Annotated in this window: 199 protein-coding genes and 1 pseudogene (2 of these 200 cut by a window edge); 109 read left to right on the top strand and 91 right to left on the bottom strand. The window is 70.8% G+C overall.

The annotated features are described in order from the left end of the window. Together OG729_RS35130 and OG729_RS35125 are read right to left on the bottom strand one after the other, a co-directional pair. Positions 1-700, bottom strand: the 5' portion of a protein-coding gene (locus OG729_RS35130; RefSeq protein WP_405809988.1) for a response regulator. It extends 23 nt beyond the left edge of the window; the window shows 700 of its 723 coding nt (coding positions 1-700); it begins with the start codon at positions 698-700; its stop codon lies off the left edge, out of view. Between the two features lie 96 nt (positions 701-796). After that, a complete protein-coding gene (locus OG729_RS35125) occupies positions 797-1,264 on the bottom strand; it encodes a cyclic nucleotide-binding domain-containing protein (protein WP_405809987.1) in 468 nt (155 codons plus the stop codon). A 243-nt stretch (positions 1,265-1,507) separates the two neighbouring features. Here OG729_RS35125 and OG729_RS35120 point away from each other — a divergent pair, with 243 nt between their 5' ends. Beyond that, positions 1,508-2,173, top strand: coding sequence for a DUF4389 domain-containing protein (locus tag OG729_RS35120; RefSeq protein WP_405809985.1), 666 nt, complete (start codon positions 1,508-1,510; stop codon positions 2,171-2,173). Between the two features lie 61 nt (positions 2,174-2,234). Here OG729_RS35120 and OG729_RS35115 read toward each other — a convergent pair whose 3' ends face one another. From OG729_RS35115 to OG729_RS35105, 3 genes are read right to left on the bottom strand one after another with little or no spacing between them, the layout of a single operon-like run. After that, complete coding sequence (locus tag OG729_RS35115) at positions 2,235-4,628, bottom strand: glycoside hydrolase family 65 protein (RefSeq protein ID WP_405809983.1); 2,394 nt, start codon at positions 4,626-4,628, stop codon at positions 2,235-2,237. Between the two features lie 2 nt (positions 4,629-4,630). Then, the gene (locus OG729_RS35110; RefSeq protein WP_405809982.1) at positions 4,631-5,374 is read right to left on the bottom strand and encodes an HAD family hydrolase; all 744 of its coding nucleotides are present in this window, start codon (positions 5,372-5,374) and stop codon (positions 4,631-4,633) included. 4 nt (positions 5,375-5,378) lie between these two features. Next, a complete protein-coding gene (locus OG729_RS35105) occupies positions 5,379-6,254 on the bottom strand; it encodes a universal stress protein (protein ID WP_405809980.1) in 876 nt (291 codons plus the stop codon). A gap of 432 nt (positions 6,255-6,686) precedes the next feature. Here OG729_RS35105 and OG729_RS35100 point away from each other — a divergent pair, with 432 nt between their 5' ends. The 3 genes from OG729_RS35100 (at position 6,687) to OG729_RS35090 (ending at position 8,708) form a co-directional block, all read left to right on the top strand. Continuing rightward, a complete protein-coding gene (locus OG729_RS35100) occupies positions 6,687-7,409 on the top strand; it encodes a helix-turn-helix domain-containing protein (RefSeq protein ID WP_405809978.1) in 723 nt (240 codons plus the stop codon). Further along, entirely contained in the window at positions 7,406-7,915 is a 510-nt protein-coding gene (locus OG729_RS35095; protein WP_405809977.1) for a flavodoxin domain-containing protein, read from the top strand. The genes OG729_RS35100 and OG729_RS35095 overlap by 4 nt, the downstream gene beginning before the upstream one ends. A 121-nt stretch (positions 7,916-8,036) precedes the next feature. Beyond that, a complete protein-coding gene (locus OG729_RS35090; protein ID WP_360875523.1) occupies positions 8,037-8,708 on the top strand; it encodes a hypothetical protein in 672 nt (223 codons plus the stop codon). A gap of 41 nt (positions 8,709-8,749) precedes the next feature. Here OG729_RS35090 and OG729_RS35085 read toward each other — a convergent pair whose 3' ends face one another. The 3 genes from OG729_RS35085 to OG729_RS35075 form a co-directional block, all read right to left on the bottom strand. Beyond that, positions 8,750-10,159: a hypothetical protein gene (locus OG729_RS35085; protein ID WP_405809975.1), complete on the bottom strand. Its 1,410-nt coding sequence runs from the start codon at positions 10,157-10,159 to the stop codon at positions 8,750-8,752. A 270-nt stretch (positions 10,160-10,429) separates the two neighbouring features. Next, positions 10,430-10,597 (bottom strand): hypothetical protein, encoded by a 168-nt coding sequence (locus OG729_RS35080; protein WP_405809973.1) that lies wholly within the window; start codon positions 10,595-10,597, stop codon positions 10,430-10,432. 143 nt (positions 10,598-10,740) lie between these two features. Further along, positions 10,741-12,342: a sigma-70 family RNA polymerase sigma factor gene (locus OG729_RS35075; RefSeq protein WP_405809972.1), complete on the bottom strand. Its 1,602-nt coding sequence runs from the start codon at positions 12,340-12,342 to the stop codon at positions 10,741-10,743. Between the two features lie 556 nt (positions 12,343-12,898). Between OG729_RS35075 and OG729_RS35070 the strand changes: the two genes are divergently transcribed. From OG729_RS35070 to OG729_RS35045, 6 genes are all read left to right on the top strand, one after another. Next, the gene (locus OG729_RS35070; protein WP_405809970.1) at positions 12,899-13,273 is read left to right on the top strand and encodes an ArsR/SmtB family transcription factor; all 375 of its coding nucleotides are present in this window, start codon (positions 12,899-12,901) and stop codon (positions 13,271-13,273) included. 245 nt (positions 13,274-13,518) lie between these two features. Then, a complete protein-coding gene (locus OG729_RS35065; protein ID WP_360875533.1) occupies positions 13,519-14,496 on the top strand; it encodes a PstS family phosphate ABC transporter substrate-binding protein in 978 nt (325 codons plus the stop codon). After that, on the top strand, positions 14,493-15,434 hold the full coding sequence (pstC, locus tag OG729_RS35060) for a phosphate ABC transporter permease subunit PstC (protein ID WP_360875535.1): 942 nt from the start codon (positions 14,493-14,495) through the stop codon (positions 15,432-15,434). The genes OG729_RS35065 and pstC overlap by 4 nt, the downstream gene beginning before the upstream one ends. Continuing rightward, positions 15,431-16,339 (top strand): phosphate ABC transporter permease PstA, encoded by a 909-nt coding sequence (gene pstA, locus OG729_RS35055; RefSeq protein ID WP_360875537.1) that lies wholly within the window; start codon positions 15,431-15,433, stop codon positions 16,337-16,339. The genes pstC and pstA overlap by 4 nt, the downstream gene beginning before the upstream one ends. 5 nt (positions 16,340-16,344) lie before the next feature. Further along, positions 16,345-17,205 carry a phosphate ABC transporter ATP-binding protein PstB gene (gene pstB / locus OG729_RS35050; protein ID WP_405811387.1) on the top strand — a complete coding sequence of 287 codons (861 nt, stop codon included), beginning with the start codon at positions 16,345-16,347 and terminating at the stop codon, positions 17,203-17,205. Positions 17,206-17,262: 57 nt separating this feature from the next. After that, positions 17,263-19,482 (top strand): FAD-dependent monooxygenase, encoded by a 2,220-nt coding sequence (locus OG729_RS35045; RefSeq protein WP_405809967.1) that lies wholly within the window; start codon positions 17,263-17,265, stop codon positions 19,480-19,482. A 62-nt stretch (positions 19,483-19,544) separates the two neighbouring features. On the opposite strand, the gene OG729_RS35040 is transcribed toward OG729_RS35045, so the two are convergent. Further along, positions 19,545-19,910 carry a metalloregulator ArsR/SmtB family transcription factor gene (locus OG729_RS35040; RefSeq protein ID WP_360875545.1) on the bottom strand — a complete coding sequence of 122 codons (366 nt, stop codon included), beginning with the start codon at positions 19,908-19,910 and terminating at the stop codon, positions 19,545-19,547. Positions 19,911-20,076: 166 nt separating this feature from the next. On the opposite strand from OG729_RS35040, the gene OG729_RS35035 reads away from it, so the two are divergent. Together OG729_RS35035 and OG729_RS35030 are read left to right on the top strand one after the other, a co-directional pair. Continuing rightward, positions 20,077-21,453, top strand: a complete 1,377-nt coding sequence (locus OG729_RS35035) for an NAD(P)-binding domain-containing protein (protein WP_405809965.1) — start codon at positions 20,077-20,079, stop codon at positions 21,451-21,453. Positions 21,454-21,483: 30 nt separating this feature from the next. Then, positions 21,484-21,948 (top strand): ArsI/CadI family heavy metal resistance metalloenzyme, encoded by a 465-nt coding sequence (locus tag OG729_RS35030; protein WP_405809963.1) that lies wholly within the window; start codon positions 21,484-21,486, stop codon positions 21,946-21,948. Positions 21,949-22,085: 137 nt separating this feature from the next. On the opposite strand, the gene OG729_RS35025 is transcribed toward OG729_RS35030, so the two are convergent. The 4 genes from OG729_RS35025 to OG729_RS35010 all read right to left on the bottom strand — a co-directional run bounded on the left by OG729_RS35025 (position 22,086) and on the right by OG729_RS35010 (position 26,664). Continuing rightward, positions 22,086-22,748, bottom strand: coding sequence for an HdeD family acid-resistance protein (locus OG729_RS35025; RefSeq protein ID WP_405809961.1), 663 nt, complete (start codon positions 22,746-22,748; stop codon positions 22,086-22,088). A gap of 164 nt (positions 22,749-22,912) precedes the next feature. Next, positions 22,913-23,110 (bottom strand): hypothetical protein, encoded by a 198-nt coding sequence (locus OG729_RS35020; RefSeq protein WP_405809959.1) that lies wholly within the window; start codon positions 23,108-23,110, stop codon positions 22,913-22,915. Between the two features lie 151 nt (positions 23,111-23,261). Further along, positions 23,262-23,765 (bottom strand): hypothetical protein, encoded by a 504-nt coding sequence (locus OG729_RS35015; protein WP_360875555.1) that lies wholly within the window; start codon positions 23,763-23,765, stop codon positions 23,262-23,264. Positions 23,766-23,973: 208 nt separating this feature from the next. After that, positions 23,974-26,664: a LuxR C-terminal-related transcriptional regulator gene (locus OG729_RS35010; RefSeq protein ID WP_405809958.1), complete on the bottom strand. Its 2,691-nt coding sequence runs from the start codon at positions 26,662-26,664 to the stop codon at positions 23,974-23,976. A gap of 376 nt (positions 26,665-27,040) precedes the next feature. Here OG729_RS35010 and OG729_RS35005 point away from each other — a divergent pair, with 376 nt between their 5' ends. The 22 genes from OG729_RS35005 (at position 27,041) to OG729_RS34900 (ending at position 56,343) form a co-directional block, all read left to right on the top strand. Continuing rightward, positions 27,041-29,143, top strand: coding sequence for a SpoIIE family protein phosphatase (locus OG729_RS35005; RefSeq protein ID WP_405809956.1), 2,103 nt, complete (start codon positions 27,041-27,043; stop codon positions 29,141-29,143). 228 nt (positions 29,144-29,371) lie between these two features. Continuing rightward, the gene (locus tag OG729_RS35000) at positions 29,372-29,995 is read left to right on the top strand and encodes a DUF4255 domain-containing protein (protein ID WP_360875562.1); all 624 of its coding nucleotides are present in this window, start codon (positions 29,372-29,374) and stop codon (positions 29,993-29,995) included. Further along, on the top strand, positions 29,992-30,723 hold the full coding sequence (locus tag OG729_RS34995; RefSeq protein ID WP_405809955.1) for a hypothetical protein: 732 nt from the start codon (positions 29,992-29,994) through the stop codon (positions 30,721-30,723). The genes OG729_RS35000 and OG729_RS34995 overlap by 4 nt, the downstream gene beginning before the upstream one ends. Before the next feature lie 14 nt (positions 30,724-30,737). Continuing rightward, positions 30,738-32,561, top strand: coding sequence for a phage tail sheath C-terminal domain-containing protein (locus OG729_RS34990; RefSeq protein WP_405809953.1), 1,824 nt, complete (start codon positions 30,738-30,740; stop codon positions 32,559-32,561). Between the two features lie 61 nt (positions 32,562-32,622). Further along, positions 32,623-33,078, top strand: coding sequence for a phage tail protein (locus tag OG729_RS34985; protein WP_266484108.1), 456 nt, complete (start codon positions 32,623-32,625; stop codon positions 33,076-33,078). A gap of 13 nt (positions 33,079-33,091) precedes the next feature. Further along, complete coding sequence (locus OG729_RS34980; RefSeq protein WP_405809952.1) at positions 33,092-34,699, top strand: phage tail sheath subtilisin-like domain-containing protein; 1,608 nt, start codon at positions 33,092-33,094, stop codon at positions 34,697-34,699. Beyond that, positions 34,696-35,211, top strand: coding sequence for a phage tail protein (locus tag OG729_RS34975; RefSeq protein WP_360875571.1), 516 nt, complete (start codon positions 34,696-34,698; stop codon positions 35,209-35,211). Before OG729_RS34980 ends, OG729_RS34975 begins: the two co-directional genes overlap by 4 nt. 64 nt (positions 35,212-35,275) lie before the next feature. Further along, positions 35,276-35,497 (top strand): putative phage tail protein, encoded by a 222-nt coding sequence (locus tag OG729_RS34970; RefSeq protein WP_360875573.1) that lies wholly within the window; start codon positions 35,276-35,278, stop codon positions 35,495-35,497. Between the two features lie 41 nt (positions 35,498-35,538). Further along, positions 35,539-36,198 (top strand): LysM peptidoglycan-binding domain-containing protein, encoded by a 660-nt coding sequence (locus OG729_RS34965; RefSeq protein ID WP_360875575.1) that lies wholly within the window; start codon positions 35,539-35,541, stop codon positions 36,196-36,198. Between the two features lie 5 nt (positions 36,199-36,203). Then, a complete protein-coding gene (locus OG729_RS34960; protein WP_360875577.1) occupies positions 36,204-37,421 on the top strand; it encodes a type IV secretion protein Rhs in 1,218 nt (405 codons plus the stop codon). A gap of 7 nt (positions 37,422-37,428) precedes the next feature. Beyond that, on the top strand, positions 37,429-38,160 hold the full coding sequence (locus OG729_RS34955; protein WP_405809949.1) for a phage baseplate assembly protein V: 732 nt from the start codon (positions 37,429-37,431) through the stop codon (positions 38,158-38,160). Next, on the top strand, positions 38,157-38,636 hold the full coding sequence (locus OG729_RS34950; RefSeq protein WP_405809947.1) for a GPW/gp25 family protein: 480 nt from the start codon (positions 38,157-38,159) through the stop codon (positions 38,634-38,636). Before OG729_RS34955 ends, OG729_RS34950 begins: the two co-directional genes overlap by 4 nt. Beyond that, complete coding sequence (locus OG729_RS34945; protein ID WP_405809945.1) at positions 38,633-40,795, top strand: hypothetical protein; 2,163 nt, start codon at positions 38,633-38,635, stop codon at positions 40,793-40,795. Before OG729_RS34950 ends, OG729_RS34945 begins: the two co-directional genes overlap by 4 nt. Then, complete coding sequence (locus tag OG729_RS34940) at positions 40,792-42,963, top strand: putative baseplate assembly protein (protein WP_405809944.1); 2,172 nt, start codon at positions 40,792-40,794, stop codon at positions 42,961-42,963. The genes OG729_RS34945 and OG729_RS34940 overlap by 4 nt, the downstream gene beginning before the upstream one ends. A gap of 3 nt (positions 42,964-42,966) precedes the next feature. Next, on the top strand, positions 42,967-44,406 hold the full coding sequence (locus OG729_RS34935; RefSeq protein ID WP_405809943.1) for a hypothetical protein: 1,440 nt from the start codon (positions 42,967-42,969) through the stop codon (positions 44,404-44,406). Continuing rightward, complete coding sequence (locus OG729_RS34930) at positions 44,403-45,791, top strand: hypothetical protein (RefSeq protein WP_405809941.1); 1,389 nt, start codon at positions 44,403-44,405, stop codon at positions 45,789-45,791. Before OG729_RS34935 ends, OG729_RS34930 begins: the two co-directional genes overlap by 4 nt. Then, positions 45,788-46,915: a hypothetical protein gene (locus OG729_RS34925; RefSeq protein WP_405809940.1), complete on the top strand. Its 1,128-nt coding sequence runs from the start codon at positions 45,788-45,790 to the stop codon at positions 46,913-46,915. Before OG729_RS34930 ends, OG729_RS34925 begins: the two co-directional genes overlap by 4 nt. 169 nt (positions 46,916-47,084) lie before the next feature. Continuing rightward, positions 47,085-48,293, top strand: coding sequence for a hypothetical protein (locus OG729_RS34920; RefSeq protein ID WP_405809938.1), 1,209 nt, complete (start codon positions 47,085-47,087; stop codon positions 48,291-48,293). 34 nt (positions 48,294-48,327) lie between these two features. Continuing rightward, positions 48,328-48,918 carry a hypothetical protein gene (locus OG729_RS34915; protein WP_405809937.1) on the top strand — a complete coding sequence of 197 codons (591 nt, stop codon included), beginning with the start codon at positions 48,328-48,330 and terminating at the stop codon, positions 48,916-48,918. A 45-nt stretch (positions 48,919-48,963) separates the two neighbouring features. Next, positions 48,964-50,958, top strand: a complete 1,995-nt coding sequence (locus OG729_RS34910; RefSeq protein ID WP_405809935.1) for a hypothetical protein — start codon at positions 48,964-48,966, stop codon at positions 50,956-50,958. Between the two features lies 1 nt (position 50,959). Next, positions 50,960-53,137, top strand: coding sequence for an ATP-binding protein (locus OG729_RS34905; RefSeq protein ID WP_405809934.1), 2,178 nt, complete (start codon positions 50,960-50,962; stop codon positions 53,135-53,137). Beyond that, positions 53,134-56,343, top strand: a complete 3,210-nt coding sequence (locus tag OG729_RS34900; RefSeq protein WP_405809932.1) for a hypothetical protein — start codon at positions 53,134-53,136, stop codon at positions 56,341-56,343. Before OG729_RS34905 ends, OG729_RS34900 begins: the two co-directional genes overlap by 4 nt. A 24-nt stretch (positions 56,344-56,367) precedes the next feature. Here OG729_RS34900 and OG729_RS34895 read toward each other — a convergent pair whose 3' ends face one another. Beyond that, complete coding sequence (locus tag OG729_RS34895; protein WP_405809930.1) at positions 56,368-59,097, bottom strand: LuxR C-terminal-related transcriptional regulator; 2,730 nt, start codon at positions 59,095-59,097, stop codon at positions 56,368-56,370. A gap of 441 nt (positions 59,098-59,538) precedes the next feature. Between OG729_RS34895 and OG729_RS34890 the strand changes: the two genes are divergently transcribed. Further along, positions 59,539-60,924, top strand: coding sequence for an MFS transporter (locus OG729_RS34890; protein WP_405809928.1), 1,386 nt, complete (start codon positions 59,539-59,541; stop codon positions 60,922-60,924). Positions 60,925-61,007: 83 nt separating this feature from the next. Here the strand turns inward: OG729_RS34890 and OG729_RS34885 are convergent, their stop codons facing one another. From OG729_RS34885 to lnt, 4 genes are all read right to left on the bottom strand, one after another. Then, positions 61,008-62,927, bottom strand: coding sequence for a helix-turn-helix domain-containing protein (locus OG729_RS34885; protein WP_405809927.1), 1,920 nt, complete (start codon positions 62,925-62,927; stop codon positions 61,008-61,010). 109 nt (positions 62,928-63,036) lie between these two features. After that, a complete protein-coding gene (locus tag OG729_RS34880) occupies positions 63,037-63,852 on the bottom strand; it encodes a 3-hydroxybutyrate dehydrogenase (protein ID WP_360875611.1) in 816 nt (271 codons plus the stop codon). A gap of 55 nt (positions 63,853-63,907) precedes the next feature. Beyond that, positions 63,908-64,390: an NUDIX hydrolase gene (locus OG729_RS34875; RefSeq protein WP_405809925.1), complete on the bottom strand. Its 483-nt coding sequence runs from the start codon at positions 64,388-64,390 to the stop codon at positions 63,908-63,910. A 10-nt stretch (positions 64,391-64,400) separates the two neighbouring features. Further along, positions 64,401-66,020, bottom strand: a complete 1,620-nt coding sequence (gene lnt / locus OG729_RS34870; protein WP_405809924.1) for an apolipoprotein N-acyltransferase — start codon at positions 66,018-66,020, stop codon at positions 64,401-64,403. A 195-nt stretch (positions 66,021-66,215) separates the two neighbouring features. On the opposite strand from lnt, the gene OG729_RS34865 reads away from it, so the two are divergent. Then, entirely contained in the window at positions 66,216-67,289 is a 1,074-nt protein-coding gene (locus OG729_RS34865; protein WP_360875615.1) for an O-antigen ligase family protein, read from the top strand. A 133-nt stretch (positions 67,290-67,422) separates the two neighbouring features. Here OG729_RS34865 and OG729_RS34860 read toward each other — a convergent pair whose 3' ends face one another. Then, entirely contained in the window at positions 67,423-67,983 is a 561-nt protein-coding gene (locus OG729_RS34860) for a hypothetical protein (RefSeq protein WP_360875617.1), read from the bottom strand. A 40-nt stretch (positions 67,984-68,023) separates the two neighbouring features. Further along, positions 68,024-68,797: an aspartate/glutamate racemase family protein gene (locus OG729_RS34855; RefSeq protein WP_360875619.1), complete on the bottom strand. Its 774-nt coding sequence runs from the start codon at positions 68,795-68,797 to the stop codon at positions 68,024-68,026. A 58-nt stretch (positions 68,798-68,855) separates the two neighbouring features. Between OG729_RS34855 and OG729_RS34850 the strand changes: the two genes are divergently transcribed. Next, on the top strand, positions 68,856-70,028 hold the full coding sequence (locus OG729_RS34850) for a glycosyltransferase (RefSeq protein WP_405809922.1): 1,173 nt from the start codon (positions 68,856-68,858) through the stop codon (positions 70,026-70,028). A gap of 15 nt (positions 70,029-70,043) precedes the next feature. Here OG729_RS34850 and OG729_RS34845 read toward each other — a convergent pair whose 3' ends face one another. Next, entirely contained in the window at positions 70,044-71,351 is a 1,308-nt protein-coding gene (locus OG729_RS34845; protein ID WP_405811385.1) for a TerD family protein, read from the bottom strand. A 240-nt stretch (positions 71,352-71,591) separates the two neighbouring features. Between OG729_RS34845 and OG729_RS34840 the strand changes: the two genes are divergently transcribed. The 3 genes from OG729_RS34840 to OG729_RS34830 all read left to right on the top strand — a co-directional run bounded on the left by OG729_RS34840 (position 71,592) and on the right by OG729_RS34830 (position 75,436). Next, positions 71,592-72,062 (top strand): DUF6643 family protein, encoded by a 471-nt coding sequence (locus OG729_RS34840; RefSeq protein WP_360875625.1) that lies wholly within the window; start codon positions 71,592-71,594, stop codon positions 72,060-72,062. Between the two features lie 218 nt (positions 72,063-72,280). Further along, positions 72,281-72,889: a hypothetical protein gene (locus tag OG729_RS34835; RefSeq protein ID WP_405809921.1), complete on the top strand. Its 609-nt coding sequence runs from the start codon at positions 72,281-72,283 to the stop codon at positions 72,887-72,889. A gap of 153 nt (positions 72,890-73,042) precedes the next feature. Further along, positions 73,043-75,436 (top strand): right-handed parallel beta-helix repeat-containing protein, encoded by a 2,394-nt coding sequence (locus OG729_RS34830; RefSeq protein ID WP_405809919.1) that lies wholly within the window; start codon positions 73,043-73,045, stop codon positions 75,434-75,436. Here OG729_RS34830 and OG729_RS34825 read toward each other — a convergent pair. Beyond that, positions 75,406-77,778, bottom strand: coding sequence for a hypothetical protein (locus tag OG729_RS34825; RefSeq protein WP_405809918.1), 2,373 nt, complete (start codon positions 77,776-77,778; stop codon positions 75,406-75,408). The two genes, OG729_RS34830 and OG729_RS34825, sit on opposite strands and share 31 nt — an antisense overlap. 202 nt (positions 77,779-77,980) lie before the next feature. Here OG729_RS34825 and OG729_RS34820 point away from each other — a divergent pair, with 202 nt between their 5' ends. The 3 genes from OG729_RS34820 to OG729_RS34810 all read left to right on the top strand — a co-directional run bounded on the left by OG729_RS34820 (position 77,981) and on the right by OG729_RS34810 (position 79,818). After that, positions 77,981-78,826 carry a DeoR/GlpR family DNA-binding transcription regulator gene (locus OG729_RS34820; RefSeq protein ID WP_360875681.1) on the top strand — a complete coding sequence of 282 codons (846 nt, stop codon included), beginning with the start codon at positions 77,981-77,983 and terminating at the stop codon, positions 78,824-78,826. A 4-nt stretch (positions 78,827-78,830) separates the two neighbouring features. Then, the gene (locus OG729_RS34815) at positions 78,831-79,268 is read left to right on the top strand and encodes an SRPBCC family protein (RefSeq protein WP_405809916.1); all 438 of its coding nucleotides are present in this window, start codon (positions 78,831-78,833) and stop codon (positions 79,266-79,268) included. Positions 79,269-79,347: 79 nt separating this feature from the next. After that, complete coding sequence (locus OG729_RS34810) at positions 79,348-79,818, top strand: SRPBCC family protein (protein WP_360875635.1); 471 nt, start codon at positions 79,348-79,350, stop codon at positions 79,816-79,818. Here the strand turns inward: OG729_RS34810 and OG729_RS34805 are convergent. Then, positions 79,815-80,948: a PLP-dependent cysteine synthase family protein gene (locus OG729_RS34805; RefSeq protein WP_360875637.1), complete on the bottom strand. Its 1,134-nt coding sequence runs from the start codon at positions 80,946-80,948 to the stop codon at positions 79,815-79,817. The two genes, OG729_RS34810 and OG729_RS34805, sit on opposite strands and share 4 nt — an antisense overlap. A 198-nt stretch (positions 80,949-81,146) precedes the next feature. Between OG729_RS34805 and OG729_RS34800 the strand changes: the two genes are divergently transcribed. Further along, positions 81,147-81,470, top strand: a complete 324-nt coding sequence (locus tag OG729_RS34800; RefSeq protein WP_360875640.1) for a hypothetical protein — start codon at positions 81,147-81,149, stop codon at positions 81,468-81,470. Between the two features lie 181 nt (positions 81,471-81,651). Beyond that, positions 81,652-82,188, top strand: coding sequence for an ATP-binding protein (locus OG729_RS34795; protein ID WP_360875642.1), 537 nt, complete (start codon positions 81,652-81,654; stop codon positions 82,186-82,188). Between the two features lie 118 nt (positions 82,189-82,306). Here OG729_RS34795 and OG729_RS34790 read toward each other — a convergent pair whose 3' ends face one another. Genes OG729_RS34790 through OG729_RS34780 form a run of 3 tightly spaced genes read right to left on the bottom strand, consistent with a single transcriptional unit; the run spans position 82,307 to position 85,955 of the window. Further along, entirely contained in the window at positions 82,307-84,904 is a 2,598-nt protein-coding gene (locus OG729_RS34790) for an ABC transporter permease (protein WP_405809913.1), read from the bottom strand. Continuing rightward, positions 84,901-85,671 carry an ABC transporter ATP-binding protein gene (locus OG729_RS34785; protein ID WP_405809911.1) on the bottom strand — a complete coding sequence of 257 codons (771 nt, stop codon included), beginning with the start codon at positions 85,669-85,671 and terminating at the stop codon, positions 84,901-84,903. Before OG729_RS34785 ends, OG729_RS34790 begins: the two co-directional genes overlap by 4 nt. Next, positions 85,668-85,955, bottom strand: a complete 288-nt coding sequence (locus OG729_RS34780; RefSeq protein ID WP_405809909.1) for an SHOCT domain-containing protein — start codon at positions 85,953-85,955, stop codon at positions 85,668-85,670. Before OG729_RS34780 ends, OG729_RS34785 begins: the two co-directional genes overlap by 4 nt. Positions 85,956-86,164: 209 nt before the next feature. Here OG729_RS34780 and OG729_RS34775 point away from each other — a divergent pair, with 209 nt between their 5' ends. Together OG729_RS34775 and OG729_RS34770 are read left to right on the top strand one after the other, a co-directional pair. After that, complete coding sequence (locus tag OG729_RS34775; protein WP_405809907.1) at positions 86,165-86,734, top strand: TetR/AcrR family transcriptional regulator; 570 nt, start codon at positions 86,165-86,167, stop codon at positions 86,732-86,734. 16 nt (positions 86,735-86,750) lie between these two features. Then, the gene (locus OG729_RS34770) at positions 86,751-87,332 is read left to right on the top strand and encodes a DUF4865 family protein (protein WP_360875652.1); all 582 of its coding nucleotides are present in this window, start codon (positions 86,751-86,753) and stop codon (positions 87,330-87,332) included. A gap of 63 nt (positions 87,333-87,395) precedes the next feature. On the opposite strand, the gene OG729_RS34765 is transcribed toward OG729_RS34770, so the two are convergent. After that, positions 87,396-88,247: a YhjD/YihY/BrkB family envelope integrity protein gene (locus OG729_RS34765; RefSeq protein WP_360875654.1), complete on the bottom strand. Its 852-nt coding sequence runs from the start codon at positions 88,245-88,247 to the stop codon at positions 87,396-87,398. Between the two features lie 231 nt (positions 88,248-88,478). Next, entirely contained in the window at positions 88,479-89,693 is a 1,215-nt protein-coding gene (locus OG729_RS34760; RefSeq protein WP_360875656.1) for an ROK family protein, read from the bottom strand. Positions 89,694-89,769: 76 nt separating this feature from the next. Here OG729_RS34760 and OG729_RS34755 point away from each other — a divergent pair, with 76 nt between their 5' ends. Genes OG729_RS34755 through OG729_RS34745 form a run of 3 tightly spaced genes read left to right on the top strand, consistent with a single transcriptional unit; the run spans position 89,770 to position 92,175 of the window. Continuing rightward, a complete protein-coding gene (locus OG729_RS34755; RefSeq protein WP_405809905.1) occupies positions 89,770-91,065 on the top strand; it encodes an MFS transporter in 1,296 nt (431 codons plus the stop codon). Further along, on the top strand, positions 91,062-91,409 hold the full coding sequence (locus OG729_RS34750; protein ID WP_405809903.1) for an SCO4225 family membrane protein: 348 nt from the start codon (positions 91,062-91,064) through the stop codon (positions 91,407-91,409). The genes OG729_RS34755 and OG729_RS34750 overlap by 4 nt, the downstream gene beginning before the upstream one ends. 22 nt (positions 91,410-91,431) lie before the next feature. Then, on the top strand, positions 91,432-92,175 hold the full coding sequence (locus OG729_RS34745) for a maleylpyruvate isomerase family mycothiol-dependent enzyme (protein ID WP_405809902.1): 744 nt from the start codon (positions 91,432-91,434) through the stop codon (positions 92,173-92,175). A gap of 14 nt (positions 92,176-92,189) precedes the next feature. Here the strand turns inward: OG729_RS34745 and OG729_RS34740 are convergent, their stop codons facing one another. After that, positions 92,190-92,591, bottom strand: coding sequence for a MarR family winged helix-turn-helix transcriptional regulator (locus tag OG729_RS34740; RefSeq protein ID WP_405809900.1), 402 nt, complete (start codon positions 92,589-92,591; stop codon positions 92,190-92,192). A gap of 86 nt (positions 92,592-92,677) precedes the next feature. Between OG729_RS34740 and OG729_RS34735 the strand changes: the two genes are divergently transcribed. Both OG729_RS34735 and OG729_RS34730 read left to right on the top strand, forming a co-directional pair. Beyond that, positions 92,678-94,156: an MFS transporter gene (locus OG729_RS34735; protein WP_360875666.1), complete on the top strand. Its 1,479-nt coding sequence runs from the start codon at positions 92,678-92,680 to the stop codon at positions 94,154-94,156. Between the two features lie 75 nt (positions 94,157-94,231). Continuing rightward, positions 94,232-94,522 carry a DUF6332 family protein gene (locus OG729_RS34730; RefSeq protein ID WP_405809899.1) on the top strand — a complete coding sequence of 97 codons (291 nt, stop codon included), beginning with the start codon at positions 94,232-94,234 and terminating at the stop codon, positions 94,520-94,522. Here OG729_RS34730 and OG729_RS34725 read toward each other — a convergent pair. From OG729_RS34725 to OG729_RS34715, 3 genes are all read right to left on the bottom strand, one after another. Further along, positions 94,483-95,148, bottom strand: a complete 666-nt coding sequence (locus tag OG729_RS34725; protein ID WP_405809897.1) for a response regulator — start codon at positions 95,146-95,148, stop codon at positions 94,483-94,485. The genes OG729_RS34730 and OG729_RS34725 overlap by 40 nt on opposite strands. Beyond that, the gene (locus tag OG729_RS34720; RefSeq protein ID WP_405809896.1) at positions 95,145-96,374 is read right to left on the bottom strand and encodes a sensor histidine kinase; all 1,230 of its coding nucleotides are present in this window, start codon (positions 96,372-96,374) and stop codon (positions 95,145-95,147) included. Before OG729_RS34720 ends, OG729_RS34725 begins: the two co-directional genes overlap by 4 nt. 95 nt (positions 96,375-96,469) lie before the next feature. Continuing rightward, the gene (locus OG729_RS34715; protein ID WP_405809895.1) at positions 96,470-97,204 is read right to left on the bottom strand and encodes a TetR/AcrR family transcriptional regulator; all 735 of its coding nucleotides are present in this window, start codon (positions 97,202-97,204) and stop codon (positions 96,470-96,472) included. A 146-nt stretch (positions 97,205-97,350) separates the two neighbouring features. Here OG729_RS34715 and OG729_RS34710 point away from each other — a divergent pair, with 146 nt between their 5' ends. Continuing rightward, on the top strand, positions 97,351-97,800 hold the full coding sequence (locus tag OG729_RS34710) for a nitroreductase family deazaflavin-dependent oxidoreductase (protein ID WP_360883700.1): 450 nt from the start codon (positions 97,351-97,353) through the stop codon (positions 97,798-97,800). A 213-nt stretch (positions 97,801-98,013) separates the two neighbouring features. Here the strand turns inward: OG729_RS34710 and OG729_RS34705 are convergent, their stop codons facing one another. Next, positions 98,014-99,231: a geranylgeranyl reductase family protein gene (locus OG729_RS34705; protein WP_360883703.1), complete on the bottom strand. Its 1,218-nt coding sequence runs from the start codon at positions 99,229-99,231 to the stop codon at positions 98,014-98,016. A gap of 142 nt (positions 99,232-99,373) precedes the next feature. On the opposite strand from OG729_RS34705, the gene OG729_RS34700 reads away from it, so the two are divergent. Further along, a complete protein-coding gene (locus OG729_RS34700; protein WP_405809892.1) occupies positions 99,374-100,738 on the top strand; it encodes a dipeptidase in 1,365 nt (454 codons plus the stop codon). A gap of 33 nt (positions 100,739-100,771) precedes the next feature. Further along, the gene (locus tag OG729_RS34695) at positions 100,772-101,017 is read left to right on the top strand and encodes a hypothetical protein (RefSeq protein ID WP_405809891.1); all 246 of its coding nucleotides are present in this window, start codon (positions 100,772-100,774) and stop codon (positions 101,015-101,017) included. A gap of 134 nt (positions 101,018-101,151) precedes the next feature. Here the strand turns inward: OG729_RS34695 and OG729_RS34690 are convergent, their stop codons facing one another. Then, positions 101,152-102,186: an NUDIX domain-containing protein gene (locus OG729_RS34690; RefSeq protein WP_405809889.1), complete on the bottom strand. Its 1,035-nt coding sequence runs from the start codon at positions 102,184-102,186 to the stop codon at positions 101,152-101,154. Positions 102,187-102,439: 253 nt separating this feature from the next. Here OG729_RS34690 and OG729_RS34685 point away from each other — a divergent pair, with 253 nt between their 5' ends. Continuing rightward, entirely contained in the window at positions 102,440-102,610 is a 171-nt protein-coding gene (locus OG729_RS34685) for a hypothetical protein (RefSeq protein WP_360883713.1), read from the top strand. Between the two features lie 100 nt (positions 102,611-102,710). On the opposite strand, the gene OG729_RS34680 is transcribed toward OG729_RS34685, so the two are convergent. The 4 genes from OG729_RS34680 to OG729_RS34665 form a co-directional block, all read right to left on the bottom strand. Continuing rightward, positions 102,711-103,631 (bottom strand): carbohydrate ABC transporter permease, encoded by a 921-nt coding sequence (locus tag OG729_RS34680; RefSeq protein ID WP_360883716.1) that lies wholly within the window; start codon positions 103,629-103,631, stop codon positions 102,711-102,713. Continuing rightward, positions 103,628-104,536, bottom strand: a complete 909-nt coding sequence (locus OG729_RS34675; protein WP_360883718.1) for a sugar ABC transporter permease — start codon at positions 104,534-104,536, stop codon at positions 103,628-103,630. Before OG729_RS34675 ends, OG729_RS34680 begins: the two co-directional genes overlap by 4 nt. Before the next feature lie 169 nt (positions 104,537-104,705). After that, positions 104,706-106,001 carry an ABC transporter substrate-binding protein gene (locus OG729_RS34670; protein ID WP_405811383.1) on the bottom strand — a complete coding sequence of 432 codons (1,296 nt, stop codon included), beginning with the start codon at positions 105,999-106,001 and terminating at the stop codon, positions 104,706-104,708. A 455-nt stretch (positions 106,002-106,456) separates the two neighbouring features. Then, complete coding sequence (locus OG729_RS34665) at positions 106,457-107,422, bottom strand: ROK family protein (protein ID WP_405809887.1); 966 nt, start codon at positions 107,420-107,422, stop codon at positions 106,457-106,459. Positions 107,423-107,634: 212 nt separating this feature from the next. Between OG729_RS34665 and OG729_RS34660 the strand changes: the two genes are divergently transcribed. Beyond that, positions 107,635-108,621 (top strand): LacI family DNA-binding transcriptional regulator, encoded by a 987-nt coding sequence (locus OG729_RS34660; protein WP_360883724.1) that lies wholly within the window; start codon positions 107,635-107,637, stop codon positions 108,619-108,621. A gap of 50 nt (positions 108,622-108,671) precedes the next feature. Here OG729_RS34660 and OG729_RS34655 read toward each other — a convergent pair whose 3' ends face one another. The 6 genes from OG729_RS34655 to OG729_RS34630 form a co-directional block, all read right to left on the bottom strand. Further along, positions 108,672-110,447: a serine/threonine-protein kinase gene (locus OG729_RS34655; RefSeq protein ID WP_405809886.1), complete on the bottom strand. Its 1,776-nt coding sequence runs from the start codon at positions 110,445-110,447 to the stop codon at positions 108,672-108,674. Between the two features lie 87 nt (positions 110,448-110,534). Beyond that, positions 110,535-111,833 (bottom strand): DUF6986 family protein, encoded by a 1,299-nt coding sequence (locus OG729_RS34650; RefSeq protein ID WP_405809884.1) that lies wholly within the window; start codon positions 111,831-111,833, stop codon positions 110,535-110,537. Positions 111,834-112,199: 366 nt separating this feature from the next. Beyond that, positions 112,200-113,162 (bottom strand): electron transfer flavoprotein subunit alpha/FixB family protein, encoded by a 963-nt coding sequence (locus OG729_RS34645; RefSeq protein WP_360883738.1) that lies wholly within the window; start codon positions 113,160-113,162, stop codon positions 112,200-112,202. Between the two features lie 58 nt (positions 113,163-113,220). Next, a complete protein-coding gene (locus tag OG729_RS34640) occupies positions 113,221-114,006 on the bottom strand; it encodes an electron transfer flavoprotein subunit beta/FixA family protein (RefSeq protein WP_360883741.1) in 786 nt (261 codons plus the stop codon). Positions 114,007-114,214: 208 nt separating this feature from the next. Beyond that, positions 114,215-114,721: a flavin reductase family protein gene (locus tag OG729_RS34635; RefSeq protein ID WP_405809881.1), complete on the bottom strand. Its 507-nt coding sequence runs from the start codon at positions 114,719-114,721 to the stop codon at positions 114,215-114,217. Between the two features lie 198 nt (positions 114,722-114,919). Then, positions 114,920-115,333, bottom strand: coding sequence for a thioredoxin family protein (locus tag OG729_RS34630; protein ID WP_360883747.1), 414 nt, complete (start codon positions 115,331-115,333; stop codon positions 114,920-114,922). Between the two features lie 76 nt (positions 115,334-115,409). Here OG729_RS34630 and OG729_RS34625 point away from each other — a divergent pair, with 76 nt between their 5' ends. Both OG729_RS34625 and OG729_RS34620 read left to right on the top strand, forming a co-directional pair. Beyond that, a complete protein-coding gene (locus tag OG729_RS34625) occupies positions 115,410-115,826 on the top strand; it encodes a DUF4395 domain-containing protein (RefSeq protein WP_360883750.1) in 417 nt (138 codons plus the stop codon). 201 nt (positions 115,827-116,027) lie between these two features. Continuing rightward, positions 116,028-116,750, top strand: coding sequence for a lysophospholipid acyltransferase family protein (locus tag OG729_RS34620; protein ID WP_360883753.1), 723 nt, complete (start codon positions 116,028-116,030; stop codon positions 116,748-116,750). A gap of 27 nt (positions 116,751-116,777) precedes the next feature. Here OG729_RS34620 and OG729_RS34615 read toward each other — a convergent pair whose 3' ends face one another. The 5 genes from OG729_RS34615 to OG729_RS34595 all read right to left on the bottom strand — a co-directional run bounded on the left by OG729_RS34615 (position 116,778) and on the right by OG729_RS34595 (position 121,384). Further along, positions 116,778-117,470, bottom strand: a complete 693-nt coding sequence (locus OG729_RS34615) for a B3/4 domain-containing protein (RefSeq protein WP_405809879.1) — start codon at positions 117,468-117,470, stop codon at positions 116,778-116,780. Between the two features lie 13 nt (positions 117,471-117,483). Continuing rightward, positions 117,484-118,065 carry a transglutaminase family protein gene (locus OG729_RS34610; protein WP_405809878.1) on the bottom strand — a complete coding sequence of 194 codons (582 nt, stop codon included), beginning with the start codon at positions 118,063-118,065 and terminating at the stop codon, positions 117,484-117,486. 81 nt (positions 118,066-118,146) lie between these two features. Continuing rightward, entirely contained in the window at positions 118,147-119,226 is a 1,080-nt protein-coding gene (locus OG729_RS34605) for a low specificity L-threonine aldolase (RefSeq protein ID WP_360883761.1), read from the bottom strand. After that, positions 119,205-119,960 carry an SDR family NAD(P)-dependent oxidoreductase gene (locus OG729_RS34600; protein ID WP_405809877.1) on the bottom strand — a complete coding sequence of 252 codons (756 nt, stop codon included), beginning with the start codon at positions 119,958-119,960 and terminating at the stop codon, positions 119,205-119,207. Before OG729_RS34600 ends, OG729_RS34605 begins: the two co-directional genes overlap by 22 nt. 26 nt (positions 119,961-119,986) lie before the next feature. Continuing rightward, complete coding sequence (locus OG729_RS34595) at positions 119,987-121,384, bottom strand: DUF6421 family protein (protein WP_360883767.1); 1,398 nt, start codon at positions 121,382-121,384, stop codon at positions 119,987-119,989. 300 nt (positions 121,385-121,684) lie between these two features. Between OG729_RS34595 and OG729_RS34590 the strand changes: the two genes are divergently transcribed. Together OG729_RS34590 and OG729_RS34585 are read left to right on the top strand one after the other, a co-directional pair. Beyond that, positions 121,685-121,810: a hypothetical protein gene (locus tag OG729_RS34590; RefSeq protein ID WP_360883770.1), complete on the top strand. Its 126-nt coding sequence runs from the start codon at positions 121,685-121,687 to the stop codon at positions 121,808-121,810. 103 nt (positions 121,811-121,913) lie between these two features. After that, positions 121,914-122,564 (top strand): glycerophosphodiester phosphodiesterase family protein, encoded by a 651-nt coding sequence (locus OG729_RS34585; RefSeq protein ID WP_360883803.1) that lies wholly within the window; start codon positions 121,914-121,916, stop codon positions 122,562-122,564. A gap of 41 nt (positions 122,565-122,605) precedes the next feature. On the opposite strand, the gene OG729_RS34580 is transcribed toward OG729_RS34585, so the two are convergent. Further along, on the bottom strand, positions 122,606-123,154 hold the full coding sequence (locus OG729_RS34580; protein ID WP_405809875.1) for a GNAT family N-acetyltransferase: 549 nt from the start codon (positions 123,152-123,154) through the stop codon (positions 122,606-122,608). Positions 123,155-123,228: 74 nt separating this feature from the next. Between OG729_RS34580 and OG729_RS34575 the strand changes: the two genes are divergently transcribed. The 6 genes from OG729_RS34575 to OG729_RS34550 all read left to right on the top strand — a co-directional run bounded on the left by OG729_RS34575 (position 123,229) and on the right by OG729_RS34550 (position 127,616). Continuing rightward, complete coding sequence (locus tag OG729_RS34575) at positions 123,229-123,615, top strand: VOC family protein (RefSeq protein WP_360883776.1); 387 nt, start codon at positions 123,229-123,231, stop codon at positions 123,613-123,615. A 118-nt stretch (positions 123,616-123,733) separates the two neighbouring features. Beyond that, complete coding sequence (locus OG729_RS34570) at positions 123,734-124,282, top strand: DUF5134 domain-containing protein (RefSeq protein ID WP_360883779.1); 549 nt, start codon at positions 123,734-123,736, stop codon at positions 124,280-124,282. A 93-nt stretch (positions 124,283-124,375) separates the two neighbouring features. Beyond that, positions 124,376-125,311, top strand: coding sequence for a M56 family metallopeptidase (locus OG729_RS34565; protein ID WP_405809873.1), 936 nt, complete (start codon positions 124,376-124,378; stop codon positions 125,309-125,311). Positions 125,312-125,420: 109 nt separating this feature from the next. Continuing rightward, a complete protein-coding gene (locus OG729_RS34560; protein WP_405809872.1) occupies positions 125,421-126,032 on the top strand; it encodes a phosphatase PAP2 family protein in 612 nt (203 codons plus the stop codon). Between the two features lie 19 nt (positions 126,033-126,051). Beyond that, positions 126,052-126,747 (top strand): HAD-IA family hydrolase, encoded by a 696-nt coding sequence (locus OG729_RS34555; RefSeq protein ID WP_360883787.1) that lies wholly within the window; start codon positions 126,052-126,054, stop codon positions 126,745-126,747. 203 nt (positions 126,748-126,950) lie between these two features. After that, positions 126,951-127,616: a TetR/AcrR family transcriptional regulator gene (locus OG729_RS34550; protein WP_405809870.1), complete on the top strand. Its 666-nt coding sequence runs from the start codon at positions 126,951-126,953 to the stop codon at positions 127,614-127,616. On the opposite strand, the gene OG729_RS34545 is transcribed toward OG729_RS34550, so the two are convergent. After that, positions 127,598-129,103, bottom strand: coding sequence for a hypothetical protein (locus OG729_RS34545; protein ID WP_360883793.1), 1,506 nt, complete (start codon positions 129,101-129,103; stop codon positions 127,598-127,600). The genes OG729_RS34550 and OG729_RS34545 overlap by 19 nt on opposite strands. A 176-nt stretch (positions 129,104-129,279) precedes the next feature. Here OG729_RS34545 and OG729_RS34540 point away from each other — a divergent pair, with 176 nt between their 5' ends. Then, complete coding sequence (locus OG729_RS34540) at positions 129,280-129,945, top strand: DUF305 domain-containing protein (RefSeq protein WP_360883795.1); 666 nt, start codon at positions 129,280-129,282, stop codon at positions 129,943-129,945. On the opposite strand, the gene OG729_RS34535 is transcribed toward OG729_RS34540, so the two are convergent. Beyond that, on the bottom strand, positions 129,923-130,735 hold the full coding sequence (locus tag OG729_RS34535; protein ID WP_405809869.1) for a DUF6214 family protein: 813 nt from the start codon (positions 130,733-130,735) through the stop codon (positions 129,923-129,925). The genes OG729_RS34540 and OG729_RS34535 overlap by 23 nt on opposite strands. 234 nt (positions 130,736-130,969) lie before the next feature. On the opposite strand from OG729_RS34535, the gene OG729_RS34530 reads away from it, so the two are divergent. Next, complete coding sequence (locus OG729_RS34530) at positions 130,970-132,331, top strand: FAD-dependent oxidoreductase (RefSeq protein ID WP_405809868.1); 1,362 nt, start codon at positions 130,970-130,972, stop codon at positions 132,329-132,331. 67 nt (positions 132,332-132,398) lie between these two features. Here OG729_RS34530 and OG729_RS34525 read toward each other — a convergent pair. After that, positions 132,399-132,491: pseudogene (locus OG729_RS34525) on the bottom strand (transcriptional regulator); the annotation flags it as partial. An 81-nt stretch (positions 132,492-132,572) separates the two neighbouring features. On the opposite strand from OG729_RS34525, the gene OG729_RS34520 reads away from it, so the two are divergent. Both OG729_RS34520 and ddaH read left to right on the top strand, forming a co-directional pair. Continuing rightward, positions 132,573-133,064, top strand: a complete 492-nt coding sequence (locus tag OG729_RS34520; protein WP_360870993.1) for an Lrp/AsnC family transcriptional regulator — start codon at positions 132,573-132,575, stop codon at positions 133,062-133,064. Between the two features lie 129 nt (positions 133,065-133,193). After that, positions 133,194-134,006 (top strand): dimethylargininase, encoded by an 813-nt coding sequence (gene ddaH, locus OG729_RS34515; protein WP_360870990.1) that lies wholly within the window; start codon positions 133,194-133,196, stop codon positions 134,004-134,006. A gap of 76 nt (positions 134,007-134,082) precedes the next feature. Here the strand turns inward: ddaH and OG729_RS34510 are convergent, their stop codons facing one another. Then, positions 134,083-135,012 (bottom strand): LysR family transcriptional regulator, encoded by a 930-nt coding sequence (locus tag OG729_RS34510; RefSeq protein ID WP_405809867.1) that lies wholly within the window; start codon positions 135,010-135,012, stop codon positions 134,083-134,085. Between the two features lie 88 nt (positions 135,013-135,100). On the opposite strand from OG729_RS34510, the gene OG729_RS34505 reads away from it, so the two are divergent. From OG729_RS34505 to OG729_RS34480, 6 genes are all read left to right on the top strand, one after another. Further along, positions 135,101-136,609, top strand: a complete 1,509-nt coding sequence (locus OG729_RS34505) for an aminotransferase class I/II-fold pyridoxal phosphate-dependent enzyme (protein ID WP_405809865.1) — start codon at positions 135,101-135,103, stop codon at positions 136,607-136,609. A gap of 120 nt (positions 136,610-136,729) precedes the next feature. Continuing rightward, complete coding sequence (locus OG729_RS34500; protein WP_405809863.1) at positions 136,730-137,485, top strand: SDR family NAD(P)-dependent oxidoreductase; 756 nt, start codon at positions 136,730-136,732, stop codon at positions 137,483-137,485. Positions 137,486-137,561: 76 nt separating this feature from the next. Continuing rightward, positions 137,562-138,647 (top strand): exo-alpha-sialidase, encoded by a 1,086-nt coding sequence (locus OG729_RS34495; RefSeq protein WP_360870978.1) that lies wholly within the window; start codon positions 137,562-137,564, stop codon positions 138,645-138,647. 35 nt (positions 138,648-138,682) lie between these two features. Then, complete coding sequence (locus OG729_RS34490) at positions 138,683-139,360, top strand: uracil-DNA glycosylase (RefSeq protein WP_405809862.1); 678 nt, start codon at positions 138,683-138,685, stop codon at positions 139,358-139,360. Beyond that, the gene (locus tag OG729_RS34485; protein WP_405811381.1) at positions 139,345-140,382 is read left to right on the top strand and encodes an N-acetylglucosamine kinase; all 1,038 of its coding nucleotides are present in this window, start codon (positions 139,345-139,347) and stop codon (positions 140,380-140,382) included. The genes OG729_RS34490 and OG729_RS34485 overlap by 16 nt, the downstream gene beginning before the upstream one ends. Before the next feature lie 151 nt (positions 140,383-140,533). Continuing rightward, positions 140,534-141,454 carry a sirohydrochlorin chelatase gene (locus OG729_RS34480; RefSeq protein ID WP_405809861.1) on the top strand — a complete coding sequence of 307 codons (921 nt, stop codon included), beginning with the start codon at positions 140,534-140,536 and terminating at the stop codon, positions 141,452-141,454. Positions 141,455-141,586: 132 nt separating this feature from the next. Here the strand turns inward: OG729_RS34480 and OG729_RS34475 are convergent, their stop codons facing one another. The 3 genes from OG729_RS34475 to OG729_RS34465 form a co-directional block, all read right to left on the bottom strand. Continuing rightward, entirely contained in the window at positions 141,587-142,636 is a 1,050-nt protein-coding gene (locus tag OG729_RS34475; protein ID WP_405809860.1) for a lactonase family protein, read from the bottom strand. 70 nt (positions 142,637-142,706) lie between these two features. Beyond that, on the bottom strand, positions 142,707-143,846 hold the full coding sequence (locus tag OG729_RS34470; protein ID WP_405809858.1) for a nitric oxide synthase oxygenase: 1,140 nt from the start codon (positions 143,844-143,846) through the stop codon (positions 142,707-142,709). Positions 143,847-143,976: 130 nt separating this feature from the next. After that, positions 143,977-145,479, bottom strand: a complete 1,503-nt coding sequence (locus OG729_RS34465) for an FUSC family protein (protein WP_405809856.1) — start codon at positions 145,477-145,479, stop codon at positions 143,977-143,979. A 324-nt stretch (positions 145,480-145,803) separates the two neighbouring features. Here OG729_RS34465 and OG729_RS34460 point away from each other — a divergent pair, with 324 nt between their 5' ends. Both OG729_RS34460 and OG729_RS34455 read left to right on the top strand, forming a co-directional pair. Next, positions 145,804-146,643 carry a VWA domain-containing protein gene (locus OG729_RS34460; RefSeq protein WP_405809854.1) on the top strand — a complete coding sequence of 280 codons (840 nt, stop codon included), beginning with the start codon at positions 145,804-145,806 and terminating at the stop codon, positions 146,641-146,643. Then, a complete protein-coding gene (locus OG729_RS34455) occupies positions 146,640-147,437 on the top strand; it encodes a hypothetical protein (RefSeq protein ID WP_405809853.1) in 798 nt (265 codons plus the stop codon). The genes OG729_RS34460 and OG729_RS34455 overlap by 4 nt, the downstream gene beginning before the upstream one ends. Before the next feature lie 4 nt (positions 147,438-147,441). Here OG729_RS34455 and OG729_RS34450 read toward each other — a convergent pair whose 3' ends face one another. The 4 genes from OG729_RS34450 to OG729_RS34435 are packed head-to-tail and all read right to left on the bottom strand — an operon-like array spanning position 147,442 to position 155,550. Then, complete coding sequence (locus tag OG729_RS34450) at positions 147,442-148,380, bottom strand: hypothetical protein (protein ID WP_405809852.1); 939 nt, start codon at positions 148,378-148,380, stop codon at positions 147,442-147,444. After that, on the bottom strand, positions 148,377-149,510 hold the full coding sequence (locus OG729_RS34445; protein WP_405809850.1) for a hypothetical protein: 1,134 nt from the start codon (positions 149,508-149,510) through the stop codon (positions 148,377-148,379). The genes OG729_RS34450 and OG729_RS34445 overlap by 4 nt, the downstream gene beginning before the upstream one ends. After that, on the bottom strand, positions 149,507-152,950 hold the full coding sequence (locus tag OG729_RS34440) for a hypothetical protein (protein ID WP_405809848.1): 3,444 nt from the start codon (positions 152,948-152,950) through the stop codon (positions 149,507-149,509). The genes OG729_RS34445 and OG729_RS34440 overlap by 4 nt, the downstream gene beginning before the upstream one ends. Then, positions 152,947-155,550 carry a hypothetical protein gene (locus OG729_RS34435; RefSeq protein WP_405809846.1) on the bottom strand — a complete coding sequence of 868 codons (2,604 nt, stop codon included), beginning with the start codon at positions 155,548-155,550 and terminating at the stop codon, positions 152,947-152,949. The genes OG729_RS34440 and OG729_RS34435 overlap by 4 nt, the downstream gene beginning before the upstream one ends. 206 nt (positions 155,551-155,756) lie before the next feature. Between OG729_RS34435 and OG729_RS34430 the strand changes: the two genes are divergently transcribed. Further along, positions 155,757-156,551, top strand: a complete 795-nt coding sequence (locus OG729_RS34430) for a septum formation family protein (RefSeq protein WP_405809844.1) — start codon at positions 155,757-155,759, stop codon at positions 156,549-156,551. Here OG729_RS34430 and OG729_RS34425 read toward each other — a convergent pair. Next, positions 156,496-157,344 carry a trypsin-like peptidase domain-containing protein gene (locus OG729_RS34425; protein ID WP_405809842.1) on the bottom strand — a complete coding sequence of 283 codons (849 nt, stop codon included), beginning with the start codon at positions 157,342-157,344 and terminating at the stop codon, positions 156,496-156,498. The two genes, OG729_RS34430 and OG729_RS34425, sit on opposite strands and share 56 nt — an antisense overlap. A gap of 131 nt (positions 157,345-157,475) precedes the next feature. On the opposite strand from OG729_RS34425, the gene OG729_RS34420 reads away from it, so the two are divergent. The 3 genes from OG729_RS34420 (at position 157,476) to OG729_RS34410 (ending at position 161,949) form a co-directional block, all read left to right on the top strand. After that, positions 157,476-157,958 (top strand): Lrp/AsnC family transcriptional regulator, encoded by a 483-nt coding sequence (locus OG729_RS34420; protein WP_405809841.1) that lies wholly within the window; start codon positions 157,476-157,478, stop codon positions 157,956-157,958. Positions 157,959-158,020: 62 nt separating this feature from the next. Continuing rightward, positions 158,021-158,716 carry an HAD family hydrolase gene (locus OG729_RS34415; protein ID WP_405809839.1) on the top strand — a complete coding sequence of 232 codons (696 nt, stop codon included), beginning with the start codon at positions 158,021-158,023 and terminating at the stop codon, positions 158,714-158,716. A gap of 50 nt (positions 158,717-158,766) precedes the next feature. Further along, positions 158,767-161,949 (top strand): carboxyl transferase domain-containing protein, encoded by a 3,183-nt coding sequence (locus tag OG729_RS34410; RefSeq protein WP_405809837.1) that lies wholly within the window; start codon positions 158,767-158,769, stop codon positions 161,947-161,949. A gap of 44 nt (positions 161,950-161,993) precedes the next feature. On the opposite strand, the gene OG729_RS34405 is transcribed toward OG729_RS34410, so the two are convergent. Then, a complete protein-coding gene (locus OG729_RS34405) occupies positions 161,994-162,833 on the bottom strand; it encodes an SDR family NAD(P)-dependent oxidoreductase (RefSeq protein ID WP_405809835.1) in 840 nt (279 codons plus the stop codon). Between the two features lie 95 nt (positions 162,834-162,928). Between OG729_RS34405 and OG729_RS34400 the strand changes: the two genes are divergently transcribed. After that, on the top strand, positions 162,929-163,408 hold the full coding sequence (locus tag OG729_RS34400; protein WP_360870924.1) for a MarR family transcriptional regulator: 480 nt from the start codon (positions 162,929-162,931) through the stop codon (positions 163,406-163,408). Positions 163,409-163,417: 9 nt separating this feature from the next. On the opposite strand, the gene OG729_RS34395 is transcribed toward OG729_RS34400, so the two are convergent. Next, on the bottom strand, positions 163,418-163,939 hold the full coding sequence (locus tag OG729_RS34395) for a hypothetical protein (RefSeq protein ID WP_405809833.1): 522 nt from the start codon (positions 163,937-163,939) through the stop codon (positions 163,418-163,420). 114 nt (positions 163,940-164,053) lie between these two features. Between OG729_RS34395 and OG729_RS34390 the strand changes: the two genes are divergently transcribed. Beyond that, on the top strand, positions 164,054-164,368 hold the full coding sequence (locus OG729_RS34390; protein WP_405809831.1) for a hypothetical protein: 315 nt from the start codon (positions 164,054-164,056) through the stop codon (positions 164,366-164,368). Here OG729_RS34390 and OG729_RS34385 read toward each other — a convergent pair. Next, a complete protein-coding gene (locus OG729_RS34385) occupies positions 164,349-168,719 on the bottom strand; it encodes a tetratricopeptide repeat protein (RefSeq protein WP_405809830.1) in 4,371 nt (1,456 codons plus the stop codon). The two genes, OG729_RS34390 and OG729_RS34385, sit on opposite strands and share 20 nt — an antisense overlap. A gap of 4 nt (positions 168,720-168,723) precedes the next feature. After that, positions 168,724-169,053: a CU044_2847 family protein gene (locus OG729_RS34380; RefSeq protein WP_360870918.1), complete on the bottom strand. Its 330-nt coding sequence runs from the start codon at positions 169,051-169,053 to the stop codon at positions 168,724-168,726. Between the two features lie 157 nt (positions 169,054-169,210). On the opposite strand from OG729_RS34380, the gene OG729_RS34375 reads away from it, so the two are divergent. Then, positions 169,211-170,191: a hypothetical protein gene (locus OG729_RS34375; protein WP_405809828.1), complete on the top strand. Its 981-nt coding sequence runs from the start codon at positions 169,211-169,213 to the stop codon at positions 170,189-170,191. Positions 170,192-170,200: 9 nt separating this feature from the next. Here OG729_RS34375 and OG729_RS34370 read toward each other — a convergent pair whose 3' ends face one another. Genes OG729_RS34370 through OG729_RS34335 form a run of 8 tightly spaced genes read right to left on the bottom strand, consistent with a single transcriptional unit; the run spans position 170,201 to position 183,755 of the window. Next, entirely contained in the window at positions 170,201-172,819 is a 2,619-nt protein-coding gene (locus OG729_RS34370) for an AAA family ATPase (RefSeq protein ID WP_405809827.1), read from the bottom strand. After that, positions 172,816-174,195, bottom strand: coding sequence for a hypothetical protein (locus tag OG729_RS34365; RefSeq protein ID WP_405809825.1), 1,380 nt, complete (start codon positions 174,193-174,195; stop codon positions 172,816-172,818). The genes OG729_RS34370 and OG729_RS34365 overlap by 4 nt, the downstream gene beginning before the upstream one ends. Further along, a complete protein-coding gene (locus OG729_RS34360) occupies positions 174,185-174,838 on the bottom strand; it encodes a 4Fe-4S single cluster domain-containing protein (protein ID WP_405809823.1) in 654 nt (217 codons plus the stop codon). The genes OG729_RS34365 and OG729_RS34360 overlap by 11 nt, the downstream gene beginning before the upstream one ends. After that, the gene (locus tag OG729_RS34355; protein WP_405809822.1) at positions 174,835-176,412 is read right to left on the bottom strand and encodes a vWA domain-containing protein; all 1,578 of its coding nucleotides are present in this window, start codon (positions 176,410-176,412) and stop codon (positions 174,835-174,837) included. The genes OG729_RS34360 and OG729_RS34355 overlap by 4 nt, the downstream gene beginning before the upstream one ends. Further along, positions 176,409-177,719 carry a hypothetical protein gene (locus tag OG729_RS34350; RefSeq protein ID WP_405809821.1) on the bottom strand — a complete coding sequence of 437 codons (1,311 nt, stop codon included), beginning with the start codon at positions 177,717-177,719 and terminating at the stop codon, positions 176,409-176,411. Before OG729_RS34350 ends, OG729_RS34355 begins: the two co-directional genes overlap by 4 nt. Continuing rightward, on the bottom strand, positions 177,719-180,688 hold the full coding sequence (locus OG729_RS34345) for a hypothetical protein (RefSeq protein WP_405809819.1): 2,970 nt from the start codon (positions 180,686-180,688) through the stop codon (positions 177,719-177,721). The genes OG729_RS34350 and OG729_RS34345 overlap by 1 nt, the downstream gene beginning before the upstream one ends. Beyond that, positions 180,685-181,920: a hypothetical protein gene (locus OG729_RS34340; protein WP_360870894.1), complete on the bottom strand. Its 1,236-nt coding sequence runs from the start codon at positions 181,918-181,920 to the stop codon at positions 180,685-180,687. Before OG729_RS34340 ends, OG729_RS34345 begins: the two co-directional genes overlap by 4 nt. Positions 181,921-181,949: 29 nt before the next feature. Next, positions 181,950-183,755: a hypothetical protein gene (locus OG729_RS34335; protein WP_405809818.1), complete on the bottom strand. Its 1,806-nt coding sequence runs from the start codon at positions 183,753-183,755 to the stop codon at positions 181,950-181,952. A gap of 569 nt (positions 183,756-184,324) precedes the next feature. On the opposite strand from OG729_RS34335, the gene pknB reads away from it, so the two are divergent. Then, positions 184,325-186,220, top strand: coding sequence for a Stk1 family PASTA domain-containing Ser/Thr kinase (pknB, locus tag OG729_RS34330; protein ID WP_405809816.1), 1,896 nt, complete (start codon positions 184,325-184,327; stop codon positions 186,218-186,220). Between the two features lie 92 nt (positions 186,221-186,312). Here the strand turns inward: pknB and OG729_RS34325 are convergent, their stop codons facing one another. The 7 genes from OG729_RS34325 to OG729_RS34295 form a co-directional block, all read right to left on the bottom strand. Further along, positions 186,313-187,101, bottom strand: a complete 789-nt coding sequence (locus OG729_RS34325) for a DUF429 domain-containing protein (protein ID WP_405809814.1) — start codon at positions 187,099-187,101, stop codon at positions 186,313-186,315. A 174-nt stretch (positions 187,102-187,275) separates the two neighbouring features. After that, positions 187,276-187,551, bottom strand: coding sequence for a phosphotransferase family protein (locus tag OG729_RS34320; protein ID WP_405809813.1), 276 nt, complete (start codon positions 187,549-187,551; stop codon positions 187,276-187,278). Position 187,552: 1 nt separating this feature from the next. Continuing rightward, entirely contained in the window at positions 187,553-188,782 is a 1,230-nt protein-coding gene (locus OG729_RS34315) for an acyl-CoA dehydrogenase family protein (RefSeq protein ID WP_360870877.1), read from the bottom strand. Between the two features lie 117 nt (positions 188,783-188,899). After that, the gene (locus OG729_RS34310; RefSeq protein ID WP_405809811.1) at positions 188,900-189,346 is read right to left on the bottom strand and encodes an SDR family NAD(P)-dependent oxidoreductase; all 447 of its coding nucleotides are present in this window, start codon (positions 189,344-189,346) and stop codon (positions 188,900-188,902) included. Positions 189,347-189,789: 443 nt separating this feature from the next. Next, positions 189,790-190,482, bottom strand: coding sequence for a TetR/AcrR family transcriptional regulator (locus OG729_RS34305; RefSeq protein ID WP_405809810.1), 693 nt, complete (start codon positions 190,480-190,482; stop codon positions 189,790-189,792). 269 nt (positions 190,483-190,751) lie between these two features. Then, positions 190,752-191,381 carry an HAD family hydrolase gene (locus OG729_RS34300; RefSeq protein WP_405809809.1) on the bottom strand — a complete coding sequence of 210 codons (630 nt, stop codon included), beginning with the start codon at positions 191,379-191,381 and terminating at the stop codon, positions 190,752-190,754. Between the two features lie 118 nt (positions 191,382-191,499). Beyond that, positions 191,500-192,699, bottom strand: a complete 1,200-nt coding sequence (locus OG729_RS34295; protein WP_405809808.1) for an acetyl-CoA C-acyltransferase — start codon at positions 192,697-192,699, stop codon at positions 191,500-191,502. Between the two features lie 231 nt (positions 192,700-192,930). Between OG729_RS34295 and OG729_RS34290 the strand changes: the two genes are divergently transcribed. Together OG729_RS34290 and OG729_RS34285 are read left to right on the top strand one after the other, a co-directional pair. Next, complete coding sequence (locus tag OG729_RS34290; RefSeq protein ID WP_405809806.1) at positions 192,931-193,812, top strand: alpha/beta fold hydrolase; 882 nt, start codon at positions 192,931-192,933, stop codon at positions 193,810-193,812. A gap of 4 nt (positions 193,813-193,816) precedes the next feature. Continuing rightward, complete coding sequence (locus tag OG729_RS34285; RefSeq protein WP_405809804.1) at positions 193,817-194,638, top strand: SCO6745 family protein; 822 nt, start codon at positions 193,817-193,819, stop codon at positions 194,636-194,638. 82 nt (positions 194,639-194,720) lie between these two features. Here the strand turns inward: OG729_RS34285 and OG729_RS34280 are convergent, their stop codons facing one another. Together OG729_RS34280 and OG729_RS34275 are read right to left on the bottom strand one after the other, a co-directional pair. Further along, positions 194,721-195,143 carry a secondary thiamine-phosphate synthase enzyme YjbQ gene (locus tag OG729_RS34280; protein WP_405809803.1) on the bottom strand — a complete coding sequence of 141 codons (423 nt, stop codon included), beginning with the start codon at positions 195,141-195,143 and terminating at the stop codon, positions 194,721-194,723. A 72-nt stretch (positions 195,144-195,215) separates the two neighbouring features. Further along, complete coding sequence (locus OG729_RS34275) at positions 195,216-196,121, bottom strand: LysR family transcriptional regulator (protein ID WP_405809801.1); 906 nt, start codon at positions 196,119-196,121, stop codon at positions 195,216-195,218. Between the two features lie 73 nt (positions 196,122-196,194). On the opposite strand from OG729_RS34275, the gene OG729_RS34270 reads away from it, so the two are divergent. The 4 genes from OG729_RS34270 (at position 196,195) to OG729_RS34255 (ending at position 201,497) form a co-directional block, all read left to right on the top strand. Beyond that, the gene (locus OG729_RS34270; RefSeq protein ID WP_405809799.1) at positions 196,195-197,358 is read left to right on the top strand and encodes an NAD(P)/FAD-dependent oxidoreductase; all 1,164 of its coding nucleotides are present in this window, start codon (positions 196,195-196,197) and stop codon (positions 197,356-197,358) included. A gap of 33 nt (positions 197,359-197,391) precedes the next feature. Then, positions 197,392-198,732 carry a 2-oxoadipate dioxygenase/decarboxylase family protein gene (locus tag OG729_RS34265; protein WP_405809798.1) on the top strand — a complete coding sequence of 447 codons (1,341 nt, stop codon included), beginning with the start codon at positions 197,392-197,394 and terminating at the stop codon, positions 198,730-198,732. Further along, a complete protein-coding gene (locus tag OG729_RS34260) occupies positions 198,729-200,267 on the top strand; it encodes an aldehyde dehydrogenase family protein (protein WP_405809797.1) in 1,539 nt (512 codons plus the stop codon). The genes OG729_RS34265 and OG729_RS34260 overlap by 4 nt, the downstream gene beginning before the upstream one ends. A gap of 66 nt (positions 200,268-200,333) precedes the next feature. Beyond that, positions 200,334-201,497, top strand: a complete 1,164-nt coding sequence (locus OG729_RS34255) for an NAD(P)-binding domain-containing protein (protein WP_405809795.1) — start codon at positions 200,334-200,336, stop codon at positions 201,495-201,497. 6 nt (positions 201,498-201,503) lie between these two features. Here OG729_RS34255 and mltG read toward each other — a convergent pair whose 3' ends face one another. The 3 genes from mltG to OG729_RS34240 all read right to left on the bottom strand — a co-directional run bounded on the left by mltG (position 201,504) and on the right by OG729_RS34240 (position 204,873). Beyond that, on the bottom strand, positions 201,504-202,340 hold the full coding sequence (gene mltG / locus OG729_RS34250) for an endolytic transglycosylase MltG (protein WP_405809793.1): 837 nt from the start codon (positions 202,338-202,340) through the stop codon (positions 201,504-201,506). An 88-nt stretch (positions 202,341-202,428) separates the two neighbouring features. Further along, positions 202,429-203,022, bottom strand: a complete 594-nt coding sequence (locus OG729_RS34245) for a hypothetical protein (RefSeq protein WP_405809791.1) — start codon at positions 203,020-203,022, stop codon at positions 202,429-202,431. Between the two features lie 39 nt (positions 203,023-203,061). Then, positions 203,062-204,873 carry an ABC transporter ATP-binding protein gene (locus OG729_RS34240; protein WP_405809790.1) on the bottom strand — a complete coding sequence of 604 codons (1,812 nt, stop codon included), beginning with the start codon at positions 204,871-204,873 and terminating at the stop codon, positions 203,062-203,064. A gap of 111 nt (positions 204,874-204,984) precedes the next feature. On the opposite strand from OG729_RS34240, the gene OG729_RS34235 reads away from it, so the two are divergent. From OG729_RS34235 to OG729_RS34225, 3 genes are all read left to right on the top strand, one after another. After that, a complete protein-coding gene (locus OG729_RS34235) occupies positions 204,985-205,446 on the top strand; it encodes a MarR family transcriptional regulator (RefSeq protein ID WP_360870827.1) in 462 nt (153 codons plus the stop codon). A gap of 22 nt (positions 205,447-205,468) precedes the next feature. After that, positions 205,469-208,405, top strand: a complete 2,937-nt coding sequence (locus tag OG729_RS34230; RefSeq protein WP_405809788.1) for an FAD-binding and (Fe-S)-binding domain-containing protein — start codon at positions 205,469-205,471, stop codon at positions 208,403-208,405. Between the two features lie 226 nt (positions 208,406-208,631). Further along, positions 208,632-210,083 (top strand): Gfo/Idh/MocA family protein, encoded by a 1,452-nt coding sequence (locus OG729_RS34225; protein WP_405809786.1) that lies wholly within the window; start codon positions 208,632-208,634, stop codon positions 210,081-210,083. A 95-nt stretch (positions 210,084-210,178) separates the two neighbouring features. Here the strand turns inward: OG729_RS34225 and OG729_RS34220 are convergent, their stop codons facing one another. Beyond that, a complete protein-coding gene (locus OG729_RS34220; RefSeq protein WP_405809785.1) occupies positions 210,179-211,771 on the bottom strand; it encodes a peptide-N4-asparagine amidase in 1,593 nt (530 codons plus the stop codon). Between the two features lie 158 nt (positions 211,772-211,929). Between OG729_RS34220 and OG729_RS34215 the strand changes: the two genes are divergently transcribed. Then, complete coding sequence (locus tag OG729_RS34215) at positions 211,930-213,738, top strand: ABC transporter transmembrane domain-containing protein (RefSeq protein WP_405809784.1); 1,809 nt, start codon at positions 211,930-211,932, stop codon at positions 213,736-213,738. After that, positions 213,735-215,516, top strand: a complete 1,782-nt coding sequence (locus OG729_RS34210; RefSeq protein WP_405809782.1) for an ABC transporter ATP-binding protein — start codon at positions 213,735-213,737, stop codon at positions 215,514-215,516. The genes OG729_RS34215 and OG729_RS34210 overlap by 4 nt, the downstream gene beginning before the upstream one ends. Before the next feature lie 87 nt (positions 215,517-215,603). Here the strand turns inward: OG729_RS34210 and OG729_RS34205 are convergent, their stop codons facing one another. Then, entirely contained in the window at positions 215,604-216,095 is a 492-nt protein-coding gene (locus OG729_RS34205; RefSeq protein WP_405809781.1) for a hypothetical protein, read from the bottom strand. 80 nt (positions 216,096-216,175) lie between these two features. Here OG729_RS34205 and OG729_RS34200 point away from each other — a divergent pair, with 80 nt between their 5' ends. Together OG729_RS34200 and OG729_RS34195 are read left to right on the top strand one after the other, a co-directional pair. Further along, positions 216,176-216,778, top strand: a complete 603-nt coding sequence (locus OG729_RS34200) for an RNA polymerase sigma factor (protein ID WP_405809779.1) — start codon at positions 216,176-216,178, stop codon at positions 216,776-216,778. Beyond that, entirely contained in the window at positions 216,768-217,415 is a 648-nt protein-coding gene (locus OG729_RS34195) for an anti-sigma factor family protein (protein WP_405809778.1), read from the top strand. Before OG729_RS34200 ends, OG729_RS34195 begins: the two co-directional genes overlap by 11 nt. A gap of 57 nt (positions 217,416-217,472) precedes the next feature. On the opposite strand, the gene OG729_RS34190 is transcribed toward OG729_RS34195, so the two are convergent. After that, positions 217,473-218,264 carry a metal-dependent hydrolase gene (locus OG729_RS34190; protein WP_360870800.1) on the bottom strand — a complete coding sequence of 264 codons (792 nt, stop codon included), beginning with the start codon at positions 218,262-218,264 and terminating at the stop codon, positions 217,473-217,475. A 120-nt stretch (positions 218,265-218,384) separates the two neighbouring features. Here OG729_RS34190 and OG729_RS34185 point away from each other — a divergent pair, with 120 nt between their 5' ends. The 4 genes from OG729_RS34185 to OG729_RS34170 all read left to right on the top strand — a co-directional run bounded on the left by OG729_RS34185 (position 218,385) and on the right by OG729_RS34170 (position 224,023). Beyond that, entirely contained in the window at positions 218,385-220,898 is a 2,514-nt protein-coding gene (locus OG729_RS34185; protein WP_360870797.1) for a DUF3516 domain-containing protein, read from the top strand. Between the two features lie 25 nt (positions 220,899-220,923). Further along, complete coding sequence (locus tag OG729_RS34180) at positions 220,924-221,796, top strand: acyl-CoA thioesterase II (protein WP_360870794.1); 873 nt, start codon at positions 220,924-220,926, stop codon at positions 221,794-221,796. A gap of 141 nt (positions 221,797-221,937) precedes the next feature. Further along, the gene (locus tag OG729_RS34175) at positions 221,938-223,458 is read left to right on the top strand and encodes a glycosyltransferase family 39 protein (RefSeq protein ID WP_405809776.1); all 1,521 of its coding nucleotides are present in this window, start codon (positions 221,938-221,940) and stop codon (positions 223,456-223,458) included. Between the two features lie 76 nt (positions 223,459-223,534). Then, on the top strand, positions 223,535-224,023 hold the full coding sequence (locus OG729_RS34170) for a glutathione peroxidase (RefSeq protein ID WP_360870788.1): 489 nt from the start codon (positions 223,535-223,537) through the stop codon (positions 224,021-224,023). A 69-nt stretch (positions 224,024-224,092) separates the two neighbouring features. Here the strand turns inward: OG729_RS34170 and OG729_RS34165 are convergent, their stop codons facing one another. Next, positions 224,093-225,319 carry an acyl-CoA dehydrogenase family protein gene (locus OG729_RS34165; protein WP_360871022.1) on the bottom strand — a complete coding sequence of 409 codons (1,227 nt, stop codon included), beginning with the start codon at positions 225,317-225,319 and terminating at the stop codon, positions 224,093-224,095. Between the two features lie 168 nt (positions 225,320-225,487). On the opposite strand from OG729_RS34165, the gene OG729_RS34160 reads away from it, so the two are divergent. Beyond that, entirely contained in the window at positions 225,488-226,135 is a 648-nt protein-coding gene (locus OG729_RS34160) for a TetR family transcriptional regulator (RefSeq protein WP_405809774.1), read from the top strand. Between the two features lie 106 nt (positions 226,136-226,241). Here the strand turns inward: OG729_RS34160 and def are convergent, their stop codons facing one another. Further along, positions 226,242-226,781, bottom strand: coding sequence for a peptide deformylase (gene def / locus OG729_RS34155; protein ID WP_360870782.1), 540 nt, complete (start codon positions 226,779-226,781; stop codon positions 226,242-226,244). 115 nt (positions 226,782-226,896) lie between these two features. Between def and OG729_RS34150 the strand changes: the two genes are divergently transcribed. From OG729_RS34150 to OG729_RS34135, 4 genes are all read left to right on the top strand, one after another. Then, a complete protein-coding gene (locus OG729_RS34150; protein ID WP_360870779.1) occupies positions 226,897-228,135 on the top strand; it encodes a MurT ligase domain-containing protein in 1,239 nt (412 codons plus the stop codon). A 22-nt stretch (positions 228,136-228,157) separates the two neighbouring features. Continuing rightward, entirely contained in the window at positions 228,158-228,886 is a 729-nt protein-coding gene (locus OG729_RS34145) for a glutamine amidotransferase (protein WP_360870776.1), read from the top strand. A gap of 184 nt (positions 228,887-229,070) precedes the next feature. Further along, on the top strand, positions 229,071-230,096 hold the full coding sequence (locus tag OG729_RS34140; protein ID WP_360870773.1) for a 6-phosphofructokinase: 1,026 nt from the start codon (positions 229,071-229,073) through the stop codon (positions 230,094-230,096). A gap of 149 nt (positions 230,097-230,245) precedes the next feature. Continuing rightward, positions 230,246-230,686 carry the start of a cytochrome c oxidase assembly protein gene (locus tag OG729_RS34135; RefSeq protein WP_405809772.1) on the top strand. Its footprint extends 510 nt past the window's final position, so 441 of the gene's 951 nt are visible here — the first part of the coding sequence; its start codon is at positions 230,246-230,248; its stop codon lies beyond the right edge, outside the window.

Below are 230,686 nucleotides of genomic sequence, written 5' to 3'. Positions count from 1 at the left end.
GGCCGTGGTTTGTCTCCGGTTCCGGGGGCCCCTGCACCCGAGTGGCCATGACAGCCGCCTGAATCCGCCGCTCGACGCCGAGCTTGGACAGCAGCCGCGAGATGTGGTTCTTCACCGTCTTCTCGGAGAGGAAGAGTTGCGCGCCGATCTGGCGGTTGGTCATTCCTTCGCCGATGAGCTGCAGAATCTGGTGTTCGCGCGGGGAGAGCCCGGACAGCGCCGTATCTTCGGGCTCCTGAGCGGTCTCGTCGTGGCGCAGGGACTGCATCAGCCTCGTGGTGGTGGCCGGATCCAGCATGGACTGCCCGGATGCGACGGTGCGGACAGCCGCGACGAGGTCCGAGCCCTGGATCTGTTTCAGGACGTACCCGGCTGCGCCCGCCATGATCGCGTCCAGCAGTGCGTCGTCGTCGTCGAACGACGTCAGCATGAGACAGGCCAGCTCGGGCATGCGTGAGCGCAGTTCCCTGCACACCGTGATGCCGTCGCCGTCCGGCAGACGTACGTCGAGGATGGCCACATCGGGCCGCAGCGCCGGACCTCGGGCGAGCGCGTGGTCGACCGTGCCGGCTTCGCCGACCACGTTGATGTCGGGCTCGGTATCGAGGAGATCGTGCAGGCCACGCCGGACGACTTCATGGTCGTCCAGCAGGAACACTTTGATCGGCGTCTCGTTCGAGAACGTTCGTGACTCGGCCATTGTCTGAATCCTTGCCGCGTTGTCCCCCCATGATCCTGACTCACCACCGGCCACCCGCGCCAGAGCCGAACGGGTCGGCCGGGCTGCGTGAGGCCCTCAGTCGGCCAGGCGCAGGGTTTCGCTGCCGGAGGGTCCGTACAGGTCGAGCAGGCGGCCGCGCGCGGAGTGCAGTCTGTGGGCGATCACCTCGGCGATGCGGAGCGTGAGCGCCTTGCCGAGTTCCCGGTCCTCGTCGCACAGGGCACGCACCTTTACAGCGTCGAATTCCAGTGCTCGGACGGGGCCGGCCGCCTCGGCACCGAGATGCCAGCTGCGTGGGGGAAAGAGCCAGGACCAGCCCAGCAGATCTCCGGATCCCAGCCGCTCCACCACGGCGGCACGCCGACCCGGAACGTGCAGATCGAGTTCGACAGCTCCGTTGAGGATGATCCAGAAGCGGTCCGCGCGGGCGCCCTCCTCGAAGATGCGTGCGCCGGCCGGGAAGGCTGTCTCCTGGGCGAGCTCCATCAGCCTGTCGCGGGCTTCGGGCGGCAGGACGTTCAGCAGCGGGGGCGCCTTGGTCATTGCTGTCTCCGTCCCTCAAGGCCGTGTCCACGGCCCGGAGTGGTGACTTCCTTGTGCACAGCCTGGCGGGCCGCGGAAAGGAGAGGCAGGGGCCTGGCGGCCCTGCCGCTGGGCCGGACGGCCCCTGTGCGTCCGCTCTCCGGAAAGCACTGCGCCGTCGGGAAGTCGCGCCGAGGCCTGCTTGCCGCCAACCTGAAATCAGGCACCATCTGCGCGGCCCTGTGTACGAAGGAGCTGACAGTCATGACTACGACTCCTGCGACGTACGACCCGGTAAGAGTGGAAGCAGCGCTGGACTCACCGCTGTCGCGCTGGCTGTGGCTGGTCAAGTGGCTGCTCCTGATCCCCCACTACATTGTGCTGTTCTTCCTGTGGATCGCCTTCCTGCTGGTCAGCGTGGTCGCTTTCTTCGCCATTCTGATCACCGAGCGTTACCCTCGGCCGCTGTTCGATTTCAACGTCGGGGTGCTGCGCTGGACCTGGCGGGTCTCTTACTACGGGTACAGCGCACTCGCCACCGACCGCTACCCGCCGTTCAGTCTCGGGGCGGAGCCCGGCTATCCGGCACGGCTGGACATCGCCTACCCGGAGCGGCTGTCCCGTGGCCTTGTCCTGGTGAAGTGGTGGCTGCTCGCCATCCCGCACTACATCGTGATCGGCTTCTTCGTCGGCGGATACCGGGCCGGCTGGTGGGACGGTGGGCTGGTCACCCTGCTGGCCATCATCGCCGCCGTCATCCTCGCCTTCACAGAGAAGTATCCGAAGGACCTGTTCGACCTCGTCATCGGGCTCAACCGCTGGGTTCTGCGGGTTGCCGCCTACGCGAGCCTGATGACCGACGCCTATCCGCCCTTCCGGCTGGACATGGGCGGTTCCGAGCCGGCTGCCCGGCCAGGGCCGCAGTATTGACGCCGCGCCGTTCCAGGCGCGAGCAACAGCGCGGCATCCGGCATCCGGGCCGGCCAGTGGGTCAGCGATCGGGCAGTGTCAGCCGACAGGACTCGCCTGGTTCGACGGAGACCGCGCGGTCCGGGAGCTCGATGGCGATCGGCAACCGGCCGGACGCGGGCACACCGACTTCGAGCTCTCCGGGCCGCATGCGGAGCCGGATGCCCCAGTGGCCGCGATAGCGCAGGGCGAAGCCGTATTCGCCGAGTTCGGGCAGGGGTACGGGGTCCAGCCACAGCGCACCGGCCCGGGTCTCGAGACCGGTCAGTCCGCGTTGCACCAGATCGAGGGTGCCGCCCATCGCTCCCAGGTGAACACCTTCTCCCGTGGTCCCGCCCTGCAGGTCGGCGATGTCTCCTTCAAGGGCTTCCCGGCAGAACTTCCAGGCCTCGGCGCGCCGCACGCGTGCCAGCACCCAGCCGTGGACCAGTCCACTGAGCGTGGACCCGTGGCTGGTGCGCTGCAGGTAGTAGTCGACGGTGCGGCGCCAGATCTCCTCGTCCACATCGTGTCCGAGCCGACGGAACAGCTCATGGAGCTCGGTGGGTGAAAAGAGATAGCCCAGCATCAGCACGTCGGCCTGCTTCGACGCCTGATAGCGGTTGACCGTGTCGCCTTCCGCTTCCAGGATCCGGTCGAGTCGGCGGATATCGGAGTAGCGCGACCTGTAGGCATCCCAATCCAGCTCCTCGAGGTCGCCGTATCCGTCGAACTGGCTGATGACGCCGGCATGGAAGGGGACTCGCAACCTGCGTGAGACGTCCTCCCACTGAGCGAGTTCATCCGTGTCCAGCGCGGTGCGTTCGAAGAGCTCGTGCCGGCGCGGTTCCGGGAGCGCCTGAAGGACGTCGAGGGTGCGGGTGAGGACCCAGGCCGCGGTGACATTGGTGTACGCGTTGTCGTCGAGCCCCGGTTCCTCGGTGTCGGGATAGGAGTCGTGGTACTCGTCCGGGCCGACGACTCCGCGGATCCGGTAGCGGGCCAGATCTTCGTCGTAGACGGCGGACGATGCCCAGAACCGAGCGATCTGGAGCAGCATCTCCGCGCCTTTGGTGTGCAGGAACTCCGTGTCACCGCTGGCTTCGCAGTACTGCCACACGTTGTATGCGACGGCGGAGCCGACGTGGTGCTGGAGGCGGGAGTGGTCGGGCAGCCAGCGTCCGGACCGTGGATTGAGGTGCAGCTGCTGGGTTTCCTCCCGGCCGTCGCTGCCGCTCTGCCAGGGATAGAGCGCCCCGGTCCGCCCGATGTCACGGGCGGCGATACAGGCCTGTTCCAGCCGGCGGTGGCGATAGCGCAGAAGCGCTCGGGAGACCTCGGGAAAGTGAAGGTTGAGGTAGGGCAGGACGAACAGCTCGTCCCAAAAGATGTGCCCCCGGTAGGCCTCGCCGTGCAGCCCGCGGGCCGGGACGCCGACGTCAAGATCCGCGGTGTGCGGGGACAGGGTCTGCAGCACATGGAAGAGGTGGAGCCGCAGGATACGGCCGGCGTCTCCCGGTACGTCCAGTGCCGCTCGGCGCCACAGTTGTCGCCAGGCCGTGCGATGGGAGGACAGCAGCGCGTCGAAGCCGGGGGCGCGGCCCACCCTGTCGACCGCAGCACCCAGCGGGGCGCTGATCGCCGGGTCCCGGGAGGTGTGCAGGGCCACCGTCTTGTCGACGGTGGTGGTGCGGCCCGGCTCGAGAGGAAGGCGCAGAAGCTGCGCGGCCCGCAGCCGGCCGTGGCGGTCGGAGGTCTGGGTGAGGGGCCCTTGGACTGTGGTGCGGGCCGCCATGCCGATACGGATGTCCGAGGTGCTGGTGCGGCAGCACAGCCACACGGTGTCCGCGGCAGCGGTGCCGGTGTGGAAACGGGTCAGGTGGTCGCCGTTCAGCTGCCGATAGCGGTGCACCCCGGCGTTGGTCACCGCACCGTCGAGTGCGGCTTCGACCTCGATGTCGCCGGAGAAGTTCTCCGCGGTGAACTCGGTGCGCAGGGCCGCCAGATGAGGGTGTGCCATGTGTACGAGGCGCAGCTGCCGCACGAGCGTCCTGCGCCCCTCGGCGTCCTCGTACCGCACCGTCCGCTCCAGGGTGCCGGAGCGCAGGTCCAGGGAGAGGCGGTGGTCGAGGGGCGTCGCGGTGTCCGGGGTGAGCCACGGTTCGAGTTCGTCGCCCGTCCTTGGCCGGAAGCGCAGCGGCAGCCAGTTGGGCAGGTTGACCATGTCCTCGTTCTCGACCAGGCGCCCCGCCACTTCGGAGGTGAGGCGGTTGTAGCAGCCCGCCACGTAGGTGCCGGGGTAGTGCACCGAGTCCGCGGCGCACTCGGGTGCGGCCCCGCGGGTGGCGAAATAGCCGTTGCCGAGGGTGCACAAGGACTCCCTGAGCCGCTCGGCGTCGGGGTCGTAGCCCTCGTAGTCCCAGGTCCAGTCCGGCATCGTCAGTCCTTCTCGTCGTCTGCGCCGTCGTCGAGCAGGTCGGCCGGATCCCGCACGACCAGGTCAGCGCCGTGCCGGAGCAGTGCGGCCCCGCTGTCCGGCCCCCCGGTGCGGTCCACGCCGATCACCAGCCCGAATCCCCCGCGCCGGCCCGCCTCCACTCCGGCGAGCGCATCCTCGACGACCGCGGTGCGGGTGGCGGGCCTACCGAGCCGACGGGCGGCTTCCAGGAAGAGCGCCGGGTCGGGCTTGCCGGGCAGGCCGAGGCGGGCGGATTCGGCGCCGTCGACGAGGGTGTCGAAGATGTCCAGCACCCCGGCGCCCGCCAGGAGTTCACCGGCGTGCCGGGACGCGGAGGCGGCAGCGAGGGGAATCCCCTCGCGGCGCAGCGCGTGGAGCAGCCGCACGGTCCCCGGGTAGGCATCGACGCCGCCCTCGCGCAGCCGCTCGGTGAAGAGCCGCTCCTTGGACTCGGCGACCGCCTGCACGGTGGCGGCCGGCAGCCGTAGCCCGCGTGCGGTGAGAAACGCGGCGGCGCCGTCCATCCGCAACTTGCCGTCCACGTACCGCAGATAGTCGTCACGTGCGTCGAACGGGCGCCTCAGCTGCGGGTCCTCGGGCGGGTGGTCTCGTAGAAGGGCGTCGAAGGCCCTCTTCCAGGCCGCGGCGTGCAGCCTCGCTGAGTCGGTGATCACTCCGTCGGTGTCGAAAACCACCGCCTCCACCGACCGCAGCGCGGCAATCACGCGCTCACACCCGCTGCGGAACGACGGCAACGGGGCAGGCGGCGTGGTGGAGTGCGGCGTGCGCCAGTCGGCCGAGCTGGAGGCCGAGGTGTCCTTGACGACGCTGGGCGCCGACGACCAGCAGGTCGGCGGCGGCCGAACGTTCGAGCAGCACCTTGCGGGCCGGGCCCTCCAGCGTGGTACGGCGCACCCGGACGGCCGGATGATCGCCCACCACCTTGCCCAGCGCCTCGTCGAGCAGGGTGGCGGCCCGCATCTCGGGGTCCTTCGCGGCGTCGCCGGTGAGCAGGGAATGGTCGGTCGTCTCGTGTGCGGGCCTGCGCCATGCACGTACGGCGTCGAGGGTGCAGTCACGTGCCTCGGCCTCGCGGAAGGCGAAGCCCACGGCGCCGGCGCCGGCAGCCAGGTCACCGACGCCCAGGAGGATCCGCTCGTGGCTGCCCGACAGGGCGGTCCGGTCGCCGCGTACGACGATCACCGGGCAATGGGCACGTGCCGCCACCGCCAGACTCACCGAGCCGAGCAACAGACCGGCGAGGCCCCCGCGGCCATGTGATCCGGCGACGATCGCGAAGGCGTTGTGCCCCTCCCGCAGGAGCGCGGTCACCGCCTCATCGGGCACCACCTCGGTGGACACCTTCACATTCGGGTTGCGCTGATGGGCACGCTCCGCGGCGGTGCCGACGATGTTGTCCGCGAGTACCTGGTCGGCGGGGCGGTCAAGGCTGTACGACGGCGCCTCCCCTTCGTAACGCTCCCAGAGGGACGCGTACACCAGCCGCAGGGGAATTCCATGGCGTGCTGCCTCGTCCACCGCCCAGCCCACGGCCCCGAGGCTTGGCTCCGAACCGTCCACACCCACGACAAGGGGCAGCTCCATCGTCCCCACCACCTTTCAGCCGGCCGATCGGAGGCGTTGCTGTCCTCACAGTCCCAGTGTGGGCGCAGCGGTGGGGAGGGGCGCTTCGGCCCTCGTCCGGGACGTTCGGCCCCACGCCCTTCACGCGTCCCGCGTTCGCCCGACCGGCCGATGACGACCGGACATTCCGCATGATCCACGGCAGCCGGCGCCGCCTCCCCGGCCAGGAAGCCACTGACCCCGCCGAATCCCTGGCTGCCCAACGCCGAAGGCTGCACCCCCGCCCCTCGCCGACGGCAGTGCGGCGACGGCGCGCTGCGCGACAGGGCCGATGAACCCCACCACGGGAGCCAACCGGCCCATGCGGCGCGCCTGCTTCCTGGCAGAGGCTGGACCTGGAAGAGACGCCGCTGCGCGACGGAGCGTCGTGGATCACCGAGGGATGTGTTGCGCATGTCGGAGAATGAGCCGGGTGGCTCGCCCAACCAGCAGTCCAGGACGGCAGGGGGCGACATCGGCCGTCGGGTGGCACGGCGGCGTGAGGAGCTGGGGCTGACCCGTGAGGACGTCGCACAGCGTGCAGGATCGGCACCCAGCTACCTCCAGTACGTGGAGGAACGGGCCGTCGCGCCGGGCATCGGCTTCCTGCTGCGCCTGGCCGACGCGCTGGAAACCACGGTGGGCGACCTGACCGGGGGTGGCATGGATCTGCCGCCGGGAATCGGCAAGGCGGGTTACCACTCGGAGCTGGTGGAATTGACCGCCGAAGAGTGCCGTGAGCGGCTGTCGACGCATGGCGTGGGCAGGGTGGCGGTATCCACTTCTCACGGACCCGCCATTGTTCCCGTCAATTACCTCGTCATGGACGACATCGTGGCGTACAGAACGGCCGCGGATGCCGTTCCGGCTGCGGCGGCAGGCACAGAAGTCGCTTTCGAGGTGGATCACATCGACGATGCGCTGAGTCAGGGCTGGAGCGTTCTCGTGGTCGGCCCCGCACGTGCCGTCACCGACGCCGAAGCCTCGCGCCACCTGGAGGAACACGCGGCCACCACCCCCTGGGCGGGAGGCAACCGCGGACTGTGGGTGACCATCACACCCACCCGCCTGACGGGCCGCCGGATCCACGTCAGACAGACCCATGTGCCGCCCTCCGGCTCCGGCCCCAGGACATGAACCTTCTGGTGGGATACGCCACCGCACACGGCTCCACGCGCGAGATCGCGGAGCGCCTGGGCACGCGGCTGGGCGAGAGGGGGCTGAAGGCCGATGTCAGGTCCCTGGCCGACGTCGAGGACGCGGACGCGTACGAGGCGTTCGTGCTCGGCAGCGCGGTCCACGGTCAGGCCTGGCTCGACCCGGCGAAGGACTTTCTGCGCCGCAACGGCGAACTGCTCCGCGTGCGTCCTGTGTGGATCTTCAGTGTGGGGATGCCGAGCGCGCTGCGCGGGCCGTGGAAAGGCATGGCGGACAAGGCAGAGTCCGTCATCACCGCGGATCTGCCGGGAGACATCCCCTACCAGGGGCACCGGCTCCTGTCGGGCGTCATCGCACGCGAGCACCTGCCTTTCACCGGGCGTGTGGCATTCCGGTTGATGGGCTGCCGGTACGGCGACTTCCGTGAGTGGCCGGCCATCGACGCCTGGGCGGCGGAGATCGTCCGGGAGCTGACCTACGGATGACAGGCGCCGGCTCTGTTTGGTCCCGGTTTCCGGCTGAGACCGGGACCGTCCGGGCCCTGCGCGCCGCCTGGCGGCGCCTCACACTGAGGTATCGGCCCGGTATCGGACCTGGAGGTTCTTGATGAGCGCCGACCCGACCACGGACACAGCTGCCGTACCCCTGCTGCTCGACAGCGCACTGCAGGACTTCCGGTTCAGCCGCCTGGAGTGCGTGATGATCGACGCCGCACCTCCTGCGGTGTACGAAGCGACGCGCCGGCTGGACCTGCTCACCATTCACTCGCCACTTTTCGACCTGGTCATGTGGGCGCGTGGGGTGCCGGACAGGCTTCGCCGGCGCCCCCTGCCGGCGCCGCCGACGATGCGGGTGGCCGATCTGTTCGACGTCGACACGCACGCCCAGGACCAGCCCTGGGTTGCCCTGGGCGAGACCCCGGGGCGCGAACTCGTCTTCGGAGCCGTCGGCAAGGTATGGAAGCCCGCCATCGAGTGGCGCCGGATCGAACCGGAGGCGTTCACCGGCTTCGAGGAGCCCGGCTGGGCCAAGATGGCGGCCGCATTCACCGTCCATCCCTACGGCACGCGGCGATCCCTTCTGGCCTACGAGGCGCGCACCGTGTGCACCGACGCGGAGTCCACGGCCCGCTTCGGCCGCTACTGGACACTCGTCTCACCGGGCGTCGGCATCGTCCTGCGGGCCGCGCTGCAGTCGGTGAAGAGGGCCGCGGAGCACCCGGACCGGCCGGGGCCCGTCCGGGTGGAAGGCACGGAAGCGGAAAGGGATGAGACGTGACGCGGGTCGTCCGTGATGCGTGTCGTCCGTGATGCGTGTCGTCATTGTGTACGAGGTGTACGAGGTGTACGAGAGCCTCTCGACGCGGTACCGAAGGCATGGAGTTCGACGCACGGCTCGGCGGTCGCCGGGCAATGCGCGGTGATGTAGACACGGTGCACGCCTTCGACGGGGATGACCGGCACCGAGATGTCTTGCACAGAGCCGTCGGCGGTTGGGGTTATCCGCGCCAGCGGTAACAGGTCAGGGGAATCAAGCACGAGCTCTATCCAGGCACCGCCGCCCGGCGGCCCCGCGAGCCTGGCGTGGGCGAGCGTGTCCGCGCTGGAGAAGACGACACGGTCGTAGCGCAGCAAGGAGGAGCCTCCCAGGGCACGGATACCCGGGCCGGAGCCGGCAGTTGTCCCGCCCTGGGTCGTGTACGCATCAGCAGGGACGCGGTCTCCGGCCCGGAAGGCAGGGGGAACCGGCGCCTCGGGCGGCGGAGATCCGTCCGGCGCCGGCGAGGGCCGGGACGTAGACGGCGGTTGTCCCTGTGCCCCGCGCTGCTGATCGCAAGCGGCCAGCGCGACCATCCCCACGCCAATGCCGGCCAGGAAGCCGACGACCGCGACAGCGGCCCGGGAGCGACGAAGGACTCGCGGGGACGCCGCTCCGGTTCGGACTCGCGGGGACGCCGCCGTCCTTCCTCGGTGACGGGGACCAGCGGCCGCAGGGGCGGCGGCCCGGCGCACGCGCGACTGCTGTGTCTGGGTTTGGACCTCGGCTCGCTCCAACAGCCTCGTCAGGAACGGCGGATCGTCCAGTGGCGCGGGGATGGACTCCTTCGCACGCAGGTAATCCTGACCGGTCCACCACCCCAACAGCCGTACCGGCAGCTGCGCTTCCAGCTGTCCGTCGAGCCGGGACACATCTTTGTAGACACCCATGCATGCCGGGCAGATGCGGAGATGGTCCGCGACCTCCCCGGTCGACAACGCCTCGGGCCCCTGGGGCAGCTGCTTGATCACCTCCCTGCAGTCCTGACGCTCCAGCCGCTCGAGATACAGGTCGGTACGGGCCTGGCGCAGCGCACTTCTGGCCTCGTCGCAGCGGTCCTTGACCACATGGAGGGCCAGCCCCGTGATGCGGGCCGTCGACGCGGGATCGTCCCGGTCCACCACCGAGTGCCACAGCAGACACTGCGTGGTGGACGGGAGGCGCTGGAACGCGAGAGCCAGCTGGCCGTCCTCTCCCCAGGGCCACCGCCCTCCCGCGGCCACCCAGGCCCGGAAGTCCGGCGACAGCACTTCGCGCTCCCGATGCCACCTCGTGATCGCCGTGGTGCGAACGTTGCCCAGCAACTGTGGTCGCAGGCAGTCCGGATGACGTTGTCCTACGAAGCCCACCCCGGAGACGATCCGTTGCAGCAGTTGCGCGAAGACCTGTGATGTCACCTCGTGCGCATGCATAGGACCCGGCATGCATTGGGAGGCGTACGCCTGCACGGCGGCGTAGTGGCGACGATAGACATGCCGAAAGAGTTCGACTCGACCTTTGCGCACCCCATGAATCAGAGCCGCATCGGAAAGAGGCTGCCGCGACGGCCGCGAACCCAGGACCAAATGCATCGAGAAACCTTCCACTCAAGTCCGGCGGCAGCCATGGGTGATGTCCCGCATGGCGTCACCGGCCTGCCGGCCGACGTCCTGCTCGGGGGCCGGCAAGGAATTCCGGGAGACTCAGCCGAAGTTGAATTCGGTGATGCTGACGCTGGAATTGCCCGCGGCGCAGCACGCCGTGAGATACACCGAGTGGACACCGGCGGTTTGTCGCATGGGCGCGCAGAAGCGCCGCATGGGGGCGCTGAAGCGCCGGTGGAGGTGGTGCGCGAGGACACTTCGGACCATGGGGGTCCCCCGAGATGTGTGTCGTTTGTACAGACGGTCACAAGGAGGACTGCGCCCGGCGGAGGCCATCCCGCCACTTTGCCAACGCTTTGCTCAACGGGCCCATGCGGCCGGGTGGCGTCGCATGGGCCCTGGCCAGTCAGTCACTTGACGTCGATGCGGTAACGGAGCCGTGGAGCGTTGTAGTAGTTGTACGTGAGCACAACGGGGGCGTCCTTCTCAGGCGGCGGGTCGTTCCCTTCCCACCAGTCCAGCATGCCGAGTTGCATCTCGTCCCAGGGCTTGCCGTCTTCGAGTTCGGCGCGCACCAGGTAGCTGCCGTCGCTCTCGCCCCACCACGGGTCGAAGCGGAACAGCTGTCCGTCGGCGGCCGCGCGGCAGGGTCCCATCCTGATCCGCACGTTGGCAGCGTTGTCAGATACCTCCTGGGTGCCCCCGCGGTAGTCGATGCACTCGCCGGTGGCGGCGTTGCGCAGCCAGGTGTAGTCCTTGTTCTCCTTGACCGAGAAGGTCTGCCAGACCTGGTCCTTGCCGTCGTCGCACGCGTTCTGCACGACACTCGCGCCGGCCGGCTCGATGCACATGCCGGTGACTCCCGCGTTGCGCAGGCTGCCCGACCATTTGACGGGCCCGAGGTCGGCCGTAGTGGGCGATGGCGGCGCCGACTCTTCGGACGCGGGAGCTGACGCTGCGGCGGAGTGTCCGGCCTGGCCCACCGTCCGGGAGGGCGTCGCTGTGAGCGTGACGGGCGGCGGATGCCCGGAAGTCGAAACAGGCGGCTGCGCCACCGGCGCGTGCGGCGCGCTCTGAGACCCCTTCCCGTCGTCGCCGAAAGGCATCGGCACAACGAGGACTGCGATTCCTATGGCGGCGACGACGGAACCGGCGACCGCGCCCGAGGACAGCGAGGCGACCTTGGCCTTGGCCCACCACCCCGAACCGCCGTCCAGAGGGACGGATCCGTGCGGTGCGGCGGGGGCGACGGCCATGGCACCGGCACTCGCGCCTGCTTCCGCCAGCCGCGCCGCCGTATACGCCGAGCCTCCCCACAGCAGCACGGCGGCCGGCAGCAGCGAGCCCAACCGCTCGTTGAGTTCGGTGAGTTCGATGAGCGCGCTGCGACAGCGCTCACACTCCGCAAGGTGCCGCTCGAGATCCCTGTTCGTACGGCGGCCGGTGCGTCGCACGGCGGCGCCGAGCAGGGAGCTGTAGCGGCGGCACTCGTCGGTGGCGGAGGCGTCCTCTCCGTGCACCGCCAGGTAGGCCTCGCGCAGACCTTCCCGGGCGCGGGACGCCAGCGAGCTGACACCGCTCGCACCCAGGCCGAGCAGGGGACCGACCTTCGTGGCCGGTTCCTCCTCGACGGCGGTGTGCCACAGGACGGTCTGCCAGCGCTCGGGCAAGGAGCGGAACGCCCGTAGGACAAGGCTGTTCTCCTCCAGACGGAGCATCCGCTCCTCGCCGCTCTCCGCCTCGGGGTTGTCGGACCCGTTGGCGAGCCACTGCTCGAAGTCGGCTGACAGCTCGGTGCGGCGAGCCGTGCCCGCCCAGTCGGCGGCGGTGCGGCGGACGACGGTGAGGAGGTACGGTCGCCAGGCCGCCTCCGGACCACTGCCGGACCGGATGGCTTGGAGGGTGCGGGCGAAGGCTTCCGAGGTGAGGTCTTCGGCGGTGTGCCGATCGCGGCAGCAGGCAAGTGCGTAGCAGAAAACGGCGGACCGGTGCCGTCGGTATAGCTCGTCCACTGGGGCGTCGGACTCCAACTCTCTGACTGCCGCCGTGAGTTCGGCGTCAGATAGGGGTATTTCCTGCTCATTGGGCATGAGTTACCCATGCCTTCCGTGCGTTACATGAGGCGATGGCATTCTGGTCGATGTTCGAATACCGACGGAAGCGTCCGGGAAGATCTGGTCCGAGGAAGGCAACACCGAAGACGTGTGACACATCAGGGCGTGCGGGAAGTGTGAAATGCGGACGCTACATGGCGGCCCCGGGATCGGTTGCCCGAGTCCGCGAACGCGGGTTCGCGGAGTCCACCCCCGTGCCCCGTCACCACCTGTCCATCATGGTGGTCGCGTGCGCAGGGCTTGGGGAACTCTCGCTCCAGCGAGAGCCCGGCCTCGCCCACCAGAGCTTCCTTGCGGCGGGCTCCTGCGCCGCCCACACCAACGAGAATCGATTCTCGCCCACGTTCTGGACAGAACGGCGGCGGGGCACAGCAAAGGTGAACGCGAAGTGAACAGGTAGCACGCGAGGCCTCCGCTCACCCATTCGGGCTAAGCCGCTTCGTATGCTGCATAGGTGACCGTCTCTGCATCGGGCCCGGTATCGGGCGAGGAGCCCACCGGAGGATGCGCTCCCTCCCTGACCACCCCCCTGATGGAGCGGGACCAGGTCGAGCGCACCGCCCGCGTGCTCAAGGCGATCGCCGACCCCACCCGGCTGCAGCTGCTGCATCTGATCCAGACCGCGCCCGGCGGTGAGGCCTGCGTCGGCAATCTGACCGAGAGGCTCGGCCTGCGGCAGCCGACCATAAGTCACCATCTCAAGACCATGGCCACCGCAGGACTGCTCAGACGCGAGAAGCGCGGCACCTGGGTCTGGTATTCGGTCGACCGCGATGGCATGGAAGCGGTGCAGGACATATTGCAGTCGCCAGCCGGCGCTCCGGCCTGACGGCTTTACCCACGACACCCAGGCGGGGGCGGAGGCAACGAGTCTCCGCCCCCTCTTGCATGCACCCAACACGTAAAAGAGGTGACCGTCTATATAGATTCATGGCTATAGTTCCCGGCCGTGTCATGATCTGTACACCGTGAGTTCATATAGTAAAAGTTCGATTCAAGAGTGGGAGGGGGCCGCCACAGAGGTCCCTCGGACGCCGGCCTTCGACACCGGCCCAACCGCAAGGATCGAGAAAAGTGAACGCAGCCAGTGGTTCCAGAAGGTTCGCCGGGCCGGCAGCGCTGGCCTTCGCCGCAGCCCTCACACTGAGCGCTTGCGGGGGTGGGGACGCGAGCACCAGCTCGGGCTCCGGCGGGAAAAAAGAGCTGTCGGGCAAGGTCACGGTGGACGGCTCGAGCACGGTCGCGCCGCTGAGCACTGCCGCCGCCGAGTTCTTCGCCGAGGAGCAGCCCAAGGTCCAGGTAACCGTCGGCACTTCAGGCACCGGCGGCGGCTTCGAGAAGTTCTGCAACGGCGAGACCGACATCTCCGACGCCTCCCGCCCCATCAAGGACGAGGAGAAAGCAGCCTGCGACAAGAAAGGCATCAAGTACGAAGAGTTCAGCGTTGCCAATGACGCGCTGACCGTCGTGGTGAACAAGGATGCCGATTGGGTCGACTGCCTGACGGTCGCCCAGCTGAAGAAGATCTGGGAGCCCAAGTCCAAGGTCAACAACTGGAACCAGGTGGACCCCACGTTCCCGAACGAGCCGCTGAAGCTGTTCGGCGCGGGCACCGACTCGGGCACCTTCGACTACTTCACCAAGGAGATCAACGGTGAGGAAGGCGCGTCCCGCACCGACTACAGCCCGACCGAGGACGACAACGTCACCGTCCAGGGCGTCGCCGGCTCCGAGGGCGGCCTGGGCTACTTCGGCTACTCCTACTACGAGGAGAACCAGGACAAGCTCAAGGCTCTGAAGATCGACGGCGGAGACGGCTGCGTCGCCCCGGGTGTGGAGACCGCGCAGAACGGCACGTACAAGCCACTGTCGCGCCCGCTGTTCATCTACCCCAACGCCAACGCGCTGGAGCGCCCCGAGGTCGAGGGGTACGTTGAGTACTACGTCGAGAACAACGAGAAGATCGCCAAGGATGCCAAGTTCATCCCGCTCAATGCCGAGCAGGAGAAGGAGCTCCAGGCCGACCTCGAGAAGCTGAAGTCAGGCAAGTGACCGCGCCCGCCCCACCGGCCCCCGCAGGGACACGCCCCCTGCGGCGGGCCCGCCCGCGCTACGGCGAAGGGGCCATCAAGGCGCTATTGCTGATGGCGGCGCTCGTCTCAGTCGGCACCACGGTCGGGATCGTCGCGGCGCTCATCCCGCCGACCGTCGACTTCTTCAAGAAGGTCGGGGTGTGGGAGTTCCTCTCCGGCACCAAGTGGACCGCGCTGTTCGCCAGCCCCGAGTACGGGGTCCTGCCGCTGCTGACGGCGACGGTACTGATCACCGGCATCGCGCTGCTCGTGGCGATCCCGATCGGGCTGGGTGCGGCCGTCTATCTCAGCGAGTACGCGAACCGCCGTACCCGGGGCATCTTCAAGCCGATGCTGGAGATCCTGGCCGGCATCCCCACCGTGGTCTACGGCTTCTTCGCGTTCGCCTTCATCACCCCACTGCTGCAGGACCACTGGCCGTTCGGCGATCCACCGGAGGTCAAGAACGCCCTGTCCGCCGGACTGGTGATGGGCGTGATGATCGTGCCGACCATTGCTTCGCTCGCCGAGGACGCGATGTCGGCCGTCCCGCACTCGCTGCGCGACGGCGCCTACGCCCTGGGCTCCGGCAAGCGCACCGTGTCCCTGCGGGTCGTCATGCCCGCCGCGCTGTCCGGCATCGTCGCCGCGTTCGTCCTCGGCATCTCACGTGCTCTCGGCGAGACCATGATCGTGCTGATCGCCGCAGGCGCAAAGCCCGATCTGACCCTCAACCCGCTGCACGAGATGCAGACGATGACCGCCTTCATCGCCGGCGCGGCGTCCGGCGACGTGTCGACGGCGTCCTTCGAGTACAAGACCATCTTCGCAGTCGGTGCGCTGCTGTTCCTGCTGACCTTCGTGATGAACCTGATCAGCATCCGCCTGGTGCGCAAGTACCGCGAGGTGTACGAATGAGCGTCGCGGGCGACCCGGTCGCACCCCCTGCCGCTACGCCGGGCCGCCGACTGGCCGGTCCGCGCTTCCGCCCCGGCGAGGCCGCCTTCCGCTGGCTGCTGTTCTGCTGCCTGGCCATTGGCATCGTGTTCCTCGCGGTGCTGATGATCTACATCCTGGTCGAAGCCTGGCCGCGCCTGGACTCCCGGCTGTGGACCAACTTCCCCTCCATCCGGCACCCCGAGGAGGCGGGCGCCCGGTCGGCGATCTTCGGCACGATCTGGGTGATCGCCTTCACCGCGCTGTTCTGCCTGCCCACCGGGATCATGGCGGCGATCTATCTGGAGGAGTACGCCGATCCGAACCGCTGGTACAACCGGCTGATCGAGCTGAACATCCAGAACCTCGCCGCGGTCCCCTCGATCATCTACGGCATCCTGGGACTGGGCCTGCTCGCCCGCCAACTAGCTCTCGGAACAACAGTGTTGACGGCATCGCTCACCCTGTCGCTCCTTGTGCTGCCGGTGGTGATCATCTCGTCGCGGGAGGCCATCAGAGCCGTACCGCAGTCCATCCGGCAGGCATCGCTCGCGCTGGGGGCGACGCGGTGGCAGACCGTGCGCCGACAGGTTCTGCCCGCTGCCGTCCCCGGCATCGCGACCGGCTCGATCCTCGCCCTCTCCCGGGCGATCGGCGAGGCCGCCCCCCTGATCATGCTCGGCGCGGTCACGTACGTGGCCTTCAATCCCGAGGGGCTGCAGAGCGCGTACACCGTGCTGCCCGTGCAGATCTACGGTTGGATCAGCCAGTCCCGCGAGGAGTTCCACCACCTGGCGGCTGCGGCCATCGTGATCCTGCTGGTCCTTCTGCTCGCGATGAACGCCACCGCCATCTGGCTTCGCAACCACTACACCAAGCGCTGGTGACCGCCATGACAAAGGACAGCTCCCCTCAGGGCCACGGCTTCTCCATCGCGCTCGGCGGCGGGCGCAACGGCCGACCCGATCCCTCGCTGGACGACCCGGTCTTCCACATCTCCGACCTGGACGTCTGGTACGGCGACCACCAGGCTGTACGTGATGTCACGCTGACCATCGGCCGCCGCCAGATCACCGCGATGATCGGCCCGTCCGGCTGCGGCAAGTCGACCGTGATCCGCTGCCTGAACCGGATGAACGACCTGATCCCCGGGGCCAGGGTGGTGGGCAAGGTCGCGTACCACGGCGAGGATCTGTACGACGCCGAGGTCGACCCGATCGAGGTCCGGCGCCGGATCGGCATGGTCTTCCAGAAGCCGAATCCCTTCCCGAAGTCGGTCTACGACAACGTCGCGTACGGGCCGCGGGTGAACGGGATGAAGGGGAACCTCGACGAGCTCGTCGAGGAGGCGCTGACCGGGGCGGCGTTGTGGGACGAGGTCAAGGACAAGCTGAAGGCGAACGCGCTGGCGCTGTCCGGCGGTCAGCAGCAGCGGCTGTGCATCGCCCGTGCCATCGCGGTGAAGCCGGAGGTGATCTTGATGGACGAGCCGTGCTCCGCGCTCGACCCGATCGCCACCGCCAAGATCGAGGACCTGATGGCGGGACTGGCTTCGGAGTTCACGATCGTCATCGTCACGCACAACATGCAGCAGGCCGCCCGTATCTCCGACTACACCGCCTTCTTCACGTCGGACGTCGACGAGGAGGGGGTTCGGCACGGCCGACTCGTCGAGTACGAGACGACGGAGAAGATTTTCGAGAACCCGGCCGACAAGCGGACCGAGGACTACATCACAGGCCGCTTCGGCTGAGGAGGTCTGAGCGCCAACAGCACGGCGCTCGCACTTCCCGGAGCCCCGACCGTTCTGATGGCCGAGGCCGACGACACAGTGGCGGATCAGGCGACCGACGGCGCGCGTCCGCAGATCCTGCGCGAGCTGTGGGGCCCCGCCTCCGCAACCCTCATCGGCGTCGGCCGTCCCGCCCTGGACGCGGCCCGTGACGGAAGTCCGCGCTATCGCTGGGACGGCCCGGCCGGCCCGAGCCTGCTGGCCGGCGCCGACTCTCCGCTCGCAGCACTCCGTCAGTGGGTCGACCTCTTCGTTGATTTCCTGGTCACCAAGCACGGACTCGCCAACGCACTGCAATGGGACAGCAGTGGCTTCGACGCGCTGCACGCCTACTTCCTCGACCGCTTGGTGCCCGTCTGCGCACAGTTGCTCGACGCCGCAGTCGACGCCGGCGAAATCAGGCCCGGTACGCACGCCTACGAACTGATGCGCGGCATCGGCAACCTCTGCATCGGACGTGACAGCGACCCGCGCTACGACCCCCGCCGATTGGTCGAACGCTCCTCCAGGGACTACAGCGACCGCAGTCATCCTGATGTCGACGACAGGCGTATTCGGATCGTTTTCGCCCTCCGGTGGGACGGCTGCCGTGGGCCCCGCGAGCGTCAGCACCCTGCCCGGGGCATGCGTCAGGTATTTCACTGTTGGCGGGCACGGCGCACAGTTCGGCTGCACACTGCTGCCATGGCTGCGAGCGAGTCGCTTGATGTCCTGGTCGTGGGGGCCGGTCCGACCGGGCTGGCTCTCGCGGCGCAGTTGCGTGCGTACGGCGCGCGGTTCCGGATCATCGACCGGCACCTCGACAGGGCCCGGGAATCACGCGCGCTGGCCATCCAGCCCCGGACCCTGGAAGCCCTGGCCCCGTACGGCGTGACGGACGAACTGGTCGCGCGCGGGAACCCGGCCGTACAGCTGCGGATGCACTTTCCAGGTCGTACCGTGCGGCTGCCGCTGTTCGACATCGGCGTCGCCGACACCCCGTATCCCTTCCTGCTGTTCCTGTCCCAGGCCGAGACGGAGAGCGTGCTCGGCAGTCATCTCGCCGAGGCGGGTACGACGGTCGAGCGAGGAACCGAGCTGGCGGAGCTCACGGCAGAAGACGCCTTGGTGGCCTGCCGGTTGAGACATCGCGACGGCACGGAGGAGAGCGTGAGCGCCCGCTATGTCGTCGGCTGCGACGGGGCGCACAGCACGGTGCGGGACCAGGCCGAAATCGGCTTCGAAGGCTACGCCTACCCGCAGACGTTCCTGCTCGCGGACCTGGAGGTCGACGGACTGGAGAAGGGAGCCGCGCACGCGTACATGACCGAAGCCGGAATGCTGTTCTTCTTCCCGCTCGGCTCACCGGCGAGCTGGCGGATGCTCGCCATGCGACCGCCAGGAACCCCGGACACCGAGAGCCCGCTGGACGTAAGGCAGTTGCAGGCGATCGTCGACCGCTACGTCGGCGACCGGCTGCATCTGCAGAACCCCGTGTGGATGACCGACTTCCGGCTCCACAACCGCGGCGCGAAGAACTACCGGGCCGGCCGGATCTTCCTGGCCGGCGACGCCGCCCACATCCACAGTCCAGCAGGGGCCCAGGGCATGAACACCGGCATCCAGGACGCGCTCAATCTCGGCTGGAAACTCGCCCTTGTCTGCCAGGACGCCGCACCTGGCGCCCTGTTGGACACGTACGAGAGCGAGCGCGCCCCGGTCGGCCGCAACGTGCTGCGCTTCACCGACCGCGCGTTCACCATCGCCACCAGCCGCAACCCACTGCTCCGGCTGGCTCGTACTCGAGGCGCGCCCCGCCTCGCACCACTGGTTCTGCGTCTTCCCGCCCTGCGTGCCGCCGCCTTCCGTACGCTCTCCCAACTGGCCATCCACTACGAGCGCAGCCCCGCCACGGCCGAGGGCCCGCATGCGCCCCGGCGTGGCCCGCGGGCGGGTGACCGGCTCCCCGACACCCCTGGCAACCTGCATGCGATGACTGCCGCACCCGGATACCACCTGCTCCTCGCCGGCCCCCGCGAGGTCTGGGACACCGGCCGGGTCGCGGCCGCGACCCACGGCCGCAATCACCTGATCCACGTCCACCGACTGGGTACGAGCGGGCCCTGGCGGGGGATCGCGCACTGCCTGGTCCGGCCCGATTGCTACATCGCCTACCGAGCCGGAGGCACGGACCTGACCGGTCTTCTCAGGTACCTCGACCGGTGGCTGCCGCTTTCCCAGGCCGAGGAGCCGGACTGATTGGGCTCGTCATGCCCCGATGACTTCGGTCCCCGGGGTGAAGCACACGGCGGCGGCGGGCGTCAGGCGGCGTACCGGCCGAGGATGTGGCCCATCGCGGCCAGTACGGACGGCTCGACGCGGTAGTACACCCAGGTGCCGCGCCGCTCGGAGGTGAGCAGGCCCGCCTCCTTGAGCTTCTTCAGGTGATGGGAGACGGTCGGCTGCGAGACGCCGACGTCGGAGATGTCGCAGACGCATGCCTCGCCGCCCTCGTGCGAGGCGACCGACGAGAACAACCGCAGCCGGACCGGGTCGCCGAGGGCCTTGAACATGGCGGCGGTCCGGACCGCTTCTTCGGCCGTGAGCGGGCGCTCGGTCAGCGGCGGGCAGCAGGGCTCGACGACCGGCTCCGGCTCCAGCAGCGGCAAGGCCTTCACATTCGACATACGTCTATGTTGACACACATCGAACCAAGCGCCCAGGTGCTGCCCCTGACCATGACCGGTCACCCCCCCCCGATTTGATGAATGTCTATGTTGACGCTCATCGAAACAGGTGCCATCCTGACAGCGCAAGCCATCGACAGATGTCGAAACAGAATGGGGAGTCATCATGACTGCGCCGAGTACCGAGGTGCCCACCGCCGCCCTGCCCACCGTGGTGATCGGAGCCGGTCCGATCGGCCTGGCCGCTGCCGCCCACCTCGTCGAGCGTGGCCTTGAGCCCCTGGTCCTGGAGGCGGGAGACAGGGCGGGCAGTGCCGTTCGCGAATGGAGCCACGTACGCCTCTTCTCCACCTGGGCCGAGCTCGTGGACCCCGCCGCCGAGAAGCTCCTGGCCCCGACCGGCTGGACCGCGCCCGACGGCGCGACCTACCCCACCGGGGGTGACTGGGCGGAGAAGTACCTGCAGCCGCTGGCCGAGGTTCTCGACGACAAGGTGCGCTTCGGCTCCCGTGTCACCGGCGTCTCGCGCCTGGGCCGTGACCGCGTTGTCGACGCCGACCGCGAGCAGCAGCCGTTCACGATCCACGTGCTGAACGCCGATGGCAGCGAGGAGCGGATCACCGCCCGCGCCGTGATCGATGCTTCCGGCACCTGGTCAGCCCCGAGCCCGATCGGTGGTGACGGTCTCCCTGCTCTCGGCGAGCGGGCAGCCGCCGACCGCATCTCCTACCGTGTGCCCGACCTCAAGGACTCGGCCGTACGCGCCCGTTATGCGGGCAGGCGCACCGCTGTCATCGGCTCCGGCGCCTCCGCCTTCACCGCCCTTGCCTACCTCGCCGAACTGGCCAAGGAAGCCCCCGGCACGCACGCGGTCTGGATCCTGCGACGCGGTATCGGCGGCTCCACCTTCGGCGGCGGCGAGGCCGACCAGCTGCCTGCCCGCGGCGCGCTCGGCCTCGCCGCCAAGGCCGCCGTGGACGAGGGCTACGCCGACGCCGTCACCGGTTTCCGCACCAGCGTCGTCGAGAAGGCCGGCGAGCAGGTGGTCCTCGCCGCCGAGGACGGCCGACGCCTGGACCCGGTCGACGAGGTCATCGTCCTGACCGGCTTGCGCCCGGACCTGTCGTTCGTGGCCGAGCTGCGCCTGAGCCTCGACGAGCGCCTCCAGGCCCCTGCCGAGCTCTCTCCGCTGATCGACCCCAACGTCCACTCCTGCGGCACCGTCTACCCGCACGGCGCGGGCGAGCTCTCCCACCCGGAGAAGGACGTCTACCTGGTCGGCATGAAGAGCTACGGCCGCGCCCCGACCTTCCTCGCCATGACCGGATACGAGCAGGTCCGTTCCGTCGCCGCCGCCCTTGCCGGAGACCAGGAAGCCGCCGAACGCGTCGAGTTGACCCTGCCCGAGACCGGAGTCTGCGGCGGCGCGGGCCTCTTCGACGAGCCCGACGCCACCAAGTCCGAGGCCGGAGGCGGCTGCTGCGCCGCCCCCACCACCCTCCGGATCGGCGTCGGAGCCCCGGCCGCCTCCGGCGGCTGCTGAAAGCCTCAACCCATACTCAGGAGGTTCGTCATGTCCCGCGTACAGCTCGCCCTCCGCGTCCCCGATCTCGCCGCGTCGATCGCCTTCTACACCAAGCTCTTCGGCACCGAGCCGGCCAAACTCCGCGACGGCTACGCCAACTTCGCCATCACAGAGCCCCCGCTCAAGCTCGTCCTCATCGAAGGCAACGCGGGAGAGGACACCCGCATGGACCACCTCGGCGTCGAAGTGGAAACCGCCGACGCCGTCCACGCCGCCAGCACCCGTCTCAGCGAGGCGGGCCTGGCGACCGCCGAGGAGAACGACACCACCTGCTGCTACGCCCTCCAGGACAAGGTCTGGGTCCACGGCCCCGGCCAGGAACCCTGGGAGGTGTACGTCGTCAAGGCCGACGCCGACACCCTGACCAGGCAGGAAGGCAGCACCTGCTGCTCCGACCCGGCCGCGAACGAGGTCGGTGCGGCCGGGCCTGTCGCCGCCGGCGGCTGCTGCTGACCTGACAACGACCGAAATGGTGGGGTGCCCCGGCGGGCTCACACGCGCGTGCGGAGGGACGTGTCCCGGCGCCACGACGATCCTGGGTCCCCTTCCCGGGGGCGCCCAGGAACGTTCCGTCGCGTCCAGCCGGGTGCTCAGACGGTCCCGGCGGGGCCGCGCGGCCCCGCGGTGCGTGACCTGCGGAGTGCGGCTCGCCATGCGAAGGCGACCGCCACCTCGGCAAGGCCGAGCAGGACGAGCCACAGACCCATCAGCCGGGTCAGCGCGCGGGCCGACTCGGTGGGCAGGGCCAGCACCACGATCCCCGCGACGATGCCGATCACCGCGGCGCCGAGGACAAAGCCGCGGTGGGGCAGGTCCTTGGCGGCGATGGCGGTGTAGAGGGTGAGGATGCCGGACACCAGCCAGACGATCCCGACGATCAGCGAGAGCGCGGCGATGGTCTGCAGCGGGTTTCTCAGACACAGCACCCCGGCCAGGATGCACAGCACTGCGAGGAGCAGCCCGGGCAGCCGTTCGCCGTGCTCTTCCCGGGCAAACGTCGCAACGAACCGGAACGCCCCGGTCACGAGCAGGTACAGGCCGACGAGGACCGCCAAAACGTGCAGGGTCTCCTCCGGCCAGACCAGTACCAAAACGCCCGGCACGAGCGTGGCGACCGCCGACCCCAGCATCCACTTCCATGAGCGCCCCAGTTCCGCGAGCACTTCCGCGGGGTCGCCCACCGGTCCGGGGGCAGCCCCGTCGGGAATGTGCTCCGGTCCGGTACGCGGTGCTGGACCACGCGGCACGGTCATGACTCCTCCTCGCGCGATCGAGCGGGTCGCTCCCGGACCGCCGACGGGGCGGTGCGGGGATCTCACCGGGCCAGCGTCCCACCGGCCGTCGGCCGCCGGATCACCCCCGACGGGTGATCCGTGCGCGAAGCGACGCTCGTGGCATCGCTCGTCGTACGGACGCCTCACTCCGGCAGTTGGCGCATCTCCAGGACCCTTAGTCCCAGCGACTGGCAGCGGGCCAGCAGCCCGTACAGGTGCGCCTCGTCGACGACGCAGCCGAACAGGACGGTCTGACCGGACATCACCACGTGGTCCAGCTCCGGGAAGGCTTTGGTCAACGTCTCCGACATGTGTCCGTCGACGCGGATCTCGTAGCGCATGAGTTGCTCTCCCGCGGGCGGCCTGGGACAGGCGGACTGCGCCCTTCCCGTGCGATCGTCCGCTTCGGCGTGCTGTCCGGCCTCACCCCGTAGAGGTGATCCGCCGCCCGGCACACGATCGGCCTGCGTCAATGCGGCCTGCGTCAATGCGTCAATGCGTCAGGAAGATCTTGAACGAGATGATCAGCAGACCGAGCAACAGGTTCACCGAGGCGGTGGCCGTCGCCAGGCGCCAGGAGGCGCCGGCACGCCGTGCCGCGGCCGCCGACCAGCCCACCTGCCCGGCCACGGCAACGGCGAGCGCCAGCCACAAGGCACCCTGCACGTCGAGGCCCAGCAAAGGGCTGATGGCCACGGCGGCGGCCGGCGGGACGGCGGCCTTCACGATCGGCCACTCGTCGCGGCACACATGCAGCACGATCCGGCGATCCAGGCTCTGCTGTGCCAGGCGCGCACCGAACAGCTGGGCGTGCACATGCGCGATCCAGAACACCACGCCGGTGAGCAACAGCAGCAGCACCAGCTCCAGGCGCGGGAACGAGCCCAGGGTGCCGGCGCCGATGACCACCGAGGCGGCGAGCATGGATCCGTAGACGCCACCGGTGTAGTCGGCATGGGCACGGCGCTCGACGGTGCGCGCTCGGGAGCGTGTCACGGCGTCCACCTCGCCGAGTCGGCCCGGAACGCCGGCGGAGCCGGCCGGGCAGCGACCGGCACATGCCCTGCCGCCACCCCCATCGCATCCGACCAACTCACCCTGCGCCTCACCCACCACGGGCGAGCCGGACGAGCCGCGAAGGCCCCTGCCCGGCCGCCCGGGGCCGCGGCTGTGCGCCATCGGGCACGCTCCTTCACGGCCGTGGTCACAGCAGCCGCAGCTCGCGCGCGCGGCGCACCGCGTCGTGGCGCCGGTTCACCGCCAGCTTCCGGTAGACGCTCTTGAGGTGGGTCTTGACCGTGTTCACCGACAGATACAGATCGGCGGCGATCTCTTCCGTCGACATCATCTGGGCCAGCCGTTGCAGCACATCGCGCTCGCGTCCGCTCAGCTCCTCCACGACCGGCGGCGGCGGCTGGTTTTCGGGCCGAGGCGGTTCGCCGTGCGGCGACAGACCGGGTGTGAGCCAGCCCGCGGCCAGCCCTCGCAGTTGCACCATGCCCAGCAGAGGCCGGATCCACGGTCCGGCTTCGAGGAAGGGGCGCCGCAGCCGCTCGCGCCGTGCCTCGTGGAGAGCCTGGGCAACGAGCCTGCGCGAGGTGGCGCAGTCCCCCGCCTGGTCCGCGGCCTGCGCCCGCACCAGGGAGGCTCGGACAGTCACCGCGGGGCCGATGCGGCCCTCGGGGTGCAATCTGTCGAGCAGGTCGATCGCCGCGACGGGCTTCCCAGCGGCGAGCTGGGCCCGCGCGGCCTCCACGGCACACGCCACCTGGTCGTCGGGCACCGCCTGCAACAGCTTGGCGGCCGTCTCCGGCCGGCCTTCGGCCAGATGTGCGGCGGAGGCCACCAGCGCCTTGTGCCCCTCCGCCCAGGGCGAGACCACATCGGCAGCGACGGCCGGTTCCGCCGCCGCGAGCGCGGCTTGCGTGTTGCCGCGGGCCAGCAGCAGCCGCGCGGTGGCGATGGCCCGCCCTGCTTCCATCACCGGGTCCCGCATAGCGCAGGGGGAGTCGGCCGCCGCGTCGAGGTGGGCCCGGGCCTGACCCAGTTCGTTGCGCTCGACGGCGACGGCGGCCAGGACCAGCCGCTCGATGCCGGAGCCGGAGGCCTGTGGCAGGCTGAACCGCTCCGTCTCGGTCATCGCCGCCAGGGCCTTGCGCTCCGCCCTGCCGAGCCAGCCGTTCAGGTAGTCGATCAGGGCCAGATGACCCAGGGACTCCTCGCGCGGGAGCGCTGTCGAAGCTCCGCCGGAGCAGCCGGCCACCGTGGTCAGGGCGGCACGTGCGTCCTCGAAGCGCCCGGCCCACAGCCGCGTCGAGCCAAGATGGGTCAGCAGGAGGGCGTTGAGTTCGGGATGCTCGTCCATCAGGTGGGTGGGCACCTCCTCGTGCAGTTTCTCGGCCGCCTCCGCGGCCATCTCCGCCCTTCCCGGCGAACCGGTCAGCCGGCCCGCCAGGGCCTCCAGCAGGGCACAGCTCAACTGGGCCGCCGCCAGGCCGGGTTCGTCGTCCCCTGCCGGCATCTGCTCCCCCGCCAGACTCTGCTCGGCGCGCTGCAGGTGGGCCAGGCCGCGGTCGAGGTCGCACCGGGACAGCTCGCGGGCCGCGCGGACGAGGTCAGTGGCGGGGCTCTTGGCCTCGGGCCCCATCCGTGAGAACAGCTCGGCCAGGTCGTCGGAGCGGAGGCCGGTGAAGAGCTGACCAATGGCGAGGTCGTCGACGAGGGCACCGGCGGTGAACTCCCAGTCGCCCGCAGCGGCACCGTGGCCGAGCGTCTCCGCGAGGGATCCGGAGCGCCGCAGCCACTTTGCGGCCCGCCGGTGGAGTTCGGGCTCCAGGCCGGGAGACCGCACCCGCAGATGGGCATGGAGGATCTCCCCGAACAGCGGGTGGAGGCGGTACCAGGCGTGCCCGAGGTGCTCGACGAACGCGTTCTCGCGGTGCAGCCCGGCCAGGATGGACTCGGCATCGCTGCGCTCCGTCAGCGCGTTCGCCAGCTCGGGACAGAAGCGCTCGAGGACGCTGACCCGCAGCAGGAGGTCCTGCGTCTCGGGGGCCTGCCGCTTGAGCACCTCCGCCAGCAGGAAGTCGGCGACCGTGGTTCGGTCGGCCTCGAACTCCTTCAGATACGTCTCCGGATCCGGGCTCTCCTGCGCGGCCAGGGCGCACAGCCGTAGTCCGGCGGCCCATCCCCTGGTGCGCTCCACGAGCGGGCGCGCGGCGTGCACCGGAAGGCGCAGCCCGTGCAGCTCCAGCAACGCGGCCGCTTCCTCGGGAGTGAAGGCCAGCTCCGCGTCCCTGATTTCCGTCATGTCGCCGGCCGCCCGGTACCGGTGCAGCGGCAGCAGCGGTTCGGTGCGGGTGACGAGGATCAGGCGCATGCCCCGTCCTGCGTGGTGCAGGACGAACTCCAGCTGCTCCGCGATCTCCGGGTCGGTCACACGATCGTATTCGTCGAGCACCACGATCACGGGCCGGTCCCGAGCGCTCAGATCGGCGGCGAGTCGCGCCAACAGCGTGTGGTCCACGCGGCTTGCGTCCGCGGGGAAGCCGACCTCGGCGGGCAGCGGCACACCGGAGGCGCGCAGGGCCTGGAGCAGGTACGCCCAGAACACTCCGCATCCCTGGTCCGTTGCTTCGGTGGTCAGCCAGGCGACGGACCGGTCCCGCCCCGCGGCCCAGTCGGCGACCAGCAGGGTCTTGCCCGCACCCGCGGCTCCGTTGACCATGGTCAACGGAGTCAGAAGAGCCTGGTCGAGGTGCTTGGCCAGCCGCTCCCGCCGCAGGAATGTCGCAGGGCGGGTCGGTACGGCGAACCGCGTGGGCAGAAACGGGTCTCCGTGGGGATCAGCGCGCGGCGTGGTCGGTTCCGGACCGTTCTCCGCCACCCCAGCCATGGCGCTCACCACCACTGTTCGTCGGGCAGCCCCTCCCCCTCAGCATCCCAGTATTCCTGCGCACATGCGCAGCCGCGTAGGGCGGCCCGGTGGTGGTCGACGTTCCGGCCGGAGTCGTCCCGGGCACACAGCGTCCCGGGCGCCGTGTCGCACCCCGGGTCTGCCGCCGGCTTCAGGCCGGGCCGCCGGGCTCCCCCATCACGGGCGAGTTCCCGGGTACGCAGCGCCGGAGAATGGGGCCCGCACGCCTCGTAGGCGTGGCCCGACACTCGGCCGGGTGCGGTCGCGCCGACCGCGGAGCACGCTGGAAGCACGCCCTGATACGGGGCAGCCGTGCGCCGGAGCATGCGCAGGACGGAGCTCGGAGGTGGTCCCCGTGGCGCACAGCGATCCCGGCCGACGAGTGGACGAGACGGCGGCCTCGATGCTGGAGGCGCTGTTTACGCAGTCACCGATCGGGCTCCACCTGCTGGACACCGATCTGCGGGTGGTGCGGGTCAACACCGCCACCCCCGCCATGCGTGGCGTGCGCTTGGACGACCTGAAAGGGCGCCCGGCCCGCGATGTCTACGGCATCGTCGAAGCCGACGGCATGGAGGCGCTCCTGCGCGAGGTGCTGGACACCGGTGTCCCCCTTCTGCAGCACATCGTCCGGGTGCGTTTCAAGGGGGACCCGCCGCAGGAGCGGCAATTCGAGATCAGCGCGCTGCGCCTGGAGAGCCCGCGCCAGTCGGTGCTCGGAGTGGCGGTCACCTCGATCGACGTCACCGAACGGGAGCGAGCCCGTGCCCGCACAAGGGTGCTCGACGCCGTGCGCCGGCGGGTGGGACGCACCCTGGATCCGGTCGTGACCGGCGAGGAACTCGTCGCGACCGTGGTCCCCGCGTTCGCCGATGTCGCGATCGTGGAGGTGGTGGACGCCGTGATCCGCGGCGACGACCCGCCGCCGGCCCCGCTGCCCACGGGCACGCCCATGATGCGCACCGCGTTCCGCGGCGGCCCTGCGCGGCCGCCGCAGGCGCATCCGGTGGGCGACGTCCGCCGCCTGCCGGCTCGGACCCCCTTCACCCAGGCCCTGGCCGACCTGCGTCCGCGCGTGGTCCCGCTGCATCCGGTCGCCCCGTGGCTGTCCGTCGATTCCCCGGGTGCGGAGGCGATCCGCTCCGCGGGGGCCCACTCCCTCCTCGTGGTTCCCCTGGCGCTGCGCGACGCGGCCCTCGGCGTCGTAAGTCTGTACCGCACCGGACACTCGCCCCCCTTCGACGAAGATGACCGGGAGCTCGCGGTCGAGCTGGCCACACACGCGGCGCTGTGCATCGACAACGCGCGGCGCTACACACGGGAGCACACGGTCGCCGCCACGGTCCAGCGCCAACTGCTGCCCCGCCGCCCGGAGACCCACGCGTCGCTGGAGACCGCCTACCTCTCCGTCACCGGCGCCGATCCCGGCGCCTGGTACGACACCATCGCCCTGTCCGGTGCCCGCACCGCCCTCGTCGTCGGCAAGGTGTCGGGACGCGGTCTGAACGCGGCCGCCACCATGGGGCAACTGCGCACCGCCGTACGCTCCCTGTCGGCGTTCGACCTCGCCCCCGAGGAGCTCCTTTCCCGCCTGCACTACACGGCGGGCCAGCTCGCCGCCGAACGGGCGCATCTCCCGCTCGGCGATCCGCTGCGCCGCGCAGCACTCACCGCCGACTGTGTGTACGCGGTACACGACCCCCTGACCGGCATGTGCACGATGGCGGCAGCCGGCCAACTGGCCCCCCTCGTCGTGCGCCCCGACCGCACGGTCACCATCCCCGCCACACCGGCCGGGCCGCGGCTGGGCACGACGGAGGGCGCGCCCTTCGCGGCCGTCGACGTCGAGGTGCCGGACGGCAGCGTCCTGGTGTTCACCAGTGATCCGCTCCTCACCTCGTATCTCGCCGAATCCTCACGGCCGTTGCCGTCGGCGCCGGACTATCGCGACCGCCCGCTCCAGGACCTCTGCGACGCCCTGGTCTACGCACTCCCGGCAGGTCTGGGCGCCGGCGATGCCGCGGTGATCGTCGCGCGCACCCGGTTCTTTCCCCCCGAACGGTTCGCGTCGTGGCCGGTCGACCCCGACCCCGCGGCCGTGGCCGTCGCACGACGCCGTACCCGCGAGCAGCTCGCCGTGTGGAACGTGGACGACGAGACCACCCTCAACACCCAGCTCATCGTCAGCGAACTCGTCACCAACGCCCTCAGATACGGAAGCCCACCGATCGAGCTGCGCCTGATCCATGACCGCACCCTGACCTGCGAAGTGCGGGACGCCGGCTCGGCCGCACCGCACCTGCGCCACGCCGGCACGGTCGACGAGGGCGGACGTGGTTTGTTCATCACCTCGCAGCTGGCACAGACATGGGGCACCCGTTACACGGCTCCGGGCAAGACGATCTGGACCGAGCAGGCGCTGTCCCCTGTCACCGGGCCCGACGGCTCCCTGTGTTGACCGGTGACCTGACGGCCCGCATACGGGACCCCGCATCCATGTGACGGATGCGGGATCTCGCGCTTCGCCCGCCGCGAGCCGCCTCCGGCCTGGCGGCGGCCTGCGTAGCCAGGGAGGGAACCAGGGATTTCCCCGAAGTGCCGGGGTGTCACCAGGCCCTAACCTCGCGAGTGGTTGACCAGTCCGGCACACACCTGTCGGGCATCGGCACATCAGGGGGTGATCTCGGTGGGCAGTCCCGACGTGATCGCCGATGTGTCCGACATCCTGCTGAAGGTACTGACCGACGCGGTGCGCGAGTCCGGCTCCCAGGCCACGGTGCGTCTGGTCGACCTCATCGGTCAGCAGCAGGGCGGCAACGCCGGGCTCGGTCTCGAGCTCTTCCTCTACGAGGTCGCCGAGGACCCCAGCGCTCGCAACCGCGCCCCCCGCCACACGGTGGTGGAGGACCCCGTCACCGGCGCGGTCCGCCAGGAGCTCCGCAGGGCCGACATGGCGCTGTTGCTGCGCTATCTGCTCGTCCCGACCGGCGGCACCCCCGATGCCCAGCAGCGGATGCTCGGCCGGGCGATGCGGGCGCTGTACGACGACGCCATCCTGCAGGGCCCGTTGCTCGTGCCGGCCGCGGAGAGCAACAGCGTTGCCGAGGCCGGGGAGTCGCTGAAGCTGCGCCTGGCCCCGTTGTCGCTCGACGAGCGGGCGAAGGTGTGGTGGGCGATCTCGCAGCCGTACCGGCTCTCCCTCAACTACGAGGTTCGGGTGGTCAATCTGGCCTCCCGCGACATCACCGCGGAGCCGGCCGTCACCGGCGGCGGCGTCGGCATCGGACAGCGCGCGGGAGTCCGCCCGTGACGGCCGGCGGCGCGGCGGTGGACACCGTACGGATCGCACCGGGACCGGTCTGCCTGCTGCCGCTGGACGCCTTCACCGGGCGCGCGCCCGTCCTGCGGGTGACCGCTGTGGTCGAGCGGCGCCTGGCCGGCGGGCAATGGGCCGCCGAGGACGACGTGCCGGTGGTGACGACTCCGGGCGGCGCGATCGTGTTGCCGTCCCTGGCGAGTGCGCATCCGGCTCCCGCGCCGGGCGCCGTACAGCGCCTGCGGATTCGGCTCGTCTCGCCGTATCTGCTGGACGCGGAGCACCCGGACGGCGTGGAGTTCGACGCCCCGGCGTCGGCGGCGCCCGCGGTGACGCGGGTACGGCTGTATCCGCTGCCCGCCTACCCCTTCCCGCCCGGAACGCGGCTGCTGCGCGGGCGGGTACGGCGTGGCGGGCCCGCGGGTGCGGCGGTGGCCGGAGCGGCGGTCAGCGGCCGGGCACGTGCGGACGCGGACCATCTCCCGCGGGTCGCCGAGTGGGCGGAGTACGCCGCGACGGCACGGGACGGCGCCTTCCGGCTGCCGCTGCGGCGTCCCGGCAGCAAGCCGCAACTGCCCGCACCGGATCCCGCCGCGCCCGAGGCCGAGTGGTTCACGGTCACAGCGCTCGCGGATCCCGGCCAGGCCGGCGGCCCCGAGGCGTCGATCCATCTGACCGCGCAGGACATCAGCGGTACCGAGCAGCTCATCGAGATCCCGTAGCGGAGGAAGCCCCGATGCCCGAATATCTCAGCCCAGGCGTCTTTGTCGAGGAGATCTCCACCGGCCCGCGGCCCATCACCGGGGTGGCCACCAGCACCGCCGGCATGGTCGGGGTGACTGCCCGGGGTCCGGACTCGGGCAAACCCAAGCTGGTGACCAGCCTGTTGGACTTCCACCGGCTCTTCGGCGGCTTCCTGCCCCGGCCGAGCGACGCCGACATGGCCACCGCCGACGCGAACGGCATCCGGTGGTGGCTGCTGCCGCTGGCGGTGAAGGGCTTCTTCGACAACGGCGGACAACGGCTCTACGTCAAGCGGATCGTGCCCCCGGCCGCGGGAAGCGCCAAGGCCTCCGCGACTCTTGTGGACCAGGCCGCCCCGCCGGTGCCGGTCCTCGCCGCGGAGGCTGTGCAGGCGGGCGAGGGCGGCAACAGCCTGCATGCCGTGCTGCGACTTGCGCGCTCTGCCACCTTCGCCGTCGTGGCGCCGGCCACCCCGCCCGCGGGCGACCCCCCGGCCACCGTGACGATCGCCACTCTCGGCGCGATCGAAGACGGCAGCACGGTCCTCCTCGTCCCCGCAGACCGTACGCGGCAGCCCAGTCTGCACACGGTCGAGAGCCACGCCCCCGACGGCGTCAACCACACGCTCACCCTGGACCGCCCGCCCGCAGCCGCGGCCGTCGCGGGCGACACCCTCGTCCTGGCCGGCTTCCGGCTGGAGATCGTCGACGCACCGCCCGGCGTCGCGCGCCAGACCCGGACCATCCCCTCGGCGCCGAACCCGCCGGCCGCCGATCTGGCGAGGCTCGCCACGGCCGTCGGCTCGGACCCGGACGCGCTCCTCTCTCTCACGATCGGCGCCGATCCGCTGCCGTTCCTGAGCGGCAGCATCTCCAGGACCGACCCGGGCCGGCCGCTCGCCACACTCGATCTGGCCGGCGGCGCCGGCGGCGGGGGAGGTCTCACGCCCGCCGACTACATCGGCGTGGACGGAGGCAGCGGGAACCGTACGGGCATCCAGGCCCTCGAGGACATCGACGAGGTGGCGATCTGCGCCGTGCCGGGCGTCTGGGAGACGACTGTCCTCGACGGCCTCAACACGCACTGCGAGATCCTCGGTGACCGGTTCGCCGTATTCGACGGGCCTCCCGCAGCCGACCTCGAGGCGATCAGGGACTTCCGCGAGCCCCTGTCCACCGACCGGGCGGCGCTGTACTACCCCTGGCTCCAGGTGCCGAATCCAGCCGGCGCCGGCACCGCGAAGGCACCCCCGTCGGGGCACATGATCGGCGTCTACGCCCGTACGGACGTGGAGCGGGGAGTTCACAAGGCACCGGCCAACACGGTGCTGCGCGGCATCGTCCCCGGCGCGGGTCTGGCCTCCGACGTCACCCGCCGGGAGCAGGACACCCTCAATCCCGTCGGGATCAACGTGCTGCGGGCGTTCCCCAATCTGGGCCAGCGGGTATGGGGCGCGCGGACCCTGTCGGACGACACCCGGTGGCGGTACGTCAACGTCCGCCGGCTCTTCCTCTTCATCGAGGAGTCGCTCGACGAGGGACTGCAGTGGGTCGTCTTCGAGCCCAACGCCGAGCAGCTGTGGGCCTCGGTCCGGCAGAGCATCAGCAGCTTCCTGACCGAGGTCTGGCGGGCCGGCGCGCTGGCCGGCACCACACCGGAAGAAGCGTTCTACGTCGTCTGCGACCGGTCCACGATGACCGAGGACGACCTCGCGCAGGGCCGCCTGGTCTGCCAGGTCGGGGTCGCCCCCGTCTTTCCAGCCGAGTTCGTGGTCGTGCGGATCCAGCAGGCGACCCGCGAGTCGAACACGTCCTGAACACCCACACCGCCGCGACCACTGAAAACGCTTCAACCGCCGCAAAAGAAAGGGGACGGCTGTGCCACCCGTTCAGCGTGACGATCCGTACGGCGCCTATAACTTCCTCGTGCAGGTCACCGGCGTCGCCGCCAACGGCCAGGACGTCCAGGCGTCCTTCACCGAGGTCTCCGGGCTCACCGTGGACATCCAGCCGATCGACTACCGCAACGGCAGCGAGGACATCCGGGTGCGCAAGATCCCCGGCCTCAAGAAATTCTCCAACCTGACGCTGAAGCGCGGCATCACCGGCCATCCGGAGTTCTGGAACTGGATCAAGAAGTCGATGAACGGCCAGACCCAGCGCGCTCCGGGGGCGATCCTCCTCCTCGACGAGAACCGCCAGGAGGTCATGCGCTGGAACTTCGACCGCGGCTGGCCGGTGAAGTACACCGGGCCCTCGCTCGGCGCGACCAAGAACGAGATCGCGATGGAGACGCTCGAACTCTGCGTCGAAGACCTCCAGATCGACGTCTGACCGGGAGACCGCCGTGCCCGCATCCGCCCTCGAACCGCCCCTGCCCGCCGAGCCGTTGCTGCCGGGACTGACCGCGACGGCAGCCGCGGCGGCCGATCCCGTCCAGCCGCTGCGCACCGATGTGGCCTGCTTCGCGGGGCGCACCCGGCGCGGCCCGATGGCCACCCCGGTCCGCGTCACGGACTGGGCGGCCTACACCGCGGCCTTCGGCGGCCTGGATGCCGCACTCGATCTGCCTTACGCGGTCCGCGGATTCTTCGCCAACGGCGGCACCGCGCTGTGGGTACTGCGGACAGAACCGGCGGGCACGACCGCCGCCACGGCCGCCTGGCCGGCCGGGGCACCCTCACCCTTCGCTCCCGCGGCGGGCTGCCGGATCGATGCAGCGTCCCCGGGCGGCTGGGCCGACGGCACCCGGGTGACGGTCCGTCACCGTCTGACCGGATCCGCCGGGCAGGTGCTGGTGCAGGTCGACGCGCCGAGGGAGGCACCCGAGTCGTTCGGCTGGCTGCGCCCCACCGAACTCCCCGACGCCGTAGCAGCCGCCTCCCGGCTCATCCGGCTGATCCCCGACGGCCCAGCGCCCACCGGCCAGGCACCGGCCGCGCACGCGGGAACGCACACGGCCACCCTCACCGGAGGTACTCCCGCCCCCGGCAGTCCTGATGACACCGGGACCCTCGCCGAGGCCTACGCCGACGCCGTACGGGCCATGGTGGAACTGCCGGAACCCGCCCTGCTGGCGCTGCCCGACCTGGACCGCAGCGGGGTCGGGGAAACCCACCGGGAAGAGCTGGCCGATCTGCTGGTCGAGGGGTGCGCGGACGCGCTCGACCGGCTGGCACTGCTCGATCCGCCGCTCACGGGCGCCAGAACCTCCGACCCCGCCGCCGCCACCCGGCAGGCCACCGGCTGGCTGGACGCACTGCGCCGGCGGCATGACATACCGGGCCTGCAGGCGTGCGCCGTCCACTGGCCACCGCTCCGCGTGCCCGACCCGCTGGCCACCGCACATCCGGCGCTGCGAACAGTGCCCGCCTCCGGCCATGTCGCCGGAGTGGCGGCTCGGCTGGACCGCGAGCGAGGCGTGTTCGCGACCCCTGCCAACGCCTCGCTCGAGGATGTCGTCGACCTCGCTCACGTACTGCGCCTCGATCAGGAGGTGGCGGTCTACGGGTCGGGTGCCAATCTGCTGCGGTGCCTGCCCGGCAGAGGCCCGCTGGTGTGGGGCGGGCGTACGGCGGTGCCGCAGCCGCGGGCCGTGGGCGTGGGCGACGGCTGGTTCATCGCCCACCGCAGGCTCGTCCACCGGCTGGTGCGGGCGGCGCGCGAGGTGGCCGGGCCGCTGCTGTTCGAGCCCGACACACCCGGTCTGCGGCTGCTGCTGGTCCAGGGGCTGACCGAAGTACTGCTCGGCCTGTTCGAGGCGGGCGCGCTGGCCGGGGACCGCCCTGCGGAGGCCTTCCGGGTGCGGTGCGACGAGGGGCTGAACCCTCCGGAGCAGGCGGCGCTCGGGCAGGTGGTCTGCCAGGTGGAGGTGGCTCCGGCCGCACCCATGGAATTCATCGCGATCCGGCTGTTGATGGGCGGGCGGGACCGGTTGGAGGTGGTGGAGGGATGACGGAGCAGGCGCTGGAGTTCTTCGCCGAGCCGCTGCCGAAATACCGGTTCCTGGTGGTGCTCGGCCCGGCCGCCGCCCATCTGCCGCCGGCGCAGACGGCGTTGCTTCCACTCACCGCCCAGGGCGCCTTCCAGCAGGTCACCGGGCTCGGCGCGCAGCTGGAGGTCACCTCGTATCCGGAGGGCGGGGTCAACGACCGGGTCCGGCAGTTTCCGGTTCGCCACTCGTGGAATCGGATCGTGCTGCACCGCGGGGTGGCCCGGGGCACGAGCCTGTGGGCTTGGTACCAGGCCGGGCTCGGCAATCCGCTTGGCGCGCGCCGCAGCGGCGCGGTGCTGCTGCTGGACGGGGCCGGTCTGCCCGGCGCGGTGTGGGCCTTCCGGGGCGGCCTGGCCTCGAAGTGGACAGGCCCCGATCTGCACGCGGAACGCAGCGAAGTGGCCGTGGAGCAGCTGGAGATCGCGCACGAGGGTCTGGTGGCGGTGGAGCAGGCGGTGCCGGGGCTGGGCTGATGTACGCGGCAACGACCGCAGCGAAAAGAACCGCATGTCGTGATCACGGGTTCGGGAGAGAACAATGCTGACGATCCATCACCTTTCAGTCGACTTCGAGGTCGGCGGCGATGACACAGCGGTCTTCGCCCGGCTCTTCGCACAGCACATCCGGGAGTGGTCGCAGCGGCAGGAGGACATCAGGGCCCGCGGCCGGCTGCTGGCCCGCGAGGCGTCCCTGACCGGTGACGAGCCGGGCCAGGAGTCGGCCGGCGGGTCCGCGGCCGGCTGCTTCGGGGGTGCGTGATGCTTCCGCTGCCCGGCCTCCCGTCGGCACGGGACGCCGCTGTGACGCCGGCGACCCTGACCGTGCACCCGCCCGGTTCCGTGTCGGGGCCCACGACCCCGCTGCTGACGCTGCCGGTCAATCCGACGGAGTACGCCGTCTCCAAGGCGGTGACGTTCGCCGAGATCGGCGTCCCGGGACTGGACGCGCCCCCGCTGCAGTTCGTACGGGGCGGCGCGCGGACCCTCAAACTGGACGCGCTGGTCGACGCGGCCGAGGAGCCGGTGCGCGGGCGCCGCGATGTGCAGAAGCGGTGGCTCAATGACTTCCAGACCCTGACGGTCCGCCAAGGCACCACCCACGCTCCCCCGGTGGTGACCTTCGCATGGGGAGCGAATCCCTCGTTCACCGGCGTGGTGGACAGCCTCTCCATCACCTACGTCCTCTTCGACCGGGACGGCACGCCGACCCGGGCCAAAGTATCGCTGTCGCTCAAGGAGTTCAGGACGGCGGAGGAGCAGAAGCTCACCACGCCCTTGAGTTCACCGACCGTGCAGAAGGTCTGGACGGTGCGGCGCGGCGACACGCTCTCCTCCATCGCGGCCGCGGTGTACCGGGACTCCGGGCGCTGGCGGGAACTGGCGGCCGCCAACGCCCTCGCCGATCCGCGGGCCCTCGCCCCCGGGATGGCGCTCGTCGTCCCCGCCCTGGACCGGGGGTGAGGGGGATGGCGCTGCTGCAGAACACGATCGCGACACCGCTGCCGGCCGACACCTACGCCCCGTGTTTCGAGGTCGCGTTGGACGGCTCCGAGATCGCCGAGCAGATGCGCAGTTGCGTGCTCGACATCCAGGTGGTCCGTGAGCTGGACAAGACCGGGACGTTCTCGCTGGCGCTGAGCAACTGGGACGAGCTGAATCTGCGGCTGCGTTTCGACGACCCGAAGCACTTCGCCCCCGGCCAGCTGGTGGAGGTCCGGCTCGGCTACACCTCACAGCCCAGGCCGCCGGTGGTGGCCAAGGGCCAGGTCACCACGATCCAGCCGGACTTCCCCTCGTCGGGGCCGCCGACGCTGCAGGTCTCCTGTCAGGACCGCACGGCGCAGATGAAGGCCCGTAAGCCGCGGGCCGACGAGGTGAAGAAGTATCTGGACCTCGCCGACTGGCAGATCGCGCAGAAGGTCGCGGAGCGGCACGGGTTGGAGCTGGTGGCCGAACAGGAGGGCGTGGTGCATCCGCTGGTGATGCAGAAGAACCAGGACGACGTGGCCTTCCTGCTGGAACGGGCGAAGGGCGTCGACCGGGAGTGCTACGTGGCGCCCGACCCGACGAGCGGGGTGGAGAAGCTGTACTTCGTCTCGCCCGCCGACGGCCGGGCGGGCTCGACTGCCCGTCGGCCACGCACCTTCGACCTCTGGTACGCGGTACTGGCCCGTGGCGCCCGCTCCGGACGCCCGGAACAGGGCGAGGCGTCCAGCACCTCACCCGCACCCAACCTGATCTCGTTCCGCCCCACCCTGACCCTGTCGGGGCAGGTCGCCAAGGTGACGGTGCGCGGCTGGGATCCCCGGACGAAGAAGGCGATCGTCGGCAGTGCGACCCAGGCGGATCTGCAGGCGGAGCACGACGCCGGGCGCAACGGCCCCGCGGCAGCCGCACAGGAGATGGGCGAGAGGGAAGAGGTCATCGTGGACCGCCCGGTGAGCTCCGAGCAGGAGGCGCGGGCGCTGGCGGTAAGCGTGCTGCGGGGCAAGTCGTATGAATTCGTCACCTGTGCGGGCCAGTTGGCCGGCCTCCCCGATCTGGTGCCGAGCGATGCTCTGCGGATCGGCGGGGTGGGGAGCAGGTTCGGCGGCACCTACTACACGACCAAGGTGACGCACTCCTTCAACTCATCAGGATTCTTCACCTCGTTCGAGGCACGGCGTACTTCCGAGGGGCGGTGACGAGGCGATGACGGGGATGCCGGGACCGGCCGTGGACAAGCGGTATTTCGGTGTGGCCACGGGTGTGGTGGAGCGGGTGGAGGACGACCCGGAGAAGGAGTGCCGGGTGCAGTTGAAACTGCCGTGGTTCGACAGCGCCACCATCACCGAGTGGTGCCGGGTGGCACAGCCGTACGCGGGCAACGGATACGGCGCGAGCTTCGTGCCGGAGAAGGGCGACGAGGTGCTCGTCGCCTTCGACCAGGGGGACATGCGGTTCCCCATCGTCATCGGCAGCCTCTACAACGGCGTGGACAAGCCGCCCACGCACCGGGCGAGCGGCCGGGACGAGAAGCTGCTGCGGACCAGGCACGGCCATGAACTGGTCCTCGACGACAGCTCCGGCAAGGAGGCCGTACGGCTCACCTCGTCCGCCGGGCACCGCATCGAGCTGGACGACGCGGGCAGGTCGGTGGTGGTGCGCACCGCGTCCGGCGGCAAGGTGACGGTGACCGCCGACGGCTCGGTGGAGATCAGCGCCGGTGCCGGCCCTGTGAAGGTCACCGGCGGCTCGGTGACGCTGGACGCGCCGCAGGTGCGGCTGGGCACCGGCGCCTCGCAGCACGTGGTCCCGTGGGAGACCTTCCTGCCCTGGTTCATCGGGCACACCCACCCGATCGTCTCGCCTGTCGCGACCGGTCCGGCGCTCCCCGCGCCCGGCCCGCCGCCGATGTCGACGACGGTGCAGGTGGCGCTGTGAACGGCGGCGCGCCGGGCGGCGCGGAAGCCTTCCTCGGGCGGGGCTGGCGCTTCCCGCTGCTGCCGGACGCCTCGGGGCGGCTGGCGTACGCGGCCGGCGAGGACAGCGTCCGCGACTGCCTGCTGGTGCTGGTGCGTACCGCGCTGGGCGAGCGGGTGATGCGCCCCACGCTGGGCACCCGGGCCCCCGAGCTGGTCTTCGCGCCCGGCAGTTCGCGCTCCCTGCGCGAGCTCGAGGACTCGGTACGGATCGCCATCCGCGACTTCGAGCCGCGGGCGGCGGTGGACGACGTACGGGCGCAGGCGCAGCCGGGCGAGGAGTGGCGGGTGACGGTCTCCGTCGACTACCGGGTCAGGGCCACCGGGCGGCACGAGACGCTGGTCTTCCCCTATTACCTCGACGGCGGCTCGGGACTGGTGGGCGGCGCGGGCGCCTTCGGGGCAGCCGGACCGGCCGTCGGGGGTGACACGTCATGACCCTGGCGCCGCTGCGGCTGGACGATCTGTCCTGGGCCGATCTGGTGGAGGCGGTCCGCTCCCGGATCCCCGCCGAGTCCTCGGGCCGCTGGACCCTGCACGCCCCGGTCGACCCGGGCATGACCCTGCTGGACCTCCAGGCCTATCTGCTGGAGCAGCAGGTCTACCGGCTCGACCAGGTACCGGACGCGGTCGTGCACGCAGTGCTCCGCCTGCTGGGCGTGCCGGGACCGGCACCGGCGACGGCCGCGGTGACGGTGCTGCAGATCGTCCCGCAGGTGCCCGGCACCCGGCTGCGGATCCGGGAGGGCGCGTCGTTCAGCCGTGAACCGGGGCGCGGGAGGGACTTCCACCTCGACCGGGACCTGGACGTACTGCCGTTGCGCGTGGCCGGGTTGTCGGTGCGGGAGGCGACGGGCGACCGGGACCGCACCGCCGACCTCGCCGCCGGACGCCCGGTGCCCCTGGCCGGCGCCTACGGTGGCCCGGCGCGGGTCCGGGTACGGCTGACCGTTTCCGGCGACGGTTTTCCGGACGGCGGAACGCTTACGCTGCTGCTCGAGCTGGAGCAGCCGGCGGGGCCGTGGAGCGGGAACCGGACGGCCGACGGCTGGGCCGCGGGAGCCGTACCCGACGTGCCGCCCCCGGCTCGACTCAGCTGGTCCTACGGGCCCGTTGGGGATACTGCCCCGCTGCCCGAAGAGGCGGTGACGGACGGCACCGGCGGACTGCGCCGGTCCGGCCTGGTCCGGCTGACCCTGCCGGCCACGGCCGCCGGGGCCGAGATGGAGCTGGTGCTGGCCACACCCGCCGCCACCTACGCCGCGCCGCCGCGACTGCTGCGGCTCTCCCCCAACTCCGTCCCCGCGCACCACGCGCAGCGCGTCCGCCTGGAGGAGGGCCCCGACGGGCCCGTGGTGGCCCAACTCACAGGCCGCCCGCCGCTTCCCGGCCTCGCCGTCGTACTGCCCGGCGACGCCGCCGGACGGCTGATCGACATCGCGCACTTCACGCTGCGCGAGACGGACGACACCGGCAGCGGTCGCGTCCACGACTGGACGGCCGTGCCGGATCTGGCCTTCAGCGGGCCGCTGGACCGGGTGTTCACCGTGGACCGGCCCTTCGGGGCGCTGCGCTTCGGCGACGGCCTGACCGGGCGGATCCCCCGTCCCGACGCCACCGGGCCCGGGACGGTACTGCGGGCGGAGTACCGGCTGGGCGGCGGGCCTGCCGGCAATGGCGGCTCGGACCCGGCAGTCAGCGACCCCGCCCGCGCTGCCGAGCCGGCGGCGCTGCTGGCCTTCCCCGCGCTGGCCGGATTCGCCCGCCCGCGGAAGCAGCGCGCGGCCGAGGAGGAATCGCCGCCCGGGGACTGGGTGTTCACCGGTGAATCCTCGGACACCGAACCACCCGACGCCCCGTGCACCGCGCGCGCACTCGTCCCGTCCGTGGGCGGCGCCGAGCCCGAGACCCCGGCGGCCGCACGCCGCCGGGCCGCCACCGCACTCGCCGTGGTCACCCGGGCCGTGACCGCCGCCGACCACGAGGAACTCGCCCTGTCCACCCCCGGGGTCGCCGTCGCCCGCGCCCACGCACTGGTCGGCGCCCACCCCTCGCACCCGTCGCGGAATGTGCCGGGCGCCGTGACCACCATCGTCGTCCCCCGGGTGCCGCGCGCCCCCGCCGACAGCACCGCGCCCGACGCCGTGCCTCTGCCCGTTCCCGACCCCGGCGCGCTGACCGCCGTACGCGCCCGGCTGGAGGCCGCACGCCTGCTCGGCGCCGGGGTGTTCGTCGCGCCCCCGCGCTACCGCCCGGTCCGCGTCCGCCTCACCCTCCCCGCGGACACCGCCCGCCGTCAGCTCCTCGATGCGGCACTGCGGCGCTTCCTCGACCCGCTCACCGGCGGCGACGACGGCACCGGCTGGCCCTTCGGCGGCGTCCTGCGCCCCTCGGCGCTGCTGCGCGCGGCCGAACGGGCACTTCAAGCGGCGGGCGACCGCACCCCGGTGCAGGCCGTCGCCGCGGCCCTGGACGACGGCCCCTACGAATCCTGTGGCGATCTGCCGCTGCGCCCCGGTGAACTTCCCGGCCCTGTCGAGGTACTCGTGTGCACCACGCAGCCGTCCGGTGCCGCTCCACGGGAGGTGCGCGCATGAACGCCCACGACCCCGGCCGTTCCGCCGCTGTCGATCCCTCCGCGAGACTCGCCCCCGGGGCGGACGAACCGTGGTGGACGCTGTCCGCCGGAGCCGCGCGGACGGCGCTGCTCGACGCGGAAGGCCGCCCGGTGCTGCTCGGTGCCGCACGGGACGACCTGGTCGCCGTGCTGCGCACCCGGGTCGGCGGGTTCACCCCCGACTGGACCGGGACGGGCCCTGACGACGCGGGGGACCCGCTGCTGCGGCTGTTTGCGCTGATGGCCGAGGCGGTGGCCGCACGCGTCGACCGACTGCCGGCCAAGCTGCTCGTCGAGCATCTGCGGATCGCCGGGGTCTCCCCGCTGCCCGCCGCGCCCGCCCAGGTGTTGCTGCGCCTCACCGCAACGGCTGCCGCAGGAGCGGGAGTTCAGGTCCCTGCCGGCTTCCAGGCCGGCGCGCCCGGCGAGGACGGCACCGAAGTGGTGCTGGAGACCGTGGACGACACTTGGGTGTCACCCGCCGAGCTCACCTCCCTGGCCGTGGGCCGACCCGCGACCGGCATTCTGCCGGGCCCCGTGGATGAGGTGACGCCGGGTCAGGAGCCCTATGCCGACGGCTTCCTCCCGTTCGGCGCCCGGAGCGCGCCCGGCTCGGCCCTGTGGCTGGGGTTCACCGCCCCCCAAGCCATCGAGGGCGGGCTCTCGCTCGCCTTCGTCGCGGCCCCGCGCCCCGGCGGTCCGGCCGCCGCCGCGCTGGGAGCCGTCGCTCCGCCCGAGACGGCCCCGCCGGAACTGCGCTGGTCCGTACTGGACGGGGACACCCTACGGACGGCCGACGTGGTGGTGGACCACACCGGCAACCTCGCCGACACCGGGACCGTACAGCTGCGGCTGCCGACGGGCTGGCGGCCGGGCCGCCCGCCCGGCGGGGCGCAGCTGCCCGAGGCCCGCTGGCTGCGGGTGCGGCTCACCACAGGGACGTACGCCGAGCCGCCGCGGCTCGCCACCGTCCTGCCGCACACGGTGCTCGCGAGCGCCGTACGGACCGTGCGCGACGAGGTGTTGAGCCCGGCTCCCGCGGATCCCCGGGAGCAGGACGGCGGCGCGGGTGTACGGCTGCGGCTGGCGACGGCGCCCGTCGTCCCCGGATCCCTGACCGTCACCGTCGCCGACGACCCCGCCGCGCCGCTCTTCCCCGTCGACGGCGCGCCCCCCACCGCGCACGACACGCTGCCCGTGTGGCGGGAGGTGCCCGACCTGACCCTCGCGGGCCCCGCCGACCGGGTGTTCGCGCTCGACGCCGACACCGGCGTCCTCACCTTCGGCGACGGGGTGCACGGCGTCGCGTTGCCGCCCGGCGTGGGCAATGTACGGGCCGTCAGCTATCGCACCGGAGGCGGCAGGCAGGGCGCTGTCGCGGCGGACACGGCCACCGTGCTGCGCACCGCGGTGCCCGGGGTGGCTTCGGTGACCAACCCGCTGCCCGGGACCGGCGGAACGGACACCGAGCCGTTCGGTGCGACCGTACGGCGCGGCGCCGCCGAGATCCGCACGGCCGGGCGTGCCGTCACCCCCGCGGACCACGCGCTGCTGGCGATGCGCGCCCCGGGTGCGCGCATCGCCCGCGCCCACGCCGTACCGGGGCACCACCCGGACCATCCCGGCGCCCGGCTGCCCGGCATCGTCGGCGTCTACCTGGTGCCGCCCGACGAGGACCCTGCCACCGCCGGTGCGCCGTTCCCCGCGGGCGGCGACCTCGAGGCCGTCGCGGATCACCTGACGCGCACCCTCGCCCCGACCGGTATCACCGTCGTCGCCGCAGCGCCCCGATACGTCCGTGTCGACGCCCGGATCGTGCTGGCGCTCGCCACGGGCGCCGACCGTGCCGCAGCCTTACGCCGCGCCGAGGACGGGCTGCGCCGCTTCCTGCACCCGCTCGACGGAGGCGCCGGCGGCGACGGGTGGCCCTTCGGCGGACCACTCGTCCACACCGCGCTGGCGCGCCGACTGCTCACCGACGAGGAGGTGGCGGCCGTGCCGCTGCTGACGCTCACGGTGGACGGCCTGCCGGTGCAGCCCTGCACCGATACGCCGCTGCCGCCGCACGCACTGATCCGCGTCGGACGGGTGACGGCCTCCGTCGTCGCCGACCCCACCGCAGGCGCCACCGCTCAGAAGGGGAGGTGAGACATGGACATGCGCACCGACGCACCCGCGCACCTGCTGCTGGACTCCGCCTCGGGCTGGCGCCCGGCCGCCGGAGCGGCAGATCCACTCCCCGAACCCGTCCAGGACCGCGACGCACTGGTCCTGCCGCCCGGCGTGAGAGAGGCGGCACTGGTCACCGTCCCGCTCGACAGCGGCATCTCCCGGTGCCGCTGGCACCGGATCCGTGTCGACGCCGATGTGCCGTCGGGCAGCGCGCTGGTCGTCCAACTGGCCACCACCGGCGACGATCCCGACGGCGTGCCGGGGCCCGACGACTGGCAGACGGCCGCAGGACCGGCCTACGACTTCCTGGTGGACCAGCCGCCGGGCCAGTACCTCGTCCTGCGGCTGCTGCTCGGCCGTACCGATGCCTCCACGCCCGGTCCCGCCGTGCGGCAGGTGCGTCTGGACCTTCCCCGGGCCACCTCTGCCGATCTCCTCCCGGCCGTCTACCGCGAGGACCCGACCGCCGACGACTTCACCGAGCGGTTCCTCGCCCTGTTCGACTCGGTGGTCCAGACCCTCGACCGGGCCACGGAACGGGCCCCCGCACTGCTCGACCCGGCCGGCGTGCCGGACGGTGTGCTGCCGTGGATCGCGGGTCTGCTCGGCCTCGATCTGGGGCCCGACCCCGACCCGGCGCCGGGCGCGAGTTCCGGCGGCGGCCCCGCAAGCAGCACGACCCCCGGCGCGCCGGACCCGGGGACCGCGCAGCTCCCGCCGCCCGTACTGCGCCGACTCATCGCCGCGGCACCCGAGTTGCGCAGGCGGCGCGGCACACCCTGCGGGCTCGCCCTTGCGCTGCACATCGTGCTGGGGGTACGCCCGGCGATCCTGGAACCGGCCGTTGCGCCGTGGGGTGCGGTGGGCCGGGACACGCGCCTGGGTGAGGTGCGGCTGTTCGGGCGGTCGGCGGCGCGGGTGCGGCTCGGCGGCCCCGCGGTCCTCGGTTCGCGGCTGGCAGGAGCCGGCGCCCGCCGGGGCGGAGCGCCGTTGCGTTCGCTCGGCAACCCGGACGACGACCCGCTGACCGGCACCGCGTTCCGTTTCCGCGTGCTGATCCCCCCGGGCCCGCCGCCCGGCACCCGGCGTCCCGCGTCGACCGACGGCATGGCCAGGACCGCTGCCGATCTGATCGAACGGCTCTCCCCCGCCCACACCACGGCGACCGTTTCCATCGGCGGGCTCGGCTTCACCGTCGGCGAGCGCAGCGCGGTCGGCGTGGACACCCTCCTCGTCAGCCCCGCCCCGTCCCCGGCCGGTGTGGCCGTCCTCGGCGCGGACACCGTGCTCGGGGCGGACCGTTCGGGGCGACGCGGCATCCGCATGGACGGAACGTCAGGTGCGGGCATCCGCACGGTCGCCCTCGAGGACGGCGGCACCGGCGCACACCCCGACGAGAAGAAAGGCAGGACCCCATGACGGCTCCCCCGACCGGGCGTGACAGCGCCCCGCGGACCGGCCGGCGGCGGCTGACGTACTTCCACGGCCAGTTGCTGTCCGCACAGGATCTCCGCCAGGAACAGGGGCAGTTCCTCGCCCGGCTGCGCCTGCACAACCTCGCCCTGCATGGCTACGGAGTGGCCTACGGGCTGTGGACGCGCCCGGTGCCGCCACCGGTCGGCGAGTGCCCCGATCCGGAGCGCGCGGCCCCCTGGTTCGAGGTGACCGACGGCCTGGCCGTCGACCGGCACGGCGACGAGGTGATCGTGCCGTGCGGCATCCTGCCGAGGCACGATCTGTGGCAGCTGCTCGACGAGGACGAACGGTGCCGCGCCCTGGAGGAGATCCGCTCCGGCCGCGACGGCGTCACCGTGCATCTGACGATCCATCATTGCGAGGAGCCGGTCGACAGCGTCCGCGCCGTCTACACCGAGGCCTGCGACGGCCTCCCGCGCACCGCCTACGCCCACATCCGCGAAGGCTTCGCCCTGCGGGCGACGACCCGGCGGCCCGAACCGGACTCCTGTGACCCTCCGTGCCCCTGCGAGCCGCCCGCAGGCGGCGCGCCGGAGGCGCACGGATGTGGTGACGGCAAGATCTTCGGACCCGGGCTGCTGCTCGCCCGCGTGCACCACGTACGTCCCGACCGAGCGCTGGATCCCGAGCAGATCCATCCCGAGTTCCGCCGGCCCCTCTCCCGGCGTCCCGCGACCGTGATCACCAGCATCTCCTGGCCGCACGGCGGCCGGCTGACCACCCAGCAGGCCCGCGTACTGCTGGGCGAACGCGGCCTGCGGATCCGCTTCTCGCGGCCGGTGCGCGCCGCGTCCCTCCAGGACCCGGGTATCGCGGACCTGTTCCAGGTCACCGGCGGGCGGGGCGTCCACGGCACCGTGATGCGCCTGGAGACCCGGATCGACGCGGCCGGGCCGGACGACCAGACCACGGACCGGATCACGATCCGGCAGACGGACATCGAGTACCTCAACGACGGCGACCGGATCCACCTGGTGCTGCGCACCCCGTTCGTCCTCGACATCTGCGGCGACCCGGTGGACGGCACCCACACCGGCGGGCTCGTACCGCAGCCCGGGGGCCCGGCCGCCCATCGGCCGGGGCTCCTGCCGCCCGACGGCTGCGGACCCCGCACCTCCGGGACGCCCGCAGGCGCGGCCGGTGTCTTCGAGAGCTGGATCTTCATCGACAACCGTCGGCCGGACCACGACGGCGACGGCGACGCCGACGCCGACGCCAAGGCGGAGGCTGAGGCGGAACCCGCCGACCGGGCCGTCACCGCGGCCGACGACAGCCGGGCCGACGAGAGCCGGACCAACGACAGCGAGACCATTGAGGGGCGGCCATGACCACCTCCGGCACCCACACCGCCGGCCCCCGTGACTGCGGCTGCGGTTGCGGCGGAAACGGCGGCGGCAGCACCGCGTCCATCGCCTCAACTGCCGGATTCCGTGCGGGCGGACCGGTCCGCCCGGTCTTCTCCGCGGGCCAGCTGCTCACCGAGGACGACCTCGGACAGCTCGCCGCCTGGACCACGGGGCGCATCCGCGTCCACAACCGGCTGCGTTACGTATCGCCCGAAGGACAGGGCGCGGTCCTGTGCGGGCTCGCCGTCAGCTGCGACTCCTGCGTCCGCGGTGTCGTGCGCATCGGCGAGGGCCATGCGGTGGACGGCCTGGGCAACGACATCCCTGTCATCTGTGTCGAGGACGTGGATGTCGTCGCCCTGGCACGGGAGTTCCGCGCCAGTGGCGGCGGCTGCCCCGACCCCTGCCCGCCCGGGCCGGAGCGCACCTACGGCCTCTTCCTGCGCTACGAGGAGGAGTTCGCCGAGCCCGTCGCCCCCTACGATCCCGGCGACGGCTGCACGCCGGTCGGCTGCGTACCCACTCGGGTACGGGAGGGCCACCGCTTCTCCGTGGGCTGCGTCCCCGAGCCGCCCTCCGACCGGCTCTGCGCACTGCTGCTGCGCCGGTTCGGTGACGACGGGGAGTTCTTGGAGTCCTGCCGGAGCGAGAGCCGACCCTCGGCGGACGAACTCACGGACTGGCTCACCGCCCGCCTCGACGTCAACGGCGACCTGTGCGACCGCACTCCCCTGGCGCTGCTGTGCGACGTACCGCCCAAACCGTCCGGCAACGACGTTCAGCACAACCTGCGCCGCAAGGTGGGTGCTTGGCTCGCCTTCGAGGCGTATCTGCGCGCCGCCGTCCGCTCGCTCCTCGTCGTCCCCTGCCCCAGCGGCTGCGCCCCGGAGGTGCTGGTCGCCGAGGTGACCTTGGACGGCTGCGATGTCGTACGGGCCGTGCCGGCCGGACGGCGTGGCGCGCAGTTGCCCGATCCGGTGGAACAACAGTGGCGCATCGAGCTGGCCCGGCTCTTCGAACACGACGTCAGCACGGCGGAGTTGCTGGGGTTCCTGCTGGACCTCCTCGACCTCCCCCGCTGCCTGCCGCAGCCGACCGAGACCTAGGTCCTGTCCGGCCGATCTTGCCGGGCTCGCGTGCCCTGGCACGCACGCTCGCTGCGTTGTCGTCAGTCGCCGACGCTCCGCGTCGGCTCTCCCCCTGCATTCGGTGGGGGAACCCCCACTCACTGATCCGGCCTGATCGACCGGACAGGACCTAGAAGGAGCGCAGACCATGCCGGCACCCCTGCGGCCAGAATTCCACGAGGGCCAGATCCTGGCCGCCGACGACCTGTCGGCCGTGGTGCGCTACGACCGTGACGCCGCCGCGCGCCACCACCGGCACCTGCACACCTGGGGGATCGCCTCGGGCCTGGAGGTGACGGTCCGCTCGCGGGCCGGCTCGGACCTCTACAAGACAGTCATCGTCGGCGGCGGCACCCTCGTCGACCCATCGGGGCGAGAGATCGTGGTGCCTGCGCCGGTGGAACTCTCCACCCCCGACCAGGGGTTCGTGATCGCCGATCCCGACAACACGGCCGCCCGCCCGCTCATGCTCATGTGGAGCGACCAGCCCTCGCCCGCCGGCTCGACCGTGCCCATGGGCGGCTGCTCCGCGAACGGCGCCGCGCACACCTCGGAGGGCTTCGTCCTCGTGGTCGGCGCCCCCGGCGACGAACTCGACCTCGGCGACCAGCAGCCGCCCGCGCCCGACGCGGGACCCGACTGGCTCGGCGCCGGTGACCGGGGCCGGGTGCTGCTCTCCTTCGTGACCTGGGGCGGCGGCGAGGACGGCGGCTTCACCGCGGTGCTGCCCCGGGCCAACGGGGTCGGCCGCCGGTACGCGGGCGTCCTCGCCGACCGGGTGTCCGCGCGCGGCGGCACACTGGAGCTGGCGGCAGAGCCGCGCCCGGTGGCCGGAAAGGTGGGCGTCCGGATCGGCGGTGAGCACGGCAGCCTGGACATCGGCCGGTTCAGCGCGGCCGGCGCACTCGCCCCGGCGCTGCGCGTGCTCGGCGACGGCAGCACCCAGATCCACGGCGATGTGAAGATCACCGGCGGGCTGACCGTCACCGGCGCCGTCGACAGCCCGCTCGTCACCGGCAGCGTCCTCGTCCAGTCCGGCACCGCGACACACGGCGTCATCCTGCCGCTGCCCCCGCCGGTGACGGCGGATCAGGTGGAGTCGGGCGAGGTCGTTCTGCACCTCCAGGTGACGCCGCGGCTCCAGACGTACGACGGCCCGTCCGAGGGTGGTGTCGACGGATCCGGCTTCGGCGCACTGCCCGTGGTGCTGCGCTGCGAGGTGGACTCCCAGCGCCGGCTGAGCTGCCTGATCGCCTGGTACGGCGGGTTCGGCCCCGACCAGGCACTCGACCCTCCGTCCGTGCTGCCGGGCGCCGCCGACTACTTCGTACTGGCCACGGCCCGACCGACCACCTGATCCATCCGCACGGCAGCAACGAGGGAGAGCAACCATGACGATCACCACGCGAGATCAATCGGTGCCGCAGGCACCGGAGTTGACCGTCACGGTCGTCCGCCTGGAACACACCGGCCATGTTCTCGCCGCACTCACCCGCGCCACCACCGGTCCCCCGCCCGCCGTACGGCTGCTGACGCAGAGCGCATTCCCGCTGGCCGTCCCGGGCGCCTCGGGGCTCGTCCTGGTCCCGGCCGAACTCCTCACGACCGAGCAACTCGGCGCGCCCCGGGACATCCTTGCCGCGCCCTGGCGCTGGTACGTGGACACCGGCGGCGAGCAGGCCGCCGCCCCGGCAACGCCACAGCTCAAGCCGGTCTCCTGCCCCGCCCCCTCCGTCGGCCTCACCGAAGGATCGCTCAACGTCGCGTCCTCCACCACCGACGGCGCGGCCCCCGTCCTCGCGCTGGTCCATCCGACCGCCCAGTGGGGCACCGGCAGCGCCGTCAGCCTCCAGATCCGCGACGCCCTCGGCCCGAACGGAGCAGCCCTGCTGGGCAATGGCAATGTCGCGGAGAGCGACGAAGCCCTGGTCTTCGTCCGGGGGCGGCCGGTGGCCGTGTACGCCCCGGGCGAGATCGACTGACGGGGATCCGCGCAGGGACGAGGCCAGGACGCAGGTGTGACAGGCATGGTGACGGTTCACATGGATTCGACGACCGACGGCGGTCTCATCGCCGCCCTCGGCGGCTGCACCGTGCTCGAATGCCGGGTGCGCGTGGTGAGGACCGACGGCTGGAGCTGGGGACCCGATCCTTCCGAACTGGCCCGCGGCGCGGTCGCGATTCTCCCCCGCGTGGTGGAGATGCACCTTGCCGGGGCACTGACCCGCACCGGCCTGATTCCCCCGCCCATCTCGGGACAAGCCCCGCACTCAGGCCTCATCCCGCAGGACATGGAGGTGACCGTCCCCGTGCACATAAGGTCCTTTGCCACTCTCGACGAGCTGGCGGGTGCCGCCCACATGGCCGACCGGACAATCGCGCCCGGATCCGGTACTGACGCGACAGTGCTCCCCCACCGCGGCCACGCGGGCCCATCGGCTCCGGGCATGAGGGCACTTTCCCGTGATGCCGGATCCGATGTCGGATCCGGCGCCGACGCCCGTGCCGAAACCTTGCAGGGGCCGAGCCAACCGGTGCCGCCCGCGCCCGCCTTCGACCGTGACCTGGTGCTGGTGGGCCTCCTCAACGAAGCCTCCGCCTGCGGGGCGTTCGACACCGTACTGGCCGGGCTTCCGCACGATGCGCTGCTGCTCCTGTTGCAGGCCCTCGACGCGGCGGGCAGCCGCACGGCGTCCGACCCCGGCTCTGCGGCCGACCCGGCAACTCCGTTCCCCGGTAGGGCCGGAGCCGTCCCCGGCGAAGCCCCCGACCCCGACGCCCTCGCCGCCGCCCTCGTGGCGGCCCTGCGGTCGGAGCCCCCCGTCCGGACGGGCAAAGCGCTCAATGCGACGGACACCACGCTCACTGCCACCGGACCCGAGCCCGCTCCCGACACCGCGCAGCCCGCACCCCCCTCGCAAGTCCCCCCGGCCACCGGCCGGTCAGAACAGCACCACGCAGGTCCCGCGTCCGGGACGGTGACCGATATCGACCGCGTACTTCCCTTCCTGCTGCTGCCCCCACTGCACGACCGCAGCTATCTTCAAGCGGTGGCCGCCGTCCTGAGCGGTGGTGGCGCACAGGCCCCCGACGGTGCGGCCTTCGCCGCCTGCCTCGCGCACAAGGTGCTACCGCCGCCCGCCCACGGCTGGCTGCGATCACCGCAGGACAGGCACGCGGTCGCCGTCTTCTCGGGCACGACGCCGACGGGCCAGGGCGCGCCCGACATCTCCGCGCTGGATCTCGAACGCCATCTGGGCCCGCTCCTGGCCCTGCTCGACTCCCGGCTCGGACTCCAGGCCGCCCAAGGACACACCGCCACAAGCCCCCTGCTTCTGCGCGCCGTGGCCCCGGGCCGGCTACTCCTGCTGGACGTCGACGGCCTGTACCCGGTGTGGGACGCGACGCGGCCGGCGGAACTGCTCCGGCCGTGGGAACTGGCCGGGACACCCCTCGTCCTGCTGCCCGCCCAGCCCGATGTCCCCGCGGCTGCCGGGCTGACGCTCGCTCTGGACGCCCTGGGCATCGGCTTCGTGACCGATCTGCCGCCCACCCGCGGCGAGCAGTTGAGCCGGGTGCCCGCTCCGCGCCGCTGCTGGACCAACACCGGGGCGCGGCTCCCCTCCCGCTCCGCGGCGGACGACTCGCTGGTCGGAGCCGCACGGCGGCTGACGTACGAAGCGTCCCGCGCCGCCCGGTTCACCGAGGCGCTGGTCGAGCTGCGCCCCGCTGTCCGAACGGGCCAGGCCTCCGCGATCGAACGTACGGTGACGCTGGCCGCTGCGGTCGCACTGGCCGATCTCGCCTGGAAGCTCTGGTCGGAGCGGGAGCCCACCGACCCGATGTGCGCCCTCGACCGCTTCGCCGATCTGGGGGCCCGCGTGGCGTTCCACGACAGCACCGTCGAGGTGCGCCTGCCGATGGGTGCCCGCCACTCCGACCTCTACCGCCACCGACTGCTCGCAGACGTACCGGACGTGCCGTGGTTCGGCGGCCGCACCGTCGTGTTCACAGGAGGGTGAGATGCCGATCCGATCAGGCGCCGCCGCGGCCCACTTGACCCTTCGCTACAGCGCGATCCACCGCGCGCTGCGGGCCGCCGCGGCCCGCCGCGCGAAGCGCTCGGCGCTGCTCGCCGGGGCCGAACTGTCCCCTTACTGCGTCACCGACCAGCAGGCCGGAATGCTCCTCGACCTCACCGACCCCGCCGTCGTGCACCCGGCGCCCCGAAGCGCCGAGCCGCCCGCCGCACAGACCCTCGCGGAGCGCGAACTCCGCCGCCAGGCAGCCGCAGAGGGCGGCTCGCTGCCGCTCGATGCGCTGGCGTCCGCCGCAGACCTTGACCCTTTCGAGTGCGACGCGCTGCTTTTGTGCCTGGCACCGGCGCTGGCCCCCGAGCACGCCCTGCTGTTCGGCTATCTCCTCGACGACCTCGACCAGCGCCGTCCCACCGCCGAGTTGATCCTCACAGTCCTGGCGCCCTCCCCCGCCGAGCGGTACGACCGGCTGCCGGCGCTGGGACCGTACGGGCGGCTGCGCCGCTTCGGTCTGCTGTTCCAGGACGGCGACCCGGACACGTACGGCGGACCGGAACCGTCCGGCGCCGATCTGCTGCGCCCGCTGCACATCCGCGCCGAACTGCCCGCCTTCCTCCTGCACGGCCTCGGGGACCCCGCACTCCTCGCGTACGACCCCGGCCAGGTGCCCGCACCGTGCCCTGCGCTGCTGGACGGGCCGACGCGCGGCCGCACCGCACGGCTGGCCGCCCATCTGCGGGCGCACCCGGCCGGAACCGCCGCCCTCTGGGGGCTGCCGGACGGCAGCCAACTCGACGCGGCACACGCCGTGGCGGAGCAGGCGGGGCTCGCGCTGCGCGGCGCTCCTGACCTGGAGATGTGCCGGACCCCTGACGAGGTGAGGGCCGCCGCAGGCCGGTCGCTGGCCGCGGCGGCCGCGCTCGGTACCGCACTGTGGCTGCCCATCGACCGCTTCCACGACCCCGACGCACGATGGGCCACGGCCTCGGCCGCCGAGGTGCTGACTCGGAGCGGCGTCCCGGTCGTCCTCACCGGGCAGACCCCGTGGCGCCCCCTCGATCTGCTCTCCTCGGGCCGCTACGCGGAAGAATCCACGGACGAACCCGGCTACCGGGAACGCCGCACCCTGTGGAGCACCGCCACCGCCGAGGCGGACCCCGATCCCCGCGCGCTTGACGACCTGGCCGCCCGCTTCCAGCTGTCGCCCGCCCAACTGCGCTCCGCCGTGCGGCTCGCCGAGTCCGGCGGCGTGTCGCTGAATACGGCCGTGCCCCGCGTCCTGGCAGCAACTCCTGGCCGCCTCGCCGATGTCCGTACGCCCACCCGCGACCTTTCGGACCTCGTGCTCCCCGCCGAACAGGCGCAGCAGATCGGCGAGCTCGCCGCCGCGTTCCGGGCCTGGCCCAAGGTCTCCCAGGAGTGGGGCTTCGGCGGGCAGCACGGCGGCCCCGGCCTCAAGGCCCTGTTCACCGGCGAGCCCGGCACCGGCAAGAGCCTCGCAGCCGAGGTGGTCGCCGCCACGCTCGGAGTCGACCTGATCAGGGTCAATCTTGCGCAGACCGTCTCCAAGTGGGTCGGCGAGACCGAGAAGAATCTCGATGAGGCCTTCAGTCACGCGGAGGCCGCGGGCGCGCTGCTGCTCTTCGACGAGGCCGACGCCGTCTTCGGCAAGCGCGGCACAGTGAGCCGCGGCACCGACCGATACGCCAATCTCGAGGTCGGCTATCTGCTGCAACGCCTGGAGCGCAGCCCCGCGTTGGTTGTCCTCACCACGAACCTCCAGGGCAATCTGGACGAGGCATTCACCCGCCGCTTCCAGTTCGTGGTGCACTTCACCCGGCCCGGCGACCGGGAGCGGTACCGGCTGTGGCGGATGGCGTTCCCCCACAGTGCCCCGCTGGAACCGCAGTTGAGTCTGGAGGGACTAGCACGGCTCGATCTCACGGGTGCGGGCATCATGGCCGCAGCGCGCGGCGCCGCGCTACTTGCGGCGGAGAGCGGAAGCGCGGTCATCGGCCGGGAGCATCTCGCCGAGGCGATCGCGCGCCAGTTCCGCCAGGAGGCGCGGCTGCCGCGGTCCGGCGAACTGGAGCTGGCGCTCGGCCCGGTGCCCGTACGGAACTCAGCACCGGTGGCGGCAACGGCCTCCTGCGTGCTGCCATGAGCGCGCCCGCGCGGACCCCCTCGACGCCACCGCCCGCCGTGACACAGGCGGGCGCCAGGCCCGCGCTGCCCTCGCCCGGCAAACTCAAGGCGGTACGAAAACGACCGGCCCCGGCGCCGGCCGCTCCGGCGAAGGAGCGCGGGACCACCACCGCCGCACCCACCAAACGCCCCGGCCGGGCACGGCCCGCCGTCGGCAACGCCGCCACCGCCGCGCTCGCCGCCCGGGGCGGGCAGGCGCCGACCGGCCACGACCAGGGCAAGACCCCAGGGCGCGCCGCCGCCGGCAAGAAGGCCGTCGCGCCGGGACTGCGCCGGATCGCCACCCAGGTCACCGCGGGCAAGCGCCTGCTGACCCGGCACCCCGCGCCCGCCGCGGAGGCTGGGGCGGCCCAGCGCGCGGCGGTGGCGCCGGCCGGTGAGCGCGCCGCTTTCGCCGGGCAGGACCAGGCGGCGGCGATCGCCTCGGCACAGGCGAAGCCCTTCGGCCGCGCCGAGTTCATCGCGAAGTTCGAGAAACGCATCAAGGAGCAGCAGCCGGCCACCGCGGACGAGGCAAAGGCACTCGCGGACCCGGCCCGCCCGGACACCCTCACCCCTCAGCTCTCCGGCGAGGTGCACGCCGCCGCAGATTCCTCGTCGGGTGAGGTGCGGGCGACCGCGGCGGCCCCGCCGGACCCGGCGCGCGTACCCGAGCGTCCCGCCGTGCCCCTGTCGCCCGACCGTCCGCCGGCCGTCCCGGCCCCGCCCCGCGCGGCGGACGCCGTACCGGCGCCGGTACCTGGCGCCGCGGTGGACCTCTCCGCCCATGCGCGCGGGACGACCGCCGAAATGGACAAGGCAGGGCTCAGCGACGAGACCCTGCGTCGCGCCAACGAACCCGCGTTCACGGCCGCCCTGCAGTCCAAGAAGGCCGCGGAGAAGGACTCCGCCGCGGCCCCGGGCTCCTTCCGGGCCAAGGAGGCCGAGCAGCGGGCGGCAGCCGAGCAGCGGGCGGCCGGCGCGGGCAAGACGGCGATGGCCGCCATGGCCGGTGTGCGGGCCGCTACGGGCAAGTCCGTGGCGGGCGGCAAACAGGCCGCCCAGGCACGTACAGAGGTACGCCGCGCCGAGGTCACGAAGCAGCTGACGGAGATCTACGAGGAGACCAAACGCAATGTCGAGGCCGCGCTGGCCGGTCTGGACGACACGGTCCGCACGCTCTTCGACGACAGGGCCGGGCAGGCGCGGAAGCGTTTCCTCGCCGCCTGCGAGAAGAGTTGGTGGGACTTCTTCTCCGGCGAGCCCGACTATGCGAAACACTCGGCCGCCTACACCGCCGAGATCCGAGGCGTGGTCGACGAGGTCGCCACCGTCGTGGAGAAGCGCGTCAACGACGCGCGGCAGAAGGCCGCGGACGGCCGGCGCAAGATGGCCGATTTCGTCGCGGGCCTCGAGCCCGCGATGCGCGGGTTCGGGGAGCAGACGGCCGCCGGATTCGCCGCGAAGTTCGATGAGTTGGAAGCATCCATCGACGAGAAGGCCGACGCGATCGTCGACCAGCTCGCCGAGTCCTACGCGCAGGCGCAGGAGGCGACCAACGCGGCGTTGGCCGAGGTGAAGGAGTCCAACAAGGGCCTGTGGGAGCGCGCCCGCGACGCCGTGGTCGGCGCGATCAAGATCCTGATCGACCTGAAGAACCTGCTGGTCGGTGTGGTGAAGCGGGCGGCCGGTGTGGCCGAGCGGATCATCAAGGACCCGATCCGATTCCTCAGCAATCTGGGTGCCTCGGTCAAGGCCGGGCTGATGCAGTTCCTGTCGAACATCGTCAAACACCTCAAGGCGGCGTTGCAGGAATGGCTGTTCGGCAATCTGGCCGCGGCCGGGGTGGAACTGCCGGAGCAGTGGGATCTGCGCGGAATCGTCAAAATGGTGCTGTCACTCTTCGGGATCAGCTGGGCTTTCATCCGCGCCGAGCTGCTCAAGCACATGCCCGAGCCGGTACTGAACGCCGTGATCGGCGCCATCAAGATCATCGGAGTGATCAGGGACAAGGGCATCGGGGGCCTGTGGGAGGAGATCAAGGAGAAGATCGGGGACCTCAAGCAGCAGGCCTTCGAGATGATCAAGGGTTTTGTCGTCGAGACCGTCCTCAAGGCGGGCATCACCTGGCTGCTGTCCCTGATCACTCCGGCCGGCGCGCTGGTCAAGGCCGTGATGGCCGTCTACGACTTCGTCACCTTCCTGGTGGAAAAGGCGCGCGCGCTCGCCGAATTCGTCAACGGCATCCTCGACACACTCGAAGAGGTCTGCAACGGCGTGTCCCAGAAGGTCGCCACGAAGATCGAGGACTCCCTCGCCCGGACCCTGCCGCTCGCGATCGACCTGCTCGCCCGGGTGCTCAAGCTCGGCGCGATCCCGGCGAAGATCAAGAGCGTGCTGGAGAAGGTCGGCGCGCCCGTCCGGGCCTTCATCTCCAAGATGATCGCCACTGCCGCCGCGTACGGCAAGAAGCTGCTGGCCGGTGGGAAGAAGGCCCTGGGCAAACTCGTCGGCAAGGCGGACCGGCGTACACCGGAGGAGAAGCAGCGCGATGTCACGAAGGGCGTCGAGGTCGCGACGAAGGCCGTCAACGCGCTTTCGGGGAGCGACATCGGAGCGAAGGTGATCCGCCCCGTGCTGATTGCCATCCAGTTGCGCTACCGCATGACGTCCCTGACCCCGGTCGCGAAGGACGGCGTCTGGTACGTGCACGGTGTCATCAACCCCGAAATCATGGGGAAGTCGAACAAGAAGGTCGCGTTCGAGCTGGACATCGAGACAAACGAGACCAGCAAGATGTCGGCGATTCTCACCGCGACGTGGTTCTGCCCCGACCCTCCCAAGGACCTCGAAGCGAAGATCGACGCGCTCAGCAAGGCAAGCGAGAAGGGCGACCTCGTCAAGACGGTTCCGAACCGGGATCCCTCGCAGACTCGCGCGTACCGGAGGGAACTTGAGAAGCAGTACGAGGCGTTGGGAGACGAGGGCAAGCCCTTGCTGGCGGCGCTCAAGAAACAGGACGTCGATCACCCGGTCGAGCTGCAGCTCGGCGGCAAGGACCAAAAGAAGTTGATGGTAATGCTGGACAGCACCGTCAACCGGGTATTCGGCAGCCGCATTTACCATGCGATGAAGAAGCTCAATCCCGATACAAGGATCAAGATGCTGTTCAAGCGGCGCGAATGACCAGCCTCACTTCCCAGCCCCACTTCAAAGCCCCCGGCGTGCCAGTTCACTGCGTGACCGCACCCCCAACTTCCGGTACACATTGCCGAGATGAAACTCCACCGTCTTCGGACTGAGGAAAAGCGCCGCCGCCGCCTCCTTGTTGGTGGCACCGCCCGCCACCAGCGCGGCGATACGGCTCTCCTGCTCGGTGAGCTGTCCGCAGGCCGTCCGGGCGGCGCGCCCACCCGCCGCGCGCAACTCGCTGCGGACCGCCTCCTCCCACGGGACGGCGCCAAGCGCCCCGAAGGCCGACAGCGCCTCCTCCAGGGCGTCTCGCGCCTGTGGGGTGCGTCCTGTACGGCGCAGCCACTGCCCGTGGCAGAACACGGTCCGCGCCCGCTCGAAGACGACGGCACCACGCGCATGCCATTCCAGAGCCTCATGGAAGGCCGCATCGACGGCACCGGGCGTGCCGTGACCGTCGGCCTCCAGCAGCAAGGCGCGGCAGCGGGCGCTTACCGCAAGCGCCCAGGAGGGGCCCGAGCGCCGCATTTCGGCGTCGAAGCGGGCGTACTCACCCGCCGCCTCCCCGATCCGCCCGCTGCGTACGTACGCCTCGATCAGGTTCGCCGCCCACGGGGCCACCGACGGGTCCTCGATTCCCGAGCTACGCGCCAGGGCACCGGCCCGCTCGTAACCGGCCACCGCCTCCTCGTACTTGCCCGCGCCGAGCGCCAACAGGCCCTCGGCCACCGCGACCTGGCCCATGACGAGTTCGAGGCCGTGCGCCCGCGCCACTCCGGCGGCACGGGCCAGCACCGCTCCGCACTCCGTGACCCGGCCCTGCGCGGCCTCGAGCCGCCCCAGCGCGACCAGCCCCTGGGCCAGCGCAGCGGTCTCCATCCGACGCGCCGCGCACTCCACCGCTTCCATCGCGTCAGAGCGGGCGCCGCGCCAGTCCCCGGTCCACAGCCGGATCCAGGCCCGGCAGCCGAGCGCGGCGGCGCGCAGCGCCACACACGCCCCTCGCTCGGCGCCGGGCTGCTCCCCCAGTACCCGGTCCAGCAGCACACAGGCCGCCTCGTACTCCTCCAGCCAGCCCAGCACTTCCGCCCGCCCCACCAGCGTCCTTGCCGCCTCGCCGGCCTTCTGCGCCAACAGCAGTTCGCCGGCCTGCGCGCGTTCTCCCCGCAGGGCCAAGACCTGCGCGAGATGGACGGCCGCGGCCTCCGCCAGGTCCCCGCCGCACAGCCGGGTGAGCCGGTACGCCTGCCACGCACTGCCCAGTGCGGCACGGCTGTCCGCCGCGCGGACCGCGGAATCGGCCGCCTCCAGCAGCAGTTCGGCCGCCCGGGTGGGCTCCCCCGCCAGCCGCCCGGCCGCATCGCGCAGCACCCGGTGCGCGGTCCGCGGGTGCCCGGTCGCACCGCGCTGGCGTGCCCGGATGACGCCCAGTTCCTGGCGCAGCGCCGGCTCGCGGGCGAGCGCCATCGCCTTTCCCAACAGCACCGGTACGTGCTCCGCGGCTCCGGCCCGCTGCCGGCAGCCCGCTGCCAGGCCCAGCAGCCGGGCCGCGTCGTCGTCATCGTCGGCGAAACCCGCGGCGCGCTCGTACAGTTCGGCGCACGCGTCCGGGTCCGCCTCCGCGCTCGCCGCCGCCTCAATGGCCCGCGCCACGGCCGGGCTCGGACCGATGTGTGCGGCGGCCAGGTGGCGTGCAGCGGCCGTGCCGTGCAGGACCTGCGCGAGCGCCCGGTGGACCGCGCGCCGCCGCGATGTACAGGCGTCGTGGTACGCGACCAGGCGCAGCCGCCGGTCGGCGAAGACCAGCCGCCCCCGGCGCAGTTCGAGGACGCCGTCCTCTTCGGCGGGCAGTAGCGCGTCGGGCTCAAGGCCGAGCAGCGCCAGTGCGCGCTGCACGTCGCCGCTGGGGCCGTCGCCGGCCGCGGCGGGCACGAGCAGGGCGTCGCGGGCGGTGGCAGGGAGCCGGGCAAGCGTCGGCAGATGGGAGTCGCGCAGCCGCTCACCGGGGGTGAGCGGGTCGTCGAGCGGCATGTTTCCCGCACACTGGCCCGGCGTGAGGGCGAGCGGCAGTTCGGTGAGTGCGAGCGGATTGCCCTCCGCGACAGCGAGCAGCCGCTCGGCGACGTAACGCCGGAGCGGATGCGGGGCGGACTGCTGGAGCAGGGTCCGCGCGTCGGCCGGGTCCAGCGGTCCCAGCCGCAGCTCCGGTACGCCGGTGACGGCCGGGCGGATCGCGGACGTGGCGGCGGAGCATCGGTGTTCCGCGGTGAGGAGCATGGCGATCGGCTCGCCCGCGATGCGCCGGGCGACGAAGAGCAGCACCTCCATGGACGGGGCGTCCAGCAGATGCGCGTCGTCGATCGCGAGCAGCAGAGGACGCCGGGCGGCCGCGGCGCCGAGCAGACCGAGGACCGCGGCGCCGACCGCAAGACCGGTGTCCCCGGGCCGGTGGCGCCCGGTGGCCAAGAGGTGGCCGAGCAGATCGCGCTGGGGTGCGGGGAGCTGCGGCACAGAGCAGCGGTGCGCCTGGACGACCTGGTGCAGGCCCGCATAGGACAGTCCTGATTCGGCGGCAGTGCCCGCGAAGTACACCGATCGGAAGGTGGCGTCGAGGGTGAGGAAGCTGCGGAGCAGGGTGGTCCGTCCCAGCCCTGGTTCTCCTATGATGAACAGCGCACCGCCACGCCCTGATGCCGTGTCACGGAGCAACCGGGCCACCGCTGATGTTTCGACGATCCTCCCGAGCACATGCACATTGCGCGCGGCGATCCGGGAATCAGACGCGACGCCCCCGCGTCTCCGGTGCCGCTTCCCCCCTACGCCAGTCTGGCACGCGACGGTTCACCAGAACCGGGAAGTACCAGACATTCACCCGGTCGCGCAGCGCCTGCCCGGCGGTGGACCGGGCGTTCCCACTGTCCTGGACCCGGACAGTCAGCGCCGGCCGTCATGACGACCCTGGATTCTCGTCCCCTCAGGCCGGACCGCGGACTACCGGGTCGCGGCGCATCGCCTCACGCAGATCGAAGAGGAGCTCCTTCGCTTCCTGATGTCGGCTGTGCGGCATGGTGGTCGCGCGCACACTGACCCTCCGAACTGTGGTGTCCCACCACATGTGCCCCTGACCTGCGTCTTCCTACGGTGTGGCGACACGCAATCGTCCCCGCCAACTGTCCGGAAGTGGTGTCCATGGCCGCCCCCGCAACCTCTCCACCAGCTCCCAGTTCACTCAAGCGCATCGTCGCCGCGAGCCTCATCGGCACCACCATCGAGTGGTACGACTTCTTCCTCTACGGATCGGCCGCCGCGCTGGTCTTCAACAAGCTGTTCTTCCCCGGCTCCGACCCGCTCGTCGGAACTCTCCTCTCCTTCCTCACCTACGCCGTCGGGTTCGCCGCGCGGCCTCTTGGGGCTCTCGTCTTCGGGCACTACGGCGACCGGCTCGGCCGCAAGAAGCTGCTGGTGCTCAGTCTGCTGCTGATGGGCGGGGCGACCTTCGCGATCGGGCTGTTGCCGACACATGCCACCGTCGGGTCCGCCGCGCCCGTGCTGCTCACCGTTCTGCGGCTGGTGCAGGGCTTCGCGCTCGGAGGTGAGTGGGGCGGGGCCGTGCTGCTTGTGTCGGAGCACGGGGACGCGAGGCGGCGCGGGTTCTGGGCCTCGTGGCCCCAGACCGGGGCACCCGCAGGGCAGTTGCTTGCCACCGGGGTGCTCTCCGTGCTGACGGCGTTGCTGTCGGATGCCGCCTTCACCTCATGGGGCTGGCGCATACCGTTCCTGCTCTCCGGTGTGCTGGTCGTCGTCGGTTTGTGGATTCGTCTCTCTGTCGATGAGTCGCCGGTCTTCAAGGCCGCGCTGGCGCAGGCCGAGGCGCGCAAGGCCGCCGTCGGCCGGCAGGCCGAGAAGATGCCGCTCGTCGCCGTGATGCGTCACCACTGGCGCGATGTCCTGGTGGCGATGGGCGCGCGGATGGCGGAGAACATCAGCTACTACGTCATCACCGCCTTCATCCTTGTGTACGCGACGACCGCGGTTCAGATGAGCAAGCAGACTGCGCTCAATGCCGTACTCATCGCCTCGGCCGTGCACTTCGCCGTGATCCCGGCCTGGGGCGCGCTGTCGGACCGGATCGGGCGCAGGCCCGTGTATCTCATCGGCGCGATCGGCGTCGGCGCCTGGATGTTCCCCTTCTTCGCGCTCATCGACACCGGCAGCTTCGGCAGTCTGCTGCTCGCCGTCACGGTGGGGCTTGTGCTGCACGGGGCGATGTATGCGCCGCAGGCCGCGTTCTTCTCCGAGATGTTCGCGACGCGCATGCGGTACTCCGGGGCGTCCATCGGCGCGCAGTTCTCCTCGGTCGCGGCAGGGGCCCCCGCGCCGTTGATCGCTACGGCGCTGCTCGCCGACTACGACTCGTCGACCCCGATCGCCCTGTACGTCATCGCCGCAGCTCTGCTCACCGTTGTGGCCATCGGCTGCGCCCGGGAGACCCGGCACCGGGATCTCGCCGCAGTCGAGGTGGAGCCGGTGGACGATGCGTCTGCGGCGCGCACTGCGGATGTGCGGACTGCCTGACGGGCGACGCGGACTGCCGACGGGCAGAGCAGGGCTCGCATCTGCCGCGCGGACCTCCCGAAAGGGGTCCGCGCGGTGGTGTGTCAGCGGGAGACGGCCGAAGTCATCGCGAGCAGCCGCAGCGCCAGTTGGATCTCGAGCGCCCTCGCCGGCGACTGCCAGTCGGGGCCGAGCAGGCGGCCTATTCGTTCCAGGCGCTGAGCCACCGTGTTCACATGGACATGCAGATCGTCCTTCGTACGGGCGGGGCTCATGCCGCTCGCGAAGTACGCGTCGAGCGTGCCGACCAGGTCGGTGCCGCGCCGCCGGTCGTACTCGACAACCTGGCCCATCGTGCGCTGTACGAAGCCGTCGATGTCGCCGGGGTCGGCCAGCAGCAGGCCGAGGAAGCCCAGATCCTGTGCGGCAGCTCCCTGCCCCGCCCGGCCGAGTAGGCGCAGGGCGTCGAGGCAGCGGTGCGCCTGTGCGTACGCACCCGCTATAGGGCTCGGATCACCGGCGGGCGCGGCGACCGGGGAGGACGCTCCGACGGTGACCGACTCCCTGAGCGTGCCGCCCAGTTGTTTCGCGGTCTGGCGCGCGAGGTCGGACGCGCTGTCGTCGGGGCCGAGCGGCAGCAACAGCACCGCACCGCCGTCGCGGGCCGCCGCAAGGCCCGAGCGGGTGGCGGCCAGGTGCGAGGCGGCGGACCACAGGCGCTGACGGTCCACGGTCTGCCGGTCTGCGCCCTGTTGGTCTGCGCTCAGTCGGTCGGAGGTGCCCCGACCCGCCGTGTCCGTGCCGGGGGCGTCGGTCCGGGCCGCCAGCACCACATGCGGGACGTCGAGATCGGCATGGAGCCGCGCCGCCCGTTCGCGCAGCAGCCGGGGGTCCCGGTCCGCGGCGTCGAGGAGGTCGTCCAGCAGCTCGCCTCGTACGCGCTGTTCGGCGTCGTGGGCCGAGCGCCGGGCGAGCAGCAGCAGCGAGGTGACCATGGCGGCCCGCTCCAGGGTGCGCTGGTCGACGGGGTCGAGGTCACGATGGCCGCGGAGCACCAGGGCGCCCAGCAGTTCACCGCCTGCCGAGACCGCCGCCACCCAGTCGTCCCCGTGGCGCACCGCACGGCCGTCTGCGCCGGTCGCGTCCAGGTCCTCGTCCGTGAACTCGACCGTGCCGTCCAGGACTTCGGAGAGCGCGGCGGCCACATCATGGACGCCGCCGCCGCGCAGGACCACTTTGGTCAGCCGGTCGTGGACCTCCGAGGCACGTTCGATGACGCCGCTGTGGTCGCGGATGATCTCGTTGGCCCGCTCCAGCTCGGCGAGTGCCGAGCGGGTCTCCGCCAGCAGGTTCGCCGTGTCGATGGCGACGGCGGCATGGGCGGCGAAGGAGCCAAGCAGCGCGACCTGTTCGCGTTCGAAGACTCTCGCCCGGCGGTCCGCGGCGAAGAGCACGCCGATCACCTGGCTGCCGAGCATCAGCGGCACCCCGAGGATCGCGACCAGCCCCTCGTCCTTTACTGCCGTGTCGATCGCCCTGGTGTGCTCGAAGCGGGCGTCGTCGAAATAGCTGTCGGTGACATAGGGCCGGGCGGTCTGGGCGACGAGCCCGCCGAGCCCCTCGCCCATGCCGAGCCGCAGCTGCTGGAAGCGCGCCGACACGGATCCTTCGGTGACGCGCATATAGGTGTCACCCGCCGACGGGTCGTTCAGGCTCAGATACGCGACCTCGGTGCCGAGCAGCGAGCGGGCTCGCTGCACGATCGCCCGCAGCACGGCGTCGAGATCCCGCAGGCCCGCCAGGTCGTGTGCGGTCTCGAACAGCGCGGACAGCTCGGCCTCACGCCGGCGCCGTCCCTCCAGCTCGGCGCGGACCCGCAGCGCGAGCTGCTTGGCCTGCTCGAGGTCGGCGAGCTCGTCCGGTCCAGCGCCGCTCGCACGGGCGAGCAGCACCGGCCGGTCGTACGCCTCAGCGGCGGCACCGCGTGCGAGGAGCTCCAGGTAGGAGGCTTGATCGTGGGACATGGACACAGGATTACCTGCCGTACGGGTGGTCGCACCAGACCTGTGGACGACGAAGCCTATGTGGACAACGGTGTCACCCGCCGCCGGCCGCCTTGGGACAGCGGGAACGTCAGTGGGCCGTCCAGCCGCCGTCGAGGGTGAGCGAAGTGCCGGTGATGAACGATGCCTGCGGGGTACACAGATACACCACCGCTTCGGCGACCTCCTCGGGCTCGATCAGCCGCTTGATCGCGGAGTCCCTGAGCAGCACGTCGGCCAGTACGCGCTCCTCGGCCACCGAATGGGCCGCCGCCTGATCGGCGATCTGCTTCTCGACCAATGGCGTACGCACATAACCGGGATTGACACAGACCGACGTCACCCCGTGCGGCGCGCCCTCCAGGGCCGCGGTTTTGGAAAGCCCCTCAAGGCCGTGTTTGGCGGACACATAGGCGGACTTGAAGGCAGAGGCGCGCAGCCCATGCACGGAGGAGATGTTGACGATACGGCCCCACCCCTGCGCGTACATGTGCGGCAGCGCTCCCCTGATCAGCCTGAACGGTGCTTCCAGCATCACGGTGAGCACCGTGTGGAAGACGTCCGGCGGGAACTCCTCGATGGGCCGTACCAGTTGCAGTCCGGCGTTGTTGACGAGAATGTCCGCGCCGGCGGCAGCGGCCTCCGCCGCATCGAGATCGGTGAGGTCCAGGATCTGCGGTTCGACCGCGCCGGCCAGTTGCGCGGTGTGCGCGGCGAGGGCGTCGAGACCTTCGGCGTCCCGGTCGACGGCCCTGACCTTGGCCCCGGCGGCCGCGAGCCGCAGCGCACAGGCGCGGCCGATGCCGCCCGCCGCGCCGGTGACAAGTGCCGTACGGCCGCCGAGGTCGAGATCGACCGTACGGGAGTGGTGATGGGGTGCGGGACCTGATGTGGTGGGCACGGTCATGCTTCGCACCCTAGGCAGCGATCATCCCCCAACCGATGTGGTCACCACCCACACTTCACTGCTCAATGGTGGGTTGGAACCATGCCGGCCCCTCGGTAAGGGCTTGCTTGATCCGGAACAGGGCGAACTCCTTGAGCTCCGGCAGCGCGTCCGCGGCGAACCAGCCCACCTCCAGCGACTCGTCGTCGTTGACACGCGCCTCTCCGCCCACGGCGCGGCAGCGGAAGGTGATGTCCATGTACTGGCAGCGGTCGCCGTTGGGGTAAGTGACCGGCTTGCGCAGCGCCTGGACGAGCACGACCCGGTCCGCGACACAGCGCACCGCGGTCTCCTCGTACACCTCGCGCACCGCGGCGACGGCCGGCTGTTCCCCCGGCTCCGGAATCCCGCCGATGATCGACCACTTGCCGGTGTCGGCACGTCTCCCCAGCAGCACCCGGCCCTCGTCGTCGAACACGACCGCGCTGACGCCCGGCAGCAGGAGCAGCTGATGGCCGGCGGTGGCCCGGAGCTCGCGGATGAAGTCAGGGGTTGGCATGCGCTCGACCCTAACCGGCTTCCGCCGAGCCCTGCGTCGCCTTCCGTGCCTGCCGGGCCCGGGCCGCCGGGACCAGGACCCAGCCCAGGCCGCCCAGCGCCACCAGCACCAGGGCCCGCTCCGGCCAGGTCCCCATCCGGGTCGCCAAAGTGAGCGAGGAGCGCAGCGGCACCTTCGCGACCAGCGCGTCGGGCGTGAACATCCTGGTCCGCTGGACGATCTTCCCGTCCGGCATGATGACCGCGCTGACGCCGCTGGTGACAGGGACGACGACGGAACGCCCGTGCTCGACGGCCCGCACCCGCGACATCGCCAGCTGCTGATACGTCATTTCGCTGCGCCCGAACGTGGCGTTGTTGCTGGGTACGGAGATCAGCTGGGCGCCGTGCGTGACCGTGGCCCGCGCCGCGTCGTCGAAGGCCGCCTCGAAGCAGGTGACCATGCCGACCTTGGTGCCCGCCAGGTCGAAGACACCCACCCTGTGGCCGGGGCCGAAGTCGCGTCGTACCCGGTCGACGTCCGAGCTGAAGAGCCGTACGAAGGGCCGCATCGGGATGTACTCGCCGAACGGCTGCACATGACGCTTGTCGTACGTGTCCACCGGCCCGCGCGCCGGGTCCCACTCGATCAGGGTGTTGCGGAGCTTGCCGGTTTCGGGGGTGACCACAGCGCCGACGACGGTCGGAACGCCGATCGCCTTCACCGCGTCGTTGATGACGATCCGGGCGTCGGGATTGCGGTACGGGTCGAGATCCGAGGAGTTCTCGGGCCACAGCACGAAGTCCGGCTGGGGCACCTTGCCCGCCTTCACGTCCGCGGCGAGCTGCAGGGTGCGACGGGCGTGGTTGTCGAGGACCGCGCGGCGCTGGTCGTTGAAGTCGAGCCCCAGGCGGGGCACATTGCCCTGGATCGCGGCGACGGTCGCGGTGCCGTCCTCGGCGGAGTCGTCGACGAGCGGCAGCGCGGCGAGCGCCGCGGTCACCGGGACGAGCACGGTCAGGAGCGCAGCGGCCGCCGCACGGCGCGGCAGCTCACCGGTGCGCCGGTACGTGCGGACACGCCGGGCCGTCTCGTACAGCCCGAATCCGCACAGCACGACCGCGAAACCGAGCAGCGGCGTCCCGCCGAGTGCCGCGAGCGGCAGGAAGAAGCCGTCCGCCTGGCCGAAGGCGATCTTGCCCCAGGGGAAGCCGCCGAACGGCACCCGCGCGCGGGCCGCCTCGCCCACGATCCAGACCGCTGCAGCCCACACCGGCCACCCGGGCAGCCGGGTCACCGCGGCGATGCCCATGCAGGCGAGCGCGACGAAGAACGCTTCCGCGGCGGCCAGCGCGATCCACGGAATCGGGCCGACCTCCTCGCCGGTCCAGACGAGCAGCGGCAGCAGAAACCCGAGACCGGTGAGATAGCCGAGACCGAGCGCGGGCCGCAGCCGCCGTCCGTACAGCGTCCAGCCCAGCAGTGCGAAGGCGAGCGGTACGAGCCACCACAGGGGCCGTGGCGGGAAGCTCAGAAAGAGCAGCACACCGGACAGCGCGGCGGCACCCGGCCGTACGAGCCGGCGCAGCAGAGAACGGCCTGCGGCGGGGGCGGCCTGTGTGGTGTCGGCGGAGGTCATGGTGGTGCTCACCCGCCGGAGTCTACGGCGGCATGCTGTGCCCGCGGCAGTCCGGTCGGTCTCGCCACGGGTGGTGGGTGAGGCAACGTTCCTGCGCAACCCATCCACAAACACCCGTCTCTGCCGTTACCGTGTGCGCCAGTCCCTGCCACCCGACCCGGTTCGGCTGTTGCGGCAGGGCCCGTCACAGGTCGGGGGGTCGACGGGATGACTGCACCGGACGGCCGGTCCGCGGCGCAGGAGCGCGGCAGCGCGACCGACGTTGCCGGCGTCGTCGTCCTCAGCGGTTGCGCCGTGTGGTCGCTGATCAGCGCCGCGGGGCGGGAAGCCAGGCCCGAGGGTGTGCTGCTCGCGGTGTTCGCCGTGGCCGCGGGGTACGCCTGCGGCCGTATCTGCGGCACGCTGCTGCCGGTCGCCGCGGCGTCGGCCACGGCGCTCGCCGCGCTCGGTCTGGCGATCGCTTCGCGGCAGGGTGTACCCGGTGGGAACGTGGGCGCGGCCACCCAGCCCGGGCACACGGGTGCGGGGGCCGCGCTGCTGGTCCTCGCCGCGGGCGCGGCCTGCTGCGCCGCCTCGGCCGCTCGTCCGCCCGCACTGCGTTTGTGCCTGCGTCTGCTTGCGCCGGCCGTCGCGTGCACGGCGCTGGCGCTCGGATCGGTGGTGGGGTTCGCGGCCGCGCTCGGCGTGCTTCTCTGCTCGCTCGCGGCGGTACGGATGCGCCGGCGGGCCCTCGCGCTCAGCGGCCTCGCCCTCGCCACCGGGCTGGTCGTGGCCGCGTCGTGGGGTGTGGCCGAGGACGCCCTGCCGACCGGGCTCACGGTCTCGCTGGAGGGCCAGTTGACGCAGAACCGGGTGGCGCTGTGGCAGGACGCGGTCGCTCTCGCCAAGCAGGAACCGGTACGCGGCGTGGGCCCCGATCGCTTCGGCAAGCTGAGCGCCACGGCGCAGCAGTCCCTGGGCTCGGACGGCAAACCGCACTCGGCCTCGCTGCAGCAGGCGGCCGAGCAGGGTGTCGTGGGGGTGGCACTGCTGGCGGCGGCGTTCGGCTGGATGCTCTACGGCTTGCTGCGCTCGCCGCGCTCCACGCCGGTGGTCCTGAGCGCCGGCGCGGCGCTGGCGGCGCTGGCGGTCCTGGCGAGCGTGGGCAACGCGCTGAGCTTCGCGCCCGTGACGGCGGGCGCGGGGCTGCTTGCGGGTCTCGCGACGGCGCGCGTGGCGGGCGAGGGAGTGGCGGAAGGTTCCCGGCAATTGACCCGCCAGGCGGGCAGTAGCGCGCTGTAGCGGTTGTACGAGTGGCGGAGCCGCGATCCATTGCGGTCAGGGCGAACCACGCGCCTCCCGGCGACATTGCCGGCGCCCTCGGCGACGTGACGCTGCAATCGAGCGCGGGACTGCGACTCGGGCTGACCGCCGCCTACGCCTTCGCCGCCCTGCCGGCTCCCGTCAGGCCCAGGCGGGCCCGGATCGCCTGCACCGCCGCCTCCGCGTCGTCCACCGTCACCGTGAAGATCCTGCCGTCGCCCAGCGTGACGACCACGCCCTCACCGCGGCGTACGACCACGGCCGTGCCCTGCTCCGGGCGCCAGCGATAGCCCCAGCCGCCCCACTGGCAGGGGGTCACCTTGGGTGCGAACTCCGCATCCACCACATGGGACAGCGGGATCCGCCGCCGCGGCAGGCCGATATGGCCGCAGCGCACCTCGACGCAGTCGCTGTCGACCTTGACCGACACATGGACGAAGGCGAGGGTCCCGTAGAGCATCATCAGGCCCACCGCGATGAGACCGATCACTGACATCAGCACCGGGGCGGTGCCCGAGCCCCATGACGAGTCGACGGCCAGTTCGACGGCGAGCGCGATGCACGCCGCGCCCGCCGCGGCGAGCAACCACTGAATGCGGTTTGTCGCACGGCCTGTCCAGATGGCGGGCAGGGGCTCTGCCGTGTGCCCCGAGTCGCCGGAGTGCTCCATCATGCCTAGCAGAGTACTCAAACAGTGACCGCGTGGCATGCCCTCAGTGCGCGGTGGTCACTGCCTGTAGCAACAGGCCTTCTTCGTAGCTGAGTGCCTGCTCGGGCAGGGCGGAGTCGCGGCCGCTGAGCAGCACCGTGAGGCGGTTGCTGGGCGCTGCGTCGGGCGCGGGCTGCTCACCGATTCGGCGTAGTGCCTGCGCGGCGACCGCATCCGCCGAGCCGTGCAGGACAACGGGGTGTCCGACCGCGGCCCGGATGCGTTCGGCGACCAGTTCGTAATGGGTGCAGCCCAGGACGACGGCCCTTACATCCCCGGGCGTAAGGGCTGCCGCTGCCGCCACCGCCCGGTCGATGGCGCTCTCGTCCGCCCACTGCACCGCGTCCGCGAGCCCCGGGCAGGGCACCTCGGTGACGGCGACCGAGTCGGCGAATTCCCGGATGAGTCCGCGCTGGTACGGGCTGCCGGTAGTGGCGGGCGTGGCCCAGATCGCGACGGGGCCGCCGGCTGCCGCGGCCGGTTTGATCGCCGGGACCGTGCCGATGACCGGGATCGCGGGCTCCAGCTCGGCGCGCAGCGCGGGCAGCGCATGCACCGACGCGGTGTTGCAGGCGACGATCAGCGCGTCGGGCCGGTGCACGACTGCCGCCCTCGCCGCGGCGAGCGCGCGCCGGGTGAGATCCTCCGCGGTACGAGGCCCCCAGGGCATGCCGTCAGGGTCGGAGGAGATGACGAGATCCGCGTCCGGCCGCAGCCGACGTACCGCGGCGGCCGCCGCGAGCAGGCCGATTCCGGAGTCCATGAGCGCGATCTTCACCCGGTCACCATAGTCGACTGCCCTTGCGGTACTGGTGGGGTGGGGCAGACTGCGGCGAATGAGCGTCGTTGCCTGGACCGCCGTGGGATCACTGGCCGCATGGGGGTGGCTGCTGCTCGGGCAGGGCTTTTTCTGGCGTACGGACCAGCGGCTGCCCCGCCGCGAGGCCCCCGACAGCTGGCCGGATGTCGCCGTCATCGTGCCCGCGCGGGACGAGGCGGAGGTGCTGCCTCTCAGCCTGCCGTCGCTGCTGGCGCAGGACTACCCAGGCCGCGCGGAGATCGTTCTGGTCGACGACGGCAGTACGGACGGCACGGGCGAGCTGGCACGGGCCCTGGCCGAACAGCACGGCGGGCTGCCGCTGCGTGTGGTCTCACCCGGCGAGCCGGAACCCGGCTGGACCGGAAAGCTCTGGGCGCTGCGGCACGGCGTCACGCTCGCGAGAGAGCGTGAGCCCGAGTATCTGCTGCTGACCGACGCCGACATCGCGCACGCGCCCGACAGTCTGCGTGAGTTGGTGGCCGCTGCCCGCACCAACGGCCTCGATCTGGTCTCCCAGATGGCGCGGCTGCGGGTCGCCGGCGGGTGGGAGCGGCTGATCGTGCCCGCATTCGTCTACTTCTTCTCGCAGCTCTACCCCTTCCGATGGGTCAACCGCCCGGGGTCGCGGACGGCGGCCGCTGCGGGCGGCTGCGTCCTGTTGCGCGCGCAGGCGGCCGAGCGGGCGGGCGTGCCGGAGTCGATCCGGCAGGCAGTGATCGACGATGTGTCGCTGGCGCGGGCAGTACAGCGCTCAGGCGGCCGGATCTGGCTGGGGTTGGCGGACGGGGTGGACAGCGTGCGGCCGTATCCACGGCTGGCGGACCTGTGGCGGATGGTGTCGCGCAGCGCGTACGCCCAACTGCTGCACAGTCCCCTGCTGCTGGCCGGGACCGTGGTGGGGCTGGCGCTGGTGTATCTCGCGCCGCCCGTGGCCGTGTGCCTCGGCGTGCTCGGGAACGACGCGGCCGCCGGCTGGGCCGGGGGCCTGGCGTGGGCGGTGATGACGGGGACGTACCTGCCGATGCTGCGCTACTACCGGCAGCCGCTGCTGCTCGCTCCGCTGCTGCCCTTCACCGCGCTCCTCTATCTGCTGATGACCGTCGACTCGGCGGTGCAGCACTACCGCGGGCACGGCGCGGCCTGGAAGGGGCGTACGTATGCCCGTCCCCAGGCCACGCCGGATCGGTGACGTGCCCAACGAGGGTTACTTCCTGCCGGGCGTCCAGTTCATGCCCCAGCCGTAGGTGTAGTCGATGGTGCGCTGCGGGCTCACGCCGCGCTCCGGGACCAGGAAGCGGGCCTCCCGCTGCACCACGAGATCCGAGCCGGTGTTGGTGATCAGCGCCAGCGCGCAGACGGTCGACGGCACGGTGCACTCGCCGAGCGAGAAGTCGATCGGTGCGCCGTGCTGCGGCTGGAGCGTCACCGTCGCGTCCAGATCGGCGAAGCTGCGCGCGCCTTCATAGATGGTCACAAAGATGACGACTCGGCGGAGCCGGTCCTTGTGGTCCAGATTGATGGTGAGGTTCTCGCCGGATGTGCCGCCGGTGCGGTCGTCGCCGTCGAGATGGATGTACGGGGGCTGATGGAGCGCGCCGAAGGCATTGCCGAGGGCCTGGACCACGCCCTTGCGCCCGTCGGTGAGTTCGTACAGGGCGCACAGATCGAGGTCGAGGTCGCCGTGCATGGCGACGGCGCGGCCCAGCTTGGCGCCCCAGCCCTGGAACTGCTTGCGCACCTGCCAGCTGAGGTTGACGCGCATGGCACCCGAGGTGCCGCCCTGCTTGCTGAGCGAGACGGACGGGGTGTCCTTCGTCAGCGTCACCTTGGTGAGCCGTACGGGAGTGGACGGCGGCGTCGCGGGCGGAGGCGGGGCAGTCACCGGAGGTGCCACGGGCGCAGGCGGCGTCACCGCAGCGGGCGGGACAGGGGCAGACGGCGCTACCGGGGCAGGAGCCGGGGCCGGGGCCCGCTGCGGCTCGTCGACCGTGATGCCGAAGTCCGTCGCCAGGCCCTCGAGTCCACTGCTGTAGCCCTGCCCCACCGCGCGGAACTTCCAGGCGCCCTGCCGCCGGTACAGCTCGCCCAGCACAAAGGCGGTCTCGACCGTCGCGTCCTGGCTGTCGTACCGCGCAATCTCCGTGCCCGAGACCGCGTCAAGCACCTTGATATGGAGCCCGGGCACCTGCCCGAAGCTGCCGCCGTCGGCCGAAGCAGCCAGCACGATCCTCTCGATCCCGGGCTCCACGCGCGCGAGGTCGACCCACACCTGGTCACTCACACCGTCCGGCGCGGTCCGCTTCCCCTCGTGGCGTACGGCTCCCGAGGCGTGCGCCGGCTGGTTGTAGAAGACGAAGTCCGCGTCCGAGCGGACCCTTCCCGACGCGAGGAGGAGCGCCGAGGCATCGACGTCCGGCACGCCGGGCCCTGAACGCCAGCCCAGTTCGACGCGCACCTGCTGCGCCGGCACTGGAATATTGGCTCCTTTTAGCATGGACATGCTCGCCCCCATCGCGAGTCGGGGTGCCCGAAAGTTCATCTGCCGCCAACCTAACGCCCCAGGCGCCTCAGCTGCCCGGGCCGACCCGTGGGTAACCCGCTCTCAGCTTGCCCTTTACAGGATCGATGCGCTGCCCGGCGACCGTTTTTCCCAGATTCGCTCGCATTGGGGATCCGCCGTCACTCGCATCTACCGAAACAACCCTCTTATCGGGCTCCCCAACCAGCTCATCGTGGGCTTAACTTATGTGCCATGACGTCCCCCCGCGCCACCTACGGCGGCGGTTACTACTCCGCTCCGTCGTTCCCCGACACCCCCATCTACGACTCCCTGGTCGCGGAGCGGGGCACGCCTCAGATCGCCCCGATCCGAGTGCCTTCCGCGTACGACACCGGCAGCAGCTACACCGCCAACAGCTACCTGCCGGCGCTCCCCGCGGCGCTGCCCGCCCTGCCGGCAGCACCCACACCGTCTCCCGCCTACGGCTACGGCTACCCGCAGCAGATGCAGCAGCCCGTCCCGCTGCAGCATGCGCCCGCGCCGTACATCCCCCAGCAAGGGGCCTCCGTCCCGCGTGGGTACCCGGGCCCCCAGCCCATGCCGCAGCAGCGTCCGGTGGCCACCGGCTACGAGGCGATGCGTCCGGCGGCCGCCCGCCCCGCGCCGGCGCCCGCTCCTTACGAGGACCCGTACAACCGCCCGTACCAGGGCAGGGGGTACTAGCCCGTACCAGGGCAGGGGTACTGGCCCCTCCTGACTCCACCCGTCCTCAAGCGTTACTGCTGCCCCTCGGGAACCCTGCGTGGCCGCGGATGCGTTGGACAGTTCGCGGGGGAACGACGCGGGCGGGTGGCAGGGGTGACTTTGCTCTCTCTTCGTGCTACCCGCGCATGTGCCGTGCCGTACAGGGCTATTACGGGACGGGGAAGGGGGTGCGGGAAGTGCGAGCAGCCGCGGGAGTCTGGCGCTGGCGCCACAATCCTCTGCGCCGTGCGACCGATCTCTTGGAAGCGTGGGTTGCGCTTGTCGCCGCTGTGCTCCTGGTGACCGCGGCTCCGGCGTTCGGCTGGCTGAGCGGCAGCCTGACCGACGAGTCGCTGCGCCAGTCGGTACGGATCCAGCGCCAGCAGCGTCATCCGGTCACCGCGACGGTGCTGAGAGGGGCAGCGGAGCCCAAGCCCTCGGCGTACGATCCGGAATCCTCCGCCGCACGGGAGAAGCGCCGTCCGATCCTCGCGAAGTGGACGGCGATGGACGGCAGTCGGCACACCGGCACGGTGTCCACCGTGCTGCGCACCATGCGGCCCGGCGACACGTTCACCGTCTGGACCGACCGGTCCGGCCGCCTGGTGACTCGGCCGATGGATCTCGCGACGGCCCGGGCGCACGCCGTCCTCGCGGGGATCGGCGCGACGCTCTCGTTCGCCGGGCTGGTGGAAGGCGCCAGACGGCTGGTGGTCTGGCGGCTCGTCCGGCGCAGATACGAGCGCCTGGACCGGGCGTGGGCCGCTGCGGGACCCGACTGGGGCCGCACAGGCGCAGGCAGCTGACCCTTCCCGACTCGTCAACTCCCGCTCGTCGCGCGCGCTACGGTGGTGCGATCCCCTCGGGGGTTGGGTCCCGAGCGGTCGGACAGGGCCGAGGGTGCGTCCCCCTCAGAGGCGCGGCGGAGCAGTATCACGAGGTGGGGGCAGAGCAGCACGATGGCACAGGGCACGGTCCAGGTGACGCACACCGGCACCTCGCGGTGGCGGCGCCGCACAGGTGAGTACCCCTCACTCGCCGCCGCCCTGGAGGCCGCGGGCGACGGCGACATACTCACCGTCGCCCCGGGGACGTACCGCGAGAATCTCGTCGTCCAGCGGGCGGTCACCCTGCGCGGTTCCGAGGGCGCGGCCGGCTCGGTGCGCATCGCGCCCGCCGACGGTGTGCCGCTGACCGTGCGCGCCTCCGCCACCGTCCAGGACCTCCAGGTGGAGGGGCAGGATGCTGCCGCGCCCGCGCTGCTGGTGGAGGACGGCACCCCCGAGCTCATCGATCTGCGTATCGTCACGCGCTCCGCGGCCGGTGTCGAGGTGCGCGGCGCGGCCCGGCCCACGGTCCGCCGCTGCACCGTCGACAATCCGGCCGGTGTCGGCATCGCCGTGCTGGACGGCGCCGGCGGGGTGTTCGAGGAGTGTGAGGTCGTCTCGGCCGGCCGGTCGGGAGTCTCCGTGCGCGGTGGCGCGCATCCCAGGCTGGAGCGCTGCCGGGTACACCACTCCGCGGGCGCGGGCCTGAGTGTCACCGGCGAGGGCAGCGGCCTGGAGGCGATCGGGTGCGAGGTGTACGAGATCAACGGCACCGGCGTCCAGATCGCCTCGCGGGCAGCGGCCCATCTCACCGACTCAACCGTGCACCGCACTTCGGCCGACGGCGTCACCCTGGACACCGACGCAGTGCTCACGCTCTCCGACTGCGACATCCACGACATCCCGGAGAACGCGATCGACCTGCGCTCCCGGTCCGTGCTCACGCTCACCCGCTCCACGGTGCGCCGCTTCGGCCGCAACGGTCTGTCCGTGTGGGACCCGGGCACGCGGGTGGACGCCAACCAGTGCGAGATCCAGGACAGTACGGGCGACTATCCGGCGGTCTGGGTGAGCGACGGGGCGACTGCCGTCCTCGACTCGTGCCGCATCCACGACGTGCCGGACGCACTATTCGTGCTCGACCGCGGTTCGCGCGCCGACGTCGTCGACAGCGATCTCTCCCAGGTCCGCAACACGGCGGTGTCGGTGAGCGACGGGGCGACCGCACAGCTCGACGACTGCCGGATCAGGGAGGCATCCACCGGCGCCTGGTTCCGTGACCACGGCAGCGGCGGCACACTGAACGGCTGCACGATCGACGCCGCGCAGACCGGTGTGATCGTGACCAAGGGCGCGGATCCGGTGATCGAGCGCTGCACGGTCACCTCGCCCGCCGAGGCGGGCTTCTATGTCTCCGCCGAGGGCCGCGGCACCTTCCGTGGCTGCCGGGTCACGGGCAGCGGAGGTTATGGCTTCCATGTGATGGACGGCTGCCGCACCACGCTGAGCCGGTGCCGCACCGAGCGCTGTGCCCGGGGCGGTTACGAGTTCGCCGAGTCGGACGGGGTGGTCGTCGAGGACTGCACCAGTGACGAGAGCGCCGTACGGCCCGTGGCGGAGCAGCAGACGACCGTGCTGACAGCGACCCAGTCCCCCGGGCTGCTCACGGCGGTGCCAGCTCCGACCGCGGCCGAGGCCCCGGCTGCCGAGCCCGTACGCACCTCCGTCGCCGTGCTCGGCGAACTGGACGCGCTGGTCGGCCTGGACAGCGTCAAGCGCGAGGTCCGCACACTCACCAACATGATCGAGGTGGGCAGGCGCCGCCAGGAGGCCGGGCTGAAGGCCGCGTCCGTACGCAGGCATCTGGTGTTCACCGGCTCCCCCGGCACCGGAAAGACGACCGTGGCTCGGCTGTACGGCGAAATCCTGGCCTCGCTCGGAGTGCTGGAGCGCGGCCATCTCGTCGAAGTCTCCAGGGTCGACCTGGTCGGCGAGCACATCGGCTCCACGGCGATCCGCACGCAGGAGGCGTTCGACCGGGCGCGCGGCGGCGTGCTGTTCATCGACGAGGCCTACGCCCTGTCCCCCGAGGACTCGGGACGGGACTTCGGCAAAGAGGCCATCGACACGCTGGTGAAGCTGATGGAGGACCACCGGGACGCGGTGGTGGTGATCGTCGCCGGGTACACCGCGGAGATGGAGCGGTTCCTGTCCGTCAACCCCGGTGTGGCGTCCCGTTTCTCACGGACCATCACCTTCAGCGACTACGCGCCCGAGGAGCTGCTGCGGATCGTGGAGCAGCAGGCCGAGGAGCATGAGTACCGGCTGGGCACGGGCACCGGTGAGGCGCTGCTGAAGTACTTCACCGTGCTGCCCAAGGGGCCCGCCTTCGGCAACGGCCGCACCGCCCGGCAGACCTTTGAGTCGATGGTCGAGCGGCACGCGGGCCGGGTCGCCGAGCTCGCCGAGGCGAACACCGACGACCTGACCCTGCTCTATCCGGACGATCTTCCCGAACTGCCCTGAGCCTGACGGGGAACGCCCGGTGTAAGCCGGTCGAGGAGCTCCCGCCGTGCGGTGGCGAACACCGGATCGGCCTGGTACTCGGAGTGCCCGAGGATGGGCTCGGGCAGCGGATGCTTTTCCGAACGCCCGTAGACCACAGGGTCTTTCAGTGCGTCATGGTCCACGTCGGGGTGTTCGCCCTCGGCCGGGACCAGCACCGGCCCGCCGATCGGGTCGGTGCGCCGCCACAGATTGCGCCAGCAGTGCACCTGGCTGCCCAGTTCGCGCAGGGCGAGCGGTCCGAAGTACGCGGGGAACCAGCGGCCGTAGAGCCGTTCCAGCGGTGATCCGTAGGTCAGCAGCGCGACCCGTCGCCGGGTGGCGGCGGGCAGCTGCCAGACGGCGGCCGCCGCCAGCACACTGCCTTGTGAGTGGCCGGAGATGACGAGCCGTCCGCCGGTGCGTCCGGTCCAGGTGCACATCCGCCAGGTGAGGTCGGGGACGGCGCGCTCGGCGTAGCAGGGCGGCGCGAAGGGGTGTGCGGCGCGCGGCCAGAAGGTGCCGACGTCCCAGAGGATGCCGATGGTGCGCCGGGCCGAGGCGTCGCGGTAGGCACGGCGGCCCCAGGTCACGAACAGTATGAAGCCGAAGCCGATCAGCCAGGAGCCCAGCGACTGGGCGGTCTCGGCGACGGATTCGACGAGGCCGTGGCTGTCGCCGAACGCCTTGCCCGGCACCTCGCCGCTCGCCCATGCCCCGGCGACGGCGCCCGCGCCGAGGAGCAGCGTGGCGCCGGAAACGATGCCGACGATCCAGGGGGCGGCGTCGGTGAGTGCGGCCCGGGCCCGGGTGCCCGCTATCCGCCGGGTGCGGACCTCGTCGCGACGCCCCTCGGCGTAGTCCGCCTCGACCGGGCCGGCGAGCCGGCGGGCGGCCAGCCAGGTCCGTACACCGAGGACGACGGCGGGGACGAACAGGACGATCAGCAGTACGGGAATGACCGAGGCCTGCCAGCTGAGCAGCACGGGAGGCCCGATGATGGCCGCTTCCCCGTCCATGCCGGGGGTGCCGGGGCCGTCCAGCCAGTCGGCGACCCGCTGGGCGACACCACCGGTCATCACCCCGCCCAGGGCGCAGGCGAGCATCGCGACGGCGGGCCCGCCGAGGCCGGACATGGCGGTACGAGGGTGGCGCTCCCGGCGGTGCAGTACACATGCGACGACGGCGAGGGCGACGACCAGGACGCCCTGGCCGAGGGCGATGACACGGAAGGTGACATCGCCGGGAAGGGTTGCGGCGGACGCCCAGCCGGGGCGGGACCAGGAGGCGTACAGCAACGACAGGGCCAACAGTGTGAGGGCTGCGCCGGGCAGATAGCAGACAGCTGCCCGATCGAGGCGGGCGTCGATCCGCTTCTCGCTGCGGCCCCTGCGGAAGACCACCCACAGCACGGCGAGCAGCACCACGACGAGTGCCGTCTCCAACAGGAGGCCGCAGATGTTCAGCGGTGTGCTTGCGGCTCTGCGGTCGTGGCGCGCGGCGGCACCGGTGACCGCCGCGGCGACGGTCAGAAACCCGGCGGCGGTGTGCGCGGCGCGCAGCCGGGCGACGAGCCGGCGGCCGTACCAGAAGCCGGGCCTGCCGAGCGCGGGCCGCACCACGGGCTGCGCCGGTCCCACGCCCTTCTCCTCGTCCTCCTCCAGACCCTCATCGCCCTCGCCCTCGTCCTCGCCGGTCGGCGGCCGCTGGGACTCGTATGCGCTCCAGGTGCGGTTGGAGAGGTACCACAGCAGGCCCACCAGGGCGGCGGGCACCACCGAGGCGAGCGCGAGACGGCGGCCCGGCTGGGACCACCAGCCGCCCCGGGCGCTGGACAGAAAGCCCAGCCAGGACCGCTCCCGGGTGCAGTCGGGCGAGCCCGCGCACTGCCAGGCCACCAGATCGAGCGCGACCTCGCAGGCGGCGGCCGTCAGCAGCACGGTGAGGCTGAGTGCGACGAGCCGCACCAGCACTCCGTACAACCGGGTCGTCCTCCTGCGGCCCTTGGCGCGCGGGCGCATCCAGTGCGCGAGGTTGACCACCATGAAGGGAAGTAACAGCAGCCACAGGGCCCGGGCGCCGTTGCCCGAGGTGAGGTTGGACCAGCAGTACGCCTCGGGGATGGGCCGGTCCTCGTACCGCTCGGGGTGGCTCTCGGCGTGCTCGTCGTCGGTACGCCGGAACACGGCGGCCTTCTCGTCACCGGTGATCCGGACCGTACGGGGATCGCCGAGCATATCCTGCGGGGTGGCCCCGCCGACGCCGTGGACCAGCAGTTCCAGCGCCGGTCCTCCGCTCTGCGGGACCGGGGTGTCAGGGGACACTTCAGGGGCTCGCTCTCTCGATTCGGAGGATCGGCCGGTGCGCGGCCGCGCGGCGGTTCGGGACAAGAATCCCGGATCGTGGCAGTTCACCGCACGGCTCTCACGGAATCTCCCCGAGCGGGGCCGGGCCGACCGGCCCGTGCGAGGATGAGCAGCCTTGGCCACGGCGGTGTACGACGACATGGAAGGACCGGCCCCGGCAGTGACCGACAACCAGAACCTGCTCGCGGAGCAGCGGCGCGCCCTGATCCTCGACGAGGTGCGCAGACGCGGCGGGGTGCGGGTCAATGAGCTCACCCGCAAGCTGAATGTCTCCGACATGACAGTGCGCCGGGATCTGGACGCGCTGGCCCGGCAGGGGGTCATCGAGAAGGTCCACGGCGGCGCGGTGCCGGTGGTCGAGGCGAGCACGCACGAGCCGGGGTTCGAGGCCAAGTCGGCGCTCGAGCTGAGCGCCAAGGAGGACATCGCGCGGGCGGCGGCGCAGATGGCGGTGCCCGGCAGTGCGATCGCGCTGTCCGGCGGCACCACGACGTATGCGCTGGCGCACCATCTGCTGGAGGTTCCGGATCTGACGGTGGTCACCAACTCGGTGCGGGTCGCGGATGTGTTCCACGCGGCGCAGCGGGCGGGTGCGGCGGGCGGTCAGCGGCCCGGCGCGGCCACGGTGGTCCTCACCGGAGGGGTACGTACCCCTTCCGACTCACTGGTGGGACCGGTCGCCGACCAGGCGATTCGCTCGCTGCACTTCGATGTGCTCTTCCTCGGGGTGCACGGCATCTCGGTGGAGGCCGGGCTCTCCACACCGAATCTCGCGGAGGCCGAGACGAACCGCCGTTTCGTCCAGGCCGCGCGCCGGGTCGTGGTGGTCGCCGACCACACCAAGTGGGGGACGGTGGGTCTGAGTTCGTTCGCGCGGCTTGCCGACGTGGACACGCTCGTGACGGACGCGGGTCTGTCGGCCGAGGCGCGCGAGGAGATCGCCGAGCATCTGCCGGGTCTTGTGGTGGCGGGCGGCGGCGAGGACGCCGGCGGCCAGGACGGCTGAGCGGGTGACCGCCTTCCGGCTCACGCGTGCCGTCCCATTCCCGGCGGGCGAGGCCTGGCTGCGGGTGACCGACTGGCAGGGGCACACCGCTCAGGTGCCGTTGACGACGGTTTCGCATCTGACGCCGGGGCCCACGCGGGTCGGCACGGTGTTCGTGGCCCGCTCGGGTTTCGGCCGGCTCGGCTTCGACGATCCGATGGAGGTCGTGTGCTGGGCGCCGCCCGAGCAGGGCAGGACGGGACGCTGCCGACTGCAGAAGCACGGCCGGGTGATCAGGGGCTGGGCGGAGATCGAGGTGCAGCCGGAGGGTTCGGGCGCGGTGGTGGTCTGGGTGGAGGAACTGCGTATTCGCTTCGTACCCCGGTTGCTGGACCCTGTGGTCCGCCGGGTGGCACGGCTGGTGTTCGGCCGCGCGCTCGACGGACTGCTCAGGCGGGGCTGAGGCCACCGGCAGACAACTGACGGCCCCTCAGCTATGGTGTGCGGGCCCCACCACCCCTTTCAGCCGGAGGTACCGTCCCATGGCACGCCGACTGCGCCCCGTGGAGCTCGACTTCGCCGAGTCCGCGCCGCTGCGGCTGGTCTTCGCGGCCGAAGTGTCGGCCTCGCCGGACGCCGTGTACGAAGCCCTCGCGGATGTTCCGGGCTGGACGTCCTGGTTCGACGCGGTCACTGCCGCCACGCCCACCCATCAGGGCGCGGGCCGCGAGATAACGCTCAGGGGCGGGGTGCGCTTCGGCGAGACGATACTGGCCACGGACCCCGGCGAGCGGTATGCGTACCGCGTCGACGAGACCAACGCCCCCGGTCTGCGCGCCCTGTTGGAGGAGTGGCGGCTCACTCCCACGGCGGCCGGTACCCGGGTGCAGTGGACGTTTGCGACGGACGCCCCGACGCCGATGCGTCTCGTGCTGAAGCTGGGCCGAGCGGGCCTGGCCGCCTCCTTCCGTGGCGCCGTGCGCACACTGGACCGCCGGCTCGCGGCCGCCTAGGCGGGCCAGACCCCGGTCGCCAGGAGCTGCTCGATCGCCGCCGTGTACGGCGCGATGTCCAGTCCCTGTTCGTCCAGCCAGGCGTCGGAGTAGTACTTGTCGAGGTAGCGGTCGCCCGGGTCGCACAGCAGCGTGACCACGCTGCCCCTGCGCCCGTCGGCCACCATCTCGGCGATGATCTTCAGCGCGCTCCAGAGCCCGGTGCCGGTGGAGCCGCCCGCCTTGCGGCCGATGGCCGCATCCAGGGCTCGTACGGCGGCGACGCTCGCCGCGTCGGGCACCTTCATCATCCGGTCGATGGCGCCGGGCACGAAGCTCGGCTCCATACGGGGGCGGCCGATGCCCTCGATACGGGACCCGCAGTCGCTGCTCGCGTTCGGATCGTGCCGGGTCCAGCCGTCGAAGAAACAGGAGTTCTCCGGATCGGGGACGCAGATACGGGTGTCGTGCTGCATGTAGTGCACATAGCGGGCGATGGTCGCCGAGGTGCCGCCGGTGCCGGCCGTCGCGACGATCCACGCGGGCTCGGGATAGCGCTCCAACTTCAGCTGCTGGTAGATCGATTCGGCGATGTTGTTGTTGCCGCGCCAGTCGGTGGCGCGCTCGGCATAGGTGAACTGGTCCATGTAGTGGCCGCCGGTGCGCTCCGCGAGCGCCGCCGACTCCTCGTACAGCTTGCGTGAGTCGTCCACGAAGTGGCACTGCCCGCCGTGGAATTCGATCAGCCGGATCTTCTCGGGGCTGGTGGTGCGCGGCATCACCGCGATGAACGGCACTCCGATCAGCTTGGAGAAGTACGCCTCGGAGACGGCCGTCGAGCCGCTGGAGGCCTCTATGACGGGCTTGCCCGGCCGGATCCAGCCATTACAGAGGCCGTAGAGGAACAACGACCGCGCGAGACGGTGCTTGAGGCTGCCCGTCGGATGGGTGGACTCGTCCTTGAGGTAGAGGTCGATCCCCCACTGCTCCGGCAGCGGGAAGCGCAGCAGATGCGTGTCGGCGGACCGGTTGGCGTCGGCCTGGACCTTGCGGACCGCTTCCTTCAGCCAGGCCCGGTACTCCGGATCGCTGCGGTCCACATCGGCGGTGGCCATCGCCTCGCCCGCCACTGATTTCCCACTCGTGCTCATGCGCCCGTTCCTCAACTCGTCGAATCCGTTCCCCTCCTGCCACAGTAAGCCCCTCACCTGCACAAACGTTCACTTTGGGCATCCATAGGGGTCACTTGCAGGCCGGGACTTGCCCGGGTATGGCCACACGTACTGGTGCACCTGCCCCAAGTTGTGCAGACTGCCAGCAGGAAACGGTGCGAAGGGGGCGGAGGGGCGATGGGGATGGCAGAACCCGAATTCAGCGCTACGGGCGTGCGTATCGAGCGGTGGCCGCGGTCGCTCACCAAGGCCGGACAGGTGCTGATCAAGGACGGCAGGCTGGCCCTGCTCACGAGCTACGGCCGGGTGATCGAGAGTGCTCCCGTTCGGGCGGTCAGAGCCGGCAAGCCCTGGTTCGCAGATGAGGCGAGCACGGTGGCGACGGTCAACGGCAAGCGCTACCGGCTCACGATGGGGCAGCGCGGCCGCAGGCCGGACGCCCGGGTGCTGGCCGGACGCTTCCTTGAGGCGGTGCGCGGCGCCGGGGGCGCCAGGAGCTGAGAGTAACCACCCAAGTGCTGCGAGTTGCGGGACCGAGGTGGGTGGTTCACGCTTGTCTCACATCACTCAGGGTGCACCGGCGGTGACGCTGTGATCCAGCCCGCCGGACAAATCAGCAGATAGCCAACTGCTGGATCCGATCCTTCGTCTTCTTCCGGACCTCATTCGGGGAGTCGCAGCCGTGATCAGCCAGCCAAGCAGGCACTGCACGGTGGAGCTCCAGGCCCTGCCGTCGCGGATCGGTCAGGTCCGCAGAATCGTCTCGGCGCAACTGCGCTACTGGCATCTCGATCCTCTGATCGACCAAGCAGCGCTCGGCGTTACCGAGTTGCTGTCCAACGTCCACCGGCACGCCGAGCCGGACAAGATGTGCACCGTGGAGATCGAGCTGCTGCTCGACCGGCTCACGGTCTCGGTGCATGACCACGATCCACGTCTGCCGACCGTACGGGACTCGGATCTGCAGGCGACCTCCGGCCGCGGGCTCGGGCTGATTGCGGCCGTGAGCGAGAGCTGGGGTGTACGGCCCAAGGGCGACACCGGGAAGATCGTCTGGTTCACGCTCTCGGCGCCCTCGCCGGCCGTTTCCCTGGTGGCGTATCCGATGGTGTATGCGTCGTCGGCGGACGGGCCCCTGGGCGGTTCCCAAGACGGGCACGCCCGCGCTCACGACGCGACGCGCAAGCCCGCCGCCACCCGGTCGGCCGTTGCGGGCTGACCGGGCGGCACCCCGGCGCCCATGACCGCCGGGTACTACTCGGCGGCGGCGCTGAGGGCCGGGCACCACTTGGCGCCCTGACAGCCCGGTACCACTTGGCACCCATGAGAGCCCAGTACTACTCGGTGGCGATGGCGCGCAGTACGTCCAGGCGCCCGGCACGGCGCGCGGGACGCCAGCCCGCGACCGCCCCGGCGACCAGGCCGACGAGTGCGACCACCAAGAGCTGCACCGGCGGCAGCGCGAACACGAACGCGGTGTCGCCCGCGCCCTCGGAAGCCTTGACGAGCACCCAGCCGAGCAGCCCGCCCAGCGCCAGGCCGCCCGCCGTGCCGAACGCGGCGACGAGCACGGACTCGTAGCGCACCATGGAGCGCAGCTGACGGCGCGTCTGCCCGACGGCTCGCAACAGGCCGAGTTCCCTGGTGCGTTCATGGATCGCGAGCGTGAGTGTGTTGGAGATGCCGAGCAGCGCGATCACCACGGCGAGCGCGAGCAGGGCGTAGACCAGGGTGAGCATCATGTCGATGGCTCCGGCCGCGGTCTGCGCGTACTCGTCGCGGGTCTGCACCTCGGGATTGCCGTACGCCGCCGCGGTCTTCTCGACCGCCGCCTTGCCGTCGGCGCTCGACACACCGTCCTTGAAGCCGACGGCGATCAGGGTGTCGGAGTCCTGTCCGCGGTGCGGGGCCCAGGCCTCGCGGGTAATGACGTAGTCGCCCGCCAGCTGAGACTGCTCGAAGACGGCGCGGACCGTGAAGGTCTGCTTCTTCCCGTCGGTGAAGGCGAGTTCGGCGGTGGAGCCGGGCCGCCAGCCCCGCTTGTCCGCCTCGGTGTCCGCGACGGCCATGCCGTTCGTGCCGAGCCCGTCGAGCGAGCCCTGCACGGTGCCGAGGTCGAATGCCCTGCCCAGCGCGACCGGGTCGGTGACGGTCAGCCGGCGCCCCGCGCCGTCGACCTCCGCGACGCCCTTTCCGAGGCCGACCGCGGTCTCCACGTCGGGCTGTGCGGCGATGGCCGGGGCGAGCTTCGGGCTCAGCCCGCTGCCGCCCGCGCCGAACGCCGGCACACTGACGGCCACATCGCCCGCGAAGGACCGGGAGACCGTCTGGTCCATGGTGGCCTTCAGCGAGGCACCGAAGACGGTGAACAGGGACACGACGGTGACGCCGATCATCAGCGCCGTCGCGGTGGCGGCGGTGCGCTTGGGGCTGCGCAGTGCGTTGCGCTTGGCGACGCTGCCCGAGACGCCCCGCAGCCGGTCCAGCGGCCCGCCCAGGATCCGTACGGCATACGAGGAGGCGACCGGACCGAGCACCACGAAGGCGGCCAGGGCCAGCACCGCACCCGCGGCAGCCAGCCAGAGGGACGGACTCGCTACGACTCCGACCAGGATGATGCCGATTCCGGCCACGGCGACGCCCGTTCCGACGTACGCGCGCTTCCTCGACGCCGCCGACTGGTCCACCGCCGTCTCGCGCAGCGCGGCCAGCGGGGCGGTGCGCCCGGCCCTCACGGCGGGCATCAGCGCGGAGCCGAGGCATACGAGCACGCCCACGGCGAGCGGCAGCAGCAGTGAGACACCGCTGATCACCAGGCCTCCCTGCGGGAAGGGGAATCCGACGACGGGGAAGAGCGCCCGCAGTCCGGCCGCGATCCCGAGGCCGCCCAGCAGACCGGCGGCGGACGCGGCCAGCGCGACGACGGCCGCCTCGAGGAGCGTCGAGCCGACGATCTGACGGCGGGAGGCGCCGAGCGCGCGCAGCAGCGCGTTCTCACGGGTGCGCTGGGCGATGACGATCGCGAAGGTGTTGTAGATGGAGAAGGTAGCGACCAGCAGCACGATCCCGGAGAAGACCAGCAGCAAAGTGGTGAACAGATTCAGGAACTGACCGGAGATCATGTCCTGGTTCTCTTCGGTCGACTGCTGACCGGTAATCGCCTCGACTCCCTTGGGGAGTACGGGTGTCAGCGCGTCCACGAGTTCCTGCTGGCTGGTGCCGGGTCCGGCCCGGACCTGGATGGACGCGGCCTCGCCCGGTTTCGGGGTGAGGTACTTCTCGGCGTCGGCCAGGGTCATTGCGGTGAAGGTGACCTGGCCCATGCCGTCCTCGCCGCCGAAGGTGGCAAGACCGACCACGGTGACCCGCACCGGATCGGGAGTACGCAGCACAGTACGGTCGCCGATCTTCAGCCCGCCCTTGTCGGCGGCGCCGCGGTTGACGACGACCTCACCGCTGTGTGCCGGGGCCCGGCCTTCGGCGAGCCGGTACGGGTTGAGTTCCGGGTCGTCGATCCAGTTGCCGGCGAGGGTGGGCGGGCCCTGACCGCCGACGGGGTTGCCGCCCGCGCCGACGAGCTGTCCCGCGCCCTGGATGTTGGGCACGGCGGCGGCCACGCCCGGCGTCTTCTCGATCCGGGTGACGAGATCCGTCTGCACCGGACGGCGGGTGCCCTGGCCCTCACCGGACACCGTGACGACGTTCGAGCTGCGCACGACGGCGTCCGTGCCGCCGGTGGCGCCGGCGAACATCGTGTCGAAGCTGCCGCGCAGGGTGTCGCCCATGATGAGCGTGCCGGCGAGGAAGGCCACGCCGAGCAGCACGGCGGTGAAGGTGCCGGCGAAGCGCCGTTTGTGGGCGCGCAGCGAGTTGAGGCTGATGCTTCCCCTCGCTTTCGCTGGGGAGACCCCATGCGATGCACGGCTGCCGCTCATGGCGTCGCTCCCTTGGCGCCGGAGGCGTCGAAGGCCTTGAGCCGGTCGAGTACGCGATCGGCGGTGGGGGCCTCCATCCGGTCGACGAGCCGACCGTCGGCGAGGAAGACGACCTCGTCGGCGTGGGCGGCCGCGACCGGGTCATGGGTGACCATCACGACCGTACGGGCCGTCTGGCGCACGGTGCGGCCGAGCAGCCGCAGCACCTCTTCGCCCGAACGGGAGTCGAGGTTGCCGGTGGGCTCGTCGGCGAAGACGACGTCGGGCCGGCCGGCAAAGGCGCGGGCCACGGCGACGCGCTGCTGCTGGCCACCGGAGAGCTCGCTCGGCCGGTGGTGCAGTCGGTCGCGGAGCCCGACGGTGTCGACGAGGGCCTCCAGCCACTCACGGTCGGCCCGCTCCCCTGCCAGGTCGATGGGGAGCGTGATGTTCTCGGCGACGGTGAGGGTGGGGATGAGGTTGAAGGCCTGGAAGACGAAGCCGATGCGGTCGCGCCGCAGCAGGGTGAGTCGCCGGTCGTCGAGTGCGCTGAGGTCGGTGTCGCCGATGAGTGCGGAGCCCGAGGTGAGGGTGTCGAGCCCGGCGGCACAGTGCATGAGCGTGGACTTGCCGGAGCCCGAGGGCCCCATGATCGCGGTGAAGCGGCCGACCGGGAAGTCGACGCTCACCCCGTCCAGGGCCCTCACTTCGGTGTCGCCCCTGCCGTAGACCTTCACGGCATCGACGACCCGGGCTGCGGCCCGGGTGCTGACGGCGGTGGTGGTCACGCTGCACCGCCCTTGCCCGTACGGCCGAACTGCTCGTCCAGGACGGACAGTCGGCGCCAGTACTCGTCCTCGTCGATCTCACCTGCGGCGAAACGCCGGCCGAGCAGCGCGATCGGCGACTGCTCGCCGTGCGTCGGGCCCGGTCCCGGCCATGGGCCGCGGCGCCCGCGCCATACGCCGGTGCGGCGCAGCGTGGTGACGACGCCGACGACGACGGCCGCCCAGATCAGCGGGAAGAACAGGATCCACGGGCCGGGCCCGTCCGCGTACGCCAGGGTGTCCATCTGAGTTCAGCTCCTCGGTGCGAAGGTGGGTTCCTTGTCGCTTCCGAGGCTGCCGCCGGGAGGGGGCCGAAGTCGTCGTACGGCCAGCGGCAGTGCGCGTACCACCCCGGGAGTACGCAGGGCTTTCCCGGCTGCTCCCAAGCGCTTTCCCGACCCCCCTGCCGACTCCGGCCATGGATTCTGTACCTACTAGTATGTACAGTGACGTCATGAGCACACCGGAGCGGCTGATCGAAGCCACCCGCGAGCTGCTGTGGGAGCGCGGCTATGTGGGCACCAGCCCCAAGGCGATCCAGCAGCAGGCGGGCGCCGGCCAGGGCAGCATGTACCACCACTTCGCGGGCAAGCCCGAGCTGGCGCTGGCGGCGATCCGGCGCACGGCCGAGGAGATGCGCGCGAGTGCCGAAGCCGTCCTTGGCGGTGACGGCACGGCGTACGAGCGGATCAGCGCATATCTGCTGCGTGAGCGCGATGTGCTGCGCGGCTGCCCGGTCGGGCGGCTGACGATGGATCCGGAGGTCATCGCGAACCCCGAGCTGCGCGCCCCGGTCGACGAGACGCTCGACTGGCTGCGCGGGCGGCTGGCCGGGATCGTCCAGGAGGACCGGGAGCGTGGCGAGTTGAGCGCCGCGCTGGTGCCCGCCGAGATCGCGGCGACGATCGTCGCGACCGTCCAGGGCGGCTATGTGCTGGCCCGTGCGTCCGGCTCGACCACCGCCTTCGACGCGGGCGTCCGCGGGCTGCTCGCGCTGCTCGCGCCCCGTACCGAATCCCCGTAACGGAACGGAGCGCCAGATGCATGCCATGCAGTACGAAATCACGCTGCCCGCCGACTATGACATGGAGATCATCCGCCGTCGGGTCGCGACAAAGGGGCATCTCCTGGACGGCTTCCCCGGCCTCGGCCTCAAGGCGTATCTGATGCGCGAGCGCGCAGACGCCGCGCCGGTGAACCAGTACGCGCCGCTCTATCTGTGGGCCGCCCCCGAAGGCATGAACAGCTTTCTGTGGGGGCCCGGATTCCAGGGCATCGTCAATGACTTCGGGCGGCCCGTCGTGCAGCACTGGACGGGACTGGCGTACCAGGAGGGGCCTGCGGCCGGGGCCGTGCCGCGGGCCGCCACGCGGCGGCGGGTGCGGATACCGGACAAGGAAGGTCCGGCGCTCGCCGTGGAGCAGGCGCTCGCGGCGCATCGACAGCTGGCGTGCGCGGACGGGGTGGTCGCTGCCGCCGTCGCCGTCGATCCGCGGCACTGGGAGTTGCTGTACTTCGCGTTGTGGGCCGAGGACGCACCCGAGGCGATCGGTGATGTCTTCCAGGTGTTGCATCTGTCCGCCCCGCACCGCGCGGAACTTGCGCGGGGCCGGCAGTGGTGAGCCACGGCCGCACGGTCTTCGGGGATGCACCCCGGCCGAGTTGGGAAACTTCCCAAGCCGGTCCTAGGCGAGGCTTTCCGGCTTGCGTTTCAGGTGTCGCCGTAGGCGCTCTTCGTGGTAAATGCGTCCCACCAGCGCACCCCCGTAGACGACCACTCCGACGCCGACGAGCCAGGACTGGATGACCAGCACGGTCCCGAACGGGCCGAAGGTGACGGCGTTCGAGGCGATCAGCGGCGAGAAGACGAGCTGTGAGAAGACCCGCAGGCCGAGCATGCCCAGGGCCGTGGCGACCGACCCGGGCAGCAGGGCGCGCCAGCGGACCCGGCCGCCGAGCAGCACGCGCTGGGAGAGCCAGAAGAACAGGATGGTGCCGAACAGGTCGCCCAGGGTGCCGAACACCGTGGCCGCGGCGGACTCCGCCGGCAGGGGCGTACTGACGAAAGCCAGGAGAGCGGCGACGAGCAGGGCGAGCCAGACGACGTGCCGCCACATGGTGTGCCAGCGGGCGGTCGTCAGGTCCCAGACCTTCTCGTAACCGGTCTGTACGGCCGAGCCGAACGTCAGGCCGAAGACGGCGAGCGCGGCGAGACCAAACGCGGTCGTGCGCTGCAGCACCTCCACCGGCCCGCCGAACAGCCGCTCCACCTCGTCCTGGGACGCCTGCGAGACCCCCAGCGCCTGACCCAGCCAGCGGGCGAAGCCCTGTCCGCTCGCCGGGTCCGCCGCCGCTACCACGATCAGCAGGGGGACCAGCGTCAGAAAGCCCAGTGCGGCGAAGCCCATCGCGCGGTGCATCAGTTCCAGCTCGCGCCCCCGGTACCAGGCGAGCCCGAGGGGCGACGCGATGATCCTGCGGCGCAGTTCCTGGAACCGGTGCGGATGGTCGTCCGCGCCGGAGGGCTCGTGGGTCATAGGTCGTCGACTACCCGTTCGTGTGCCGTGAGGCGTCCATCGTCCCCCCGGACGGGTGTCCCCGCCTGCCGGGACGCCGGGGAGCGGAGGCTTCTCCTCGTCTCCGCTCATGGCGTCGTCGTCTGCGATCCGGTTGTGCCGCAGCACAGTCCGCATGGGCCGTCCGTCTCCGCTGTCGTACGGGTGCACCGGTCTACCGCTTCCCGGCCACCCTACGACCCTGCGCCGCCGTCAGCCGAGTGCGGCCAGTGGATCGTCGAGTACCGGCTGCCACGCCAACTCGGCTGCTCCTACGAGGCTGTTGTGATCCAGCGTGCAGGCCAGGATCGGCACCCCGCCGCTGCGTCCCCACAGGCTGCGGTCGGCGACCACGGCACGCAGCCGCTCGGGGTCGGCCTCGAGCAGCTCGCGGTGCAGCCCGCCGAGGATGATGCGGTCGGGGTTGAGGATGTTGACGAGCCCGGCGAGCCCGAGGCCGAGCCGGTCGATGAGCTCCTCGCCCGCGGTACGCACCGCCGGGTCGTCGTACTCCGTACGCAGCAGCTCACGGGACTGCTGGAGCAGCGAGACCTCGGGCCCGGGGTCGCGGCCCGCGGCGGTGAGGAAGGCGAGCGGGTCGGCCTCGACATCGAGGCAGCCGCGGCTGCCGCAGTGGCAGGGGCGGCCCTCGGGGTTGACGGTGAGATGGCCGACCTCCAGGGCGAGTCCCGAACTCCCCGTGTGCAGACGGCCGTCGAGGACGAGCGCGCCGCCGACGCCGCGGTGGCCGGTGGCGACGCAGAGCAGATGCTGGGCGCCGCGACCCGCGCCGTGCCGGTGCTCGGCGAGCGCCGCGAGGTTGACATCGTTGCCCGTGAAGGCGGGGCCCAGGATGCCCGCGGCGCGTACCCGCTCCGCGAAGATGTCGCGCACGGGAGCGCCCGCCGGCCAGGCGAGGTGCAGCGGGTTGAGGGCGGTGCCCTCCGGCTCGGCGACGGCGGACGGCACGGCGAGGCCCGCGCCGACGCAGCGACGGCCGCTCTCGCGCAGCAGTGCGGCGCCCGCGTCGACGACCTCGCCCAGCACCTGGGCCGGGTCGGCGGAGACGGTGACGCAGCCGGGTGCGGTGGCGACGGTCCGGCCGCCGAGGCCGACGAGGGCTGCGCGGAATCCGTCGGCGTGCACCTGGGCGGCGAGGACGACGGGGCCCTTGTCGTCGACGGCGAGCCGGTGCGAGGGCCGGCCCTGGGAGCCTGCGGCGGCACCGGGCCTGGAGTCGACCCTGATCAGTCCGAGCGCTTCGAGCTCCGCGGCCACCGCGCCCGCGGTGGCGCGGGTGACGCCGAGCTCGGCGGTGAGCACGGCCCGGGTGGGGGCGCGGCCCGTATGAACCAGTTCCAGGGCCGGGCCGAGCGCGCTGCGGCCCCTCTCCAGCCTGTTTCTGGTGGTCGTCGCCTTGCCGTTCATGGAGGTGAGTCTCCCATGATCCGGAGGCTCGGCAGCCGTCTTGTACGGATCGGCCTCCGGCCCCTATCCTGACTTTGTGCCGCTACTAAACAAACCACGGACGGCCGCACCTGGGAGACCTGGCGGAAACACCGCCGCACTCCCCCTGTCCCGCCTCCGTACCGCCCTGACCGTGTTCTTCGCCCTCGACGGCTTCCTGTTCGCCGGCTGGGTGGTCCGCATCCCCGCGATCAAGCAGCAGACCGGCGCTTCGGCGAGCGACCTGGGGCTCGCCCTGCTCGGCGTCTCGGCGGGCGCCGTGGTGACGATGACGCTGACCGGCCGGCTGTGCCGCCGCTTCGGCAGCCATCCGGTGACCGTCGTCAGCGGCGTGCTGATGTCGCTGGGCATCGCGCTTCCGCCGCTCACGCATTCGGCGCTCGCCCTCAGCCTCGTACTGCTGGTCTTCGGGGCCGCGTACGGCGGAATCAATGTCGCGATGAACAGCGCGGCGGTGGATCTGGTCGCGGCGCTGCGGCGGCCCGTGATGCCCAGCTTCCACGCTGCGTTCAGCCTTGGCGGAATGGTCGGCGCGGGCCTCGGCGGGCTGGTCGCGGGCGGCCTCTCCCCCACTGTGCATCTGCTGGCACTCACCGCGGTCGGCCTGCTCGTCAGCGCCGTCGCGGGACGTGTTCTGCTGCGCCACCCGGCGCCGGCCGCCGAGCGGACGGCCAAGGATCGGGCGCCGCGCCGGCTGAAGGGCCGTACGCGCCGGACGGTCGTCCTCTTCGGCGTGATCGCGCTCTGCACCGCGTACGGCGAGGGCGCGATGGCCGACTGGGGCGCGCTCCACCTGGAAGCGGACCTGCATGCGCACCCGGGCATCGCCGCCGCCGGATACTCCCTCTTCGCGCTGGCCATGACGGTCGGCCGGCTCTCCGGAACGGCTCTGCTCGAGCGGCTCGGCCAGACCCGTACGCTCGCTGCGGGCGGCGCCACGGCGGCGGCCGGGATGCTGCTCGGGGCACTCGCCCCCACCGCCTGGCTCGCACTGCTCGGCTTCGCCGTCACGGGTCTCGGTCTCTCGAACATCTTCCCGGTGGCGGTGGGCAGGGCGGGCGCGCTCGCCGGACCGGCCGGGGTCGCTGCCGCATCGACGCTCGGCTACGGCGGGATGCTGCTCGGTCCGCCCGCGATCGGATTCCTCGCCGACTGGTTCTCGCTGCCGGTGGCGCTGACGACCGTGGCCGCTCTCGCCGGTGGCGCGGCCCTGATCGGGTACACGGCACGAAAGGCGAACGTACCCAACGCGGCTGAGTACGCCTACTCAGGCCCGTCCGCCGCCCCGGACGCACCATGGGAGCAACGTCGCCCATGCGGGAGAACACCATGAACTCGGAACGGCTCGGCACACTCAAGCGGCTCACCTTCGGCAATCGCGCCTCCCAGGTGTATCTGGCGCTCGTCGCCGTGGCGACGCTCTACGTCACGATCGACACTGTCTTCGTCCACCACGAGGACGCTTCGTTCGCCGGTATATGGCTCTTCCTGCTGGCCTCCCCGGTGATGTTCGCCTTCCTGATGCTCGGCGAACTCTTCGGGGACGCGGTTTCCGGGTCCGCGCCGTACCTCTACACCGCGCTGGTGGTGTCCGTACTGATCCAGTCGCTCGCGCTCGGACTCTTCGTACGACTGCTCCGCGGACACCCGCACTCCGCGCGCCCCCAGGGAGCGTGAGCGCGGTGGCACAATCTGGAGCATGGAGACCGCCCGGCTGATCAAGTTCCTTGTCCACGAGGGCCAGTTGCTGGCGACCGCTGCCGTCGAGGCGGGCCCCGACGCGATGGTTCCGACCTGCCCCGACTGGCAGGTGCGGGACCTGCTTCGGCACATCGGGATGGTCCATCGCTGGGCGACCGCCTTCATCACCGAGGGCCATACCGAATACCACCCTGCCGAGGAACGGTCCGAGCTCGACGGCGACGAGCTGGTGGAGTGGTTCCGGGAGGGACACGGGCTGCTGGTGGCGGCGCTGAGTGAGGCGCCCGCGGATGTGGAGTGCTGGACCTTCCTGCCGGCGCCGTCGCCGCTCGCGTTCTGGGCCCGGCGGCAGGCGCACGAGACCGCGATCCACCGCACGGACGTCGAGTCGGCGCTGGGCGGCAAGCCCAGTCCGATCGCCGCGGAGTTCGCGGCCGACGGCATCGCCGAGCTGCTGACCGGCTTCCACGCGCGCTCACGGAGCCGGGTGCGCTCCGAGGCGCCGCGCTCACTGCGCGTGCGGCCGATCGACACCGACGACGTGTGGACCGTATGGGTATCGACGGACGCGCCCCGCACGGAGCCCAGCGAAGAGGGTCCCGCGGACTGCGAGTTGAGCGGCAGGGCCGAGCAGCTCTATCTGACGCTCTGGAACCGGCTGCCGCAGACCGCTGTGTCCGTCACGGGCGACGCGGAGCTCGCGAAGCTGTGGCGCGAGCAGTCCGCCATCACCTGGTCATAGACGATCACACGGACTTACGCGGACGGGTCCGGCAGCATCCGGGAGAGCACGGCGCGCTGCAGCGGCAGCACCTCGGCATGGCGGGCCCGGCCCGCGTCGGTGAGCGCGACCTGCACACCCCGCCGGTCCTCACTGCACATCCCGCGGGTGACAAGACCGTCCTTCTCCAGCCGCGCGACCAGCCGCGACAGCGCGCTCTGGCTCAGATGGACCCGGGACGCCAGTTCCTGCACCCGCAGCGAACAGTCACCGCTGCCCGCGCGTTCTTCGGCGAGCACATCGAGGACCTCGAAGTCGCTGGCGCCCAGCCCGTGCTGATGCAGCTCGCGGTCGAGCTCGCAGATCGTACGGGCATGCAGCGCGAGAACGTCCCGCCACTCCTCCGCGAGCGCTCGCTCGGACTTCTTCGCCGCCATGGACGCACGTTAGCAGAAAATCGAACTTTGTTGCATCGGAATTAAATGCGCTTGCATTCAATGCATGTGCATGTACTGTCCTCCCCATGACCACTCCGCTCAATGTCCCCGTGACGCAGGAGCGCTGGAGCCCGCGGCTGTGGGGCACCCTGCTCGTGCTCTGCGCCGCGATGTTCCTCGACGCCCTCGACGTCTCCATGGTCGGCGTCGCCCTGCCCTCGATCGGCACCGATCTCGGCCTGTCCACCTCGACCCTGCAGTGGATCGTCAGCGGCTACATCCTCGGATACGGCGGCCTGCTACTGCTCGGCGGACGCGCCGCCGACCTGCTCGGCCGGCGCCGCGTGTTCCTGATCGCGCTCGCCGTCTTCGCGCTGGCCTCGCTGCTCGGCGGCCTCGTCGACTCCGGGCCGCTGCTGATCGCCAGCCGCTTCATCAAGGGTCTCAGCGCGGCGTTCACCGCGCCCGCGGGGCTCTCCATCATCACCACGACCTTCAAGGAAGGCCCCCAGCGCAACCGCGCCCTGTCCATCTACACCACCTGCGCCGCCACCGGCTTCTCCATGGGCCTGGTGCTGTCCGGGCTGCTCACCGAGGTGAGCTGGCGGCTGACGATGCTGCTGCCCGCACCCATCGCCCTGATCGCTCTGGTGGCCGGCCTCAAACTGATTCCGCGGAGCAGCCGTGAGGACTCCGGCAAGGGGTACGACCTGCCGGGCGCCGTCATCGGCACGGCCTCGATGCTGCTGCTCGTCTTCACCGTCGTGCAGGCCGCCGAGGCGGGCTGGGCCTCCGCGCGCACCCTGCTCTCGTTCCTCGCCGTCGCCGTGCTGCTCACCGTCTTCATCACCATCGAACGACGCAGCTCGCACCCGCTGATCCGGCTGGGCGTGCTGCGCTCGGGCAGCCAGATACGGGCGAACCTCGGTGCGGCGTTCTTCTTCGGCTCGTACGTCGGTTTCCAGTTCCTCGTCACGCAGTACATGCAGTCCCTGCTCGGCTGGTCCGCGCTGCAGACCGCACTGGCCTTCCTTCCGGCGGGCGCGCTGGTGGCGCTCTCCTCGACGAAGATCGGCCCGGTGGTGGACCGGTTCGGCACGCCCCGCATCATCGCCGCCGGCTTCAGCCTGCTGGTGATCGCGTATGCGCTCTTCCTGCAGATCGACCTCACGCCGAGCTACGCCGCCGTGATCCTGCCGTCGATGCTGCTGCTCGGCGCGGCCTGCGCGCTCGTCTTCCCCTCGCTCAACATCCAGGCCACCAATGGTGTGGAGGACCATGAGCAAGGCATGGTCTCCGGCCTGCTCAACACCTCGATCCAGGTCGGCGGGGCGATCTTCCTGGCCGTCGTCACCGCGGTGATCACGGCGGGCGGCGGCACGGGCCGCTCCCCGCAGGAGGTGCTGGACAGCTTCCGCCCCGGCCTGGTGGTGGTGACTGCGATCGCGGCGGCCGGACTGCTGATCACGCTGACAGGCCTTCGTACCCGGCGCTCCCAGGAGAGCGTCCTGGTGGCGAAGTCCGTTCCGGAGACGGAGCTGGAGCGGGTGACGGTCGGGGACTGACCGGAACCGTGCTCAAGGGGGCGACGGCCGACGGGAGTTCTTGTCCGTCGGCCGCCGCCCTGTGACACTTCGGACATGGGGCGACGTACACAGGCGGAACGGGACGCGATCACGGTCGAGACCGGCTACGCGCTTGTCAGTGCCGTCTTCGTCGCGGCGCTCACCTTCGGGGCGATCGCGGGTCCCAAGCTGCTGTTCACCATGCCGTACACCGCCGAGCGCGGCCTGCTCATCTCAGGCATGGCGGCGGCCGGGGTCGTCTTCGTACTGCGCGTCGTGACCGTGCTGTGGCGCTTTCCCAGGACCGGTAGGCCGATCAAGCCCGGTCAGCCCAGCCAGCCGGGCCGCACCAACCCCGACTCGTAGGCCAGCACCACCAGTTGGGCCCGGTCGCGAGCGCCCAGCTTCACCATGGTGCGGCTCACATGGGTCTTCGCGGTGAGCGGGCTGACCACAAGACGGCGGGCGATCTCCTCGTTGGACAGACCGATGCCGACCAGGGCCATCACTTCACGCTCGCGTTCGGTGAGCTCGGCCAGGCATTGGGCATCGCTGGGAGCCTTGGAGCGTGCGGCGAACTCCGCGATCAGGCGGCGCGTCACGCCCGGGGAAAGCAGCGCGTCCCCGTGCACCACCGCCCGTACCGCACGCAGCAGTTCCGCCGGCTCGGTGTCCTTCACCAGGAAGCCCGAGGCGCCGGAGCGGATCGCCTCGAAGACGTACTCGTCGAGCTCGAAGGTGGTCAGCATGACCACCTTCACTCCGCTCAGCCGCTCGTCCTCGGTGATCCGGCGGGTCGCGGCGAGGCCGTCCAGCAGCGGCATACGGATGTCCATCAGCACGACGTCGGGGCGCAGTTCGGCCACCAGCCGCACCGCCTCCTCACCGTCGGCCGCCTCGCCCACCGCCTCGATGTCCTGCTGGGCATCGAGCAGCGCCCTGAACCCCGCCCTGACCAGCAGCTGGTCATCGGCGAGCAGTACCCGGATCACATCGTCTCCTTCGGCTGCACAGGGAGGTCGGCCAGGACCCGGAAGCCACCGTCCGGGCGCGTACCCGCCTCGATCGTGCCACCGAGCGCGGCGGCCCGCTCCCGCATTCCGACGAGGCCGCTGCCGCTGCCGCCGGCGTCCGAGCCGGTGGCCGGACCCACGTCGTCGATCCGCAGCACGACCCGGCCTAGGGCGTAGGCGATCCGCACCCGCGCGGTCCGCGAACCCGAGTGCCGTACGACATTGGTCAGGGCCTCCTGGACGATCCGGAAGGCGGCCAGGTCGGTGCCGGGCGGCAGCGCCGTACGCTCGCCCTCCGTCTCGACCTCCACACTCAGCCCCGCACCCGCGGCCTGTTCGACGAGCTCGGGGAGCCGGTCGAGGCCGGGAGCCGGCGCGCGGGGAGCCTCGCCGGGCGCACGCAGCGTGTCGAGGACCTGGCGGACCTCGCCCAGGGCCTCCTTGCTCGCCGCCTTGATGGTGGTCAGCGCGGTGCGGGCCTGTTCGGGATTGGTGTCGAGGAGCGCGAGGCCCACGCCCGCCTGGACATTGATGACCGAGATGGAGTGGGCGAGCACGTCGTGCAGCTCGCGGGCGATCCGCAGCCGCTCCTCGTCGGCGCGGCGCTTCTCGGCGGCGGCCCGCTCCACGCGCTCCCTGGCCCACACCTCGCGTCGTACGCGTACGAGCTCCGAAGCCGCGAGGATCGCCACCACCCAGGCGGCGATCACGAGTTCCTGCCCCCAGGGCGCGGCGTCGTCGCCGCGCGGTGGCAGATAGCGGTAGAGCCAGTGGGCCACCAGCAGATGGCCCACCCAGAGCCCGCCGACCGCCCACCGTGCGGCCCGCCGGTGCCCGGAGGCGATCGCGGCGAAGGTGCCCACGGCGACGATGAAGAAGAGGGGGCCGTAGGGATAGCCCCCGCCGAAGTAGACGAGCGCGGTGGCGCAGACGCCGAACACACAGACCACCGGCCAGCGGTTGCGCAGCAGGAGGAAGGCCGGGCCCGCGATCAGCAGCAGCCGCCCGAAGGCATCGATCTGCTCACGGTCCGGCTGGTTCCTCGCCGAGAAGGCCGTGCCCACCAGCACGAACACGGTCACGGCGACAGTGGAGAGCCAGGGCACCCCGGTGGCTTTCCGCCGTGCCTCCCATTGCCGCAGCCGCGGTGGCCCGCCTCCTGCCCAGGGGGGACCACCGCAGTTGCCGGTGCGCTGCCATTCCATAGCCGCCACGCTAGACCGGGGCCGGGCGCGCCGGCGTCAGCCGGGCGGGGCGATCAGACGTACTCCCTGCGCAGTACGGGACAGCGGGCGCGGCCTCAGGATTCCGCGCCGCTGCCGCGCTGGGTGCCGGCCGCGGGACGGCGGCGCAGACCGACCTCGTGCGCGAGGCGGCCCGCGGCATGCGCGAAGAAGGCGTCCCGGTCCTCGACGACCCGGTTGAACTGGCCGAACAGCTCGAAGGAGATCAGCCCGAACAGCTGCGACCAGGCGCCCACCAGGGCCACGACCACGGCGGGCGGCAGATCGGGCGCGATCTCGGAGGTGAGGCGGTGCGCTTCGGGGCGCAGCTCGTCGGCGAGTGGCGGCAGCGCGATGCCGTTCGCGCGATGGGCGTCGCGGGCTATGGAGAGCAGGACGAGGCCGACGCGGGATGCGGGACCGACGGTGTCCATGGGGGCGGTGTAGCCGGGGACCGGGGAGCCGTAGATGAGTGCGTACTCATGGGGGTGGGCAAGGGCCCAGGCGCGTACGGCGGAGCAGGTCGCGGTCCAGCGGGCAGGGTGGTCGTCATGGTCGGTGGCGTTCGCGAGCGCTGTCTCGGCGGCGGCGCCGACCGCGTCGTAGGCGTCGACGATGAGGGCGGTCAGCAGATCGTCACGGCTGGGGAAATAGCGGTAGAGGGCGGAGGAGACCATGCCGAGCTGGCGGGCGACGGCGCGCAGGGAGAGCTTGGCCGCGCCCTCGGCCGCGAGCTGTTTGCGAGCCTCGTCCTTGATGGCTGCGGTGACTTCGATACGGGCCCGTTCTCTGGCCCCACGGATCGTGGTCATGGGGTGCAGTCTTTCACATTTCGGAGCACTGCCCAACAACGAGAGCAATGCTCTTGCTTTGGATCACCGATCCGGTGCACACTGCTCACAACCGAGAGCACTGCTCTCGCAACGAAGTCGATGAGCTCGACCAAAGGGAGACCACCATGTCGCAGGCGCACTACATCAAGCCCGGCCGCTTCGACAGCATCATGAACGGCGCCATCGGCTGGCTCGCCCGGCGCGGCATCAGCCTGATGGGCACCGCGGAGCTGTCCGTCCGCGGGCGCACGAGCGGCGAATGGCGGCGCATCCCGGTCAACCCGCTGCCGTACGAGGGCGGCCCGTACCTGATCTCCGCCCGCGGCCACTCCCAGTGGGTGCGCAATCTACGGGCGGCGGGCGGCGGGCAGCTCCAAGTCGGCCGCAAGACCCAGCAGTTCACCGCAGTGGAGCTGCCCGACGAGGAGAAGCCCGCGCTGCTGCGCACGTACCTGGAGCGCTGGGGCTGGGAGGTCGGACGGTTCTTCGGCGACGTCAACGCCAAGTCCACGGACGAGGAGCTGCTCGCGGCGGCGCACAAGCACCCGGTCTTCCGGATCACCGTGACGAAGTGATCCGCGCGGAGTGCGGGCGCGCGGTACACCGTGGCACTCGTCCCCCGGCGCACGCCGCGCCGAGCCGGCCGCACGGCCCCCGCCCGGCCACACGGCCCCGCCGGGCCACACGCATCGCCGCCGCCCCGCGAGGCCGGCGCCGACGTCGGACCGTCGGACCGTCGGTCAACGGCTCGGCCCGACCTGACCCGTCCCAGCCCCGCGGCCGTACGGCTAACCGCGGCGGTCCAGTGACTCCAGCGCGCGCCGCGCCACCCCGTGCGTGCGGACAATGCCCGCCAGCGATGTAGCGCCGCGCGTGATGTCCGCGAACGCCTTCCACGCCGGCCGGAAGCCGGTGATCGCCGCGTGGAACAGCCCCGGACGGCGCTCGAAGACGGCGAGCATCCGCCGCCCGACCCCCATCTCCACACCCAGCCCGGCCTTGATCGCGAAGGCGTAGTTCAGCGCCTGACGGCGGGCGTCCACGGCGTCATGGGCCTCCGAGATCCGGACCGCCCACTCCCCCGCGAGCCGCCCCGACCGCAGCGCGAAGGAGATTCCCTCCCGGGTCCACGGCTCAAGAAGACCGGCAGCGTCCCCGCACACCAGCACCCGCCCCCGCGACAGCGGCGAGTCGTCGCTGCGGCAACGGGTGAGATGCCCTGACGAGATGGCCGGCTCGAACCCGGCAAGCCCCAGCCGCGCAATGAAGTCCTCCAGATAGCGCTTGGTCGCGCCGCCCTCCCCACGGGCCGAGATCACACCGACCGTCAGCGTCTGCCCCTTGGGGAACACCCAGCCATAACTGCCCGGCATCGGCCCCCAGTCGATGAGCACCCGCCCCGCCCAGTCCTCGGCCACCGTCTCCGGCACCGGAATCTCCGCCTCCAGGCCGAGGTCCACCTGGTCGAGCTTCACACCTACATGCGCGCCTATCCGGCTGGCGCTGCCGTCCGCGCCGACGACCGCCCGGGCCAGCACGGTCTCCCCGTCCGCCAGCACCACCGCGACCGTACGCCGGTCGGGCACGGCGGGTCCGTGCTGCTCGACCCGGGAGACGGTCGCGCCGGTGCGCAGCACGGCACCGGCCTTCTGCGCCTGCTCGACGAGGCCCGCGTCGAACTCGGGGCGGTTGATGAGCCCGAAGAGCATCCGCTTCGAGCGGCGCGTACGCGTCAGCTTGCCGTTCAGCGAGAAGGTGACCGCATGCACCCGGTCCAGCAGCGGCAGCTCGAAGCCGGGCGGAAGACTGTCGCGCGATGGGCCGATGATGCCGCCGCCGCAGGTCTTGTAGCGCGGTAGTTCGGCCTTCTCGAGGAGCAGCACCTGACGGCCCGCGACCGCAGCCGCATAGGCCGCCGAAGCCCCGCCGGGCCCGGCGCCGACCACGACCACATCCCACACCGGCTCGCCCTGCGCGCCCACGGCGTCTGCGTTCTCGCTGCTCACGATCTGCTTATGCTCCCGATCCGTTGCGTGACCCATGCCCCGACGGCATCCTACGGCGCGGCCGCTTCCCGCCCGTGGGAGGATCAACCACACCTTCGCAATACACACATCGCACAACGTCGCACCCACAAGGAGCGTGCCCATGACCGCGAATCCGATCGCCGAGACCATTGCCTCACTGATGCCCCGCGCCAAGGCGGAGCTGACGGAGCTGGTGGCCTTCCAGTCGGTGGCGGACGAGGCCGTGGCGCCGAAGAGCGAGTGCGAAGCCGCCGCGAACTGGGTGGCCGACGCCCTGCGCACCGAGGGATTCCAGGATGTCGCGCTCCTCGACACCCCCGACGGCTCGCAGTCGGTGTACGGGCTGCTGCCCGGCCCCCAGGGCGCGCCGACCGTACTGCTCTACGCGCACTACGACGTGCAGCCGAAGCTGGACGAGTCCGCGTGGGTGACCCCGCCGTTCGAGCTGACGGAGCGGAACGGCCGCTGGTACGGCCGCGGCGCCGCCGACTGCAAGGGCGGCTTCATCATGCATCTGCTCGCGCTGCGCGCCCTGAAGGCGAACGGCGGCATCCCGGTCTCCGTGAAGGTGATCGTCGAGGGCTCGGAGGAGCAGGGCACGGGCGGTCTGGAGCAGTACGCCGAGGCGCACCCCGAGCTGCTGACGGCGGACGCCATCGTGATCGGTGACACCGGGAACTTCCGGGTCGGCCTGCCGACGGTGACGGCGACGCTGCGCGGCATGACGATGATCCGCGTCCGGATCGACACCCTCGAGGGCAATCTCCACTCGGGCCAGTTCGGCGGCGCGGCGCCCGACGCGCTGGCCGCGCTCATCCGCGTACTGGACTCGCTGCGTGCCGAGGACGGCTCGACGGTGATCGACGGGCTTGGGGCGCGGGCGGAGTGGGACGGACTGCAGTACCCCGAGGACGAGTTCCGCAAGGACGCCAAGGTCCTCGCCGGTGTCGGCCTGACCGGCAACGGCACGGTCGCCGACCGTATCTGGGCGCGCCCCGCGGTCACCGTGATCGGTATCGACTGCCACCCTGTGGCGGGCGCGACCCCCTCCATCCCGGCGAGCGCCCGGGCGCAGATCAGCCTGCGGGTGCCGCCGGGACAGGATGCCGCCGAGGCGACCAAGCTGCTGTTCGCGCATATCGAGAAGCACACGCCGTGGAACGCCCGGGTCACGCTGGAGCAGGTGGGCCAGGGCCAGCCCTTCCAGGCGGACGTCACGAGCCCCGCGTACACCTCGATGGCCGAGGCGATGCGCATCGCGTACCCCGGTGAGGAGATGCAGGCCTCCGGCATGGGCGGCTCGATCCCGCTGTGCAACACACTGGCCGCGCTCTACCCCGAGGCGGAGATCCTGCTGATCGGCCTGAGCGAGCCGGAGGCACAGATCCACGCGGTGAACGAGTCCGTCTCGCCCGAGGAGCTGGAGCGGCTGTCGGTCGCCGAGGCTCTGTTCCTGGTCAACTACGCCGAGTCCAAGAAGGATTGAGCGCTCGACGAAGATCGCGGCAAGTGTAGATCCATGCGGCGGGCGTGCGCGGACGCGTACGTTCGCCGCAAGGACTTCATCGAGGTACAGCCTCAACTCCACATGTTCCGCCTGCCGATCGGCCAGGCCTGCCTCTGGCGCGACGGCGACGAGCCGGACATCGGCGACGGGGCCGCGGGGATCCACGCCCGCGGCCGCACCGACCGGTCCATCGGCATCCATCTGCCCCGCCACGGCGTGCTGTTCACCGGCGACCGCACGCCGCGGTGGGGCAGGTGATGCTGGACGTCTTCGACGTGGACCGTGCGCAGGCACAGGCATCGATGCGCCGCCTCGCCTCGCCGGGTCCTTCCACCGTCTGCTTCGGCCACGGCGGTCCCCTCACCGAGGGCGCCGCGGCCGTACTGCTTGCCTCAGCCGACCGGAACTCCGGCCTCCAGGTTGAGCACCGTTCCGCGCTCGCGGGCCCGCAGCGCCCAGCGCAGCCGCTCGTAGCGGGCGGGCGGCAGCAGCTCGGCCGCCTCCTGCTCGCCGACGAACCGCCAGCCGCGCAACTCCGAGCCCGGCAGCAGCACCCGCCCGGCCCCGCCGCTGTCGAGCGTGCCGCCGTCGAAGAGCAGCCGCAGACCGCCGTATCCCGGCGGGCGCGGCGCCTCCCAGTCGATCACCAACAGCCTGGGCACCTCGGCGAGTTCTATGCCGAGTTCTTCGGCGACCTCGCGCATTCCGGCCCGGGCGGGCGGCTCGCCCTGCTCGACGACACCGCCGGGGAACTCCCAGCCCGGCTTGTAGGTGGGGTCGACGAGCAGCACCCGGCCCTGCTCGTCGAAGAGAAGTACTCCGGCGGCCAGCGTTTCGGCGGTCGGCTCGGGCGTCTGAACGATCTCGCAGACCGCGGCTTCCCCGTTCCGTATCGCCCTGGCTATCCGTTGCGCCGTCTCAAAAGGATCGATCCTGCTGGTGTCGACGACATGCGCGTCGGCGCCGATCCAGTCGAGGGCGGCGAGATACGGCTCGATGTGCTCGTACGCCCACTGCCGCACCCGCTGGTCGGCGTCCGGCATGTCGGGCTCCTCGCGGGCCGCGATCCGCTCGCGCAGGATCGTTTCGTCCGGTCGGAGAAGCACATGCCGTACGGGAATCCGGCGGGAGGCGAGCCCACCGAAGATCTCGTCGCGGTACTCCTGGCGCAGCAGGGTCATCGGCACCACCAGTACACCGCCGAGCTCGGCGAGCAGCGCCGCCGCGGTGTCCACCACGAGCCTTCGCCAGATCGGCAGATCCTGGTAGTCGGTGACCTCGGCGAGGCGCTTCTGCGGCAGCAGACGGCGCAGATGGCCGCCGATCAGTTCGGGGTCGTACAGCGTGCTGTTCGGGATCAGATCGATCAGTTCGCGCGCGGTACTCGTCTTGCCCGCTCCGAACGCACCGTTGATCCAGACGATCACGGTTCCCCCTCTTCCGTAGCCCACAGTGGATTGCCCGCAACACCCTGCCACGGAAACCCGTGACGGGAACCGGCCCGGTTGATCGGGGCACAGTCGCGGACACAACTGTGTCCTTGCCGTTGCCGGTTCACCACCACCGTGCGGCGCCCTGGCGCGTCTTACCCAGCGAGCCGACGGCTTCGCCCGGCCGTGACAACCGGGCGCGGAGCGTCGTTGGAGCTGGCGAGACCAGGGAATGACAAGGGGGTGCGGGATGCGCCGTACTGTGTTGGAGCGGTTTCCCGCCGGGGGTCCGCGCGGGAGCTGGCCGGCCGAGGAGTTCGCCCGGGCCCGGCAGGACGAGGGCCTGGCCGCGGAGGTCGTGATGGACCTGGACACGGATGCGTTTCTGGTGATCGTGCAGCAGCAGACCGCGGACCTCTAGGTGTATTGATCACGAGTGTTGTCAACAGTCGTGATCAATACACCTGGGCGTGGCGGAGCCACCGTCCCGGCCGGTCGGGACGGTGGCTCCACCACGCCTGTCAGCCCTTGGTCGAGCCGAGGGTGAGACCGGCGATGAAGTGCCGCTGCAGCAACAGGAAGACCAGCAGCGTGGGCAGCGCGACGATCACCGAACCCGCGGCAAGCAGGTTGTAGTCGGTGAAGAACTGGCCCCTGAGGTTGTTCAGCGCCGAGGTGATCGGGAGCTTGTCGCCGTCGGAGATGAAGACGAGCGCCCAGAGGAAGTCGTTGTACATCCAGGTGAACTGGAGCGTGCCGAGGGCAGCGAGGGCCGGTCGGCACAGCGGCAGCGTGATCCGCCAGTACTGCGTCCACACACTCGCGCCGTCCACGATCGCCGCCTCGAGAATCTCCTGGGGCAGCGTGCGCATGAAGTTGGCGAGGACGAAGACGCAGAAGCCGATCTGGAAACCGACCTGGACGGAGATGACGGCCCAGTACGAGTCGAACATCGTCATCGAGTCGGACATCCAGTACGGCAGCGGGATGCGGTTGAACAGGACGTACAGCGGAGTGACGATCACCTGCTGGGGCAGCAGATTCCCCGCCGTGAACAGCATCAGCAGCACGATCGAGCCGCGCATCCTCAGCCGGGCGACCGCGAAGGCCACGAAAGAGGCGAAGAAGAGGGCCAGCAGCACCCCCGGCACGGCGATGATGAGGGTGTTGACGAAGTACTTCGTCATCCCCGAGTCGCTGAAGGCCTGTTGGTAGTAGTCGAAGGAGAGCTTCTTCGGCAGCGAGAAGTACCCGTGCTCGGATGTTTCGTCGTACGGCCTGAGCGAGGCGTACACCGCGAGCAGCAGCGGTGCCAGGAACGCCAGAGAGACGGTCATCAGGAAGGCGTGCACGCCGAGCCGGCCGGGGCGCAGACGGCGCTTGCCGGGCGCTGCGGCCAGGGCCGCGGTGGTGGCGGTCGCCGGGGCGGTGTCGAGCGTCATCGGTTCTTCTCCCCACGGATCTCCTGGACCAGATACGTCACGACGAATCCCATGGAGACGAGCAGCAGCACCACGGCTATCGCGGAGCCGAATCCGATCCGGCTGGCTTCGCCGATGATGTTGTCGGTGACGAGGACGGAGAGCAGCTCCAGGCCGTTTCTGCCCTTGTTGACGGCATAGACGATGTCGAAGGCACGCAGCGCCTCGATGACCGTGATGACGCCGACGATGACATTGACGGGCCGCAGGGTCGGAAAGACGACGCGGAAGAAGGTCTGCGCCTCACTGGCCCCGTCGATGGCGGCGGCTTCCTTCAGGGAGGGGTCGACGGCCTTGAGCCCGGCCAGGTAGAGGATCATCACATAGCCGGTGTGCCGCCAGGCCGCGGCCAGCAGGATCATCCAGAGGTTCAGATCCGGATCGCCGAGCCAGTCGGTGGGATTCTCGGTGTCCCCGAGGATCGCGTTGAGCGCGCCCTGGTCGCGCGAGAAGACCAGCTGGGCGATGAAGCCGACGACGGCGAGCGAGAGCACCACCGGCATGTACAGCGTGGACTGGTAGAAGCGGCTGAACCGTACGCCTCTGTCGATGAGCACGGCGAGCAGCAGTCCGAACGGGGTTGCTACCAGGCCGAGGAAGGCCAGCCAGAGCAGATTGTGGCGGGCGGCCGGCCAGAACTGCGGATAGTCGGTGAAGAGCGTCTCGTAGTTCTTCGTGCCGACCCAGGAGATGTCTCCGATGCCGTCCCAGCTGGTGAAGGAGAGCACGACGGAGGCGAGGGTCGGTCCCCACACGATCAACACGTCGAGCAGGATCGGTATGCCCAGCAGCACGCCGAGGACCGCGAGGTCGCGGCGGGTGAACCGCCGCGGCCCTCGTCGTACGGCGCGGCGCGAGGTGCTCACTCTCGTTCTGCCCAGGGTTTCCTTCAACCGGCCCTGGGCGGCCTGCGGTTCCTGGCTGGGGGTTTCCCCGGGCCCGGAGGTCCGAGGGGGCGGATCCGGGGTCTGCCCCCCGGGAGTTTGCAGCAGCGGCACGAGTGGAGGCTCCAAGTCGGTTTCGGCCGTGGCCGGTTCAGTCTTCGGCGGCGAAGATGGTCTTCTTCTGCCTCTCGATGCTGTTGACCAGGCCATCCACGTCCTTCGGCTTGTTGATAAAGGTCTGGATGGCCGGAATCATCACGGTCGACGCGAAGTCGGGCCGCGTGTCGCGGTCCAGGAACTGCGAGATCTGCTTGGCGCCGGAGACGAGTTCGACGGCCTTCTTCTGCAGCGGGGAGTACTTCGAGATGTCGGCCGCCTCGCTCACTGCGACGTTGTTGGGGTCACTTGCGAGGTAGATGTCCTCCGCCTTGCCGGTGGCCAGCCACTTCAGCAGGTCCTTGGCGCTCTGAAGGTTCTTCTGGTTCTTGAGGTTCTTGGACTTCTTGGCGAGCAGGAACCCGTCGATGGGCGCCTCGACAGCGTCCTGAGCGTGTTCCGGGTTGATGACCGGGAACGGGAAGAAGTCGATGTCGGACTGCTCGCCCTTGGGGAACTGGGCGCCGGTGTGCGGGAGTCCGAACACCGCCATGCCCGCCTCCTTCTTCTGCAGGCTGGTGGCCGCCTCCTGCCAGGTGCGGCCATTGGCCCCGGGCTGGCAGTACGGAAGGAGGCTGCGCCAGGTGTCGAAGACGTCCTTGACGCGCTTGTCGGTCCACGCCTCCTTGCCCGCCATCAGGTTCTTGTGGAACTCGTATCCGTTGGTGCGCATGTTGATGTAGTCGAACGTGCCCATCGCGGGCCAGCCGTCCTTGTCGCAGAACGCGATCGGGACGAGCTTGTCCTTCTGCATCTGCTTCGCGAGGGCTATGTACTCGTCGAGGGTCTTGGGGGCCGTGTAGCCGTGCTGCTCGAAGACGCTCTTCCGGTGGAAGACGGCCCACGGGTAGTAGTAGTACGGCGTGAAGTACTGCTTGCCGTCCTCGCCGGTCGACTGGGCCTTCAGCGCTGCCGAGAAGCCCTTGTAGCCGGCCCAGGTGTCGCTGATGTCGTGCAGCAGCCCCTTCTTGGCGAAGAACTGCATGCGGTAGCCCGCGAACCACATGAAGACATCGTCCGGCTTGCCCTGCAGATACCGGTTGATGTTCTCCTGGAAGGTGTTGTGGTCAACGGTGTTGACCTTGATCTTCCGCCCGTCCTTCGACTGTGCCTCGTACGCGGCGAAGGCGTCGGCGAAGGCCTTCTTGGGCACCGGGTCGGAGGAGTTGGACCCCAGGTGGATGGTCTTGCCGTCACCGCCGGGTCCACTGCCGCATGCGGCGAGCAGCGAGGGCAGCGCGATGGCACCCGCACCCGCCGCCGCACCGCGCAGCAGATTCCGCCGGGACATCCGATGTCCTGCGACGCTCCCGGGCGCTACAGAACCGTTGAACGATGACTGCGCCATGTCCCCTCCTCCGGGGTGAAACCCAACATAACTCAACGCGAGGATTGGATCTCACTCCCCCAATGGGGCACCGTCAAGGGTTTTGGCAAGACATCGAACAACTGTTACCCCATCGATTCCAACAGACTTCAACAGGGCCTACCGTAAACGCTCGCGACCGATAGGTTTTTTACACCATCACAAATGGGCGCGATTAGGGAGGAACATTCCACTGCGCCACCTCCCCAGCCGCAGTGCCCGCACTGGCGTCGTCGGAGCGCTGGCCGCCGCGCTGCTCGGCGCGGCAGGCCTGGGCGTCACGTCTGGTGGGCACCGACGGCAGGGGGCCGCGTCGATCCGACCGGGCCGACCGGGCCGATCTCAGGATCGGCTGCTGACAGCCCGCATCGGTTCCGGTCTCAGGTCCTGCTGCTCACCACGGCTGCCGCCTCGCCCTGCCTGCCGAGCGAGGCGGCGGCCGCCGCACCCACCAGCCCCGCGTCCGTGCCCGTCATGGCCGGTGCGACGGTCAGCCGCTGTACGAAGGAGAGCGTGGCGTAGTCCCGCAGGGAGCGGCGCAGCGGCGCGAACAGCACCTCGCCCGCGCCCGCGACTCCCCCGCCGATCACGGCGATCTCGATCTCGACCAGGGTCGCGGTGGCGGCGATCCCCGCGGCGAGCGCCTGGGCCGCCCGCTCGAAGGAAGCGACCGCGACCGGGTCCCCGGCCTCGGCGGCGGCGGCCACCGCGGCCGCCGAGGTGTCGCCGTCCGGGCCGGGCCGCCAGCCACCCTCCAGCGCCCGGCGTGCGATGTTCGGGCCGCTGGCGATGCGCTCGACACAGCCGCGGGCCCCGCAGGGGCACAGATCCCCGTCCAGGTCGACGCTGATGTGGCCGATGTGCCCGGCGTTGCCGGTCGGCCCCGGGTGGAGCTTGCCGCCGAGGACCAGACCGCCGCCGACACCCGTGGAGACCACCATGCACAGGGCGTTGTCATAGCCTCGGGCCGCGCCCTGCCAGTGCTCGGCCGCCGTCATCGCGACACCGTCGCCGACCAGTTCGACGGGCAGCCCGCCGGCCGCCCGGCGCACCCGCGACACCAGCGGAAAGCCGCGCCAGCCCGGGACGTTGACCGGGCTGACGGTACCGGCGGAGGCATCGACCGGGCCGGCGCTGCCGATGCCGACGGCGCCGGCGCGCGCCCAGAGCGGGGAGAGGGCCAGCTCGGCAAGAACCGACTCCACGGCGCGCATCACGGTCTCGCCGTCCTCCTGGGCAGGTGTCGGACACTGAGCCCGCACAAGAATTCTGCCGCTGCGGTCCACCAACGCGCCGGCGATCTTGGTGCCGCCGATGTCAAGCGCGGCGACTAGGTCGGTATGCATTGGTGTGGGATCCCCCATGGGAGCTGTCGGACCTGCGGCTTCGGTAACAGTCTCCATTCCCCTGACAACGTTGTCCAGGGCCTATGCTCGACGCCACACCCTTGCACACTCCGACGACGACAGGACAGCGCACTGTGGCCGAGACCGACCATCACCTGGCATCGCACGGGCGCCCCCGAGGTCCCGAGCCCCGCTACGGCAATCGGCCCACCATGAAAGACGTCGCAGCGCGGGCCGGAGTCGGCCTCAAAACGGTCTCCCGAGTGGTCAACGGCGAGCCCGGTGTCACCCCCGACACCGAGCGCCGGGTGCAGGAGGCCATCGAATCCCTGGGCTTTCGCCGCAACGACAGCGCCCGGGTGCTGCGCAAGGGCCGCACCGCCTCCATCGGCCTGGTCCTCGAAGATCTCGCCGACCCCTTCTACGGTCCGCTGAGCCGCGCCGTCGAGGAGGTCGCCCGTGCCCACGGCGCACTGCTGATCAACGGTTCCAGCGCCGAGGACCCCGACCGCGAGCAGGAGCTGGTACTCGCGCTGTGCGCCCGCCGGGTCGACGGGCTGATCGTGATCCCGGCGGGTCACGACCACCGCTATCTGGAGCCGGAGATCAAGGCGGGCATCGCGACGGTGTTCGTGGACCGCCCTCCCGGGCAGATCGACGCCGATGTGGTGCTGTCCGACAGTTTCGGCGGCGCGCGGGCGGGCGTGGCCCATCTGATCGCGCACGGCCACCGTCGTATCGGCTTCATCGGCGACCAGCCGCGGATCCACACCGCCGTCGAGCGGCTGCGCGGCTATCGCGCGGCGATGGAGGACGCCGGCCTCGATGTGGACGAGTCGTGGGTGTCGCTGGGCTCGACCGTGCCGGAGCGGGTGCGGGCCGCCGTCAGCGAGATGGTGACGGGGCCCGAGCCGGTCACCGCGGTGTTCGCGGGCAACAACCGAGTGACGGTGACGGCCGTACGCGTCCTGGCGGAGCACGAGCGCCCGGTCGCCCTGGTCGGGTTCGACGACATCGAACTCGCCGATCTGCTGGGCATCACGGTCATAGCCCAGGACGCCGCGACCCTCGGGCGCACTGCCGCGGACCGGCTGTTCCGCCGTCTTGACGGCGCGGACGACGAGCCCGCGCAGGTGGCGCTGGAGACGGTGCTGATCCCGCGCGGCTCGGGCGAGATCCCGCCGCCGGCGGACCTCTAGGGCTCGCGTCGACAACGCGGCAGATGTGCGTGGCCGGGCCACCCGGGCCGTCAGCAGACCGGCAGACCCGGCACCGGCTGGTCGTTGTCGCCGCCCTTGATGTAGACGTCGCTCACGAAGACGTTGGTGTTGCCGCTGTCGTCGTCGGTCCTGGCCCACCACACGTTGGTCCACTTGTCGTACGTCTCGCGGCGGCCGAGGTTCTGCTGGCAGTAGAAGTAGTTGGTGCCCGCGTTCAGCACGCCCTTCTCGGTGCCGGAGGCGGTGTACGACTTCGCGGTGCGCCAGACCTCGCAGTTGTACTTGCCGCCGCCGATCGCGTGGCAGACGGGCGCCGGGGCCGGGTCGGATCCTCCTCCGGTCGTCGAACCGCCGCCCGTGGAGGTGCCGGCGCCGCCCGAGGTGCCGGAGCCACCGGTCGACCCGCCGCCGGTCGTGCCCGAGGATCCGCCACTGGCCGCGCTGCCGCCCGTTGAACCGCCGGAGTCCGACCCGCCGGAACCCGTGCCGGACGCGGGCGGCTTGGCGGACTGCGACGGCGACGCGCCGGAGCCCTTCTCCGTTGGCTTGGTACTGGGGCTCTTCTTCCCGCTGGAAGGGATCGCGCCCGGCTCGGCGGGCGCACTCGAACTCGACGCAGGACGTTGGGCGCCGCCGCTCGCGAGCTCCGTGTTGTCGGATCCGCCCCGGTCGACGAGGGCGTATGTCACGCCTCCTCCGGCCAGCAGGACGGCGACGACTCCGGCCGCAACCAGCATCCGCGCGCGGCCGCGACCGCCCGACGCCGGCTCCGGAACGGATGCGGATGCGGATGCGGATGCGGATGCGGATGCGGATGCGGGCGGCACCGGCGTCCCCGGCACAGCCGGGCCGAAGCCTTCGGGCCGGTGCGGCGTCGCATTGAGCACCGTCGGTACCCGGGTCGCCGGGTCCGGCGCGGGCGGCGCGGGCCGCACGGTTCCCAGCGACACGGTCGAGGTCCCGGTGTCCTGCCCCGCCGCCACGGCCGCGAGCAGCCGCGCCGCGGTGTCCGCGTCGGGGCGCCGCGCCGGGTCCTTGTGCATCAACTGCTGCAATACGGGACCGAGGGCGCCTGCCCGCCCCGGCTCGGGCAGCGGCTCCACGACGATCGCGTTCAGCGTCGACCAGGTGGAGGTGCGCCGGAACGGAGCCGCGCCCTCGACCGCGGCGTACAGCGTGGCGCCCAGCGCCCAGATGTCGGATGCGGGTCCGGGCTCCTGGCCCTGGGCGCGCTCGGGCGCCAAGTAGTCCAGCGAGCCGACCAGTTCGCCGCTGCGCGTCAGATGCGTGGTGGAGCCGTCGTCCGGGTCGTCCATCGCCGCGATGCCGAAGTCGGTGAGAACGACCCGGCCCCCGCGGTCCAGCAGCACATTGCCGGGCTTGACGTCACGGTGCAGGACGCCGGCGCGGTGGGCGGCGCCCAGGGCCTCCATCAGGCGGGCCCCGATCGCGGCGGCCTCACGTTCGTCGATGACGCCCCGCTCGCCCAGCACACCGTCCAGCGAGGGGCCGTCGATGAGCTCCATCACGATGACCGGACGGCCCTCGTGCTCGGTGACGTCATGGACGGCGATGACGGCGGGATGGCGTACGCGCGCGGCGGCGCGGGCCTCGCGCTGCATCCGCACCCTGAGGTCGGCGAGCTCCGGACCGGACGAATCGGTGTAGGTACGCAGTTCCTTGACGGCGACCTCGCGGCCGAGCACCTCGTCGAAGGCGCGCCAGACGACGCCCATGCCCCCGCGGCCCAGCTGCTCGATCACCCGGTAGCGGCCGGCGAGCCGCTCGTTCTCCCCCGATGCCACCGCTACCCCGATCCTTGTTGCGACTGTGGTCGCGTACAGACTAAAGGGGCAGCAATGACACGGCCGCCAACTGTTACTTGGCTGTGGCTACTTGGCTGTCGCGGTGAGGTCCCCGCGACGCGGCGCGGCGAAGCCGTCCAGATCGGCGCGGCTGAGCCCGGTGAGGCGGGCCACCTCGGCGGTGTCGAGGGCGCCGCAGTCGATGCCGCGCAGCAGATAGCCGCTGAGTGCCTTGGCGGTGGCGGGCTCGTCCATGACGTCCCCGCCCGCGTGGTTGGCGTACGCGGCGAGGCGCGCGGCGGCCTGCTCGAAGCCCTCGCGGTAGAAGGCGAACACGGCGGCGTAGCGGGTCGGCAGATGACCCGGGTGCATGTCCCAGCCCTGGTAGTAGGCGCGGGCCAGGGCGCGGCGGGTGAGGCCGTAGTGCAGCCGCCAGGCGTCGTGGACCTTCTCCGTCGTACCGACCGGGAGGACGTTGGTGGAACCGTCGGACACGCGTACGCCGGTGCCCGCGGCCGCGACCTGCATGATCGCCTTGGCGTGGTCGGCGGCCGGGTGGTCGCTGGCCTGGTAGGCGGCGGAGACGCCGAGGCAGGCGCTGTAGTCGAAGGTGCCGTAGTGCAGTCCGGTGGCCCGGCCCTCGGCGGCGCCGATCATCCGGGCCACCGTGGCGGTGCCGTCGGCAGCGAGGATGGACTGGCTGGTCTCGATCTGGATCTCGAAGCCGATCCGGCCGGGCGCCAGACCGCGCGCCTTCTCGAACTCCTCGACGAGCCGGACCATCGCGGTGACCTGCTCGGCGTACGTCACCTTCGGCAGCGTCAGGACCAGTCCGCCGGGCAGTCCGCCGCCCTCCATCAGGCCGGTGAGGAAGATGTCGAGCGTGCGGATACCGCGGTCGCGTACCGCGGCCTCCATGCACTTCATGCGGATACCCATGTACGGAGCCGCCGTGCCCTTGGCGTAGGCATCGGTGATCAGCCGGGCGGCGCGGGCCGCGTGCGCGTCCTCGTCCGCGTCGGTGCGGCCGCCGTAGCCGTCCTCGAAGTCGACGCGCAGATCCTCGATGGGCTCGCGCTCCAGCTTGGCCCGTACGCGGTCGTACACCGGGGCCGCGAGCTCGTCGGAGAGACCGAGTACGGCGGCGAGGGAGGCGGCGTCGGGGGCGTGCTCGCCCAGCGCGGCCAGCGCCCGGTCGCCCCAGGAGCGGATCGTGCCGGCGGCGAAGACGTCGCCCGGTACATAGACGGTGTGGACGGGCTGGCGGGTGCCGGGGTCGCCCGGGTAACGGCGGGCGAGCTCCGCGTCCACCGGCGCGAGGGAGGCGCTGATGCCCTCGCTGACTGCGCCGGCGAGGCTCGTTGCCACCTTCTCCTGCTGACCCATCCTGCACCCTCCACACTCTCAAGCTTTCCGCTGCACGGAATCAATAATCCGTATGGCGAAGTTAATGTGCGGCCGCGACCTGCGTCAATGATCCCTCGAATCCGGGCCCGACCCTCGGGTGGAGTCTTGCTGCCGGGCCGGTCACCGCAGCGGTTCCTGCACGACGCCGGCGACGACCGCGGCCACGACCTTGCGGCGGCGCGAAGCGATGACACCTGACCGGCTTCAGGCACCAAGATCGCTGCTTGACGCCAATGGCTGATCCGTTGTTCCCCGAGGTCCGTTGTTGTTCCTCGAGCCCCAAACGACGCGGGGCCGTGCGGTGAAGATCACCGCACGGCCCCGGGCCGACAAGACTTCCGCAGGTCAGCCCTTGCGGGACTGCACCTCTTCGGTCAGCTGCGGGACGACCTGGAACAGGTCGCCGACCACGCCGTAGTCGACCAGGTCGAAGATCGGGGCCTCGGCGTCCTTGTTGATGGCCACGATGGTCTTCGAGGTCTGCATGCCGGCCCGGTGCTGGATCGCGCCGGAGATGCCGGACGCGACGTACAGCTGCGGGGAGACCGACTTGCCGGTCTGGCCGACCTGGTTGGAGTGCGGGTACCAGCCGGCGTCCACCGCGGCACGCGAGGCGCCGACAGCGGCGCCCAGCGAGTCGGCCAGCGCCTCGATGATGTGGAAGTTCTCGGCGCCGTTGACGCCACGGCCGCCGGAGACCACGATCGCGGCCTCGGTCAGCTCGGGGCGGCCGGTGGACTCGCGCGGGGTGCGCGAGACGACCTTGGTGCCGGTGGCCTTCTCGGAGAAGGAGACGGCGAGCGCCTCGACGGCACCCGCGGCCGGAGCGGCCTCGACGGCGGCCGAGTTCGGCTTGACCGTGATGACCGGAGTGCCCTTGGAGACACGGGACTTGGTGGTGAACGAGGCGGCGAACGCGGACTGCGTGGCCACCGGGCCCTCGTCGCCGGCCTCGAGGTCGACGGCGTCGGTGATGATGCCGGAGCCGATACGGACCGCGAGGCGGGCCGCGATCTCCTTGCCCTCGGCGGAGGACGGGACGAGCACGGCGGCCGGCGAGACGGCCTCGTACGCGGCCTGCAGCGCGTCCACCTTCGGTACGACGAGGTAGTCGGCGAACTCCGGGGCGTCGGCGGTCAGGACCTTGACCGCGCCGTGCTCGGCGAGCGCGGGGGCGGTGGCCTCGGCACCGGAGCCGAGGGCGACAGCGACCGGCTCACCGATGCGGCGGGCCAGGGTCAGCAGCTCCAGGGTGGGCTTGCGGACGGCGCCGTCCACGTGGTCGACGTAGACGAGAACTTCAGCCATGGGATTGCTCTCCTGCGAATGCGAAGTATCTGGGGGCGGTTGGGGATATGGCCGAAGCTCAGATGAACTTCTGGCTCGCGAGGAACTCTGCGAGCTGCTTGCCGCCCTCGCCCTCGTCCTTGACGATCGTGCCGGCACTGCGGGCCGGACGCTGGGCCGCCGAGTCCACCGCGGTCCACGCGCCCTCGAGGCCGACCTCGTCGGCGTCGATCTCGAGGTCCTCCAGGTCCAGCGACTCGACCGGCTTCTTCTTGGCAGCCATGATGCCCTTGAAGGACGGGTAACGGGCCTCGCCCGACTGGTCCGTCACGGACACGACGGCCGGCAGGGACGCCTCCAGCTGCTCGCTGGCGGTGTCGCCGTCACGGCGGCCCTTCACGGTGCCGTCCTCGACCGAGACCTCGGAGAGCAGCGTGACCTGCGGGACGCCCAGGCGCTCCGCGAGGATCGCCGGCAGCACAGCCATGGTGCCGTCGGTCGACGCCATACCGCAGATGACCAGGTCGTAGCCGGTCTTCTCGATCGCCTTGGCGAGCACCAGCGAAGTGCCCATGACATCGGTGCCGTGCAGATCGTCGTCCTCGACGTGAACGGCCTTGTCTGCGCCCATGGACAGCGCCTTGCGCAGCGCGTCCTTGGCGTCCTCGGGGCCGACGGTGAGCACGGTGATCTCAGCGTCGTCCGCCTCGTCGGCGATCTGCAGCGCCTGCTCGACCGCGTACTCATCCAGCTCCGACAGCAGGCCGTCGACGTCGTCGCGGTCGACGGTCAGGTCATCGGCGAAGTGCCGGTCGCCGGTGGCGTCGGGCACGTACTTCACACAGACAACGATCCTCAAGCTCACGCCGGCTCTCCTACTGCATCGTCTCTACTGGGCTGCCTTGTGCACGCAGCATAGGCGTCTGATGGGGCGGATCCCGGTCGAGGCAGGCCGCGCCCCGAACGAAATATTACTCGCCAGTACGGCCAGTACACCCGCTAAATTCCCGCTAAGCAAGCGCTTTGCACTGTGACCTTGCCAACGCTGTGTAACCGCGGCCTTCCGGGAACTCTCAGTCCCTCAGCGCGTTGAAGCGTCCCTGGTGGTAGAGCAGCGGACGACCGGCGCCCGCGGGGTCGCCGACGACGGCCTCGGCGATGACGATGCGGTGGTCCCCGGCCGGCACCCGGTCGATGATCCGGCACACCAGCCAGGCCAGTACGCCGTCGAGCAGCGGCACGCCCTCGGGACCGCTGCGCCAGGAAGTCGGCAGTGCGAAGCGGTCGGCGCCGCTGCGCGCGAAGGTGGCGGCCAGGTCCTGCTGATGCTCGCCGAGTATGTGTACGCCGATGTGCCCGGCCCCGGCGATGACCGGCCAGCTGGAGGAGGAAGCACCCACTCCGAATGAGATCAACGGGGGCTCGGCGGCAACCGAGTTGAGCGAGGTGGCGGTGAACCCGACGGGCTTCTCACCCTGGGCGGTGATCACCGCGACGCCCGCGGCATGCTGCCGGAAGACGGAGCGGAGCAGCTCGGGAGAGGCCGACTGAGTGGTGGCGAGTTCGGGTGAAGCCGTCATGGAGTTGTCCTTCTGCAGGGGTGCGAGCGGGGCGGCCGGGCTGTCTCAGACAGCCGGACAGCGCGCGCTCGCGGTCCGCACGAGGTCGACGTGGGCCCGCCCATGGAGAAGGAGTTCTGAAGGCACAGCGTCAGCGTGACGATGCATGGCGCGTGCAGTCAAGTGCGTTCCACAATGTGCGACACGTGTCACGGGACGTCACACTGCCTGTCCCAGCGCGGCGATCACATCCGCCTTGCGGGGCTGCCCGGAGGCCCGGGTGACGATCCTGCCGCCCGCGTCGAGCACCAGAACGGTGGGCGTCTTGAGAATGCCGAGCTCCCGCACCAGAGCGAGCCGCTCCTCCGCGTCGATCTCGACATGGCTGACTCCGTCCACCATGCGCGCAATGTCGGCGAGGGTGCGCCGGGTGGCCCGGCACGGCTGGCAGAAGGCACTGGAGAACTGCACGAGCGTCGCCCGCTGTCCCAGCTCCGCGCCCAACTCGGCCGCGCCGAGCCGTACCTCCGCGTCCCGACCGCGCACCTTCAGCCTCCCACCGCTCCGCCGCTGCCACAGCCCAAGGACGCTCGCCGCCGCGAGCACCACCGCACACACCACGAGTCCAGTCATCCAAGGGTCCAGCGTTCACAAGACCGCAAAGATTCCCGCGCCCGCCCCGCGGACCGGCTGCGGGATGCTGTCAGGCATGGACATCGACGTCAGGGGGCCGCGTTTCGGGGCCGCCGTCACCACAGTCGTACTCGCCGCGGTTCTCGTCTCGGGCAGCGGCATCCTGCTCGCCTGGCAGGCGCTCGCCTTCGCCGCGGGGGCGGTGTTCGGCGTGCAGCGCTCTCCCTACGGATGGCTCTTCCGTACCGCGGTGCGGCCGCGGCTCGGAGCTCCGACGGAGCTCGAGTCGCCCGCGCCGCCGCGGTTCGCGCAGGGCGTGGGGCTGGCCTTCGCCGTGCTCGGCCTGGTCGGCTACTTCTGGGGCCCCGAGTGGCTCGGGCTCGCCGCCACCGGATGCGCGCTGGCCGCCGCGTTCCTCAACGCCGTTTTCGGGTACTGCCTGGGGTGCGAGATGTATGTGCTGCTGCGCCGGGCAACCGCGGTCCGACCCTGAACCCACTGTCCGGCCATGATGTGAAAAGCTGGCCATGATGTGAAAAGAGAGACGTGACAAGAATCTCGCCCGCCGCAGGCACCAGGGCTGGCCAGCACGCCGCACATGGGGCACGATCTGCCCAACGCCGAAAACCTACGGCTGCGTAACTTCCGCCGGGAGAAACCCTTCCCGGGCGCACAACAGAAGGGTCTTCTCCAGATGGCAGAGCTCGTCTATCGGCCGGTCATCGGCGCCGCTCGAACCATGTTCAAGGCGCTGGACCTGAAGATCGACACTCAGGGTTCGGAGAACATCCCGCGCTCGGGCGGCGCTGTGCTCGTCAGTAACCACATCAGCTATCTGGACTTCATCTTCACCGGACTCGCGGCGCTCCCCCAGAAGCGCCTGGTGCGCTTCATGGCGAAGGAGTCGGTCTTCCGGCACAAGATCTCCGGCCCGCTGATGCGCGGAATGAAGCACATCCCGGTGGACCGCACGCAGGGTGAGACGGCGTACGCGCACGCGCTCGAGTCGCTGCGCTCGGGCGAGATCATCGGGGTCTTCCCGGAGGCGACGATCTCGCAGTCGTTCACGCTCAAGTCCTTCAAGTCGGGTGCGGCACGCCTTGCCCAGGAGGCCGGTGTACCGCTTATCCCGATGGCCCTGTGGGGCACCCAGCGGATCTGGACCAAGGGCCGCCCGCGCAACTTCAGGCGCAGCCACATCCCGGTGACGATCCGCGTCGGCGCACCGGTCGAGGCACCCAACGACCAGTACGCGGGCGCGATCACGCGGCGGCTGCGCGAGCGGGTGCAGGAGCTGCTCGAAGCCGCGCAGCGCGCCTATCCCGTACGCCCCAAGGACGCGAGCGACACCTGGTGGGTGCCCGCGCACCTCGGGGGTACGGCGCCGACTCCGGCCGAGGTCCGCGAGGCCGGCTAGGCGGACAGGACCTAAACGTCACACCGGTTACCGGGGCGGGTGGACGGTGATCTGCGCCCCCGGGCTCAACTTCTCCAGCCACTCGGCGAGTTCGGCGGCCGCGGCCTCGAGCTCGCCGGTCGTGGTCGGGGCCAGCGCCTCCAGCAGGAAGAGCGCGTTGACGGACTGCTCGGTGAGCCGGGTCCGTACACCCTGACGCCAGTTCCAGCGGCGGCAGGTGACGCCCTCGTCGTCGCGCCAGACGACCTCACCCGGCTCCGGGTGCTCCACGCTCGCCTCGCCGCCCGCGACGGTGCCGAACAGCTCGTCGCCGGTGGCGCGCACGAGCCTCATCCCGCCCCTGATGTGGTCGGTGTCCTCGCCGCCGACCGGGATCAGATGGGCCACGCTGATCGCGTTGTAGAGGTCGACCAGCACATTGATGCGCGGCAGTCCGCCGTCCGCGAGCGCGCGCTTGGCCAGCGCCTCGGCGGAGTTGCGCGTACGGGAGGGCTTGGCGCCGAAGGCCGCGTACGCCTCCCGCCAGGCGGCAATGTGCGGGTCCTCGTGAGGGGCGCGGCCCTCCAGCCGCTCGGCGAGCCGGCGGGCGGCACTGTCCAGCAGGGCCGAACTGTCGTCGCTGCTGGGCCCGTTGAGCAGGCCGCGTGCCTCGACGGCCAAGTGGACGAAGCCGGGTGCGATGGCCCTGACCTGGTCGGAGACGGTGATCGTGAGTGTCATGGCCGGGGATGCCTCACAGTTCGGTGGGGAGGTGGAGCCAGAGCGACTCCCGGTCCGACGCACTCTGCAGCGCATGCAGCACCATCAGGTGCGGTGCAGCATATGCTACCGGATAGTCCACATCATTGGACTCCGGCTGTACGGGAAAGGCCAGCCGCTCCTCGTCGAGCGAGAACTGCGCACCGGCTCCGGGCTCACCGCCACGGGGATCCTGCCGCGACCAACGCTCCCGCCCCGGCAGCCTGAGGGCGACGAGCCCGTGGACCACACCATCCAGCCGCTGATAGCACAGGGCGGCGGGGATACCTCCCGCACGCAACAGCGCGGTCAGCGCATGGGACTTGGCGTAGCAGATGCCGGTCCGCTGCTCCAGCACGTCGGAGGCGCGCCAGGTGACCCGCATGTCACCCGCGTCGTGCGAGTGCGGGATGGTGTCCCGTACGAACTCGAAGGCCGCCTCGGCGTATGAGTATGCATCACCCGCTTCGACACGAAGACGGGCGGCCGTCCTGCGCACGAGCGGGCGCTCATGGTCGATGACCTCGTCGGCCACGAGGTACGCGGACAGTTCAGGCACCTGTTGGATCAGTTCCATGCCTGTCGACCCTAAGGAAGCGGCCGACCGGAAGTCAATCACTTTCCGATCGGCCACATACTTATGCATTCGCAGAGCAGGCTAGTGCGCCATTTCTTCCTTCAGCGCCTGCACGAAGGCGTCGACGTCGTCCTCGGTGGTGTCGAAGGAGCACATCCAGCGGACGTCGCCGGCGGCCTCGTCCCAGAAGTAGAAGCGGAAGCGCTTCTGCAGCCGGGCGCTCACATCGTGCGGCAGACGGGCGAAGACGGCATTGGCCTGGACGGGATAGAGGATCTCCACGCCGTCGACCGCGCGCACGCCGGCGGCGAGACGCTGGGCCATGGTGTTGGCGTGCCGCGCGTTGCGCAGCCACAGGTCGCGCGCCAGCAGCGCCTCCAACTGCACCGACACGAAACGCATCTTGGAGGCGAGCTGCATCGACAGCTTGCGCAGATGCTTCATATGGCTCACCGCGTCCGGGTTGAGGACGACGACGGCCTCGCCGAACAGCATGCCGTTCTTGGTGCCACCGAAGGTGATCACATCGACGCCGACGGCGTTGGTGAACGCCCGCATGGGGGCATCCAGCGACGCCGCGGCGTTGGATATCCGGGCCCCGTCCAGATGGACCTTCATGCCGCGCTCGTGGGCGTGCTCGACGATCGCCCGGATCTCGGCCGGCGTGTAGACCGTGCCCAGCTCGGTGTTCTGAGCGATCGAGACGACCTGCGGCATAGCCCGGTGCTCGTCCTCCCAGCCCCACGCCTGCCGGTCGATGAGCTCGGGTGTGAGCTTGCCGTCCGGCGTCGGCACCGTCAGCAGCTTCAGCCCGCCCATGCGCTCCGGCGCGCCGCCCTCGTCGACGTTGATGTGCGCCGATTCGGCACAGATCACCGCACCCCAGCGGTCCGTGAGCGCCTGGAGCGCGGTGACATTCGCGCCGGTGCCGTTGAAGACCGGGAAGGTCTCCGCCGTGGCCCCGAAGTGGCTGTGCATGACCCGCTGAAGGTGCTCCGTGTACGCATCCCCGCCGTAGGCGACCTGGTGACCGCCGTTGGCGAGGGCGAGCGCCGCGAGGACCTCGGGGTGGGCGCCCGCGTAATTGTCGCTCGCGAAGCCGCGTACCTCGGGGTCATGGTGGCGCCGGGCGTCGGTCTTCACGGTTTGGGGGTCAGCCACAGACGCTGTCCATTCGCTTCCCGGGCGGACCGGTCCCAGACTCCGGCAACGGCCTCGGCCAGTTCCTTGACGTCTGTGAAGCCCGCGAACTTCGCATTCGGGCGCTCGGCGCGCATGGCGTCGTGCACCAGTGCCTTGACGACCAGGATGGCAGCCGCGGCCTTGGGACCCTCTTCGCCCCCCGCCTTGCGGAAAGCGTCGGCCAGTGCGAGCGTCCAGGCCTCCGCCGCCGCCTTGGATGCGGCGTACGCGGCGTTGCCGGCCGTGGGCTTGCTCGCACCCGCGGCGCTGACCAGCACAAAGCGACCCCGGTCGCTGCGCAGCAGCCCGTCGTGGAAGGCGAGCGAAGTGTGCTGGACCGTACGGATCAGCAGCTTCTCGAGCAGCACCCAGTCGGAGAGATTGGTCTCGACGAAGGAGGCGCTGCCGCGCCAGCCGCCGACGAGATGGACCAGTCCGTCGATCCTGCCGAACTCCTTCTCGGTCTTGACCGCCCACTCCTTTGTGGCGTCGAGATCGAGCAGGTCGACGGTGTCGCCGGTGACGGTCGCCCCGCCGTGTGCGTACCGTGCGGCGTCGACCGCCTCGGCAAGACGCTCCGCGTCCGCGTCGGAGGCGACCACTGTCGCGCCGGCCTCCGCCAGCCGCAGCAAGCTGGCGCGGCCGGCCGGGCCCGCCGCTCCGGCGACCGCCACGACGGCACCGTCGAGCGGCCCGTTGCCGTTTCTGTTCATGGTCCCAGTCTCCTCCGTACGAGCGCTCACGCGGCGATCCGCTCGGCGCCCGCCGCAGTGATCCCCTTGGTGGAGGCGATCACACCCTTCAGCTTCTTGGAGAGCGCCTCATAGAACATGCTGAGCGGAAACTCGTCGGGAAGCACGTCGTCGACGAGCTTGCGCGGAGGCTGTGCCAGATCGAGGGCGTCGGGGCCCTTGGCCCAGCGGGATCCGGGGTGCGGTGCGAGGTAGCTCGAGACCAGGTCGTACGCCGCGAACCAGTGCACGAGCTTGGGACGGTCGATGCCGTCCTTGTAGAGCTTCTCGATCTCGGCGCAGAGCTGGTTGGTGACCTGCGGCGCGCGGTCCCAGTCGATCTGCAGCGTGTTGTCGGTCCAGCGCACCACATCGTGCTTGTGGAGGTACGCGAAGAGCAGCTGGCCGCCGAGGCCGTCGTAGTTGCGCACCCGGTCACCGGTGACCGGGAAGCGGAACATCCGGTCGAACAGCACCGCGTACTGCACATCGCGGCCGTGCTGGTTGCCTTCGGCCTCCAGCTTCACGGCCTCCTTGAAGGCGGTGAGGTCGCAGCGCAGCTCCTCGAGCCCGTACATCCAGAACGGCTGGCGCTGCTTGATCATGAACGGGTCGAAGGGCAGGTCGCCATGGCTGTGGGTGCGGTCGTGGACCATGTCCCAGAGCACGAACGCCTGCTGGCAGCGCTCCTGATCGCCGACCATCTCGCGGATGTCGTCGGGCAGTTCGAGGCCGAGGGTCCTCACGGCCTCGCTGGTGACGGCGCGGAACCGGGCAGCTTCACGGTCGCAGAAGATGCCGCCCCAGCTGAAGCGCTCGGGGGCCTCGCGCACGGCGATGGTCTCGGGGAAGAGCACCGCGGAGTTGGTGTCGTAGCCGGCGGTGAAGTCCTCGAAGGTGATGCCGCAGAAGAGGGGGTTGTCGTAGCGGGTGCGCTCGAGCTCGGCGAGCCACTCGGGCCAGACCATGCGCAGCACAACCGCTTCGAGGTTGCGGTCCGGGTTGCCGTTCTGTGTGTACATGGGGAAGAGGACCAGATGCTGCAGTCCGTCGGCGCGTGAGGCCGCGGGCTGGAAGGCCAGCAGCGAGTCGAGGAAGTCGGGGACACCGAAACCGCTGTCGGCCCACTTGTGCAGATCGGCGACGAGCGCTCGGTGGTATGCGGCGTCGTGCGGGACCAGCGGGGAGAGCTCCTCCACGCCGTCGAGCACGCGGTCGAGCGCCGCCTCGACCGTGACGCGCGCGGGAGCGCCCTCGGCGTCGAGGTCGATGGAGCCGTCCTTGGACTGCCAGGGCCGGATCTCCTCGACGGCATTCTTGAGCTTCGGCCAGGCCGGGTGCTCGATCACCGGTGCAGGGTGGGATATGCGCCCTTCGGCAGCGTCCCGCACAAGAATTTCCGTCATGTCACTTCCTCCACAGGAGAACCTCGCGTCAAGACACCGTATATGTCAGTGGTTCTTCCGTACAAGTAGAACCTTGGGAAATTATCCTGCGCCACCCCCATGATCGCCGAAGGTTTTACGGTCTGCGGCGGTCCATACCGATGAAGGGGTACGTGGCGAGGCTCGGCGGGGCGGGCTCGGCATCGCGTCAAGCCGCGCGGGACGCGCCCACTGGCGGGTGACGCGGTTCGCGACGGGCGGCCCGCCACCGGTAGGACGGGAGGGGCCGTATCTCGCCAAAATCGCCCCGGAGCCTGCCGCGTGAGCACCCGTGCCGTCCTTGTCGCAGCCCTGATCACCGGTTTCGTCCTGGGGATCGCGGGAGCCAGAGCGGACCACTCCACTCCGCCGCGCGAGACCGGTTCCATCACGGAGGCAGGCCGTTAGGCTGCGTGCTTGCCGTGCGGCTGCCGGGATGCGCCGCGCGGGAGCCGCCGTCGACGGAAGCGAGAGAATCTTGACTTTCCTCACCATCGGTCATCGCGGGGTCATGGGCGTCGAGCCGGAGAACACCCTGCGCTCCTTCGTCCGGGCCGAACAGTCCGGCATGGACGCCATCGAACTGGATCTTCACCTGAGCAAGGACGGCGCACTCGCCGTCATGCACGACGCCGACGTGGACCGCACGACCGACGGAACCGGCCCCATCGCCGACAAGACCCTCGCCGAGCTGCGGGAGCTCGACGCCGGGGACGGCGAGCGGGTGCCGGTCTTCGAGGAGGTACTGGACGCGGTGCGGGCGCCCCTCCAGGCGGAGATCAAGGACGTGGCCGCGGCGCGGGTGCTCGCCGAGGTGATGCTTCGCCGCGATCTCGCCCACCGCGTCGAGGTGTCGTCCTTCCACGACGACGCGATCGCCGAGATCGCCAAGCTGGTTCCGGGGGCACGGACGGTGCTCATCGCCAGCCGCTGGGGCGCCGACATCGTGGACCGGGCGAAGGCGGTCGGCGCCGCGTCGCTCGCGCTGAACATCCGGAGGCTGACTCTGGAGACCGTCGAGCACGCGCACGGCGAGGGGCTGCAGGTCATCGGCTGGGTGGTGAACACCCAGGAGCATCTGCGGCTGGTGCGCGCCCTTGAGCTGGACGGCGCGACCACCGACTTCCCCGAGATCCGGCGCACCGGCCGTTTCACCGCCTGAGCGGTCTCGCTGCCGTCCTTACATAGGGGTCCTGCGGAGTCCTACAGCTCCTTCACCAGGAGCTCGAAGGCCAGATCGTCGCGCTGCGGGATGCCGACGCGCTCCTCGCCGTACGGGAAGGGGCTCATCTTTCCCGTACGGCGGTAGCCGCGGCGCTCGTACCAGGCGATCAGTTCCTCACGGACCGAGATCACGGTCATATGCATCTCGCGCACACTCCAGCGCTCGCGCGCGGTGCGCTCGGCCTCGGCGAGGATCCGCCGTCCGAAGCCTGTGCCCTGCAGTTCGGGGCGGACCGCGAACATGCCGAAGTAGGCGGCCTCACCGCGGTGTTCGAGCTGGCAGCAGGCGATCACCTCACCGTCACGCTCCACGACGAGGAGGGTGCTGCAGGGGGCCGTTATGACCGCGCGGATGCTTTCCGGATCGGTGCGTTGCCCTTCGAGGATGTCCGCCTCGTTGGTCCACCCGGTCCGGCTCGCGTCGCCGCGGTACGCGGAGTCGATCAGCGGGACGAGCGCCGGGACGTCGGCCTCGACGGCGTCGCGGTAGGTGAGAGCGGCGGAGTCCCGGGGCAGTGCGGTGTCCATGGTGCGGCTTTCCCATCTCGGCTCGGCACAAGTGTCCCGAGACTATCCCGGGCGGCCGGGCCTAGGGTTTGCTTATGGTGCATGTACTGAGCAGCCGGATCCTGTTGCGCCCGACCGACCCCGAGCGGTCCCGGCGGTTCTACGGGCAGACACTCGGCCTGCCGGTCTACCGCGAGTTCGGGACCGGCCCCGAGCGGGGCACCGTCTACTTCCTGGGCGGCGGGTTTCTCGAGGTGTCGGGGCGCTCGGAGGCACCCGCGGCGACCGGGCCCGAGCTGTGGCTCCAGGTGGCGGACGCGGCCGCGGTGCACGCCGAGCTGGCGGGCCAGGACGTAGAGGTGCTGCGGCCGCCCCGGCGTGAGCCGTGGGGGCTGATCGAAATGTGGATCGCCGACCCGGACGGCCACCGGATCGCGATTGTCGAGGTCCCCGCCGACCATCCGCTGCGCCACCGCCCCTGAAGCACTGTTCACGCGCGCGCACCACGCCCCGTGCTCCCCCTGCACCCCCGTGCGCTCGCGTGAGCCCCGCGGCGGCCGGGCATCGACCCCTCGACACCGCCGAAGGGGGAGGTGCACCGTGCACGGACCCGCGCTGTCCGGCTGGTTGCTCGTGACGCTGTGCGGGGCGACGGCCGCGTACTGCCTGGTGCGGATGCGCAGTTGCTCCGGCGAGACCCGCGCGGCGGCCGGCGGCGAGGCGTTGATGAGCCTGGGGATGGCGGTGATGGCGGTGCCCGCGGCCGTGTTCGCGCTGCCCGGCTGGGGGTGGGTGGTGTACGCGGCGGTCTTCGGCGCGGCAGCCCTGCGCGCCCTGCGGCCCGCCCACCGCGGCAGCCACCATCTGCACCACGCCGTGGGCTCGCTCGCGATGGTCTACATGGCGGTGGCGATGACCGCCGGCGGTGGGGTCCATGCCGGGCACTCGGCCGCCGGGGTCCCGCTGCTCACCGGCGCGCTGCTTGCGTACTACGCCGTGTACGTGCTGCGCTCGGGCGTCCGGCTGGTACCCGTGGCCTCCCCTGCGGGCGGTGCGGTGACGGTCTCCTGGGGCGCGCGCCCCGAGCTGGCGCCGGCCTGCCGGCTCGCCATGGGCCTCGCCATGCTGGCGATGCTGCTCGCTCTCTGAGCACCACGCTGACAGCGGCAGCGAACCGTGTCGTACGTCACTTGGCGTGCAAGGCCATACCCGCAAGTAGACCCGCGCTCATAGGCTGGCGCCATGTGGGTCTCCCTCGCGCTGCTGCTTCTCGGCGCACTGGCCGCCGTCGTGGCCCCGCGGCTCGTGGCGCGCGCGCAGTGGCCGGAGCGCGAGCCCGTGGTTGCCCTGTGGGTCTGGCAGTGCGTCGTGGCGGCCGTGTTGCTGTGCTTCGGGCTCTCCATGACATTCAGCGCGGCCGCCGCCTGGCAGCTCGTACGGGGTCATGTCTTCGCGCCCGCGCCGCATGCTGTGGTCGAGGCCTACGCCCTCGGCGCGGACGAGCCGTGGGCCGCCGTCCTCGCCGTCATCCTGGCCTGCGGCGGCGTGTGGACCGGCGCGAAGCTCACCCAGGAGATCCACCGGGCCCATGTGCGGCGCAAGCAGCGGCGCAGGGAACTTCTGGTGCGCTCCCCGCGGCTGCCGGGCGAGGAGCCGGGCAGCGAGCCCCTTGTCGTCCTGGAGGGCAAGCGGCCGGACGCCTGGTGGTTGTCGGGAGCGGCACCCCAACTGGTCATCACCACGGCCGCGTTGCGGCGTCTGAAGGGCCGCCAGCTCGATGCCGTACTGGCGCACGAGCAGGGACACGCCCGGGCCCGGCACGACTGGCTGCTGCACTGTTCCGCCGCGCTCGCAGGCGGCTTTCCGCGGATCCCGGTTTTCGCGGCGTTCCGCGACGAGATGCACCGGCTGGTCGAGTTGGCCGCCGACGATGTCGCATCCAGGCGCTTCGGCCGGCTGACGATCGCGCTTGCCCTGGTCGAACTCAACGAGGACCGCGGGGTGTTCGGCCCCTGCCCCACTCCGGACGCCCAGCTGCCGCAGCGGGTGAACCGGCTGCTGACCCCGGCGCCCCGACTGGCCCCGCGCCATCGGCTGGTGCTGACCGCGGCCGCCGCGCTGGTGCCCGTCGTCCCGCTGCTGGTGGCCTTCGGACCGGGGCTGCGCGCGCTGGGCTAGCAATTCCTGACGCTCGGCAGCAATGATCTCCCCCATGCACCCACCGCGACCGGCGCCGCACGCTCCGCCTCCGCGCCCTTCCCTCTCCGCGGCTGCCAGAACGTGCGTGGTGCTCGCTGTTCTGTCGGCCGCGCTGCTGATCCTGGTGGCGGTGCCCTTCTCCCCCCTCATCTCCTTCGACCGCACTGTCGCGGACGGGCTGCACCACTGGGCGGTGCGCGAGCCGGCACTCACCCGGGTGAACCGGGTGCTCACCGACTGGGTGTGGGACCCCTGGACGATGCGTGCACTGACCGCCGCTGCCGTCATCTGGCTGCTGCTGAAGCGGGAGTGGTTGCTCGCGGTGTGGGTCGCTGCGACGAGCGCGGTGGGCAGCTTCCTCCAACAGGGGCTGAAGTCCGCCGTCGGCAGGCAGCGGCCGCACTGGCCGGATCCGGTCGACTCCGCCCACTACGCGGCCTTTCCCTCCGGCCATGCGGTGACCGCCACGGTCACCTGCGGGCTGCTGCTGTGGCTGCTCAGGCGGTACAAAGCGGGAAAGTGGCTCTGGCGACTGAGCGTGGCGGCTGCGGCCGTCTCCGTCGTCGGTGTGGGCCTCACCCGGCTCTACCTTGGCGTGCACTGGCCGTCGGACGTGCTGGGCGGCTGGCTGATCGGCGCCTGTTGGGTTGCCCTGTCGATCGCCGCGTACGAACGTGTGGTCTTGAACCGGGAGCGCTGAGCCCGGAAGGATCGTACTCATGGCGATCAAGGGTGTGCTCTTCGACTTCTCCGGAACGCTCTTTCGTATCGAACCGGTGCGGGACTGGCTGCGCGCCGTGCTGGACGAGCGGGGCAGCAGTCTGCCCCAGGCCGAACTGGCCCGGTACGCCGATCAGTTGGCGGATACCGGCGCGCTTCCGGGCGGCTCGTCCCCGCGCTGGATGCCGCCGCACCTCGCCGAGTTGTGGCGGACCCGCGACGAGAGCGCGGAGCGGCACCGGGCCGCCTACACCGGTCTGGCCCGCCAGGTGGAGCTGCCGGATCCAGGTCTGTACGACGCGCTCTACGAACGCCATATGAAGCCCGCCGCCTGGCGCCCCTACCCCGATGCGGCAGAGGTACTGAGCACACTGCGGGAGCGGGGTGTGGGTGTCGCGGTGGTGAGCAATATCGGCTGGGATCCGCGGCCGGTCTTCCGCGCCCACGGCCTGGACGTCTGGGTGGACGCGTATGCCCTGTCGTACGAGCACGGTGTGCAGAAGCCCGATGTGCGGCTCTTCCGCGCGGCGTGCGAGGCGCTTGGCCGGGCCCCGGGCGAGGTCCTGATGGTCGGCGACGACAGGACCGCGGACGCAGGGGCCGCGGATCTCGGGTGTGCCGTCCATTTCGTGGACCATCTGCCGGTGGACGAGCGTCCGGCGGGGCTGCGCCCGGTGCTCGGGCTCATCGACTGACCGGACTCGCTGACTGGAGGACGGGGGCCAGAGCTTCGAATCGATGCACAGAGGCACACTGAAAGCATGACAAAACCACCCGAACCGGACGATCCCCCGCGTCGCCCGGTTCGGGCAGCACGCCCGCTGACCAGGCCCTGAGGACCGTACAGCGGGACACCCTGAGTATATTGGCTCTGAGCCAGTCAACGCAGGAGTCAAGCATGTCCCCGCGGAGCGCATCGGTCAATGAAGAGCTTCGTCGGCGTTCCCGGGAGCGGCTTCTGCAGGCGACCGTGGAGCTGGTCGGAGAGCGCGGGTACGAGGCGACGACGCTGGCCGACATCGCCGACAGGGCGGGCTCGGCGCGCGGCCTTGTCTCGTACTACTTCCCGGGGAAACGCCAGCTCCTGCAGTCGGCCGTGCACCGGCTGATGCATCTCACGCTGGCCGCGGCGCTGGAGCGCGAGCCCGGCACCGACGACGGGCGGGAGCTGCTGGCGCGGGCGATCGACGCCATCCTCGGGCTCGCGGTCGACCATCCCGTACTGATGCGGACGCACATGTCCGGGGTGCTGCAGGCCGAGGGATTTGTGCAGTGCCCGGAGCAGCAGCGGCTCGCCGCCCTGCTGCGCGAGACGGTGGAGCGGTACGGATCGCCTGACGTCGACGCCGACTATCCGCTGCTGCGGGCCCAGCTGATGGGTGCGGTCTTCGCCATTCTGCTGCCGGGGGTGCCCATGCCGCGCGCCCGGCTGCGCGCGGACCTGTTCCAGCGGTACGGGCTGGACTGGGAGCTCGGCGTTCCGCCGGGCGGGGAGCCGCCCGGCGGAACGAATATCGAGGCCCCGGATTCCCGGGACCTTCTGGATCAGTCGCGGTCGAAGTAGTCGGGCTGGGTCTGCACATTGAGCTCGTGCAGCCGCACCCGCTTCGCCGGATTGGTCCGCCGGTCGTCGAGCTTCAGCACGTCGAAGCCCTTGGCGATGTCGTTCGCGTAGATGTAGCCGTTGTAGTAGTACGCCGACCAGGCACCGCCGCCCACCAGCGTGTCCGCGCTCAGCGGGCCGCGCTCGAAGTAGGCGATCTCCTTGGGCTTCGCGGAGTCGGTGAAGTCCCAGACCGAGACGCCGCCCTGGTACCAGGCCTGGACCATGAGGTCGCGGCCCTTCACCGGGATCAGCGAGCCGTTGTGGGCGACGCAGTTCTCGGTGTCCGCCTGATGGCGGGGGATCTTGTAGTAGCTGCGGAAGACCAGCTTGCGGTGGTCGCCCCTGCCAACGATGTCGTAGATGCCGTCGGCGCCGCGGTTCGGGCCGACCGTGGCGTTGCAGGTGGCCGCGCCGCCGCCGCCGAGCTCGTCGGTGAAGACGACCTTGTTGGCCTTCTGGTTGAAGGTCGCCGAGTGCCAGAACGCGAAGTTCACATTGTCCTGGACCTGGTCGATGACCTTCGGATGCGCGGGGTCCTTGATGTCGAACAGGATGCCGTCACCCATGCAGGCGCCGGCGGCCAGGTCCTTGGACGGGAGCACCGTGATGTCGTGGCAGCCGGTGGTCTTGGAGACGCCCGGGTTGGTGGGCGAGCCCGGGTTGCCGCCGCCGTCCGGGCCCTCGCCCGGGAAGAGCACCGGGAAGTTCACGACCGCCGCCTTCTCGGGAGCCTTGCGCGGCACCTTGATGACGGAGATTCCGTCGTGCGGCGGCTGGCAGTCCGGGAAGGTCGCGTTCGGCGAGTACGAGGAGACGTAGATGTAGACGTTGCGGCGCTCCGGCACCAGCGTGTGCGTGTGGGAACCGCAGAAGGTCTCGACGGCGGCGACGTACTTCGGGTTGCGCTTGTCGCTGATGTCGAAGATCTTCATGCCCTCCCAGGACGACTTCTCCGTCGCGGGCTGCGTGGTGCTGTTGCAGGAGTTGTCGCTGCGCGAGGAGTCGGTGGAGAGGAAGAGCAGGTCACCGGAGACGGAGACATCGTTCTGCGACCCGGGACACAGGACCTGCGCGACGGTCTCGGGGGCCCTCGGGTTGCTGATGTCGAAGATCCGGAAGCCGTCGTAATTGCCCGCGTAGGCGTACTTGCCCTGGAAGGCCAGGTCGGAGTTGGTGCCCTTGAGGGCGTCCTTGGGGATGTTGATGAGGTGTTCGACGTTGTCGCTGTGGACGACCGCGTCCACCGGGGGTATCTCGCCGGCCTTGATGGCCGCCTTGGTTTCGGCGGCCTGTCCCGATAAGACCTTGCCCCGGGCGGGGGTGTCCCCGGGGTCCGGCGTGGCGGCCGCGGGTCCGGCCGTCAGCAGAGTGGCCAGGAGTCCGGCCGCGGCTGCCGCCACGCCCAGACGTCTGCGCCGCACTCGGGTGGTGTGCAACAGGGTCACTGCGTCCTCCCTTGTATCCGTTCGCAGTCGAACGGTTCACGGACCTCGGCAGTATCGTCCTCTGCATGCTCATCTCAACAGATGGCAACAGAGCCGTAATGAAAGTTTTTGATCACCACCGTGCGGAAGCATGCTAGGACGGTCCCCAGACACCCCAAGTGCCCCAGGAGGTCTCCGTGTTGAACCGCCGTAGGACCGCACGTGTCCGCGGGGCGGTCGCCCTGGCCGCGGTCACTGCCGCCTTATTCGCCCTGGGCGCCTGCGAGTCGGACTCCGGCGCTCCCGCCAAGGCCAAGGGGGGTACCGGACCGTCAGTGGTGGCGCCGGGCAAACCGGGCGAGCCGGCGAAGACGCTCTCGGCGGAAGAGGCCGCGAAGGCCGCGCCCGACGACTCCCCCAACTCGGCGGACTTCTCCTACGCACAGATGATGATCACGCACCACGGCCAGGCACTTCAGATGGCCGCCCTGGCGCCCAGTCGCGCGGGATCCACGCAGGTCAAACGGCTGGCGGAGCGCATCGCCGCGGCGCAGAAGCCGGAGATGGGCGCGATGCAGGGCTGGCTGAAAAACAACGGCGGGGCGAAGGGGAAGGGCGGCCACGACCACGGCGGGTCGGCGATGCCGGGAATGGCCACCGCGGCCCAACTGGCGCAGTTGCGCGCCGCGAAGGGCAAAGCGTTCGACGAACTCTTCCTGAAGCTGATGATCACTCACCATCAGGGGGCGCTCACCATGGCCACGGAGGTCCTCTCGGAGGGCAACAACGTCCTGATCGAGGAGATGGCAAACGATGTGATCGCCCAGCAGACCAGCGAGATCAACCGGATGCGCTCGATGTGACGGGCGCCTGCGCGGGGTTGGACCGGCGGCGGTTGCGGCGGGGCGGGAGGTAGCCCTCGTCGCGGGCGCCCGCGATGAGGCGCAGCGCCCTACGGCGACTGCGGCCGGTCGCGTCCATGACCGCGAGCACGGGGTCGCGACCGTCCTGCTGCGCGGCTCGGTAGGCATCGGCCGCGATCCGTCGACCACCGCGGCCGCGCGGCATGGCCGGCCGCGCCCGCCGCCGGGCCGGCGGCGGAGCACCCGCGTGCGGGTCGCCCGACGGTGGCGCCCCGGCGGGGGCGTCGTCCCATTCCGGCACCGCTGACCGGGGCGGGCCGGTGGCGCCGAAGTGCGATACCTGAGCGGCTGCTGGGACGGCTTCCGATCGCGGCGAGGTCGCAAGGCCGAGATCCGATACCGGCGCGACCGCAGGGACGGCGTACCATCCCGGCGCGACCGTCTGCGCGTCGGCGGGGGCGTCGTCCCATTCCGGCGGCTCCGATCGCGGCGGCCACGTGCCCCCGGAACCGGCGTTCCGTTCCGGCGAGCTCGCGGGGCCGTCGGGCGGCCCGGGCGCTGTCACCCCGCACGCGTGCCCGAGTGGGTTCTCGATCCGGCCGGCGAGCACCGCGAAGCTCTCCAGCGGCAGCGGCGGGTCCGCCCGAAGATCCTCGATGGCGAGCCTCTCGCCGTCGACGACGGCGAGTACGTCGATCCAGGCGCCGTCCGCAAAGGTCAGCCGGACGTTGAACCAGGGCGGGGGAGGTTCGTGCGGCGCCTGCGCGGGCCCCGCTCCGTGGGTGACCACGCCCTGCCCCTGGAGCTCCCAGACGGGCGGGCAGGGCACCGGCCCGCCCGGGTCATACTGATCATTAGCGTTAAGAAACCTAGTTTCTTGCACAATTAGCACGTAACCAGGCAAATCATGAGTCTCAGGGGCGGCACGCGCGCCATGTCGCCCCAAGGGACCCCGTCAGCGGCATCTCCCCAGCCGCGCACGCCGGTGCAATGCTGGAGTCCCCCTGCGGGAAGGAGCGCAGCTGTGCTTCGCGTCGCCGTCGTCGGATCGGGACCCAGCGGGGTCTACGCCGCGCAGGATCTCGTCCAGCAGAGCCGGGTACCGGACGTGCGCGTGCACGTACTGGACAGGCTCCCCTGCCCCTACGGACTCGTGCGCTACGGAGTCGCGCCCGACCACGAGAAGATCAAGTCCCTCCAGAACAATCTGCGCACCGTGCTGGAACACGAACGGATCGACTTCATCGGCAATGTGGAGGTGGGCACGCACGGGCTCGGTCCCGAACGCCTCCTGGAGCTCTACCACGCGGTCGTGTACTGCGTCGGGGCCGCCCGGGACCGCAGGCTCGGTATTCCGGGCGAGGATCTGCCCGGCAGCCACTCGGCCACCGACTTCGTCTCCTGGTACAGCGCACACCCCGACGCGGCGGGCAACGGCTTTGCGCTCGGGGCGAGTTCGGCCGTGGTGATCGGCGTCGGCAATGTGGCCGTGGATGTCGCCCGCATCCTCGCCCGGGGTGCGGACGAGCTGCGCCCCACCGATGTGCCGCAGGCGGCGCTCGGCGCGCTCGGGCTGAGCCGGGTTCGCGAGGTGCACATGGTGGGCAGGCGCGGCCCCTCGCAGGCGAAGTTCACCACCAAGGAACTGCGGGAGCTCGGCGCGCTGCCCTCGGCCGAGGTGGTGGTCGAGCCCGCCGATCTCGCCCTGGACCCGGCGTACGCGGACCCTTCGGCCGCCGCTGCCCTGCCCGCGGTCAACCGGCGCAATCTCGATGTCGTACGCGGCTGGGCGGCGCAGCCCGCCCGCGGCCAGGAGCGCCGGATCCATCTGCGGTTCTTCCTGCGCCCGGTGGAGCTGCTCGAAGACGCCGGCCGGGTGGCGGCCGTACGGTTCGAGCGCACCGTTCCGGACGGCGAGGGCGGCGTGCGGGGCACCGGAGCGTACGAGGAGATCCCGGCGCAGTTGGTGCTGCGGGCGGTCGGCTACCGGGGCGTGCCGCTGGCCGGGCTGCCGTTCGACGAACGGCACGGGACAGTGCCGCACGACGGTGGCCGGGTGCTGCGGGACGGGGTTCCGTCCCCCGGGGAGTATGTGGCGGGATGGATCAAGCGTGGACCGACCGGGGTGATCGGCACCAACCGGCCGTGCGCCAAGGAGACGGTGGCCTCACTGCTCGACGACGCGGCGGTGCTCGCCCTGCGTCCGGTCGCCGCCGATCCGCTGGCGGCGCTGCGGGAGTCGGGACACAGCCCCGTCCAGTGGCCGGGCTGGCTGGCGATCGAGGCGGCGGAGTCTGCGCTGGGCGTGACGCTCGGCCGAGGGTCCGTCAAGATCGCCGACTGGCCGGGGCTGTTGACTGCGGCGGGAGACGGCATGGCCGGGTGATCGAGCGGGCTGTGCCGCTGTCCGCGGCAGCCTGCGGGTCGTCGGGCGCAGCCGCGCGGGGACGGCGTCAGCTGTCGCCGAGGCGCCTGGCCTGGCGCTCCGCGGCCGCGAGGACGCCGTCCAGCAGGCCGGGGAAGAGTGTGTCCAGGTCGGCGCGTCGCGTTCGCAGGGTGGAGCCCGCACGCGCGTCTCGGGGCGCGGGGTGACAGGATCGCCGCGAACTGCGAGAGGAGATGACGCCATGTCCCGGCGCGGAGCTGACCTGGACGAACTCGACCGCAAGATCATCGCGGCGCTGATGGCCGACGCGCGCGCGAGCCTGCGGGAGATCGGCGCGTCGATCGGCCTCTCGGCGCCCGCCGTGAAACGCCGGGTTGACCGCCTGCGGGAGCAAGAGGTGATCACGGGATTCACCACGGTGGTGAAGCCCTCGGCCCTGGGCTGGCACACCGAGGCCTATGTGGAGGTGTTCTGTGACGACGCCGCGCCGCCCAGGCGGCTGGCGGAGGTGGTGCGCATTCACCCCGAGATCCAGTCGGCCGTGACGGTCACCGGCCGGGCAGACGCGATCCTGCACATCAGGGCGCTCGACGTCGCACACTTCGAGGACGTCCTCGAACGGATCCGGTCGGAGTCCTTTGTGAAGGCCACCAACACCTTCATCGTGCTCACGCACCTCCTGCCGAGCAGCCCCGAGGCCGGGTCCGGTCGCATCACGCCGGACCTGACGTAACAAGTGGTGGCTCCAGGCCCCTTATACGCAACATAGTTGCGAGAACACGCAACTCATTCATCTTGTCGCTTTCCGTCACCAATCTCTAGCGTGGTCGGCATCCCGCGGCCCAAGGAAAGGAAAACGAGGATGCCGTCCGTCAGAACTGCGAAGCAGCGTCGGTATCTTGTCTGCCCTCCGGAGCACTTCGACGTCCGGTACTCCATCAACCCCTGGATGACCTCCGTCGAGCCGGTCGACACAGCATTGGCACAAAAGCAGTGGGACGGGCTCGTATCCCTCTATCGGGAGCTGGGTCACACCGTCGACACGCTCGAACCGGTCGTCGATCTCCCCGACATGGTGTTCGCGGCCAATTCGGCGCTCGTACTCGACGGGAAGGTGTTCGGCGCCCAGTTCCACGCTCCGGAGCGGCAGCCGGAGGCCGCCCACTACCGCACCTGGTTCGAGGGCGCGGGTTTCGAGACGCGCGTCCCCTCCCATACCTGCGAAGGGGAGGGCGACTTCACCCCCGTCGGCGGATTCATACTCGCCGGCACCGGGTTCCGCACTCTGCCGGCCGCCCATCACGAGGCCCAGGAATTCTTCGGCACGCCGACGGTGAGCCTGCACCTGGTCGACCCGCACTTCTACCACCTGGACACGGCGCTCTTCGCTCTCGACGAGAGCAATATCGCCTACTATCCGGGGGCTTTCTCGGAGGGCAGTCAGCAGGTTCTGAAGGCACTCTTCCCCGATGCCGTCGTCTCCGCTCGCGAGGATGCGCTGGCCTTCGGGCTCAACTCCATATCCGACGGGCGCAATGTGGTGATCGCGCAGGACGCGACGGGACTCATCGACAGCATCGAGGCGCACGGGTATGTGCCCATCCCCGTGGATCTCTCCGAGTTCCGCAAGGCGGGCGGCGGGGCGAAGTGCTGCACTCAGGAGATCCGCGGCTGAGGCGGGAGATCCGCGGCTGAGGCGCCACGCACAGGGCTGACGCACGGGCCTCGCGCATGGGGCCCGTGCGTCAGCCTCACGCATCACCGGTGCGGCCCGACCAGCGCGACCGAATTCGTACCGACTCGGCGCGCAGTGCCGCGAGCAGTTGCCCGGCGCTGCGCGCCGCTGTCGCGTGCAGCATCGCAACGCCGATCTGCCGGACCAGTGGCGGCCCCGCGACCGGGCGGACCGCGATGTCGGCACGCGGATTGTTCAGCCCCAGCCTCGGTGCCAGCGCCACGCCGATCCCGGCGGCGACAAACCCCTGCATCACGGCATAGTCGTCGGTCCGCATCCCGTGCACGGGTTCGAAGCCGTACTGCGCGCACGCCCACGACAGCACCCGGTCGCAGGGGTCCCAGTCCGTCGTCCCCATGATCCACTTGTCCGTACGCAGGGCGTCGAGCGGGACGCGCTCCAGGGCGGCCTGCGGATGATCGGCCGGCAGCACCAGGAGCAGCGGGTCCTCAAGCAACGGGTGGACCGTGAACTCCTCCTCCAGATCGAGGCGGTCACCCGGCTGCGAGAAGACGAGCGACAGATCCAGCTCGCGCGAACGGAGCCCGCGCAGCAGCTCGGGGAGCTCCCCCTCGGTGAGCGAGACCTGCACCCCGGCCTCGTGCAGCGTTCTGACCGCCGGTGGCAGCAGCAGAGCGCCCGCCGTGGGGAACGTACCGATCCGCAGGGCGCACGAGCCGTGCGCCACGACGTCGCGGGTCTCCCGCTCGGCGAGCAGCATCCGTTCCAGGATGGCTTCGGCATGCGGCAGCAGGACCTCACCGACCTCGGTGAGCGTGGTGCCGCGGGGACCCCGGTGGACCAGCCGTGCGTCGAAGTGCGCCTCAAGGGTCGTCAGGTGGTGCGCGACGGTCGGGTGGCTGTGGTGCAGCGATCGCGCGGCCGCCGCGAGCGAGCCCTCGCGCGCGATGGCCCGCAGCACCTGGAGATGGCGAAGATCGAACACTGTGCACACCCAGCTGTATAAGTTTTATGTACATCTAGAGATATCTGCAGGGTTCTCCTACGTCCAGAGCGCTGCCAGTGTCTCGTACATGACCACGAGCACCGCCCCTCCGGCCAACGTCCGCCCGCCGACCGAGCCACAGCTCATCGCCCCGTACGCCGAGGCCCTCAGGGCGCACTCCGAGACCGACTGGCTGCGACTGAACGTCCCCGGACACAGTGCCGCGCCCCATCGCTTCGGCGCGCTCGCCGAGTTGGTGGGATCCGCGCCACTGGCGCTCGACGTCCCTCCGCTGCTCGACGGAATCGACCTCGGTCCCGGCAGTCCCCTCGACCGCGCTCTCGTCCTGGCCGCCCAGGCCTGGGGCGCCCGGCGCACCTGGTTCCTCACCAATGGGGCCTCGCAGGGCAATCGCATGGCCACCCTCGTCTCGCGTGCCCTCGGCGAGACCCTGGTCGTCCAGCGAAGCGTGCACTCGAGCGTCATCGACGGACTCGTCCTCTCGGGCCAGCGGGCCGCCTTCGTGCAGCCGTCCGTCGACCCGTCGCTCGGCATCGCGCACGGCATCACCGCCGACGATCTCGCCGACGCGCTCGCCGCCCACCCGGGGGCGGCCGCCGCGTATGTCGTGACGCCCAGCTACTTCGGGGCGGTGGCCGATGTACGAGCCCTGGCGGAGGTGTCGCACCGCGCGGGCGTCCCGCTCATCGTCGACGAGGCATGGGGAGCCCACTTCGGCTTCCATCCGGACCTGCCGGCCAACGCCCTCGCGCAGGGGGCGGACATCGTCGTCTCGAGTACGCACAAGCTCGGCGGCAGTCTCACGCAGTCCGCGATGCTGCACCTGGCCGACGGCCCGTTCGCGGATGTGCTGGAACCGCTCGTCGACCGGGTGTTCCACCTGACCCAGTCGACCAGCGCCAGCTCCCTGCTCCTCGCCTCGCTGGACACCGCGCGGCAGACTCTCGCCAACTCGGCCGACGCGATCGCCACGTCCATCGAGGCGGCCGACGCCATGCGCGCCGCCGTGCGCGCGGCGGGCCGGTTCTCGGTGGTGAGCGACGACTTCGGGCGTTTCGCCGACATCGCCGCCGTCGATCCACTGCGTGTCGCGATCAACACGCGGACCGGCGGGATCCGTGGCCACGAGGCGCGCTGGCAGCTCATGAAGCACCATCAGATCCTGGTGGAGGTGGCGACGGACGCGGCAGTCGTGGCCGTGGTCGGCGCGGGCTCGGCCCCGGACACCGCCCGTTTTGTACAGGCGCTGCACGCCCTTCCGGATCTGCTCGCTCCGTCCGCGGCGCCCCCGCGACTACGACTGCCCGAGCCGGGCCCGGTCCGGATGACCACCCGGGAGGCCTTCCTCGCCCCCAGCCGGGCCGTTCCCGCCGACCGGGCAGTCGGCCGCATCAGTGCCGACACGCTCTCCGCCTATCCGCCCGGCATCCCCAATGTGCTGCCCGGCGAGGTCATCACCCCGGAGCTCGTCGACTTCCTCCACCGCACGCTCACCGCGCCGACCGGATACGTACGGGGTGCGGCGGACCCCGATCTCGCCACCTTCCGCGTGGTGGACACTCCCGCACACCGCTGAGGCCGCGGTCGGCCTGATCACGCGGGCGGCGGACACATGCGGTCAACTGGTAACGGCGGCACCGATGAGTTCCGGGGCCGCGACCGGTCTGCACTGAGTGGTCCGTACCGAGGAGGCGTCGTGCTGCTCGAGAACAAGAACGCCGTCATTTACGGGGGCGGAGGTGCGATCGGCGGTGCGGTCGCCCGCGCCTTCGCCCGTGAGGGTGCCCGCGTCCACCTCGCAGGACGCACCCGCAAGAGCCTGGAGGAGGTGGCCGAGGCCATCCGCGCCGCGGGTGGCGCGGCCGAGACCGATCAGGTCGACGCCCTCGACGAGGCGGCGGTCGACCGGCACGCCGACGCCGTGGCCGAACGGGCCGGCAGCCTCGACATCTCGTTCAACCTGATCTCGTACGGGGATGTCCAGGGGACGCCGCTGGCCGAGCTGGCCCTCGCGGACTTCGAACAGCCGGTGCACAACGCCGTACGCACCATGTTTCTCACCTCCAGGGCCGCGGCACGGCACATGATCCGGCAGAAGTCCGGGGTGATCCTCGCCTTCGGCGGCTACGGCGACCCGCCGCGCAACCACTTCATGGGCGGCCTCCAGGTGGCCTTCGGGGCCCTGGAGTCCCTCCGCCGGAATCTGGCCGCCGAGCTCGGCCCGCACGGCATCCGTGTCCTCGCGCTCCAGACGGGCGGCGTGCCGGAGACGATCCCCACGGGTTTCGACTGGGCGGACGCGATCACCGAGGAGATCGCGGGGCAGACCCTGCTGGGGCGGCCGGCATCACTCGCCGACGTGGGGAATGCGGCCGTCTTCGCCGCCTCCGACATGGCCCGCTCGATGACGGCCACCGCAATCAACATCACCGGCGGCTCCGTCGTCGACTGAGCTGTCAGTGGGCGGGTGCAGACTTGCCCCATAACCGAAGCAATCCGTAACAAAGGCGTCCAGGAGGCACAAGGCAATGACCGACGTACTTCTGACCGTAGGCACTCGAAAAGGGCTCTTCATCGGCCACCGGCGCGGCGGCACATGGGAGTTCGACGGCCCCCACTTCAATGCCCAGGCCGTCTACTCGATCGGGATCGATGCACGCCGTGCCGTGCCCCGGCTGCTGGTCGGCGGCGACAGCGAGCACTGGGGTCCTTCGGTGTTCCACTCCGACGACCTCGGCAGAACCTGGGTCGAGCCACCGAAACCCGCCGTGAAGTTCCCCAAGGACACGGGGGCGTCCGTGGAGCGGGTCTGGCAGCTGCATCCGGCCGGCCCCGCCGCGCCGGACGTGGTGTACGCGGGCACGGAGCCGGCCGCGCTGTTCCGCTCGGACGACGGCGGGGAGACCTTCGATCTCGTACGGCCGCTGTGGGAGCATCCGACCCGTTCGAAATGGGTGCCGGGCGGCGGCGGTGAGGCGGTGCACACCGTGGTGACCGACCGCCGGGACCCGCAGGCGGTGACAGTCGCGGTGTCGGCGGCCGGGGTGTTCCGCTCCAAGGACGGCGGCGCGAGCTGGGCGCCGTCCAACCAGGGGGTTGCGGCCGTCTTCCTGCCCGACCCCAACCCGGAGTTCGGCCAGTGCGTCCACAAGATCGCGCAGGACGCGGGCGATCTGGACCGGCTGTATCTGCAGAACCACTGGGGTGTGTACCGCAGCGACGACGCGGGAGCCAACTGGACCGACATCGGCGCGGGCCTGCCCTCGGACTTCGGCTTCGCGGTGGCCGCCCATCCGCACCGTCCCGATACGGCCTATGTCTTCCCGATCACGGCGGACATCGACCGGGTGCCTGCCGGACGGCGCTGTCGTGTCTACCGTACGAACGACGCGGGCGGCAGCTGGGAGGCACTGTCGGCCGGGCTGCCCGAGGGTGATCACTTCGGCACGGTGCTGCGGGACGCGCTGTGCACGGACGACGCCGATCCGGCCGGGGTCTACTTCGGCAATCGCAACGGCGAGGTGTACGCGAGCGCGGACGACGGGGACAGCTGGCAGCTCCTCGCCTCGCATCTGCCGGATGTGCTCTGTGTACGGGCTGCGGCCATGGGTTGAGAGGCGTGGTCGCCGCACCAGTAGAGTGACGCCCCGTGGCAGCACGACCGTTGAAAGAAATCGTCGAGCCGGGGTGGGCCGATGCCCTCGCGCCGGTGGCCGAACGCATCGCAGCGATGGGCGACTTCCTGCGCACTGAAATCGCGGCGGGACGCACCTATCTGCCCTCGGGGCCGAATGTGCTGCGGGCTTTCCAGCAGCCCTTCGATCAGGTGCGCGTCCTGATCGTCGGTCAGGATCCGTACCCCACGCCCGGGCATGCGGTGGGGCTGAGCTTCTCGGTGGCCCCCGAGGTGCAGCCGGTGCCGGGCAGCCTGGACAACATCTTCCGGGAGATGCACGCGGACCTTGGGCACCCCCGCCCCTCAAACGGGGACCTCACGCCCTGGACGAAGCAGGGTGTGCTGCTGCTCAACAGGGCGCTCACCACCGCTCCCCGCAAGCCCGCCGCGCACCGCGGCAAGGGCTGGGAGGAGGTGACCGAGCAGGCCATCCGGGCCCTTGCCGCCCGCGGCAGACCCCTGGTGTCGGTGCTGTGGGGACGTGATGCCCGCAATCTGCGCCCACTGCTCGGCGACCTCCCGGCGATCGAGTCCTCGCATCCTTCGCCCATGTCCGCGGACCGCGGCTTCTTGGGCTCGCGCCCGTTCAGCCGGACCAATGAACTCCTCGAACGCCAGGGGGCACAGCCGGTCGACTGGCAGCTCCCGTGACCCACGGCCGCGGGAGCTGGGTGCTCGGGGTGGACTCCGGCGGCTCCGGGCTGCGTACGGCGCTCGCCCAGGCGTCCTCCGGGGAGCAGGTCGAGACCGCAGAGTCGCGCGAACCGGTGCGCACCGGCAGCGGCGGCATCGACGCACAGCATCTGCTGGACCAGTTGCTGCCGATGGCGCGCGGTCTGCTGGAGAAGGCCGGCGGCGGCACCCTCTCCGCGGTCGCGATCGGCGCCGCCGGAATGGCGACGCTCGGCGGCAGGCTGCGCGCCGAACTGCCCGGGGCGCTGGCCGAGTCGCTGGGTGTACGCCGTCTGGCGCTCGCCGCCGACGCGATCACCGCGTATGCCGGGGCGCTCGGCCAGCGCCCGGGGGCCGTGGTCGCGGCGGGCACCGGAATGATCGCGATCGGCACGGATCTGTCGCAGTGGCACCGGGCCGACGGCTGGGGCCATCTGCTGGGCGACAGCGGCGGCGGCGCGTGGATCGGCCGGGCCGGTCTTGAGGCCGCCCTGCGCGCCCACGACGGGCGACGAGGAGGCTCGCCCGCGCTGCTGGCGCGGATGACGTCGGTGCTGGGTCCGGCCGAGGAGGTGCCGGGCCTGCTCTACCCGCGCTCCGACCGGCCCGCGGTGCTCGCCTCCTTCGCGCCGGAGGTCGGCCGGTGTGCGGCGGACGGCGACGAGGTGTCCACGGGCATCCTCGCCGCGGCCGCCCGGCATATCGCGGAGGCGGCCGCGGCGGTCTGCCCGCCCGTCAAGGGTGCACCGGAGGAATGCCACGTCGCGCTCACCGGTGGCCTGTTGAAGTTGGGTGACCCGCTGCTCGTACCGCTGAGGGCGGAGCTGGCCCGGCAACTGCCGTACGCACGGCCCGTGTCCACGGCCGGCGATCCGCTCAGCGGCGCGCTGTCCATCGCGGCCGCGCTCGCCACCGATTCACTGCGGCTGCCGCTGCATCCGACGCTGCTGCACGTGCCGACAGAGACGCTGCCGCATGTGCCGACAGAGCTGGACGGTTAATGGCCTGTCGTCCGGATCTTGCCGGGCTCGCGGCCTAATCCGAAAGACAGGCCCCAGGCGTACACCATTCATCGGATAAATGTGGACAGATGACGCTTGAGTGCCCCCTCCCCGAACAGCAGTGACCCCAAAACCAGTAGCATGCGGCGCCATGAGCTCCCCCACTGGGCCCGCACCCGGCCTGCCTGTACGAATGCCGCGACCCCGCCAGTCCGGGCGGCACCGCCGCCCGGAACCCGTGGCGGCTCCTGAGGGCGCGCCCGCGCTCGTGCTCGCCGTTCCGGGCGCTCCCGCGCCCGCCACGCGCAGCCTGGCCGAAGAGGTCATAAGCATCGCTCGTTCCGAGCTGCCCGGCCTCGAGGTGGGCATCGGCTACCTCGACGGAGACGACGCCGAGTACCCCACGCTCGAAAGCGTCCTCGCACACACCGCCGCCCGGCGCACCGAGCGGTACGAGATCGCCAAGGCCGCGGGCCGTGAAGTTGCCGCGCCCGAGGGGCCCGCCGCCGTGGTGGTGCCGCTCCTCGCCGGACCGGACAACGCGCTGATGCGGCGCATCCGCCAGGCCGTCATGGACAGCCGCGCAGCGGCCGAGCTGACGGACGTCCTCGGTCCGCATCCGCTGCTCGCCGAGGCCCTGCATGTGCGGCTCTCCGAGGCCGGTCTTGCGCGCGCCGACCGCGCCCGGCTGTTCACCGTGGCCACCGCCGCCGACGGCATCATCCTGGCCACGGTCGGCGGCGACGAAGCCGTCCAGGCGGCCGGGATCACCGGCATGCTGCTGGCCGCGCGCCTCGCGGTGCCGGTGATGGCCGCCGCGCTCGACCAGGAGGGCGCGGTCGGCGCGATCGCCGAGCAGCTGCGCGGCTCCGGCTCGATGAACCTCGCTCTGGCCCCGTATCTGGTCGGTCCCGAGCTGCCCGAGGGTCTGCTGGATGCCGCCGCGAAGGAGGCCGGCTGTGCGGCCGCCGAGGCGCTCGGCGCGTACCCGGCGATCGGCAAGCTGGTGCTTTCGCAGTACACGACGACGCTGGGCATCAGCCCGCAGCCGCAGGGCTCGCCCTCCCTCTAGAGCCATCCTGAGGCCGTCGCGCCGAATGCCTCAGCGAGGTTCTGCCCTGCGTAGACGAAGGGCCCGCACCGTGAATCGGTGCGGGCCCTCGCGCTTGCACTGCGGTGCGGACACGGCCGTACGGCCCCGTGGTCAGGCGAAGATCACGCAGGAGGCCGCGGGGGCGGACAGGGAGCCCGCCCGGCGCGGAATGCCACTGCGCGGGTCGATGTCGAACCAGGTGACATCCCCGGAGCGCTCATTGGCCGCGTACAGCCTGCGTCCCGTCGGGTCCAGGGCCAGGTCCCGCGGCCAGCGCCCGCCGCACGGCACCGTAGTGACCAGCTCCGCCTTCTCGCGCGTCGTGTCGAGCGTGAGGACGGCGATGCTGTCGTGGCCGCGGTTGGCCGCCCAGAGGTAGCGGCCGTCGGGCGAGACGACCACCTCGGACGGGTGGACCGGCCCTGAAACGCCGTCCGCCACCACCGGCGTCTCGCCGAGCGGTTCGAGGACCCCGGCGTCCGCGTCCCAGCGGCAGACGGTGAGGGTGGCCTCCAGCTCGTTCAGCACATAGGCGTGGCTGCCCGCGGGGTGGAAGGCGAGGTGCCGCGGCCCGGTCCCGGGACGCAGCGCGGTCTCGCGGTGCTGGGTCAGCTCGCCCGCCCGCGGATCCAGTGCGCAGATCCGTACGGAGTCGGTGCCGAGGTCGACGCCGAGCACCCAGCGCCCGCTCGGATCGGGCAGCACCTGGTGCGCGTGCGGGCCGCGCTGCCGGTCCGGGTGCGGGCCCGCGCCCTCGTGCTGCAGTACGCCGCTGGTGGCGCGCGGCACCCCGGCAGCCCCGACGGGGAGCACGCTGACACTGCCGGAGCCGTAGTTGGCAGTCACCAAGTGGCCCCCGGCGAGAGCGAGATGAGTGGGTGCGTCGCCGCACACCGGGACCGTGGCGCCGATCGGTTTCGGCGCGGGACCGCTGATGTCGAAGGCGGCCACCGCACCCTGAGCCGTCTCGGACACGGCATAGAGGACGGGCCCACCGGACCCGGTCGCGAGGGCGAGGTACGAGGGATCCGCGACGGCGTCGCTGAAACCCGTCTCCGTCAACGCGCCGGTCCGGCGGTCCACGGCCACGGCGATGATCCCGCGGCCCCCGGCCGAGGTGAACGACCCGATGAACGCCCGTCCGGCACCCTTGTCACCCACAGCGTTTCCCCTCTCCGCCATCGTCTGCGCCCACTGATCGCGTGCTGTCCGGCCGACGGTAGCAGGCGGTCTAGACCAACTCGGTCCATGCTCCCCCTTCGCCGCGGGCGCGCGCCTGCGCCTCGGGGTGGTGGACATAGGCGGGCCGCCATTGGGTGGGGTCGTACGTCCGGTGGAAGACGGGTGTCGCGGAGCCCGAGATCGGTGGCACGATCCACGACCAGTCGGCGCCCACGGCGCGGCCCCGCCTCTCCTCGCGGTCCAGATGGGTGAGGAAGCGGCGCGATTCGGAGTGGTGGTCGGCGACCGTGACGCCCGAGCGGTCGAAGGAGTGCAGCACGGCGCGGTTCATCTCGACGAGCGCGCGGTCCTTCCAGAGCGAGCGGTCGTCGCTGGTGTCGAGGCCAAGGCGGTCGGCGATGAGCGGCAGCAGGTCGTAGCGGTCACAGTCGCCGAGGTTGCGCGCGCCGATCTCGGTGCCCATGTACCAGCCGTTGAAGGGAGCGGCCGGGTAGCAGACCCCGCCGATCTCCAGGCACATGTTGGCGATGGCGGGAACGGCGTTCCAGCGCAGGCCCAGGTCCGCGAACCAGCTCTCCTCCGGGTGGTGCAGCTCCACTTCGAGCACGGTGTCGCGCGGCAGTTCGTAGTAGCGCGGCTTGCGGTCGCTGTCCTCGATGACGAGGGGCAGCAGGTCGAAGGGCGTGCCGGGGCCGCCCGGCCAGCCGAGGCGGAGGGCGAAGTCGGTGAGTCCGGCGTTGCGCGGGTCGCCGACCGCCGCGCCCTGCGCCGCGCCGTAGCAGGCGTACCGTACGAGCTGCTCGTTCCAGATCCGCGGCCCGGGCCGGTAGGGCGCGTCGGGGGCGAACACCGTGATCAGCGGGCGGATGCGACCGCCGTTGGTGGCCTCCCGCAGATGCTGGGCGGACTCGCGTGCCACGGAGTCGGCGTCGTCGATGTGTCTGCGGTCGCGTATGCGCAGGGAGCGCCAGTAGAGCCGGCCTATGCAGCGGTTGCTGTTGCGCCAGGCGACGCGCGCCCCGTAGTCGAGTTCGGCTCGGGTGTGGCGGTAGGTGCCGGTCTCGTCGATCTCCGCGCGTACGGCGGCGATCCTGGCCGTCGGATCTCCTGGCGCCTCCTCCCGGTGGAAGAGCCTGATGAAGTCCTCGGCCTCCTGGCGCAGTTCGGATCCGAACACAGAGTTCTGCATGGTGCGCACCCCCGGGCTCATGGAGGGACGTACGTGGATGCCGCTGTGGTTACCCCTTGAACACACTGATCCACCCTGTGTGTGCCACAGGAAATTGCCTCATTCACAGGCGGTATGCCTATTCCCCAGGTCAGGCGGCCACGAGAGGGGCTCGCGGAGAGGTACGCAGAGGCGCGTCGAGCTCCGCGAGCGCCTGCTCCAGCGCCTGGAGGTGACCGAGTGCCGCCTCGGCACCAGGGTGATGCTGCGGCGCCGGTACGGAGCCGAGCTGAGCCCCGCTCTGCCGGGTCGCGGGCGGCACCAGGGCGTGCACGGCGGCCTCGACACGCTGACAGGCGGCGGCCAGCCGTGCGTCGTGCGAGGCGGCCGGGTCGGCGGCCACGGCGGCGAGGCCGCGCACCTCGCGTGCGCAGTCGTCGAGCAGCACGATCACCCGGCGGGCGCGCGCCTTGCGGGCCCGTAGCGGGCTGAGCGGGTGGACCAGGGGCGCGACCGACATCCGCACCCGGCCGAGCAGCAGCTCCAGTTCGGCGGCGAGCGGTGCCGGGTCGGCCTGTTCGTCCCCGGCGAGACGGCGCGCCGCCGCGGTGGTGCAGCCGTGCACGCACTGCAGTGCGCGCCGGATCCAGGCGTCGGTGGCCGCGTGGGTGGTGACGGGCAGAATCAGCGCGACGCCGAGGGCAGCACCGAGCGCGCCGACCGCCGTCTCCTGGAACCGGAGCAGCAGCAGACCGGGGTGGAGGACGCCGAGAAGTCCGTACAGCAGTCCCGCCATGACGGTGACGAAGAAGATCATCCAGCTGTACGAGGGCGCGGCGGTGTAGAAGATGCCGAAGACGCAGACCGCGACCAGGGCGGCGGTGGGCGCGGGCGCGCCCGCGATCGGGATGGCGATCAGCAGGCCCGCCGCGATGCCGGTGACCGTGCCCACGACCCGGCGGAAGCCGCGGACCAGGGTCTCGCCTCGCGAGGCGGTGTTGACGAAGATCCACCAGGCGGTGCCGACGGCCCAGTACCAGCGGTCCGGGGAGATCAGCTGCCCGACGGCGAGCGCGATGGCGCAGGCGAAGGTCGCCTGGAAGGCCTGGCGTGTGGTGGGGCGGGCGAGTCCGCGGCCGGGCAGTGGGACGGGCGCGGCCGGCGGCGGCGTACGCCGCTCGATGGGCCACAGCCCGAAGCGGACCGCGGAGGTGGCGGCGACGGCCAGCGCCACCGCGCCGTACAGCTGCGGCAGCTGGGCGGGGACCGCGTGCAGGAACTGCGTGATGAAGAACATCATGAACGCGAAGATCCCCAGCGCGTGTCCGCGTGGGCCCCAGCGCCTGGCGTAGACGCCGCAGAAGACCACGGCGAGCCAGGCGGCGGCGCGCAGCAGCGGCTGTCCGTGCAGCGTGGTCGCCAGCGCGAGCACAGGGAAGCCGACGGCGGGCAGCAGAGCCGTGGTGACCGCCTGGCGTCGCACCGTCGGGTCGGCGACCGTGAAGAGCGCGAGGAGGGCCGCGAGGCCGCCCGTAAGGGATGCGATGAGGGAGAGCCCGGCCAGTTCGGCCGCGGCGACCGCGAGACCGGTGCCGAGCACGGCGCGCGTCGAGACGCGCAGTCGCACACGCCCGGGATCGGGCGCGACGAACATCCTCCTCAGCACTGCTTTCCCGCCCTCTTCGCCTCGGCATGAAAAAGGCGCCGCGGAATCCGCAGCGCCATCGACGGTTACATGACAGCATCCTCGGCTTCAGTGGCACAAGTGAGGCTCGATTTGGTGGGCCATTGGTACAGCAAACCATGATCATAGTTGGCCAGGAGCACGCCATCGGACCATGCCGGTGCGGCGGAGTCCTCCCTGCCAACCCCTTCGGCGATGCCCTCTTCCTCCGAGGTTCGGGCCCCTTGTCCGTCAGGGCAGATGACGCGAAGCTGGACAGCCACGGCAGAACAGGGCACTTGGGGGGAAGTTCTCGTGTACGAACAGGAGATCAGTCGGCGCAACCCGGGCTGCTTTCTCTTCCTTCTGGACCAGTCCTACTCGATGGGGGCCCCGATATCCGGCAGCCCGGCGCCGAAGTCATCCGCACTGGCCACCATGATCAACGAGCTGTTGTACGCCATCGTTCTGGAGTGCACGAAGGACTTCCAGGAGCTGCCCCGTCACTACTTCGACGTCGGGGTGATCGGCTATTCCGGGACGGGGGTCCGCCCTCTGCTGCCCGGCACCTCACGCCGTCGCGCTCTCGTTCCGGTGCACCAGTACGCAGGCACCGGCCGACTGGTCGAGCACTCTCACACGCTGCGCCGGCCGGACGGGACTGTGGTGGAGGAGCGGGCCACCGCACCGGAGTGGATAGCGCCGCTCAACTCCGGGATGACACCGATGTGCGCCGCCCTCGGCATGGCCCACAAGGTCCTGCGCGGCTGGGTGAAGCAGCACCGCTCATCGTTCCCACCGATCGTTCTCAACATCACGGACGGCGAGGCCACGGACGGAGATCCCCGCAGCGAAGCGCAGCGGATCACCCGGCTGACAACCGCCGACGGCGCTGCGCTGCTGTTCAACCTCCATCTGTCGGAGGCGAAGGGGGAATCGATCCCCTTCCCCGTCGTGCCGCCTCCCGGAGTGCCGCAGGCCGCGCTGCTTTTCGAGATGTCCAGCGCTCTGCCCGGCACCCTCGTGCAGGCCTCGGGGTACGGAGACCGCATCCGGCCCGGTGCACGCGGCTTCGTCTTCAACGGGGGCGCCGCATCCTTGATGGACTTCCTGCGCATCGGCACCAGCACCACATCCCTGATCGGCGAGCATTGAACGAGCTGGGTCCGCCGCCGACCCGAACCGTGCTGAGGTGCGAGGCCCTTGTCGTCCCCAAGGGACGGGCCAGTGAGTGCGAGGACGCGCACGCCTGGAATGCCCACCGGGCGGCGGTCTGCGACGGTGCCTCCCGGGCCTTCGCCTCGGGACGGTGGGCCACCGTGCTCGCCCAGGAGTTTCTCGTCACCGAACTCGACCGGTCGGGCGAGAACGAGACACACGTCCTCGACGGCTGGCTGGCACAGATCCGGCGACGCTGGGCCGAGCAGACCGCGTCGGCCACCGATGTGCCGGTCTACGTACGCGATGCCCTGGCCCGCGGGTCGGCCGCGACCTTCCTCGGCGTGGAAACCCGGGACGTGAGCTCGGACCGGCCGGGAGCCGCTCCGTTTCTGGAGTACCGCGCGTTCGCCGTCGGGGATTCGTGCCTGTTCCATCTCCGTGACGGATGGCCGGTCGAGGTCTTCCCCCTGGACCGGGCCGAGCAGTTCGACACCCATCCCGCGCTGGTGCCGACCAGGGCCGAACTGCTCGGCTCGCTCGAGCGGGTGCTCCGCCTCACCTCGGGTGTCTGCGGCCCGGACGACACCCTGCTGTTGGCCACGGACGCGCTCGCGGAGTGGGCTCTGCGGTCGGCGGGCGGGTGCAGCGGGGTCTGGACCTTCCTCGAGGGCGCGGACGAGGCCGAATTCGACGCCAGAGTAAGGGATTTGAGGGAGCGGCGGATGATGACTTCGGACGATGTGTCGCTGATCCGGTGCCGGGCGGTCTCCACCGCGTCGGGCACCTGAGGCCCTATGGGTGTGGCGGGCCGCCCGCGTCACAGGCACGCAGGACGTCCTCCAGCGGAGGTACGCGGGCCGGCGGTCCGGTGCACAGCTGGGCGAGGCGTTCGGTGAGCCGTCGTACCGCGGGGTCGGGCGAGCGCCGCAGACCCTTCCAGATCCTCGTGCCTCCCGGGGACAGCAGATCCTCGCGGGTGAAGAGGAGGTTCTCACCGGCCCGTCCGATGTCCCAGAGACCTGGGTCGGCGGCGAGCGCGCGCATCGAGAGCAGAATCACCAGGGCCGAGAAGGAATCCGCGTCGGGTCCCCACTGGCTGATGTCCCGGTGCGGATGCTGGTAGTTGCGGTGGCCGAACTCCGCGGGCGGCAGATGCGCGGCGAACGGCACCCAGACCGCGTCCAGGTCGACCAGGACGAGACGCAGGTCGTCGTCGACGAGCACATTGCCGTGCTGGAGGTCGCCGTGGCAGATCCGCGAGGAGGCCAGCTGCGCCAGCGCGATCCGCCAGTTGCCGGCGAGGTGGCACAAGGCCGCCGGGTCGTCCCGGACGGCGGCCACGGCTTCGTCCAGGAGTCTGCCCTCGACCCAGGGCATGAGGACGACGGGCCACCAGCGGTCCGACAGTCTGATGCCGTGCTCGACCCACTCGGCCTCGACCAGCGGGCTGCCGTGGTCGACGGGCTTGGCGTGCCGGTGGGCGACCAGTGCGCGGTACCGTTCGCCGCCGGAGGCGGGCTCGCGGGACATGCAGCGGATCGCGATGCGTTCTCCGTCGCGGGTGCGGGCCGCGAAGACGATGGCGTTACGGCCGGTGGAGGTCAGCGGCATGCCACTGGCGCTGAGCTGGATCTCGCAGTCGGCCAGCCGCGGGTGGCTGAAGACGGTGCCCGGCCTTCGTACCGCCGAGGCGTACTGCTGCTTGGCCGGCCAGGGCGTCGGGGCCGTCATTCCTTGCCCCGGTACACCACGCGACCGGGGAACACCTGATCGTCGACCCGCAGCCACAGCCGCAGGCATGTCAGCGTGTCACCCGGCCGTCCGCCGGCGCCGAGCCGGACGTCGTCGCCCTGGGTGTGGCTGCGGGCCTCCCGGTAGGGCCGGGCGGGCAGTACGGCTTCCACGTTCAGCCCTGTCGCCCGCATCTCACGGCACAGATCGAGTGCCACGCCATGAGACTCCTCCGCCAGACGCTGCCACCAGCTGCCGGGCGCACCGGGAGGCAGGTGTGTCACGGAACAGACGGCCTCGTCCGCGGAGACACAGGCACGCAGCCGCTCGGTGCCGCCTTGGGCTGAGCGTTCCATCAGTTCCAGCCGCCGGCTCAACTCCCCACGGTAGGCATGGCGTACCTCGTCCGTCACGAGCTGCGATGATCCCCCCGTCCACAGACGGTCGAGCAGATGGCACAGGGCTTCGTCGTACTCGCCCAGCGCGAGCACCAGCTCGGCGAGGTCGCGCAGTTCCACGGAGCTCTCGCGAGCGGTACGTATACCGGGCCGGCCGTCCGCGGAGGGCGGCAGCAGCTCCTCGTCGGCCCAGCCGCGCAGGGTCCGCCACGGGCCCTCGCCCGGCCGGTCCGCTTCGGCGGCCCGGCGCCGCCACGGCGCCGCGTACCGCTCGGGCAGTCTGAGCAGCGTGAGGTGGAACCAGCGCCGGTACCGGTCCTCGTCGCCCCTCCGGGCGTCGGCGTCCGGATCGTCGCCGGGCAGTGCGGCTCCCGCCGCGAAGTCCTCGGCCTGGGCGGACATGGCCAGTTCCCGGGCCAGGGCGGCGATGCCGGTGACCGGTGCGGGCGGCGGCTGCGGCGGCATGGGCGGAAGCGTGGAAGCCGTCCCGGACGGCACCTGACGGGCCGTGCGCGCCGGGAATTTGAGATCCGGCAGCCGGTCGAGTTCGGTGAGCAGGGCCGCGCATGCGGCAGCTCCCTCGTCGGCGGGCGCGGCGGCGAGGGCGGCACGCAGGATGCCGCGCAGCCCGTCGAGTCCCGCGGCGGCCACCGAGGCGATCAACGACCCCTCGGTCCGCAGCAGTTGATCCCACGGGCCGCTCGCCTCGGCGTCCGATTGGGGCGCGGTCACTGCAGGCCCGCGAAGGGATCGTCTTGTTCGTCCCGGTCCTTGTCCTGGACCGTCATCAGATGCCGGAGCACCCGTCCGGGCTCGCGTTCGACCTGCACCAGGTCACGTGCCTGCCAGTACGGGATTTCCGCGACGTGGACGCGAAGCGCTCCGTCGGCGTCGAGCGAGGCGACAAAGCGCGCACGTGTCCCGGGGGCGGTCTGGGGCCGCGCGAGCCGGCCGAGGGTGATCGTCTGTACGGAGTCCTTCTTGCGGGAGACGACCCCGAACTCCCACTCCCCCGATCCCGGGGGATCGGGAAGATGGCCGCTCACCATCGCACGCCGGACGGGTGCGTCGGCGGCGTCGGACTCGTGGAACGTCTCGGTGAATTCGCTGCCGGCGCTGAAGACTTCCGTCCCCTCACCGGCTTGGGCGGAGCCGGCGATGGTGTAGTTGACGTATACCGAGAGGGGTAGGCGGTCGGGCCGTTCGCCGCGGCTCAGCAGCCCCGCCTTGTGCATCCGCTGCCACACATTGACGGACGTGCCCTGGGAGCCGACCGTGAAGTGCGGTTCGCCGTGGGAGAAGTAGGCGAACACATCGAGGTCGACGGTGATCTCGTAGCTGACCCTGATCCGTCCGGGCCACACGCGTGCGTCGAGGACCGCGTCCGGCGGACCTCCGGGAAGCGGGCGTCCCGGCTCGGGGCACTTGAACTGGCCCCAGGTGATGTTCTCCGCGCCTTCCCTGACCCGGACGATCCGCACGGCGTCCTGGAGTTCCGTGGTCTCCTGCATGCGTACGGCAAGGACCGGCGGCTGCCCATGGGTGTGGGTCAGATGGTGCAGCACATCGTTCGCGTGGAACAGGGAGAGGTCGCCGGTCCCGTGCGCCAGCGCCAGTTCGAAGCGGCACGGCAGGGAGAAGAACAGGTTCTCGACATCGATCTGGACGACTGTGCGCCCCTCGTTCAGGGCCTGGACAGCTCCCGGGGCCGTGAAGGCGGCCTGGCGCACATGCTCGGCCCAGGCGGCTCCGATCGAGGTCGCCGTCTTGGCGTACTCCCGTTCCACCTCGATGTTCGCCGGATCCCAGTCGAGTTTCCGACCCCGCCCCAGCCGGCTCACCAGCACATCGCGCACCAGCGGCATGGCGCTGGTCTTCCCGGTGAGCACCACCCGGTCCAGCGGTTCGTCCTTCAGCAGCCGTCCTCGCAGCATCCCGTCCGCGAGGTCGGCGACATTCCTCAGATGCGGCTCGACGAGCTCCCGGAATCCGGCCGCGTCCAGTTCGAACGCGATGGATTCGCCGGGGCGCGGCCCAGCGCCGGTGGTCCCCCAGCCGAGGCTGTCCAGCAGACCGGAGAGCTCCTGCTCGCCGAACCGCATCGGCGACGGCTCGGTCCCCGCCGGGAGCGCCGAGCCACCCAGGTGGATCTTCGTCTGGTCGGCGAGCTTCCACAACTGCTCGAACGTCCAGCGGCGTTGGTCCTGTTCGCTGGCGGCCGCGTTCTTCCAGCGGGTCGGCACCGCGGCCTCCGCCAGTCGCCGGGCCGTGGCCTGCAGTTCCGGCTGCTTGGCGCGGGCATGGGCCGCCAGCCGTCCCGGTATGTAGTGGCCCGCCTCGTCGAGGTGGCCGGCCTTGGCGGCCTGCAGCTCGGAACGGAAGCGCTCGGGGTGCAGCGCGAGCAGGCGGTCCGCGAGCTCGGACTTCAGCCAGTGGAAGACCGTGAGGGTGAGCAGATCGCCGCCGAGCCTGGTGTGGCCGCTCGACCCGCGGATGGTCGGGGTGAGCGTGTAATGCCGGCCGAGCCGGTCCGCGTCCGAGCGGGCGAGCACGTCGAGCGGTGTGGTGTCCCGCAGGGACAGGGTCAGCAGCGCCATGTCGCAGGTGCCGCCCCCGACGTCCAGGGCGAGGATGTTCTGCGTCCAGGTCGCCCCCTGTCCGGCGGGGCGGGAGCGGGCGCGGAAGGCCTCGACTCCGATATTGAGGTCGCCGCCGAAGTCCCGCATCACAAAGAACATGACGGCCGCGATGGCCTCGTCGAAGTGCATTGACACACGGCCCACGCCCAGCCCGTCGGACACGAGCGACTTGAGCCTGCGCCGGACGTCCGGGGTGGCGACGGTCGGATAGGTCAGGACCAGGTCGTTGAGTCTTCCGGAGCCGATCCGGCCGTGGGCCTGCCCGGCGATGTAGCGGTTGGCCCGTTCGATCAGAAAGGCCAGCGCGGACTGGATCAGGGCGTCCGAGTTGAGGGGCGGATGACCGGGCAGTTCGTCGATCGTCCGCGGATTGCCCAGTCGTAGTTTCAGGCCGCGGAAGGCCGCTAGGGGTGCCTTCGGCGCGATGCCGGACAACGTCGTAGCCGAGCCCGGCAGCCGCTCCGGTTCGCCCAGGCGCACGGTGAGCGGGTTCGTCGCCAGCACCTCGAGACGACTGGACACATCTGCCGTACCGTCGCCGAGTTCGACGGGGAACAGCCGCATCTGCTCCAGCGGCGGCTCGGCGAAGGCCGCGTCGTAACAACGGTGCAGACGCAGCGCCAGTTCGGTACGGAGCAGATTGGAGCAGTCCGGGAGCCGCTGCTCCAGGAGCAGGCACAGCCGGAACAGGCCCTGGGCACCGGTCTCCGAGCGGATGCGGTCGGCGAGCCCCGTTGGCTCCGGTGCGCCGCCGCCGTCCATCCCGGCGGCGGCGAGAGCAAGAACGGACTCCCACTCGCCGACGACGATGTCCGGGTACGGCTCGCCCAGCACCTGGGCCAGCAGCCCCGCGCGCAGGCGCTCCACCTGCGCAGGTGAGAAGGGCTGCTTGACGTGGATCAAGGCGTCGTACAGCGTCACGGTCGAGTTCGACGTTCCGTAGTCGATCGCGGCATGCCCCAAGTACTCGCCGTCCTCGGACTCGGCGGACTCGGGGCGCTGGTGGGGCTGGTTGGGCTGGTTGGGCTGCCCTGCCGGGGGCTGCGGCACATGTGTCGCGCTCTCGGCTGCGGGGGCGCTCGGCGGCACCGCCTCGGGCGCCGCGAACGACACCGCGGTTTCCGTACTCGCCCGATAGGGGATGCCCCTGATCTCACGGCCGGTCAGCCGGTCGATGTGGAAGTACTCCACCTCGCACACGAGCCGGACCCACGCCATGCCGTCGGTGCTCACAAAGCCCGGATGGGCGACCGGCGGCGCCTGTACATCGAGCGTCCGGTCGAGTCGACGACCGCTGGGATCGACGCTCCCCCATGCGGCTGCCAGGCGGGCGCCCCAAGTCTCGGCCGACGCCCCGCTTGCCGGAGGCAGACCATCCGCCCGGCAGGTGAACCGCTCCACCCAGATGGGGGCGCCGCCGGGGTCACCGAGGTACAGCCGCACGGCGGGCAGCCGGTACTGCCCCTGGGCGTCGGGCCGCAGGCTCGTGACGCCCTGGCCGTTACCGCTGACGAATCCGAGATCGAGCGTCATGACATGCCTCCCCCGTGGAACACGTCCCCGTACTGTGCGCTGCCCGGGTCGACGGCGGCGCCGAACAGCGATCCGGCCGGACCGGAGTCCCATGCGCTGCGCTGCCACGAGTAGACGGATACGTCGGCGAGCAGCCGCAGTTCTTCCATGAACTGCGCCGATCCCGGCTCCCCGGCGGTGCCTCCCGCGACGGCGGTGACCAGGGCGTGGGCCAACTGCCCCGCACGCAGCTCGGCGATGAAGGAATCCGTCTCGTCCCTGAGGCGCTTCGACACGGTGCGCTGGGTCGCCGCCAGCCTGGTCAGCGACTGGTGGAGCACCATCGCCGTCAGGTCCCGCCGATGACGCGCTATCGCGGTCTGGTGCCGGGCCGCCGAGTCAGCGCTGGAGCCGAACGGGCTGTCGGGGTGCCAGGGAAGCAGGTGGCCCATCCGCAGCGGGAAGCGGTCCCGCAGTTCGGCCTCGTCCCCTCCGGTGCCCGGGGCCGACGTGTCATGGAGGACTTTCTCCGCCTCGTCCCGCAGCCACTGGAAGGATGTCGCACGCGACAACCGGCGAACGAGCGCCGGTCCGTCGGGGCCGGACCGCAGCTGCTCGAAGGCCTCCAGGGTGATCACCGTGCCCAGCTCGCGCGCCGCCTGGACCACGCGCTGCTGATGGGCGAGGAGCCATGCCTCCACCGCCGCCAGCAGCCGCCCGGCGTTGCGGGATTCGATCTCCCGGCACGAGTCGCGGAAGTCCGCGAAGAGTTCATCCGTGCGCAGCGGCGCGGGGCGGTCGCCCAGCAGGTACCGCGGGTCCACATGCTCTTCGTGTACGGCGTCGAGCAACCGGCCCCAGGAAGGCCAGGCGTAGACCTTCTCCGCCGCGTCCCGCTCCACCTCTTCGAGAAGCGTCACGGCCGGTGTGGTGCCCTCCCGCTGCCGGTGCAGGCGCCGCGCGTCGAGAAGTTCCGTACCGGCCGTGTCCCGCACCGTCGACCATACGGAGATCAGCCCCGTGAGCCGCCGGCGCACCTCGGTCTCGGCACGGTGGTCCGCACGGCCCTGGCCGCCGGACGCCTCCAGTGCGGCATGCAACTCCTTGAGCGCCTGTGCCGCGTTGACGCGCCGGTCGGCGAACTGGCCCATCCGCAGGGCCACTCCGTGTTCCGTCACATGGTCGAACAGACAGCGGCGCAGCCGCGCCAGACCGCCGTCGTCCGCGAAGGCCGTCAGCATCCGGCCGAGACCGCTGCCCACGTCGTCGGTCTCCAGCCGCGCGCCGACCGCCTGCCATAACGCGGCCGACTGATCGGCAAGTGGCAGCTGTGTTTCCAGGTGGCGCGCGTCCCAGAAAGCCTTGCCGACCCTTTCGCGCCAACCGCCGACGCTCAGCGCCCGCATCGCGGAGGTGAGGACGATCCGGTCGTCGCGTCCCCGCGCCACCAGGCGCCCCGCGCCGGCGAGCAGGTCCCGCAGCGCCGGGGTCCCGTCGAGGAGCCGGTCCCGGGTCAGCGGCTGGCCGTCGTACACCAGGTAGGGCCCCAGTGTCGCCTTGCTCACCCGCAGTTCGTGGAAGCGGCTGATCACCGCGAGCACGGAGTTCTCCATCGCGTCGGGCCGCTGCGCGGCCTGCCACATGCGCATGATGCGCTCCGGCGTGTCCGTGGCGCCGCCCGTGGTCTTGAGCAGGATCAGCAGCGTGTGCACCGAGCGCAGCTCCGCCCCGCAGACGTACTGGTCCCGTACGGCACTGAAGGCGTTGTTCAGCCCGGGGAAGTCGAGAAGAAGCAGCTCCCCGCCGGGGAAGTCGTTCAAGTCCCATACGGACGGGGCTACCTGGACTTCCCGGACGACCCTGCGGACGAGCGGCAGTGTCGCCCTGAGCAGTTCGGCGGTGATCCCGTTGCCCACGGTGCGGGGATCCAGCGCCCGGTATTCGGCAGGACCGGGCAGGACGACCGCCGACCGGGCCAGCGTCTCGTTGAGCTCCGCCGTGAAGCCGAGCAGCGGGCGGCCGAGCGCACGAGCCCGGTTCAACGCCTCGTCCATCAGGTCGAGTTCGCCGAGCACTCCTGCCATCGGTTTGGCCAGGTCGCCGCTGAGGTGCGCATCGCGAAAGTGAACCAGCTCCCGGCAGTCGGGTTCCTGGAACTCCACCTGCCGCAGCTGCGCTGCCGTCCGCGCGTCCAGGCCGCTGTCCTGGGCCTGGTCGGCCATGGCGTCGCGCAGATGCCGCAGATAGGCGAGCGCCTGCGGTTCGGTGAAGTACTCGACGCGTACAGCCGACTCGGAGGATGCGCGAACCTCCGGCCCCGCCGCCTTGGCGTGGATGACTGTGACATTGCCGGTGACCGCTTCGTCGCCGACCGGGAGCAGCTCGGGCAGGCCGAGGAGCAGTCCGAGCAGCAGCGACTTCCCGGCGCTCAGCTCACCGGCCAGCCCGATGCCGAACGGGGACTGCGCGCTCTCCGCGGCCTGCCGCAGCGCTTCGAGGGCCCGGCGATGGGCGGTTCGTACGGCCGGGTCGCTGCCGGCCCCGACCGGTTGATGACGTATGAGCAGTTCGATCAGGCCTGACGCGTCCAACGCGCACCGTGCCAGCTCCCCCAAGGACACGCCGAACCTCCCGCCCCCCGCCGGCCGCTCCCACGGCCGGCGCACGATCCGCCCCCGAGTGGTGGGGCACCTACCGTAGAGCTCTGGAATGCCCGAAGAGAACCGAATGAGAAAAGAATCTTCGTCTTTGTAAGGATCAAGAACTTCCTCCGCATTTCTTCACCATGTCCCCGCGACGAAGCCGGGCGGCCGTGCACCATGACTGCATGGCACCGCCCGATGCCCAACCACCCGACGAGCCGCGGCAGGAGCCGCCGTACTGGCCCTGGCCCGGCGAGCAGATTCCCTATCAGCGCCCCGAACACCCCACCGTGGGCGAGCACTTCATAACGGAGGACTCCCCGTCACCGCGCCGACCCCGGCGCCGCTGGCTGCCGATCGGGGCAGTGCTGGTCGCGGTCGCGGGCATCGCCACCGCCGCGCTGCTGCTCACCCAGAGCGGTGAACCCGGCCCCGACGACAGTGCCGGCGTCACCGCAGGCATCCTCGATGAGCCGGATGACACCATCACGCCGACGACCAGCGAGCCCCAGGAGACGACCAGCGAACCCTATGAGACGACCGATCCCCCGTACTCACCGTCCTCGGAAGACCCCACACCCACGGAGGACGAAGATCCCTCGCCCACTGAGCCGCAGGAGGTGTACGTCGACGACCTGTCTGTGGGCGACTGCGTCGACGAGGCGTCGAGCACCAATTACTACATGATCGTTCCGTGCGACGGTGAACACGAGCGGCAGACACTCGACTTGGCGACCCTCGACGACCGTGCGGAGTATCCGGGCGAGGACGTGGTCGCGGAAGAGGCCGACGCCCTGTGCTGGGACGCCTACTATCTGGCCTCCCGGGACTGGCCTGCCGAGGACGAAGAACTGCTCAATTACGGCAAGGTGACGCCCGGCAGCTCCACCTGGGCGAACGGGGACCGCACGGTCATCTGCTTCCTCAAGACCCTCGACGGAAGCGCGCTCCAGCAGGACTGGCTCGGCGGCAGCAGCTGAGAGCTGCCGCTCCACTCCCGGCGGGTGAGCGGAACCGGTCCGGGATGACGGCCAACCGCACTCCCAACACGATCCCCGTGCTCCCCGCGTCCGGCACATCACGCTGCCGGTCGAGCGCACCGACACCTGTCAGGATGCCCACCGCACGGCCGGTCCGCGCAGCGATCACCGCGGACCCTGACGATCCGGGCGGCGGTGCCGGACCCAGCATGGTGACCAGCCCGGGCTCCTGCGACTCCTGGACGGTGAGGTCCAGGGACGCCTGCACGGTCGACACGGCTCCCCCGACGAGCCACCCCACCAGCGTTGCCCTGTCGCCCGGTTCCGGCACGTCCCACTGGGGCTTCGCCACCCAGGGCCAGTCGGCGGACGAGTGGAACACCGCGATGTCGTGATCGGCGCTCAGATGGGCGAGCGACAGTTCCAGGGTCACGCCGTCGGGCAACTTGACGCGGTACGCGGCCAGTTCGTGCGTCACATGGGCGGGCGTGGCCCAGACGCCCTTGCCGATCTGGAGCGCATTCGCAGTGCTGCGGAACGGACCGTTCTCCGGTCCGCTCAGGAAGGGGCGGACGGCACGCGACACGGCCCGGGCACGCATCGGGGCGAGGACATCGGCGCGGAGTACGTTGGCGCCCGAGAGCACCGCGATCACCGCCGCCGCGGGCGACACCCAGGTGTCCAGACCCATCACGGGTGCCAGACCGGCGAACACACCGGCGGTGACAAGTATCAGCGGGGCCGCCCCACCCTTGAGATCCGCGGCCATTCGCCGCGCCGCGCTCAGCCTCATGACCATTCCCCCCGGACCGGACCGTGTCTCCCACGCTAGCCGTCATCTCCGTGCTCAACCAGATCGCCGAAGGGTGTGCCATTGGTACTGTCGAGCGAGGAGAAATCGCACCAGAAGGAGGCCAACGGACCATGGCGGTGGACGCGCTCGACACCCGGATCCTGCGGCTGCTGATCGAACAGCCGCGCACCAGCGTGCGCGAGTACGCCAGGATCCTGGGCATCGCCCGCGGCACGGTGCAGGCCAGGATCGACCGGCTGGAGCGGGATGGCGTGATCACCGGCACGGGGCCCCATCTGTCGCCCGCGGCACTGGGCCATCCGGTGCTGGCCTTCGTCCACATCGAGGTCACCCAGGGGCATCTGGACGAGGTCGGCGATGCGCTCGCCGCCGTACCGGAGATCATCGAGGCCTTCTCGATCACCGGCGGCGGGGATCTGCTGACCCGGGTCGCCGCGCGGGACAACGGGCACCTCGAGGACGTCATCCAGCAGCTGATCCAGTTGCCAGGTGTGGTGCGTACGCGTACGGAGATGGCGCTGCGCGAGCGGGTGCCGCACCGGCTGCTGCCGCTGGTGGAGTCGGTGGGCCGGGCGGCGGGCACGTCTCGCTGAATACGGGGGCGGCCGCCCGGCCCCGGGGACGGTCCCGGCCCGCTCCTTGGCATGCTGAGCGCATGAGCAATGCGCGCACCCCTTCGGTCATCTTCGATCTCGACGGCACACTCGTGGACAGCGAGCCGAACTACTACGAGGCGGGCCGCAGGCTCCTGGCCCAGCACGGCGTGACCGACTTCAGCTGGGAGAACCACACGCGGTTCATCGGCATCGGGACGCGGGAGACCCTGGAGGTGCTGCGCGAGGAGTACGGGATCGAGGCGCCTGTCGACGAGCTGCTGGCCGGGAAGAACCGCCACTATCTGGAGCTGGCGCGCGCCTCGACGGACGTCTTCCCCGAGATGCGGAAGTTCGTGGAGCTGCTGCACTCCGAGGGTGTGCCGATGGCAGTTGCCTCCGGCTCCTCCCGCGCCGCCATCGAAGCGGTCCTGGCGGGCACCCGTCTGGACGCCCTCATCTCCACCGTCGTCTCCGCCGAGGAGGTCGCGCACGGGAAGCCGGAGCCCGATGTCTTCCTGGAGGCCGCGCGCCGGCTGGGCGCCGCTCCCGCCGACTGCGTGGTACTGGAGGACGCGCCGCCCGGGGCGGCGGCAGCGCACGCCGCCGGTATGCGCTGCATCGCCGTTCCGTATGTCCCGGCGACGGCCGACGACCCGGCGTTCGTCGCGGCGGGGCTGCTCTTCGCCGGCGGGCAGCAGGCGTTCACGGCGCGGGCCGCCTTCGACTGGCTCACCCCGTCCACACCGTCTTCCTGACGCGGCCGTAGCCTGTTCGGCCACCGGTCCGGTCTTTTCGGGAGGGGCTCATGGGTTCTGCCGCCGTACTCGTCGCCAATCGCGGGGAGGTCGCCGTACGCGTACTGCGGGCCGCCGCCGAGGCCGGTATGCGCACCGCTGCCGTGTACGCCCAGGACGACGCCGCATCGCCTCATGTCCAACTGGCTGACGAGGCAGTGCCGTTGCCCGGGTCGGGGCCCGCCGCCTATCTGGACGGCGACGCGGTGCTGGCCGCGGCGCGGCGGGCGCAGTGTGCGCTGCTGCACCCCGGCTACGGGTTCCTCAGCGAGGACGCCGGCTTCGCGGCGCGCTGCGCCGAGGCCGGAATCGGCTTCGTGGGTCCCTCGCCCGAGGTGCTGGGGCTGTTCGGCGACAAGGCGCGGGCCAGGGAACTGGCCGAGCGGGTCGGCGTACCCGTACTCGCCGGGACGCGGGGGGCGACCGACCTGGACGAGGCGCGGGCGTTCCTCGCGGGGCTCGGGCCGGGCGGGGCGGTGATGGTGAAGGCCGTCGGCGGTGGCGGCGGGCGCGGCATGCGGGCGGTACGCACGGCCGACGAACTGGCCCCGGCGTGGGAACGCTGCCGGTCGGAGGCTCAGCAGTCCTTCGGGCGGGGCGAGTTGTATGTCGAGCGCTTGCTGGAGGGCGCGCGCCACATCGAAGTGCAGATCCTCGGTGACACCACCGGAGCGGTGACCCATCTGTGGGAGCGGGACTGCAGCGCCCAGCGACGCCATCAGAAGCTGATCGAGATCGCCCCGGCGCCCGCGCTGCCCGAACGGATGCGGACCAAGCTGCTCGACGCGGCTCTGCGGATGGCGCGCAAGGCCAGTGTCACCGGGCTGACGACCGTCGAATTCCTTGTCGCGGGTGAGGAGTTCCACTTCATCGAGGCCAACCCGCGGCTCCAGGTGGAGCACACCGTCACCGAGGAGGTGACGGGCGTCGACCTGGTCTCGGTACAACTGCGCCTGGCGCAGGGCGAGACGCTCGCGTCGTTGGGGCTCGGGGAGCCACCGCAGCCGCGCGGATTCGCCGTGCAGGCGCGGGTGTACGCCGAGGAGCCCGGGACACTGACCCGTTTCGACGTGCCGACGGGCCCCGGCGTACGGGTGGACACGGCGACGCGCACCGGACTGACGACGGGCACCCGGTACGACCCACTGCTCGCGAAGGTGATCGCGCGGGTCCCGGCGGGTGCCGGTTTCGCGGCGGCGTGCGAGCGGACGACGCGGGCGCTCGGTGAGTTCGCCGTGGAGGGCGTACGGACCGGGATTCCGCTGCTCCGGGCGGTGCTTGGCCATCCGGATTTCGCGGCGGGCGGCACGGACACCGGCTTCGTCGAGCAGCGGCTCGCCGACGTACCGGGCGTGGCGGACGCCGACGTGCAAGCCGTCGCGGACGCCGACGCCGCCACGGTGACCGCGCCGATGAGCGGCACCGTGGTGAGCGTCGCGGTCGCCGCCGGGGACGTGGTGCGCGCCGGGCAGCAACTGCTGGTCCTCGAAGCGATGAAGATGGAGTACGTCATCGCGGCGGGCGCGGCCGGGACCGTACGGGCCGTGCCGGCAGCGGTCGGCGACACGGCGGCCGAGGGACAGCCCCTGGTGCTGCTCGACCCCGCCGGGAGCGAGCCCGCCGAGGACGGCCCGGCCGTGGAAGTCGTCGACCTCGACGCCGTACGGCCGGATCTCGCCGAGGCGCTGCACCGCCATGCGATCGGCCTCGACGAGAACCGGCCCGACGCGGTCGCCAAGCGCCGTCGCATCGGCCGCCGCACGGCCCGCGAGAACATCGACGCACTGTGCGACCCGGGCAGCTTCACCGAGTTCGGGGCGCTCGCCATCGCCGCCCAGCGCCGCCGCCGCTCGCTGGAGGACCTGATCGTCTCGACGCCGGCAGACGGCATGGTCACCGGAACCGGAACGGTCGACGGAACGCCGTGCGTGGCGATGTCGTACGACTACACGGTGCTCGCGGGCACCCAAGGGCACCAGAACCACCGCAAGACCGACCGGATGCTGCAGCTCGCCGAGCGGCGGCGGCTGCCGGTGGTGCTGTTCGCGGAGGGCGGCGGCGGGCGGCCCGGCGACACCGACACCACGGCGGTCGCGGGCCTCGATCTCATGACGTTTCACCAGATGGGACGACTCAGCGGCCTGGTGCCGCTGGTGGGCATCGCCTCCGGTCGCTGTTTCGCGGGCAATGCCGCACTGCTGGGCTGCTGCGATGTGGTGATCGCAACGCCGGAGGCGACAATCGGCATGGGCGGCCCGGCGATGATCGAGGGCGGCGGCCTCGGGGTGCACCGGCCCGAGGAGGTCGGCCCGCTCTCGGTCCAGGTACCCAACGGCGTGGTGGACATCGCGGTCGCCGACGAGCCGGAAGCGGTGCGGGTGGCGCGCCAGTACCTCTCGTACTTCCAAGGGCCGCAAGGGAGTTGGGACTCCCCCGACCCGCGCGCGCTGCGCCACGCCGTCCCCGAGAACCGACGTCGTGCCTACGACATCCGAGCCGCCGTCGACGGGCTCGCGGACACCGGTTCGGTGCTGGAGCTGCGCCGCGGTTTCGGGACGGGCATCGTCACCGCGCTCGTCCGCATCGAGGGCCGGCCGATGGGCCTGATCGCCAACAACCCCGGCCATCTGGGCGGCGCGATCGACAGCGACGCCGCCGACAAGGCCGCCCGCTTCCTCCAACTGTGCGACGCCCATGGGCTTCCGGTCGTCTCACTCTGTGACACTCCCGGTTTCATGGTGGGGCCGGATGCCGAAAAGACCGCGACCGTACGGCACTTCTCCCGGCTCTTCGTGACGGGCGCCCATCTCGCCGTGCCGCTGGTCTGCCTCATCCTGCGGAAGGCGTACGGACTCGGCGCGATGGCCATGATGGGCGGTTCGACCCGGGCGCCGCTGGCCACCGCGGCCTGGCCGAGCGGTGAGCTCGGCGGCATGGGCCTGGAGGGCGCGGTCCGGCTCGGCTACCGCAGCGAACTCGCCGCGATCGAGGACTCCGGGGAGCGGCAGCGGGCCTTCGAGGCACGCGTCGCCGAGTTGTACGAACACGGCAAGGCGGTCAACGCGGCGGCGGCGCTGGAGATCGACGCGGTGATCGACCCGGCGGACTCGCGGCGCTGGATCCTTGCGGCACTGGACGGCTGGTCGCCACCGGAGGAGGGGACGACGCGCCGGTCGTATGTCGACACCTGGTAGCCCCCGAGACCTGATGGGCGAGGGCGGCGCCCCGCCAGGGAACGTCAGCCGACCCAGCCGCTGGTGAGGCCGAGCACCGCCGATCCGTCCAGGTCGGTGAGCTTGGTGCCGGTGAACCCGCGGGCCCAGTCGGACGTCTGGATACGGAACGCGGGCCGGTCCGCCGTAAGCGCCTCCAGTACGGACTCGGCGGCCTCGGCCGGGGTCTGCGCGCCGCTGAGGAACTGCGAGACGGTGCGGTCCAGGTAGGCCTGCAGCGCATCCGCGTACGGTCCTGCGGCTGCGACCTCGGCCTCCAGGTCGACACCGATATTGCTGACGAACTCGGTGGCCACGGCGCCGGGTTCGACGACGGAGACGGTCACGCCCAGCTTGGCCGCCACCGGCGCCAGGCTCTCCATGTAGCCCTCGACAGCGAACTTCGCGGCGCAGTAGGCCTCGTTGAACGGCTGCCCGACGACGCCACCGACACTGGTGACGGTGATCAGCCGGCCACCGGAGGCGCGCAGATGGGGCAGCGCGGCCTTGGAGACATGGAGCACCCCGAAGAAGTTGACCTCCATGACCTGGCGCACATCGGCCACAGTCTCGTTCTCGAGCGTGCCGAGGTGTCCGGCGCCCGCGTTGTTGATCACGGCGTCGAGACGGCCGTGGTCGCTGATCACACCGTCGACCGCGGCGGCGACGGAAGCCGGATCGGCGACGTCCAGCTGCCGGATGTCGAGCTCCACCCCCGCGTCCGCGGCCGCCTTGCGCAGCGCGTCGGCGCGGCTGGTGTCGCGCAGGGTCGCCACCGTCCGCCAGCCGGCCTTCGCCGCGCCGACGGCGGCGGCCAGGCCGATGCCCGAGGAGGTGCCGGTGATCAGAACAACCTTGGAAGACATGATGTGCCCTTCGTCGATCACATTGAGTATTTCAGTGCGTGTACACACACCATAACCATTCTGTGCGTGCACACGCAATAGGTAGGATCGGGTCCATGGCAAAAAGGAAGCTCACCCAGGCCGAGATGCCCGTGGCCGACCACGCCTTCTACGGGCTGGTCTGGGCCGGAACCGTCCTCACAGAACGCGTGGACCGCGCCCTGAGCAAGGCCCACGATCTGCCCGTCTCCTGGTTCGAGGTCATGCTCTGGCTCGCCTCCAGCCCCGATCCGGTCCCCGCCTCAGTGCTGGGCAACAGCACCATGCTCAGCCGCAGCCAGGTGTCCCGTGTCGTCGACGCCCTCCAGGGCCGCGGGCTGGTCACCCGTACCCCGTCCCCGCGCGATGCCCGCTCCGTCGAGGTGGCACTCACACCGGAGGGCCACCGGCTCTTCGAGGAGGCCGACGCCACACGCCGCGCCTGCCTGGCGCCGGTCTTCACCGATCTCCTCGACACGGAGGACCTCGAAGCGCTCAGCAAGGTGTGGCACAAGCTCAAGGCCAACAAGGAGGAGATGGCCGACAAGGACCGCTGACGGATCCGCTCACGAAGGCGGCGGATCCAGTGCCTTGGCGATATGAAAGGCACACACCTGCTTGATCAGATAGTGGGTGCCCGCATGGGGAGCGGAACCGTTGTCGACGCTCAAGGGCTTACCGGTCATCTCGGTCCTGCGCGCGACGTCGCCGCGATGAGGATCGGGGAAGAGCTTTGCGTGGTCGTGGGCCGCAGCCACGATGTCGTTCGGATCAACGATATTCACCCAGCTCCGGATCCCGGTCGGCGGTCCGTGCGGCCTGCGACGAAGCCGGTTGTAAATGGGCGGAAGCCCCAGCGGAGAACCGACGGTGAGCAGGAGATCAACGTTGTTACGGCTTCTCGAATCCGCCAGCTCCCAGAGCGCTTCGTACGCGACGACACAGCCGAGCGAATGCCCGATGACGACCTTCGTCTTCTCATCGATATGGGCACCCACCCTGTTGAGAATGTCACGCCGCAGGCTGGTCTCGTTGAAGTAGCGGGACATCTGGCGTACCGGTGGCTTGAGGGCTTCGAGCACGGTCATGGCCGCCCTCTCGAAATACCGAAGCCGCAGCAGCCCGTGAGTGACGCCGCGGGCAGCGGCAGCCGCTCCTATCGATTCCGGAGGGTTCGCACGCACGGCAGCACCATGGCGGCCATGGCCGCCACGACGGTCGCTACCGTGCTCCCCGTGGGCTACACCACGTGGGCCCGCATCGCGGCCGGCATCGCCACTTTCCTCATCGCCGTGGCCCGCGCACTGGACTTCGGCGCCCGCTGGCGATGGCATCTGAACATGCGTTCGCGTTACTCGGTCCTCCTCGACCGGGTGGACCAGACCCAGCTCCTGCCCGTCGAGGGCAGGGCCGAAGCCCTGAGCAAGATCTACGAGGACCTGTCCAAGGTACGGACCCTCGAAAGGGGAATTCCGGGCGGCGGCTCCTTCAGCAACCTCACTCCGGGGAGTTCGTGACAGCGGTCGTCGTGACGGCGCGCGCGGCCAGGTCGTACCAGTAACGGGCCTCGGCCGGATCGCCCTCGGCGCCCGCGACATCGCCCAGGAGCGTGAGCACCGCCGCCGGGAGTGGGTGCGGAGCCGGACCCTGTGGCCGTGGGGCCACAGGCGGGGCCGAGTCAGGGGTGCCTGCCGCGGTCTCCTCGTCGGCGCCCAGCGGGGCCAGGACCGCGGCGGCTCGCTCCCGCAGGCCCGCCCGCATCAACAACTCGGCGAAGTCATAGCGCGCGTCGGCCTCCGTCTCCTGGTCGCCCGAGGCGATTGCCTGCTCGAACCACGGATAGGCATCCTCCGTCCGACCGGCCGTCGCCAGGACCTGTCCCAGCACCAGCAGCGCGCGTGGGCGATGCTGGATGTCGTCGGAGAGTGCCAGCGGGAGCAGCGCCTCCTCCGCCTCGGTGAGGAGCCCCAGCCGGAACAGGGTGCTGCCGAGATAGCGCCGCGCCATCGGTTCGATCGTCGGGTCGTCAGCCGCGAGGGCGTCCGTCAGCAGCTGTCGCGCCTCTTCAAGGTCGTTCGTCGAGCGCCGTACGACGCCGAGCAGAGCGGCAGCGCGGGGCGCGGTCTCCGCGTCACCCGCCGCCAGAGCGGCCTCCAGGAGATCCCCGGCCACCTGTACCTCGCCCACCTCCAGCAGATGCTCGCCGCGGCCGAGATAGGCGACCGCGATCGCCTCGCTGTCGCCCGACGCCTCGGCGCCGACGAGGAGTTCCTCCGCAGCCTCCGCGTCGCCCCGGCGCAGGCGCAGCACACCCAGATAGGCCTGGGCCACCGCGGTGACGTCGGACTGCTCGTCCTGGATGACCACCTGCAGCAGCTCTTCGGCGCCGCTCTCGTCCCCGTCCTCGACCAGGCACTTGGCGAGATGGAATCGCGCCAGCTGGGAGGCGGGCGCGCTGTCGGCGTCGCCCGCGGTCCGCAGATACGCCAGTCCTGCGGCCCGTTCCCCGCTGTACACGAGGACCAGGCCGAGCAGGGCGCTCGCCCAGGTGGCGGCGGCGAGATTGTCGGAGTCGGCCACCACCCGCAGCAGGCTCTCGGCGCGCGCGAAGGACCCTTCGCCGGCCAGCATCACCGCGAGGTCGATCCGGGCGACCAATGACCACTCCTGGTGTCCGGAGTCGATGGCGATGCGGTAGGCGTTCTCCGCCGCCTCGATATGGCCGTCCCGGGCCAGCAGATCGCCAAGGAAGTCCGCCGCGCGCGGAGACTGCTCGGGATGACCGCAGCCGGCCGCCTCCGCCAGCAGCTCCCTCGCCCGCGCCGTACCCTCCTCGTCGTCGGCAAGGAGCAGGGCCAGGTCGATCCGGGCGAGCAGGGACCACAGCCGGTGTCCGGAGTCGATGGCGATGCGGTAGGCGTTCTCCGCCGCCTCGATATGACCGTCCCGGGCCAGCAGATCGCCAAGGAAGTCCGCCGCGCGCGGAGACTGCTCGGGATGACCGCAGCCGGCCGCCTCCGCCAGCAGCTCCCTCGCCCGCGCCGTACCCTCCTCGTCGTCGGCAAGGAGCAGGACGGCGAGATCGACCTGAGCCGCGATCGACCAGTCGGGGTGTCCCGAGGAGACCGCACGACCGAGCCACTCCCCGGCCGCGTCGGCGTCCTCCTGGACGCCGAACCACTCCCCCAGGACACAGGCCGCCCTCGGGGCCTGGTCGGGATGGTCCGACAGGGCCACCTCACGCAGCAGCGCCAGACCCCGCGCCGTCTCCTCCTGCTCGAGCAGCACGATGGCCAGAGTGACCTGGGCGACGGGGGTGACCAACGGATGCCCCGTGCGGAGTACGGCCTCCAGCGTCTCCCGCGCGTCGTCGTACAGCCCCCGCAGAATCAGCAGTTCGCCGAGACTGACCTGGGCCAGCGGCGCGGCGTGGAACTGCCCGCTTTCCACCACCGAACGCAGCAGTTCCTCGGCACGGTCCAGATTGCCCTGGTTGGCCAGGAGACCGCCGAGGTTCGCCCGGGCCAGGGCCGTGATCTGGCCGGTGATCGATTCGCCGACCGCCCGGGACAGCGTCCAGGGCTGCTCCAACGGCTCCACCGGCCCGCCCCGCGCAGCGCCCGCCCCGGTCCCCGGTTTACCCCGCTCGGCGCCGGGCTTGCGTCCCGTACGCGTACCGGAGGGATCGCCTTCGGTCAGCATCCTGCCCAGCTGCGCCTTGGCCAGCGGAGCCACCTCGGCGTCCCCCGACTCCATGACGGCTTCCAGCAGTTGCTGGGCCCGTTCGCTCTCCCCCTGCGCGACCAGCAGACCCGCGAGAGCCACCTGGGACATCTGTGAGGCCTGGGGGTCCTTGGAGTTCATCGCGTTTTCCAGCAGGCCCCGGGCCCGAGCCCGGTCGCCGGTCACCATGAGCGCCCCGGCCAGTTCGACCTGGGCGAGCGGCACGACGCTCTCCGCGCCCGAAGAGGCCGCGTCGTCCAGCAGGGTCACCGCCGCGCTGAAGTCGCCCTGGTACAGACGTATCTCACCGAGCATCAGCGATGCCCAGGCCGAGCTGTCCTGGTCGCCCGGTGTCCGCGAGATGCGCAGCAGCATCTGCTCGGCGATGTCGGACTCCTCGCGCACCAGCGCCGTATAGGCGATCGCCAGCAGCTCGGAGGACGGTCGGGGTCCGGAGAGGTACTCCCAGGCGAACCGGGGTACCCGGGCAGACGGGTCGTCGGCCCGGGTGTCCAGATACTCCGACATGTAGGGGAACCCGGCGTACCCGGAATCCCCGTCCGGTCCACGCACCTGGCGGACCAGGGCGATACCCCCCGCCACCGGCTCCCGTGCCCAGGCCAGGCCACTCCGGTAACGGTCCTCGTCGGCGTCGAGCTGGGGGTGATGCTCCGTCAGGTAACTGTCGAAGAGATCCCGCAGTACGGCTGCGGGCAACGGCCCGATCATTCCCATCCGGTGCCAGTCGGTGGTGGCCTTCACCACCGCCCAGCCCTCGGGGCAGCTCTCCGCGCCGTCGTTGAAACGCTGCTCCAGACCGGGCGCGGCGACCATCAGCTCGCCGATGCCCCGGGACGCGAAGTCCTCCGTGGGATAGAACTCGCGGGCGACGACCGCGTCCTCCGGGGTGAGCAGAGGTGGCAGTTCGATGGCCCGCGCCTTGCCGAGAACGGTTCGGGCGATGCGGCCGACGTCGTTCTCCATGCCGGTGAGAGCGGCCCGCTGTTTGGCCGGGATGGTGGCGACCACGGTGACGGCCGGCTGCCGGCGCGCGAGTCGGTCGAGTATCTGGAGGTCCACCCCGCCGGGCTGGAGAAAGTGGTGGAGGTCGTCCAGCCAGAGCACCGCCCGGTCCTGACCGGTCGGCAGGTGCAGCCGGCTGAGGTCGTCCAGGACCCGGCGGTCCGGGCTGTCCGGGCGCGGCACGATCAGCCGGGCTCCGGGCAGCGTACGGCGCAGCGCCTCGAACAGGGTGCGGGACTTGCCGGCCTTGGAACGTCCGGCCAGCAGCACGAACCGGGACCCGGCCACGGCGGCGTCCAGCAGATCGTCCTGCGGATGGCGGGGCACATAGGGCGCGCCGTCGGGGCGGTCGCTGTACTTGGACCGGGAGACACCGATGTCATGCGGGTCCACCTGGTCGACCCGGGGAATCTCCCCGCCCTCGGTCAGCGGGATCCACAGCAGGCTCTCCAGCCGCGCCCGTAACTCCTGGGTAGTGGCGTCCCGTACATAGGGGGCGAGTTCGGGCCAGTACCGGACCAGCGTCTCGACCTTGATGGCATAGGCCGTACGCCGGTCGATCTTGGTCACGGAGTCACGGGCGACCAGCATCCCGATAACGCCCTGGCTGTTCATGTCCCACACCGGAGAGCCGGAGAAGCCCTGCTCGAGCCCCCAGCCGGTCTGCGGGCTCGCCTCCACCTGGAGCCATTCGCCGCCCGCGTGGCCGATGATCTCCCCGCGTACCGGGACGCCCTGGCGGGGATGCTCACGCGGATAGCCGTACGCCCGGAAGCGGTGGTCCCAGGTGCCGGGGTCGGTGGTACGCAGCGGGGCGGGGGCGGCCTGCGCAGGCGCGGGCGCGCCGAGTTCGAGGACGGCCACATCCCCCGTGTCGGCGCCGCTGGCAGGGTGCCAGCCGCCGGGGACGACAGTGGCGGGCACGGGCTCGTGCTCCGGGGCGTACTGGAACTGGACGAAGACCGGCTCCTCGGGCACGCCGAGCGCTGTTCCGGTCCGTACGACATGGGCGCAGGTCAGAATGTGGCGCGGGGTGACCAGCATGCCCGCGCCGACCGGGTTCTCGTCCCTGGAGCGGCGAACGCTCACCAGCCAGGGCGGGCGCTCCTGAGCCGCTGACACCGGCTCACCCCTGGGTGCCGGAGGCGGGCGTCGTCCAGTGAACCTTCACATTGAAGTGGCCCTCGACCGCCGTTTTGGCAACGATGACGCCCGCCTCGGCATTGAGCTTCACACCGAACTCGACCTCGTACTCGTCCGGGGCCAGCGCCTTGATCGAGTCGATGACGGACCGGATGGCGGGCCGGGCGGCGGCCAGTGCGTCATCCAGGCGCTGCCCGGCTTCGGCGATCCCGGCGGAATCCCGGGAGATCCGTTCCAGGCCGGGTGCGTCGTCGTCCACCTCGACCAGCAGTGAGGCCCCGTCCGGGCCCGCGAATCGCACTACCTCAGCCATGGATGTCCCCCGGAATCATCACTGTCGGAGTTCTCTCGCCAAGCGTAGTGGCGCGAGTGCCGCATGAGCGGAGGTTTGCGGCGATACGATGACGACCCGGCGACCGTCCCCCTGGGAAGGTCGCGTCATACGGGTCCGGTGGGGGACGGGGGCCGTCATGGACGACGCCAGGCGAGAGATATCCGCAGCGTTGACCGCGACCGATGTGAGCGACGAGGAAGCCGCCCTGAAAGTGCTGGGGCTGGCCTTCGGATGGGCCGCGGCCGCGGTACGCCGGGTGGACGGCGGGGCGAGCGGAAGTCGGGCGCTCTGCGCGCTCTATGCCCTGGACGACGCGCTGGAGGAGAGCCGGGCCCTGGCCCAGGCGCTGCCCGGGCTGCTGGCCGCTGCGATGCCCGGAGACCGGGGTCGGGTCGGCACCCAGGAGTTGATACGTCAGCTCACCGAGGCGACCGAGGCAGTCGCGGGCGAGCGAGCGGCGCTGGAGAAGCTGGTGGCGACGGAGGAGGCACTGCGCGGTCGGCTGGCCGAGCACGAGGGCCTGCGCCGACAGGTCGACGAACTGCGCAGGCTGGAGCGGCTGGTCGTCGCGCTGGACGCGCTGCGGGAGCAACAGCAGGTCATCGGGGACCGGCTGGCGGACCTGCGCGGCCGGGACGCCGGGGTGGACGAGGCACTGCGCACGAGCAGCGACGCCCTGATCCGCCTCTCGGACGACCAGTTGGCGGCGCTGGCCCCGCAGACCAGGCAGACCTTGGAACGGGCCGCGGCCGCGCAGAGCGCCCTGGCGGCGGAGGAACGCCGCCACGCCGACGGCACCGCGGAACTGGCCGAGGTTCAGGACCGGTTGGAGCGCATCCGAGCGGAGCAGGGCGCGCAACTGGCGTCGCTGCGGCTGCACGCCAAGGCTGACCGCGATCTCGCGCGGGCGCTCGTCGGTCCGGTCCCCGGTGGCTCCGGTGGCTCCCGTGGCTCCCGTGGAGAGGAGCACGGCATCTCGCTCGCCCAGGTCGAAGCCGCCGCGGACGACATCGAACGCCGCCTCCGCCAGGCCGACGACGCACTCGCCCACGTCCTGGAGGAGCATGACGCCCTCGACACCGGGGGCCGGGTCACGCTCCGGCGGACCGAGGGCTGACGGGACGGCTCACCGCCCGCCCGGCCCAGGGCCCACCGGCGGGTCGGGGATGTCCTCCGGCAGGAACTCCGACGGGGCACCCATGCCGTCCGCCGCGGCCAGCGCGTACCGCGCGCCCATCCGGCCCTCCATGGCCTCCAGCAGCTGGCGCACCGTACGGGCGTTGCCGAAGTCCGACGGGCTCGCGGCTCGCGTGGCTTCCAGCCAGCGGGCCGCCTGGGCGTCCGTTCCCGATCCCAGGGAATAGCCCTCGCCCGCCGCCATCCGGCGCAGGATCTCCAGCAGATCCCCGTTGGAGTAGTGCGGGAACGGCACCCGGACCGTGAACCGTGACCGCAGGCCCGGGTTCGATTCGACGAACGCGTCCATCTCCCGCGGATAGCCCGCCGCGATCACCACCAGACGGCCACGCCACAGCTCCATCTCCGGGGTCAGTGTGTCGATCGCCTCCTTGCCGAAGTCCGACCGCCCCGCGTCGCTGACCAGGCTGTACGCCTCGTCGATGAACAGCACGCCGTCCAGCGCCGACTGCACCGCCTGCTTCACCATCGGCGCCGTCTCGCCGACATGGCGGCCCACCAGCTCCGCCCGCGTCACCTCCACCACATGGCCCCGGTGCAGCAGGCCCAGTTCGCGAAGCATCCTTCCCACCAGCCGCGCCACCGTTGTCTTGCCCGTGCCCGGCGGGCCCGCGAACAGCAGATGCGGGGGCGCGAATCGGCCCTGACCCCTGGCCTGTCGCAGTCGCAGCCGGTTCGCCAGGTCCTCCAGCGCACTGCGCACTGGGCCCAGGCCGACATAGGCGTCGAGTTCCCTCAGCAGCTCACGCGGGTCGGGCGCGGGCTTCTCCAGATGGGCCCGGTAGCGCTCGGGCACATCCTCCGGGGTGACCGGCTCGTCGACACGGTCGCTGACGCGGTCCGCCCATTCGTTGAAGACGCTGTCCGCGAGGGTGCGCATCTCCCGCGCGTTGCCGAACGTCGAGCTCTTGGTGCGGTTCATCCCCTCGACGATCCGCCCCAGTTGCTCCTCGCACTCGTCGTCGGGACACAGACCCAGCTCGGAGAGCCGGCGCAGCAGAATCGCGTGCAGGGTGTCGGGAGCGTAGTCAGGGAATTCGATGACGTTCCCGGCGTCGAATCTGCTCGCCAGGCCAGGGTTCGCCGCCATGAACTCCTTCATCTTGTCGGGGTACCCGGCCACCACCACGACCAGCCGCCCCCGGTCGTCCTCCATCCGCTTCAGCAGCGCCTGGATCGCCTCGTCCCCGAACCCGTCCCGCTGGTCGCTGAGCCCGTACGCCTCGTCGATGAAGAGCACGCCGTCCAGCGCCCGGTCCACCGTCGCATCCGTCAGCGGAGCGGTCTGACCGATGTATCCGGCCACCAGGTCCCGCATCCCCGCCTCGATGAGATGCCCTCGGCTCAGCATGCCCAGATCCCGGTACATCTCCCCGACCAGCCGGGCGACCGTGGTCTTGCCCGTCCCCGGGTTGCCGGTGAACACCAGGTGCGGTGAGGGGGGTTCGGCGCCGTTCGCCCGCCCCTGGGCGCGCAGTGCGCGTTCCGCCGTCACCCGGGCCCGCATCTTCTCGAAGTGCCGCTTGACCGGGAGCAGCCCCGGCATGGAACTCAGCCGCTCCCACGGGCTGCGGCCGTCGGCCACGACGCTCTCGACCCAGCCCCGGCTCCGCAGTTCCGCACCGCTCAGCGCGCTCTCGGGGCCGGCAAGTTCCAGCAGTCGCCTCCGCCAGGTCCGCGCCTTGCGGGGGTGCGCCGACAACGCCCGCACCACCGGGGCCAGTTCCCGCCAGTCCGCGATTCGCAGCCCACGCCGCAACCGCAGTTCATGGATCAGCCGCTCCAGCTCGGCGGCCTCCGGGTAGCCGATCCGGGCGGCCCCGCCCCGGTCCTGGGCGGACCGCTGCTCCTGCACAAAGGTCGTCAGCAGCGGGAAGTCCCCTATCGCCTCGACAAAGCGCTCCACCTCCTCCAGGGACGGCTTGCGGAACACCATCAGCCACAGATTGCTGTCGTCGCTGTGCTGTGCCCAGTCCGCCATGGCTCCGGCCAGCTGCCGCGCGGCCCTGGTGTGCCGCAGGATCTCCTCGGCGTGCGAGAAGACGACAGCGGTACGGTGCTGCCGCTGCCGCAGATACCCGGTGAGCGTCATCACCCCGAACGGGTCCGAGATTCCCGCGTCCGGCCGCGGGGGCGCCGATCCACCCACGCCTGCGGGCCGCTGCGGCGCGGCGGCTCCGCCTCCTGCGGCTCCGGCACCCGGCGCCAGCAGGTTGCCGAGCGGGCCACGCAGCGTGGGATTGCGCATGACGCCCCGCGGCGGTGCCGGCCTTTCCGGGCCGCCGCGCCGCGACAGATCACGCGAGTCGGTGTCGCGGAAGTAGACAGGGTTTGCCGTGGAGCTGAAGACGATCCGCTCGTACCCCTCGGCGCGCAGCAGCCGCCACAGCGTCTGTTCCAGATGACAGACCTGGTAGCCGGTGTCGACGAAGATGTCGTCCACCCCCGGGCCGTAGAGGACGGTGAACGGTTCGCCGCTGCGCAGTGACACACCGGCGAACCGCTCGACGCCCGGCCCGGGGGCGGGCGACGGCACGGCTTGGGTCATGGCCCAGCCGTCCCCGGCCGCTGCTGCCCCCGCTGCTCGCGGTGACGGTCGATGCGCAGCAGCTCAGGATCCGGCACGCCCCGCTCACTGACCGGCTCGGACACTTGATGCCCCTCCGCCTTGAGCGCCTCCTGGATCGCGTCGGCCCGATCCCGCAGCTCGGCCTCGGCCGTCGTGTCATGGTCGTAGGAGAGCACCCGTACCACGCACTCTCCCGTGTCCTCGGCACCCTGCGAGACATCCAGCACGATCTCATTGCCGTTCATGTGGCGGAGCTTGGCGTAGTACCCGCCCCGGGGGTCGGCCCGGTCGTACTCCCCGTCGACGAGGTCGTAGTACGCGTACTCGCTCAGCGTGTGCGCCACCGCGTCGGCCAGGTTCACCCGCAGCTGCGAGGCCAGCTGACGCATGCCCGCCCGCTCCACGGTGTCCCCCAGCGAGCGCTCCAGCCTGGGCGCCTCCTGCCCCTCCAGACGGCGCAGCTCGTCCGAGTCCGTCGCGTCGTTGCGCGCACTGCGCAGCGCCTCGGTTGTCTCCCGGCGCAGTTCGTCCAGTTCGCCCTCCGACCAGTACCCGACGTCGAGGGTGATACCGGCCAGCGGGGCGCCGTCGGATCCGAGCACGGGCCGGTCCGCGTTCCCCTCGATCAGCTTGTCCATCCGTACCAGCGCCTCGACCGCCGTGGTCTGCGCCGAGCACCGGTCCAGCTCCTTCTGCTCCGTCTCCACCCGCAGTTCGCTCAGTCCGTGGTACGTGTCCTGCACCAGCGCGAGCGCCGCGTCGAACCTGCCGTCGGCCATGTTCCGCTCGGCGGTGGACAGCCGGGCCGTCAGCTTCGCCAGCTCCCCAGGGGCGTAACGCTCGTGCGGCAGCGTCCGCTCGACCAGCCCGGCCATTTCATGGGCGTCGGACAGCCAGGACCGTACGGTCGTCTCGGCCTGCGCCCGGTCCTGCTTCAGCAGGTCCACCTCCTGGGACAGCCGGGCCATCTCCGCCCGGCGCTCGGCCCGTTCAGCCGCGATCGCCCGCCGGGTGGACTCCTGCTGCTCGGCCAGCTGCCGGCGGGTCTCCTCGCGGAGCTGCCCCGCGGTCGCGTCCAGCGCCTGGTGCAGCTCCTGGGCCTGCTGCCGGAGCCTTCGTGTGGTGTCCTCCTCCAACTGCCGGGTCTGCGCGCTGAGATTGCGTACGACCCCTTCGTGCTGCCGTTGACGCTCCTCGACCGCGCGGAAGGTCCGGTCGATGTCCGCCCGCGTCTGCGCGCGTACTTCGTTCATCAGCTGCGGGAGATTGCGCTGTACCTCCTTCAGCTGCTGCGCCTTGCGCTGCAGGCGATACCACTCCGACTCGTCGACCTGGATGCGCTTCTTACCGCTCATGGTGCTGCTCCCTTCCGGGGGAGGTGGTGCCGCGGACGGTGTCGACCGCAGTGTCGAAGGCGGCCAGCAGCCCCGTCGGTGGAACACCGATGAGCAGGGCCTCCGGGCCGCTGAGGGCGATTTCGGCGGTGCGGGGACGGCCGTCGAAGTCGTATCCGCACCGCGCCAGCCTCCGGGTGAGATGGTGGACGCGCTGGTTGGAGCTGCCCCGCAGCCCGCGGCCGTCGTCCAGGGCGGCCACATACCGGCCGTCGATCAACACATCGACGGCGGCGAGCAGATCGGGCACTCCCGGGGAAGGAGGCCGGGAGCGCAGCTGCTCAAGTCGGTAGCCGGTGAAGCAGATCAGGGAGATCTCCCGCACCTGCCGGGCCAGCCGCGCCACCTCGGCCAGCCCGGCGGCCTGGAGCATCGGCTCGCCGCCGGAGAAGGTCAGCCCGTCCACCCGGGGGTCGCTCAGAAGTTCCGCCGCCAGCTCCCGGGCTTCGGCCCGCCGGGCGGCCCGGTCCGGAATCCAGTCGGGGGACATACAGCCCGGGCAGCGGAAGGGGCACCCCTGGACCCAGAGCACCGACCGCACACCCGGCCCAAGGGCCTCGGTGCCGATCCGTGTCGCCGCCACATTGAGGGAGCGGGCGCTCATCGGGGATGTCCGCTGCCGACACTGTCCCGCCCCCGCTGCTCCGGCACATAGGTGAACGAGACACCGTTGACGACCACATGGCTGCCGGGGCGGCAGGTCGCGTCCGACTCCCGGGCGCTGGAACCGTCCGGGGTGTAGCGGATCAGCAGATGGACCTGTGACTCGCCGTCGGCGACCCGCCGTCGGCCGTGGACCTGTCCCCGCCCGCCGACCGAGTGCGGCTGCAGCCTCATCCGCCGGCCACGCAGCTCAATCCGGTCGGGGATCCGGTCCTCGAACGCCGGCACCAGCAGCAGTTCACCCCGCAGCCGCGGCCGGTGAGTGCGCCGCCACAGCAGCCAGCCGATCAGCGCGATGAGCAGGACAGCGCCGATGACGGCGGGCAGCAGGACCGGCGAACCCACCGTGTCCCGCAGCGGCACCGCCGGCTCGGGGACCCGGACCCGCTCCGCCACCTTCAACCGTACGGTCGGGGCGAGAGCCTGTTCCCACGGCGACGCCACCCGTCCCGACACGAGGAGTGTGCCTTCGGCGTTCTCCGTACGCCGGTACGGGAACATGCCGTCCGGCAGCCCGCCGCGCAGCCGGACATCGAAGGAGCGTGACTCGCCCGGCTTCAGGGTCAGTTGCGACGGCAGCCCGCTCAGCGCCACGGCCGGATCGCCGACCGAGGCCTTCAGGCCCGAGACCGTCAGCGGCAGGCGGCTGGTCGTGGAGCGCAGGGTGAGGCGCGCGGTGGCGGAGCCGTCCGTGAGGTCGAGCCGGTCGCCGTCCTGCCATGCCGCCGTCACCCCCTTGCCCTGGTCCTTCGCCAGCAGCAGCTGCGCCTTGCGGGCACGGGTGCGGTCCCCGGCGCGCTGCAGATACGCACCGAGCCCCTTGACGCTGTCGGGCCGCAGCACCGTGGTGTTCGGCACCACGTCGTCGAGCAGATCCGCGCCCGACGCGCCGGTGCCCAACGGCAGGGCGTATCCGGCCAGTTCCGTTCGTTTGCCGATGTCCGTCGCCCGCTTCCTCAGCGCGGTCCATGCCTCTCCGGTGCTCTCGGGGTAGCGGGTTCCCGAGCCCGGCTGGTGGCTCCCGTCGGTGACGAGCACGATGGAGGCGATCTCGGAGGCGTCTGACCGCTCGAGTTCCGTCAGCGCGGTCTCGAGCGCCGCGCCGATGTCGGTGGCTCCCTCGGGGGTGGGCCCGGGGGGCACCTTGGACATGATCTCGTCGGTGTCGTCGGCCGGACCGATGTAGCGGGGGTCCGGCCGGGTGTCGAAGGCGACCAGGGCCACATGGTCCTTGGGCGACAGGCTCTCCAGGAACGGCCGCAGGGTCGAGCGGACCGTCTCGTACCGGCCGTCCTTCCGCATCGACCACGAGGTGTCGACGAGGATGGCGTAGTCGGCGGGCTGATCGTCCAGGCCCAACGCCGTGTAGACCTCCGCGCGCGACGGGCCGTCGGCCGCGGGCGCCGCGTGCGCGGTGACGGGCCCGGCGCTCAGTACGGCGGCGGTGAGCACGGCCGCGCACATCCGGAAGGCAGATACGGACCGGAGCGCCCGTGCTGAGATGGGGTGCTTCACGAACGCGCTCCCTTGAGATCGGTCGGCAGGGTGCCGAGCGGGAATTCGGCGGGCGTCCCGGAGCCCACCGGATGCAGTACGAGGCGGGCGGTGCCGTCGGCGTCGATGCGTACGCCCACGTGGAACCGGTCGCCGGGGGAACCGCCGGGGACGGTCAGGATGCTCACGGGCGCGGTCGCCCGCCCGTCGGTGTCGCGCACCCGCACCCGCACCGGCCGGGGGGCGCCCACGCCGGGCCGCACCCTGACGCGGTGTCCGGCGTGCTCGGCGAAGACGGTGGGACCGCCTGGTTCCAAGGCCCCGGCGGGGGTGATGACCAGTTCCTCGGAATGCGGCTCACCGCCCACGGTGCGATGGGTCGCGACGCAGACGGCGTGCGGATAGCGGTCGCCGGGGTCGATCCTCCCGGCGGCGACCAGTGCGGCGCCGAAGACCGCCGCGAGGGCGGGGTCCGTACCGGTGGGCAGCGCGACGACGGCACCCTGGCGGGCGGCGAGATGGCGTTCAAGCGGACGGAGCCGGGCCATCCCTCCGGCCGCGATCACCGGTGGGACGGACGTACCGCCCACGGCATCGTCCAGTGCGCGATCCGCTCCGGCCGTCAGTCGCCCGAGGGCGCGGCGCACCACACCCGCCGTGATCTCCCGTCCGGACACCTGATGGACGGGATCGTCGTAGCGCTCGGGATCGCGTTCCGCACGGCCGACCGCGAGTTCGAGGCGAAGCCCGGCGCCGTCCTCGGCCCGGACGGCGGCGAGCGCCCGGTGCGCCTGCTCGTCGTCCGGTAACCCGGCCCCCGCCAGCAGGGCCGCGTCGAAACCCGCACCGTAGCCGTCGGTGGGCGCATACCGTCCGCCGGCGACAACGGCCACGGAAGCGCCAGTCAGCGCGCAGACCGACACCTCCGCCGCCGTCGCGCCGAGATCGCACACCGTGTACCGGCCCGCTGTCACCGTCCCCGTGTGCCGCAGCAGCGCAAGTACCGCGTGCGGTGTGGACAGCGCCCGGATTTCCGGGGCCCGGTCCGCGTCGTGCGCCGCGGTCAGCGTGTCCACCGCCCGGCGCGCGTAATCCGCCCGGCCCTCCTGCGGCACGACCAGCACCACGCGGTCCGGCGCGCCGAAGTGCGCACAGTACGCGGTGTATGCCGTACGCAGCGACGCACTCCGATGAGATCCCGCACCGGTCTGCAGGGGCAGACCCTCTCCGGGGACCGAGCCGGGCAGTGCGGCCAGCTGCGGGGCTCCGTCGTGGCCGATCCGGGCGATCCGGGCGTAGCGGGTCCCGATGTCCATGGCGATGGCCATCACGACTCCCTCTTGGCGCGCCACGGGAGTCCGGGGAGTCCGCCCCACTTCTTCTTCTCCGCGGGCCGCTGGTCCCCCGGCTGAGGCTGCTCCTGCGTCGGCGGGTCATGCCCGGGCGGCGGACCGCCGGGCGCCGTCCAGAGGATGTCCGTCGACGGATCCCCGCCGTACTCCTGCCAGGGGTTGTACGTCGAGGGGGTGTCGTACTCCGGCTGGGAACTGGACGTGGGACCAAGCTGTTGTGGCGGGGAGTACGGCGGGGCGTCAGGAGCACTGCGCCCGTGCTGCGACGCGTCGTTGCCGTAGTAACCGGAACCGGAGCTGCCGTGGCCGCTGGAACCGGAGCTGCCGTACGAGCCAGAACCTGAACCCCCGTGTGAACCCAGCGGCGGGGAGGAGCTCCACGGCTGCCGCACCGTGACCTGTGGCAGGCCGCTCAGTTCCGCGCGGTAGCCGCGTAGGCAGTCCTCCTCACTCTCGAGGAAGCGCATCAGCGTTTCACGCAGCGCACCGGCCCGCTCATCGAGCCGGATCGCCGCGTGCAGCTTCCTCCCCAGTCCCCGTAGCCGCTCGTCCAGTGCGCGGGCCAACTCATAGGCGACCGCGGGTTGCTGCTCGCCCAGCCATGCGATGATCTCGCCCGCCATCTGCCGTGAGAAGGACAGGGACGGGCATGCGTTGGCGACGACCTGGGCCACCCGCTCGGTCGAGCCACCGTCGCGGATGATGTTCCGCAGCCCCACGACGGAATGCAGCCAGCCCAGATTCCCTCGATGGCTCAGAGCGTTCACCAGATCATCGGGCAGCCTGAGTTGGAGCCAGCGGGAGTAGTCGACGGAGAGCCGCTGGGCGAGTCCGTCGCGTACCGGTGACTCAAGACTGGGTCGTTGCTGCATCAACTGGGTGAGCACGGCCCAGCAGTTGTCGTCCGGGGCGTCCCCGAGCAGCGCCTCCGCCATGATCGGCCCCAGGTCGAAGTCGACGCGCCGGACGAGCGCGGACGCATAGTCGCCCAGTTGCTCCGGATCGGTGAACTTGCTCAGCCGCGGCATCGACAGCCCAAGGCCCGAGCCGCTGAAGTACCCGGCCACCGCACGCAGCAGATCCGCGTCCGCGGCCACGCTCGGCGCGAGGCTCGGCTGTCCGGGCGGGGCGACGCGGTCCAGCAGGTCCAGCAGCTCCCGCCACCCCTGTCCTCGGGCAACCTCGCGAAGACTCGGCCAGAGCAGGCTGATCAGGGCGGGCCGGCGGCTCGGGCCGGCGGCCTCCAGGGCGGTCCGCCAGGCGTTGGAATGCAGTTCGGTGAACTCGGCGGCATCGGACTCGGCGACGTCGTCCGGTGCGAGGTCATCGCTCAGCACCGCCGCGAATCGCAGCCATCCCGGCACGGTGCCGACACCCTGACGCAGCGCCGTCGGCACCAGTCGGAAGAGCGCCGACAGATCGGGGTTCTTCCGCCCCAGCAGCAGGCCCAACCAGGCCAGCCCCACCTCGCGTGAGCCGATCAGTATCCGGTGGGCCTCCGTGGTCGGGCCGAAGTTCCGCTCAGCCATCTGGATGAGTTCGGCAACCCATTGGGGATCCTGGTTGGGCGCCCCCACGAGGTTCACAAACAGCTCGTCGAACGCGCCTGGCTGCTGCGCACCGACTTCGCGCAACAGTTCCAGATACTGCCTGGCATGGACGAAAGTGGTCTGGGACGCGGGTACGGCGAGGATGTCCTCGGCCAGCAGCCGGGGCGTCAGCGGGCTCCAGTACCTGAGCAGGATCTCGGTCGCCTGCTGCCGCGCGGGGGACGTGGTGGAGGCCGTCCGTGCCAGGAAGACCACCAGCACGGCCAGCCGGTGCTCACCCAGCGCGGTCGACGAGTGCATTTCCAGCACCCGCCGCACATTGCGGAGTTGGCCCCGGCCCTGCCGGATCTCCTCGATCTCGGAGTCCAGCAGATCCATTTCCTTCAGCACCCGGACCGCCTCGTCGCGCTCCCGGAAAGGGATCGCCGTGGTCGCGCCCAGCAGATGGGCGACCAGCTCGACGGTGGTCTTCGGCTTCTCCCGGAGTCTGAGCAGCTCGACGAGATAGGAGCAGGCCGTGGGGCTCTGCGGCTGCGGCGGGATGCCCCCGTCCAGGCAGACCTCCTGCTGCCGCCCTCGTGCCGCGGGGGTGAAGACCAGCATCAGCTCGTGGTCGGATTGCCCCGTCCAGGTCGCGGCGTTCAGCCAGACCCGGCATCCGTACGGCAACAGCGAGCAGACGGCATCGAGAATCCTCACGCGCTCGTCGGTGTCGGGAAGGCCCGCTCCCTGCGGGGGGACGATCGCCACCTGCTGTCCGTCCAGGAGGAGTGCGGCGACGCCTGCCGCCCACTCGAAGCCCAGCCTGTCCACCGTATCGGCGGGCTCCGCGGCGGCGGTCCGGGGTACGTCGATCGCCACCGCGGCCCCGGTCGCCGGGTGGGACTGCGCGGTCAGGGTGGGCCACTGCACGGCGGCGACGGCCCGGTTCAGTGCGGTCCAGGTCAGACCGGCGGCACTGGCCGAGGACCATTCGAGCAGAATCAACCGCCAGGCGTAGCTGGGGGCGCCGGTGCCGTCCCGGCTGCCGTCCCAGACCGTCTCGACCACCGCGCAGGCCGCGGTCTCGCCCTCCACACCGCTGAGGAACACCCGCCAGGGAAGCGCTCCCCTGCCGTCCCGGTCGTCGGGAGCGCCGACGGCGGCGGCGCCCCACAGAAAGTTGCCGGCTCGTCTCTCCGGCGGGCTGCTGCCCAGGACTTCGTACCCCATCGTCTGTCCCGGGTATTTCCCCAGCACGGCCCACTGCGCGGTGAGCGGTTCACCGCCGGAGCGGCCCTGAGCCGGGAGCGGTACGGAGCCGTCGCCCGGAGCCGGGAGCGGCGCGCCGCCGACGCGCGCGGCGGAGCCGTCCGCCTGAGCCGTGAACCGCTCGTCGCCGGAGCCGTCGTTCACCGCCGCTTCCCTCCCTTGCGCTTACCGGTGCGGATCCTGCGCTCCAGGTCGATCAGGGGCTCAAGGACGTTGATGGGCTCCGGCGACGTGCAGATCCGGCGCTGCCCTTCGACGATCTCCACGTTTGCGTAGTTGCGGTAGTCGAAGACGTGCTGGGGGTTGAGCCGGAAGCCGATCGCCGAGCTTGCGTAGTAGGAGATGTTCTCCGGGTGGAAGAAGCTGGCCAGTGCGTCTCTCACCAGCCTGGCCGTGGCCCCCCGGAAGTCGTTGCACATCCACCCGAAGAAGTCCGCGCCCAGGCGCTCGGGTACCCGGGGGAGCTGGGATCCCACGGAGTCCTGGGTGACCCAGCCCGCTTCCACTGCGGGCCGGAAGACCTCGGGGTGGTCGAACTTGGCGACACAGACGGAGACATGGTGCGGCAGCCGGTTGCGGATGTGCCCGCCCGAGTCCCGGACGCGGGTGTTCAGCTCGGTGAGCGCGGCGTGGAAGAAGTTCAGGCTCTGCGTCGCCTCCACGGCATCGCCCAGCGGGTCGAAGATATAGATCAACCCCTTGGCCCGCGCGAGCTGGTCGATGATCGCCGCGTGCTGCGGATGATCCCGCCGGAACACCTCGCCCGACGGGTCATGGATCTCCAGGACGAAGTCGACCTCACGGCCACGCGTCCGGAACGCGCCGGACGCCGGCTCCTCACCCTGGAAGGACCAGCTCATGCCCTTCATGCCCGTGGTGGCGTCCGGGAAGACGCGGTCACGCGTCAGCCGCGCCACATTGTCGACGAGGAAGTCGTTGGCGTCCTTGGTCATGCCGCTGACCACCCAGTTGCCCCGGCCGTGTCGCTGGTACTGCATGGCCGCGATCGGCAGTGCGGCGAGATAGGTGGTCTTGCCGGAGCGCGGCGCTCCCCACAGGCCTATGCGGACCGGATCCGGAGCGCCGTCGGAACTTCCCTGCGGTCGCATCGGAATCCGCAGCGGTTCAAGATTTCCGTCCGGCACGGGATTGGCATGCTGCGGGGACTCGTAGGTGGGCGCGGGCGGCACGGGCGGCGCGGGCGCAGACGGCGGCCCGGCCCAGTGCGGTGCGGCCGGCGGCGGAGTCTCGGCCGGAGGGGGGATGACGGACTCGACGGGTCCGGGCCCGGAGGGCTCGGCAGCCGGGGAAGGCAGCGCGGGCCGGGCGCCGTTGGGACCCTGCTCATCGGGGTTGTAGTACTTGTTCGCGGACATGATGTCTCTCCTCGTACCGGAGCTGCGGATCACAGCAGGGGGGCGGCGAAGGCCAGTCGGCAGGGCGGTCCGTCCGTCTGCCACGGCGGGGTGAGGGCCCTTGCCACATCGGCCGGCGCATCGGCGCCCGGACGGAAGAAGCCGTCTGCGGAGAGCGCCGCCCACGCCCCTGCGGCGTACTCCTGGGCGGGCAATCCGGCACGGTCGGTCGTACGCGGTCCGGTGACCGGGTCCGCCCGGGTCATGACGCGGAGGCCTGCCCCGCGCAGCCGGTCCAGTTCCGCCCGCCAGTCGGCGCCGAGCGGACAGGTCGGCACCAGCCCGTACTGCTGGGTGGGCACTCCCGGCGGGCGGCGCCCGACGACCAGCACAATCCTCCGTACCGCGCTGTCGCGGCCGGACTCCGCCGCACGGAGCGGTGCCACTTCCTTGAGCGCGTCCTCCAGCGAAGACGCGGTGTCCTGTTCGCGCCGCGCGGGCCGCCAGGACGAAAGGGCGGCCAGCGCGGCCTCGGCGGGGCCCGCCGGAACCCGAAGAAGCAGCGTGGGCCGGCGGGTGTAGCGGTTCTCGTGGATCACGTGGTCGTAGTGGCCGACGACTGCGATCCGCGGGCCCTGTCCCGCTCCCCCGTGTCCGGCGAGCGACGTGATGAGTTCTCGTACGAACATGAGTCGTTCGGCGGTCTCCGCCTCGTCCGCGCCGGACAGTTCGACGGTGAGATGGAGTTCCAGACGCGGCGGACGCAAAATCCGCCGCGGCAGGTCTCTGATCAGACCGGCCAGGTCCACCGCGGGCCGCTCGCCCGGCGAACCGCCCTCAGTTGTGACCATCTCGACCTCGCCGGGCCCATGCAGAACGAACGTCAGCGGGGTCGGCTGCAGCGCCCTGAGGTGTGTCCACATCAGGCCCAGGGGCTCAGCGCCTCCGCCGCCCGCCGCCGGGATACCGCAGAGCACCGGCAGGGCGGCTGAGGGAGTGTCGGCGACCCCGCCGTGCACGGTGACGGTGGCGGTCGCGGTCTCGCCCCGGGCCAGCCGCAGACCGGCGGGGAACAGCACCCGGCTGTCGGCGTGCACTGCGCCGGTCCGCCGGTCGACCCGGGCCAGGAGAAGAGTGTGATCGAAGCGGAGGGGCGCGGTGCGAAGTACCTCCTGTACGGCGGCCGTTGTCTCCGTCGTCGCCGGGAGCGCGGCCCCCGGCCCGATCTCGGCCCGTACGGCGAACATCTCGCGCAGAGCGGCCGCGGCCCGGTCCAGCAGCACCCAGCCGGTACGGCGGGTGACCAGAACCATCGAACCGGTGCAGGAGGGCGGGATGTAAGCCTTCAGCCAGCGCAGGACGGCCGCGTCGAATTCCGTACGGCTGATCGGCTGCAGGGTGCCGATGCCGCCGGCGAGCTGGAATTTTCGAATTTCCGTGCGATGGTCGAGCATGGGTGCGACAAGGTGCCACTCCGCACTTCCGGCATCGGCCTGCCGGGGTATTCCACGGTCGTCCAGACAAGCCTTGATCACCTTCACGTAATCCGGCGTGAATTCGACGAAGAGCAACTCTCCCAAGTGCCCGGCGATCAGGCTCTCCAGGGTCTGCTGCCACTCCGCCGACTCCAGCTCCGCAATACTCCCGAGTAACTCACCGGATTCCCGGAATGCCTTCTCGCCGGGCCGCGCGGGCCCACCCCGGATCACCGTCGACGGCAGCTCGCCGGCGCCCGGATCGGCCGAGGCCAACACGGCGGCCCGCAGGTCCCAGGCATGCCCGGCCGCCTCAGCGGCCTCTCGCGCCTCTTGAATATCGCCGTCGCTCAGCTCCCCCAGAACCGGATCGCCATGCATCTGCCATTGGCAGACGGCACACAGGTCCCCATTCTGTTCAGGTGTTCGACACACTGGGCACGCCGAATGAATGCGGGAACCCCCCACCCCAAGACTCCTACCCCCGAGTGCGGACAGCTGACAGCAGCAGTCCGCATGCCCTTGCCTTGATTTCTCGTTACGGCGCGGCCGGTGCACGACAATCGCGCGAACCCGAGGGCATCATGGTGGCACAACGAAGAATGAATGCGAGGCTTTCGGACATAAAAATACGTCCGATCATCATTTCGGATTCCGGCGCATTGCCTCCTCCGCTGGTCAACGGCGTCTCGGCGGCGGCCCGCTCGCTTCCGGTCAGGCACCCGCGGCGGTCACGATCTGAAGATCTCCAAGAGAGCAATCGCCCTTCGCCCCTTGGGAGAGCGAACTCGCCTGACCGCCGACAGGTCAGTATGATCACCGCTCCGACACACGGACGCGTGTGCGGAACGTCGATGACCATCAGTCACGGACTCGCCTGCTGATGGCCGGTCCTTGACGGGTGCGGTGTCGCTGCGCCGGGGGGCGCGGCTGGGGGAGGGACGAGGGCGATGGACGTCGGGGACGGCGGGCAGGCGTACACGGGGGTACCGATCCGTGCGGTGGGACAGGGACGCTATGTCCTCGAGGCTCCGCTCGGCGAGGGCGGCATGGCATCCGTGCACCGCGCCCATGACTCGGTGCTGGGCCGCACCGTCGCGGTGAAGACCCTGCACTCCGAACTGGCCCGTGATCCGTCCTTCCGCGAGCGGTTCCGCCGCGAGGCCCAGGCGGTCGCCGGGCTCAGTCACGCCAATATCGTGGCGGTCCACGACAGTGGCGAGGACGCGGGCGAAGCGGGCGTCGTGCAGTACATCGTCATGGAGTACGTTTCGGGCCGCTCGCTGCGCGAGCTGATCCGGGACAGTGCCACCGCGGACGATGCGGTCCCGCTGAGCACGGCACTGGCGATGACCGCTGCCGTCCTGGACGCGCTGGCCTGCAGCCACGAACGCGGGCTGATTCACCGGGACATCAAGCCCGCCAACGTGATGGTGACCGACGACGGCACCGTCAAGGTGATGGACTTCGGCATTGCCCGCGCGTTGCAGTCCGACGCCACCTCGATGACCCGGACGGGCACCGTGCTGGGCACACCGCAGTACCTCTCCCCCGAGCAGGCGCTGGGCAAGCCCGCCGACGCACGGTCGGACCTCTACTCGGTCGGCTGCATGCTCTACGAACTGGCCACCGGCACGCTGCCGTTCGACGGCGAGTCGACGATGAGCGTGCTCTACCAGCATGTGCAGCAGCCCGCGCCGGTCCCGTCCTCGATCAACGGGTCGCTGCCCCCGGCCGTGGACGCGGTCGTCGCCCGCGCCCTGAGCAAGGACCCCGAGCAGCGGTACCCGAGCGCCCGGGCCATGGCGAACGACATACGCAAGATCGCCGGCGGCGAGGCACCCACTCTCGCCACCGGTGAGACACCCACGCGGCAGATGCCCCCGCATGTGCCTCCCACCCTCACGGCCGACACCGTCTCCGTGACGTTCGGCCGGCACGGCCCGGCCGTTGTCCGCCCGTCACCGCGGACCAACGGCCTTCGGCCGTCCCACATCTGGGCGATCGTAGGCGTGGTAGTGGCCATGGCGCTCGCAGCCGTGTACGGCGTGCAGTACCTGATTTCGAGTACCTCATACACCCCCGATCCCCGGGCCACCGGAGCGTTCATTCTCTGCGAACCCATCACCTCCTGGGACAACGAGTTCACACCCCCCAGCTTCACCGGTATGTCACCGGCGGAGGCGAAGACGTGCGCCGAGATCGCCGGACTGAAGCTTGAGCAGAAAACCACCACGGGCAAGAAGTACGACAAGGACACCGTGGTGAAGCAGGATCCGAGCACCGGGTCGGTCGAGTCCGGCAGCACCGTCACCGTCTGGGTATCGACGGGCGGTGATCCCCGGGCCAAGGGCGACCTCGCCGACTGCGAGGTGGAGGAGTCCCATGGCAAGGTCTCCAACCCGACGTTCACAGGCAGGAGCGCGGCCAAGGCACGCGTCTGCGCGGACATCGCCCATCTGAAGCTGAAGGAAGCCGGGACCATCCAGGACAAGCGCACGCCTGCCGGACAGGTCGCGAAGCAGGAACCCGGATGGGAACAGATACCGACGGGCAGCACGGTCAAGATCTGGATCTCGAGCGGCGGAGATCCCCGCGCCACGGGAAAGCTGGCCAACTGCGATACGTACGCAACCAGCGACGAGCCCTACCCGCCGTCCCTCGAGCACATGACCATCGCCGACGCACGCGCCTGCGCGAAGATCGCGCATGTGAAGCTGGAAGAACACAGCGTCCCGGACGACCTGTGGCCGGCGGGAGAAGTCGTCGAGCAGGAACCGCAGGGCGGTACACGCATCGATCCGGGCAGCACCGTCAAGATCTGGATCTCATCGGGCAAGTCCTGAACCGCCTCGTCAGCCGAGGAAGCTCAGCGGCACCTGACCGGCCGGGTTGTCGCGATTGGTGTCCGCCGGACTCCGTCAGGGCAACCCTGCTGTCAGGGGCGGAGGACCGCCAGATCCGCACCGGGCAGGTGGATCCAGCCCTCCTGCCGGGCGGCCGCGCGCTCGTCCGGAGAACGCGGCCACAGAGTGTCCCCTATCAGGACGGCGCGAGCGACCAGGGCGCAGACCAACGCGTCGAGATGGTCGTGGCTGTCGAAACACTGCCCGCGCACCGGCTCGGGGAGCGCCCCCAAGCCCGCCTCGACCGAGCGGACGATCTGCTCCCGGACGGCACGCGCTCCGGGCGTGGCGCTCTTGTAGCTACCAGGAAGGCGGATGCCCCACCGCCGCAGGGCGGCAGCGGGGTAGACCTCGGCAACCGGTCCCGACCCGTCCCGGGGCACGGGGACACCGGTCGCCGCGAGTCCCTCCAGCAGATAAGCCGCTCGCAGCGCCACGACGCCCAGAAGATCGGTGGACACCGACAGCGGAGGCCGCATCGAGGTCGCCTTCCATGTGAGGTCGTCGGTGACCCTGAATCGCAGCGCATCCAGACCGGGCCTGCCGTCCGCACGTTCCTCGAACCTGACGGCAGGCGGCAGCCGCTCGCCCCGGTGGTGGGCCAGGACCGTTGCCACAAAGCTCGACGGCCAGCCAAGAGGGCAGTCGAGGCCTGTCTTGTCGGCAGCCCGGACAACCGCCAGCAGACCCTCATCCCCCTCGGGCACGACGAACTCCACCGCGAAGCCGTCTCCGCCACCCCAGAGCACCCGGCACACAGCCGTACGCCGTGCGCTCGCAGCTAGGTCGACCCCGACCGTGACCGACTGTCGCTTCATCATGCCGCGATCCTCCCGCAGCACGCCCGTGGGCCACCGCACCCCCGCGCCACGAACAGGTGTCATGCCCCCTCGGGCTCACCGATCGATGCCGATGTGCTCGCGGCGCTCGAACAGCACCGCCGAGCCCTGGGCGGACATCACTACTCCTCATCGATGGCTCGCCTGATCACGCCCTCACCAATCACGGCCACCTTCCACAGGCCCAGCACGTGCCAGAACTTCAGTGCCGCCGGGTCCCGGCCTGTTTCCCCCCAGTGTCGACAACTCCCAGTCGAGAACCGCGGTCACCTCCCCGCTGCCGTAGGAGGTGATGACGTTGCGCAGATGGAAGTCGCCGTGCACGAGCGTCACTTCGCGCCGCTGCGTGACGCCCGAGCGCCGCCGGGCGATCGGAGGCAACCACCGACGCCGACCGCTGTGCCCTTGACCTGTGCCTTCGAGTCCTGCCATCTCAGCTCACCGCTGTCGTGGCCGCGTCGCGGTACTGCCGCAGTTCCTGTCTGGCGATGGCCCTCTTGTGGACCTCGTCGGGACCGTCCGCCAGCCGCAACGTCCGCAGACCCGCATACATCATCGCCAACGGGAAGTCGTCGGTCACTCCTGCTCCCCCGTGCACCTGGATCGCGCGGTCGACGATCTTCAAAGCGATGTTCGGGGCGGCCACCTTGATGGCCGCGATCTCGGTGCGCGCTTCCTTGTTCCCGACCGTGTCCATCAGATACGCGGCCTTGAGCGTGAGCAGGCGGATCATCTCGATGTCGATACGTGCTTCCGCTATCCAGTCCTGGACATTGGATCGTTCGGCAATTGGACTACCGAATGTCACCCGTGACTGAGCGCGCCGGCACATCAGCTCCAGCGCCCGCTCGGCCGCACCGATCGCCCGCATGCAGTGGTGGATTCGACCGGGCCCGAGCCGGGCCTGGCTGATCGCGAAACCCTCACCCTCGCCCTTGAGCACGTCCTTGGCCGGCACCCGTACGTCGGTGAAGTCGATTTCGGCGTGTCCCTCACGGTCCTGGTAGCCGAACACCGGCAGTCCGCGGATCAGCGTGATCCCGGGGGCGTCGATCGGCACGACCATCATCGACTGCTGACGGTGCGGGGCAGCGGTGGGATCCGTCTTCCCCATGACGATCAGCACCTTGCAGTTGCGGTGCAGGGCATTGGACGCGAACCACTTACGGCCGTTGAGCACGTACTCGTCACCGTCGCGCTCCATCCGCAGCTCGATGTTGGTGGCGTCCGAACTGGCGACACGCGGCTCGGTCATCGCGAAGGCCGAGGCCATCGTCCCGTCGAGCAGGGGCCCCAGATACTTCTCCTTGTGCTCGTCGCTGCCGAACAGCGTGAGCACCTCCATGTTCCCGGTGTCGGGAGCGTTGCAGTTGCACGCCTCGGAGGCGATATGACTGCGCCCCATGATCTCCGCCAGCGGCGCGTACTCGAGATTCGTCAGCCCCGGGCCCCACTCGGCGTGCGGGTGGAAGAGGTTCCACAGTCCGCGCCCCCGCGCCTCCGCCTTGAGTTCCTCGAGGATCGGCGGATGGAAGTGCGGGTCACCAGACGCGCACATCTGCTCGTGGTACACCGCCTCAGCGGGGTAGATGTGCGAATCCATGAATTCGAGCAGATCCGCCTGGTACTTCTTGGCGCGGTCCGACGTCTCAAACAGGGACATCTGAACTCCTGACAGGTAGGGAGGGAAAATTGGGTGAGCACTTGTCGAGGTGACTGGCCACGTCTTCGACGAGATCGGCCCCGCGGAAGGCCTGGAGCATGACGCCTTCCGCGCGGGTCACGGAATCGGCGCAGGTGCCGTCCGCGTCGTGCTGACGAAGTAGCCCTCGCCGCGCTCGAGCCACCGCGGCACCAGCAGCGTTGCCGCACGGATGTGGGCTCGCAGGTTCACATCGATCGAGAGGTCCCAGTCCTGCTCGCTCGCATCCAGGCCGGGTGCCCCGGCGATGCCCGCGTTCGCGAAGTAGAGGTCGACCCGACCGAACGCGCTCTCCGCCAGAGCGATCAACTGCTCGATCTGGGCGGTGTCCGACACGTCCGCGCCCGCGCTCACGGTGCTTCCCGGATGGTCGGCGTTGACTGACTCCGATACCGCCCGCGCGGTGTCCGGATCGAGGTCGGCGACGACGACCCGGGCACCCTCGCGAGCGAGCCGTGCGACCAGCGCGCCACCGATGCCGCCACCGCCGCCGGTGACGATGGCGACTCTTTGTGCAACGTTCACAGCGAACCCTCTCCATGGCGGGGCGTGCGGTGCCGGGCACGGTCCCCGAGATGGTGCGACCGTGGCCTTCGCCTATCTGTATAATTGAATCCGACGTCAAGTTCAACCGTCTGGACGCATCACCACGCGGAGCAGGTCGCCTCGCCCCACCGGACTCGGACAGAGAATTCACGGTGGACGTCGCCGCACTTTCGTCCGCCCCAGGGGCAGGAGCGGCCCACCGGACAAGGCACGGCCCGGCGCCGCGTCGTTTCAGCTGCTGACATCCGGCGGCTGTGCCCTGAGCCATCGGCTACGGCTACGGCTACGGCCAGGTACCGTTCCCCGGCCCCTGAGCGGTCGGCTCACCTGTCCGCCTGCGCGCGACGTCACACCCGTGGAGGAGAGGAGCAGGCCCGGCGGCGGCGGTCTCCGCCCCGGCCGGCGCTACTGCGGGATAAGGATCAGCGGTGGCCGGGGAACCGCAGGGCGTTCGCCCAGAGCCGGGTGACCGTGGAGACGAGCTCCTCGAAGTCCACCGGCGTACCTTCTTCTTGCCCTTCGCCGAGCGCAAAGGCGTTGTAGGCCATGACGCTGACCATGCCCGACAGCGCACGGGAGGCCAACATCGGATCGACCTCTCGGTCTGCGACACCCCGCGCCTGCAGGTCGGCGATGCCCCGGGCGTTGCGGCTGATGAACGCATCCGTGCGCCGGGTCCGGAACTCACGGAACTCCGGCTCCACTTGTGCGACCTGCTCAAGCAGTGCCATCAGCTTCGCGTTCCGCTTATACGCCTCGAGATACGCGCGATTGCTCGCCTCGAGTACCGCATATGGATCGTCGGTACCCTGCACCCGGTCCATGCCGGGGTGCATCATGTCCTCCTGCGCCTCCAGCAGGACGGCGGCAAGCACCTCTTCCTTGTTCGCGAAGTAGGTGTAGAAGGATCCCGCCGCGCATTGGGCCTCTTTGGCGATGTCGATCAGGCGGGTGTCGAGGTAGCCGTCCCTCTCGAACACCTTCCGCGCGGCCTTCACCAAAGCGGCCCGTGTCCGAGCTCCGCGCTTCGTCGTCGGCGGCTCGCGAAGTGACGAGAGGGGCGCCATCGGCGGTGCCTTCTCGCTGTAATTCTCCTCGGGCGCGGTGGTATCCATCGCCGAAAGGGTACTTGAATCCGACACCGGAGTCACAAATTCGCCACGTGTGCGCACCGCCGCGGACGTAGTTGCCGTGCACGTCCGTGAACGGGCTGGAGTACTCGCCCAGGTCGCCGGTCCGGAACCAGCCGTCGGGCGAGTTTGCAGCACCGCGCTGGGCGGGCGCGAGCACTGCCGCTCGGCCCGCGGGCGGTGTCGGTCCCGGGCATGACCGGTCCCCCGCGACCGGTCTCCCGTCGATCGACCCCGGTCGTTCGGTCGATCGGTCAGGCGGTGATCCTGAAGCGTTCGGCGAGTTGGCGGCGGGTGTCGGCGGCACCGGTGTGAAGCACACCCTCGATTCCGATCCGCGCCGCTCCGTCGAGGTTCTGCCGCAGATCGTCGATCATGACCGCCTCCTCGGGGCAGACGCCGAGTCGTTCACATGCGATCACGTAAATCCGCCGGGAAGGCTTGCGGATCCCGACCTCGGCGGAGATGACGACCGCGTCGGCCACAGCGGCGAGGTCGACGCCATCGTAGGTTCCGGTCCCGAAAGAATTGGATACCAGCGCAACGGGATGTCCGGCGGCGCGAAGATCACCGAGCAGGGCGAGCATGCCCTGGTCGATCGACATTCCGGCTTGCATCCGGGCCGTGAGCCCCTCGGCGGGTACGTCGGCGCCGTGGGCACGGAGGCGTTCGGCGAATCCTCGCTCGAAGGCTTCGGCGTCGATACGGCCGCACTCATGGTCTGCCAGGAGGGTGCGCGATGGCTGGTCCCGGCTGAGGAGGTCCAGCGGCAGGCGCGGGTCGCCGCCGAGTGAGGCACCGAAGTCGGTGAACGCCTGCAACACACTGGAGGTGATGACCCCGCCGAAGTCCACGAGGACGGCGGTTCGGGCCTTGTCCACCACGCTCGACACAGTATCCACACCCTCTCTCGCGGCCGGCTTCCCACCGGCCGATGCAACCGCGACCGGCTTCCCACCGGCCGTGGCGACGGCAGCCATGGTCAGCAGATTCTCCTGAGGACTAAGCGACCTCGAACAGCCCGGCTGCGCCCATTCCGCCGCCGACACACATCGAGATCACTACATATCGGACGCCACGGCGCTTGCCCTCGATCAGGGCGTGCCCCACCAGGCGGGCACCGGTCATTCCGTACGGATGGCCGACCGAGATTCCGCCGCCATCGACGTTGAACCGCTCCGGGTCGATGTTCAGTTCGTCACGGCAGTACAGCGCTTGGGAAGCGAACGCCTCGTTGAGTTCCCACAGACCGATGTCGTCGATGGTGAGGTCGTGCTGCTTCAGCAGTTTCGGAATGGCGAACACCGGACCGATCCCCATCTCGTCCGGCCCGCAACCGGCAACGGCCATACCCCGGTATACGCCCAGCGGCTCCAGTCCGCGGCGCTCGGCTTCCTTCGACTCCATCAACACCGACGCCGAAGCCCCGTCCGACAATTGCGAGGAGTTGCCCGCCGTCACGCTGGAATGCGCGGTCACCTGACCGTCCGGCAGCACCGGCGCCAACCCGGCCAGGCCCTCGAGTGTGGTCGACGCGCGGTTGCCCTCGTCCCGGGTCAGGGTCACGGCCTCGTGCCGCACCTCCCCGGACTGCTTGTCCAGGACCTTCTTGACGCTGTCGAGCGCGACGATCTCCCGGTCGAACCGCCCGGCCTCTTGCGCCGCCGCAGTGCGCTGCTGTGACACCAGCGCGAACTCGTCCTGTCGTTCCCGGCTCACGCCGTAGCGTTCGGCGACGATCTCCGCCGTCTGCAACATCGGCATGTAGGCACTCGGCTTGTGCTCGACCAGCCAGGGATCCGCCATGCGGTGGGTGTTCATGTGCTCGTTCTGCACCAGGGAGATCGACTCGACACCGCCGCCGACAGCGATCTGCATACCGTCGCCGACGATCTGCTTGGCCGCCGTCGCAATCGCCATCAGGCCCGACGAGCACTGCCGGTCGATCGTCATCCCCGACACGGAGTCCGGAAGTCCGGCACGGAGAGCGGCCTGGCGGGCGACGTTGCCACCGGATGACCCCTGCTGCACGGCGCAGCCGAAGATCGCATCTTCGACCTCGCCTCCCTCGAGCCCGGCGCGCCGCACCGCGTGCGAGAGGGCATGGGCGGCAAGTTCCTGCGTCTGGGTGTCGTTGAACGCACCGCGGTACGCCTTCCCGATCGGCGTCCGTGCCGTCGAAACGATGACTGCTTCCCTCATGTCGCCTCACTGCTTCCTGTCGGTCCGGTTCGTCTGGGCCGTCACGGCCGCAGGGGGACGGGAACCGGCCTCCCGAATCGTTTATAGTTGAATTCGACGTCAAGTTCAACCAGACCCCCTGAGGGGAGGCGGCACGCGGCTGCCATTGCGGGAACTGCGCGTGTTCTCGACCTTGACAATCCCCTTCCACAGCTTAAGGCTGACCGACCAGTCGGTATGAAGGGGCGGATCGTGACCGAGCTGAGCATCTCCACCGCTGCGGGCGTGTTCGACGCGATCGTGGCGGGTCCGCCCGAAGGCCGTCCGGTGCTGCTGCTCCACGGCTTCCCGCAGACGCGGCTGGTGTGGCAACGGCAGATCGCGGAGTTGGCCGCGCACGGCTACCGGGTGGTGGCACCCGACCAGCGTGGGTACTCCCCCGGGGCACGCCCCGAGAGGCCCGCGGACTACCGCATGAACGTCCTGGTCGACGATGTGGTCGCGATCACGGAGGAACTGGGCTGGGGGTCGTTCGACCTGGTCGGCCATGACTGGGGAGGCGCGGTGGCGTGGTGGACCGCCGATGCCCACCCCGATCGCGTACGTACCCTGACAGTTGTCTCGACCCCGCACCCCGGCGCTCTGGCCACCACCCTGCGCACCGACAAGGACCAGCGCGAACGATCGCAGTACATGATCGCCTGGCGTGAAACGCCGGCGACCGAAGAGCGCATGCTCGCAGGCGATGCCGAGGCGCTTCGCGCCACGTACGCCGGAAAGGTCCCGCAGGCCAGTGCTGAGGCCTATGTGCGGCACCTGTCCCAGCCGGGTGCTCTCACCGCGGCGCTGAACTGGTACCGGGCCGGCCGCCCCGACGGCGCGATCGGCGTCATCGAGGTGCCCACGCTGTACGTCTGGAGCACGCAGGACAGCGCGTTCGGCCCGGCGGCCGCGCGGGAGACCGGGCAGTGGGTCAACGGGCCGTACCGGTTCGAGACCCTCCAGGGCATCAGCCACTGGGTCCCCGAGGAGGCGCCCGAGACGCTGAGCCGCCTGCTGCTCGAACATCTGCGAGCGCACGGCGAGCCCGGAACCACAGCCGATACCCCCTCTGTCGACTCTCAGAAGAGGTGACCCCATGAAGGCAGCACGAGCAGCCTGGCGCGGACTCAAGCCCGTACACGGCATGATCTACTTCGCCCCCGAGGGAAGGCGGCGGTACGCGGACCTCGGACTGAGCGGACGCGCCGGGTACTTCGCCTCCCGGAGCGCCGCCTTCGGCCGGGCATCCGCCGAGCTGGTCATCTCGACCTTCTACAACTTCAACCCCGGTCTCGTACGAAAAGCGCTCGACGGGGTCTGGGACGCGGCGACGCCGCAGCAGGTGCTGGACGCACGGCACGCCGCCGCGAGCGAGGCCCTGCGACGGGCCGGCATCCACGAACTCCCCGCTTTGGACGAGGTCCTGACGCTGACCCGCAGGGCCGCCGACGCGGCCTGCGAACACACGCAGGGCCGCCCGCTGTTCGCCGCGCATGCCGCGCTGCCCTGGCCGGAGGAGCGGGTACTGCAGCTGTGGCACGCCCAGACGCTGCTCCGGGAGTTCCGTGGAGACGGCCATGTCGCGTGCTTGCTGAGCGAGGGCGTGGGGGGCTTGGAGGCCCTGGTTCTGCACGCTGCCACCGGTGAGGTTCCCGTCGACTTCCTCAAGGCAAGCCGCGCATGGCCCGAGGAGGAGTGGGCCGACACCGAGGAGCGCCTGCGCACACGAGGTCTCCTCGACGGCGACTCCCTCAGCCCGGAGGGCGTACGCCTGCGCCGGCACATCGAGGACCGCACCGACCGCCTGGCCCTTCCCGCCTACGCCGCCCTGGGTGACGCCGACTGCGAACGTCTCGCCGAACTCGCGAGCCCCTTCGGCCAAGCCGTCGTCGAAGCCGGGCTCCTCAAGCTCGGCTGAGCACGCGCGCCCCGTCCGCTTCGCGCTGCTCGAACCGGGCGGCCATGGCCTCGGAGAGGGCGCTGCATGCCCAGCTCACGCGCTACCCGAGGAAGCTGAGCCGCACCTGACGGTCCGGGTTGTCACGGTTGGTGTCCACCAGACAGACCGACTGCCAGGTGCCGAGCTCAAGACGGCCGCCGATCACCGGCAGAGTGGCGTGCGGCGGTACGAGCGCGGGCAGGACGTGGTCCCGGCCGTGGCCCGGGCTGCCGTGGCGGTGCTGCCAGCGGTCGTCGGCCGGCAGCAGCATGTGCAGCGCGGCGAGCAGATCGTCGTCGCTGCCCGCGCCCGTCTCGATCACGGCGATACCGGCGGTGGCGTGCGGGACGAAGATGTTGAGCAGGCCGTCCCTGCCGCCCGCGGTGTCCTTGAGGAACTGTTCGCAGGCATGCGTCAGGTCGGTCACCGCCTCGGTGGAGCCGGTGGTGACGGTCAGGGTCATGGTGGTGAAGGGTCCGGGCATGGGTCCATCTTCTCGTTCCCCGGTCGTCAAGCCACCTGCGCGCGGACGGGAGGCCACCCTGCCGCACGCCGTTCAGGAACTCGCCGTCGCCGCCCGCCGCAGTGCCTCGATCAGCACCTCCACCGACGGGCGCCCGCGCGAGGCCGCGCGTACCGCCACCACCACATGGCGTTCGACCACGTCGTCGAGCGGCACGGCGACGATCCCCTCGGAGCGCAGCCGCAGCATCAGCCCGGTCAGCGGTGCCACTCCGAGTCCCTCCCCGACCATGGCCAGCGAGGTCGCCGTATCGGTCACCTCGTGGGCGACCCGCGGTTCGAATCCGGCCCGGCGGCAGGCCGTGCGCACGGCACGGCCGTAGTACGTGTGCGGCGCCGGCAGGATCCAGTCCCGCTCGGCCAGTGAGGTCAGCGGCCAGGACGTCCCGGCGGGCGGCGCCTGGCCCGTCGGCACGGCCACCGCAAAGCGCTCGGAGTGGAGCCGTACCAGATCGGCGGCGTCGTCCCGGGCGAGGGGGGCATCGGGGTAGTCGAGACCGAGCGCCAGGTCGACCCGCCCGGCGGAGACCTCTGCATGGGCCTGGTCGACATCCACCTCCTGGCTCACCACGCGCACACCGGGGTGCTGCTCGCCGAGCCATCGCAGCGCGGGCGGCAGAAACGCCGCGGCCGCCGTGCCGAACACCCCGAGCCGCAGCCGCGCCGCGATCTGAGTGCGGATGCGCTCGATCGCGGCCGCCGCCTCGGCCTGGGCCTGCAGAATGCGCCCCGCGTGCACGACGAGGGTGTGCCCGGCGTCGGTGAGCTCGACCCGGCGTCCCACCCGCCTGATCAGCTGGGCACCCGCCGTCCGCTCCAGCTGGGCGAGCTGCTGGGAGATCGCGCCGGGGGTGTAACCGAGCGCCGCGGCGGCCGCCGTCATGGTGCCGCAGCGGGCGAGTTCGACCAGCGCGCGCAGATGTGCTCCACCCAGTTCCATAGAGAGGATCTAAAAGATCGACTACTGAAACTGTCAATGGACGCGAAGAGTCGGCCGCGTCCACCATGCATTCATGGGTCACAGCGCTGAGGACGTCGCAGAGGTCGTCATCATCGGCGGTGGCGTCGTGGGAGCCAGCACCGCATTCCATCTCGCCGAAGCCGGGGTACGCGACGTCCTGGTCCTGGAGCGCGACGAACCCGCGTCCGGATCGTCCGGCAAGCCGATCGGCGGCATCCGCGCCCAGTTCTCGGACCCGCTCAACATCGAACTGGGACAGCGCAGTCTCGAGGCCTGGCGGGCGTTCACCACCCGCCCCGGGGCCGACATCGGCATCGAGGGCGTCGGCTATCTCTTCCTCCTCGGCACCGAGGCCGAGGTGGCGGCGTTCCAGCAGGCCGTCGGCGTACAGAACGACCTCGGCGTCCGCAGCAGGATCATCTCGCCGCGCGAGGCGCACGAGTTGTGTCCCTACGTGGATCCGCACTCCATCGCCGCCGCTGCCTACTCCCCCGACGACGGCTATGCGCTGCCGAAAGCCGCCGTGCACGGCTATCTGCGCGCGGCCGGGCGCCTCGGCGCGAGAATCCGTACGCACTGCACAGTCACCGGCATCGATGTCGAGGGCACTCAGGTGCGGGCGGTGCGTACGACATCGGGCACGGTGCGCACCTCGACGGTGGTATGCGCCGCCGGTCCCTGGTCCGCGGCGGTCGGCGCGATGGCCGGGGTGGAGCTGCCCGTCACCCCGCTGCGCCGCCAGATCGCGCTGACCGGACCGCTGACCCCCGCGCCGCCGCGGATCCCCTTCACCCTCGACTTCGACTCGACGCTCTATTTCCACAACGACAGCGCGGGCGGTCTGGTCCTGGGCCTCTCCGACCCGCGCCAGGAGCCGGGGTTCGGGCGTGAGTTCAGCCGGGAGTGGCTGGAGTCGTTCCGCGAGGCGGCGCGCAGGCGGGCCCCGGCGCTCGCCGCTCTGGAGGCGAAGGGCGGCTGGGCGGGGCTGTACGAAATGACTCCGGACCGCAATGCGCTGATCGGCCGCTCGGGCGACGTGGACGGCTTCCTGTATGCCACCGGATTCTCCGGGCACGGATTTCTGCAGGCGCCCGCGGTCGGCGAGATCGTCCGCGATCTGTACCTCGACAGAACGCCGGTCATCGATGTGGGACCGCTGTCCGCGGCCCGTTTCCAGGGCCAAGCGACCATCCGCCCCGAGGCCCACATCATCTGACCCCCGCACGATCGAACCGGAAGGAGGACGGAAATGCTCCCCAGCTGGCGACTGCGGGCCGCGTTCGCCCGTCGGCTCTCCGACATGTACGGGACGGAAGTTCCCGCGTACACCACGCTTCTGGAGGTGTCGGCGCAGGTCAACGACGAGGTGATCGGCAAGGACGGCGACGCGGGACGGCTCGGCGGCATCGAGCGGGTCACCGCGGAGCGGCACGGCGCCATCCGGGTGGGCACGCCGCGCGAGATGCGCCAGGCCGCCCAGATCTTCGCCGCGCTCGGCATGCAGCCGGTGGGCTTCTACGATCTGCGCGAGGCCGCGGCGAGCTCCGTACCGGTCGTGTCCACCGCGTTCCGGCCCATCGACGCCGAGGAGCTGGAGCGCAACCCCTTCCGGGTCTTCACCTCCATGCTCACCACCGCCGACCGGCGGTTCTTCGACGCCGGCCTGGAGGCGCGCCTCGAGTCGTTCCTGGGCCGTCGCGAGCTCTTCCCGCCCGAGCTGCTGGAGCTGGCCGCGCGCGCCGAGCGGGAGCAGGGGCTCGACGAGTCGTCCGCGGAGCGCTTCCTCACCCTGGCGGTCGCCGCCTTCGAGCTGTCACCCGAGCCGGTCGACCGCGCCTGGTACGCCGAGCTGGAGCGGATCTCCGCCGTCGCCGCCGATATCGGCGGGGTGAGCAGCACTCATATCAACCACCTCACACCGCGGGTGCTCGACATCGACGAGCTCTACCGGCGCATGGGCGAGCGCGGCATCACGATGATCGACCGGATCCAGGGGCCGCCGCGCTGGGAGGGCCCCGATGTGCTGCTGCGCCAGACCTCGTTCCGCGCACTGGCCGAACCGCGCCGCTTCCGCGAGCCGGACGGCAGCGTCGTCGAAGGCTCCCTGCGGGTGCGCTTCGGCGAGGTCGAGGCACGCGGCATGGCGCTCACCCGCGCGGGCCGCGCCCGCTACGACGAGCTGATCGGCGAGCCCGCCTCGGTCTGGGCCGAGCGCTTCCCGCTCACCGAACGCGAACTCGCCGTCCAGGAGCAGGCGTTCTTCCGGTATGAACCGGCCGACGACCGCCCGCGGGACGGCCGCACCCCGCCAAAGGATCTTGCGGACCTGATCGACGGGCGCTGGGTGAACGCCAACCCCATCGTCTATGAGGACTTCCTGCCCCGGTCGGCCGCCGGGATCTTCCAGTCGAATCTCACCGACGAGGGCACCAGGGACGCCACCGCCCGGGGCGCCCACTACGACCAGCAGTGGCTCTCCGGCGTACTGGAGCGTCCCGTACACGACCCCTTCGATCTCTGTGCCGCTCAGCAGAACAGCTCACTTCAGCAGGCCCGCCGGGCCATCGGACTCCCCAAGGAAACGCCGTGACCAGCAACAGCACCACCCTCCCCGACACTGATTCGCTGCGCGCCCGGGCCAGGGAGAGCCTGCTCGGCTGCGGCGCCCGGCTGCCCGCGCAGGGCGGCGATGTCATCGCCCGTACGCCGCTGACCGGCGACACTCTCTTCACCCTGCCCGCCACGTCTGTAGAACAGGCGGACGCGGCGATCGGGGCGGCGGAGGCGGCGTTCCGGCAGTGGCGCACGGTCCCGGCGCCGCAGCGCGGGGCGCTGGTCAAGCGACTTGGCGAGCTGCTGACCGAGCACAAGGAGCAGCTCGCCGACCTGGTCACCATCGAGGCTGGCAAGATCCGCTCCGAGGCGCTGGGCGAAGTGCAGGAAATGATCGACATCTGCGAGTTCGCGGTCGGACTCTCGCGGCAGCTGTACGGACGGACCATGGCCTCCGAGCGCCCCGGTCACCGGCTCTCGGAGAACTGGCACCCGCTGGGCGTGGTCGGCGTGATCTCCGCCTTCAACTTCCCGGTCGCCGTCTGGTCGTGGAACACCGCGATCGCGCTGGTCTGCGGTGACACGGTCGTCTGGAAGCCCTCGGAGCTCACCCCGCTGACCGCTCTGGCCTGTGACGCACTGCTCGCCCGGGCCGCCGCCGACACCGGTGCGCCCGACGGAGTGCACCGGCTGCTCCTGGGCGCACGCGAGACGGGCGAGCGGCTGGTCGACGACGAGCGCGTGGCGCTGGTGAGCGCGACGGGATCGGTACGGATGGGGCGCGAGGTCGCCCCGCGGGTGGCCGCCCGCTTCGGCCGCTGTCTGCTCGAACTGGGAGGAAACAACGCGGCGATCGTCACGCCCTCCGCCGATCTCGACCTCGCCGTGCGCGGGATCGTCTTCTCCGCGGCGGGCACCGCGGGACAGCGCTGCACCAGCCTGCGCCGACTGATCGTCCACGAGGACGTGGCGGACCAGCTGGTGGAGAAGATCGTCCACGCATACGGCCAGCTGCCGCTCGGCGACCCGTTCGACGGGGCCACCCTGGTGGGCCCGCTGATCTCGGCGAGTGCGCACCGGGGCATGGCCGAGGCGCTGACGGCGGCCGAGGCCGACGGCGGGAAGGTCCTCACCGGCGGCGAGCGGAAGCTGGCGGAGCAGGCGCCCGAAGCTGTGTACGTACGGCCCGCGGTGGTGCGGATGCCGGCGCAGACCGACATCGTCCGCCGGGAGACCTTCGCCCCGATCCTCTATGTGCTCACCTACCGGACCCTGGAGGAGGCCGTCGCGCTGCAGAACGGGGTTCCCCAGGGCCTGTCCTCCAGCATCTTCACGCAGGACCAGCGGGAAGCGGAGCGCTTCCTGGCCGCCGACGGCTCGGACTGCGGCATCGCGAACGTCAACATCGGCACCTCGGGTGCCGAGATCGGCGGGGCGTTCGGCGGCGAGAAGGAGACCGGTGGCGGCCGCGAGTCGGGCTCGGACGCCTGGAAGGCGTATATGCGCAGGGCGACGAACACCGTGAACTACTCGGACAGCCTGCCGCTGGCCCAGGGAGTGAACTTCCTCTGACGCCCCTTCCTCCGGCCCCTCCGAGTGGGCGGGAAGATCCACGACCCCACCACGGTTGGTAGAAACGTGAACAACTTCGGGGTGCGAGACGTGGACGTGGTCGTCATCGGCGCCGGACAGGCGGGCCTGTCCGGCGCCTACCATCTGCGGCGCGCCGGACTGGTGCCGGACCGCGACTTCGTGGTCCTCGACCACGCCCCGCGGCCGGGCGGCGCCTGGCAGTTCCGCTGGCCCTCGCTCACCTACGGCAAGGTGCACGGCATGCACGCGCTGCCGGGCATGGAGCTCACCGGCGCGGACGGCACCCGGGCCTCGTCCGAGGTGATCCGCGAATACTTCACGGCGTACGAGAAGCGCTTCGATCTCCGCGTCCACCGGCCCGTCGGCGTCCGCGCGGTGCGCGAGGGCGCGGGCGGGCGGCTGCTCGTCGAGACCTCGGAGGGGAGCTGGTCGGCACGGGCGCTCATCAACGCGACCGGCACCTGGGACCGCCCGTTCTGGCCGCGCTATCCCGGCCAGGAGACGTTCCGGGGGCGGCAGCTGCACACCGTGAACTACCCGGGGCCCGAGGAGTTCGCCGGACAACGGGTGATCGTGGTGGGCGGCGGGGCCTCCGGGACCCAGCATCTGATGGAGATCGCCGAGGTGGCGGCGGACACCACCTGGGTTACGCGGCGGCCGCCCGTCTTCCGCGAGGGGCCGTTCGGCGAGGACGCGGGGCGGGAGGCGGTGGCCATGGTCGAGGAGCGGGTACGCCGTGGACTGCCGCCGCTGAGCGTGGTCTCGGTGACCGGACTGCCCCTCAACGACGCCGTGCGGCGCGCCCGCGCGTCGGGCGTGCTGGACCGGCTGCCGATGTTCGACCGGATCACGCCGACGGGCGTGGCCTGGGACGACGGGCGGATCGTGGAGGCGGATGTGATCCTCTGGGCGACCGGCTTCCGCGCGGCGATCGACCATCTCGCGCCGCTGAAGCTGCGTGAGCCGGGCGGCGGCATCCAGATCGACGGGACCCGCGCCGTGCGGGACGCCCGTATCCATCTCGTGGGATACGGGCCTTCGGCCTCGACGATCGGCGCCAACCGGGCCGGGCGGTCCGCCGTCCGCGAGATCACCCGGCTGCTGGAGGCGCCGGGGCGGCCGGAAGTGCCAGCGCCGTCGGAGCCGGCCGAACTGCCGAAGCGGTCCGAACTGCCGGAGCTCCCGGAGCCCGCGCCGGCTCCGGCTTGAGGCCGGTCAGCCACTGCTGCCCTTGCGCCTGGCGTTGAACTCGTCCACGTTGCGCTGATGCTCCCGATAGCTGGCGGTGAAGCGGGTGTCCCCCGGCGCCACGGTGACGAAGTAGAGCCAGTTCCCCGGCGTCGGGCTGATGGCCGCGTGCAGTGCCTGCTCGCCCGGGTTGGCGATAGGGGTCGGCGGCAGGCCCAGGCGCTGATAGCTGTTGTACGGACTGTCGATCCTGGTGTCGGCGGCCGTGGTGTCCAGCGTGCTGCGGTTCAGCGCATAGTTCAGCGTCGAGTCCATCTGCAGCGGCATCCTCTTGGCGATCCGGTTGTAGATGACCCGGGCGACCTTCCCCATGTCCTGGGGTGTGTCGGCCTCTGCCTGCACAATGCTCGCGATGTTCACCGTCTGATAGACCGTCATCCTGCTGCGCTGCACGCCACTTGTGAGGCGATCGGACCCCAACCGCTTGTTGGCGGTGTTGACCATATAGCTGAGCAGGCTGGTCGGCGTGGTCTTGGCGTCGATGGGATACGTGGCCGGGAAGAGGTACCCCTCGGGGTTGCCCTTGGCTTCGGCGGGCAGCTTCAGCTTCGCTGTGCCGGCGGCCTTCGCGGTGGTGCCGGGCGGCTGGTCGAGGGCCTCGTCGACCGCCGCGTAGACCTGTGAGGCGCGCCAGCCCTCGGGGACGAGCAGCGTCCGCTTCTCCTGGGCCGCCTGCTTCAGCAGCAGCGGCACCAGCACCGCGGCGCCCAGGGCGACGATTGCGCCCAGGGTCAGGACCAGCCGGCCGCGGCGGCTCAGCCGGAGCCTGCGCCGGGGCGCTGCCGACGGCGATTCGTTCCTCATGCGGGCACGCTAACCCGTGGCGGGCACGGTTCCCGACACCCGGCCCGGCGCGACCCGGTTGCTGCGGCCCCGGCCGTACGACCGTGCTCTACGGCGCGAAGGGCGCCAGCGCGGCGAACTCCGGCACCACCTGGACCGCTCCGGAGAGCGCGTCGAGTGTGCGCCGCACCCGGCTCAGCGGATGGTCGGGGAACTGCGCGTCCCACTGGACATGGTCGGCGGCGTGGAAGGGCAGACCGCCCTGAACCTCGGGGGCGTACGGGTGCGGCCGGAAGTACTTGTCATGGCCGACCTGCGCCATGACCATGGCCTCTCGCATCCCCGTCATGCCCCGCTCGGGCGCCTGGATCTTGATCACGGTGCTGCAGTTCGCGCGCGGCACGGTGAAGCTGCCGATGAACGCCTGGCCGCTGGGCTGTCCCGGCAGCGGCAGCTTCAGTATCTGCTTCAGCGCCGGCAGCTGTCCGAGCGACTTGACCGAGGCCTCGATCAGGCCACCGCCCGCATCGGCGGTCAGCCGGGTGAGCGCGGCACGCAGCGCGGGACCGTCGTCGAGCGACGCGGGCAGATCCGGCGGCAGCCCGAAGAAATGGAGCGACAGCACATCGCCCTCGTCATTGGCCCATACGTCGTGGTCGACGGGCCGGTACCCGGGCAGTTCAACGCCAAGAAGAGCTCTCATGGGCGGTGATCATGCCGTACCCGTGTGGATCCCGGTCCGTCAGGGGGCGACAACAGGGGCCAACTGCGCGTCCCTGCGGACCAGTTCGGCATAGCGGCCGTCCCGGTCGAGCAGTTCCTCGTGACTGCCGCGCTCGGCTATGCGTCCCGCGTCCAGGACCACGATCTGGTCGGCGTCCCGGACTGTGGAGAGCCGGTGGGCGATGGTGATGGTGGTCCGGCCCGCCGAGAGCGCGTCGATGGCCTGCTGCACCGCGTACTCGGTGCGGGTGTCCAGCGCACTGGTCGCCTCGTCGAGGATGAGGACGGGCGGGTCGCGCAGAATCGTCCTGGCGATGGCGAGGCGCTGCTTCTCACCGCCGGAGAAGCGGTAGCCGCGCTCGCCGACCAGGGTGTCGTAGCCGTCGGGCAGGGACGCGATGTGGTCGTGGATCTGGGCCGCGCGCGCCGCTGCCTCAATTTCCGCGTCGGTCGCGTCCGGTTTGGCGAAGCGCAGATTCTCCGCGACCGAGGAATGGAAGAGATACGTCTCCTGGGAGACGACTCCCACGGCGCGGGCGAGGGTTTCGAAGTCGAGGTCTCGTACGTCGACTCCGTCGAGTGTGACTCTGCCGCCCGTGACGTCGTACAACCTGGGCACCAGATAGCTGAGCGTGGACTTGCCGGAGCCGGTGGGCCCGACGACGGCGAGGCTGCCGCCCGCCGGCACCGCCACCTCGATTCTGTCGAGGGTCGGCCGCGTCTGTTTGTCGTCGTAGATGAAGTCGACGTCCTCGAACCGGACTTCGCCGCGGATCTTCTCCAGCCGGACCGGTTTCTCGGGCTCGGTGATGTCCACCGGCAGGTCGAGATACTCGAAGATCCGCTGGAAGAGCGCGAGCGAGGTCTGCATCTGCACGCCGGTGGAGAGCAGGCTCACGGCGGGCCGGAACAGGCCCTGCTGGAGCGAGACGAAGGCGACGAGCGTGCCGATCGATATCGCGGGTCCGCCGGACTGGAGCGCGAGGCCCGCCGCCCAGTAGATCAGGGCGGGCATGGCGGCCATGACGATGCCGATGGTCGACATCCGCCACCGCCCGGCCATGCTGGAGCGCACTTCGAGGTTGACGAGCCGCTCGGACTCCTCGGCGAAGGACCTGGTGAGCGAGTCCGCCCGGCCCATGGTGCGGCCGAGCAAAATGCCGCTGACGGAGAGCGACTCGGTGACCGTGGCGGCCATGGCGGCCATCTGTTTCTGGCGCTGCGTGGTGATCTTCTTGCGCTCGCGGCCGACCCGGCGGCTGATCCAGACGAAAATCGGCAGCAGGAGCAGCGAGACGGCAGTGAGCCGCCAGTCCAGCGCGAGCATCGCGACGACGGTGGCGACCACGGCCGTGAGGTTGGAGACCAGGGAGGTCGCGGTGGAGGTGACGGTCGCCTGCATGCCGCCGATGTCGTTGGCGATGCGCGACTGGACCTCTCCGGTGCGGGTCCTGGTGAAGAAGGCCAGCGGCATGCGCTGCAACTGGGCGTACACCGCGGTGCGCAGGTCATGCATGACGCGCTGGCCGACGGTGGTGGAGATCAGCGTCTGGAGCACGCCGAAGACGCTGGTCATCACTGCCGTGAGGATCATGCCGAGGGCGAGCAGGCTGAGCAGCCCGGTGCGGCCCTGCGGGATCGCGGTGTCGAGGATCTCGCGCAGCAGGAACGGCGAGGCGACCGAGACGAGCGACGCGGCGCCGACGAGCAGGCCGACGACGGCGAGGCGGCCGCGGTAGGGACGGAAGAGCCGGAGAATGCGCCGCACCTGGGCGGGCGGCTGCTCCGGGTCCTTGGCCGGTGGTGTCCAGGTGATCGGTTCGGGGTGCATGGGCTCCTTCGACGGGTTGCGGCAGACGATGGGTCACGCAGCAAAGATTTTAAGAGCATAGCTCACTGTTACCTATACTCACAATGAATCCGGTCCTGATATTGTTCCGGCATGGAGCCAGGATCCCTCACCGCACCCGACGCCGACGGCCTGCTGGCCGAGCAGCTGCTGCGGCTGACCCGACGGCTCCACCGCAGCCAGAAGCGGCAGCTGGAGTCGGCCGACATCGCGATCACCCCCGCGCAGTCCCGTCTGCTGCGCACCCTCGCGCACTACGACCAGCCGCCGCGCATGGCCGATCTCGCGGCCCGCCTGGAAGTGGTCCCCCGGGCCGTGACCAGCCTCGTCGACGGCCTGGAGGCGAGTGGCTGCGTCCGCCGCGCGCCCGACCCGACCAACCGCAGGGTGATCCGGATCGAGCTGACCGACACCGGCCGCGCCACGCTCAGAGCGCTGCGCAGCGCGCGCCGCGCAGCCGCAGAGGACATCCTGGCTCCATTGACCGCCGACCAGCGCGAGGTGCTCGGCGGACTGCTGTCCACCCTGGTCGACGGGCCGGGACCACGCTGCTGACGCCGCCGAGGGGGCTCGCGAGATGCCGCTGCTGGAGCCGAAGCCAAAAGCCCTCCGCCCGGACCTTGCGCGGACGCCGTCGCCCGACCGGGTCCCCGATCGGCAGGCCGGGGGCACGCCCGAGCCGCTGCGCGGCGAGCTGATCGCCCTCCTCGGCGCGGACAAGGTGTACTGGAAGATCTCCGACCTCGTGCGGTACGCATCGGACGCCAGCCCCTACCGCTTCGTCCCCCAGGTCGTGGTGGTCCCTGAGGACATCGACGACGTCTCGGCCGTCCTCTCGTACGCACACGGCAAGGGCCGTGACGTCGTCTTCCGGGCGGCAGGCACCTCACTCAACGGCCAGGCGCAGGGCGAGGACATCCTGGTCGACGTCCGCCGCCACTGGGCCGGCGTCGAGGTGCTCGACGACGGAGCGCGGGCCCGTATCCGCCCGGGGACGACCGTCATGCGGGCGAATGTCACGCTCGCCCGCCACGGCCGGATGCTGGGCCCCGACCCGGCCAGCGCCATCGCCTGCACCATCGGCGGGGTCGTCGCGAACAACGCCTCCGGAATGACGGCCGGGACCACCCGCAATTCGTATCGCACCGTCTCCTCGCTCACCTTCGTGCTGCCGTCGGGCACCGTCGTCGACACCGGCGAGCCGGACGCCGACGTGCAGCTCGCGCACGCCGAACCACGGCTGTGCGAGGGCCTGTTGGCCATCAAGTCGGAGATCGAGTCGGACCCGGAACTGACCGCCCGCATCCGCGCCAAGTACGAGATCAAGAACACCAATGGCTACCGGCTCGACGCCTTCCTCGACGGCGCGAGCCCCGTGCAGATCCTGCGCGGTCTGATGGTGGGGTCCGAGGGCAGCTTCGGCTTCATCTCCGAGGTCGTCTTCGACACCGTTCCGCTGGACCGACTGGTCTCCACCGCCCTGCTGTTCTTCCCCAGCCTTCCCGCGGCCGCTGCCGCCGTCCCCGACTTCAACGACGCGGGTGCCATCGCCGTCGAGCTGATGGACGGCAACACCCTGCGCGCCTCGGTCAGCGTCGAGGGTGTGCCGGCGGACTGGGCGCGGCTGCCGAAGGAGACCGCGGCGCTCCTGGTGGAATTCCGCGCACCCGACGAGGAGAGCCGGCAGGCGTACGAAAGAGCGGCGGCCGAGGCGCTCGCCCGGCTGGAGCTGGTCGCTCCGGTCGCCTCGGTGACCAATGAGTTCACCAGGGACCCCGGGACCATCTCCGGCTACTGGAAGGCTCGCAAGGCGTTCGTCGCGGCCGTCGGCGGCGCCCGCCCCTCCGGGACGACGCTGATCACAGAGGACTTCGCGGTACCGCCCTCCCGCCTTGCGGACGCCTGCGCGGCCCTTCTCGAGCTGCAGACCCGGCACGGCTTCGACGCCGCCGTCGCCGGGCACGCGGCGCACGGCAATCTGCACTTCCTGCTCGCCTTCGACGCCGCCCGGCCAGGCGACGTCGACCGCTATGCCGCCTTCATGGACGACTTCTGCAGGCTGACGGTGGAGCGTTTCGACGGCTCGCTGAAGGCGGAGCACGCCACCGGCCGTAATATCGCGCCCTTCCTGGAGCTGGAGTGGGGTCCGAAGGCGACCGAGCTGATGTGGCGTACGAAGCGGGTCATCGACCCCGACGGTGTGCTGGCTCCCCGTATCGTCCTCGACCGCGACCCCAAGGCCCATCTGCGCGGCCTGAAGACCATTCCCGAGGTCGAGCGGATCGCCGACCCCTGTATCGAATGCGGCTTCTGCGAACCGACCTGCCCCAGCAAGGACATGACGACGACGCCCCGTCAACGGATCGTGCTGCGCCGGGAGATGATGCGCCAGAGCGACGGATCAGCGGTCCAGGACGCCCTCCTTGCTGCGTACGGCTATGACGCCGTCGACACCTGTGCGGGCGACTCGACCTGCAGGCTCGCCTGCCCCGTGGGGATCGACACCGGAGCCCTGATGAAGGACTTCCGGCACCGGCGCCACTCGCCGCGCGAGGAGCGCATCGCCGAACGCACCGCGCAGAACTTCCGCGCGGTCGAGACGTCGGCGCGGCTGGCACTCGCCGCGGCGGACCGGATCGGCGACCGGATTCTCCAGTCCGTGACGGGCCTGGTCCGCAAGGCCGTACGGCCCGATCTGGTACCGGAGTGGCTGCCGCAGATCCCCGGGGCCGCCGCCGGTGCCCTGCCCCGTACGAACCGCGTCGGCGCGGCCGCCGTCTACTACCCGGCCTGTGTGAACCGCATCTTCGCCGGTCCCGACGACCGGACGGGCCCCTCGCTCCCGCAAGCCGTCGTCGTGCTGTCGGGGCGCGCGGGAAAGCCCGTATGGGTCCCGCAGGACGTGGCGGGCACCTGTTGCGCCACCATCTGGCACTCCAAGGGGTACGAAGCGGGCAACCGCCTCATGGCCAACCGCATCGTCGAGGCGGTCTGGGGCTGGACGGCGGGCGGGCGGCTGCCGCTGGTCGTGGACGCGTCGTCCTGCACGCTCGGCATCGCCCATGAGGTGGTGCCGTATCTCACCGACGACAACAGGGAGTTGCACGCGGAGCTGACCGTCGTCGACTCCCTCGTCTGGGCGGCCGACGAACTCCTCCCCCGTCTCAACGTCCGGCGCACAACGGGATCCGCGGTAGTCCATCCCACCTGCTCGATGCGGCATCTCGGCGACGAGGACAGGCTGACCGCGCTCGCCCGGGCGTGCGCGGACGAGGTCGTGGTTCCCGACGACGCGGGCTGCTGTGCCTTCGCGGGCGACCGCGGAATGCTCCACAAGGAGCTCACGGACTCGGCGACGGCCCGCGAGGCGGCCGAGGTCACCGCCCGCCATTTCGACGCGCATCTCAGCGCCAACCGGATGTGCGAGATCGCCATGGACCGGGCGACGGGCCGTAGCTACCGCTCCGTCCTGCTGGAGCTGGAGCGGGCGACCCACCGCGCCCCACGGAGCTAGCCCCAGCTCATCCTCAGATCCCTCGGCGGACGCGGGCACTGCCATGGCCCTCGCGGGCTTTCGCCGTGCCCGGGGCCGGACACGGCCGTGAAGAAGAGTCCATGGGTTCGGACCAAGAGTCCAAACGCCGCCCTTGCGCATCAACAGCACCAACTACCAAGGTCCTTACCGAAGTTCATGAACACGCCGCGCAACGTCAGCTCAACGACGGCTTCCTGGAGGCTCGATGAACGACGCAGCACAGCAGAACCCCGGTACGGCGGACGGCGACGACGGCTCAGTGAGCCGTCGTTCGGTCCTGCGGACCACGGCCGGAGTGGCGGGCGCGGGGCTGGGCCTCGGCGCGCTGGGCACGGGCGCCGCCTCGGCCACGGCGGGCGGCACGGAGAGCGGCGCGGCGAGCGAGGACTTAGCAGCCACCCCGCCCCGCCAGGGGCTCACCATGGCCGGCGTCCCCTTCGAGCGGCGCAGCACCGTACGCGTCGGCATCATCGGCCTCGGCAATCGCGGTGGCAGCATGATCGACCTCTTTCTCGTCCTCCCCGGGGTCCACGTCGTCGCCCTCTGCGACCCGGTCAAGGCGAAGACGGAGAGCGCCGCGGCCAAGGTGGTCAAGGCCGGTCAACCCGCCCCCGCCGTCTACACCAACGGCGAGGACGACTACGAGAACCTGTGCAAGCGGGGCGACGTCGACTTCGTCTATGTGGCCACGCCCTGGGACTTCCACTTCGAGATGGCCAAAGCCGCCATGCTGAACGGCAAGCACGTCGGCGTGGAGTGTCCGATCGCCATGCGCATGGACGAGTTGTGGGCGCTCGTCGACCTCTCCGAGCGCACCAGACGCCACTGCATGCAGCTGGAGAACTGTTGCTACGGCAAGAACGAGATGCGTGTGCTGCGCATGGCGCACGCCGGCAAGTTCGGCGATGTGCTGCACGGCGCGGGCGCGTACAACCACGATCTGCGCGGCCTGATGTTCGACCCGGACTACTACGAGGGCCCCTGGCGACGGCTGTGGCACACCCGGCTGCGCGGCGACCTCTACCCGAACCACGGCTTCGGTCCCGTCTCCAATTACATGGACATCAACCGCGGTGACCGGGTCGTGAGCATCTCCAGCTTCGGCACCCCGGCCCTGGGTCTGGCCGAGTACCGCAAGGCACACATGCCGCCGGGCGACCCGAGCTGGAAGGAGACGTACATCGAGAGCGATCGCACCATCAGCCTGGTCCAGACGGCGAAGGGACGGGTCATCCGCCTGGAACACGATGTGTCGACTCCACACCCCTACAGCCGGATCAACAGCCTGGGCGGCACCAAGGGTGTCTTCGAGGACTACCCGGCGCGGATCTACCTGGAGCCCGACCACACGAATGACCAGTGGGGCGATTTCGCCGCCTACGCGGAGTGGGACCACTGGCTGTGGAAGGAGCACTCCAACCCGCCCGGCGGGCACGGCGGCATGGACTACATCATGGTTTTCCGGCTGATGCAGTGCATGCAGCTGGGGCTGGTGCCCGACTTCGATGTGTACGACGCGGCGACCTGGACGGCTCCGGTGCCGCTCAGTCATGCGTCGATCAGGGCGAAGGGCGCTCCGCAGCAGATACCGGACTTCACCCGCGGTGAGTGGAGGAAGTCCCGCAGCGGCATGGACTCGGCCAAACCTGCCGTCTGACAGGGCAGTCGGGGCCCGGCTCGCGCCTGCCGGGCCCCGCGCCTCCGCACATCTCGACCCGGGCACTCCTCAACCGGGCTCGCGCACACCTCGGTTCAGCAGCGGCGGCGGTCCTCGGTCACCACTCCCTGGACCGTTTGCAGACTGCGGTCGTAGCAGCCCCCGGCACCCCGCAGCCGGTAGCGCTCCGCCGTCGTGCCGACCGCGTGCCGCTGATCGCGCGGCACATTCGCCGTGTAGGTCGCATCGCCGCTGTACGTATCGTCCAGCCGCGCCCACGTCAGCCGCTTGCCGCCGTGGGCGACGACCGTGTCGGCCCTGTCCCCCAGGGTGAGGACGGTACGCAGCCGGTCCCCCGCGCCCAGTGTGGTGACGCCGTCCATCGTGTAGGTCCGGTGGGTGGCCGTGAGCTGCCGCCCGCTTCTCACACTCTCGTCGTCGCGCCAGCTCCCCTTGAGCGCGTCGAGGTTCTCGCCCTCGGTCCAGCGGTGGACCGAGGTGTTCGCGAGGGCGCGGCTCACGGTCGTGGTGACGCGGCCGTGCGAGGTGTTGAGATAGCCGGTGACGGTGAGCCGATGGGCGCCTTTCGTGTCGAGCCGGTGCTCCGAACCGGGCGTGTACGTGACCGAGTTGACGGGTGCGCTCTCCTCATGGCGGGTCAGCGCGCCCGTGACCACCGCGCTGGCTTCGTCCTGCCACACCAGCACATTGGTGGGCGTACTCCAGCCGGTCTGGCCGGCCGGCACACCGGCGACGGAGACCTCGACCCGGTGCGGGCGGCCGTCGTTGAGCCGGGCGGCGAAGGGAGTCAGGTCGAACTGGATGGGCTTGATGTCGAACGCCCGCGGCCCCGGAATCACGTACCAGAGGAAGGGATTGGACCAGCCGCCCGTCCATACCGTCGGGAACGGCGCGGCAATTCCGGCGAGCTCGCCGTCGACCTTGATCTGCGCCTCGCGGTAGGGGCCGGCGTTGGCCTTGCAGGAGTACGGGGCGGCGTCGGGGACGGTCAGATACCAGTACTCCTCGCAGCCGCCGCCCGATCCGGTCGCGTACACCTCGGCGAGAATCCGCTCCGAGTTGCGCGGTGTCGTCAGCGAAGTGCCGTCCAGCGCAAGCACCTTGTCGGGTGTCCCGGCAGGTCCGGCCGTGCCGTTCGCCGCGTAGAAGGTCAGCGTCACCTTGACGTCGAAGACGCCGGTGTACGTCTCATTGACAACGTTGCCGATGAGCATCTCGACCGGCTGGGCGCTGCGCAGCGTGTCGCTGTAGCGCGTGACGTCCTTCTCCACGGACCAGGCGATGCCGTCCGGCGAAGGCTGCGGGGTCGAGGTGCGCAGGATCTCGACGCCGCCGACGGTGAGATGGCCGAGCCGGTCGTACTGCCGCCCCTTGACGCTCCCGTCGAGCCGCAGCACCACCTTGCTCCAGCTCTCACCGCACTCCCTCGGCGGCTTATAACTCCCCTTGTACGGCGTGAAGTCGCGGAACTGCGCCTCGGCGAGCGTCACTTGACAGGACTTCGCATCCGGGCGCGAGACGGGCGGCGCCGCGGTGACGGGATCGTGCCAGTCGGTGCCGAACTCCGCCGGAGGTGTGTCGGCGGCTGTGGCGGGCCCGGCGCCGAGGAGCAAACCCACGGCCAGCGCCGACCCGGTGAGCATGGACATGATCTGTCGTCGTCTCATGGGTCAGGAGTGAAGCGTGCGACGGGTCCGCAGCGCCAGGGCGAGTTGTTCGATCTTGGCGTGTTGTGTGTGCTGCCGCACAAAAATCGATTGCGGGGCGCGGCTGCGAAAGGCGAACCTTGCACGGTTTGCGCCGCCCTTTCGAGCCTTGGAACGTCATGCAGATTCGCGATCTTCCGTATCCCGACCCTGGTGTGCCCGACGCCAGGTCCGGACCGCGGTTCCTGCTCTGGCTCGGGCGCAACCAGCTCGGCGGACAGCTCAGGTCACTGGCCTGGGGCCTGCTGCACTTCTGCGGTGTGGCCGGGCTGCCGCTGGGCGTCGGCCAAGCCGTGCAGGCAGTCGTGGACCGTTCCGGCTCCCGCCTCGCACTCGCCGGCACGCTGATCGTCGTGTGCGGCGTGGCGATCACCGTGGGCGACACGATGCTGCACCGCACCGCCGTCACCAATTGGATCACCGCCGCGGCACGTGTCCAGCAGCTGCTGGCGGGCAAGGCGGCGGAGCTGGGCTCGGCGCTGACCCGTCGGGTCGCGGCCGGCGAGGTGGTCGCGGTCTCCACCGGCGATGTGGAAAAGATCGGCTGGTTCGTGGAAGCGGTCTCGCGTTTCGCCGCCGCCGCCGTCACGGTGGTCCTGGTCTGCGTGGGCCTGGTTCTGTACGAGCCGGAGCTGGGCCTGGTGGTCGCCATCGGCGTCCCCGCGCTGGCCCTGGCCGTACTACCGCTGCTCCCGCGCGCCACCCGGCGTGCCGACATCCAGCGCGAGAAGGCCGGCAAGGCCACCGAACTGGCCGCGGACACCGTCGCGGGCCTGCGGGTCCTGCGCGGCATCGGCGGCGAGGAGCTGTTCCTCGACCGCTACCGGCAGGCTTCTCAGGAGGTGCGCAGGGCGGCGGTCCGCAGCGCCCGCATGTGGTCGCTGATCTCGGCGATCCAGGTGCTGATGCCGGGCCTGCTGCTGATCACGGTGATCTGGTACGGAGCCGGGCTCGCCCGGGACGGCCGGATCGGGATCGGCGAACTGGTCACCGCCTTCAGTGCGGTGACGCTGCTGATGTATCCGCTCCGGCACTTCGAAGAGATCGCCATGGCGTACTCCTTCTCGCGGCCCTCCGCGAAACGTGCCGCCCGGGTACTGGCGCTGCGCCGTACGACGGAGCCCTCCGACGTGGAGTACGGGCGCCCGAGCGGCGATCTGTACGACCCCGCCACCGGCGTCGTCGCCCCCGCGGGCCGGTTCACCGCCGTGGTGTGCGGCGATCCGGACGCGGCAGGACTGCTGGCCGAACGGCTCGGCGGGAACCCGGCCGCCGACGCGGAAGCCGCCGCGTCCGTGCTGCTCGGCGGTGTGCCGCTGGACGAGCTGGCACTGGAGACGGCACGTGCCGCCGTCCTCGTTCAGGACAAGGATCCGGTGCTGCTCTCCGGCACGCTGCGGGCGCTGCTCGACGTGCCCTCCTCCGGGACGGTGTCCGCGGAGGACGCGCTGGCGGCCGCGCAGTGCGGCGATGTGCTGGACGCGCTCGCGTCGGCGTCCCTGGACGCCGACGGCGACCCGATGCGAACGCGGATCACCGAGCGGGGCCGTTCGCTGTCCGGCGGGCAGCGCCAGCGGCTCGCCCTGGCCCGTTCGCTGGTCACCGACCCCGAGGTGCTCGTCCTGGACGAGCCCACGTCCGCCGTGGACTCGCACACGGAGGCGCGGATCTCCGAGGGTGTGAAGGGTCTGCGGGCCGGTCGCACCACGGTCGTGTTCACCTCCTCACCGCTGCTGCTCGACCACGCGGACAGGGTGGTTTTCGTGCACGACGGCAAGGTCGCGGCGGTCGGCGTCCACCGCGAACTGCTGGAGGGCACCGCCGGCTACCGGGCGGTCGTCACCCGCGAGACCGAGGAAGAGCAGCTCATTGGCATCACGGCCATCGACGAGCTGGACGCACTGGAAGAGATCGAGGAGTCGGCATGATCGGCGTGGCGCCACCGGCGTACGACCCGGCGGCCCCGGAGACGGCGGCAACCCTGCCCGTCGGCACTCCGGCGACCGTGCGGGCGTACGTCGGCGAACTGCTGCAGCGGCACCGCAGGGCCTTTGTGCTGCTGATCGCCGTCAACGCCGTCGCGGTGATCTCCTCGATGGCCGGCCCCTATCTGCTGGGCGGGCTCGTCCAGGATCTGGCGGACGGGGCACGCGAGCTCCATCTGGAGCGCACCGCCGCGCTGTTCGCGCTCGCGCTGGTCATCCAGACCGTGTTCGTACGCCTGATGCGGTTGCGCGGCGCGATGCTCGGCGAGGAGATGCTGGCCGACCTGCGCGAGGACTTCCTCGTGCGATCGGTCGGACTGCCGCCGGGTGTCCTTGAGCGCGCAGGCACGGGGGATCTGCTCTCCCGTATCACCACCGACATCGACCGGCTGGCCAATGCGATGCGCGAGGCCGTGCCGCAGTTGGCGATCGGCGTGGTCTGGGCCGCCCTGTTGATCGGCGCGCTCACGGTGACGGCGCCGCCGCTCGCGCTCGCCGTGCTCGTCGCCCTCCCCGTGCTGGTGATCGGCTGTCGCTGGTACTTCCGGCGGGCGCCGTCGGCATACCGCTCGGAGGCGGCCGGATATGCGGCGGTGGCCGCCGTGCTGGCGGAGACCGTGGACGCCGGGCGGACCGTGGAGGCGCACCGCCTCGGCGGACGCCGGGTGGCGCTGTCCGAGCAGCGGATCAGGGAGTGGACCGCGTGGGAGCGTTACACGCTCTATCTGCGCTCGGTCCTGTTCCCCGTCATCAACGTGACGCATGTGACGATCCTCTGCTCGGTGCTGCTGATCGGCGGTGTCTTCGTCATTCAGGACTGGATCAGCGTCGGGCAGCTCACGACCGGCGCCCTGCTGGCGCAGATGCTGGTCGACCCGGTCAATCTGATCCTGCGCTGGTACGACGAGCTCCAGGTCGCCCAGGTGTCGATCGCCCGGCTCGTCGGCGTACGCGAGATCGAACCGGACGGCGGTGACGCGCACATCGCTCCGGACGGCCGCGATGTGCGTGCGGACGAGGTGCACTTCGGCTACCGCGAGGGCGTGGACGTGCTGCACCAGGTCTCGCTCGACGTCGCGCCGGGCACCCGGCTCGCTCTGGTCGGCCCCTCCGGCGCCGGCAAGTCGACGCTGGGCCGGCTGCTCGCGGGCATCTACGCACCTCGGGCGGGCAGCATCACGCTCGGCGCGGCCGAGTTGTCCAGGATGCCGGCGGAGCGCGTCCGCGAGCATGTCGCCCTGGTCAACCAGGAGCACCACGTCTTCGTGGGCTCGCTGCGCGACAACCTGCTGCTGGCCCGTACGGGCGCGTCCGACGCGGAGCTGTGGGCAGCGCTCGGGGCGGTCGACGCGAACACCTGGTCGCGGGGGCTGGATGCCGGCCTCGACACCGAGGTCGGCTCGGGCGGCCTCGCGCTGACCCCGGCCCAGGCCCAGCAGATCGCGCTGGCCCGCCTGGTCCTGGCGGACCCGCACACCCTGGTCCTGGACGAGGCGACCTCGCTCCTGGACCCGCGGGCGGCCCGCCATCTGGAGCGCTCGCTCTCGCGGGTCCTGGACGGCCGTACGGTGGTGGCCATCGCCCACCGCCTGCACACCGCGCACGACGCGGATGTGATCGCGGTGGTGGAAGAGGGCCGGATCAGCGAACTGGGCAGCCACGACGAACTGGTCGCGGCCGGCGGGGCGTACGCGGCGCTGTGGCGGTCCTGGCACGGGTGAGAACAGGTGTGAGGTCCCGCTGGTGGCATGGCTCCAGCAGCGGGACCTCGGCACCCCACCCCCGCGGTGGCCCCGGGCCGTGGCCGATCAGTAGCCGTATTGGCCGCTGTTCTGGCCGACAGCCTTCATGACCGCCTTGCCGTGCGCGTCGATGACGTACCAGACCTTGCCGATGCCCTGGCCCTTCACGTCTCCGGACGCCTTGTCCTTGGCGTAGTGGTAGAGCGGATGACCGCCGTAGGTGGCCTGGGTCTTCCCGCCTGCGTCCGTCGTGTTGATGAGCTTCGCGTCCACACCGTGGCCGGCCTTCGGCTTGCCCTCCATCGGCGGCCACAGTTTCAGGCACGCCGCGTCGCACTTCATCGCGCTCTTGTTCTGGCCGTCCATGGTGAACAGATAGAGCGTGCGCCCACTGCCATCGACCAGGATGTTGCCGAGCCTGGAGTCGGCGATCTTGACCGTGGACATGTCCGTGGCGCTCGATCCGCCGCCGCTGTTGCCGCCCCCATCGCTCCAGCCGGAGAGACCGAGGGCCGCCGTCACGACGAGCACGGCCGCCGGGATGGTGCTTCTGATCATGATGTGTCATCCCTTCTCGACCGAGGTTGTACGCAGCGGCCCGAGCATCGGATTGCGCGGCGATGCAATCCCTGGGCGGGGTGGTGACGTATGTATGCGATGTGGAGCTGTTCTCGCGCGTGGACCGGGCCGACGACGCCTCACTCCTCGCCGGGCTTGCCATCGGCGACGAGGCGGCGTCAACCGCGTTCGTACGCCGCTTCCAGGCGGCGGTGTACGGTCTCGCGCTGTCCGTGACACGCGAGCCGGGCCTTGCCGAGGACGTCAGCCAGGAGGTGTTCGTACGGGCCTGGCGCGCCGCCGGAAGTTACGACGCGCGGCGGGCGTCCGTGCTCACCTGGCTGCTGACCATCACACGCAATGCCGCCATCGACTCGGTGCGGACCCGGCGGGCCACCCCCGTCATGGCGGACACATTGGAGCGGCTGATCGGTGCGACGCTCCAGGCCGAGGGACCGGAACAGCTTGCAATCCTCGCGCTGGAGAGCAGACGCGCCGTGCAACGGCTCCGGTCGCTGCCCACCGAGCAGGCGCGGGCCGTTGTGCTCGCCGTCATCGGCGGGTGCACCGCCGCCGAGGTCGGGCGGCACGAGGACATCCCGCTCGGCACCGCCAAGAGCCGCATCCGGGCCGGCCTGCGCAGGCTGCGGGACTCGCTGAAGGAGGACAGCCGTGACCGATAGGCACCTCGGCGAGGAGCAGCTGATTGCCCTGGCGCTCGGCGATGTTCCGGACGAGCAGACCGCGCTGCTGGAGCATCTGCGCGCCTGCCCCTCCTGCCGGTCGGCGTACCAGGAGATCTCGGGGGCCGTGGACGCCGTGCTGCCCGCCGCGCCGACCGTCGCTCCGTCGGCCGGGTTCGACGCCCGGGTCCTTGAACGGCTGGATGTGAGAAAGCCTGTTCCGCACCGGTCGCGCCGGGTCCCCCTGCTACTTGCGGCAGCGGCGGCGGCCGTCGGGATCGGCATCGGCTCCGCCGTGACGGCGACCGTCGTCGACCAGGGTCCGGCGGCCGTCGTCGCGAGCGAACAGGGCGCGCGGCTCCTCACCCGCACCGGGTCCACGGTGGGCACGGTCGAACCGAGCCAGGCCGGGGACGAGCGGGTCGTCGTCATGCAGATCACCGACGCACCACCCGGCAAGCACTACTCCTGCCGACTGGTGCTGAAGGACGGCACGGTCCGTGATGGCGGTGCGTGGTGGGTGCCGGCCTCCGGTCGCGCGACCTGGATCGCGTACGGCTCGGCGAGCACCGTCGAGCGGGTGGAGCTGCTCGCCGACAACGGCAGTGTGTGGTCCCACGCCGATCTGACCGACTGACCTCGAGGCCGTCCTCGATCGACTCCCGGGCCGCCCGGCTGCCCCGCCGCCGCGCCGCTAGATGTACCCGAGCGCCGCCGCGCCGCCCACCCCGCCCAGCAGCATGAACACCGGCATCAGCACCTTCAGCTCCACCCAGCTGCCCGCCCTGAACCGCATCGCCTTCGGCGGACCCACCGGGTACCAGCGCTTGCGCCCCAGCGGGATCGGCCACAGGATCGGGCAGCCCGAGACGGTCAGCGCATCGCCGATGTCGTGCACCAGCGCGCCCAGCACGATCGGCAGGCCCAGCCACAGATACTCCTGGCCGGGGGCGGTGAACAGCCAGTCCGAGCCATTGCCCGGCTTGTCCAGGACGTCCGCCAGGATCCACGCGCTCGTCGCGCCCAGCAGCCACACCAGTACGTCGCTGGAGACTCGCGCGGCCCGCCACAGCAGGCCCTCAACGGCGAGCACCAGATGGATGAAGAGGATCGCGAGAACCGCCCACCGGCCGCCGGTGATCGCGAGCGCCGAGGTGCCCGCGCCGATCAGGACCGCCCACAGCCAGGTGTGGGTGAGCGTGCGATGGCCGCCGGTCCTGCGCTTGTCGCCCTGTTTCTTCGTCGCTTTGTAGACCGCGTACGACAGCTTGTCGACGACCTCGCACAGTCCGCGCGATATCGGCCCGAAGGCCCGCGAGATCGTCGCCGCCTTGTGGTCGAGGTCCGGAGCGAGCGCCGCCCCCGCGCATATCAGCGCTCCGACGACGAGGACCGGCCACGGCATCGGGTGGCCGGCGGCAGCGGTCGCCGCGCCCACCCCCAGCCAGGCAGCCGCCCCGGACAGAGAGTGCGCCGGTCCCATCATGTGCGTTCCCGCCCCATTGCTCTTGTGGTGAAGCCCAGTTGACAGGGCAGCGTATCGCCCGTGATCTTGCCGTTGCCGTCCGGTTCCCGGATCCGGGGTGAAGCCAGGCAAGATGGGGGCGTGACCCTTATCGATCAGCTGCCGCCGGACGCCGACCCAGATGCCCTCTTCGAAGCCTTCTCCTCATGGGCCGAAGGCCAGGGCATCACGCTCTATCCGGCTCAGGAGGAGGCGCTGATCGAGGTTGTCTCGGGGGCCAATGTGATCCTTTCGACGCCCACCGGCTCGGGAAAGAGCCTGGTCGCGGCGGGCGCGCACTTCACGGCTCTGGCCAATGACCAGGTCACGTTCTACACCGCGCCGATCAAGGCGCTGGTCTCGGAGAAGTTCTTCGACCTCTGCAAGCTCTTCGGCACGGAGAACGTCGGAATGCTGACGGGCGACGCGTCCGTCAACGCCGACGCCCCCGTCATCTGCTGCACCGCCGAGGTGCTGGCCTCCATCGCCCTGCGCGACGGCAAGCACGCCGACATCGGCCAGGTCGTGATGGACGAGTTCCACTTCTACGCGGAGCCGGACCGCGGCTGGGCCTGGCAGATCCCGCTGCTGGAGCTGCCGCAGGCGCAGTTCATCCTGATGTCGGCGACGCTCGGCGACGTCTCGATGTTCGAGAAGGACCTGACCCGCCGCACCGGCCGCGAGACCTCGGTCGTGCGGTCCGCGACCCGGCCCGTCCCGCTCTCGTACGAGTACGTCACGACGCCCATCACGGAGACCCTGACCGAGCTGCTCGAAACCCGGCAGGCGCCGGTCTACATCGTGCACTTCACGCAGGCCCAGGCGGTCGAGCGTGCGCAGTCGCTGATGAGCATCAACATGTGCTCGCGCGAGGAAAAGGACAAGATCGCCGAACTGATCGGCAACTTCCGCTTCACCACCAAGTTCGGTCAGAACCTGTCCCGTTACGTACGCCATGGCATCGGCGTGCATCACGCCGGCATGCTGCCCAAGTACCGCCGTCTGGTCGAAAAGCTCGCGCAGGCGGGCCTGTTGAAGGTCATCTGCGGTACCGACACGCTCGGCGTCGGCGTCAACGTCCCCATCCGCACGGTGCTGTTCACCGCTCTCACCAAGTACGACGGCAATCGCGTACGTACTCTCCGCGCCCGCGAGTTCCATCAGATCGCCGGTCGCGCCGGGCGGGCCGGATTCGACACCGCCGGTTTTGTGGTCGCCCAGGCCCCCGAGCACGTCATCGAGAACGAGAAAGCGCTCGCGAAGGCCGGCGACGACCCGAAGAAGCGCCGCAAGGTGGTCAGGAAGAAGGCACCCGAGGGCTTTGTCGCCTGGTCGGACACCACGTTCGAGAAGCTGATCGGCTCCGAGCCGGAGCCGCTGACCTCGCGCTTCCGGGTCACCAACATCATGCTGCTCTCGGTGATCGCCCGGCCCGGGAACGCCTTCGAGGCGATGCGCCGCCTCCTCGAGGACAACCACGAGCCGCGCAAGGCGCAGCTGCGCCATATCCGCCGGGCCATCGCCATCTACCGCTCGCTGCTCGACGGCGGGGTGGTTGAGCAGCTGGACAAGCCCGACGCCGAGGGCCGCACCATCCGGCTCACCGTCGACCTCCAGCAGGACTTCGCGCTGAACCAGCCGCTGTCGACGTTCGCGCTCGCCGCCTTCGACCTGCTCGACCCGGAGTCCCCGTCCTACGCCCTGGACATGGTCTCCGTCGTCGAGTCGACGCTCGACGACCCCCGCCAGATCCTCGCCGCCATGCAGAACAAGGCGCGCGGTGAGGCGGTCGGCCAGATGAAGGCGGACGGCATCGAGTACGAGGAGCGCATGGAGCGGCTCCAGGACATCTCGTACCCCAAGCCGCTGGAAGAGCTGCTCTGGCACGCGTACAACGTCTACAAGAAGTCGCACCCGTGGGTCGGTGACCACCCGGTCTCACCGAAGTCCGTCATCCGTGACATGTACGAACGGGCCCTCACCTTCACGGAGTTCACCTCCTGGTACGAACTCGCGCGCACCGAGGGCATCGTGCTGCGCTATCTCGCGAGCGCGTACAAGGCGCTTGACCACACCATCCCAGACGACCTCAAGACCGAGGACCTTCAAGACCTGATCGCCTGGCTCGGCGAGATGGTGCGCCAGGTCGACTCCAGCCTGCTCGACGAGTGGGAGCAGCTGGCCAACCCGGAGATCGAGACCGCCGAGCAGGCCCAGGAAAAGGCTGACCAGGTCAAGCCGGTCACCGCGAACGCCCGCGCCTTCCGTGTGCTCGTACGCAACGCCATGTTCCGCCGGGTCGAACTGGCCGCGCTGGACCACGTCCGCGAGCTCGGCGAGCTGGACGCCGAGTCGGGCTGGGACGAGGACGCCTGGGGCGAGGCGATGGACAAGTACTGGGACGAGTACGAGGACCTGGGCACCGGACCCGACGCACGCGGCCCCAAGCTGCTGCTGATCGAGGAGGACCCGGAGCACGGTCTGTGGCGCGTCCGGCAGATCTTCGCCGACCCGAACGGCGACCATGACTGGGGTATCAGCGCGGAGGTCGACCTGGCTGCCTCCGACGAGGAAGGCCGGGCCGTCTTGCGGGTCACATCCGTCGGCCAGCTCTGACACTGGGAACACAGGAGACCACCCGATGACGAATCCGGCCGAGCGCCTGGTCGATCTGCTCGACCTGGAGCAGATCGAGGTCAACATCTTCCGCGGCCTCAGCCCGAACGAGTCCCTGCAGCGGGTCTTCGGCGGGCAGGTGGCGGGCCAGGCACTGGTCGCGGCCGGCCGCACCACCGACGGCGAGCGGCCGGTCCACTCACTGCACGCGTACTTCCTGCGGCCGGGAATCCCCGGCGTGCCGATCGTCTACCAGGTCGAACGGGTAAGGGACGGCCGCTCGTTCACCACCCGCCGGGTCACCGCGGTCCAGCAGGGCAAGACGATCTTCAATCTGACCGCCTCCTTCCACCGGCCCGAGGAGGGCAGCATCGAGCATCAGCTGCCGCCGCGGCTGGAGTTCCCGGACCCCGAGACGCTCCCCTCGCTCACCACGGAGATCCGCGAGCATCTGGGCGAACTCCCGGAGGCGCTGGAGCGGATGGCCCGCCGCCAGCCCTTCGACATCCGTTATGCCGAACGGCTGCGCTGGACCCCCGAGGAGATCAAGGAGGCGGACCCGCGCAGCGCCGTGTGGATGCGCGCGGTGGGCCCGCTGGGCGACGACCCACTGGTGCACACGTGCGCGCTGACGTACGCGAGCGACATGACGCTGCTCGACGCGGTCCGCATTCCGGTCGAGCCGCTGTGGGGCAGGCGCGGCTTCGACATGGCGTCGCTGGACCACGCGATGTGGTTCCACCGGCCTTTCCGCGCCGACGAGTGGTTCCTGTACGACCAGGAGTCGCCGATCTCGACGGGCGGACGCGGGCTGGCGCGTGGCCGCATCTACGACCGCGAGGGCAGGATGCTGGTGTCGGTGGTGCAGGAGGGGTTGTTCCGCAGGCTGGGCGACTGACGAGCGAGCCCGGTAAGACAGGCTGGACAAAGCCTGAGTAGCCGAACAGGGGAAATCCGCCATATCCGGTATGTCGCAACCCGTTTGACGGTTCGGAGTCCCTAGGGTCGTCGCGCTACCGCCGCGACGTAAGGCTCCGACATGGCACTTCTCCCCCGCCCGACAACCCTCGACCGGCCGGCCCCCGCCGAGGACACCGGGCCCTCGCAGACACCCGAAGCGCAGCAGGAGTCCCACGGGGTGCTGCGCAGCGTCTGGCTGTGGCCCGTTGTCGCCACGCTGGCGTGCACGGTCTACGGCATCCGCACCCCGGTGATGTGGGAGGACGAGCTCACCAGCTGGGACGTGGCCTCCCGCGACCTCGGGCAACTGCTGGACACTGTCCAGCGGGTGGATGCGGTGCTCGGTACCTACTACCTGCTCCTGCACGGGTGGATGACGGTCTTCGGGGACTCGGCGACCTCGCTGCGGCTGCCGTCGGCTCTGGCCATGGCCGGTGCCGCCGGATGCGCGGCGCTGTGCGGGCAGCGGCTGTTCGGGCGCCGCGCCGGGCTGGCCGGGGGCCTGCTGTTCGCGTTGATCCCGGTGGTGAGCAGGTACGCCCACGAGGCTCGCCCGTACGCACTGGTCGTCTGTGCCGTCTCGCTGTCCACACTGTTGCTGCTGCGGGCGCTGGACCGGCCGGGGAGCAGACGGCGCTGGGCCGCATACGCCCTGGGTGTGGCGGCGGTCGGCCTGTTCCATCTGCTGGCCCTGACCGTGCTGCTCGGGCACATGGTGGCGGTTGGCTCCCGGGTGCGAGCCGAGCGGCGGGTGCTGTGGGGCTTCGGCATCGCGGTCTCGGTGGGTGTGATCGGTGTGGTTCCCGTGGCGCTGCTGGGCAGGGCGCAGACCGGCCGGCAGATCTCCTGGATCCCCCGGCCGGACATGTGGGGCCTGGTCGCCATCTGGCCGCAGCTGTTCGCGTCGGCGACGCTGGCCGGGGCGGTGATCGCACTGGCGGTCACCGCGTGGGGCGAGCGCCGCAGTGCCGCGCTGTGCTGCACCGCGATGGCGGTGCTGCCGCCGCTGGTCCTGTGGGTGGTCTCGCACGGGCAGGTGTCGTACTTCTTCTACCGGTATCTTCTGTTCACCCTGCCGGCGTGGGTGATGCTCGCCGGGGCGGGCCTGGTCGCCGCACGGAGCCGGGCGGTCGTGGCGGCGGCACTGGTGGTGCTCGCGGTGCTGACCGTGCGCGAGCAGCAGGCGCTTCGGAAGCCGTTCGCGCACTTCAGCAGCGGCCTGGACTATCCGGGCGCCGCCCTGACCATCGAGAAGTTCTACCAGCCCGGTGATGCGGTGATCTACGACCGCGGGGACGACGCCTGGCGGATGCTCGACGTGGGGGTCCGCTTCTACCTGCCGGACGATCTGCGGATGCATGACGTCTTCCTGGCCGAGTCGTCCGCCGACAGGGACGACCTGCGGCCCACGGAGTGCGGAGACCCTGGTGCCTGTCTGCGGGGCGACAAGCGCGTCTGGCTCGTCGTGTCGGGCAACTGGGGGGATCCGTTCAGGGAGCTGCCCGACGACCAGGAGCGGGCGCTGCGTGCGCGGTACACGGCGTACGGCTCCGCGCATGTGACAGGCATCACCGTGACACTCCTCGAACTCAAGGCATAAGCAGCTTCGGAGCGCGTTGGAGTGTCTGCGGCCATTGTCAGACTGGACCGCATCGCTATCACCAGAAGGAGACCCGATGAGTCTGTCCGACATCCCGCTGCGCACCCTGACCGGCGAGTCCGCGTCGCTTGCCGACTTCGAGGGCAAGGCGGTGCTGCTGGTGAATGTCGCCTCTCGGTGCGGACTGACGCCGCAGTACGCCGGTCTCGAGCGGCTTCAGAAGAGCTACGGTGACCGCGGTTTCACGGTGCTGGGCGTGCCCTGCAACCAGTTCGCAGGCCAGGAGCCGGGCAACGCGGAGGAGATCCAGTCCTTCTGCTCGGCGACGTACGGCGTGACCTTCCCGATGCTGGAGAAGACGGATGTGAACGGGGACGGCCGGCACCCGCTGTACACGGAGCTGACGAAGGTCGCGGACGCGGACGGCGAGGCCGGCGATGTCCAGTGGAACTTCGAGAAGTTCCTGATCGGCAAGGACGGCCAGGTCGTGGCGCGGATCCGCCCGGGCACGGAGCCGGAGGCCCCGGAGGTCGTCACGGCGATCGAGGCACTGCTCGGCGCCTGAGTGCGCGGTGTCCTCAGGCGCCGGACGGGCTTGACCGCATGCCTGTCCGGCGGCTGAGGACGAGCCGGCCTATCGGATCGGCATGCCCGACAGCGTCCGGGCGATCACCAGGCGCTGGATCTCGCTCGTGCCCTCGAAGATCGTGTAGATCGCGGCGTCGCGGTGCATGCGCTCCACCGGGTACTCACGGGTGAACCCGTTGCCGCCCAGGATCTGGATGGCCTGCGCCGTGACCTTCTTCGCGGTCTCGGAGGCGTACAGCTTGGACATCGAGCCCTCGGCGGAGGTGAAGGGCTTGCCCGTCACCGCCATCCAGGAGGCACGCCACACCAGCAGCCGTGCCGCGTCGATCTGGGTGCGCATGTCGGCGAGTTGGAATGCGATTCCCTGATTGTCGATGATCGGGCGGCCGAACTGGCTGCGGGTCATGGCGTAGTCGAGTGCGACCTCGTACGCGGCACGGGCGGTGCCGACCGCCATCGCGCCGACCGCCGGGCGGGAGGCCTCGAAGGTGGCCATGGCCGCGTTCTTCACCCTCTCGCCGCCCGACTTTGCTCTCTCACGCGCGCGGGCCAGGCGCTCGTCCAGCTTCTCCTTGCCGCCGAGCAGGCAGGAGCCGGGGACGCGTGCGTTCTCCAGCACCACCTCGGCGGTGTGCGAGGCGCGTATGCCGTGCTTCTTGAACTTCTGGCCCTGCGAGAGACCGGGAGTGTTCGGCGGGACGATGAAGGAGGCGTGGCCCTTGGAGCCGAGCTCCGGGTCGACGACCGCGACCACGACATGGACGTTGGCGATTCCGCCGTTGGTCGCCCAGGTCTTGGTGCCGTTGAGCACCCATTCGTCCTTGGCCTCGTCGTACACCGCGCGGGTGCGCATCGCGCCGACGTCGGAGCCCGCGTCCGGCTCGGAGGAGCAGAAGGCCGCGACCTTCACGTCGTCCACGTCACCGTACATCTGCGGGATCCAGGTGCCGATCTGCTCCTCGGTGCCGTTCGCGAGGACGCCGACCGCCGCAAGTCCCGTGCCGACGATGGAGAGTCCGATGCCGGCGTCGCCCCAGAACAGCTCCTCCATCGCCATCGGGATCCCGAGGCCGGTCGGGTCGAAGAACTGCTGGGCGTAGAAGTCCAGGGAGTAGATTCCCACCTTGGCCGCTTCCTGGATCACCGGCCAGGGTGTCTCCTCACGCTCGTCCCACTCGGCGGCGGCCGGACGCATCACGTCTTTGGCGAATCCGTTGAGCCAGTCACGGATCTGCTTCTGGTCGTCGTTGAGTTCGAGCGTGAACTCGGCCATTTTCCCCTCCAGTACTGCGGTGACCTCTTGCATGTTACTTGCGGTAACCGCAGTCTGTTACCGGCAAGTAGACCATGTCAACCGGCCACCGCCCGATCACCTCGACCGACTGGCAGGGTGTTACGTTGCGCAGGCGTCACGCAATCGCACGGGCGGGGAGAAACGACAATGGAGACCACACAGCAGGCGGCGGGCCAGCAGCGGTCGGCCGACCAGCGGCGCCGGGAGCTGCTTGAAGCCGCGGACCGAGTGGTGCTCCGGGACGGGCCGCAGGCGTCGATGAACGCGATCGCCGCGGAGGCGGGCATCACCAAGCCCATCCTGTACCGGCACTTCGGCGACAAGAGCGGCCTGTACCGGGCGCTGGCCAAGCGCCACACCGATGCGCTGCTGCACGCGCTTCGGGAAGCGGTCGACGCGCCTTCCGAGCGCCGCGAGCGGGTCGAGGCGACGCTGGACACGTATCTCGCGGCGATCGAAGCCAGGCCGCAGGTCTACCGATTCCTGATGCATCCGGCCGAGGACAGCCAGCCCTCGGAGGCGGGGTTCGACGTCGGCCGGCACTCGGCACCGCTGCTGCGACGGCTCGGCGAAGAGCTGGCGATGGTCATCTACGACCGGGTCGACCTCGGGCCGGACAGCGAGCAGTTGGCCCGGGTGTGGGGCCATGGCATCGTCGGCATGATGCACGCGGCCGGGGACTGGTGGCTGGGCGAACGCGAGTGCTCCCGCGCGGAGTTGGTGCGGTGCCTGGCGGACCTGCTGTGGGGGCGCCTGGCCGCGGCGGCGGACCGTCCGGGCGGCCAGACGTTCTGAACCGGGGGCAAGCCCCCGGACCCCAGACGCCCTTCGGGCGATTGAGGAGCTGGGGGTCCCCCACGCCCGAAGGGCGTAGGGGGCGGGGTCTGGGGCGGAGCCCCAGTTACGGTGACCACGGCGCACGCCGCGCCGCTCGCAGCGCTCTCGCCCGGCGCCAGCCCGTGAGCCGGTCCATGTAGACCGCCCCCTCCAAGTGGTCGCACTCATGCTGCAGGCACCGCGCGAAGAAGCCCGTGCCCTCCACCCGCACCGGCTCGCCGTCCGCCGTCACCCCCTCCACCACCGCGTGGTCGAATCGCTCCGTACCCGCCTCCAGGCCCGGCAGCGACAGACAGCCCTCCGGCCCCCGCACCGTGACCCCGTCCGCCTCCACCAGACGCGGATTGACGATGTGTCCGAGATGACGGACGTCATCGTCGTCCGGGCAGTCGTACACGAACACCCGCAGCGGCACCCCCACCTGGTTCGCCGCCAGACCCACCCCCTGCGCCGCGTACATCGTCGCGAACATGTCCTCGATGAGCGTCTTCAGCACGGGAGAGAAGTCCGTGACGGTCTCACACGGGGCGTGCAGCACCGGATCTCCGAGCAGGCTCATGCCCCTCACGAGTCCGGAACTGCCTGGGATCGGCCGGTTTCGCATGGCCGTAAGCGTACGGTCCGCCGTGACCTCCACGTTTTCCGCCGGTGCCGACGTACGGGCGCATGAGTGGACCTCGATAGGCTGGGCCGGACCGATGCAAGGAGGATCAAGGACGATGTCAGGCAACTCGGAGCCACTGACGCCGCGCGCCAAGCTCGCCGTGACGGCAGGCAAGGCCGCAGCGGCGGTGTCGCGCGCCGCCGGACGCGGCAGCGGCTCGGTGATCGGCGGCCGGGTCGCGCTCAAGCTCGACCCCGATCTGCTGGGGCGGCTGGCGCAGCACCTGGACGTCGTCCTCGTGTCGGCGACCAACGGCAAGACCACCACCACCCGGCTGATCGCCGAGGCGCTGCGGGCCAGCGGCCCGGTCGTCTCCAACGCGCTCGGCGCCAATATGCCCGCCGGCATCACCTCCGCGCTGGCCGGCGGTTCCGACGCCAAGTTCGGTGTGATCGAGGTCGACGAGAAGTACCTCGCCGGCGTTGCCCGCGATGTGACGCCCAAGGCGATCGCGCTGCTCAACCTCTCGCGCGACCAGCTGGACCGCGCCGCCGAGACCCGGATGCTGGCCGAAAAGTGGCGCGAGGGACTCTCCGGTACGAAGGCCATGGTCATCGCCAACGCCGACGACCCGCTGATCGTGTGGGCCGCCTCCTCCTCGCCCAACGTGGTGTGGGTCGCCGCCGGCCAGGAGTGGAAGGACGACGCCTGGTCCTGCCCGTCCTGCGGCGGTGTGATGCAGCGCCCCGGCGACGACTGGTTCTGCGGCGAGTGCGGTTTCCGGCGCCCCGCCCCCAGCTGGGTGCTGAGCGGTGACCACGTCCTCGACCCGCACGGCTCGGCCTGGCCGATCCACCTCCAGCTGCCCGGCCGCGCCAACAAGGCGAACGCAGCCACCTCCGCCGCGGTCGCCGCCTGCTTCGGAGTGCCGCCGCAGGTCGCCCTGGAGCGCATGTATCAGGTCCAGGCCGTCGCCGGCCGCTATGACGTGGTCAGCTTCCTCGGCCGCGAGCTACGCCTGCTGCTCGCGAAGAACCCGGCCGGCTGGCTCGAAACGTTCTCCCTGATCGACCCGCCGCCGACGCCCGTCATCCTCTCGGTCAACGCGCGCGGCGCCGACGGCACGGACACCTCCTGGCTCTGGGACGTCGACTACACCCGGCTCGCCGGCCACCCGATCTTCGTGATCGGCGACCGCAAGCTGGACCTCGCCGTCCGCCTGGAGGTCGCGGGCCTGGACTTCCGGGTGTGCGAGAACGCCGACGAGGCGGTGCAGCTGGCCCCGCCCGGCCGGATCGAGGTCATCGCCAACTACACCGCCTTCCAGGACCTGCGCCGCCGCGTCGGCAACTGACCCGCAGAGGATTGACGAGAGTATGAGCGACAGCAGCCTGCGTCTGGTCTGGGTCTACCCGGACCTGCTCAGCACCTACGGCGACCAGGGCAACGCGCTGGTCGTGGAGCGCCGTGCCCGGCAGCGCCGCCTGGACGTGATGCGTATCGACGTACGCAGCGACCAGCCGGTCCCCACCTCCGGCGACATCTATCTGATCGGCGGCGGCGAGGACCGGCCGCAGCGGCTCGCGGCCGAGCGGCTGCGCCGCGACGGCGGACTGAGCCGGGCCGCATCCAACGGCGCGATCATCTTCTCCGTCTGCGCCGGTTACCAGATCCTCGGCCATGAGTTCATCAATGATCTCGGCGAGCGCGAGCCGGGTCTCGGTCTGATCGACGTGATCTCCACGCGCGGCGAGGGCGAGCGGTGCGTCGGTGACGTACTGGCTGACATCGACCCGCAGTTGGGCCTGCCGCAGCTGACCGGCTTCGAGAACCACCAGGGCATCACGCACCTCGGCCCGACGGCCCGCCCGTTCGCGCGCACCATCCTCGGCCGCGGCAACGGCACGGGCGACGGCACCGAGGGCGCGTACAACGACACCGTCTTCGGCACGTACATGCACGGTCCCGTGATGGCGCGCAACCCGCAGATCGCGGACCTGCTGCTGAAGCTGGCCCTCGATGTGAACGCGCTGCCGCCGACGGACGACCGGTGGTACGAGGCGCTGCGCGCCGAGCGCATCGCGTCGGCGACGCAGCCCGCCTGACCGGGAGCCTGCGCGCGGAGCCTGCCGGCGGGTCCGCCTGGCAGGAACCCGACCGGCAGGAAGCTGCCGTCCATCAGTCGGACGCCCGGTTCGGCCCCGTCACCCATCGCCGGTAGGGTGGCGGGGATCCAACCGGACGACGTGGTCCGGAAGTCGGCCCACGTTTGCAAAGGTATTTCGGGCTATGCGCATTGGTGTGCTCACCTCCGGCGGCGACTGCCCCGGTCTGAACGCCGTCATCCGTTCCGTCGTGCACCGCGCCGTCGTCGATCACGGCGACGAGGTCATCGGCTTCCACGACGGCTGGAAGGGCCTTCTGGAGTGCGACTACCGCAAGCTCGATCTTGACGCGGTGGGCGGCATCCTGGCTCGCGGCGGCACGATTCTCGGCTCTTCCCGGGTCCAGCCCGCGCATCTGCGCGACGGCGTGGAGCGGGCCAAGGGGCATGTCGCCGAGCTCGGTCTCGACGCGATCATCCCGATCGGCGGCGAAGGCACTCTCAAGGCCGCCAACCTTCTCTCCGAGGGCGGGCTGCCGATCGTCGGCGTGCCGAAGACCATCGACAACGACATCGCGTCGACCGATGTCACCTTCGGTTTCGACACCGCTGTCGGTGTCGCGACGGAAGCGCTCGACCGGCTGAAGACCACCGCCGAGTCGCACCAGCGCGTGCTGATCGTCGAGGTCATGGGGCGGCACACCGGCTGGATCGCACTCCACTCGGGCATGGCGGCGGGCGCCCACGCCATCGTCGTACCGGAGCGGCCCTTCGACATCGCCGAGCTGACCCAGCGGGTCGGCGAACGCTTCTCGGCGGGCAAGAAGTTCGCGATCGTCGTGGTGGCGGAGGGCGCCAAGCCGCGCGAGGGCTCGATGAAGTTCAACGAGGGCGGCAAGGACGTCTACGGGCACGAGCGCTTCGCGGGCGTGGCCCAGCAGCTCTCTGTCGAGCTGGAGCAGCGGCTCGGCAAGGAGGCCCGTGCCGTGATCCTCGGCCACGTCCAGCGCGGTGGTACCCCGACCGCGTACGACCGTGTCCTCGCCACCCGCTTCGGCTGGCACGCCGTGGAGGCCGCGCACCGCGGTGAGTTCGGCATGATGACGGCGCTGCGCGGCACGGACATCACCATGGTGCCGCTGGCCCAGGCGGTGGAGACGCTGAAGACCGTCCCGGCCGAGCGTTACGCCGAGGCCGAGTGCGTGCTCTGAGGCTGCATACTCTCAGGTTGGCCCCTCGCAAATCAGCCCATATCTGAATGAACTGCCCCCGGTCGCAGGTGCGATCGGGGGCAGTTCTACTCTGGTGCGGACAAGCGGACATCTCAGCACGAACCAGCAGCAGAAACAGGAGCCGGCGGATGGATCACAGCGGGCACGGCATGACGATGGATCTGCCGCCGTTCACGCTGGGGCGGGGGCTCGAATTCTCACCGGACCCGTCCTTCCTGGTCGGCTGTCTGCTTGCGCTCGGCCTCTACGGCTGGGGCGTACTGCGGCTGCGCAGGCGCGGCGACGCCTGGCCGGTCGGCCGCACCATCGCCTTCGCACTGGGCGTGCTGAGTGTGGCGCTGGTGATGTGTACCAAGCTCAATGACTACGGCATGGTCATGTTTAGCGTGCACATGGTGCAGCACATGGTGATCAGCATGCTCTCGCCCATCGTGCTGCTGCTCGGCGCACCGGTGACACTGGCGCTGCGCGCGCTGCCGGTCGCGGGCCGCGGCCGCAAGGGGCCGCGCGAGCTGCTGCTGGGGCTGCTGCACAGTCGCTTTATGCGTGTGGTCACGCACCCTGTCTTC

It is taken from the genome of Streptomyces sp. NBC_00210 (genome assembly GCF_045160975.1).
Classification (GTDB): Bacteria; Actinomycetota; Actinomycetes; order Streptomycetales; family Streptomycetaceae; genus Streptomyces.
Note: the sequence above shows the minus strand (reverse complement) of the source record. Positions and strands in the feature narration are given on the sequence as shown.

What these genes read in the sequence shown, in the direction of transcription:
- OG729_RS34320 (WP_405809813.1), bottom strand. Translation starts at nt 187,551, where the DNA reads ATGGCAGGACTCGAAGGCACAGGTCAAGGGCACAGCGGTCGGCGTCGG.
- OG729_RS34840 (WP_360875625.1), top strand. Translation starts at nt 71,592, where the DNA reads ATGACGTCCCCCCGCGCCACCTACGGCGGCGGTTACTACTCCGCTCCG.
- OG729_RS35025 (WP_405809961.1), bottom strand. Translation starts at nt 22,748, where the DNA reads ATGACCGTGCCGCGTGGTCCAGCACCGCGTACCGGACCGGAGCACATT.
- OG729_RS34170 (WP_360870788.1), top strand. Translation starts at nt 223,535, where the DNA reads ATGAGTCTGTCCGACATCCCGCTGCGCACCCTGACCGGCGAGTCCGCG.
- OG729_RS34770 (WP_360875652.1), top strand. Translation starts at nt 86,751, where the DNA reads ATGCATGCCATGCAGTACGAAATCACGCTGCCCGCCGACTATGACATG.
- OG729_RS34665 (WP_405809887.1), bottom strand. Translation starts at nt 107,422, where the DNA reads ATGCATACCGACCTAGTCGCCGCGCTTGACATCGGCGGCACCAAGATC.
- OG729_RS34180 (WP_360870794.1), top strand. Translation starts at nt 220,924, where the DNA reads ATGACGAATCCGGCCGAGCGCCTGGTCGATCTGCTCGACCTGGAGCAG.
- OG729_RS35100 (WP_405809978.1), top strand. Translation starts at nt 6,687, where the DNA reads ATGTCGGAGAATGAGCCGGGTGGCTCGCCCAACCAGCAGTCCAGGACG.
- OG729_RS34790 (WP_405809913.1), bottom strand. Translation starts at nt 84,904, where the DNA reads ATGAGCGGCAGCCGTGCATCGCATGGGGTCTCCCCAGCGAAAGCGAGG.
- OG729_RS34710 (WP_360883700.1), top strand. Translation starts at nt 97,351, where the DNA reads ATGTCGCAGGCGCACTACATCAAGCCCGGCCGCTTCGACAGCATCATG.
- OG729_RS34580 (WP_405809875.1), bottom strand. Translation starts at nt 123,154, where the DNA reads ATGGACACCGCACTGCCCCGGGACTCCGCCGCTCTCACCTACCGCGAC.
- OG729_RS34520 (WP_360870993.1), top strand. Translation starts at nt 132,573, where the DNA reads ATGTCCCGGCGCGGAGCTGACCTGGACGAACTCGACCGCAAGATCATC.
- pknB (WP_405809816.1), top strand. Translation starts at nt 184,325, where the DNA reads ATGGACGTCGGGGACGGCGGGCAGGCGTACACGGGGGTACCGATCCGT.
- OG729_RS34635 (WP_405809881.1), bottom strand. Translation starts at nt 114,721, where the DNA reads ATGACGGCTTCACCCGAACTCGCCACCACTCAGTCGGCCTCTCCCGAG.
- OG729_RS34495 (WP_360870978.1), top strand. Translation starts at nt 137,562, where the DNA reads ATGACCGACGTACTTCTGACCGTAGGCACTCGAAAAGGGCTCTTCATC.
- OG729_RS34400 (WP_360870924.1), top strand. Translation starts at nt 162,929, where the DNA reads ATGGCAAAAAGGAAGCTCACCCAGGCCGAGATGCCCGTGGCCGACCAC.
- OG729_RS34945 (WP_405809945.1), top strand. Translation starts at nt 38,633, where the DNA reads ATGACCCTGGCGCCGCTGCGGCTGGACGATCTGTCCTGGGCCGATCTG.
- OG729_RS34470 (WP_405809858.1), bottom strand. Translation starts at nt 143,846, where the DNA reads ATGCAGAACTCTGTGTTCGGATCCGAACTGCGCCAGGAGGCCGAGGAC.
- OG729_RS34465 (WP_405809856.1), bottom strand. Translation starts at nt 145,479, where the DNA reads ATGTTCGTCGCGCCCGATCCCGGGCGTGTGCGACTGCGCGTCTCGACG.
- OG729_RS35105 (WP_405809980.1), bottom strand. Translation starts at nt 6,254, where the DNA reads ATGGAGCTGCCCCTTGTCGTGGGTGTGGACGGTTCGGAGCCAAGCCTC.
- OG729_RS34700 (WP_405809892.1), top strand. Translation starts at nt 99,374, where the DNA reads ATGACCGCGAATCCGATCGCCGAGACCATTGCCTCACTGATGCCCCGC.
- OG729_RS34745 (WP_405809902.1), top strand. Translation starts at nt 91,432, where the DNA reads ATGGAGACCGCCCGGCTGATCAAGTTCCTTGTCCACGAGGGCCAGTTG.
- OG729_RS34395 (WP_405809833.1), bottom strand. Translation starts at nt 163,939, where the DNA reads ATGACCGTGCTCGAAGCCCTCAAGCCACCGGTACGCCAGATGTCCCGC.
- OG729_RS34800 (WP_360875640.1), top strand. Translation starts at nt 81,147, where the DNA reads ATGGGGATGGCAGAACCCGAATTCAGCGCTACGGGCGTGCGTATCGAG.
- OG729_RS35120 (WP_405809985.1), top strand. Translation starts at nt 1,508, where the DNA reads ATGACTACGACTCCTGCGACGTACGACCCGGTAAGAGTGGAAGCAGCG.
- OG729_RS34810 (WP_360875635.1), top strand. Translation starts at nt 79,348, where the DNA reads ATGGCACGCCGACTGCGCCCCGTGGAGCTCGACTTCGCCGAGTCCGCG.
- OG729_RS34715 (WP_405809895.1), bottom strand. Translation starts at nt 97,204, where the DNA reads ATGACCACGATCCGTGGGGCCAGAGAACGGGCCCGTATCGAAGTCACC.
- OG729_RS34865 (WP_360875615.1), top strand. Translation starts at nt 66,216, where the DNA reads ATGACTGCACCGGACGGCCGGTCCGCGGCGCAGGAGCGCGGCAGCGCG.
- OG729_RS35085 (WP_405809975.1), bottom strand. Translation starts at nt 10,159, where the DNA reads ATGCATGCGCACGAGGTGACATCACAGGTCTTCGCGCAACTGCTGCAA.
- OG729_RS34440 (WP_405809848.1), bottom strand. Translation starts at nt 152,950, where the DNA reads ATGACGCTCGATCTCGGATTCGTCAGCGGTAACGGCCAGGGCGTCACG.
- OG729_RS34315 (WP_360870877.1), bottom strand. Translation starts at nt 188,782, where the DNA reads ATGTCCCTGTTTGAGACGTCGGACCGCGCCAAGAAGTACCAGGCGGAT.
- OG729_RS34245 (WP_405809791.1), bottom strand. Translation starts at nt 203,022, where the DNA reads ATGAGAGCTCTTCTTGGCGTTGAACTGCCCGGGTACCGGCCCGTCGAC.
- OG729_RS34295 (WP_405809808.1), bottom strand. Translation starts at nt 192,699, where the DNA reads ATGAGGGAAGCAGTCATCGTTTCGACGGCACGGACGCCGATCGGGAAG.
- OG729_RS34145 (WP_360870776.1), top strand. Translation starts at nt 228,158, where the DNA reads ATGAGCGACAGCAGCCTGCGTCTGGTCTGGGTCTACCCGGACCTGCTC.
- OG729_RS34875 (WP_405809925.1), bottom strand. Translation starts at nt 64,390, where the DNA reads ATGCCAACCCCTGACTTCATCCGCGAGCTCCGGGCCACCGCCGGCCAT.
- OG729_RS34585 (WP_360883803.1), top strand. Translation starts at nt 121,914, where the DNA reads ATGGGCGTCGAGCCGGAGAACACCCTGCGCTCCTTCGTCCGGGCCGAA.
- OG729_RS34165 (WP_360871022.1), bottom strand. Translation starts at nt 225,319, where the DNA reads ATGGCCGAGTTCACGCTCGAACTCAACGACGACCAGAAGCAGATCCGT.
- OG729_RS34375 (WP_405809828.1), top strand. Translation starts at nt 169,211, where the DNA reads ATGGACGACGCCAGGCGAGAGATATCCGCAGCGTTGACCGCGACCGAT.
- OG729_RS34975 (WP_360875571.1), top strand. Translation starts at nt 34,696, where the DNA reads ATGACGGAGCAGGCGCTGGAGTTCTTCGCCGAGCCGCTGCCGAAATAC.
- OG729_RS34220 (WP_405809785.1), bottom strand. Translation starts at nt 211,771, where the DNA reads ATGAGACGACGACAGATCATGTCCATGCTCACCGGGTCGGCGCTGGCC.
- OG729_RS34305 (WP_405809810.1), bottom strand. Translation starts at nt 190,482, where the DNA reads ATGGATACCACCGCGCCCGAGGAGAATTACAGCGAGAAGGCACCGCCG.
- mltG (WP_405809793.1), bottom strand. Translation starts at nt 202,340, where the DNA reads ATGAGGAACGAATCGCCGTCGGCAGCGCCCCGGCGCAGGCTCCGGCTG.
- OG729_RS34830 (WP_405809919.1), top strand. Translation starts at nt 73,043, where the DNA reads ATGGCACAGGGCACGGTCCAGGTGACGCACACCGGCACCTCGCGGTGG.
- OG729_RS35030 (WP_405809963.1), top strand. Translation starts at nt 21,484, where the DNA reads ATGTCCCGCGTACAGCTCGCCCTCCGCGTCCCCGATCTCGCCGCGTCG.
- OG729_RS34765 (WP_360875654.1), bottom strand. Translation starts at nt 88,247, where the DNA reads ATGACCCACGAGCCCTCCGGCGCGGACGACCATCCGCACCGGTTCCAG.
- OG729_RS34660 (WP_360883724.1), top strand. Translation starts at nt 107,635, where the DNA reads ATGAAAGACGTCGCAGCGCGGGCCGGAGTCGGCCTCAAAACGGTCTCC.
- OG729_RS35035 (WP_405809965.1), top strand. Translation starts at nt 20,077, where the DNA reads ATGACTGCGCCGAGTACCGAGGTGCCCACCGCCGCCCTGCCCACCGTG.
- OG729_RS34760 (WP_360875656.1), bottom strand. Translation starts at nt 89,693, where the DNA reads ATGAACGGCAAGGCGACGACCACCAGAAACAGGCTGGAGAGGGGCCGC.
- ddaH (WP_360870990.1), top strand. Translation starts at nt 133,194, where the DNA reads ATGCCGTCCGTCAGAACTGCGAAGCAGCGTCGGTATCTTGTCTGCCCT.
- OG729_RS34625 (WP_360883750.1), top strand. Translation starts at nt 115,410, where the DNA reads ATGGACATCGACGTCAGGGGGCCGCGTTTCGGGGCCGCCGTCACCACA.
- OG729_RS34235 (WP_360870827.1), top strand. Translation starts at nt 204,985, where the DNA reads ATGGAGCCAGGATCCCTCACCGCACCCGACGCCGACGGCCTGCTGGCC.
- OG729_RS34695 (WP_405809891.1), top strand. Translation starts at nt 100,772, where the DNA reads ATGCGGCGGGCGTGCGCGGACGCGTACGTTCGCCGCAAGGACTTCATC.
- OG729_RS34270 (WP_405809799.1), top strand. Translation starts at nt 196,195, where the DNA reads ATGGGTCACAGCGCTGAGGACGTCGCAGAGGTCGTCATCATCGGCGGT.
- def (WP_360870782.1), bottom strand. Translation starts at nt 226,781, where the DNA reads ATGCGAAACCGGCCGATCCCAGGCAGTTCCGGACTCGTGAGGGGCATG.
- OG729_RS34425 (WP_405809842.1), bottom strand. Translation starts at nt 157,344, where the DNA reads ATGAGGCTGAGCGCGGCGCGGCGAATGGCCGCGGATCTCAAGGGTGGG.
- OG729_RS34390 (WP_405809831.1), top strand. Translation starts at nt 164,054, where the DNA reads ATGGCCGCCACGACGGTCGCTACCGTGCTCCCCGTGGGCTACACCACG.
- OG729_RS34650 (WP_405809884.1), bottom strand. Translation starts at nt 111,833, where the DNA reads ATGGGTCAGCAGGAGAAGGTGGCAACGAGCCTCGCCGGCGCAGTCAGC.
- OG729_RS34480 (WP_405809861.1), top strand. Translation starts at nt 140,534, where the DNA reads ATGAGCTCCCCCACTGGGCCCGCACCCGGCCTGCCTGTACGAATGCCG.
- OG729_RS34140 (WP_360870773.1), top strand. Translation starts at nt 229,071, where the DNA reads ATGCGCATTGGTGTGCTCACCTCCGGCGGCGACTGCCCCGGTCTGAAC.
- OG729_RS35010 (WP_405809958.1), bottom strand. Translation starts at nt 26,664, where the DNA reads ATGGCTGGGGTGGCGGAGAACGGTCCGGAACCGACCACGCCGCGCGCT.
- OG729_RS34275 (WP_405809801.1), bottom strand. Translation starts at nt 196,121, where the DNA reads ATGGAACTGGGTGGAGCACATCTGCGCGCGCTGGTCGAACTCGCCCGC.
- OG729_RS34405 (WP_405809835.1), bottom strand. Translation starts at nt 162,833, where the DNA reads ATGTCTTCCAAGGTTGTTCTGATCACCGGCACCTCCTCGGGCATCGGC.
- OG729_RS34645 (WP_360883738.1), bottom strand. Translation starts at nt 113,162, where the DNA reads ATGGCTGAAGTTCTCGTCTACGTCGACCACGTGGACGGCGCCGTCCGC.
- OG729_RS34805 (WP_360875637.1), bottom strand. Translation starts at nt 80,948, where the DNA reads ATGAGCACGAGTGGGAAATCAGTGGCGGGCGAGGCGATGGCCACCGCC.
- OG729_RS35040 (WP_360875545.1), bottom strand. Translation starts at nt 19,910, where the DNA reads ATGTCGAATGTGAAGGCCTTGCCGCTGCTGGAGCCGGAGCCGGTCGTC.
- OG729_RS34930 (WP_405809941.1), top strand. Translation starts at nt 44,403, where the DNA reads ATGACGGCTCCCCCGACCGGGCGTGACAGCGCCCCGCGGACCGGCCGG.
- OG729_RS34910 (WP_405809935.1), top strand. Translation starts at nt 48,964, where the DNA reads ATGGTGACGGTTCACATGGATTCGACGACCGACGGCGGTCTCATCGCC.
- OG729_RS34550 (WP_405809870.1), top strand. Translation starts at nt 126,951, where the DNA reads ATGTCCCCGCGGAGCGCATCGGTCAATGAAGAGCTTCGTCGGCGTTCC.
- OG729_RS35045 (WP_405809967.1), top strand. Translation starts at nt 17,263, where the DNA reads ATGGCCGAGGCCGACGACACAGTGGCGGATCAGGCGACCGACGGCGCG.
- OG729_RS34955 (WP_405809949.1), top strand. Translation starts at nt 37,429, where the DNA reads ATGACGGGGATGCCGGGACCGGCCGTGGACAAGCGGTATTTCGGTGTG.
- OG729_RS34920 (WP_405809938.1), top strand. Translation starts at nt 47,085, where the DNA reads ATGCCGGCACCCCTGCGGCCAGAATTCCACGAGGGCCAGATCCTGGCC.
- OG729_RS34205 (WP_405809781.1), bottom strand. Translation starts at nt 216,095, where the DNA reads ATGATCAGAAGCACCATCCCGGCGGCCGTGCTCGTCGTGACGGCGGCC.
- OG729_RS34340 (WP_360870894.1), bottom strand. Translation starts at nt 181,920, where the DNA reads ATGTCCGCGAACAAGTACTACAACCCCGATGAGCAGGGTCCCAACGGC.
- OG729_RS34885 (WP_405809927.1), bottom strand. Translation starts at nt 62,927, where the DNA reads ATGTCCCACGATCAAGCCTCCTACCTGGAGCTCCTCGCACGCGGTGCC.
- pstA (WP_360875537.1), top strand. Translation starts at nt 15,431, where the DNA reads ATGAGCGTCGCGGGCGACCCGGTCGCACCCCCTGCCGCTACGCCGGGC.
- OG729_RS34850 (WP_405809922.1), top strand. Translation starts at nt 68,856, where the DNA reads ATGAGCGTCGTTGCCTGGACCGCCGTGGGATCACTGGCCGCATGGGGG.
- OG729_RS34215 (WP_405809784.1), top strand. Translation starts at nt 211,930, where the DNA reads ATGCAGATTCGCGATCTTCCGTATCCCGACCCTGGTGTGCCCGACGCC.
- OG729_RS34210 (WP_405809782.1), top strand. Translation starts at nt 213,735, where the DNA reads ATGATCGGCGTGGCGCCACCGGCGTACGACCCGGCGGCCCCGGAGACG.
- OG729_RS34620 (WP_360883753.1), top strand. Translation starts at nt 116,028, where the DNA reads ATGGCAGAGCTCGTCTATCGGCCGGTCATCGGCGCCGCTCGAACCATG.
- OG729_RS34730 (WP_405809899.1), top strand. Translation starts at nt 94,232, where the DNA reads ATGGGGCGACGTACACAGGCGGAACGGGACGCGATCACGGTCGAGACC.
- OG729_RS34670 (WP_405811383.1), bottom strand. Translation starts at nt 106,001, where the DNA reads ATGTCCCGGCGGAATCTGCTGCGCGGTGCGGCGGCGGGTGCGGGTGCC.
- OG729_RS34970 (WP_360875573.1), top strand. Translation starts at nt 35,276, where the DNA reads ATGCTGACGATCCATCACCTTTCAGTCGACTTCGAGGTCGGCGGCGAT.
- OG729_RS34940 (WP_405809944.1), top strand. Translation starts at nt 40,792, where the DNA reads ATGAACGCCCACGACCCCGGCCGTTCCGCCGCTGTCGATCCCTCCGCG.
- OG729_RS34505 (WP_405809865.1), top strand. Translation starts at nt 135,101, where the DNA reads ATGACCACGAGCACCGCCCCTCCGGCCAACGTCCGCCCGCCGACCGAG.
- OG729_RS34610 (WP_405809878.1), bottom strand. Translation starts at nt 118,065, where the DNA reads ATGGAACTGATCCAACAGGTGCCTGAACTGTCCGCGTACCTCGTGGCC.
- OG729_RS34280 (WP_405809803.1), bottom strand. Translation starts at nt 195,143, where the DNA reads ATGCCCGGACCCTTCACCACCATGACCCTGACCGTCACCACCGGCTCC.
- OG729_RS34860 (WP_360875617.1), bottom strand. Translation starts at nt 67,983, where the DNA reads ATGATGGAGCACTCCGGCGACTCGGGGCACACGGCAGAGCCCCTGCCC.
- OG729_RS34900 (WP_405809932.1), top strand. Translation starts at nt 53,134, where the DNA reads ATGAGCGCGCCCGCGCGGACCCCCTCGACGCCACCGCCCGCCGTGACA.
- OG729_RS34555 (WP_360883787.1), top strand. Translation starts at nt 126,052, where the DNA reads ATGGCGATCAAGGGTGTGCTCTTCGACTTCTCCGGAACGCTCTTTCGT.
- OG729_RS34750 (WP_405809903.1), top strand. Translation starts at nt 91,062, where the DNA reads ATGAACTCGGAACGGCTCGGCACACTCAAGCGGCTCACCTTCGGCAAT.
- OG729_RS34925 (WP_405809940.1), top strand. Translation starts at nt 45,788, where the DNA reads ATGACCACCTCCGGCACCCACACCGCCGGCCCCCGTGACTGCGGCTGC.
- OG729_RS34285 (WP_405809804.1), top strand. Translation starts at nt 193,817, where the DNA reads ATGAAGGCAGCACGAGCAGCCTGGCGCGGACTCAAGCCCGTACACGGC.
- OG729_RS35125 (WP_405809987.1), bottom strand. Translation starts at nt 1,264, where the DNA reads ATGACCAAGGCGCCCCCGCTGCTGAACGTCCTGCCGCCCGAAGCCCGC.
- OG729_RS34740 (WP_405809900.1), bottom strand. Translation starts at nt 92,591, where the DNA reads ATGGCGGCGAAGAAGTCCGAGCGAGCGCTCGCGGAGGAGTGGCGGGAC.
- OG729_RS34685 (WP_360883713.1), top strand. Translation starts at nt 102,440, where the DNA reads ATGCGCCGTACTGTGTTGGAGCGGTTTCCCGCCGGGGGTCCGCGCGGG.
- OG729_RS34365 (WP_405809825.1), bottom strand. Translation starts at nt 174,195, where the DNA reads ATGAGCGGTAAGAAGCGCATCCAGGTCGACGAGTCGGAGTGGTATCGC.
- OG729_RS34780 (WP_405809909.1), bottom strand. Translation starts at nt 85,955, where the DNA reads ATGGACACCCTGGCGTACGCGGACGGGCCCGGCCCGTGGATCCTGTTC.
- OG729_RS34160 (WP_405809774.1), top strand. Translation starts at nt 225,488, where the DNA reads ATGGAGACCACACAGCAGGCGGCGGGCCAGCAGCGGTCGGCCGACCAG.
- OG729_RS34720 (WP_405809896.1), bottom strand. Translation starts at nt 96,374, where the DNA reads ATGGAATGGCAGCGCACCGGCAACTGCGGTGGTCCCCCCTGGGCAGGA.
- OG729_RS34370 (WP_405809827.1), bottom strand. Translation starts at nt 172,819, where the DNA reads ATGACCCAAGCCGTGCCGTCGCCCGCCCCCGGGCCGGGCGTCGAGCGG.
- OG729_RS35090 (WP_360875523.1), top strand. Translation starts at nt 8,037, where the DNA reads ATGAGCGCCGACCCGACCACGGACACAGCTGCCGTACCCCTGCTGCTC.
- OG729_RS34230 (WP_405809788.1), top strand. Translation starts at nt 205,469, where the DNA reads ATGCCGCTGCTGGAGCCGAAGCCAAAAGCCCTCCGCCCGGACCTTGCG.
- OG729_RS34420 (WP_405809841.1), top strand. Translation starts at nt 157,476, where the DNA reads ATGGCGGTGGACGCGCTCGACACCCGGATCCTGCGGCTGCTGATCGAA.
- OG729_RS34575 (WP_360883776.1), top strand. Translation starts at nt 123,229, where the DNA reads ATGGTGCATGTACTGAGCAGCCGGATCCTGTTGCGCCCGACCGACCCC.
- OG729_RS35115 (WP_405809983.1), bottom strand. Translation starts at nt 4,628, where the DNA reads ATGCCGGACTGGACCTGGGACTACGAGGGCTACGACCCCGACGCCGAG.
- OG729_RS34735 (WP_360875666.1), top strand. Translation starts at nt 92,678, where the DNA reads ATGACCACTCCGCTCAATGTCCCCGTGACGCAGGAGCGCTGGAGCCCG.
- OG729_RS34335 (WP_405809818.1), bottom strand. Translation starts at nt 183,755, where the DNA reads ATGCATGGCGATCCGGTTCTGGGGGAGCTGAGCGACGGCGATATTCAA.
- OG729_RS34915 (WP_405809937.1), top strand. Translation starts at nt 48,328, where the DNA reads ATGACGATCACCACGCGAGATCAATCGGTGCCGCAGGCACCGGAGTTG.
- OG729_RS34565 (WP_405809873.1), top strand. Translation starts at nt 124,376, where the DNA reads ATGTGGGTCTCCCTCGCGCTGCTGCTTCTCGGCGCACTGGCCGCCGTC.
- OG729_RS34225 (WP_405809786.1), top strand. Translation starts at nt 208,632, where the DNA reads ATGAACGACGCAGCACAGCAGAACCCCGGTACGGCGGACGGCGACGAC.
- OG729_RS34615 (WP_405809879.1), bottom strand. Translation starts at nt 117,470, where the DNA reads ATGACACTCACGATCACCGTCTCCGACCAGGTCAGGGCCATCGCACCC.
- OG729_RS34845 (WP_405811385.1), bottom strand. Translation starts at nt 71,351, where the DNA reads ATGGGGGCGAGCATGTCCATGCTAAAAGGAGCCAATATTCCAGTGCCG.
- OG729_RS34415 (WP_405809839.1), top strand. Translation starts at nt 158,021, where the DNA reads ATGAGCAATGCGCGCACCCCTTCGGTCATCTTCGATCTCGACGGCACA.
- OG729_RS34150 (WP_360870779.1), top strand. Translation starts at nt 226,897, where the DNA reads ATGTCAGGCAACTCGGAGCCACTGACGCCGCGCGCCAAGCTCGCCGTG.
- OG729_RS34600 (WP_405809877.1), bottom strand. Translation starts at nt 119,960, where the DNA reads ATGAACAGAAACGGCAACGGGCCGCTCGACGGTGCCGTCGTGGCGGTC.
- OG729_RS35020 (WP_405809959.1), bottom strand. Translation starts at nt 23,110, where the DNA reads ATGCGCTACGAGATCCGCGTCGACGGACACATGTCGGAGACGTTGACC.
- OG729_RS34190 (WP_360870800.1), bottom strand. Translation starts at nt 218,264, where the DNA reads ATGATGGGACCGGCGCACTCTCTGTCCGGGGCGGCTGCCTGGCTGGGG.
- OG729_RS34890 (WP_405809928.1), top strand. Translation starts at nt 59,539, where the DNA reads ATGGCCGCCCCCGCAACCTCTCCACCAGCTCCCAGTTCACTCAAGCGC.
- OG729_RS34680 (WP_360883716.1), bottom strand. Translation starts at nt 103,631, where the DNA reads ATGACGCTCGACACCGCCCCGGCGACCGCCACCACCGCGGCCCTGGCC.
- OG729_RS34380 (WP_360870918.1), bottom strand. Translation starts at nt 169,053, where the DNA reads ATGGCTGAGGTAGTGCGATTCGCGGGCCCGGACGGGGCCTCACTGCTG.
- OG729_RS35080 (WP_405809973.1), bottom strand. Translation starts at nt 10,597, where the DNA reads ATGGTCCGAAGTGTCCTCGCGCACCACCTCCACCGGCGCTTCAGCGCC.
- OG729_RS34350 (WP_405809821.1), bottom strand. Translation starts at nt 177,719, where the DNA reads ATGGCCATCGCCATGGACATCGGGACCCGCTACGCCCGGATCGCCCGG.
- OG729_RS34450 (WP_405809852.1), bottom strand. Translation starts at nt 148,380, where the DNA reads ATGACGGCCCCGACGCCCTGGCCGGCCAAGCAGCAGTACGCCTCGGCG.
- OG729_RS34880 (WP_360875611.1), bottom strand. Translation starts at nt 63,852, where the DNA reads ATGACCGTGCCCACCACATCAGGTCCCGCACCCCATCACCACTCCCGT.
- OG729_RS34175 (WP_405809776.1), top strand. Translation starts at nt 221,938, where the DNA reads ATGGCACTTCTCCCCCGCCCGACAACCCTCGACCGGCCGGCCCCCGCC.
- pstB (WP_405811387.1), top strand. Translation starts at nt 16,345, where the DNA reads ATGACAAAGGACAGCTCCCCTCAGGGCCACGGCTTCTCCATCGCGCTC.
- OG729_RS34595 (WP_360883767.1), bottom strand. Translation starts at nt 121,384, where the DNA reads ATGACGGAAATTCTTGTGCGGGACGCTGCCGAAGGGCGCATATCCCAC.
- OG729_RS34775 (WP_405809907.1), top strand. Translation starts at nt 86,165, where the DNA reads ATGAGCACACCGGAGCGGCTGATCGAAGCCACCCGCGAGCTGCTGTGG.
- OG729_RS34905 (WP_405809934.1), top strand. Translation starts at nt 50,960, where the DNA reads ATGCCGATCCGATCAGGCGCCGCCGCGGCCCACTTGACCCTTCGCTAC.
- OG729_RS34265 (WP_405809798.1), top strand. Translation starts at nt 197,392, where the DNA reads ATGCTCCCCAGCTGGCGACTGCGGGCCGCGTTCGCCCGTCGGCTCTCC.
- OG729_RS34360 (WP_405809823.1), bottom strand. Translation starts at nt 174,838, where the DNA reads ATGAGCGCCCGCTCCCTCAATGTGGCGGCGACACGGATCGGCACCGAG.
- OG729_RS34990 (WP_405809953.1), top strand. Translation starts at nt 30,738, where the DNA reads ATGCCCGAATATCTCAGCCCAGGCGTCTTTGTCGAGGAGATCTCCACC.
- OG729_RS34410 (WP_405809837.1), top strand. Translation starts at nt 158,767, where the DNA reads ATGGGTTCTGCCGCCGTACTCGTCGCCAATCGCGGGGAGGTCGCCGTA.
- OG729_RS34240 (WP_405809790.1), bottom strand. Translation starts at nt 204,873, where the DNA reads ATGCACCCCGAACCGATCACCTGGACACCACCGGCCAAGGACCCGGAG.
- OG729_RS34325 (WP_405809814.1), bottom strand. Translation starts at nt 187,101, where the DNA reads ATGATGAAGCGACAGTCGGTCACGGTCGGGGTCGACCTAGCTGCGAGC.
- OG729_RS34960 (WP_360875577.1), top strand. Translation starts at nt 36,204, where the DNA reads ATGGCGCTGCTGCAGAACACGATCGCGACACCGCTGCCGGCCGACACC.
- OG729_RS34430 (WP_405809844.1), top strand. Translation starts at nt 155,757, where the DNA reads ATGGCACCGCCCGATGCCCAACCACCCGACGAGCCGCGGCAGGAGCCG.
- OG729_RS34630 (WP_360883747.1), bottom strand. Translation starts at nt 115,333, where the DNA reads ATGACTGGACTCGTGGTGTGTGCGGTGGTGCTCGCGGCGGCGAGCGTC.
- OG729_RS34935 (WP_405809943.1), top strand. Translation starts at nt 42,967, where the DNA reads ATGGACATGCGCACCGACGCACCCGCGCACCTGCTGCTGGACTCCGCC.
- OG729_RS35095 (WP_405809977.1), top strand. Translation starts at nt 7,406, where the DNA reads ATGAACCTTCTGGTGGGATACGCCACCGCACACGGCTCCACGCGCGAG.